This is a genomic window from Rhodanobacter soli (genome assembly GCF_040548735.1).
GTDB classification, from domain to species: Bacteria; Pseudomonadota; Gammaproteobacteria; order Xanthomonadales; family Rhodanobacteraceae; genus Rhodanobacter; species Rhodanobacter soli_A.
This window is the reverse complement of the sequence record NZ_JBEPSD010000001.1, coordinates 620,673-843,673: the sequence shown is the minus strand read 5'-3', so window position 1 is coordinate 843,673 and position 223,001 is coordinate 620,673. Positions and strand designations below refer to the sequence as shown.

The window sequence follows — 223,001 nt, the reverse complement described above, 5'->3', positions numbered from 1 at the left end:
CCTGGAAGTGCATCTGGGCTGGGCCGCCAAGGGCCTGGGCAAGAAGATCCAGAAGATGCTCGAGGCGCAGGAGAAGGTGGCCAAGATCCGCGAGTTCCTCGACCAGATCTACAACAACCACGTCGCCGGCGCGGTGCAGCACGTCGACCTGAAGTCGCTCACCGACAAGGAAATCTTCGCGCTCGCCACCAACCTGCAGGAAGGCGTGCCGATGGCGACGCCGGTGTTCGATGGTGCGGAAGAGACCGAGATCAAGGCGATGCTGAGGCTGGCGGATCTGCCCGAGTCGGGTCAGACCACGCTGTACGACGGCCGCACCGGCGAGGCATTCGATCGCCCGGTCACCGTCGGCTACATGCATTACCTGAAGCTCAACCACCTGGTCGACGACAAGATGCATGCGCGCTCCACCGGCCCGTACTCGCTGGTCACCCAGCAGCCGCTGGGCGGCAAGGCGCAGTTCGGCGGCCAGCGCTTCGGCGAGATGGAAGTTTGGGCGCTGGAAGCCTACGGCGCGGCCTACACCCTGCAGGAAATGCTGACGGTGAAGTCCGACGACGTACAGGGCCGCAACCAGATGTACAAGAACATTGTCGACGGCAACCACGAGATGTCCGCGGGCATGCCGGAGTCCTTCAACGTGCTGGTGAAGGAAATCCGCTCGCTCGCCATCGACATCGATCTGGAAGAGATCAAGTGATCCGCGCAGTCACCGGAGATTTCGAATGAAAGACCTGCTCAATCTGTTCAACCAGCAGCGCGCGACGCCGGATTTCGACGCGATCAAGATCGCGCTCGCGTCGCCGGAGCTGATCCGCTCGTGGTCGTACGGCGAAGTGAAGAAGCCGGAAACCATCAACTACCGTACCTTCAAGCCGGAGCGTGACGGCCTGTTCTGCGCCGCGATCTTCGGACCGGTGAAGGACTACGAGTGCCTGTGCGGCAAGTACAAGCGCATGAAGCATCGCGGCGTGGTCTGCGAGAAGTGCGGCACCGAGGTCACTCTGGCCAAGGTGCGTCGCGAGCGCATGGGCCACATCGAGCTGGCCAGCCCGACCGCGCACATCTGGTTCCTCAAGTCGCTGCCCTCGCGCATCGGCCTGATGCTGGACATGACGCTGCGCGACATCGAGCGCATCCTGTACTTCGAGGCCTTCGTGGTGATCGATCCGGGCATGACCGCGCTCGAGCGCGGCCAGCTGCTCAGCGAAGACCAGTACCTGGAAGCGACCGAAGAACACGGCGACGAGTTCGACGCGCGGATGGGCGCCGAGGCGGTGTTCCACCTGCTGAAGTCGCTCGACCTGCCGGGTGAAGTCATTCGCCTGAAGGAAGAGATCGCCTCCACCAATTCCGAGACCAAGCTGAAGCGGCTGACCAAGCGCGTGAAGCTGATCGAGGCGTTCCTGGAATCCGGCAACAAGCCGGAGTGGATGGTGCTGACCGTGCTGCCCGTGCTGCCGCCGGACCTGCGTCCGCTGGTGCCGCTGGACGGTGGCCGTTTCGCGACCTCCGATCTGAACGATCTGTACCGTCGCGTCATCAACCGCAACAACCGCCTGAAGCGTCTGCTCGAACTCAATGCGCCCGACATCATCGTGCGCAACGAGAAGCGCATGCTGCAGGAATCGGTCGATGCGCTGCTCGACAACGGCCGCCGCGGCCGTGCCATCACCGGCACCAACAAGCGTGCGCTGAAGTCGCTCGCCGACATGATCAAGGGCAAGCAGGGTCGCTTCCGCCAGAACCTGCTCGGCAAGCGGGTGGACTACTCCGGTCGCTCGGTGATCGTGGTCGGCCCGACCCTGCGCCTGCATCAGTGCGGCCTGCCGAAGAAGATGGCGCTGGAGCTGTTCAAGCCGTTCATCTTCGCCAAGCTGCAGGCGCGTGGCGAAGCCACCACCATCAAGGCGGCGAAGAAGCTGGTCGAACGCGAAGAAGCCCAGGTGTGGGACATCCTCGAAGAGGTGATCCGCGAACATCCGGTGCTGCTGAACCGTGCGCCGACCCTGCATCGCCTCGGTATCCAGGCGTTCGAGCCTAAGCTCATCGAAGGCAAGGCGATCCAGCTGCACCCGCTCGTCTGTACGGCCTTCAACGCCGACTTCGACGGCGACCAGATGGCTGTCCACGTGCCGCTGTCGATCGAGGCGCAGCTGGAAGCGCGCACGCTGATGATGTCGTCCAACAACATCCTCAGCCCCGCCAACGGCGAGCCGATCATCGTGCCGACCCAGGACGTGGTGCTGGGTCTGTACTACATGACCCGCGAGCTGATCAACGTCAAGGGCACCGGCATGGTGTTCTCCGGCATTGCCGAGGCACGCCGCGCCTATGACAACCGTGCAGTCGAACTGCACGCCAAGGTCAAGGTGCGCCTGAAGCTGGTGCACATCGCCGAAGACGGCACCCGGACCAACGAGACCAAGATCGTCGACACCACCGTCGGCCGGGCGCTGCTGGCGGAAATCCTGCCGGAAGGCCTGCCGTTCGAGCTGGCCAACACCGAGCTGACCAAGAAGAACATCTCGCGCCTGATCAACTCCAGCTACCGTCTGCTGGGCCTGAAAGAGACCGTGGTGTTCGCCGACAAGCTGATGTACACCGGCTATCGTTTCGCGACCCGCGCGGGCATCTCGATCGGCATCGACGACATGCTGATCCCGGCCGAGAAGAAGACCATTCTTGACGAAGCCGAGAAGGAAGTCGTCGAGATCCAGCAGCAGTACCAGTCGGGCCTGGTCACCGCCGGCGAGCGCTACAACAAGGTGGTCGACATCTGGTCGCGCACCAGCGAGCTGGTGGCCAAGGCGATGATCGACGGCATCGGCACCGAGAAGGTCGTCGACGCCGACGGCAAGACGGTCAACCAGAAGTCGATGAACTCGCTGTACATCATGGCCGACTCCGGCGCCCGCGGCTCGGTGGCGCAGATCCGTCAGCTGGCCGGCATGCGCGGCCTGATGGCGCGTCCGGACGGCTCGATCATCGAGACCCCGATCAAGGCCAACTTCCGCGAAGGCCTGAACGTGCTGCAGTACTTCAACTCGACCCACGGCGCCCGCAAGGGCCTGGCGGATACCGCGTTGAAGACCGCCAACTCCGGTTACCTGACCCGTCGCCTGGTCGACGTGGCGCAGGACGTGGTCATCACCATGGACGACTGCGGCACCGAGGACGGCATCATCATGCAGCCGATCGTCGAAGGCGGCGATGTGGTCGAGCCGTTGCGCGAGCGCGTGCTGGGCCGCGTGGTGGTCGAGGACGTCTACGCTCCCGGCGACGACGACCTGCCGATCGTCACCCGCGACACCTTGCTCAACGAAGCCCTGGTCGAGAAGCTCGACAAGGCCGGCGTGCAGATCATCAAGGTGCGTTCGCCCATCACCTGCGAAGCCGCGCATGGCGTGTGCAAGCTGTGCTACGGCCGCGATCTGGCCCGTGGCCATCTGGTCAACATGGGCGAAGCCGTGGGTGTGGTCGCCGCGCAGTCGATCGGCGAGCCGGGCACCCAGCTGACCATGCGTACGTTCCACATCGGTGGTGCGGCTTCGCGTGCGGCGGCGGTGGACAACGTGACGGTGAAGACCACCGGCTCGCTGAAGTACAACAACCTGAAGTCGGTGCAGCACAAGCAGGGGCATCTGGTCGCGGTGTCGCGCTCGGGCGAACTGAGCGTGATCGATTCCAGCGGCCGCGAGCGCGAGCGTTACAAGGTGCCGTACGGCGCCACCATCGCGGTCAAGGACGGTGCGCCGGTCAAGCCGGGCCAAACGGTTGCCAACTGGGATCCGCATACCCATCCGATTGTCACCGAGGTGGCCGGCGTGGTGCGCTTCATCGACTTCCTCGATGGCGTCACCGTGCAGAGCCAGACCGACGAGCTGACCGGCCTGGAATCGGCGGTGGTCACCGATCCGAAGCGTCGCGGTGCACAGGCGAAGGACCTGCGTCCGATCGTGCGCCTGGAAGACGCCAAGGGCCGCGAACTGAAGCTGCCGGGCACCGATATCGCCGCGCAGTACTTCCTGCCGGCCGGTGCGATCGTGTCGATCCAGAACGGTGCCGAAGTGGGCGTGGGCGACGTGGTTGCCCGTATCCCGCAGGAAAGCTCGAAAACCCGCGACATCACCGGTGGTCTGCCGCGCGTGGCCGACCTGTTCGAGGCGCGCAAGCCGAAGGAGCCGGCGATCCTCGCCGAGCGCTCCGGCATCATCAGCTTCGGCAAGGACACCAAGGGCAAGCAGCGCCTGGTCATCAAGGACGTCGACGGCAACGAGCACGAGGAGCTGATTCCGAAGTGGCGTCAGGTCATCGTGTTCGAAGGCGAGCATGTGGAGAAGGGCGAGACCGTCGTCGACGGCGAGCCGAGCCCGCATGACATCCTGCGCCTGCTGGGCGTGGAGCCGCTGGCTTCGTACCTGGTCAAGGAAATCCAGGACGTGTATCGCCTGCAGGGCGTGAAGATCAACGACAAGCACATCGAGGCGATCATTCGCCAGATGCTGCGCAAGGTCGAGATCGTCGAGCCGGGCGACAGCCATTACCTGCGTGGCGAGCAGATCGAGCGCGTGCGTATCAACGGCGAGAATGAGCGCGCGATCGCCAAGGGCGAGCGTCCGGCCGAATACCAGTCGATCCTGCTGGGCATCACCAAGGCGTCGCTGGCAACCGAGTCGTTCATCTCGGCCGCCTCGTTCCAGGAGACCACCCGCGTCCTCACCGAGGCGGCGGTTCGTGGCACGCGCGATACCTTGCGTGGCCTGAAGGAAAATGTTATCGTCGGCCGTCTTATTCCGGCAGGCACGGGCCTGGCGTACCACGCATCGCGTCGTCGCCAAGGCGGTTTGACCGCCACGGAACTGGAGACTCTTTCCAGTTCCGCGCCTGCAGCCTCGTTCGCCGAGGCTCCGGTCGGTAACGAAAACGGTGTCGAGTAAGCCCGTTCCGGGTTTTGCTCGCTGACATACGAAATGAGGTGCAGGGACGCACCTCGTGTTCGGGTCCAGGACGGCTGAGCACTGGCTTGCCTATGGCAGGCTGCTCATGTTAAATTCCCGCTTCTTGGCAGACCGAGCTTATTCGGGCTGCCTTTATGTTTTCAGGAACAGCTTCGCATGACGACAGTCAACCAATTGGTGCGCAAATCCCGCAGCCCCAAGACCTACAAGAGTGGGTCGCCGGCCCTGCAGAGCAGCCCGCAGCGTCGTGGTGTCTGCACGCGCGTTTACACGACCACCCCGAAAAAGCCGAACTCGGCCCTGCGCAAGGTTGCCAAGGTGCGCCTGACCAACGGCTTCGAGATCATCAGCTACATCGGTGGTGAAGGCCACAATCTGCAGGAGCACTCGGTGGTGCTGATCCGCGGCGGTCGCGTCAAGGATCTGCCCGGTGTGCGTTACCACACGGTACGCGGCAGCCTCGACTGCGCGGGTGTGACGAAGCGGCGTCAGTCGCGCTCGAAGTACGGCGCCAAGCGCCCGAAAAAATAATGTCGTGCGGCCCTCGCTGGCCGCTTTACAGGCGGGCAGGAATGTCCGCAAAAATAACGGACAACAAACATGTCGCGTAAAGGTTCACATCCCGCCCGTCTGGTCCTGCCAGATCCCAAGCACGGCAGTCAGCTGATCGCCCGCTTCATCAACATGGTGATGAAGAGCGGCAAGAAGTCGGTCGCTGAAAGCATCGTTTACGGTGCGCTGCAGCACATTGGTGAAAAGAATGCCGAGCCGGTGGCCCTGGTCGAGAAGGCGCTGAACAACATCGCTCCGGCGGTCGAGGTGAAGTCGCGTCGTGTCGGTGGCGCCACCTACCAGGTGCCGGTCGAAGTGCGTCCGGGTCGCCGCATGGCGCTGGCGATGCGCTGGGTCATCGACGCTGCCCGCAAGCGTGGCGAGACCTCGATGCCGCGCAAGCTGGCTGCCGAGCTGCTGGAAGCTTCGGAAAGCCGCGGTGGCGCTGCGAAGAAGCGCGAAGAGACGCATCGCATGGCGGAAGCCAACAAGGCCTTCTCGCACTATCGCTGGTAAGTGTTTTTTCCTGCGCCGTCATTACGTGACGGCGCAGAGCCAGTTCTGCCGTTCATGGCGGAGTCTTGGGATTCGGGCCGTCTTCTAAGGCGGCAAGAACAAATCGGCATTCATGCCGAATATTGATTCAAGCCGCCTTCCCCGGCGGCAAAGAACACACCGCCGTCCATGGCGGATTCTCAAATAAGGCGTGGCCCGGACGGCTGCATAGAATCGGGCAGGCAGCCCGGCACAGGTACATATCAATGGCACGCACCACTCCAATCGATCGCTACCGCAATTTCGGCATCATGGCCCACATCGATGCCGGCAAGACCACCACCACGGAGCGCATCCTGTTCTACACCGGCGTCAGTCACAAGATTGGCGAGGTGCACGACGGTGCGGCCACGATGGACTGGATGGAGCAGGAGCAGGAGCGCGGCATCACCATCACGTCGGCGGCGACGACGGCGTTCTGGAAAGGCATGGATCGTTCCATGCCCGAGCATCGATTCAACATCATCGACACCCCGGGACACGTGGACTTCACCATCGAAGTCGAGCGTTCGCTGCGCGTGCTTGACGGCGCGGTGTTCGTGCTGTGCGCGGTCGGCGGTGTGCAGCCGCAGTCCGAGACCGTATGGCGTCAGGCCAACAAGTACAAGGTGCCGCGCCTCGCCTTCGTCAACAAGATGGACCGCACCGGCGCCAACTTCGACAAGGTGGTTGAGCAGCTGAAGGCCCGTCTTGGCGCCCATCCGGTGCCGATGCAGGTGCCGATCGGTGCCGAGGACGGCTTCGAGGGCGTGGTCGACCTGCTCAAGATGAAGGCGATCATCTGGGACATGGAGTCCCAGGGCATGAAGTTCGAATACCAGGACATCCCTGCGAATCTGGCCGACAAGGCTGCAGAGGCGCACAGCTTCATGGTGGAGTCGGCTGCCGAAGCCACCGAAGAGCTGATGAACAAGTATCTCGAAGGCGGCGACCTCAGCGAAGCCGAGATCATCGCCGGTCTGCGCCAGCGCACGCTCGCGAACGAGATCATCCCGGTGTTCTGTGGTACCGCGTTCAAGAACAAGGGCGTCCAGGCGATGCTCGACGCGGTGGTGCAGTTGCTGCCGTCGCCTGCCGACCGCCCGCCGGTCGCTGGCATCGACGAGAACGATCAGGAAGCCACGCGCAAGGCGGATGACGCCGCGCCGTTCTCCGCGCTTGCGTTCAAGATCATGACCGACCCGTTCGTCGGTTCGCTGACGTTCTTCCGTGTCTACTCGGGCACGCTGAACTCCGGCGATGCCGTGTACAACCCGGTCAAGAGCAAGAAGGAGCGCATCGGCCGCATCCTGCAGATGCACGCGAACGAGCGTCAAGAACTGAAGGAAGTGCATGCAGGCGACATCGCCGCGGCAGTCGGCCTGAAGGACGTGACGACCGGGGACACGCTGTGCGCGCAGGACCACGTCATCACCCTGGAGCGCATGACGTTCCCGGAGCCGGTGATCTCGATGGCGGTCGAGCCGAAGACCAAGTCGGACCAGGAAAAGATGGGCATCGCCCTCGGTCGTCTGGCAGCGGAAGATCCGTCTTTCCGTGTGCGTACGGATGAAGAGTCGGGCCAGACGATCATCTCCGGCATGGGCGAGTTGCACCTGGACATCCTGGTCGACCGCATGCGCCGCGAGTTCAATGTCGAGGCCAACGTCGGCAAGCCGCAGGTGGCTTACCGCGAGACGATCCGTGCGTCGGACGTCAAGTCGGACTACAAGCACGCCAAGCAGTCGGGCGGCAAGGGCCAGTACGGTCACGTCGTGATCGAGCTGTCGCCGATGACCGAGGCCGATCGTGCCGATCCGAACGTGAAGGATGACTTCCTCTTCATCAACGACATCACCGGTGGCGTGATTCCGAAGGAGTTCATCCCGTCGGTCGAAAAGGGCCTGCGCGAGACCATTACCAGCGGTCCGCTGGCCGGCTTCCCGGTGGTCGGCGTCAAGGTGAAACTCGTGTTCGGCTCGTATCACGACGTCGACTCGTCCGAAATGGCGTTCAAGCTCGCCGCCTCCATGGCATTCAAGCAGGGCTTCAACAAGGCCAATCCGGTGTTGCTTGAGCCGATCATGAAGGTCGAAGTGGTGACGCCGGAAGAGTACGTCGGTGACGTCATGGGCGACATGAGCCGCCGTCGCGGCCTGCTCCAGGGCCAGGACGACACGCCGTCGGGCAAGACCATCGATGCGATGGTTCCGCTGGGCGAGATGTTCGGTTATGCGACGACGATCCGTTCGCTGACCCAGGGGCGCGCCACGTTCACGATGGAATTCGACCACTACGCCGAAGCGCCGAACAACATCGCCGAGCAGGTCATGAAGAAGGCCTGATAAGGCCGGCTTTCCAATACATACCGTTCTTTTATAGAGGTTCAGAGTCATGGCAAAGGGTAAATTCGAACGCACCAAGCCGCACGTCAACGTCGGCACGATTGGTCACGTGGATCACGGCAAGACGACGCTGACGGCGGCGCTGACGAAGGTCGGTGCGGAGCGTTTCGGTGGCGAGTTCAAGGATTACAGCGCGATCGACGCGGCGCCGGAAGAGAAGGCGCGCGGCATCACGATCTCGACGGCGCACGTGGAATACGAGTCGCCGAACCGCCACTACGCGCACGTGGACTGCCCGGGCCATGCGGACTACGTGAAGAACATGATCACGGGTGCGGCGCAGATGGACGGCGCGATCCTGGTGTGCTCGGCCGCGGACGGCCCGATGCCGCAGACGCGCGAGCACATCCTGCTGTCGCGCCAGGTGGGCGTGCCGTACATCGTGGTGTTCCTGAACAAGGCGGACATGGTCGACGACGCGGAGCTGCTCGAGCTGGTCGAGATGGAAGTGCGCGAGCTGCTCTCGAAGTACGACTTCCCGGGCGACGACACGCCGATCATCCACGGTTCGGCGCTGAAGGCGCTGGAAGGGGATCAGAGCGAAATCGGCGTGCCGGCGATCATCAAGCTGGTCGATGCGCTGGACAGCTACATCCCGGAGCCGGTGCGTGCGATCGACAAGCCGTTCCTGATGCCGGTGGAAGACGTGTTCTCGATCTCGGGCCGCGGCACGGTGGTGACCGGTCGTATCGAGCGCGGCATCATCAAGGTGGGCGACGAAATCGAAGTGGTCGGCATCCGCGACACGCAGAAGACCACGGTCACGGGCGTGGAGATGTTCCGCAAGCTGCTGGACCAGGGCCAGGCGGGCGACAACGCCGGTCTGCTGCTGCGCGGCCTGAAGCGTGACGACGTGGAGCGTGGCCAGGTGCTGGCCAAGCCGGGCACGATCACCCCGCATACGGACTTCGAGGCCGAGGTGTACGTGCTGTCGAAGGACGAGGGTGGCCGTCATACGCCGTTCTTCAAGGGCTACCGCCCGCAGTTCTACTTCCGCACGACGGACGTGACGGGCGCGGTGACTCTGCCGGAAGGCGTGGAGATGGTGATGCCGGGCGACAACGTGAAGATGGTGGTGAGCCTGATCCACCCGATCGCGATGGACGAAGGCCTGCGTTTCGCCATCCGCGAAGGCGGCCGTACCGTCGGCGCCGGCGTGGTGGCCAAGGTCATCAAGTAAGAGCGATTCGGCCGCACCAGGTCGCCATTCGCGACCTGGTGCGGCAAAGTTTCTGCCGATTGCGCCGGGTGAAGCGTTCCTTGTGAGGTTTGTCATCGGACCACTTCACTAAGCAAACATTTGCAGGTATACTTCGCAGCTCACTTGTCGGTCAGGGCTCGATCCTGATCGATCTACCGCGAAATGAGGCGCAGGACGTGCTTCGAGTTCGCTGGCCGAGGACCGGCCCTCGCAAGTCGACGTAATCGCAGGGCGCGCCCTGCTGAATACGTCTTTTTGCGCGAGATGCAAATTTGTCCAAGCGAGCCCATCGGTGCTCGCTTGGTCTTTTCGAATTGGGGCCGTGCGGAATTTCCAACGGTTGCCGATGTGGTGGCAAAGGGTAGTGCGGGGCGGTGAGAAGCCGCTTCGTTTCACATTACGTTCTTTCGACAACAGGACACGGTTATGGCGAACCAGAAGATTCGGATTCGGCTGAAGGCGTACGATCACCGGCTGATCGACCGCTCGGCCAGCGAGATCGTCGAGACGGCTAAGCGCACGGGTGCCACGGTACTCGGCCCGATTCCGCTTCCGACCAAGATCGAGCGTTACACCATTCTGACGTCGCCGCACGTCGACAAGGATGCACGCGACCAGTACGAGACCCGTACGCACAAGCGTGTGCTCGACATCGTCGACCCGAACGACAAAACCGTGGACGCGCTCATGAAGCTTGATCTCGCCGCTGGCGTCGATGTTCAGATCAAGCTCGGTTGAGCGACAGACAGGATACGAAGATGAGTATCGGATTGGTTGGCCGCAAATGCGGCATGAGCCGACTCTTCACTGAAGATGGCCGCTCGATTCCGGTGACGCTGATTGAAGCGACGCCGAACCGCGTGACCCAGTTGAAGACGGATGATAACGATGGCTACAGCGCCGTCCAGGTTTCCGCGGGCAGCAAGCGCGCGAACCTGCTGACGCAGCCGCTGAAGGGCCACTACGCGAAGGCCAAGGTTGAGCCGGGCCGTGGTTTGTGGGAGTTCCGCGTGTCTGCCGACGATCTCGGCAAGTACACCGTGGGCGCCGAGATCAAGGCGGACGACGTGTTCTCCGTCGGCCAGATCGTCGATGTCGCCGGCGTGTCGAAAGGCAAGGGCTTCCAGGGCACGATCAAGCGCTGGAACTTCAAGATGGGTGACGCCACCCACGGTAACTCGCTGTCGCATCGCGCGCCGGGCTCCATCGGTCAGCGCCAGACGCCGGGTCGCGTGTTTCCGGGCAAAAAGATGGCCGGTCACATGGGTGCCGTGCGCCGTTCGGCGCAGGGTCTGGAAGTGGTCAAGGTCGACGCCGAGCGTCACCTGATTGCGGTGAAGGGCGCGGTACCGGGTGCAACCGGTGGCGACGTCATCATCCGCCCGACGACCAAGGGTTGAGGAGAGTCGCCATGGAATTGAATGTCATTGGCGCCAAGCCGCTCAACGTGTCGGACGAAGTGTTCGGCGGTGAGTACAAGAAGGCCCTGGTCCATCAAGTTGTGGTTGCCTACCAGGCAGCCGGTCGTGCCGGCACCCAGTCGCAGCTGTCGCGCGGCGAGATGTCCGGTACCACCAAGAAATTCAAGAAGCAGAAAGGCGGCGGCGCCCGCCACGGTGATTACCGTGCACCGATCTTTGTCGGTGGCGGCCGCACCTTCGCGGCAAAGCCGCGCAGCTACGAGCAGAAGGTCAACCGCAAGGCCTACCGCGTCGCGATCCGCTCGATCTTCTCCGAGCTGGTCCGTCAGGGTCGCCTGAAGGTCGTCGAGAGCTTTGGCGTCGAAACGCCGAAGACCTCCGCGATGGTGGCCAAGCTGGCCGAGCTGGAAGTTTCCGGTCGCGTGCTGCTGGTGTCGGAAGACGCCTCGGAGGCGGTGTTCCTGGCCGCCCGCAACATCCCGTATATCCATGTGCTGGACGTGATGGCTCTGAACCCGGTCAGCCTGGTCGGTTCCGATCAGGTGGTGATGACGGTTGAGGCCGTGAAGAAGGTCGAGGAGTGGTTGGCATGAACAACGAACGCATTCTCGACACGCTGCGCGCGCCGCACATCTCCGAGAAATCGGCGCGCCTGGCCGAGCATAACCAGTACGTATTCGTGGTTGCCCCCGCGGCGACCAAGGCCGATGTCCGCGCTGCCGTGGAGAAGCTGTTCGACGTCAAGGTCGAGCAGGTGAACCTCGTCAACACCAAGGGCAAGGTCAAAGCCTTCCGTCAACGCGCTGGCAGCCGCCAGGGCAAGCGTAAGGCCTATGTGCGTCTTGCCGATGGCCAGACCATCGACGTTTCCGCCAAGGCCTGAGCCAGGAGTTCTGTGAGATGGCACTAATCAACCACAAGCCGACCTCGCCGGGTCGTCGTGACGCAGTCAGCGTCAAGACGGAAGGCCTGTACAAGGGCGCGCCGTACGCGGCGTTGACCGAGTCGCAGTCCCGCACCGGCGGCCGCAATCATCATGGTCGCATCACCGTGCGTCATCGCGGCGGCGGTCACAAGCAGCATTACCGCATCATCGACTTCAAGCGTGACAAGGAAGGCATCGCCGCCCGCGTCGAGCGCATCGAGTACGATCCGAATCGCACTGCGCATATCGCGCTGCTGTGCTATGCCGATGGCGAGCGTCGTTACATCATCGCGCCGAAGGGCGTGCAGGTGGACGACCGCCTGGTATCCGGTCGCGATGCCCCGATCAAGGCCGGCAACTGCCTGCAGCTGCGCAACATCCCGATGGGCAGCACGATCCATTGCATCGAGCTGCGTCCGGGCAAGGGTGCGCAGATCGCCCGCAGCGCCGGTGCTTCGGTGCAGTTGGTCGCCCGCGAGTCCGGTTACGCCACGCTGCGTCTGCGCTCCGGCGAGATGCGCCGCGTCTCGGTCGATTGCCGCGCCACCATCGGTGAAGTCGGCAACGGCGAGCACAGCCTGAAGAAGCTCGGCAAGGCCGGCGCCAAGCGCTGGCTGGGTATTCGCCCGACCGTTCGCGGCGTGGTGATGAACCCGGTCGACCATCCGCACGGTGGTGGTGAAGGCAAGACTTCTGGCGGTCGTCATCCGGTCAGCCCGTGGGGCACGCCGGCGAAGGGTTACAAGACCCGTAACAACAAGCGCACGCAGCAGTTCATCGTGCGTCGTCGTACCAAGTAACAGGAAGCCGACATGCCTCGCTCTTTGAAGAAAGGTCCGTTCGTTGACCTTCACCTCGTGAAGAAGGTGGAAGCTGCGGTTTCCGCCCACAACAAGCGCCCGATCAAGACCTGGTCGCGCCGCTCGATGATCCTGCCGGAAATGGTCGGCTTGACCATCGCCATCCACAACGGCCGTCAGCACGTGCCCGTCCTGATCAACGAGAACATGGTCGGGCACAAGCTCGGCGAGTTCGCGGTGACCCGTACGTTCAAAGGCCATGTCGGCGACAAGAAGGGCAAGTGATGAGCACTGAAGCCAAAGCGATCCTGCGCGGCGCCCGCATTTCGGCGCAAAAGGCACGCCTGGTGGCTGATCTGGTCCGCGGACTTCCCGTGGGCCGGGCCAGCGACGTGCTCACCTATACCAACAAGAAGGCTGCACTCCTTGTCCGCAAGGTGCTGCTGTCGGCCGTCGCCAACGCCGAGAACAATCTCGGCGCCGACGTCGACGAGCTGAAGGTGGCCAGCATCTTTGTCGATGAAGGTCCGGCGATGAAACGCATGTATGCCCGCGCCAAAGGCCGCGGTTCGCGCATTCTCAAGCGCACCAGCCACATCACTGTGGTTGTTGGTAACTGACCGGGGACATAGACGATGGGTCATAAAGTTCATCCCACCGGTATCCGCCTCGGCATTGCCAAGGACTGGAACTCGAAGTGGTACGCAAACAAGGCTGACTACGCCAAGTATCTCGTGGCCGACATCAAAGTCCGCGACATGCTGAAGAAGAAGCTGGCCGCTGCCGGCATCTCGAAGATCCAGATCGAGCGCCCGGCCAAGACTGCGCGCGTGACGATCCACACCGCCCGCCCGGGCGTGGTGATCGGCAAGAAGGGCGAGGATATCGAGAAGCTGCGCAAGGAAGTCAGCGACATGATGGGCGTCCCGACGCACATCAACGTCAGCGAAGTGCGCAAGCCCGAACTGGACGCGCAGCTGGTGGCCGAGTCGATCGCGCAGCAGCTGGAGCGTCGCATCATGTTCCGCCGCGCGATGAAGCGCTCGGTCGGCAACGCGATGCGCCTGGGCGCGCTGGGCATCAAGATCAACGTGTCCGGTCGTCTGAACGGTGCCGAGATCGCCCGTTCCGAGTGGAGCCGTGAAGGCCGCGTGCCGCTGCATACGCTGCGCGCGGACATCGACTACGGCTTCGCCGAAGCGAGCACGACCTACGGCATCATCGGCATCAAGGTGTGGGTCTACAAGGGCGAGATCTTCGACCTGACCCAGATCGGCCAGGAGTCGAAGGACGAGTCGTCCTCGCAGCCGCGCCGCGAAGGTGGCGAAGGTCGTCGTAATGATTCGCGTCGCGAGGCCGGTGACGGCCGCCGCGAGCGGTCTGCGAAGTAAGGAGAGTTGCCATGTTGCAACCCAAGCGAACCAAGTACCGCAAGCAGTTCAAGGGCCGTAACGACGGTCTGGCGCAGTGTTCCAATCTCGTCAGCTTTGGCGAGTACGGACTGAAGGCTACGACCCACGGCGCGCTCACCGCGCGCCAGATCGAAGCTGCCCGTCGTTGCATCACCCGCTTCGTCAAGCGTGGCGGCAAGTTGTGGATCCGCGTGTTCCCGGACAAGCCGATCACCAAGAAGCCGATCGAAGTCCGCATGGGCGCGGGCAAGGGCAGCGTCGAGTTCTGGGTCGCGCCGATCCAGCCTGGTCGCATGCTCTATGAAATCGAGGGTGTCGACGAGTTGACGGCTCGCGAGGCGTTCCGCCTGGCCGCCGCCAAGCTGTCGGTGCAGACCCAGTTTGTGACCCGGGCGGTGATGTGATGGCCAGCAAAGATATCAACAACCAGTCGGCCGAAGAGTTGCAGCAGCATCTGCTGGACCTGCGCAAGGAGCAGTTCAATCTGCGCATGCAGAAGGGTTCCGGCCAGCTCACTCAGCCGCACCAGCTCCGCCGCGTTCGGCGTGACATCGCCCGCACGAAGTTCGTGCTCGGCGGCAAGAAGTAAGGGACGGCCGACATGAGCGACAACAACAAGCAGACGCGCACCCTCGAGGGTCGCGTCACCAGCAACAAGATGGACAAGACGGTCACCGTCCTGGTCGAGCGCCAGGAGCAGCATTGGCTGCTCGGCAAGATCATCCGCCGGTCGACCAAGCTGCACGCGCAGGACGACCTGGGTGCGAACGAGGGCGACCTCGTGCGTATCGCGGAGTGCCGTCCGTTGTCCAAGACCAAACATCACCGCGTGGTTGAAATCATCACGCGCGCCAACGTCTAAGGGAGGGTGCAGACATGATCCAGATGCAAAGCACGCTTTCCGCAGCGGACAACAGCGGCGCGAAGGAACTGATGTGCATCAAGGTGCTCGGCGGCTCCAAGCGCCGTTACGCCGCGATCGGTGACGTGATCAAGGTCACCGTGAAGGATGCGATCCCCCGCGGCAAGGTCAAGAAGGGCGAGGTGTACAATGCCGTGGTGGTGCGTACCGCCAAGGGCGTGCGCCGTCCCGATGGTTCGCTGATCCGTTTCGACGGCAACGCAGCGGTCCTCCTCAACAACAAGCTCGAGCCGATCGGCACCCGTATTTTCGGGCCGGTTACCCGCGAGCTGCGCAGCGAGAAGTTCATGAAGATCGTCTCGCTTGCTCCCGAAGTGCTCTGAGCGGAGTCAAGAAATGAACCGTATCCGCAAGGGTGATCAGGTCCTCGTGATCACCGGCAAGAACAAGGGTCAGCGCGGCGATGTGCTGCGTGTTGCAGACGATCGCGTGTTCGTCTCCAACGTGAATCTGGTGAAGCGTCACACCAAGCCGAATCCCCAGGCCAACCAGGCTGGCGGCATCGTCGAGCGTGAAGCCTCGATCCATCTCTCCAATGTGCAGCTGTTCAACCCCGCCACGAACAAGGGTGAACGCGTCGGCACCAAAACGCTCGAAGATGGGCGCAAGGTCCGCGTGTTCCGTTCGACTGGCGAGGTCGTGGACGCGTAAGGAACACGATCATGACGCGCCTTGAAAATTTCTACAAAGAGCAGGTAGTCGCCAAGCTCACCGAGCAGTTCGGCTACCAGAACGTGATGCAGGTTCCCCGCATCACCAAGATCACGCTGAACATGGGCGTGGGCGAAGCCGCGGGCAACAAGAAAGTGCTCGAGAACGCCGTGGCCGACATGGCCAAGATCGCGGGCCAGAAGCCGATCACGACCAAGGCGCGTGTTTCCGTTGCCTCGTTCAAGATCCGCGACGGCTGGCCGATCGGCTGCAAGGTCACCCTGCGCCGCGCTCAGATGTTCGAGTTCCTCGATCGCCTGATCAACATCTCGCTGCCGCGCGTGCGCGACTTCCGCGGTGTCTCGGGCAAGGCCTTCGACGGCCGCGGCAACTACAACTTCGGTATCAAGGAACAGATCATCTTCCCTGAAATCGACTTCGACCAGGTCGATGCGCTGCGTGGCATGGATATCTCCATCACCACCACCGCCAAGACCGACGAAGAGGCGAAAGCCCTGCTGGCAGCGTTCAGCTTCCCGTTCCGCAACTGATAGGCGTAATCCATGGCCAAGACATCAATGGTGAACCGCGATATCAAGCGGACCAAACTCGTCCAGAAGTTCGCCGCCAAGCGCGCTGAACTGAAGGCGATCGTGCTGAGCCCCAGCGCCTCCTACGAGGAGAAGATGGAAGCTCAGTCGAAGCTGCAGAAACTGCCGCGCGACGCCAGCCCGGTGCGCCAGCGCACCCGTTGCGCGTTGACCGGTCGTCCGCGCGCGGTCTATGCCAAGTTCGGCCTGGGTCGCAACAAGCTGCGCGAAGCAACCATGCGCGGCGACGTGCCTGGCCTGCGCAAGGCCAGCTGGTAACAACCACTAGCAGGATCGGCTGACGGAGTGAAGCTCCGTGGCCGGTTCACCCGACTGCATCATCTGCAGTCGCTGGATGCGATTACCGCATCGTTATTCGCCAAAACCTGAAAATGCTGTTATAGTCGGCGGTCTGCGCAAAGCAGGCTGGCGTCCGTGCCGGCTCACAATCTGATTGATTTCCGGTTTTATCGGATATCGGTGCACTCTGAAGGATGTTTTCATGAGCATGACTGATCCCATCGCCGATCTGTTCACGCGCGTCCGCAATGCCCAGGCCATGGGCAAGCCGACCGTGCGTATGCCGTCGTCGAAACTGAAGGTGGCGATTGCCGACCTTCTCAAGAACGAGGGCTACATCCTCGACGCCAAGACTTCCGCCGAGGAAGGCAAGCCGGTGCTCGAGATCAAGCTCAAGTATTTCGAGGGCCAGCCGGCCATCGAGCGTATTTCCCGTGTCAGCCGTTCCGGCCTGCGTGTGTATCGCGGCAAGGACGAGCTGCCGAAGGTCCTTGGTGGCCTGGGTATCTCGATCATCTCGACTTCCGCTGGTCTGTTGACCGATGCGCAGGCCCGTGCCAAGGGTCTGGGCGGCGAAGTCATCGGCCAAGTGGCATAAGGAGTCTTTCGATGTCACGTGTTGCCAAACAACCAATTTCCCTGCCCAAGGGCGTCGAGATGACCGTCGGTAGCGACAGCATTTCGGTGAAGGGCCCGAAGGGCACGCTGTCCGTGCATCACCTGCCGGGCGTCAGCGTCGCCGTGGACAATGGCGTCGCGAACATCAGCCTCGTAGACGGCGCTGACGACAAGTTCGGCGGTACTGCGCGTGCGCTGCTGTCCAACATGGTCACCGGTGTCTCCACCGGCTACGAGCGCAAGCTCGAACTGGTCGGCGTCGGCTACCGTGTTTCCATGCAGGGCAAGTCGCTGAACCTGAGCCTGGGCTTTTCCCACCCGGTGGTGTTCGAGGCGCCGGAAGGCATCAGCATCGAAACCCCGACACAGACCGAAGTCCTGATCAAGGGCGCGGACAAGCAGGCGGTGGGTCAGGTGGCGGCCAAGATTCGCGGTTTCCGTCCGCCGGAACCCTACAAGGGCAAGGGCGTGCGTTATGCCGGCGAGAAGATCACCTTGAAGGAAGCCAAGAAGGCTTAATGCGGGTCCCTCCGCGAAGACCGGCCATCCATGGCCGGACTCTTCAAAAGAGCCGCTCATACAAGCCGATCCGCTTTCTGGAGATATGACGATGAACAAGAACGAAAACCGCCTGCGTCGTGCCAAGTCCACGCGTGCCCACATCCGCAAGCTGGCGGTGGCCCGCCTGTCGGTGCACCGCACCGGCCAGCACATCTATGCGCAGGTGTTCGACGCCTCCGGCAAGAATGTGGTGGCTGCCGCCTCCACCGTGCAGAAGGTGGTCGCCGAAGGACTCAAGGGCACCAAGAACCTGACTGCCGCAGCGGCGGTGGGCAAGGCTGTCGCCGAGCGCGCCATGGCCGCGGGCATCGAGTCGGTCGCGTTCGACCGCTCCGGTTTCCGCTACCACGGTCGCATCAAGGCGCTGGCCGATGCGGCACGCGAGGCCGGCCTGAAGTTCTAAGCAATACCCGGGTCAGGGCACGGCCCTGATTTCCACAGCGATACCTACAACTCCAAGCGGCTCAGCCGCAAGCAAAGTCCCGGTTCGCCGGGCACATGGAAAAGAACATGTCTTCTACCGATCGCGAAAATTCCGACGGCCTGCTGGAAAAGTTGATTGCCGTCAACCGTGTGGCCAAGACCGTCAAGGGTGGCCGCCAGATGAGCTTCACCGCACTGACCGTGGTCGGTGACGGCGAAGGCAAGGTCGGCTTCGGCTATGGCAAGGCGCGCGAAGTGCCGGTGGCCATCTCCAAGGCCATGGAGCGCGCCCGTCGCCAGATGGTGAACATCGAGCTGAACAACGGCACCTTGTGGTACGCCGTGAAGGCGAATCATGGTGCCGCCCGCGTCTACATGCAGCCCGCTTCGGAAGGTACCGGCGTGATCGCCGGTGGCGCCATGCGTGCCGTGCTGGAAGTGGTCGGCGTGAAGAACGTGCTGGCCAAAGCGGTCGGTTCGCGCAACCCGATCAACCTGGTGCGCGCCACCATCAAGGGCCTGCAGGCGGTTGCCTCGCCCAAGAAGATCGCCGCCAAGCGTGGCAAGACCCTGGAAGAGGTGCTGGGCAATGGCTAAGAAGAACGAAACCGCCGCCACCGTGCGCGTGCGCCTGGTCAAGGGCCTGCGCGGCGTGCAGGCACGCCACCGCCTTAGCGTCAAGGCGCTAGGTCTGGGCAAGATCGATGACGTCCGTGAGTTGAAGGACAGCCCGCAGGTCCGTGGCCTGATCAACACGGTCTACTACCTGGTTCGGGTCGAGGAGTAATCATCATGCGTCTCAATGACATCAAGCCGGCTGCCGGTTCCCACAAGACGCGCCTGCGCGTCGGTCGCGGCATCGGTTCGGGCATGGGCAAGACCGCCGGCCGCGGCCACAAGGGTCAGCATGCCCGTGCGGGCGGTACCCACAAGTACGGCTTCGAGGGCGGCCAGATGCCGCTGCAGCGCCGGTTGCCGAAGGTCGGCTTCCGTTCGAAGAAGCAGGCCGAGAGCCAGGAAGTGTTCCTGTATCAGCTGGCCAATCTCAAGGGTGACGTGATCGACGTCGTCGCGCTGCATCAGGCTGGCCTGATCAACAGCCGCGCGAAGAGGGTCAAGGTCGTCCTCAAGGGTGAAATCGGTCGCGCGGTGAAGTTGTCTGGTCTGCTGGCTACCGCCGGCGCCAAGGCAGCCATCGAGGCTGCCGGCGGCAGCGTGGAGTAATCAGGTGGCAGCAGCCCAGGGCAACGCACTCGGCAAGCTCGGCAAACTGACGGAGCTTCGTCAGCGCATTTTCTTCGTGATCGGTGCGCTGGTGGTGTTCCGGCTCGGTTCGTTCATTCCGGTTCCGGGCGTCAATCCGGAGGCGATGACCAACCTGGTCAACGGCAACGGTCTGATGGACATGTTCAACATGTTCTCGGGTGGTGCGCTGGAGCGCTTCTCGGTGTTCGCGCTCGGCGTGATCCCGTACATCTCGGCGTCGATCGTGTTCCAGATGATGGGCGCGGTAGTGCCGAGCCTGCAGAGCCTGCGCAAGGAAGGCGAGGCCGGCAAGCGCAAGATGACGATGTATACGCGCTATGCCACGGTGGCACTCGCGGCGTTCCAGTCGTTCGGTATCGCGGTGGCATTGCAGGGACAGGTCGCAGCAGGTGGCGCACCGGTGGTCTACACGCCGGGTTTCGGCTTCATCTTCTCGTCCGTGGTCGGGCTTACCGCCGGCACGATGTTCCTGATGTGGCTGGGCGAACAGATGACCGAGCGCGGTGTCGGCAACGGCATTTCGCTGCTGATCTTCGCCGGTATCGTCGCCGGCCTGCCGGGAGCGGTGGTGCACACCCTGGGTATGGCCAGCAACGGTGAATTGTCGCTGATCAAGTTGTTGATGGTGTTTGGTCTGGCGCTGGCGGTGACGGCGTTCGTGGTGTTCATGGAGCGCGCCCAGCGGCGCATCACGGTGAACTATGCGCGGCGTTCCGGTGGGCAGAAGGCCTACATGAACCAAAGCTCGAACCTGCCGTTGAAGATCAACATGTCGGGCGTGATTCCGCCGATCTTCGCCTCGAGTCTGCTGATGTTTCCGGCGACCGCGGTGAGTTGGTTCAGCACGGGCCAGCAGTCGCGCTGGCTGCAGGATCTGACCCAGGCGCTGAGCCCCGGCAACCCGTTGTACGAGACAGTGTTTTCGGTGTTGGTGATCGGTTTTGCTTTCTTCTACACGGCGATCGTGTTCAACGCCGATGAGACGGCCGACAACCTCAAGCGGTCGGGTGCGCTGATCCCTGGCATCCGTCCGGGCAAGGCCACGGCCAGTTACATCGATGCAGTGATGACCCGCCTGACCGGTGTCGGTGCGCTGTATCTGGTGATGGTGTGTCTGGTGCCGTCGTTCATGCAGAACGCCTGGCATGTGCCGTTTTACTTCGGTGGCACGTCGCTGCTGATCGTGGTGGTGGTGGTGATGGATTTCACGTCTCAGGTGCAGGCGCACCTGGTCAGTCACCAGTACGAAAGTCTGCTCAAGAAGGCCAATCTCCGCCGCAGCTGAGGCTGCGGACGGTTGGTCAAAGTCGGGGAGTGGCGGCACCGCGGTGTCGCAGGGCTTTCCAGTTAGGGTAATTCAGGTTAAAATTGCGCGTTTACCGCGCACGAAACGCATCGGAGAAGTACATCATGGCGCGCATCGCGGGTGTCAATTTGCCGGTCCAGAAGCATGTCTGGGTTGGTCTGCAGAGCATTTACGGTATCGGCCGCAGCCGGGCCAAGAAGGTCTGCGTGGATGCTGGCGTGGTTCCGACCACCCAGATCAAGTCCCTCAGTGAAGGCGAGGTGGAGAAGATCCGCCACGAGATCGCCAAGTACACCGTCGAAGGCGATCTGCGCCGTGAGGTGGGCATGGCCATCAAGCGTCTGATGGACCTGGGTTGCTACCGTGGCCTGCGCCACCGTCGCGGCCTGCCGGTGCGCGGTCAGCGCACACGTACCAACGCACGTACCCGCAAGGGCCCCCGTCGCGCGATCAAGAAGTGATTGCACCAGTGCGATCTTCCCTGATCGCGAAGATCAAAAAGCGGCCGTCCGTGGCCGCACTGATTAACAAAGAGCCTCTAAACCATGGCTAAGCCGGTCAAGACCAAGAAGAAGATCAAGCGCGTTGTCACGGATGCCGTGGCTCACGTGCAGGCCTCCTTCAACAACACCATCGTCACCATTACCGATCGTCAGGGCAATGCCTTGTCGTGGGCTACCGCCGGCGGCGCCGGTTTCCGTGGCTCGCGCAAGTCGACCCCGTTCGCCGCCCAGGTGGCCGCCGAAAAGGCTGGCCGTGCGGCAGGCGACTACGGCGTGAAGACGGTGGAAGTACGCATCAAGGGCCCCGGCCCGGGCCGCGAGTCGGCGGTGCGTTCGCTGAATGCGTTGGGCTACAAGGTGCTCAACATCATCGACGTCACGCCGATTCCGCACAACGGCTGCCGTCCCCCCAAGAAGCGTCGAGTCTAAGGAGCATACCCATGGCCCGTTATCGTGGAGCTACCTGCAAACTCGCCCGTCGTGAGGGTGCAGATCTCAGCCTGAAGAGCCCGGCGCGCGCGCTGGACTCCAAGTGCAAGCTGGAAAACAAGCCCGGCCAGCATGGTGCGAACAAGCGCATGCGCATGTCCGACTATGCCGTGCAGCTGCGTGAAAAGCAGAAGGTCAAGCGCATCTACGGCGTGCTCGAGCGCCAGTTCAGCAACTACTACACCAAGGCGTCGACCCTCAAGGGCAACACCGGTGAGAACCTGCTGCGCCTGCTCGAAAGCCGCCTGGACAATGTCGTCTATCGCATGGGCTTCGCGGTGACCCGCGCCCAGGCCCGCCAGCTGGTCGCCCACAAGGCGATCCTGGTGAACGGCAAGAAGGTGAACATTCCTTCCTACCAGGTCCGTCCGGGCGACGCGATCGCGCTGACCGAGCGTGCCCGCAGCCAGCTGCGCGTGCAGGAAGCGGCGACCGTGTTCGACACCATGGACCTGCGTCCGGTCTGGGTCGAGGTCGACGCCAAGAAATTTGAAGGTACGTTCAAGTCGGTGCCGGATCGCGGTGATCTGCCGTCCGACATCAATGAAGCATTGATCATCGAGCTTTACTCGAAGTAATTACCGGAGCTCTGCATGGCAGTTTCGTCAACTAGCGTGCTGCGGCCTCGTGGCCTCAGCGTCGAACAGCTCGGAGCCAACCGCGCCAAGGTGGTGGTCGAGCCGCTCGAGCGTGGCTTCGGCCACACCCTGGGCAACGCGCTGCGCCGCGTGCTGCTCTCCTCGATCCCTGGCAGTGCCATCGTCGAGGTCGAAATCGATGGCGTGCTGCACGAATACACCACCCTGGAAGGCCTGCAGGAGGACGTCATCGAAGTCCTGCTCAACCTCAAGGACGTGGCGATTCGTCAGCATACGGGTGATGAAGTCACCCTGACCCTGTCCAAGAAGGGCAAGGGCGTGGTCACGGCCGGTGACATCGTCGTCGACCACTCGGTGGAGATCATCAACCCCGAGCACGTGATCTGCCACCTGACCAAGGACATCGCACTCAACATGCGTTTGAAGGTGCGTCGCGGCGTCGGCTACCAGCCGGCCAGCACGCGCCAGCATCCGGATGACGAGGCACGTCCGATCGGCCGCCTGCAGCTGGACGCGTCGTTCGCGCCGGTGCTGCGTGTGGCCTACGAAGTGGACGCCGCTCGCGTCGAGCAGCGCACCAACCTCGACAAGCTGGTGCTGGACATCGAGACCAACGGCACGATCGGCGCTGAAGACGCGGTCCGCAAGGCCGCCGAGATCATCAACGACCAGCTGTCGGTGTTCGGCGACTTCTCGCGTCGCGAGAGCGCCACCGACAAGGCGGAGAAGAGCGGTTTCGATCCGTTGCTGCTGCGTCCGATCGACGATCTGGAGCTCACCGTGCGTTCGGCAAACTGCCTGAAGGCCGAGAGCATCTACTACATCGGCGACCTGGTGCAGAAGACCGAGGTCGAGCTGCTGAAGACCCCGAACCTGGGCAAGAAGTCGCTGACCGAAATCAAGGACGTGCTGGGCGGTCGTGGTCTCGCACTGGGCATGAAGCTCGAGAACTGGCCGCCGCCGGGCCTGTCCCACGGCATGCAGCTGGGTTGATGAGTCATTTTTGCGATCGTCCATGATCGCAGTGTTGCCGGCGAACTGGCGAGTTTGGGCTTAGCTCTCTCGCCAGGCGCCAGAAGCGGCCATCCATGGCCGCACTTCTCATAAGAGCCCGTTTTTAGAGGGCTCGTAATAGCGGGTAACCGCGGGAAGCCGGACCTGAGCGCCGGCTTTTCATAACAACAGATAGAGAACTAGCCATGCGCCACCAAAAATCCGGACGCAAACTCAACCGTACCAGTTCGCACCGCGAAGCCATGTTCAAGAACATGGCGTCTTCGCTGATCAAGCACGAGCTGATCCGCACCACCCTGCCCAAGGCGAAGGAACTTCGCCGCGTGGCCGAGCCGCTGATCACGCTGGCCAAGACCGACGGCGTGGCCAACCGCCGCCTCGCCTTCTCGCGCCTGCGCGACAAGGAAGCGGTCGGCAAGCTGTTCGTCGAGCTGGGCCCGCGCTACAAGGAGCGCCCCGGCGGCTACCTGCGCATCCTGAAGTGCGGCTTCCGCCCGGGCGACAATGCGCCGATGGCGTATGTCGAGCTGGTCGGTCGCCCGCAGGTCGAAGCTGTCGACGCCGAGTAAGCCGATCGGCGTGGCCGTTCAGGCCGGCGTTCAGACGTCCAAACACGAAACCCGGCCGGGCGACCTGCCGGGTTTCGTGCATGTGGGCCTCAAGGAGCCGGATATTTTCCCCGGGAGGCTGCAAGCCTGCTGACAGCGCCCCGGCGAACAGGTAAGGTCATTGTTCCGCAACGCAACAATCCGCCATGAATCCATTCCGCTGGTCGTACCGTGTCAGTTTTCTCGTCGGTTTCCTGATCTGCGCAGGCCTGCTCGGCTTTGCGCTGTATGCCGAATACGGGCTGGGCATGACGCCGTGCCCGCTGTGCGTCTTCCAGCGCATCGCGTTCCTGTTCATGGCGCTGTTCTTCCTGCTGGGCGGGCTGCATGCGCCGCGCGGCAACGGCCGCTGGGCCTACGCGGGGTTGGTGCTGGCGGGGGCCGTGGGCGGCATCGTCACCGCCGGCCGCCACCTGTGGCTGCAGAGCCTGCCGGCCGACCAGGTGCCTTCCTGTGGTCCCGGGCTGGGCTACATGCTGGATGCGTTTCCGCTGTCGAAGCTGCTGAAGCTGGTATTCACCGGCTCCGGCGAATGCGCCAAGGTCGAGCCGATCCTCGGCCTGCCGATGCCGGCCTGGAGCCTGCTGTGGTTCATCGCGCTGGGTGCGTTGGCGGTCTTGGCCGCGCGGCGCCGGGCTGCATCGAAGTGAGTATTGCCAAGGCTGTGCGATGAATCCTGCTGCGCCGAACGTGTTCACGCCCCGTGACTGGACCCCGGATTCCTGGCAGCAGCGCGTGGCGCTGCAGCAGCCGCATTACGACGATGCGGCCGAGCTGGCCCGGGCCGGCGTGCATCTTGCGCAGTTGCCGCCGCTGGTAACCTCGTGGGAGGTGCTGGCGTTGAAGCAGGCGTTGGCCGAGGCGCAGGAAGGCGGGCGTTTCCTGCTGCAAGGCGGCGACTGCGCGGAAAGCTTCGCCGACTGCACCAGCCCGGTGATCTCCAACCGGCTGAAGGTGCTGCTGCAGATGAGCCTGGTGCTGGTGCACGGGCTGAAGAAGCCGGTGCTGCGGGTGGGCCGTTTCGCCGGGCAGTATGCGAAACCGCGCTCGACCGACACCGAGACCCGCGATGGCGTGACCCTGCCGAGCTTTCGTGGCGACGTGGTCAACAGCCCGGCGTTCACCGCCGAGGCACGTCGTCCCGATCCGCAACGGCTGATCCAGGCGCATGCGCATTCCGCGCTGACGATGAACTTCGTGCGCGCGCTGATCGACGGCGGCTTCGCCGACCTGCATCACCCGGAATACTGGGACCTGGCCTGGGTCGAGCACTCGCCGCTGGCCGCCGAGTACCGCCAGATGGTCGCGGGCATCGGCGACTCGCTGCGCTTCATGGAAACACTGGCCGGCCCGATCGCCGGGTTCTCCAAGGTGGATTTCTTCACCTCGCACGAGGCGCTGCTGCTGCACTACGAGCAGGCGCTGACCCGCCAGGTGCCGCGCCATCCCGGCTGGTTCAACCTGTCCACCCACTTCCCGTGGATCGGCATGCGCACCGCGGCGCTGGACGGTGCCCACGTGGAGTATTTCCGCGGCATCCGCAATCCGGTCGCGGTGAAAGTGGGCCCCTCGGTGACACCCGCGCAACTCCTGCCGCTGATCGATGCGCTGAACCCGGATGACGAGCCGGGCCGGCTGACCCTGATCCACCGCATGGGCCATGCGAAGATCGCTGCCGCGTTGCCGCCGCTGCTGGAGGCGGTGAAGCGCGAGGGCCGGCGTGTGCTGTGGGTGGCCGATCCGATGCACGGCAACACCGAAAGCACCTCGAACGGCCACAAGACCCGTCGCTTCGACAACATCCGCGGCGAGCTGGAACAGGCGTTCGACATCCATGCGGCGGCGGGCACCCGGCTCGGCGGCGTGCACCTGGAACTCACCGGCGAGGATGTCACCGAATGCATGGGCGGCGCCCGCGACTTGTCCGAGAGCGACCTCGACCGCGCCTACAAGTCGATGGTCGATCCGCGCCTGAACTACGAACAGTCGCTGGAGCTGGCGATGCTGATCGTGCGCAAGTCGGCCAGCGGCCGGGTTTGATCACGCCGGATCCTGCGAACGCGCAATGAAAAGGCGGCCATTGGCCGCCTTTTTGCTGGAGCCTCAGCGAGTGGCTGCCACGGGCCTGCCGCCGACCGTGTCGAGAAACTGCGGCGGCTGCCATGCCTTCGCGTGTTGCTCGAAACCGTAGGCGATCGAGATCAGCGTCGGCTCGCTCCACTTCGCGCCGAACAGCACGATGCCGACCGGCAGGCCGTGGGCGAAACCGGCCGGCACGGTGATCGAGGGATAGCCGGCCACGGCCGCCGGCTGCGAGGCGCCGCCCACGGTAGGGTCGCCGCTGACGATGTGGTCGCCGAGCACCGGGTCGGTCATGAAGGCCGGCCCCCACGACGGCGCCAGCAAGGCGTCCAGGTGCTGTGCCTTCAACGCAGCATCGATGCCCTGCGGACCGGACAGCCGCTTCGCCTGCGCCAGCGCCTCCGTGTACGCCTTGTCGCTGAGCGGTCCCTTCTTTTCGGCCTGCTCGAACAGCTCCTGGCCGAACCAGGGCATCTCTTCGCCGGCATGCGCCTGGTTGAACGCGATCAGGTCGGCCAGCGTCTTCACCTTGAGGCCGCTGCGGCTGGCCAGGTAGGCGTTGATGTCGTGCTTGAAGTCGTACAGCAACACGGTGATCTCCGGCTTGCCGAGTTCGGCCAGGTGCGGCAGCACGACCGGATCGACGATGATCGCGCCTTGCGCCTTCATCAGCGCGATCGACTGCTCGAGCACGCGGTCGGCGTTCGGTTCGGCGCCGGCGAGCTGGCGTACCACGCCGATGCGTTTGCCCTTCAGTCCGTTGGGGTCGAGGAACTTCGTGTAGTCGGTGGCGTGCCTGTCCGCTTCGGCGGTGGCCGGGTCACGCGGGTCGCTGCCGGCGATCACGCTGAGCAGGGCGGCGGCATCGGCCACATTGCGCGCCATCGGGCCGGCGGTGTCCTGGCTGTGACTGATCGGCACGATGCCGCTGCGGCTGACCAGGCCCAGGGAGGGCTTGATGCCGACGATGCCGTTCATCGCGGCGGGGCAGATGATCGAACCGTCGGTCTCGCTGCCGATCGCCACCGTGGCCAGGCCTGCCGCTACCGCGGCGGCGGAGCCGGCGCTGGAGCCGCAGGGGTTGCGGTCGAGCACGTAGGGATTCTTCGTTTGCCCGCCGCGCCCGCTCCACCCGCTGCTGGCGTGGTTGGAGCGGAAGTTGGCCCATTCGCTGAGGTTGGTCTTGCCCAGAACCAGCGCACCGGCCTTGCGCAGCCGTTCGACCAGTCCCGCGTCGCGCGGCGCCGGCGCATCGGCCAGCGCCAGCGAACCGGCGGTGGTGAGCATGCGGTCGCCGGTGTCGATGTTGTCCTTAAGCAGCACCGGGATGCCGTACAGCGGGCCACGCGCCTTGGCGCTGCCGCGTGCGTCGTCGAGCGTGCCGGCCAGCTGCAGCGCGTCGGGATTCGTCTCGATCACCGCGCGCAGGGTCGGGCCGGAACGATCGATCCGCTGGATGCGTTCGAGCAACTCCTGCGTCAGCTGGCGGCTGTCCAGCGTGCCGGCGTCCATGCGCTGCTGCAGCTGGCCGATGGACGCGTAGGCGACACTTGGTGGCGTGGTCTCGGCGGCCAGCGCAGGACCGGCAAGCAAGGCAGTGACGAGTGCGGCGAGATGGACGGCTGAACGGTTCACGGTAACCCCCGGTTTCGGCGAATGCGGCATGTTGTCGCGTCGCGCCAGCTTAGCGCCGGTCCGGCATGGGTGCTGCGGTCGCGGGCGTACAATCGCCGGATGAATACGAACGCCAGCCTGCGTCATGCCAAGCCGTTCGGTGTCGCCTTCCTGTTCGCGGTCGCCCTGTTGTGCGGCACCGCCAGCCACGCTGCCGATACTCCGACGACCGCCCCCGCGATCCCCGACACCTTGCAGCAGCGCATCGCCGCCTGTACCGCCTGCCATGGCGTGCATGGCGAAGGCACGCCCGGCAGCGGTTATTTTCCGCGCCTCGCCGGCAAGCCGGCAGCCTATCTGGCGCGCCAGATGCAGGATTTCCAGAACGGCCTGCGCAAGTACGCGCCGATGGAATACACCGTGCGCCAGTTGCCGCCCGCGTACATGCGGGAGATCGCCGAATACTTCGCCGCGCAGCAGGTGCCGTACAGCCGTTCGCCGTTGCCGCCGGTGTCTGCAGCAGCGCTGCAACGTGGCGAGCAACTGGTCAGCAAGGGTGACCCGGTGCGCAAGATTCCGGCCTGCGCCAGCTGCCACGGCAGCCAGCTGACCGGGGTGCAGCCGTCCACGCCGGGCCTGGTCGGCCTGCCGTACGACTACATCAGCGCGCAATTGGGTTCCTGGCGTACGCATACCCGAGCCACGGTGGCGCCCGACTGCATGGCGACGGTGGCGAATCGGCTGAGTGAGTCGGACATCACCGCGGTGGCGGCGGCGCTGGCCAGCCGCGAGTTGCCGGCCGATACGCATGCGCAACCGGTGGGCTCGGTGACGCCGCCCATGCCGTGCGGCGTACTGGGCGCGACAGGAGACCCGTCATGAAATGGCTGCGTTGGCTGTTGCTGCTGATCGCGCTGCTGCTGGTGCTGGCGCTGGGTTGGGTGTTGTTCGGCGGCGGCAGCCGGCCGACGCCGCAGGCCGCGAGCAAGGTCGCGGCGACCGCCTTGCGCGATCCGGTGCTGATCGCGAAGGGCGAATACCTGGCCACCATCGGCGACTGCGCCGGCTGCCACACCGCGCAGGGCGGTGCACGCTACGCCGGCGGGCGTGCACTGCCCACGCCGTTCGGCGATATCCCGGTGCCCAACATCACGCCCGATCGCGAGACCGGCCTGGGCGACTGGAGCTTCGAGGACTTCTGGCAGGCGCTGCACAGCGGCAAGGGCCGTCATGGCGAATTGCTGTATCCGGCATTTTCCTACACCTCGTACACCAAGGTCAGTCACGACGATGCGCTGGCGATCTTCGCCTACTTGCAGTCGCTGGCGCCGGTGCACCAGCCGGCCGTCGCGCCGGCGCTGGCGTTCCCATACAGCGTGCGCAACAGCCTGAAGGCCTGGCGCACGCTGTACTTCCGCGAAGGCGAGTTCAAGCCTGATCCGGCGCAGTCGGCCGAGTGGAACCGCGGTGCCTACCTGGTGCAGGGCCTGGGCCACTGCAACGAATGCCATGCGGCGCGCGACTCGCTCGGCGGTACGCCGCAGGACGTGCACCTCACCGGCGGCCAGATCCCGATGCAGAACTGGTACGCGCCCGACCTGAGCACCCGGAAGAACGGTGGCCTGGAGGGCTGGAGCGCGCAGGACATCGTCGACCTGCTGAAGACCGGCCAGTCCGCCAGGGGCACGGCGTTCGGCCCGATGGCCACGGTGGTGTCGGACAGCACACAGCACATGAGCGACGCCGACCTGCGCGCGATCGCCACCTATCTGCAGTCGCTGCCGCCGAGGACTCCTCTGGCCGAGCCGAGTTCGCCGTTCGACACCAGGGCGCTGACCGAACAGGGCGGGAAGGTTTACGCGAAACACTGCGCCGAGTGCCATGGCAAGCGCGGCGAGGGCGTTGCGGGAGTCTATCCGCCGCTGGACGGCAATTCCTCGGTGACCGAACCGACCGGCATCAACGCGACCCGCATGGTCCTGCTCGGCGGCTTCGCGCCGGTCACCGCGGCGAACCAGCGACCGTACTCGATGCCGCCGTTCGCGCAGCAGCTGAGTGACGGCGAGGTCGCGGCGGTGGTCACCTACATCCGGCGCACGTGGTCGAACCAGGCCTCGATCGTGCGCGCCGAGGGTGTCAGCAAATACCGGCACACGCCGGTCGAGTGAAGCCGCTGGCCCTACCGGGCGGCGTGGATGGCGCGGTACAGCTCGCTCAATGCCAGCCACGGCGCCAGGTCCCAGTGGCCGCGCGCCTGGCCGGAGGGCGACGGCAGCACGAACAGCCGCGTGCCGCCGATGGTTTCGTCCAGCAGCCCGTAGCCGACCGCGTGACCGAGCGCGGCGCGAGCCGCGTTCTTGCTGGTGAAGGCGAGCAGGCGCGGGGCATGGCGCTCGATCTTGGCGATCAACGCGGGCGCGTCGAACGCGTCGCGCGGCAGCTCGTCGTCGTTGCCGGCGTGGCGCTTGGCCAGGTCGGTGAGGCCGATGCCGTAGCGGGGCAGTTGCGGGAATTCCGCCGGCATCAGCAGGCGCGGGGTCAGCCCGGCCTCGAACAGCGCGCGCCAGAACAGGTTGCCGGGATGGGCGTAGTAGGCGCGCTCGGCCGCCGAGCGCCTACCCGCGGCGGTGCCGCAGAACACCAGCGCCAGCCCGGGCTGCAGCAGGTCGGGCAGAATGTGGCGCTCAGTCCGCCGCGGCATGCGCGTCCAGCAGGAAATCGGTGAACTGGAAACGCCCGTCGCGCAGCACCGATTCGCCGCGGCGCAACTTGAGCGGCCGGCGGAACAGCGGCCCGGCGTAGCTCAGCGTGTGGAATTCGCCGCGCTCGCCGCAGGGGTCGACGCCGGCCGGCAGCGCGTCGAGCAGGGCGGCATCGTAGTCGCGGCCGCAAAACTCCGCGTCGAGCTGCTGGGTGTCCACACAGCACAGCACCGCGCGATGGCCTTCGCCGACGAAGCGGCGCGCCAGCGCGGCGGTGTCCTCGCCCCACAGCGGGAACACCGCGCGCCAGTTCTCGCGGCCGAGCTGGCGCACGCGGTAGTCGCGCACGTCCTCCAGGAACAGGTCGCCGAACGCGCAGTGGCGGATCCCCGGCCAGCGCATGCGCGCCTCGACCAGCGCCTGCGTATGGGCCGCCTCGTAGGCCTCGTTGCTGCCGGGCCAGTCCAGCATCACCTCCAGCAGCGGCAGGCCCAGCGCGGCGGCCTGTGCCTGCAGCACCTCGCGCGGCGTGCCGTGCATGGCCACGCGCTGGTAATTGCGGTTGACCGTGGTGAGCAGGCCGACCACCTGCCATAGCGGATCGGCCAGCAGCCGCTGCAAGGCCAACAGGCAGTCCTTGCCCCCGCTCCAGGCCAGCAGGGTCGGCGTCGTCGTGGGCGTCGTCATGCGTTCAGCTCCAGGGTGATTCGTCGGGCGGCGGCACGCCGCACGCCAGTGTCCATTTTGCGTTATCCGGCCCGGTAATGCGGATTCCATGCCGTGGTTCATCGACAGTCCGTGGCCGCACCGCTATAAAGATCATCTGTCCGGGGGAGTATGCGGTGAGCGAAGAAATCCTGATCAACGTGACCCCGCGCGAGACGCGGGTCGGGGTGGTCGAGAACGGCATGTTGCAGGAGGTGCACGTCGAGCGGGCATCCCGGCGCGGCTATGTCGGGAATATCTACAAGGGCCGCGTGCAGCGGGTGATGCCGGGCATGCAGGCGGTGTTCGTGGAGATCGGGCTGGAGCGCGCGGCGTTCCTGCACGCCTCGGACATCGTGCGCCCGCTGCCGCCCGAAGGCGCCGAATCGAACGGCAACGGCAATGGCCACGTGCCCTCGATCAGCGAACTGGTGCACGAAGGCCAGGAAATCGTGGTGCAGGTGGTGAAGGACCCGATCAGCACCAAGGGCGCGCGGCTGTCGGCGCACCTGTCGATTCCCTCGCGCTACCTGGTGCTGCTGCCGTATGCCCGGACCCTGGGCATTTCCGCGCGGATCGAGGACGAGACCGAACGCCAGCGGCTGCGCGACGTGCTGACTCCGCTGATCGGCGACACCCCGCTGGGCTACATCGTGCGCACCAATGCCGAGGGCCAGAGCGCCGAGTCGCTGGCGTTCGACGTGACTTATCTGAGCAAGGTGTGGCGGGTGGTGCAGGAGAACATCGCCAAGGCCAGGGTCGGCGAGCGCGTGTACGAGGAATTGTCGCTGCCGCTGCGCAGCCTGCGCGACATGCTCAACGAGGACATCGAGAAGGTGCGGGTGGATTCGCACGCCACGTTCGAGAAGGTGGTCAAGTTCGTGCACAAGTTCATGCCGAACCTGGACGACCGCATCGAGCACTACGACGGCGAGCGGCCGATCTTCGACCTGTACGGCGTCGAGGACGAGATGCAGCGCGCGCTGAAGAAGGAGGTGCCGCTGAAGTCCGGCGGCTACCTGATCGTCGATCAGACCGAGGCGATGACCACGATCGACGTCAATACCGGCGCCTACCTGGGCACGCGCAACCTGGAGGAAACCGTCTACCGCACCAACCTCGAGGCGGCGCAGGCGGCGGCGCGCCAGCTGCGCCTGCGCAATCTGGGTGGCATCATCATCATCGACTTCATCGACATGAGCGATGAGGAGCACAAGCGCCAGGTGTTGCGCATGCTCGGCAAGGGACTGGCACGCGACCACGCCAAGACCACGGTGTACCCGATGTCGGCGCTGGGCCTGGTCGAGATGACCCGCAAGCGCACCACCGAGAGCCTGGCCCGCCAGCTGTGCGAGCCGTGCCCCACCTGCAACGGCCGCGGCGTGCTGAAGACCGCCGAAACGGTGACCTACGAGATCTTCCGCGAGATCACCCGCGCGGTGCGCCAGTTCAACGCGCAGAAGCTGCTGGTGATGGCGAACCCCGCCGTGGTGAACCGGATCCTGGAAGAAGAATCCAGCGCGGTGGCCGAACTGGAAGAGTTCATCTCCAAGAGCATACGCTTCCAGGCCGAAGAGCATTATTCGCAGGAACAGTTTGATGTCGTCTTACTGTAAAACCGGCCGCTACAACTCCGCGTGGGATCGCCGCGCGTGAACGCGTTGTGGCAGCGACGGCTGCATCGTTGCGCCCGCGCGTCGGGCTGGACCGCCGGGGTCGCGCTGATCCTGCTTGCCGTCGTCGCGGCGCTGGCCCAGTTGCTGCTGCCGCTGCTGGCGCGGCACCCGGACTGGGTGGCCGCACAACTCAGTGCGCGGCTGCAGCGCCCGGTCAGCTTTGCCTCGATGGAGGGGCGCTGGACCGGCTCCGGCCCGGAGTTCGTGATGCACGGGGTGACCATCGGGGCGGCCGGCGAGAGCGGCGCCGTGCTGCAGCTGCCCGAATCGGAACTGAAGCTCGACTTCGGCGGCTGGCTGCTGCCGTCGCGGCACCTGCTCAACCTGCACGTGCGCAACCTGCAACTGGACCTGCTGCACGACGCCCACGGCTGGCACGTCAACGGCATCGGCGTGGCCGGCGGCAGCGGCCGGCAGCCGCTGTCGCTGGGCCGGTTGTCGGCGGACCTGTGGTTGGAGGACCTGCGCGTGGTGGTCACCGACGCCACCCTGGACAAGCACTACACGCTGCTCTCGAAACAGCTGCGGCTGAGCCACCAGGGCAACCATATCCGCTTCGGCGGCGTGCTGCGGCGCGACGGCGTGAGCGCGGCGGTGCGCACCGCCGGCCGCTTCCGCGACGACGGCAGCACGGGTCAGGTATGGGCCAGCGTCGATGGCACCGAACTGAAGCCGTTGCTGGACGGCATTGATATGGGCGGCTACACGGTCGACCACGGCCGCGGCCAGCTGAGCGCGTGGCTCGACTGGCGCAAGGGCCGGCTGAGCCGCAGCCTGATCCGTTTCGACCTGGATACGCTGGCGGTGATCGCGCCCGCCGGCGGCAGGGCCAGCGTGGCGTCGCTGCATGGGTTGGCCGGCGTGCGCCATGTCGGCGAGGGTGATGGCTACGACGTGCGCTGGGCCGGCGACGACGGTAGCGCGCTGGTGCTGGGCCTGCACCAGCCCGGCACCGACAATGCCAGCGTGGACGTCGCCGCGCGCAAGCTGCAGCTGGCGCCGCTGCTGCCGTGGCTCGCCCTGAAGCCGGCGCTGAAGCCGGCACTGGCTCAGTGGCTGGGCAGCGGCCATCCGCGCGGCGAACTGGACCGGCTCGCGTTGCACTGGAATCATGCCGAGGGACTGCATTCGGTCGACCTGGCGTTCAATGGCCTGGGCATCGACCCGGTGGGCAAGCTGCCGGGCGTGAGCAGCCTGCACGGCGAGTTGCGCGGCGATGCCGAGGCGCTGTCGCTGGAATTGCCGGCGCAGGCCACCACGCTGAGTTTTCCGCATGAGTTCCGCGAGCCGTTCGTGATGTCGACGCTGGCCGGCACGCTGGCGTTCTGGCCGCAGGACGGCGACTGGCACATCGGCGTCGACGCGCTGGATTTCGCCGGCGCCGGCTATGCCGGCCAGGCCCGCGGCGAGCTGGTCCTGCCGGCGCAGGGCGGCGCCCCGTTCATGGACATGTACGCGAAGCTGGATCATGCCGAGGTGGCTGCCGCCAAGCTGTTCTGGCCGCTGGGGTCGATGTCGCCCGGTACCATCGCCTGGCTCGATCGCGGCCTGCAGGCGGGCCGCCTCGACGAAGCGCAGGTGCTGGTGCGCGGCGACCTGCGCGACTGGCCGTTCCGGCACAACGAAGGGCGCTTCGAGGCGCGCGCGGTGATCAGCGACCTCACCCTCGACTACGGCAAGGGCTGGCCGCGCGCCGAAGGTGTCAGCGCGGTGGCCAACTTCATCAACAACGGCATGCTGGTCGAAGCCAGCGACGGGCACTCGCTCGGGGTGAAGGCGGAGCGGGCGGTCGCCGTGATCCCGGACTTCCACGACGCGCTGCTCGACCTCAACGTGCAGGGCAGCGGCAGCGGCGCCAGCCTGATGGAATTCGTGCGCAAGAGCCCGATCGGCAGCCGCGAGGCCGACACCCTGGCCAAGCTGAAGCTGGGCGGCAGCGGCACGTTCGACTTCCACCTGGCGCTGCCGCTGAAGGCGGGCGGGGAGCCACAGCTGGACGGCCAGGCCCAGCTGAAGGACGCCGACCTCAGCGCGCCGGAATGGAACCTCCAGCTGGACAAGCTCAACGGCCCGCTGAAATTCGATGCGCACGGCATGCAGGCCGGCCCGCTGGACGCCGGTTTCCGCGGCCAGCCGTCGACCCTGCAACTGGCGATCGCGGCGGCCAACCGCGACCCGGCCACCGTGCTGTCGGCGCAGCTGCGCGGCAACTACCGCATGGCCGAGCTGGTGCAGGACTATCCGTCGCTGGGATGGATCGGCCAACTGGCCGACGGACGCAGCGCGTTCGACATCGGCTTTGCCATCACGCATGTGCCGGGCAGCGATGCGCTGGCGCAGACCCTCAGCGTGGATTCGTCGCTGGACGGGATCGCGCTGGACCTGCCGGCGCCGCTGCACAAGCCGGCCAGCACCAGCCTGCCGCTGCACCTGACCATGAGCCTGCCGGTCAGCGGCAGCGCGCTGCGGATCAGCCTGGGCGATGCGATGCGCGGCTACCTGCGCCTGGCCGACGGTGGGCAGCGGCCGTTGGCGGGCACCCTGGCGTTCGGCGGCCAGATGCCCGAAACCTTGCCGGATCGCGACCTGCGCATCCGCGGCCACGCCAGCCGGCTCGACGTCACCGGCTGGGTACAGCGCGCGGTGGCCGGCAGCGGCAGCGGCGGGCCGGGGCTGGAGAGCCTCGACGTCAGCACCGACCAGGCCGAATGGTTCGGCCGCGAGCTGGGCGCGCTGAAGCTGCATGCCACGCTGCAGCCGGACGTGCTCAGCGTGGACGTGGATGGCCCGGCGATGCTCGGCAACTACAGCATGCCGACGAAGGAACTGGACAAGCGCGGCGTCACTGCGCGGCTGAAGCGGCTGTACTGGCCGAAGGATCCCACCGCCGAAGCCGCCAGCCACCCGGCGAAAGCCGCTGCCGGCGCCGCGGTGCCGGCAGCCGCGACACCGGCGGTGCCGGCGCGCGATCCGGCCAACACCGGGATCAACCCGGCGGCGCTGCCGCCGTTCCACGTGTGGGTGGGTGATCTGCGCATGGGCGACGCGAAGCTCGGCGAAGCGCGCCTGGAAACCTGGCCGACGGCGGACGGCCTGCACATCGAGCAACTGCGTGCGCTGTCCAGCCGCGTGCAGATCAACGCCAGCGGCGACTGGAACGGCAACGCCAGCAGCAGCCGTACCCACATGCGGATCAACTTCGCGGCCGAGGATCTCGGCGCGATGCTGGGCGCGCTCGGTTTCGACGGGCTGGTCAACGGCGGCAAGACGCGCGACCAGCTCGACGCCAGCTGGCCCGGTGCGCCCAGCGGACTGTCGCTGGCCACCATGGACGGCACGCTCAGCATCCAGGTCAACGACGGCCGCATTCCCGAGGCGGCGTCGCCCGGCGTGGGGCGGTTGCTCGGCCTGGTCTCGCTGACCGAACTGCCGCGCCGCCTCACCCTGGATTTCGGCGACGTGTTCGGCAAGGGGCTGGCGTTCGACTCGATCACCGGCGACTTCAAGCTGGCCAATGGCAACGCCACCACCGACAACCTGGTGATCGCCGGCTCGGCGGCAAACATCAGCGTCACCGGCCGCACCGGCCTGCGCGCGAAGGACTACGACCAGCAGATGCTGGTGGTGCCGCATGTCGGCAACAGCCTGCCGCTGGTCGGCGCGGTGGTCGGCGGCCCGATCGGCGCAGCGGCCGGCTTCGCCGTGCAGGGCCTGCTCGGCAAGGGCCTGAACCAGGCCGCCAGTGCCCGCTACCGGGTCACCGGCAGCTGGGACAACCCGGTGATGACCTTGGTGGAGAAGCGCGGCGCCACGCCGCCGAGTGCGCCGTTGCTCAATCCCGTCGGCAACGTCCCTGCCGCCGGCAGCGTGCCGCTGCAGGTGCCCGGTCTGCCGGCCGCCTCGGGCAGCGCCGCGTCGCCGGCCAGGGCCGGCTCGGTCCAGCGCTGACCGGCGCGGTCATTCCGGCGATTCGGCGGGTGCCTTGCTGCCGCGGAACGGAAACAGCTGCTGCCGGACGAAACCGACGGGCATGTAGTCGCCGACCACGCCGTAGCGCTCCGGAAATTTCTTCGTCGACTTCACCGCGGTGCCGAACAGGTAGTCGATGAACGCATAGTGCGCGGCGTAGTTGCGGTCGATCGCCTCGTCGTCGGAGGCGTGGTGCCAATGGTGGAAGTCCGGCGTCACGATCAGGTACTTCAGCGGTCCCCACGGCAGGTGCACGTTGGCGTGGTTGAACACTGCCTGGAAGCCCACGATCAGGATGTAGCCGTTCATCACCGCCTCGCTGAAACCGAGGATGTACAGCGGTGCCAGCACGCAGACACGGGTGGCGATCAGCTCCAGCATGTGCTGGCGCGAGCCGGCCAGCCAGTCCATCGTCTTCACGCTGTGGTGCACCGCATGGAAGCGCCACAGGAACGGCACCTCGTGATACGCGCGATGCGTCCAGTATTGCGCCAGGTCGGCCACCAGCACGCACAGCAGCAGCTGCGGCAGGAATGGAATGTCGCGTACGGTCTGCTGGAAGTTGCTGCTGACCAGCCAGCCGAACAGGTGGTGCAGCAGGAAGTTCACCGTGAGCAGCGCCAGCCCCACGATGAAATGGTTCACCGCGAAATGCTTCAGGTCGGTCTGCCATTCCTTGCGGAAGATCGCCTGGCCCCGGTACAACGGAAACAGCTTCTCGATCACCACGAAGATCAGCGTGGAACCGAGCAGGTCCAGGATGAACCAGTCCAGCCCGAGGTATGGCGTATGGTCGGGAAACTCGCCCACCGGCACGCGCGAGCCGCCCAGCGCGGTGGCCGCGATCACCAGCAAGAACGCCACGAGGTTGAGGTTGCGCTGGCGGTTCAGGATCAGGTTGCCCAGCGACATGCCACCCGCCACCAGCAGCGCGACCAGCAGCAGCTGGCGCAGCACGTCGACCGAATACTTGTGGCGCAGGTCCGGCGTGGTCAGGTATTGCGGGAAGTGGAACGCGAGCACCGCCAGCAGGCACAGGAAGCCCAGCGACAGCGCGATCACGCCGCTGATCCTGCCCAGGCCCGGCTTCAGCTCGCCGTCGCGATGCAGTAGCTCGCGGGTTTCCCGTACCGGTTGCACGGCCCGCTCGATGACGTCGCGAGCGGCTTCGCGCTTCGAATGTTCGCTCACAGGTGATCCTTCACGTTGGGCGCCGGCCGGCGCCTCCGGCATGGTAGCGGACCGGCGCGAAGGCTTTAAAGGCGCCGGCGCCAGCCCCATGTGGGATAGTTCCGCACCGACCGCCAACGAACCGACTCCATGGATTCACTGATCGCCCTCGCCGAAAGCAAGCTGTTGTCCCCCGGCGGCATCGCCACCGGCGACCTCGACCGTGTCTTCACCCAGCTGATGGGCCCGTCGATCGACGCTGCCGACCTGTACTTCCAGCATTCGCGCAGCGAGTCGTGGACGCTGGAGGAGGGCATCGTCAAGGACGGCAGCCACTCGATCGAGCAAGGCGTGGGTGTGCGCGCGATCAGCGGCGAGAAGACCGGCTTCGCCTATTCCGACGAGATCGTGCTACCGCAGCTGCTGGAAGCGTCGAAGGCGGCACGCGCGATCGCGCACGACGGGCGCGGCGCCGGCAAGCCGCTGGCGCTGAACGGTGCGCGCCAGCTGTACCCGGCGATCGACCCGGTCGAGAGCCTGCCGAACCCGGACAAGATCGCGCTGCTGCGCGAGGTCGACGCGTACGCGCGTGCGCGCGACCCGCGCATCAAGCAGGTCATCGTCAGCCTCGCCGCGACCATGGACACCATCCTGATCGCCGCCTCCGACGGCACCCTGGCCGCCGACGTGCGCCCGCTGGTGCGCATCAACATCCAGGTGATCGCCGAGCAGAACGGCCGGCGCGAACAGGGTTATTCCGGCGGCGGCGGCCGCTACGGCTACCGCGAACTGATCGAGAACGGCCGCGCGCTGGCGTTCGCCGACGAGGCGGTGCGCCAGGCGCTGGTGAACCTGGATTCGGTCGACGCGCCGGCCGGCCAGATGACCGTGGTGCTCGGCCCAGGCTGGCCCGGCGTGCTGCTGCACGAAGCGATCGGCCACGGCCTGGAAGGCGACTTCAACCGCAAGGGCAGTTCCGCATTCTCCGGCCGCATCGGCCAGCGCGTGGCGGCGAAGGGCGTCACCATCGTCGACGACGGCACCCTGGCCGGCCGCCGCGGCTCGCTCAGCATCGACGACGAAGGCACCCCGACCGAATGCACCACCCTGATCGAGGATGGCATTCTGAAAGGCTATATGCAGGACAAGCTCAACGCGCGCCTGATGGGCATGGCGCCCACCGGCAACGGCCGCCGCGAATCGTTCACTGCGCTGCCGATGCCGCGCATGACCAACACCTACATGCGGGCCGGTTCGCACGATCCGGCCGAGATCATCCGCTCGGTGAAGAAGGGCCTGTACGCGCCGAACTTCGGCGGCGGCCAGGTCGACATCACCAACGGCAAGTTCACCTTCTCCGCCTCCGAGGCCTACCTGATCGAGGACGGGAAAATCACCCGCCCGGTGAAGGGCGCCACGCTGATCGGCTCCGGCCCCGAGGTGCTCAACCGCGTCTCGATGATCGGCAACGACCTCGCGCTGGATGAAGGCGTGGGCGTCTGCGGCAAGGACGGGCAGAGCGTGCCCGTCGGCGTGGGCCAACCGACACTGAAGATCGACGCGATGACGGTGGGCGGCACCGCGTCCTGACGCTCGGCGTCGCGCCCGTTCGCCTGCCGCGCGCCGCCAACCCGCGGCCGCCAGGCAAATCATGTACACCCCCGGGTGAAATCGCAGGCACGTGCGGCGACACGGCGCGAGTGCGGCGGCCTTCGGCTGCATCCGGAACGAAGAACTTCGCTGCCCTTGAAGCTGCCAGCAGGAGCGCCGCGTGCGCGGCGGGCACACGTGCGAGGAGCCGCGCCGGCGCTTGCCGCGCGGGGTGCGCGACTTCCTGCGGTTTTCGTAATGTCTTACGAATCAATCACTTATTTTCATCCTGCTGCTTCATTTGGTGCCATGACATGTTAGCGTCAGGGGCTGGCGAGGCCGAGCATGTGTCCGGGGGGACCAAGGCCACGTCGTGCGATCCCGGTCCGTTGGTGGCCGGGATTTTTCTGTTTACATCATCAATTTCGGGGATGAACCATGCAGATGAAGAAGACTTCGCTGTGTCTGGCGATGGGGGCAATCTGGGCGCTGGCGTCCACGGTCGCATCGGCGGCCGGTGTCGACGCAACCTGGAAGACGACGGCCACGCACGCCCACGTGCCGGCCGCGTCGGTGAACATGAGTGACCTGGTGGCATTCGACATGCCGCTGCACGTGCAAGTGGCGTTGAAGATCCAGAACAAGGGCGCGCTCGACGACTTCATCGCCGCTGCGCACAACCCCGCCAGCCCGCTGTTCCGCGCCAAGCTGCAGGCGGGCGATGTGGCAAAGAATTTCCTGCCGAGCCAGGCGCAGGCGCAGGCCGTAGCCGATTACCTGAGCCGGGCCGGCTTCACCAACGTCAGCGTCTCCGCCAACCGCTTGCTGGTTTCCGCCGACGGTACCGCCGGCAACGCGCGGACCGCGTTCGGCACGCGCTTCGTCAAGGCCTCCGACGCCAGCGGCCACGCGGCATACGCCAACATCGACGACGCCAGGGTGCCGGCGGCGCTGGCCGATGCCGTGCTGTCGGTGAGCGGCCTGCAGACGGTGACGCATCCGCACACCATGATCGTCGCGGCCTCGACGCAGGGGCGCGTGGAGAAGGGCAAGCCGGGCGGCGGCGGTGGCGTTACCCTGGTCGGCCACAACCCGACCACGTTCCCGGCCATCTACAACGCGGGCAGCACCCCGGCCGCCTCCACCATCACCGTGGGCATCATCAGCGACGGCAACATGACCCAGCCGCTGAAGGATCTCAATCAGTTCACCAGCAGCAACGGCCTGCCGGCGGTGAACACGCAGGTGGTGACGGTGGGCACGCCGGGCACCGACACCAGCGGCACGCCCGAGTGGGATCTGGACAGCCAGGACATCGTCGGCATGTCCGGCGGCGTCGGCAAGCTGATCTTCTACGCGGCCAATTCGCTGACCAACAGCGCGCTCACCGCGGCGTTCAACCAGGTGGTCAGCGACAACCAGGCGCAAGTCATCAACGTGTCGCTCGGCGAATGCGAAACCAGCGCCTACCAGGACGGCTCGATGGCGGCCGACGACCAGATCTTCGCGCTGGGCGTGGCGCAGGGGCAGACGTTCTCCATCTCCACCGGCGATTCCGGTTCCAACGAATGCACCAAGGCGCCCGGCGGCACCACGCCGAGCTACCCGGCCAGCTCGCCCTACGTCATCGCCGTCAGCGGCACATCGCTGAGCACCGGCACATCCAACAGCTGGGTCAGCGAGACGCTGTGGAGCAAGGCCGGCGGCAGCCCGAGCACGGTGGAGCCCAAGCCGAGTTGGCAGACCCAGGGCGGCGGCACCACCCGCGACGTGGCCGACGTGGCCTTCGATGCCGACCCGAACTCGGGCGCCATCATCATCGTCAACGGCAGCAACGCGCAGTACGGCGGCACCAGCCTGGCGGCGCCGCTGTTCGCCGCCATCTGGGCCCGCATGCTCGCGGCGCACCCGACGCTGGGCTTCGCCGGGCCGCACCTGTACAGCGTGTCCACCGCCAGCTATCACGACATCACCTCCGGCAGCAATGGCGGCGAGACCGCGACGGTCGGCTGGGACTACGCCAGCGGATTCGGCAGCGGCATCGTGAGTGCGTTGAACGCGGGGCTGTAACTTCCGCGATGCGCCGCGTGGGCGTCCGCCGAGAGGTGGGCGCCCGCGTTGTATGTGGCTCATGTGCAATTGCTGCGCGTTCTGTCGACTTCGCCTTACCGTGGCACTGGCCCGCACCCGATGCGCGATGCTTTACATATCTACAGCGAAAAGCTTTCTCCGCCAGCCAGAGTCTGATTAGGCAGTGAAACGCGCCAGATATGTCACGGGATCGAGCGTGCAATGACCATCTATCGATCCTGGTAGCTGGAAGACCCTCGGCTTATCGCGAAAGTCGAAGATCCTGTACAGACGGTATTTGTCCGCGTCCGCGTTGGAGCGGGCGATCTCGTTGCGGCTGACATAAAACGGCGTCAGCTCACCGAACGCGGTCGTCTTGACCTCGATCAGGCGCTCGCGACCATTGCTTTCAAAAGACAGGATGTCGTAACCCAAACCGTCGCCTTGGCTTGCGGCAACATGCTCGACACGCTCGCTCAATGCCTTTTTGCCTTCGCCATGCAATCTGCGTGATTCCAGTTCGAGCACGAACAACTCGCCTGCGCGACCAAGCGAGCGGTTGCGAGCCTCACGGGCGAGATAGTCGCGCCGGACAGGCGAGAACCGAGGTGCGTATTCAGAAGCGGTTTCACGCACCTTCGCGGGCTTCGGTGCAGGTACCCAGACTGACATGGATTCGTTAACGGCGATCTCGATGGCCGGGCGCTCGACGGCAGCTTGGGCGGCCGTGTCGATGACGGTGTTCCCTTCCAACTGCGATTCCACCACGTCCAGCAGTTCGGACTGGTAATTGGAACGAGGCTTGTAGCCATTGATGCTCGGATACCCCAATGCGAGCAGGACGGCGCTGATGTTGCAGTGTTTGAACTCGACCGATCCCCGATTGCGGCCATCAAGCTTCCGCATCAGCGCTTCAGCGTGCTCGGTTTTGTTGTAGCGCTGACCGTTGAGTTCCAGCGCCAGCATCATGAGATATGAAGCAACGCAGGCCTCCACCTCCACCCGCGACCAGTCATCACCTCTAGCCATGTGATTTGCTTCCTCAACGGATGCTCAAGTATAGACAGACGGTCGGCACCCGAAGTCGAGGGAGGAAAGGTGTGGCGGAAAGGCGCCAGAAAACATTGCTGATGCGGCCGGTTGGATGATTCTCGGGCCGTTCAAACTGCTCCTCCGTCATTCCTCGCTCAGACTCAGGGCAACGCCGGATAGCGCTGCACCAGCGCATATACAATTCGGTTACGCAACGAATCGCTGAGTGGTGTATCGCTGCGCTTGCTGGTGAAAGTGCCGTGCATCTTCGGGTTGAGAACGATGACGTCGGACAGATGGGCGTTCCGGCCGGAATTGACATACCAGCCCGGCAATGCCACCACCGGTATGACGAGTACATTTTCGCCTGCTGCCCCGCGGAGGAACTCTGCCAGCCAGCGCGCTTCGTGGCGAGCCTGATCCACGGGCTTGCTGGTTACGTGATCGGGGAAGCGGAGCGCTTTGCCGTCGTACTCAACGTTTGCACTTTGTTTTCCCTTGCCGGGCTTTCTGCGTGACTTGGTTTCGACCATATAGACCGCGTGTGGGCCGATCACGACATGGTCGAGGTTGAAACCGTCGGCTGGGATGTCATGGAAGACTTGGCAGCCTTTGGAAGCAAGCGGTATCAGAAGCTGTGCGGTCATCAGTTCGGCATCCAGGCCCTCACGCAGTCTTGGCGTTTGGCGACCAATCGCGTGACCTTGCGGATTGCCCAGGCCAACATTCCCACGAAGAAGATGCTCAGTATCCATTCGCCGAGGCCAAATTTGATCTTCGACCAATCGAGTTGTGGCAACGCCCAGGCGCAGATGAGGAATGGCCCGATAAAAGATATGGTCATAAGCGCTTCATCGATGCCTTCGCTGGATTTCTCCAGTTCGCGACGCAGTTGCTCTCCCGGGCCATGATGCAATTTGTCGGTCAGCGGTGAGCGTCGGCCGTCGCGCATCTGCCAGAAGCGGATCAGAAACACTATCGCGATGGCAACGAGTATCGGAAGGATTATCGAAAGAAGCGGAATGAGCGTGTACATCATTTGGGCGTTCTCGCAGTGACGCAGCGTTGCGCGGCCTCTGACGTGGTGTTGCCGGGTGATACGTGTTTACGCTCGTGCGAAAAGCATGGCGATCGATCTCTGATCTTGTTCCAGTGAAGTTGCATGGTGGCCCCCTTTCATTCGGAAGAATACGCTACCTGCGCACGGGTGCAGCCGTGCGCAGCCGAAGAAACCTCGAATAACCCTCTTTTATTCGTCATTCCCGCGAAAGCGGGAATCCAAGTTGCTGTTCCGCAGGATCAAAATGGATTCCCGCTTTCGCGGGAATGACGGCTTCGGGGGTTATTCGAGGTTCCCCGAAGTGCCAGGGCGCAGAAGTGCAGAAGCGATTCCGGCCTTCGCCGGAATGACGATGGGGGCTGATGCAATCTTCGTTGGAATGACGATTCTGGAAGGGCTGCAGGCCTTCGCTCGTGCGAGCAAAGGCATCGCGCACAAGGTGCGCTCCTGCATGTGCGCGTCGCACTAGGTGCCGCGGATCGCTCAGTCCTCGGCCGAATCGCCCGTCTGCAGATCCTTCAACAACTGGAAGATCTCCCGATACGCTCGCGGCGGCTTGTTCGGCGTGTCCTTCTCGATGCGCGCCTGGCGCACCAGCGAACGCAGGTGCTGGCGGTCGACCTGCGGATGCTCGGCGATCAGCTCGGACAGGGCGGCTTCGTCCTCGGCGAGCAGGCGGTCGCGCATCGCTTCGAGGCGATGCATCGCCGCGGTTTCCTGGCGCTGCTTCTCGCGGTTCTCGCCGAGTTCGGCGCGCACGGCGGCGAAGTCTTCTTCGCCGTAGCGGCGCATCACCTTGGCGAGGAAGGCGAGCTGGCGTTTCTTCGCGCCGTGTGCGGTCATGCGGCGGGTGATGTCGATTTCGCGGCGCACGTCGTCCGGCAGCGCCAGCTTGGCCAGCCGGCTCGGCTGCAGCTCGGTCAGCTGGCCGGCCAGGGTCAGGATGGCCAGGGCTTCGCGACGCTGCTGGGTGCGGCTGGGACCGTAGTCTTCTTCGTCGAGTTCGGTCTGGTTGCGGCTGCGGCTCGGGCTCACGGGGTCATTCCAGAAGAAAAGCGGGTGGATCAGGCGTGCGGGTCGTTGCTGGCCAGCCCGGTCGGGCCTGGTTCGGCCGGATCCAGTTCGGCTTGTTCCAGCGCGAAGCGGGCGATCGGTTCGCCGTCCAGTTCGATGGTTTCGCTGAACATCGCGGCGGGGCGCACCCACAGGCCGTGATCGCCGTAGAGCGCCTGGTAGACCACCAGCGGTTCCATCGTTTCGCTGTGGTGTGCGGTGCCCAGCACGCGGTAGCGCTGACCCTTGTAGTGACGATAGATGCCGGCGGTGGGTTGCATGGGCGTTCTCCGCAGCTCTTTTCATTCCGCCGCCGCGCCCCCACGTTTTGGGGCCAGCGGTCGCGAACCGCTTATTCTACCCGCCTAATCTCCAGGAAAGCCCAAACGTGAGCGAAGTTGCCATCAGCCAGGACCGCAACCTGCCGGATCGTAGTGAGTCCGAACTCGACCGGCTGGCGGAGCTGGCCGAGGACGTGATCCGCCGCGCCCGCGCCGCCGGCGCCAGCCAGGCCGAGGTGGCCGCCAGTATCGACACCGGACTGAGCGTGAACGTGCGCCTGGGCGAGGTGGAGACGGTGGAGCACACCCGCGACCGCGGTTTCGGGCTCACCGTGTACTTCGGCCAGCGCAAGGGCTCGGCCAGCACGGCCGACCTCAACCCCGATTCGATCCAGGCCACGCTGGACCAGGCCTGCGCGATCGCGCGCTACACCGAAGCCGACCCGGCCGCAGGGCTGGCCGATGCGGCGCGCATGGCCACCTCGTTCCCTGACCTTGACCTGTGGCATCCGTGGGACATCGACACCGCGCGCGCGATCGAGCTGGGCATCGCCATCGAGACGGCTGGCCGCGCGCACGCCGGCATCAGCAATTCCGACGGCGCCAGCGTGCAGGCCGGGCAGGGGCTGTCGGTATACGCGAATTCGCACGGTTTCGTGGGGCGCGAGCGCGGCACCCGGCACTCGCTGTCGCTGGCGCTGATCGCCGGCGACGAGGACGGCATGCAGCGCGATTACTGGTACGACAGCGTGCGCGCCGCCGGCGATTTCATCAGCGCGCAGGCGCTCGGCGACAAGGCGGCCGAACGCACGCTGGCGCGGATGGGCGCGCGCAGCCTGTCGACGCGGCAGTGCCCGGTGCTGTTCGCGCCGGAACTGGCGCGCGGGCTGATCGGCCACCTGCTCGGTGCGGTCAGCGGCGGCGCGTTGTATCGCCAGGCCAGCTTCCTGCTCGACCATGTCGGCAAGCCGGTGATGCCGGCCTGGCTGAATATCGACGAGCGGCCGCACCTGCCGCGCGGCCAGGGCTCCGGCAATTTCGACGCCGAAGGCGTGGCGACCCGCGACAGCGCGCTGATCGAAGGCGGCGTGCTGGCGCGCTACGTGCTGGGCAGCTACTCGGCGCGCAAGCTCGGGCTGGAATCGACCGGCAATGCCGGCGGCATCCACAACCTGATCGTGGAGCCGGGCGCGGTCGACCGCGAGCACAGCGATTTCGACGGCATGCTGCAACGCCTGGGCACCGGCTTGCTGGTGACCGAGGTGATGGGGCAGGGCGTGTCCACCGTCACCGGCGACTATTCGCGCGGCGCGGCCGGCTTCTGGGTCGAGAACGGGCGGATTGCGTACCCGGTGGAAGGGATCACCATCGCGGCGAACCTGCGCGAGATGTTCGCCGGCGTCGTCGCGGTGGGCACGGATGTCGACCCGCGCTCGCACATCCTCACCGGTTCGATTCTGCTCGACCGGATGATGGTCGCTGGCGAGTAAGCATGACTCCCTCCTCTGCTTGCAGGGGAGGCGCAGGCATCTCCCGCCGACGATGCGGGTCAAACCGTCGCAAAGTGGCCGGTTCGCGCTGGCGGCCCGTGCCGCAGATTCCTGCGGCAAAGCGGCTCAAGCCTTGCTAGCATCGGCACAACCGGCCGGCGAGCCGTCGACGCAAGTTCTGACTACAAGGAGATGCGCATGAGCGTTCCACCCGAGTCCGTCATTCCGCCCCCGCCGAACGAGCCGCCCATGGCCGGGGCCCCTTCCGCCGAAGAGCGCCAGTGGGCGATGTTCGCGCACCTGTCCGCGCTGGTCGGCGTGATCATTCCGCTGGGCAGCATCATCGGGCCGCTGGTGATCTGGCTGATCAAGAAAGACACCATGCCGTTCGTCAACGACCAGGGCAAGGAAGCGCTGAACTTCAACATCACGGTGGGGATCGCCGCCATCGTGGGCTGGATCCTGTGCTTCATCCTGATCGGCTTCCTGCTGCTGGCGGTGTTGGCGATCGGCTGGCTGGTGTTCGTGATCATCGCCACGATCAAGGCGAACGAGGGCACCACCTACCGCTATCCGTTCACGCTGCGGCTGGTCAGCTGAAACAATGCTTCGCGTGATGCAACGAGGGGCGGCGCAAGCCGCCCTTTTCATTGCGCGGGGTTCGATCAATAGCGGCGGTGGGCGGCGTACAGCGCCAGCTCTTCCAGCAGGGTTGCGCGTGCGCCCAGTGGCGCTATCGCGGCCAGCGCGGTGTCGGTCAGTTCGGCCAGCCGGGCGCGCGAGGCATCGAGGCCGATGATCGAGGGAAAGGTGGGCTTGGCGGCGGCGGCGTCCTTGCCGGCGGTCTTGCCGATCACTGCCGATTCGCCTTCTACGTCGAGAACGTCGTCGCGCACCTGGAACGCCAGGCCGACCGCGTGGGCGTAGCGGTCCAGCGCCTGCAGGGTGTCGCCGTCGGCACCGGCGGCGAGTGCGCCCAACTGCACCGAGGCGCGGATCAGCGCGCCGGTCTTGCAGGCATGCATGTGTTCCAGTTCACCCAGCGTCAGCGGATGGCCGACGGCTGCGAGGTCCAGCGCCTGGCCGCCGGCCATGCCTTCGGCGCCGCAGGCGCGGCCCAGCGTGCGCAGCATCGCCATGCCGGTGGCGGTGTCGGTCTGGCGCGAGGTGTCGTCGGCGAGGATCTCGAACGCCAGCGCTTGCAGCGCGTCGCCGGCGAGGATCGCCATCGCCTCGCCGAACACGATGTGGCAGGTCGGGCGGCCGCGGCGCAGCGCGTCGTCGTCCATCGCGGGCAGGTCGTCGTGCACCAGCGAGTAGGCGTGGATCAGCTCCACCGCGCAGGCGGCGGCGTCCAGCTGCGGCCCGTCTTCGCCCAGCGCGTAGGCGGCGGCGTAGACCAGCAGCGGGCGCAGCCGCTTGCCGCCGCCCAGTACGGCGTAGCGCATCGCGCGGTGCAGGTCGGCGGGGGATTGTTCGGCGGGCGGCAGGGTGCGATCCAGCGCCTGTTCGGCGCGGAGGATCAACGCTTGCAGGGCGGGACCAAGTTCAGAGTTCGGGTTCAAACGGTTCGGCGCTGTCGGGGGCATCGGGATCGAGCAGCAGGCGCACACGCAGTTCGGCCTGCTCCAGCGACTGCTGGCAATGACGGAACAGGCCGATGCCGCGCTCGAACGAGGCCAGCGATTCGTCCAGGCTCATGTCGCCGCCTTCCATCTTTGCGACCAGTTGCTCCAGCTCGTCGAGGGAGTGTTCGAAGTCGGCGACGGGCGGGGTCTTGCCGGGTGCGGGAGCGGTCTTGGCCATGGCCCGCAACGCTAGCGCAGCGGGCGTCCGGAATCAATCTGCGCGGGCTGCGGAAAGCCCCAGGCGTGACCTGGATCAGCGCCCCGGACGCCAGCGCGGCAGGGCGCCGGCGCGGCGGAAAATCGCGATGCCGCGGGTGCTGATCCAGCGATCGGCCACCGCGACCAGTTCGTCGTCGGCATACAGCAGCGGGCAGGCGTTGCGCTGCCACGGCGGCAGGTGCGCCTGCTGGAACAGGTCGCGCAGTTCGCGCGTATGCGCGTCGCCATCGGGCTTGATGCGTTCGCCGCCGCGACGCAGGCGTACGTGCAGCGGCCCGGCGAGGCGGGTACCGGCGACGGTCAGTTGCAGTTCGCCGCCGTCGGGCAGCGCCAGCGGCTCGCCGTGCCAGGGCACCTGCCAGTCGGCGTCGACGATGCGCTCGGGTGGCAAGGCCCACAGCCGGCCTTTCCAGATGTGCAGTTCGGTGCCGGTCCAGCGGATGCACGGCAGCTGGCCCGCACGCGCACCGCACTGGCGTTCGATCTGCCGCCGCTGCGCGCTGGTGGGGGCGGACAGGCCGCGTGCGTGCAACCAGTGATCGAGCAACGGCTCGCGCAATGCCGGGGCCAGCGCCAGCCAACCATGGGCGTCCAGGCTGCCGCTGGCGGGATCGTGCAATGCATCGAATGCGGCCAGCCATTGCGTCTGCAGCGCATCCGCGGCGGCGCGGCACAGTGCGGCGCTGTGCAGGATCGAATCCACCGCCTGCGGCCAGTGCTGCGCCAGTCGCGGCAGGATCTCGTGGCGCAGCTGGTTGCGCGCCAGGCGGGTGTCGCGGTTGGACGGATCGTCGATGCAATCCAGCTGCCGTGCCTCGGCGTAATCGCGCAGTTGCTGCCGCGACAACTCCAGCAACGGCCGCCACAGCTGGCCACGGCCGAACGGGCGCAGCGCACGCATGCCACCCAGCCCTTCCGGCCCGGCACCGCGCAGCAGCTTCAACAGCACGGTTTCGGCCTGGTCGTCACGATGGTGGCCGAGCAGCAGGTATTCGCCGTCGCGCAGCTGCGTGGCCAGTGCGGCGTAGCGCGCATCGCGGGCGGCGGCTTCCAGGCCACTGCCGGTGTCGCCGTCGACCTGCACGCGCAACACCTCGCACGGCACGTCCAGTGTGGCGCAGAAGCGTTCGCAGTGCGCGGCCCAGGCCGCACTGTCCGGGTGCATGCCGTGATCGACATGCAGCGCGCGCAGCCCGCGCGCGCGCGCTTCGGGCAACTGCGCCAGCGCATGCAGCAGGGCGCTGGAATCCGGGCCGCCGCTGAAGGCCACGCAAAGTGCCGCCGGCGGCGCTGCCGCCAACGCGGCGTGCAGGTGCTGGTGCAGCGCGTCGCTCACTTCTTGCCGTCGCGGGGCCGCACGTAGATGTGTTTGCCGTTGCCGATCACGCGCTCCTCGGTGTCGAACAGGCCGATGCCCTTGATCAGGCCGCTGAGCTTGGCGTAGCCGTAGTTGCGCGAGTCGAAGTCGGGCGACTGCTTGTTGATGATGCTGCCGATCGCGCCCAGGCCGGCCCAGCCGGTTTCGTCGGAAGCGGCCTCGATCGCGTTGCGCAGCAGGTTCATCAGGTGCGAATCGCCGCGAAGTTCCTTCGCCGAGCGCTGTTTGGGCGCGGCTTCGGTTTCGGCGGTGCTGGCCGATGCGCCGGCCAGCACCTCGGTATAGATGAACTTGTCGCAGGCGGTACGGAACGGCTCCGGCGTCTTGCGTTCGCCGAAGCCGTAGACGGTCAGCCCGGATTCGCGGATGCGCGAGGCGAGCCGGGTGAAGTCGCTGTCGCTGGAAACGATGCAGAAGCCGTCGAAGCGTTCGGTGTAGAGCAGGTCCATCGCGTCGATGATCATCGCCGAATCGGTGGCGTTCTTGCCGACGGTGTAGCGGAACTGCTGGATCGGCTGGATCGAGAGGCGCAGCAGCACTTCCTTCCAGCCGTTGAGATCGGGCTTGGTCCAGTCGCCGTAGATGCGCTTGACGTGCGCGGTGCCGTACTTCGCGATCTCGGCGAGCAGGCCTTCGACGATTGCCGGACGGGCGTTGTCGGCGTCGATCAGTACCGCAAGTTTGTCGTGGGCCATGACGGATTCCGGCAGCATGGAGGTGATGCCGATGGTAGCGCCAAGCGGGTGACGGGGTGACGGGCGCGGCGGCGGCGCTTATTCCTGGTACGCGCCGTAGCTGCGCAGGCGCTTGTAGCGCTGTTCGAGGAGATCGGTGAGCGGCATCGCCTCGAGCTCGTCGAGCTGCTTCAGCAGCACCGCCTTCAGGCGGATCGCCATCGAGCGCGGGTTGCGGTGCGCGCCGCCCAGCGGTTCGCGCACGACCTTGTCGATCAGGCCGAGTTCGAGCAGGCGCGGCGCGGTCATGCCCAACGCCTCGGCGGCGTCCTTCACCTTGTCCGGACTCTTCCACAGGATCGAGGCGCAGCCTTCCGGCGAGATCACCGAATAGGTGGAGTACTGCAGCATCAGCGTGCGATCGCCCACGCCGATCGCCAGCGCGCCGCCGGAACCGCCTTCGCCGATCACGGTGCAGATGATCGGCACCTTCAGCTCGGCCATCTCCAGCAGGTTGCGCGCGATCGCCTCGCTCTGGCCGCGCTCCTCGGCGCCGACGCCGGGGTAAGCCCCGGGAGTGTCGATCAGGGTCAGCAGGGGCAGACCGAAACGCTCGGCCATCTTCATCAGGCGCAGCGCCTTGCGGTAGCCCTCGGGGCGGGGCATGCCGAAGTTGCGGCGCACCTTGGTCTTGGTGTCGCGGCCCTTCTGGTGGCCGATGATCACCACCGGCCGGCCGTTGATCCGGCCCAGGCCGCCGACGATGGCCGCGTCCTCGGCGTACATGCGGTCGCCGGCCAGCTCGTGGAATTCCTCGCAGATCACGCCGATGTAGTCGAGCGTGTACGGGCGCGCCGGGTGGCGCGACAACTGGGTGGTCTGCCACGAGTTGAGGTTGCGGAAGATTTCCGCGGTCTTGACCTTCAGCTTTTCGCGCAGGCGCCCGACTTCCTCATCGATATTGAACGCCTGCCCGTTGCTGGCATGGCGAAGCTCTTCGATCTTCGCGTCCAGTTCGGCAATGGGTTGTTCGAAATCGAGGAAGTTGGGGTTCATTCGCTGCAATTCATGGCACAGAAGCGGCTCAGTATACCGTCCCGCAGGAAAACGCGAGAACGCCGCCGTATGGCTGTGATGCGGTCGACACCTGCCTGCCGCAGGGCGGACGATTGCGCTATCGTCCGCCCCATCGAGCCCTTGGCTTTCGCCGGATCCGCGCCATGCCCAGCAAACCCGTCATTGACAACGCCAAGCTCGACCGCATCGTGGCCGAGGCCCGGCGCAACGCCGAGCAGCGCGAGCTGGGTTACCGCGAGCGCGCGCTGAAGATGTACCCGTGGGTGTGCGGCCGCTGCGCGCGCGAGTTCACCCGCGCGAACCTGCAGGAACTGACCGTGCACCACCGCAATCACGACCACGACGACAACCCGCCGGACGGCAGCAACTGGGAGCTGCTGTGCGTGTACTGCCACGACAACGAGCACTCGCGGCATATCGACCACGTGCGTGGCGGGGTGATGGCTGTCGAAGAGGCGCCACCGGCGACGGGCAATCCGTTCGCCGACCTGAAGGCGATGCTGGAGCGGGGCAGGAAGTGAGGCTTTTTGACTCCTCCCCCTGTTTGCAGGGGAGGTCGGGTGGGGGTAAAGCTTTTGACTTTCAGATCAAGAGCGAACCCCTCCCCAGCCCTCCCCTGCAAACAGGGGAGGGAGCACAGACGCTCAATCCTGCTGCTTGACGATGCGCAGGCGTGCGGCTTGCACGCCGGGCAGGGCGCGTACGGTGCGCAGCAGTTCGGGGATGGCTTCCACGCGCCAGGCTTCGCCGAGCTCGAGATCGGCCTGTGCGTGGCGGTTGCGATAACCGTGCAGCGTCACGCTGGTGCGACCGCCGCGGTAGCCGGCGAGTGCGTGCTGCAATTGTTCGACGAAACCCGGGCCGATGCCGTTCAACTTCAGCTGCAACAGGCGCGCATGCCGGCGGCAGGCGTCGGCCAGTGAGCAGGCGCTGCGCGCGCGCAACTGGAAGCCGCCGCCGGAGAATTCGTCGATGCGCAGGCCGCCATCGACGACCAGCATCTCGTCGCGGGTCAGCAGCGGCGCCATCTGCTGGTACAGCTCGCCGAAGAAGCTCACCTCGATGATGCCGCTGCCGTCCTCCAGACGCACGAACGCATCGCTGTCGCCGCGCTTGCGCACGGCGGTGACCATGCCGGCGACGGTCCACGGCGTGTCGGGACCGCGGCGGAAACGGTTGCCGTCGTCGTTGTCGTTCCGGCGCGGCTTCGGCGGCTGGTAGCGATCGACGATCTCGCCCAGGGGGCAGGTCGACAGCTGCGCCAGTTCGTCCTTCCACGGGTCGGTGGGATGGCCTGACAGGTAGTGGCCGAGCGTGTCGCGCTCGCCCTGCAGTTTCTGCTCCAGCGGCCATTCCGGCACGGTCGGCAGCTCGATCTCCAGCACCGGCGTGGCGCTGGCACTGCCCATGGCGGCGCCGAACATGTCGTTCTGGCCGGACTGCCGGTCGCGCAGGTGCTGCTCGGCGGCCTTGATCGCATCGGGCAGCTGCAGCATCAGGCTGGCGCGATTCGCCGCCAGTGCATCCAGCGCGCCGGACAGGATCAGCGCTTCGAGCACGCGGCGGTTGAGCCGGGTCGGATCGACGCGGCGGCAGAAATCGGCCAGGTCGGTGTACTTGCCGTTGGCGCGCTCGGCGACGATGGATTCGCAGGCGCCCTGGCCGACGCCCTTGATCGCGCCCAATCCGTATTGAATCGTTTTCGGTTCGATCGCGACGAACATGTATTCCGAGGCGTTGACGTCCGGCGGTTGCACGGTGATGCCGATCGCCTGCGACTCGTCGAGGAAGGTCACCACCTTGTCGGTGTTGTCCATGTCCGAGGAGATCGTGGCGGCCATGAACTCGGCCGGGTAGTGCGCCTTCAGCCAGGCGGTCTGGTAGGAGACCAGCGCGTAGGCGGCGGCGTGCGACTTGTTGAAGCCGTAGCCGGCGAATTTCTCCATCAGGTCGAAGATGGAATCGGCCTTCTCGCCGCTGAGCCCGTCCTTCGCCGCGCCCTCGCGGAACTTGGCGCGCTCCTTCGCCATTTCCTCGAGCTTCTTCTTGCCCATCGCGCGGCGCAGCAGGTCGGCGCCGCCGAGCGAGTAGCCGCCCACGATCTGCGCCATCTGCATCACCTGCTCCTGGTAGACCATGATGCCGTAGGTCTCTTTCAGGATCGGCTCGACGCGCGGATCGGGGTACTCCACTTCCTCGCGGCCATGCTTGCGCGCCACGAAGCTGGGGATCAGGTCCATCGGGCCGGGGCGGTACAGCGCCACCAGCGCGATGATGTCTTCGAAGCGGTCGGGTTTGGCGTCCTTCAGCATGCGCTGCATGCCAGAGGATTCGAGCTGGAACACGGCGACGGTCTGCGCCTTCTTCAGCAACTCGTACGGCGCCGGGTCGTCCAGCGGCAGCGCCGAGATGTCCAGCGGCGCTTCGCCGGTTTTCGCGCGGCGCGCGTTGATCGCCTTCACCGCCCAGTCGATGATGGTCAGCGTGCGCAGGCCGAGGAAGTCGAACTTGACCAGGCCGACCGCCTCGACGTCGTCCTTGTCGTACTGGGTCACCACGCCGCCGCCGCCGGCTTCGCAGTACAGCGGCGCGAAGTCGGTGAGCGGGGTCGGCGCGATCACCACGCCGCCGGCATGCTTGCCCGCGTTTCGGGTGAGGTTCTCGAGCTTGAGCGCCAGGTCGATCAGCGCGTGGGCGTCTTCATCCTGCTCGTAGGCTTCGCAGAATTCCCTGACGACGCGATCGGGTTCCTTCTTCGACTTCTCCGAGCGGCCCAGCGCATCGGACAAGGTGAGGTCGAGCGGGCGTGGCGGCACCATCTTCGCCAGCTTGTCGACCTGGCCGTAGCCCATGCTGAGCACGCGGCCGGAGTCGCGCAGCACCGCCTTGGCCGCCATCGAGCCGTAGGTGATGATCTGGCTGACGCGGTCACGGCCGTACTTGCGCGCGACGTAGTCGATCACCTCGTCGCGGCGGTCCATGCAGAAGTCGATGTCGAAGTCGGGCATCGACACGCGTTCGGGGTTGAGGAAGCGTTCGAACAGCAGGTTGAACTGCAGCGGGTCGAGGTCGGTGATCTTCAGCGCCCAGGCGACCAGCGAGCCGGCGCCGGAACCGCGGCCGGGGCCGACCGGAATGCCGTTCTGTTTGCCCCAGTTGATGAAGTCCGCCACGATCAGGAAGTAGCCGGGGAAGCCCATCTCGATGATGACGTCCAGCTCGCGTTCCAGCCGCGCCTCGTAGTCGGCGAGCGTGTGGTCGGCGGCCAGCGGCGCGCTGGCCAGGCGTTCCTTGAGGCCTTGCCGCGACAGCTCGCGGATGTGGCTGGCGAGGTCGTGGCCTTCGGGCACCGGGAAGTCGGGCAGGTAGTAGGTGCCGAACTTCAGTTCCAGGGTGCAGCGTTTCGCCAGTTCGACGGTGTTTTCCAGCGCCTCGGGCAGATCCGTGAACAGCGCGGCCATCTCCTCCGGCGTCTTCAGGTATTGCTGGTCGCTGTACTCGCGCGGGCGTTTCGGATCGGCCAGCACGCGGCCCTGGTTGATGCACACGCGCGCCTCGTGCGCGCCGAAGTCGTCCTGCTTGAGGAAGCGCACGTCGTTGCTGGCCACCACCGGCAGGCCGAGTTCGGCGGCCAGCGCCAGCGCGGCGGTATTCCAGTTTTCCTCGCCGTCGCGGCCGCAGCGGGTCAGCTCCAGGTACAGCCGGTCGGGGAACAGCCGCGCCAGTGGACGCAGTTTCGCCAGCGCGGCCGCGACTCCCTGGTTCAGCGCAATGCGGCCGATTTCGCTCTCACGGCCGAGCAGGGCGATCAGTCCGTTGCTGGCGTCGGCGCTCAGCCAGCCGGCCTCGACCAGCGCGCGGCCGCCGTGCTGGCCTTCCTGCCACGCGCGCGAGACCAGCCGCGACAGGTTGAGGTAGCCGTCGCGATCCTGGCACAGCAAGGTGAGCCGCCACGGGCGCGGGTCGTCCGGCGCGGAAATCCACAGGTCGCAGCCGCCGATCGGCTTGATGCCGGCCGCGCTGCAGGCCTTGTAGAACTTCACCAGCGCGAACATGTTGCTGTCGTCGGTCAGCGCCACCGCCGGGATGCCGTCGCGCACGCAGGCGGCGACCAGCGCCTTGATGCGGATGGTCGAATCGACCAGCGAATATTCGCTGTGCAGGTGCAGGTGGGTATAGCGGACGGTCATGCGTTCTTGCGCGGTGAGTCCCCGCAGGCTACCCGGCGCCTTGCCCAGCGGCAAGATTGACTTGTGCGCGGTTTGCGCGAAGCGCGGCGGTGCCTCGCCGGAAGCCCCGCTCAACCCGGCGCGGCGGCCACTGCCGGCGGTGCCGGTTCGGACAGAAGTGCGTTGATCTCGGCGACCAGGCTGTCCAGCATGTCTTCGCCATAGCCCACGTGCACATGGGCCACGGTGCCGTCGCGATGCAGCATCACCATGACCGGGATGCCCTTGTCGGTGCCATAGGGCTTGCCGAGGGCGCCGTCGCGGTCCCAGGTCATCAGCAGGCCGGGCAGGCGCGGGCGCAGGGCGCGAACGGTCCGCACGTAGGTCTGTCGATCTTCCTCGTGGTTGATGGTGACCACCTGCAGGGGCAGGCCGCGTTCGGTGGCCAGCGTCTGCAGGCCCGCCAGCACCGGCAGCTCCTTCATGCAGTAGCCGCACCAGGTGGCCCAGAAGCTGACCACCACGACCTTGCCGTGCAGGGACGAGACGGTCACCTCTTGCCCGCGCTGGGTCGTGCCCAAGGCATCCGGCGGCGCTTCGCCGGGTTTCACTTCGGCCCTGGCGGCGAAGCAGAGCATGAGGCCCAACAGTGCGACGCCGATCCTGCGCATGTCATCCATCCCCCGATTGATGGCGCCAGCGTAGCAACATGCCTGGAGCGGAGAAAGGGGCTGCGGTCAGTGCCTGCCGCGGGCCTGGCCGGTGCGGTCAGCGGATATAAAAGCGCTCCCCCTTGTCGTCGACGATCACGTAGTGATCGAGGCTGTGCACCAGCAGTGGATGCAGGTTGTAGTCGACATGCATGGGCAGGATCTCGTCGATGCTGGCCGGCGCGAAGATGACCGATTCCGGCATGGGCGGGATGGTCTGCATGGGTAGTACGGGCGGGCGGTTCTGTGGAGACATCATGGCACGACTCCTGCGGGCTTGAGTGCGCTTGTGACCGTGCCCGGCGAGTCTCGTCTGGACGACAGGCCGGTGTTGCTGGCGCGTCCCTGCTGATCGCGGTTCCTGTAGTGAATGATGCGCCCGCGCGAGGAAAAGTTGCATAGACGAATGGGCTATACGGAGCAATCTCAGCCGGCCCGCGACCAGGCCGTTCGAGCATGGGAACCCCCGCGCCGATGGGGTCAGAACAATCGCGCCTGGTCCAGCAGCAGGCGTACCGGCGCGAAGCTGCGGCGATGTTGCGCGCACGGCCCGAGCTGCTGCAGCGCAGCCAGGTGCGCCGGGGTCGCGTAGCCTTTGTGCGCGGCAAAGCCGTAGCCGGGATGCACGCCGTCCAGCGTGACCATCACGCGGTCGCGGCTGACCTTGGCCAGGATCGACGCGGCGCTGATCGCCGGTTCCAGTGCGTCGCCGCCGACGATCGCGCGACCCGGGCAGGGCAGGTCTTTCGGCAATTGGTTGCCGTCGATCAGGGCCTCGTGGGCGACCGGTACGAGGCCGGCTACGGCACGGCTCATGCCGGCCATGGTGGCCTGGAAGATATTCAGGCGGTCGATCTCGTCCCGCTCGATCAGCACGATGCAGTACGCCAGCGCCCGCTCGATGATCAGCGGATACAGCGCCTCGCGCTTCGCTTCGCTGAGCTGCTTGGAGTCGTTCAGCCCCACGATCGGGCGGGCCGGATCGAGGATCACCGCGGCCACCGCCAGCGGGCCGGCCAGCGGGCCACGGCCGGCCTCGTCGACGCCGGCAATGAAGATGCTCCTTGCGCTCGCCCGCTCCTCTTCCTGAAGGGAAGGTTCGGGGCAGCAGGTGTTTTCCAGGCGCTCATCCATCGGTGCGCCTCGCGTCGATCAGCTCGGCAATCGCCGCTGCCGCCCGATCCCCCGCATGGCCTTCCAGGCCGCCGCGCAGGACCTGGTGCAGTTGCTCGAACGCGGCGACGATCGCGCCGCGCCGCTCGCTGTCCTTGAACAGAGCGAGCGTGGCGGCGGCCAGGTTTTCGGCGGTGCAGTCGTCCTGCATCAGTTCGGGCACCAGCAGGCCGTCGCCGAGGCCGGCGGCACGCGCCAGGATGTTCGGCAGCGCGTAGACGTCGGTCTTCAGCATCTTCAGCGCGCGGGCGATGCGGTAGCTCAGCGGCGCGACGCGGTAGCCCACCACCATCGGCCGCTTGGCCAGCATCGCTTCCAGGGTGGCGGTGCCGGAGGCCAGCAGCACCACGTCGGCGGCCAGCATCGCCTCGTGCGCGTGGCCGTCCAGAAGCAGCGGCGCGGTTTCGTCCTGCGGTCCGCGGGCCAGCAGTTCCCCGAGCCGGGCATGCACCTGCGGGTTGGCGGCCGGAATCACCACGCGCAGTCCCGGCACGGCGGCGGCCACCCGGTTCGCCGCGTCGATGAAGGCTTGGCCCAGCCGGCCGACTTCGGACAGCCGGCTGCCGGGCAGCACGGCGAGCACCGGCGCCTGCTGCGGCAGCTGCAGGATTTCGCGCGCGCCGACGCGGTCGGACACCAGCGCGAAACGGTCGGCCAGCGGGTGGCCGACGAAACGCGCGTCGACGCCATGCTTGGCGTAGATCGCCGGTTCCATCGGGAACAGGCACAGCACGCGGCTGGCGCTGCGCCCGATCTTCTCCGCGCGCTTCTCGCGCCAGGCCCAGACCGACGGGCTGACGTAGTGCACGGTCAGCACGCCGGCCTGTTTCAGGCGCTGCTCCACGCCGAGGTTGAAGTCGGGCGCGTCGATGCCGACCACCACGGCCGGCCGCTCCCGCAGCAGGCGCGCGACCAGCGCCTTGCGCAGCCGCAGCAGGCGGGGCAGGTGGCGGATCACCTCGCTGAAGCCGAACAGCGACAGTTCGCGGATGTCGTACCAGGAGTCGAAGCCCTCGCGCTGCATGCGCGCGCCGCCGATGCCGACGAAACGCGCCTGCGGGTAGCGCTGGCGCAGCGCGACGATCAGGTCGGCGCCGAGCTGGTCGCCGGAGTCTTCGCCGGCGAGGATGGCGATCAGGGGAGCAGTCGTGGAGACGTCGATGTTTTGCATTTCGTCTCCTTCGTAAAGCGAAAGCCAGAGCGCGTGTTTGATTTCGCGATAAGCGCGATGCGCTTATCGCGCCAGCGCGCGCTCGCTGTGGTCGATGAATTCCAGCATGGCCCGCACGTCGTCGCTTTCGCGCGCCTGCTCGACCAGCTTTTCGCGCGCCTCGGGCAGCGGCAGGCCGGCCATGTACAGCGTACGGTAGGCGCGCTTGATCGCGGCGATGCGCGTGGCGTCGAAGCCGCGGCGCTTCAGGCCCTCGCTGTTGATGCCGCGCGGACGGCCCTGCTGCTCGTTCGCCATCATCACGAATGGCGGCACGTCGTGGCCGACCAGGCAACCCATGCCGATGAACGCGTGCGCGCCGACCTTGCAGAACTGGTGCACGCCCGAATAGCCGGACAGGATCGTCCAGTCGCCGATGGTGACGTGCCCGGCCAGCGCCGAGTAGTTGGAGAACACCACGTTGTTGCCGATCTGGCAGTCGTGCGCCACGTGCACGTAGGCAAGCACCCAGTTGTCGTCGCCGATGCGGGTGACGCCGCCGCCATGGCCGGTGCCGCGGTTGATGGTGGCGAATTCGCGGATCAGGTTGCGGTCGCCGATCACCAGTTCGGTGCGTTCGTCTTTCCACTTCTTGTCTTGCGGCGCGCCGCCCAGCGAGGCGAACTGGGTGATGCGGTTGTCGCGGCCGATCTTCGTGGGCCCTTCGATCACCACATGCGGACCGATCTGCGTGCCGTCGCCGATCTCGACCTCGGCGCCGATCACGCTGTACGCGCCGACGCTGACGTTGGCGCCGATGGTGGCGGAAGGGTCGATCAGCGCAGTGGGATGGATCATTTGTGGGCCCTCGCGGCGCACATCAGTTCACAACTGGCCACTTCCTTGCCGTCGACCAGGCTGCGTGCCACGAACAGGCCCATGCCGCGCACCAGGCGCTTCTGGCTGACTTCGAAGCGCAACTGGTCGCCGGGAACCACCGGTGCGCTGAAGCGCGCGTTGTCGACCTTGACCAGGTAGAACAGCGGGCTGCCCTTGTCACCCTTGAAGCGGCGGCTCAGCTGGGTCAGCAGGCCGGCGGCCTGCGCCATCGCCTCGATGATCAGCACGCCGGGCATCACCGGGTGGCCGGGGAAGTGGCCCTGAAAGAACGGCTCGTTGATGGTCACGTTCTTCAGCGCGACCACGCTGACGTCGGGCACGATCTCGACCACGCGGTCCACCAGCAGGAACGGGTAGCGGTGCGGCAGCAGTTCCTGGATCTGCTCCACGTTGATCGGCAGTGCCATGAAGTCGCTTTTCTCACTCATTGTTGCTGTCCTTCTCCAGCGCCGACAACCGGCGCGCGTACTCGTCCAGATGCTTGAAGCGTGCCGCGTTCTTCCGCCACTGGCGGTTGTCCTGCAGCGGCACGCCCGATGAATATTCGCCGGGCTCGCGGATCGAATGCGTGACCAGGCTCTTGGCGGTAATGGTAACCCGGTCGGCCAGCTCGAGATGACCGAGCACGCCGGCGTTGCCGCCGATCATGCAGTAGCGGCCGATTTTCGCGCTGCCGGCCACCGCAGCGCAGCCGGCCATCGCGGTGTGTGCGCCGACGTGCACGTTGTGGGCGATCTGGATCTGGTTGTCCAGCCGCACGTCTTCTTCCAGCACGGTGTCGTCCAGCGCGCCGCGGTCGATCGTGGTGTTCGCGCCGATCTCGCAGTCGTCGCCGATGCGCACGCCGCCGAGCTGCGGCAGCTTGACCCAATGATCCTTGTCGAAGGCAAGGCCGAAGCCGTCCGAGCCGATCACTGCGCCGGGATGCACCAGCACGCGCTGGCCGAGCGTGACCCGGGTGACCAGGGTGACACGCGCCACCAGCCGCGACTCGGCGCCGACCGTGCAGTCCTCGCCGATGATGCAGTGCGGGCCGAGCACGACGCCGTCGCCGATCACCGCGCCGTCCGCGATCACGCAGCCCGGACCGATGCTGGCGCTGGCGCTGACCCGCGCCCCGGTGGCGACCACGGCGCTGGGATGGATCCCCGCCGGTGCGGCGGGCATCCGTTCGAACAGTGCGGCGATGCGCGCATAGGCGACATACGGATCCCGCGCGACTAGCGCCGCCGTCGGGCAGTCGGCGAGGTTTTCCTCGCGCAGCACGATCACCCCGGCGCGAGCAGCGGCCAGCTGGGCGGTGTACTTGCTGTTGGAGAGGAAGCTCAGCTGGCTGGGGCCGGCGCCGGCGAGCGTGCCGACGCCGTCGATGACCCGCGCGCCATCGCCGCTGAAGCTGAGGCCGAACCGTTCGGCCAGCTCGGCCACCGTGTAGTTGATTGCGCTCATGCGTGCTCCGGAACCTGCCGGCCATTGTAGGGGGTGGCGCCGCGGCGTGCAGTGCGCCCAGCCGGCAGAAGCAGGCCGGCAAAAGAAAGCGCGGCCTGGCCGCGCTTTCTTCGGTCCCCCGATCTCCGGATCAGGTCAGAACTGGCTGCCGAAGGTGAACTGGATGCGCTCCTCGTAATGGCGGTCCGCGTCCTTCGAGCGGAACGGCACGGCGAGGCTGATGATCAGCGGGCCGATCGGCGCCTGCCACTGCAGCGAGATGCCCGTGGATGCACGCAGCTCGGAAGCATCGAAACTCTTGTAGTCCTTGTAGACGTTGCCGACGTCCATGAACCAGGACACGCGCGCGGTGTTGACGTCCTTCAGGAACGGCAGCGGCAGGAACACCTGCGCGGTGCCGAGCACCTTGAACGAGCCGCCGATGGGCTGCGCGTAATAGGCACCGTTGTTGCACATGCCGCCGGCGTTGGGAGCGCTGCCGTCGATGCAGACCCGCGGCCCCAGCGTGTTGTCCTGGAAGCCGCGCACGTCGCGCACGCCGCCGGCGTAGTAGTTCTGCCAGAACGGCAGGTCCTGACGCATGTCGGTGATGATGTGACTCTGGCTGGGGTTGTCGGCCTTGCTGGCCGCCGCCAGGGCATCGTAGGCATCGTCGCTGATGCCGTTCTTGCCGTAGGTCTTGCCGTAGCCGACCTGGCCATCCAGGTACAGCACGAAGCCCTTGCCGATCGGCCAGTAGTGGTTCGCCTCGGTGGTGAGCTTCCAGTACTGCACGGTCGAGCCGGGCAGGGCGACGTCGGTCGAGGCCGAGAGCAGGCCGCCGCGGGTCGGTGCCCAGTAGCCGTTGCGGGTGTCGTGGTTCCAGCCCAGCGTGCCGGTCCAGGTGTGGATGGTCTTGTTGCCGATCTCGTTCTGGTAGTCGATCAACACCAGCGGGCTGTAGCCCGGGAACAGGTTGACCTTGTTGCTGCTGATGCCCAGGCCCACGCGCAGGCCGTCCGTCTCGCTGATCGGGATGCCCAGGTAGGTGGAGAAACTCTTCGCGCTGGTGGCGTAGTTCGCGAAATCGGTGTTGCCGTAGTCGGTCTTCGAATACGAGGCGCTGTAGCCGATGCCGATGCCGCTGTCGGTCAGGTAGGGGTTGTAGTAGTTGAGGCCGAGGCGGGTGTAGTAGCTGCTGCGCTCACCGCTGATCGAGAAGCTGTCGCCGCTGCCGAACAGGTTGTTCTGCGACACCGAGGCATTCAGGATGATGCCGGAGTACTGCGAATAGCCGATACCGAATTGCATGCTGCCGGCGGACTGCTCTTCCACCTTGACCGTGACGTCGACCTTGTCCTGGGTGCCCGGCACCAGCTTCTTGTCGACGTCGACCGTCTTGAAATAGCCCAGCCGCTGCAGGCGGACCTTGGAGCGGTCGATCGCCGCCTGCGAGTACCAGGAACCCTCGAGCTGGCGCATCTCGCGGCGCAGCACGCCGTCTTCGGTACGCGTATTGCCCTGGAACACCACCCGCCGCACGTACACGCGCTGGCCGGGTTCGACGTACAGGGTCAGGTCGACCGTGCGCTTTTCCTTGTCCAGCTTCGGGATCGGGGTGACCTTGGCATAGGCGTAGCCGATATTGGCCAGCACCGCCTTGATCGCCTTGGTACTGGCTTCGACCGCGGCGCGGTTGAAGGTCTCGCCGGCCTTGACGAAGACCAGCTGGCGCATGGTTTTTTCCGGCAGGATCAGGTCGCCGAGCAGCTTGACGTCGGCGACCTTGTAGATCTCGCCTTCCTTGATGCTGGCGTCGATGTACATCGCGCGCTTGTCCGGCGCAATCGCCACCTGGGTGGAGTCGACGCCGAAATCGGCGTAACCGCGGTCCATGTAGTAGGACTGCAGCTTCTCCAGGTCGCCGGAGAGCTTCTCGCGTGAATACTGGTCGTCCTTCGAATACCACGACATCCAGTTGGTGGTGTCCGATTCGAAACCGTCGCGGATCTGCTTGTCGGTGAACGCGTGGTTGCCGAGGATGTTCAGTTCCTTGATCTTGGCCGCCTTGCCCTCGCGGATCTCGATCTCGACGGCGACGCGGTTGCGATCCAGCCGGGTCACGTGCGGGTCGACCGACACGTTGTACTTGCCGCGGTTGTAGTACTGCCGGATCAGTTCCTGCTGCACGTTGTCCAGCGCCAGGCGGTCGAAGGTCTCGCCTTCGGTGAGGCCGATTTCCTTCAGGCCCTTCTTCAGGTCGTCGGTCTTGATGTCCTTGTTGCCGCGCAGGGTCAGCTTGGCGATCGAAGGCCGTTCGACCACCTTGATCACCAGGATGCTGCCTTCGCGGTCGAACTCGACGTCGCTGAAGAACTTGGTCCGGTACAGCGCGCGGATGGCCCGCTGGGCCCCGTCGTTGGTCAACTGGTCGCCCTTGTTGATCGGCAGGTAGTTGTACACGGTACCGGCGGAAATCCGGCTGAGGCCGTCGATGCGGATGTCCGACACCACGAACGGGTCGAACGCGAACGCATTGGCGGAGAGGGAGGCAAGCAGGATCAGCGCGGCGATACGCTTCATCGTCGATTCCGTTGGGTTATTTCGATGAGGCGGCCAGCGCGGCCGCCCCGATCAACGCATGAGGCAGGGACAGGCCCTGCCTCGAAAGAGAGTGCGCATTCCGCGGGAGGAATGCATCGCTTGACACGCCGCCGCGCCATGCTGCGGCTGGCGCAGGCAGGCGTGTCGTCGGCATGCTGCAGTCGCCGGGCATCGGCATCACGACAGCAGCATGCGGTGGATATCGTTGTAGAACGCCAGCCCCATCAGGGTGAACAGCAACGCCAGGCCGATGTACTGGCCCACGACCATCGCCTGCTCGCTGACCGGGCTGCCCTTGATCAACTCCACAAGATAATACAGCAGGTGTCCGCCATCCAGGACCGGGATCGGCAGCAGGTTGAGGATCGCCAGGCTCAGCGACACCAGCGCCAGGAACTGCAGGAACCAGGGCAGGCCCATGCTGGCCGAGGCATTCGCCACTTCGGCGATGCCGATGACGCCGGAGAGGTTCCTGGTCGAGGCCTCGCCGGTCAGCATCTTGCCGAGCATGCTGAAGGTCTGCGTGGTGTTGCGCCAGGTGGTGTTGAACGAAGCGGCCAGCGCCTTGATCGGCCCATAGCTCACGGTGGCCGCTTCGGCCGCCGGGGCGCTGACGCCCATCACCCATTTCCGCGGCTGGCCTTCCAGCGATTCCCACTTGGCGGTGACGCCGAGTTGCTGCGGCCGGCCGGCGCGTTCGATGCCGATCGCCAGTTTGGGCGACTTGACGGCTTCGGCCTGCACCAGCTTGCCGAACGCGATGAAGTCGCTTACCGGCTGGCCGTTGACGCTGACGATGCGATCGCCGCCCTGCATGCCGGCCAGTGCGGCCGGCTGGCCGGGCATCACGGTGGCGGCAATCGCCGGTGGCGGCGCCAGCGTCAGGCCGAGCTTGCCCAGGTACTGGCCCACATCCTGGCCCGGCGGCAATTCGTCCAGCGGCAGCACCAGCTCGCGCGAGCGTCCATCCTGGCCGCGCACGGTGAGCGGCAGCGGCGCCCGCCCGAGCAGGGCGTTGGCCACCACGTCCATCGAATCGGTCCAGGTGGTGACGGCGCGGCCGTCGATGCTGAGGATGCGGTCGCCCGGCTGGATGCCGGCACTGGCGGCGAGGCTCTGCGGCGCCGCGGTCACCACCGGTGCCACGTCGGGGCGGCCCAGCATGAACATCAGCCAGAACGCCACGATGGTGAAGATCAGGTTGAACCCCGGTCCGGCGGCGACGATGGCGATGCGCTTCCACACCGATTTGCCGGTGAACTCCTGTTCGCGCAGGGCAGGATCGACCTCGCCCTCGCGCGCGTCCAGCATCTTGACGTAGCCGCCCAGCGGGATCGCGGCGATCTGGTACTCGGTGCCGTCGCGGCCGACGCGCTTCCAGATCGCGTTGCCGAAACCGACCGAGAAGCGCAGCACCTTGACCCCACAGCGGCGCGCGACCCAGTAGTGGCCGAATTCATGGAAGGTCACCAGCACGCCGAGCGTGACCAGCAACCAGAACACCGAGCCGAAGAAGGAAGTCATCAAGTACCGTGGCGAAAAGTCATCGAAGCAAGAATATCAGCAAGCATTGCGTAGAACGCGGCGAGCCGCCTCCCGGGCCGTGCGGTCGCGTTCACAAAGGGTTTCAACATCGACCACGGCTTGCGCCGGCAGTTCCGCAAGCACGGCCTCGACCACGTCGGCGATCGACAGGAACGGCAGCGCGCCGGCCAGAAAGGCTTCCACCGCCACTTCGTTGGCGGCGTTCAGCACGGCCGGGGCATCGCCGCCGGCGCGCAGCGCCTGGAACGCCAGCGCCAGGCAACGGAAGGTGACCAGGTCCGGCGGCTCGAACTGCAGCGGAGCGCAGGCGGACAGGTCCAGCGACGGTACGCCGGACTCGACCCGCTCCGGCCACGCCAGCGCGTGCGCGATCGCGGTGCGCATGTCCGGGTTGCCGAGCTGGGCCAGCACCGAGCCGTCGACGTATTCCACCATCGAATGCACCAGGCTCTGCGGGTGCACTACCACGTCGATCGCTTCGGCCGGCGCACCGAACAGGTGATGTGCCTCGATCACCTCCAGGCCCTTGTTCATCAGCGTGGCCGAATCGACCGAGATCTTGCGCCCCATCACCCAGTTCGGGTGCTTGCAGGCCTGGTCCGGCGTGATGTCGGCCAGCTCGGCGCGCGTGCGCCCGCGGAACGGGCCGCCGGAAGCGGTCAGGATCAACCGGCGCACGCCGCTGCGGTGCAGGTCGGGGCGTCCGCCCGGCAGGCACTGGAAGATCGCGTTGTGTTCGGAGTCGACCGGGATCAGCGCGCCGCCACCGGCAGCGACCGCTTCCAGCAGCAGCGGGCCGGCCATCACGATGGATTCCTTGTTCGCCAGCAGCAGGCGCTTGCCGGCGCGCGCGGCGGCCAGGGTGGATTCCAGCCCGGCGGCGCCGACGATGGCGGCGACCACGGTGTCGCACAGGTTGCCGGCGGCGGCTGCGGTCAGCGCGGCGTGGCCGCTGGCTACTTCGCAGCGCACGCCGGCGGCAGCCAGCCGGCGCGACAGGTCCGCTTCCAGCGCCGGGTCGGCGATCACCGCCAGGTCCGGCCGATGCTGCGCGCACAAGGCCACCAGCGCCTCGACCTGGCGATGCGCCGTCAGCACGCTGGCGCGAAAGCGCTCCGGGTGGCGCGCGATGACGTCAAGCGTATTGCCGCCGATCGAACCGGTGGCGCCGAGGACGGCGATGTTGCGCATCTTCAGATGTCCAGCAGGAGCAGGCCGGCGGCGAACACCGGCAGCGCGGCGAACACGCTGTCCAGCCGGTCCATCAGGCCGCCGTGGCCGGGAAAAATGGTGCCCGAATCCTTCACCTGGGCATGCCGCTTCATCAGGCTCTCGATCAGGTCGCCGACGATCGACACCGCCACCGTCACCGTGGCCAGCAACGCCAGCGCCAGCAGCGCGGCACCGCGCACGCCGAGCAGCCAGCCGCCGGCCTCGGCGACCAGCACACCGGCCACCATCGCGCCGTACGCGCCGGCCCAGGTCTTGCCGGGACTGATCTGCGGTGCCAGCTTGCGCTTGCCGAATGTACGCCCGCTGAAATACGCGCCGATATCGGACGCCCACACGATCACCAGCGCCAGCAGGGTCCACCAGTGACCGTGCGGCACGCGCGCGTGGATGCTGACCAGGGCGACCCAGGTCGGGAAGATCACGAACGCGCCGGCGAGCAACTTCAGTGCGAGGTTCTCGCGGGTTGGCGCCGCGGCGAACGCGAAGTGGCGCAGCCACAGGCAGGCCAGCAGCCACCAGGCTATGCCGGCCGCCAGCAGCAGCGGGGTCAGCACCGTGGCATGGGCGCGCCACAGCAAGACGAACACGGCCGCCGTCACGACGAGCAGGGCGATGCGCCATAGGCGGCTGCTCAGGCCGCTCAGCTCGGCCCATTCCCACCAGGCAGCCAGGAACGCCAGCGCCACGATGGTCGCGAAGATGCCGGTCGGCGGCAGCAGGATGATCAGGATCGCCAGCGGCGCGAGCACCAGGGCGGTGAGAATGCGCTGAAGCAGCATGGAAATCCTCAGGAGGTGGTGGCGACCTGCTCGCCGGTACGGCCGTAACGGCGCTCCCGGCGGGCATAGTCTTCGATGGCCCGACGCAGGCAGGCCTGGTCGAAATCGGGCCACAAGGTATCGGTAAAGTACAGTTCGGCGTATGCGGCCTGCCACAACAGGAAGTTGCTGATGCGGCACTCGCCGCCGGTGCGGATGAACAGGTCCAGCGGCGGCAGTTCGGCCAGGCTCATCCACTGGCCCAGCCGGGTCTCGTCGATCTCGTCCACGCGCAGCTCGCCGCGCGCCACCGCGGCGGCGGCCTGGCGGCTGGCCTGCACGATGTCCCAGCGGCCGCCGTAGCTCACCGCGATGTTCACCTGCAGCTTGTCGTTGCCCGCGGTGCGGACCATCGCGGCCTGCATGCGTTCGCGCAGCGCCTCGTCGAACGCGGCCAGATCGCCGATGAAGCGCAGGCGCACGCCATGGCCGTGCAGTTCGTCCACTTCCTTGTCCAGCGCGCGCACGAACAGGCCCATCAGCGCACCGACTTCTTCCTGCGGGCGTTGCCAGTTCTCGCTGGAGAAGGCGAACAAGGTCAGTGCCTGCACGCCCTCGCGCAGGCAGGCCTCGATCACTTCGCGCACGGCCTTGCGGCCGGCGTTGTGGCCGAAGCTGCGCGGACGGTGACGGGCCTTGGCCCAGCGGCCGTTGCCGTCCATCACGATGGCGACATGGCGCGGAACCTTGGCGGCCTCGGCGCCGGACATGATGGAAACGATGGCGCTTAGAGCGCCATCAGCTCCTCTTCCTTCGCCTTGACCACGGCGTCGACGTCCTTCACTGCGCGATCGGTGAGCTTCTGGATCTCGTCGTCGATGCGGCGATCGTCGTCTTCGGTAATGAGCTTTTCCTTGAGCAGATCCTTGACCTGCTGCAGGGCGTCGCGACGCACGTTGCGGATCGCGATCTTGGCGTTCTCACCCTCGTGGCCGACGTGCTTGGCCAGTTCCTTGCGGCGCTCCTCGGTGAGCGCGGGCATGTTCAGGCGGATCACGGTGCCGGCAGTGGTCGGCGTGATGCCCAGGTCGGAGGCCATCAGCGCCTTCTCGATCGGCGCCACCATGGTCTTTTCCCACGGTGTGATGATGATCGTGCGCGAGTCGGACAACGACACCGAGGCAACCTGGGTCAGCGGCATGTCCGAGCCGTAGTAGGCGACCTTGATGCCGTCCACCAGCGCCGTGCTGGCGCGGCCGGTACGGATGCGGGTGAGGTCGTGCTTGAGTGATTCGATGCTCTTGCCCATGCGGGTCTGGGCGTCGTTCTTGATGTCATTGAGCATGTGGCGCTTCCCGGTGAATCTGGCAACGTTCGATTATAGCAGTGGCAGGGAACGGGGCTTGCTGCGGCGCGGTCAGCCGCCGTCGACCAGGGTGCCGATCGACTCGCCGCGCATGATCCGCATCAGGTTCCCGGGCGCGGTCATGTCGTAGATGCGCAGCGGCATCTGCTGGTCGCGGCACAGCGCGATCGCGGCGGTGTCCATCACCTCCAGCTTGCGCTCGATCACGTCGTCGTAGCCGAGCCGGTCGTAGCGGGTGGCGTTGGCGTGCTTGGCCGGGTCGGCGGTGTACACGCCGTCGACCTTGGTCGCCTTCAGCAGCAGGTCGGCGCCGATCTCCACCGCGCGCAGCGCGGCGGCCGAATCGGTGGTGAAGAACGGGTTGCCGGTGCCGGCGGCGAACAGCACGATGCGGCCCTTCTCGATGTGGCGGATCGCGCGGCGACGGATGTAATCCTCGGCCACGTCATGGATCTGGATCGCGCTGGTCACGCGCGCAAAGCCGCCGCGTTTCTCGATCGCGTCCTGCATCGCCAGAGCGTTCATCACGGTGGCCAGCATGCCCATGTGATCGCCGGTGACCCGGTCCATGCCAGCGGCGGCGAGGCCGGCGCCGCGGAAGATGTTGCCGCCGCCGATCACGATGCCGATCTGCACGCCGGCCTTCTGCACCTCGATGATCTCGTCGGCGAGCCGGCCGATCACCTTCGGGTCGATGCCGTAATCCGCCTCGCCCATCAGGGCTTCACCGGAGAGCTTGAGCAGGATGCGGCGGTACTTGGGCTGGTCGCTCATGGATTCTCCGGATTGTGTGGGGCAAACCGGCGCATTGTAGCGGAGAGCGGGGGCCTGGGACGAGGAGTGAGTGGAAAGGAATGAGAAATGAGGACGGCTCGCCCCAGGGTTCCGGCAACTGAGGAAACAAAAAGGGCCGCGGTTTCCCGCGGCCCTTTGTTCGAAGCACGGCCCTTTCTGAACAGACCGGCCACGGATGGCCGGTCTGCCCGTTATTACCTCAGGCCGGCCTGCTTCATCACTTCGGCGGCGAAATCCTCTTCCACCTTTTCGATGCCTTCGCCGACGGCCAGACGAGCCACCGAGACGACGTCGGCGCCCTCCTTCTTCAGGGCCTCGGCCACCGTCACGTTGGTGTCCAGCACGTAGGGCTGGCCGAGCAGGGTGACCTCGGACACGATCTTGTGGATCTTGCCGGAGATGATCTTCTCGAGGATTTCGGCCGGCTTGGCCTTTTCCTTGTCGGACATCAGGCTCAGCGCGATTTCCTTTTCCTTGGCGATGAATTCGGCCGGAACGTCCTCAGGCTTGATGTGCGCCGGGTTCATGGCGGCCACATGCATCGCGATGCCCTTGGCCAGCTCCTCGGAGCCGCCCTTGAGCGCCACCAGCACGCCGATACGGCCGCCGTGGATGTAGCTGCCGATCACGCCGTCGCTCTCGACGCGGGCCATGCGGCGCACGTCGATCTTCTCGCCGATGGTGGCGATCAGCGCCTTGGCGGCTTCTTCCACGCTGGCGGCGCCCGGATAGGCGGCAGCCTTCAGCGCGTCGATGTCGGCAGCGCCGGAGTTCAGCGCGACGTCGGCGACGGTGTCGGTGAACTTCAGGAAGCTGGCGTCCTTGGCGACGAAGTCGGTCTCGCAGTTGATCTCGACCAGCACGGCCTTGCCGGCGCCCTGGGCGGCCACGATGCGGCCTTCGGCGGCGATGCGGCTGGCCTTCTTGTCAGCCTTGGCCAGGCCGGACTTGCGCAGCCATTCCATCGCGGCGTCGATGTCGCCGTTGTTCTCGACCAGCGCCTTCTTGCATTCCATCATGCCGGCGCCGGACCGCTCGCGCAGCTCCTTGACCAGTTGTGCGGAAATATTGCTCATCGGTAGTCCTCTAATGCTTGGATGCGCGGTGACGGCTGAGCGTCACCGCGCGGTTATCGCGTGCGGATGCGACGGCGGTGGTGAGCCGCCGTCGTCGCGCTTACTTGGCGGCAGGCGCGCCGTCGTTGCGCGGGCCGCGGCCGCCGTCACGGCCGCCGTCGCGGCGCGGGGCGCTCTTGCGCGGGGCAGCGTCGCGGCGCGGGGCCGGCTTGCGGTCGATCTTGGCGACCGGGTTGCCTTCCTCGTCCAGTTCGACGAAGTCGTTCGCGTCGCCCTGGGCGGCGGCCGGCGCGGCAGCCTTGCCTTCGAGGATCGAGTCGGCGGCGGCACGGGCGTACAGCTGGATCGCGCGGATCGCGTCATCGTTGCCCGGGATGGCGTAGTCGACCAGTTCCGGGTTGTAGTTGGTGTCGACCACGGCGATCACCGGAATGCCCAGCTTCTTGGCTTCCTGCACGGCAATGTCTTCGTGGCCGATGTCGATCACGAACAAGGCGTCGGGCAGGCGGTTCATGTCCTTGATGCCGCCCAGCGAGGCCTGCAGCTTGTCGCGCTCGCGACGACGGGCCAGCACTTCGTGCTTGACCAGCTTGTCGAAGCTGCCATCGGTCTCGGCCGCTTCCAGCTCCTTCAGGCGCGACACCGACTGCTTCACGGTGCGGAAGTTGGTCAGCATGCCGCCGAGCCAGCGCGAGGTGACGAACGGCATGCCGGCGCGTGCGGCCTCTTCGGCCAACGGCTCGCGGGCCGAACGCTTGGTGCCGACGAACAGGATGGTGCCGCGCTTCTGCGCCAGGCCCGACAGGAAATTCATCGCGTCGGTGAACAGCGGGAGAGTCTTTTCGAGGTTGATGATGTGGATCTTGCCGCGGGCGCCGAAGATGTACGGGGCCATCTTGGGGTTCCAGTAACGGGTCTGGTGACCGAAATGGACGCCCGCTTCGAGCATCTGGCGCATGGTGACTTGGGCCATGGGTGTAACTCCGAATTGTATGGGCTCGATGAGCCCGGGGGTTGGGACCTCCACGCATCCCCGGCTTCGACCGCGACTGGCCCGATTTCATTGGTGGGCTAGGCGCAGCACCCCGAAGGCGGTGCCGATGCGTGTGTGGCGTTGGCTTGGGTGTTGTACCGCTGAGGGTTACAATCCCGGTTCGCTTTGCGCTGGCCGGCTCCAGATATGGAGACGTCTGCCCTGCAAAACTCCAAAATTGTAGCCGGTACGCCGGCGATGCGGCAAGTTGCTGGATTTCAAGGGCTTCTGCCGCCATATGAAGTGGAATCCATGGCCATTACCCTGAAATCCCCCGAAGACCTCGAAGGCATGCGCGTCGCCGGCAAGCTGGCCGCCGAAGTGCTGGCGATGCTCAAGGAGTACGTCAAGCCCGGCGTCACTACCGAGGAGCTGGATCGGCGCGCCTACGAGCATATTGTCAACGTGCAGAAGGCGATCCCCGCCAACGTCGGCTACCACGGCTTCCCCAAGACCCTGTGCACCTCGGTCAACCAGGTGATCTGCCATGGCATACCGAACGAGGGCAAGGTGCTCAAGGACGGCGACATCGTCAACCTCGACGTCACCGTGATCAAGGACGGCTGGCACGGCGACACCAGCCGCATGTACATCGCCGGCACACCGTCGGTGCTGGCCAAGCGGCTGGTCGACACGGCTTTCGAGGCGATGATGCGCGGCATCCAGGCGGTGCGTCCGGGCGCCACCCTGGGCGACGTCGGCCATGCGATCCAGCAGCACGCCGAGGCGGCCGGCTTCTCGGTGGTGCGCGAATACTGCGGTCACGGCATCGGCAAGGTCTACCACGACGAACCACAGGTGCTGCACTACGGCAAGCCCGGCACCGGCATCGAGCTGAAGAAGGGCATGACCTTCACCGTCGAGCCGATGATCAACGCCGGCAAGCCGCAGACCCGCCAGCTGCCGGATGGCTGGACCGTGGTGACCAAGGACCACTCGCTGTCGGCGCAATGGGAGCACACGCTGGCAGTGACCGACGACGGTTTCGAGATCCTCACGCCCTGGCCTGACCTGCAGTAACGAAATAGAAAAGCAGGAGCAGGAGCGGGAAACGAGTGGCGGCACGATGTGCTTTACTCGTTTCCCGCTCCTGCTCTTTCTTGTTTCTCGAGCTCTGTCATGTCGTCAGTCACCGCGACCCCCATCTCCCTCCCGCCGCTGCCGCGCCTTCCCGTGGCGGTGCCGCGTTCCGGCGTTTCGAGCGAAGCGCGACGGGCCTTGCGGCAGTTGCTGGGCGACGTCGACCGGGCGCTGGCCACCGCGTTTCGCGATGGCGCCGACGCCAGCGCGCTGGCGCGGCGCCGGGGCGAGTCGGTGGCGCGCATCGTGGCGCACGTATGGATGGCCTGCCTCGGCGACGTGACCGGAGCGGCGCTGTTCGCGGTCGGCGGCTTCGGCCGTGGCCTGTTGTTCCCGTATTCGGACGTGGATCTGCTGGCCCTGGTGCAGGCACCGGAGCCGGCGCGCCTGCGCGCGCTGGAGCAGTTCTTCGCCACGTTGTGGGACGTCGGCCTGAAGGTCGGCCATGCGGTGCGCGATCCCGCGCAGTGCCGCGCGCTGGCCGCGCAGGACGCCAGCGTGTTCACCAGCCTGCTGGACGCGCACCGGCTGGCCGGTGATCCGGCGTTCGACGCGCGGCTGCGGGCCATCGTCGAGGACCCGGCGCTGTGGCCGCCGCAGGAATACCTGGCCGCCCGGTTGGCCGAGCGCAACGCGCGGCATGCCCGTTTCGACGACACCGCCTACAACCTCGAGCCGAACCTCAAGGACGGGCCTGGCGGCCTGCGCACGCTCGATTCGCTGCGCTGGATGGGGCGGCGGCTGGCGCATGCGAACGATCTGTCCGACATGGTGGTCGAGGGCTTGCTCGACCCCGCCGAGCAGGCCGCGCTGGAGCAGTCCGAAGCCGTCCTGCGCCGCTACCGCTACGCGTTGCACCTGGAGGCGGGCCGGGCCGAGGAACGGCTGCTGTTCGACTACCAGCGGGCGCTGGCCGCGCGGCTGGGTTTCGAGGACGAGCACGAGAAGAACCTCGGCGTCGAACAGTTCATGCAGGGCTATTACCGCGCCGCCAGCCAGGTCGAGCGGCTCGGCGTGCAGGTGGCCGAACGCTTCGAGGAGATGCTGGAGCTGCCGGACGAAGCGGTGCCCGTGGGTACCGACTTCATCCGCTACGGCAAGCGCCTGGCGGCGCGCGACCCGCAGCTGTTCATGCGCCGGCCGGCGGCATTGGTGGAGATCTTCATCGCCCGGATGGACCAGCCCGGTGTGGTCGGCTTCAGCGCCGACACCATGCGCCGCATCCACCAGGCCACTGCCGCGCATGGCGACGCGCTGGCCGACGACCGCGAGGTGCTGACCGTTTTCTTGCAACTGCTGCGTCGTGGCGCACCGGCAGTGGAGGCGCTGTGGCGGATGAACCGGCACGGCCTGCTGGCGGCGATCCTGCCTGCGTTCGGCAAGGTATTCGGGCGCATGCAGTACGACCTGTTCCATGTCTACACCGTCGATGAACATACCTTGCGCGTGCTGCGCAATCTGGCTCGCTTCGCCGACCCCGCGGCACAGCGCGAGTTTCCGCTGGGTTGTGAAATCTGGACCGGCCTGCCGGTACCCGAGGTACTGCTGCTGGCGGGGTTGTTCCACGACATCGCCAAGGGCCGCGGTGGCGACCACTCGGTGCTGGGCGAGCAGGACGCGCGCGCCTTCTGCACCCGGCTGGGCCTGCCGCCCGGCGACGTCGAGCGGGTGGCCTGGCTGGTGCGCTGGCACCTGCTGATGAGCACCACCGCGCAGCGCCAGGACATCACCGACCCCGACGTGGTGCACCGGTTTGCGGAAGTCGTGGGCAATCGCGAGCGGCTCGGCCAGCTGTACCTGCTGACCATCGCCGACATCATCGGCACCAGTCCGCGGTTGTGGAACGGCTGGAAGGATCGCTTGCTGGCCGACCTGTACACCAGTACCCGCTACGCACTGCGCAGCGACGTGGAGCTGCCGCGCGACATCGGCGTGCGCGTGCACGAGTGTTCCGAGTACGCGCTGGCGCTGCTGCTGAACGAGGGCCATGCCGAAGCCGACGTGATGCACGTGTGGGCCGACTTTCCCCAACTCAGTTTCCTGCGGCACCGGCCCGAACAGATCGCCTGGCAGACCACGGCGATCCTGCGTGCGCAGGGTGCGCTGCCGCTGGTGGCGGTGCATCCGCTGTCGGTGCGCGGCAGCACCGAGCTGTTCGTCTACACGCCCGACCGCGACGGCCTGTTCGCCACGGTGACCGCGGTATTGGACCGGCTGCGCTTCTCGGTGATGGAGTCGCGCATCCTCAGTTCGCCGACCGGGATGGCGCTGGACACCTTCCTGCTGCTCGACGCGGACAGCCAGCAGCCGGTCAGCGCGGCGCGCGCGGAGGAGCTGCAGCAGCGGTTGCAGCGTGCACTGGCGCAATCCGCCGGCGTGCAGCCGAGCAAGCGCGGCATGTCGCGCCACCAGAAACACTTCCAGATGACGCCGAAGATCAGCTTTCACGCCGCCGGCGACCGTACCCAGCTGGCCCTGATCGGCACCGACCGACCCGGCCTGCTGGCCGCGGTGGCCCAGGTGATGCTGGCCACCGGGGTGCGCGTGCACGACGCGCGCATCGCCACCTTCGGCGAGCGCGTGGAGGATTTCTTCCAACTGACCAATCGCCACGATGCGCCGCTCGATGCGGCCCAGCAGGATCGCCTGCTGCATGCGCTGCTGGAGCGCATCGGGCCGGCGCGGGATTGATTGGCGATCCCCGCGCTATCATCGCGGGCGCTGCGCGTCGCAGCGGCCACGTGTGTTCGCCATGACCTACCTGCTGATCAAGTCGCTGCACCTGCTGTTCGTCATCGCCTGGATGGCCACGGTGTTCTACCTGCCGCGGATCCTGGTGAACCTGGCCGAGGCGGCGAACGAGCCGGCGGTGCTGGCGCGGCTGCAGTTGATGGGGCGGCGGCTGTACAAGTTCGGCCACAACATGTTCGGCATCGCGTTCCTGTTCGGGCTGACCCTGTGGCAAGGCTGGCGGGTATTTCCGCAGGCGTTGCCGAACGTCACCGCCGGCACGCATTGGATCGACGCCAAGCTGACCCTGGTCGCCGTGCTGCTGGCCTACTTCATCTGGGCCGGGCGCATGCTCAAGCGCAGCGAGAAGGGTGGCGCGCTGCCGTCTTCGCGCATGCTGCGCTGGCTCAACGAGCTGCCGGTGCTGCTGTTGCTGGGCGTGATCTTCCTGGTGATTGCCAAGCCGTTCTAGGAGCAGGAGTGAGTGGAGAGAAGCGTGGAGTGAGAGCGGCTCCGAACCAGTTCTTCTCCCACTTCTCACTCCTCTTGACTCACTTCTCGAAGTACTCCCGGTACCACTCGACGAAGCGCGCCACGCCGTCCTCGATCGAGGTATTCGGCGCGTAGCCCACGTCGCGGCGCAGCGCTGACACGTCGGCCCAGGTATCGGGCACGTCGCCCGGCTGCATCGGCAGCAGGCGTTTCTCGACCGTGCGCCCGAGGTTCTGTTCCAGCAGTTCGATGAAGCGCAGCAGCTGCACCGGCTGGTCGTTGCCGAGGTTGTAGACACGGTATGGCGCGCTCGACGTGCCGGGATTCGGCAGTTCGGCGTCGTACGCCGGGTCGGATTCGGCGGGATGGTCGAGCGTGCGGATCACGCCTTCGACGATGTCGTCGATATAGGTGAAGTCGCGGCTGTGATGGCCGTGGTTGAACACGTCGATCGGCTCGCCGCGGCTGATCCGGTCGGCGAACAGGATCGGCGACATGTCCGGCCGGCCCCACGGACCGTACACGGTGAAGAAGCGCAGGCCGGTGGTGGGCAGGCCGTATAGGTGGCTGTAGGTGTGCGCCATCAGTTCGTTCGCCTTCTTGCTGGCGGCGTACAGGCTGACCGGGTGGTCGACCGCGTCCTCCACCGCGAACGGCAGCTTGCGGTTGGCGCCGTAGACCGAGCTGGAGGAGGCGTAGACCAGATGCTCCACGCCGCCGTGGCGGCAGGCCTCGAGGATGTTGACGAAGCCGACCAGGTTGCTCGCCACGTAAGCCTGCGGGTTCTGCAGCGAATAACGCACGCCGGCCTGCGCGGCGAGGTTCACCACACGCTGCGGCTTGAACGTGGCGAACGCGCGATTCACCGCGTCGGCGTCGGCCAGGTCGGCGCGCTGATGGGTGTAGTTCGGGTGGTCGATGAAGCGCGCCAGACGGGCTTCCTTCAATGCCGGATCGTAGTAGCTGTTGTGGTTGTCGTAGCCATGGACCACGTTGCCGCGCGCCAGCAGGCGCTGCGCCAGGGCGGCGCCGATGAAGCCGGCGGTGCCGGTAACCAGGATGCGCATGGAGTGTCCTCGGGAGATCGCGGGCATTCTACCGCCCGGGCACTGCCGGCAAGGCCGCGTCGGGCGAGGATTGACAGGCAATCTGGGCTAAACTAGCGTTTCGATATCGCCCAAGATCCGAGGTGGCCCGCGCTTGCGCCGGCCGAGTGTGCGACATGGCAACTACCCGCTTCCACGACTGACCGCCACCACGCCTTCGTTTACGAAAAAAGGGCGTCATGCCCTTTTTTGTTTTTCCAGAGAAGCTCCCATGATTGAAATCACGCTACCCGACGGCAGCAAGAAGCCGTTCGATCATCCCGTCACCGTGCAGGACGTGGCCGCCGCGATTGGCGCCGGCCTGGCCAAGGCGACGCTGGCCGGCAAGGTCGACGGCAAGCTGGTCGACGCCAGCTTCCCGATCGAGCACGACGCCAGCTTGCAGATCGTCACCGAGAAGAGCCCCGAGGCGCTGGAAATCCTGCGCCATTCCACCGCGCACCTGATGGGCCAGGCGGTGCAGCGGCTGTTCCCGGGCGCACAGGTCACGATCGGTCCGGTGATCGAGAACGGCTTCTACTACGACTTCGCCTACGAACGGCCGTTCACCCCGGACGACCTGCCGAAGATCGAGGCGGAGATGCACAAGATCGTCGACGAGCAACTGTCGGTGACGCGCAGCGTGAAGTCGCGCGATGAGGCGGTGGCGTTCTTCCGCGGCCTGGGCGAGAGCTACAAGGCCGAGATCATTGCGTCGATTCCGTCCGACGAGCCGCTGTCGCTGTATTCGCAGGGCGAGTTCACCGACCTGTGCCGCGGCCCGCACGTGCCGAACACCGGCAAGCTGCATTCCTTCAAGCTGATGAAGGTGGCCGGTGCGTATTGGCGCGGCGATTCCAACAACGCGATGCTCAGCCGCATCTACGGCACCGCCTGGCTCAACGACAAGGACCTGAAGGCCTACCTGTACCAGCTGGAGGAGGCCGAGAAGCGCGACCACCGCAAGATCGGCAAGCAGCTCGACCTGTTCCACCAGCAGGAGGAAAGCCCCGGCATGGTGTTCTGGCACCCGAACGGCTGGGCGATCTGGCAGCAGGTCGAGCAGTACATGCGCGGCGTGTACAAGAAGAGCGGCTACCAGGAAGTGCGCTGCCCGATGGTGCTGGACGTGTCGTTGTGGAAGAAGTCCGGGCACTGGGACAATTACAAGGAGAACATGTTCTTCACCGAGTCGGAGAAGCATACGTTCGCGCTGAAGCCGATGAACTGCCCGGGCCACGTGCAGGTGTTCAACACCGGCCTGCACAGCTACCGCGAGCTGCCGATCCGCTACGGCGAGTTCGGCGGCTGCCATCGCAACGAGCCGTCCGGCGCGCTGCACGGCATCATGCGCGTGCGCGCGTTCACCCAGGACGACGGCCACATCTTCTGCACGCCGGAGCAGGTCGAGGAGGAAGTCACCGCGTTCCACCTGCAGGCAATGAAGGTGTATGCCGACTTCGGTTTCACCGACCTGGCGATCAAGCTGGCGCTGCGGCCGGACAAGCGCATCGGTTCCGACGAGTTCTGGGACCGCACCGAGGAAATGCTGCGCCGTGCGCTGCGCGCCGCTGGCGTGGAATGGGAGGAATTGCCGGGCGAGGGCGCGTTCTACGCGCCCAAGATCGAGTACCACCTGAAGGACTCGATCGGCCGCGCCTGGCAGGTCGGCACCATGCAGGTCGACTTCATGATGCCCGAGCGCCTCGGCGCCGAATACGTGGACGAACACTCGCAGAAACGGCATCCGGTGATGCTGCACCGGGCCATCGTGGGTTCGATGGAGCGTTTCATCGGCATCCTGATCGAACACCACGCCGGCCTGCTGCCGGCCTGGCTGGCCCCAATGCAGGCGGTGGTGCTCAATATCACCGACGCGCAGGCCGATTACGTCCGTGAGGTGACGCAAGCCCTTGTCGACAAAGGTTTCCGGGTACAATCGGATTTGCGCAACGAGAAAGTCGGCTATAAAATCCGCGAACATACGATGCAGAAAGTGCCTTATCTTCTCGTGATCGGTGATCGCGAGAAGGAAACGGGTGCCGTTTCTGTACGTACCCGTTCCGGCGAGGACCTGGGCAGCATGCCGCTGGCTAGCTTCGCCGAACGACTGGAGACCGAAATCCGGCGCTGAGCGCCGGGCGGTCTGTTTCATTACTTCTTCTGGAGGATCGTGGTATCGCTACCACCGACAACAAGGGCAATCGTCGTAACCTGGAAATCCGCGTACCGCGCGTGCGCGTGATTGGCGCTGACTCGGAACAGCTGGGCATTCTCAGCCGTGACGAGGCGCTGAGCCTGGCGCAGGAAGCAGGCATGGATCTGGTCGAGATCCAGCCGAACGGCGACCCGCCGGTCTGCCGCATCATGGATTACGGCAAGTTCAAGTTCGAAGCCCAGAAGAAGGCGCAGGCCGCCAAGAAGAAGCAGAAGCAGGTCGAGATCAAGGAAGTGAAGTTCCGCCCGGTCACGGACGTGGGCGACTACCAGATCAAGCTGCGCAACATGCTTCGCTTCCTGGAAGAGGGCGACAAGGTCAAGGTCACCATCCGCTTCCGCGGCCGCGAGATGTCGCACCAGGACCTGGGCCAGAACCTGGCCAAGAAGATTCAGGAAGACGTCGGCGAGAACGGCCAGATCGAGTCGTTCCCGCGTCTGGAAGGGCGCCAGATGGTCATGATGATCGGACCCAAGAAGAAATAGGCGGCTGGCGACATTTGGGCTGTGCGGTAGGAGCCCGGCCTGCTCGCGGGCGATGATCTTTCGCGTCGCATCGTGTGAAAGCAGCTGTTTCATTGGGCTGCGCGACACGTCCCGCACCCTCACCTCAATCCTCTCCCGCAGGGAGAGGAGGCAATGGCCAGCACTTCGTGCTGGCGTTGAGCTTTATGAACCCGTATGATTACGGGTTCGACCCGCCTGGATGGGTCGTGCACCGATCGTGGCAGGACGGAAAGCGTGGCCCCAGGCCACCGCCAGATCAGTCAGAAACCGGGGCTGCCCGCGCAGGGCGAGCCCCCATACAAGGAGCATTACCATGCCCAAGATCAAGACCAACCGGGCGGCTGCGAAGCGTTTTCGCAAGACCGCGTCGGGCAAGATCAAGTGCGGCCACGCCTTCCGGTCACACATCCTGACCAAGAAATCGACCAAGCTGAAGCGCGGCTTGCGTTCCAAGAACCACCTCAAGGCGTGTGACGCCCCGGGTGTGGCCCGCATGCTGCCGTACTTGTAAGACGAGGAGATAAACCATGGCTCGTGTAAAGCGTGGCGTTACCGCCCGTCGTCGTCACAAGAAAATCATCGGCCGCGCCAAGGGTTACTACAACGCCCGCCGCAAGGTCTTCCGCGTTGCCAACCAGGCCGTCATCAAGGCCGGCCAGTACGCCTATATCGGCCGCAAGCAGCGCAAGCGCCAGTTCCGTGCGCTGTGGATCGTCCGCATCAACGCCGCCGCGCGCATGTTCGGGCTGTCCTACAGCCGCCTGATCAATGGCCTGAGCAAGGCCGGCATCACCGTCGACCGCAAGGTCCTCGCTGATATCGCCGTGCACGACATCAAGGCGTTTGAAGTGATCGCCGAGAAAGCGAAGGCCAGTCTGGCCGCTTGATCGTCGGACGCTCCTGCGTCAGCGCGATATGATGTAAAGCAAGCGGGGAGGAGGCCAACGCCTCCTCCCCGTTTTCGTTTCTGTGGGGTCCTCAAGTGGGAATCGTATCGATGGACGACCTGGACAGCCGCGCCGCGCAGGCGCTGGCCGATATCGACAAGGCCGACACGCTGGAGGCGCTCGATGCGCTGCGCGTTGGACTGCTGGGCAAGAATGGCATCGTCACCGCCGCGCTGAAGACGCTTGGCGCGCTGGCGCCGGATGAGCGCAAGGCGCGCGGCGCCGAAGTGAACCGCGTGAAGGATCGTCTCGTCGACGCGCTGGCCGCGCGCAAGCAGGTGCTGGAGCAGGCCGAGCTCGATCGCCGCCTCGCCTCCGAGAAGCTCGACATCAGCCTGCCAGGGCGCGATGGCGAGCGCGGCGGCATCCATCCGATCACCCGCGCGCTGGAGCGTATCGCGTCGATCTTCGCGCGGCTCGGCTACCAGCGTGCCGATGGCCCGGAGATCGAGGACGACTGGCACAACTTCGAGGCGCTGAACTTCCCGCCGCACCATCCGGCGCGCGCCATGCACGACACCTTCTACTTCGGCGATGGCCGCCTGCTGCGCACGCATACGTCGCCGGTGCAGATCCGCAGCATGGCCGGCCGCCAGCCGCCGATTCGCATCATCGCGCCGGGCAAGGTCTACCGCAGCGATTCGGACCAGACACATTCGCCGATGTTCCATCAGATCGAGGGCCTTCTGGTCGACGAGACCTCCAGTTTCGCCGACCTGAAGGGCACCCTGGCCGAGTTCATCCGCGCGTTCTTCGAGCGCGATTTCGAGATGCGCTTCCGCCCCAGCTACTTCCCGTTCACCGAACCTTCGGCCGAGGTGGACATCCGCTGGGACGCTGAAGACGGCTCCACCCGCTGGCTGGAAGTGCTCGGCTGCGGCATGGTCCATCCGAACGTGCTGAAGAACTGCGGCATCGACCCGGAGCGCTACACCGGCTTCGCCTTCGGCCTCGGCGTGGAACGCTTCGCGATGCTGCGCTACGGCGTTTCCGATTTGCGCGCGTTCTTCGAGAACGACCTGCGCTTCCTCAAGCAGTTCGCCTAACCGCGCCAGGGACACGACACATGAAATTTTCCGAGAACTGGCTGCGCGAGCTGGTCGAGATCAAGGCCGACCGCCCCGCACTGGCCCATGCGCTGACCATGGCCGGGCTGGAAGTGGAAGAACTCACGCCGCTGGGCGCCGACCTGGCCGGCGTGGTGGTGGCCGAGATCATCGCTGCCGAAAAGCACCCGGAAGCGGACCGGCTGCAGGTATGCAAGGTGAACGCGGGGCAGGGCGAGCCGCTGCAGATCGTCTGCGGCGCACCGAACGCGCGCGTCGGCATCAAGGTGCCGCTGGCGATGATCGGTGCCACGCTGCCCGGCGGTATCGCGATCAAGGCGGCAAAGCTGCGCGGGGTCGAGTCGTCCGGCATGTTGTGCTCGGCGAAGGAACTGGGTATCGACGCCGACGCCTCCGGTTTGCTGGAACTGCCGCTCGACGCACCAGTCGGTCAGTCGCTGGCCGATTATCTCGGCCTGCCCGACGCCAGCTTCGAGCTGAAGCTCACCCCGAACCGGCCCGACTGCCTCGGCCTGGTCGGCCTGGCGCACGACGTGGCCGCGTTGTTCGGCAGCACGGTGAAGGTGCCGGTACAGGCGACAGCGCCGGTCACCGGCGCCGCACGTCGCGGCATCCGGCTGGAAGCCGGCAAGGACGCACCGCGCTATCTCGGCCGTATCGTCGAGGGCATCGATCCGGCCGCGCGCACGCCGCTGTGGCTGGCCGAACGCCTGCGCCGTGCCGGCTTGCGCCCGATCAGCGCGGTCGTCGACGTCACCAACTACGTGATGCTCGAACTGGGCCAGCCGCTGCATGCGTTCGACAACGACACGCTCGAAGGCGACATCGTGGTGCGCCATGCGCGCGCCGGCGAGACGCTGAAGCTGCTCGACGGCAACGAGGCGAAACTGGATGCAGGCTTCGTGCTGATCGCCGATGAGAAGAAACCGCTCGCGGTTGCCGGCGTGATGGGCGGCTTCGACTCGCGCGTCACCGATGCCACGCACAACATCTTCCTGGAATCTGCGCACTTCGCGCCGGCCGCTATCATGGGCCGCGCGCGCAAGCTCGGCCTGCACACCGATGCCTCGCACCGCTTCGAACGAGGCGTCGATCCGGAACTGCCGCGGCGCGCGCTGGAGCGTGCCACCGAACTGCTGCTGGCGATCGCCGGCGGCACGGCCGGGCCGGTGCTGGTGGCGGAGAACCTGGCCGACCTGCCGGTGCCGGCGGCGGTGACCTTGCGCCGCGCGCGCCTGAAGCGCGTGCTCGGCGTGGACGTGGCGGATGCCGAAGTGGCGCGCATCTTCACCGCGCTGGGCATGCAGGTGGCAACGACCGCAGATGGCTGGCAGGTCACCGCACCGAGCAGCCGTTTCGACATCGAGCGCGAGGAGGATCTGATCGAGGAAGTCGCGCGTATCTTCGGCTACGACAACATCCCCACCGCGACGCCGGCCGGCGCGCTGACCCTGGCGATCGAGCCGGAGGCACGCATCGGCGAGCTGGCGCTGCGCGAGCAGCTGGCCGCGCGCGGCTACTACGAGGCGGTGAATCTGTCCTTCGTCGCGGCCGACCTGCTGGCGGACTGGGGTTTCACCGAGCGCCTGGTACCGCTGGCCAATCCGCTGTCGGCCGATCTGGCGGTGATGCGGCCATCGCTGCTGCCGGGGCTGGTCGAGGCGCTGCGCCACAACCGCGCGCGCCAGCAGGAGCGGGTGCGCCTGTTCGAGCTCGCGCGGGTATTTGGTGAAGGCGATCCCCCGGTGGAAACGCCGAGCCTGGCCATCGTCGCCTGCGGCCATGCCCGTGCCGAGCAGTGGGGCGAGCCGGCGCGGACGCTGGATTTCCATGACCTCAAGGGTGACCTGGATGCCTTGATCGCCTGGGGTGGCGAGCCGCAGCGCTGGTCGGTGCATGCCGATGGCCTGCCGGGCTGGCTGCACCCGGGGCGCGGCGCGCGGGTGGTGCGCGATGGCGCGACCGTGGGCTATCTCGGTGCGCTGCATCCGCAGCTGGCCAAGGCGCTGGACCTGGGCGCCGACGTGCACGTGCTGGAGCTGGCCCTGGAACCGCTGCTGGCGCGCCGCCTGCCGCAGGCACGGGCGGTGCCAAGGTTCCCCGCGGTACGCCGCGACATCGCGGTGGACCTGCCGGAAACGGTCAGCTGGTCACAGATCGAGCAAACGGTTCGCCACACGCTGGGCGAACGGCTGAAGGAATTGCGCCTGTTCGACCGTTACAGCGGCAAAGGAGTCGAAGCGGGCCGAAAAAGTCTCGCTATGGGCTTGATTTTACAGGACGCTTCACGCACGCTTACCGACGATGACGCGGACCGTTGCGTACGTGAAGCGATAGCTGCGTTGGAGCAATCATGCAAGGCAAAGCTGCGAGGGTGAAATGGCGCTGACCAAGGCAGAAATGGCCGAGCGGCTTTTCCTCGACGTGGGCCTCAACAAGCGTGAGGCGAAGGAGTTCGTGGACGCCTATTTCGAGGTGGTCCGCGGGGCGCTGGAAAGCGGCGAACAGGTGAAGTTGTCCGGTTTCGGGAATTTCGATTTGCGGTTGAAGAACCAGCGGCCAGGACGCAACCCGAAAACCGGCGAGGAGATTCCGATCTCCGCCCGGCGCGTGGTGACGTTCCGACCGGGACAAAAACTCAAGGTAAGAGTCGAGGGCTATGCTGGATCAAGGGAATAACACCGAGCTGCCTGCCATCCCGGCCAAGCGCTACTTCACCATCGGTGAGGTCGGCGAGTTGTGCGGTGTGAAGCCCCACGTGCTGCGCTACTGGGAGCAGGAGTTTCCTGCGCTCAATCCGGTCAAGCGCCGCGGCAACCGCCGTTACTACCAGCGCCACGACGTGCTGATGATCCGCCAGATCCGTTCGCTGCTGTACGACGAAGGCTTCACCATCACCGGCGCGCGCGCGCGGCTGGAAGGCCCGCAGGCGCGGATGGAGGCGAGCATCTCGCACCAGATCGTGCGCCAGGTGCGGATGGAGCTGGAAGAAGTGCTGACCCTGCTGCGCCGCTGAAGTCTTCCGGACGCGCCGTACAAGCTGCTAGACTTGCCAGCTTGCCGTATGTCGGGGCGTAGCGCAGCCTGGTAGCGCATCTGCCTGGGGGGCAGAGGGTCGTCGGTTCGAATCCGGCCGCCCCGACCAATTCGGTGAAGCATCGTGACGGCGCCCTTGGGCGCCGTTGTCGTTTCCGCGTCGGGTGCGCGCCCTCAGTACAGCACGCGGCTGCGCAGCGTCCCGGGAATCGCCGCCAGTTTCGTCTTCAGTTCGCTGGCCTGGGCCTCGTCGGCGCTGACGTCGATCACCACGTAGCCCACTTCGCCGTCGGTCTGCAGGAACTGCGCGTCGATGTTGATGTTGCCGGCCGAGAACAGTTCGTTGATGCGCGAGAGCGTACCCGGCACGTTGCGGTGGATGTGCAGCAGGCGGCGGCTGTGCGGGTGTTCGGGCAGGGCGACTTCGGGGAAATTCACCGCCGACAGGGTAGAGCCGTTGTCGCTGTAGCGGACCAGCTTGCTGGCGACCTCGATGCCGATGTTGTCCTGCGCCTCCAGCGTGCTGCCGCCGATGTGCGGGGTCAGGATCACGTTGTCCAGGCCGATCAGCGGCGAGACGAAGGGATCGTCGTTGCCTTTCGGTTCGAGCGGGAACACGTCGACCGCGGCGCCGGCCAGGTGGCCAGCGCGCAGCACCGCGGCCAGCGCGTCGATATCCACCACGCTGCCGCGCGAGGCGTTGATCAGCATCGCGCCGGCGCGCATCTTCGCCAGTTGCTCGCGGCGGATCATCAGCTGCGTGGCGGGAGTTTCCGGCACGTGCAGGGTAACCACGTCGGCGCGTTCCAGCAGTTCGTCCAGGCTGGACACGGCGCGTGCATTGCCCAGCGCCAGCTTGGTCTCGATGTCGTGGAAGATCACCCGCATGCCCAGGCTCTCGGCCAGCACGCCGACCTGGGTGCCGATATGGCCATAGCCGACGATGCCGAGCACCTTGTCGCGCGTCTCGTAGCTGCCGCTGGCCGACTTGGCCCAGCCGCCGCGGTGGCACTGCGCGTTCTTCTGCGGGATGCCGCGCAGCAGCATGATCGCCTCGGCGATCACCAGCTCGGCCACGCTGCGGGTGTTGGAATAAGGCGCGTTGAACACCGGCACGCCGAGCTTGCGCGCGGCGCCCAGGTCCACCTGGTTGGTGCCGATGCAGAAGCAGCCCACCGCGATCAGCCGCTTGGCCTGTGCCAGCACCTCGGCGGTGAGCTGGGTGCGCGAGCGGATGCCGACGATGTGCGCGTCGCCGATGCGCCGCTTGAGCTCATCTTCCGGCAACGATTTCGCGTGCAGCTCGACCTGGCTGTAGCCGGCGCGGCGGAAGTTCTCGACCGCACTCGCACTGACGCCCTCCAGCAGCAATACCTTGATGTCCTGGCGGGGGTAGGAGGTCTGCATGCGTCGGTCCTGGCTAAGGAATGGAGCGCTTACTATGCCAGAGCCGGCGACAAATTGCGGCACTGCAACACTGGACGCGGCACGATGCGGCTGGCAGGCTGTGGGGATGATCCCGGAGCCCAGCATGTCCGACCCCCGTCTTGCCGATTTGTCCCGCCGGTTGCCCGAGCTGCGCCTGCTCACCGCACCTGCCGACCTGGAACATTACGGCCGCGACTGGACCCGCCGCTGGGACCCGGCGCCGCTGGCGATCGCGCTGCCGGCCAGCACGGAAGAGGTGCAGGCCATCGTGCGCTGGGCGAACGAACAGCGCGTGGCAATCGTGCCCTCCGGCGGCCGCACCGGCCTGTCCGGTGGTGCCGTGGCGGCCAACGGCGAGCTGGTGCTGAGCCTGGAGCGGATGAACCGGGTGCTGGATTTCAACGCGGTCGACCGCACGCTCACCGTGCAACCCGGGATGATCCTGCAGCACGTGCAGGAAGCTGCCCGCCAGCATGGCCTGGTCTATCCGGTCGATTTCGCCGCGCGCGGCTCCTGCTCGATCAGCGGCAACATCGCCACCAATGCCGGCGGCATCCGGGTGATCCGCTACGGCAACACGCGCGAGTGGATCGCCGGGCTGAAGGTGGTCACCGGCAACGGTGAGTTGCTCGAACTCAACCGTGGCCTGATCAAGAACTCCAGCGGCTATGACTTCCGCCAGTTGCTGATCGGTTCGGAGGGAACCCTGGGCATCGTGGTCGAAGCCACGCTCAAGCTGACCGATCCGCCACCGCCGTCGCAGGTGATGCTGCTGGCGCTGCCGGACATGGATGCGCTGATGCAGGTGTTCGCGCTGTTCCGTGCGCGGCTGGCCTTGCAGGCGTTCGAGTTCTTCACCGACCACGCGTTGCGGCACGTGCTGGCGCACGGCGCGCAGCGCGCCATCGACGGCGACTACCCGTACTACGTGGTGACCGAGTTCGATGCGGCCGACGAGCGGCAGCAGGAGGCTGCGCTGGCCGCGTTCGAGCAGGGCATGACGGAAGGCTGGATCGGCGACGGCGTGATCGCGCAGAGCGAGGCCCAGGCCGCCGCCTTGTGGCGGCTGCGCGAAGGCATCACCGAGAGCCTGGCGCCGCGGCGGCCGTACAAGAACGACGTGTCGGTGCGGGTCAGTGCGGTGCCGGCGTTCCTGCACGAGATGCAGGCGTTGCTGGCGCACGAGTATCCGCAGGCCGACGTGGTCTGGTTCGGGCATATCGGTGACGGCAACCTGCACATCAACGTGCTGCGCCCGGATGGTCTGGCCGAGGACGCGTTCATCGCCCAGTGCGAACACGTCACCAAGCTGTTGGCCGCGACGCTGCAGCGCCATGGCGGCAGCATTTCGGCCGAGCACGGCATCGGCCTGGTCAAGCGGGCATACCTGGAAAGCACCCGCAGCGCGGCGGAAATCGCCCTGATGCGCGGAGTGCGCAAGGTGTTCGACCCCAACGGCGTCCTCAATCCCGGCAAGCTGTTCGTGACGGATTGAGAGCCCGGAAGCCGCGCCCGTGCTAGGCTTGGCGGCTTGTCTGTTGGTTCGAAGGAGCCGTCATGCCGTCGTCGCCGCTGCGTTCGTTGTACCCCGAAATCGAACCGTTCGACAGCGGGTTCCTGTCGGTGTCTCCGCTGCATACGCTGTACTACGAGCAGTGCGGCAACCCGAACGGCAAGCCGGTGGTGTTCCTGCATGGCGGTCCGGGCGGCGGCACCAATGCGAAGTGCCGGCGCTTCTTCGATCCGGCGGTCTACCGCATCGTGCTGTTCGACCAGCGCGGCTGCGGCAAGTCCAAGCCGCATGCGGAATTGACCGACAACACCACCTGGGATCTGGTCGCCGACATCGAGCGCGTGCGCGAGCGTCTGGGCGTCGAGCGCTGGCAGGTGTTCGGCGGTTCGTGGGGTTCCACGCTGGCGCTGGCGTATGCGCAGACGCACCCTGACAAGGTCAGCGAACTGGTGTTGCGCGGCATCTTCATGCTGCGCCGCTGGGAACTGGAATGGTTCTACCAGAAGGGCTGCGACGCGCTGTATCCGGATGCCTGGGAGACCTATCTCAACGCGATCCCCGAGGTCGAACGCGGCGACCTGATGAGTGCCTATCACCGCCGCCTGACCAGCCCCGATGCGAAGACGCGTACCGACGCGGCGCGTGCCTGGTCGGTGTGGGAGGGCGCCACCAGCTTCCTGTGGCAGGACAAGTCGCACATCGAATCCAGCGCCGAGGACGAGTTCGCGCTGGCGTTCGCGCGCATCGAGTGCCACTACTTCGTCAACGGCGGCTTCTTCGAACACGACGACCAGCTGCTGCGCAACATCGAGCGCATCCGCAACATCCCGGCAGTGATCGTGCAGGGCCGCTACGACGTGGTTTGTCCGCTGCGCAGCGCGTGGGACCTGCATCGCGCCTGGCCCGAGGCCGACCTGCACATCGTGCAGGACGCCGGCCATTCCGCGTTCGAACCGGGCATCGTGCACGAACTGGTGGAGGCGACCGACCGCTTCGGCCGCTGAACCTCCGGCCGCCGCCGGAGCCGCTTCAGTCGTTCGCCGGCAGCTGTTTGGTGCCGAAGATCTTGTCCCCGGCGTCGCCGAGGCCGGGCAGGATGTAGCCGCGTTCGTTCAGGCGTTCATCGATCGCGGCGGTATAGATCTCGATGTCCGGGTGCGCTGCCTCGACGCGCTCGAGGCCTTCCGGTGCGGCAACCAGAAACAGTCCCTTGATGCGCTTGCAGCCGGCCGCCTTGAGCATGTCGACGGTGGCGATCAGGGTGCCGGCAGTGGCCAGCATCGGGTCGACGATCAGCGCGGTGCGTTCATCCATGCGGCCGCTGAGCTTCTCGTAGTAGGTCGTCGGCTTCAGCGTCTGCTCGTCGCGCTGCAGGCCGACCACGCTGACCTTGGCGGCGGGAATCAGGTCGAGCACGCCGGGCAGCATGCCCAGGCCGGCGCGCAGGATCGGCACGATGGTGATCTTCTTGCCCTTGATCCGGTGCACCTGCAGCGGCCCGGCCCAGCCTTCGATCTGCTCCTCGATGGTTTCCAGGTCCTTGGTGGCCTCGTAGGTGAGCAGGGCGGCGACCTCGGAGGCCAGCTCGCGGAACTCCTTGGTGCTGATGCCGGCGCGGCGCATCAGGCCGAGCTTGTGCTGGATCAGCGGGTGGCGCACTTCGACGATCTTCATGGTGACTGTCTTCAGGGGCGGCGCAAGGTGCGCGACAGTCGGGGAGCTTAGCGAAGCGGCTTCACCCGCGCACGCACAGGCGTGCGCGGGCTGGCTGGTGGATTACGCTGCGGCGTGGCCCTTCAGGCATTCGCTCATGAAGGCCTTGCGCTCGGCCCCCTTGAGCGCCTTGGTCTTGGCGTCGGCATTGCAGGTCGCCATCTTCCCCTGCTGGGTCTGCTTGGCCGCTGGCGCGGCCGCGGTGCTTTCACCCTTCAGGCAGGAGCTCATGAAGGTCTTGCGTTCGGCGCCTTTCTTGCCGGTCGCCTGCTTGTTGCAGTCGATCATGCGCTGCTGCTGGGCAGTATGCGGCTTGGCAGCCGGTGCGGTGGCGGGGGTGGCGGCCGGGCTGGCCGCGAAGGCGGCGCCGGCAAAGGCGAAGGCAGCGCTGACGGCGAGCAGACGTAGTGACAGTGACATGGTGAGTCCTCCCTGGGTGACCGGCAGCTGCCGGCCGGGTCAGTCTATGCAGGGGGCCACTCTCACGGGAGTCGGCAAGATCTTACGTGCATGAAGTATTCAGCTGCGGCGACGTGTCGTGCGTCGCCGCCACTGGTGTGGGCCAGGAGCGCGAGCGGTAGGGGCCCGAACGGCTTCCGCCGCCCACGCTCCTGCCGGTCAGGCCGCTTCGGCCTTGGCCTTGCGCGGGCCTTCGAGCAGCGCCTTGCGCACGTGGGCGATGATCAGGTCGACCTCGGCGCTGGTGACCTTGAAGTGCGGGGTGAAGCGCAGCGAATTGGTGCCGCCATGGATCACGCCGACGCCGTGCTCGCGCATGTATTCCTCGGTGGAGTCGGCGCCGTAGCACTTGTACTCGGGTGCCAGCTCACAGGAGAACAGCAGGCCGGTGCCCTGCACCTTGGTGATCAGGCCGCCCAGCTCGTTCTTCAGCGCGTTGAGCTTGTCGACGAATTCCTTGCCGCGCTCGCGGATGTTGCTGCGCACCTCGTCGCTGAGCTCGCCCAGCGTGGCCAGGGCCACGTCCAGCGCGCGCGGATTGGCGGTCATGGTGTTGCCGTAGATGCCCTTGCGGTACAGCCCGGCGGCGCGTTCGCTGACGGCCAGCACCGACAGCGGATACTGGCCGGCGTTGAGCGCCTTGGAGAAGGTTTCCATGTCCGGCGGCGGCAAGCCTTCGAAACCGGGGTAGTCGACAAACGACAGCACGCCGTGCGCGCGCAGGCCGGCCTGGATCGAGTCGACCAGCAGCAGAGTGCCGTGCGATTCGGTCAGTGCGCGTGCGGCCTTGTAGAACTCCGGCGTCACCGCGCGACCCGGGTCGCCTTCGCCCATCACCGGCTCCAGGAACATCGCCTCGATGAACCAGCCGTGCTTGTCGGCGTCGGCGAACGCCGCTTCCAGCTGCGTCACGTCGTAAGGCGCCACGGTGATCAGGGTGTTCTCGTGGCGGTAGCTGGCAAGGTTCTGCTGATAGGTCTTGCGGCTGGAATCGGAGTACAGCGCCGGCGCCTCGGTGCGACCGTGGAACGCGCCCTTCACCGCCAGGCGCTTGATCGTGCGGCCGGCGTAGCGGGCGCCGGCGTCGGTCATCGCCTTGGCGTTGACGTCGGCGATGCGGCAGGCCAGCGAGACCGATTCGGAACCGGAGTTGAGGCACAGATAGCGTGCATACGGGCTGCCGCCGCGGTTGCGGCCGAGTTCCTTGTCCAGCGCCGCGGTGAAACGCAGCTGCGACACGCTGGGTGACATCACGTTCGCCATCACCTGCGGGCGGGCCAGCGCGGCCAGGATCGCCGGGTCGTTGTGGCCGAAGCCGAGCATGCCGTAGCCGCCGTTGTCGTGCACCACGGCACCCTTCAGGGTGACGATCCACGGGCCGCGTGCGGTGGCGGGCAGGTACGGGTTGATCGCGTCGTCGGGATAGAAGTTGACGAAGCCGGCCTGCACCCGGGCGAGCTGTTCGGCTTCGTCCAGTTTCAGGAAGTCACCCAATTCGGCGCGCAATTCATGGTGACGTGCCACCGCCTCGGCAATGGCCTGAACCAGCAATGGGTCGTTCGCCGCCATGCGCTCGATGCTGGCGTCGTCCAGGCCGGTGGTCCGCGGCTTGCCGCCGAATTCGCGCAGTTCGCGCAGCTGGTTGATCACACCCATGATGAATCCTCCGTAGCTCCGCCGCGGCGGCATGCCGTGCCGGGTGGCGGGATTGGTGAATGCGTGGCGGGAAGCGCGAAAGCAGGCGCTTCCTCAATGTTTTCAGGCGTTTCACGCCGCTGGACGGGCGCTTCCGGTGCGCCTTTATCCCTCACAGGATACCTTGCGGCGGCGATGGCCGTAACCCCGTGCCAGGGCCGTGGGTGACGGCTGTCATTCCGGATGGCTGACGCCGGCGACTGCCGGCCGTGGCTGCCCGCGCGCAGGATGCACGGCACCGGAGGATTTCCATGCCACAGTCCCACGACCCCATTGCCCGTCTCGATGGCGCCATCAAGCGCTGCGGTCGGCTCACCGCGTTGGATGGCGCCGACCTGCAACTGCACCGCGGCGAACTGCTGGCGTTGCTCGGCCCGAATGGCGCCGGCAAGACCACCGCGATCGGCCTGCTGCTGGGGCTGATCCGGGCCGACGCCGGCACCGTCGAGCTGTTCGGCCGGGATCCGCAGCGGATCGAGGCGCGCCGCCGCATCGGCGTGATGCTGCAGAACGCCGAGCTGCCGCCCACGCTGCGCGTGGGCGAGTTGCTGCGGCTGACCGCCAGTTATTACCCGGCACCGCGAGCCATGGCCGAAAGCGCGGAGCTGGCTGGCGTTACCGACCTGCTCGGCCGGCCCTACGCGAAACTCTCCGGCGGCCAGCAGCGGCGCGTGCAGTTCGCGCTGGCGCTGTGCGGCCGGCCCGAACTGCTGTTCCTGGACGAACCCACCGTGGGCATGGACATCGAGGCGCGGCAGAAGCTGTGGGCGGCGATCCGCCAGCTGGTTGCCGAGGGCTGCTCGGTGCTGCTGACCACGCATTACCTGGAAGAGGCCGAGGCGCTGGCCGATCGCGTCTGCGTGATGTCGCGCGGGCGGATGATCCACGAAGGCACCGTCGAGGCATTGCGGGCACGGGTGGCGCTGAAGCGCGTCCGCTGCCTCAGCACGCTGCCGGCCGATACGGTGCGCGGCTGGCCCGAGGTCAGCGAAGTACGTCGGGAAAACGAGCGTCTGCACATCGGCACCGCCGAGGCCGAAGCCGTGGTGCGCCGCCTGCTCGATGCCGACCCGCAACTGGGCGAACTGGAAGTGCAGCGCGCCGGCTTGGCCGAGGCCTTCACCGAACTCACCCGCGATGCCGACGAGCCCGCGGACACCGACCAGCGCGAGGCCGCCTGACATGCAAACCGCCATTTCCGTCACGGCATCGGCACCTGTCATCGGCATGCCGCGCCGCCGGGTGATCGGCGCCTATCTCGAAGAGGCGCGCAGCGAATGCCTGCGCTACATGCGCGCGCCCGGCTTCATGCTGCCGATCATGCTGTTCCCGGCCATGTTCTACTTGCTGTTCGGCGTGCTGATGGCGAAGTCCAACGGCGCCGAGGCGGCACGCTACCTGCTGGCCAGCTACGGCGTGTTCGGCGTGATGAGTCCGGGCCTGTTCGGCTTCGGCGTGTCGCTGGCGCTGGAGCGCGACGGCGGATTGCTGACGTTCAAGCGCGCCTTGCCGATGCCACCGGGCGCCTACCTGCTGGGCAAGATGCTGATGGCGATGGCGGCGGCCGGCGTGGTGATCCTGCTGCTGATGGCGATGGCATTGCTGCTGGGACATGTGACGCTGAACCCGCTCCAGGCCATCGCCTTGCTGCTCGCAGGCACGCTCGGCGTGCTGCCGTTCTGCGCGCTGGGCATGTTCGTCGGCACCCTGATCAAGGGGCAGGGTGCGCCCGGCATGCTGCAGTTGATCTACCTGCCGATGTCGTTCCTGTCCGGCCTGTGGATGCCGCTGCCGATGCTGCCGAAGTTCCTGCAGCAGATCGCGCCGGTGTGGCCGAGCTACCACCTGAACATGCTGGCGCTGGCGGCGGTGGGCATGAGCAAGGGCTCGCTGCTGGGCCATGCGCTGGTGCTCGTCGGTTTTGCCGCGGCGTTCCTGCTGATGGCGGCGCGGCGCCTGCGCCGGCACGGTTGAAGTAGCATGCCATGCAGACCCGATCCCCAGTGGTGAACCACGCCATGATCCCCGCTTTCATCGCCCGATGGTTCGTGCCGGCCCCCGATTCCGCGGTGGCTGACAACCTGCGCCGAGGCAAGTCGCCATGGTCGGACGGCGTGCACTTGCTGTGGTCGATGTGGATCTTCATCACGCCGCTGTTCGACCATGGCGTGCGTGGCTACACGCTGACGTGGCTGCTGTTCACGCTAGGCTCGTATCCGGTGTTCCTGCTGCTGTTTGCCAAGCTGCTGCTGGCTCCTCGGCGAGTTGCGTATCTCTACGCATGGGGCATGGCGGCACTGTGTTTCTGCCTGCTGCGCTGGTACCCCAGCGGCCTCAGCTACTTCGTGTACGCCTGCGTGATGCTGCGCCATTGCGAGACGCGGCGCATTCGCAGCTACGTGATCCAGGTATTGCTGATCAATGTCATCTATGTGGCGCTGGCCTGGTGGATCGGCTATCCGACGTCGCTGCTGGTGATCATGCCTGCCACGGTGTTCATCGTCTGCACCATCGTCACGGTCGAGCAGATCCACAAGGAAAAGGATGTCGCCCTCAGCCTTTCCCACGACGAAGTGCGTCGGCTTGCCGCCACCGCGGAGCGTGAGCGGATCGGGCGCGATCTGCACGATTTGCTCGGCCATACGTTGTCGCTGATCACGCTGAAGCTGGAACTGTCGCGCAAGCTGTTTGACCGCGACGTCGACGCGGCCAAACGCGAGGTGGAGGAGGCTGAGAAAGTTGCCCGCCACGCGCTGGCCGAGGTGCGTAGCGCGGTCACCGGTATCCGTGCCACCGATCTGGCGGCCGAGCTGGCGGCGGCGCGCCTGCTGCTGGAGTCCTCGCGCGTGCACCTGGAGTACGGCTCGCCGCCGCTCGATATGCCCGGCGAGATCGAGCGCGGCCTGTCGCTGGTGCTGCGCGAGGCGGTTACCAATATTGCCCGTCACGCCGATGCCAGCCGCGTGCAGATCGAACTGGTGCGCGAGCACGCCACCGTCTGCATGCAGATCAACGACAACGGTCGCGGCGGCATCACCGGCGACGGCAATGGCATGAGCGGGATGCGCGAGCGCGTGCGTGCCATGGGCGGCAGCCTGAGCGTCGAGTCACCGCGCGGAAACGGCACGCGTCTGCGGGTGGTCGTGCCGGTGCCGGTGTTGCGCCTGGTGGAGACTTCGCGGCATCCGCCGTCAGCCGCGTCGTCGGCACAGGCCACGCCCGGCTATCCTGCGGCTTGATCGGCGCGGTGCTGTCCTGCGCCAGCCTTCCTTTTTCGACGAGCAGGTGATGGCATGATTCGCGTATTGCTGGCCGAAGACCAGGCGATGGTGCGGGGGGCGCTCTCGGCCCTGCTCAAGCTTGAATTCGACATCGAGGTGCTCGGTTCGTCCGCGGACGGCGAAGCGGCGTGGCGGGACCTTCAAAGGCTCAAGCCCGATGTGTTGGTCACCGACATCGAGATGCCCGGCCTGACCGGGCTGGAGCTGGCGCAGCGCATCCAGCGCCAGGAACTGCCGATCAAGGTGGTCATCGTCACCACCTTCGCGCGTCCCGGTTTCCTGCGCCGCGCGCTGGATGCCGGTGTGTCCGGCTACCTGCTGAAGGATGCGCCCGCCGAGAACCTCGCCGAGGCCTTGCGCACGGTGCACCGCGGCGGCCGCGCGATCGATCCGCAGCTGGCGCTGGAGGCCTGGTCCGAAGCAGATCCGCTCAACGACCGCGAGCGCCAGGTGCTGCGCCTGGCCGGCGAAGGACAGTCGGCAGGTGATATTGCCGCGCAGTTGAATCTCTCGCACGGCACCGTGCGCAACTACCTGTCCGAGGCGATCGGCAAACTCGGCGTCGCCAATCGCATCGAGGCTTATCGACTGGCACGGCAGAAGGGCTGGCTGTAGGCCGCCGCGCAAGAACCGGCGCGCTGCGGGATAATGTCTCGTTTACTGGCGCCGGCCGAATACCACCTTGAAGAAATCCGATTTCGATTTTGACCTGCCGCCCGAGCTGATCGCGCAGGCCCCGCTGCCCGAGCGTTCGGCCAGCCGCATGCTGTTGCTCGACGTGGCGGCGCAGTCGCGCCAGGACCGCATGTTCCGCGAGCTGCCCGACTTCCTGCGCCCCGGCGACCTGCTGGTGTTCAACGACACCCGCGTGCTGCCGGCGCGGCTGTATGGGCGCAAGGATACCGGCGGCGCGGTGGAGATCCTGATCGAGCGGGTCACCGGCGCGCACGAGGCCACCGTGCAGCTGGGGGTCAGCAAGAAACCGAAGGAGGGCGGCCGGATCGAGCTGGCCGACGGCAGCCATGCGGTGGTGCTGGGCCGCGACGAAGGCTTCTTCCGGCTGCATTTCGAGGCGCCGGAGCCGCTGGAAAAATTGCTGCTGAAGCTGGGCGAGATGCCGTTGCCGCCGTACATCGAGCGGCACGCCGACGCCAGCGACATGGAGCGCTACCAGACGGTGTTCGCGCGCGAGTCCGGCGCGGTGGCGGCGCCCACCGCCGGGCTGCATTTTGACGAGGCGATCCTGGCCAAGCTGCGCGAGCGCGGCGTCGAGTTCGGCTACGTCACCCTGCATGTCGGCGCCGGCACGTTCCAGCCGGTGCGCGTGGACGACCTGAAGGATCACCACATGCACCGCGAATGGCTCAACGTCGGGGCGCACCTGATCGGGCAGATCCGCCGCACCCGTGCGAATGGCGGGCGCGTGATCGCGGTCGGTACCACCGTGGTGCGCGCGCTGGAAAGCGCCAGCAAGGACGGCGAGCTGCATCCGTTCGCCGGCGAGACGCAGATCTTCATCTTCCCCGGCTACCGCTTCAGCAGCATCGACGGCCTGCTCACCAACTTCCACCTGCCGCAGTCGACCCTGCTGATGCTGGTGTCCGCGCTGGCCGGGCGCGAGTTCGTCCTCGATACCTACCGCCACGCGGTCGAGCAGCGCTACCGCTTCTTCTCCTACGGGGACGCGATGCTGATCCTGCCGCGGGGCGTATGAGCGGCACACCGTCTGTGTAGGAGCCCACAGTGCGGGGCCTGGCCAAACCCGCGATAATGGCCGGATGACTTCCCTCCGATTCGACCTCCACGCCATCGATGGCGCCGCCCGCCGCGGCCGCCTCACCTTTGCCCGCGGCACGGTGGAGACGCCGGCGTTCATGCCGGTGGGCACCTACGGTTCGGTCAAGGCGATGACCCCGCGCGACGTCACCGACATCGGTGCCGAGATCATCCTGGGCAACACGTTCCACCTGTTCCTGCGGCCGGGGCTGGAGATCGTCGAGCAGTTCGGCGGGCTGCATCGGTTCATCGGCTGGGACAAGCCGATCCTCACCGATTCGGGCGGCTTCCAGGTGTTCTCGCTGGCGCACAAGCGCAAGATCACCGAGGAGGGCGTCACGTTTGCCTCGCCGGTGGACGGCTCGAAGGTGTTCCTGTCGCCGGAAGTGTCGATGCGGATCCAGAAGACGCTGGATTCGGACATCGCGATGATCTTCGACGAGTGCACGCCGTATCCGGCCACCGAGAAGGTGGCGTCGGATTCGATGGAACTGTCGCTGCGCTGGGCCGGACGCTCGCGCCAGGCCTTTGACGACCTGAAGAACCCGAACGCGCTGTTCGGCATCGTGCAGGGCAGCGTGTACGAGAACCTGCGCCGGCGTTCCGCGGCGGGCCTGGTGGACATCGGTTTCGACGGCTATGCGGTGGGCGGCCTTGCCGTGGGCGAGCCGGAGGCCGAGCGCAACCAAACGCTGGACTTCACCGTGTCGCTGCTGCCGGCCGACAAGCCGCGCTACCTGATGGGCGTGGGGCGGCCGGAAGATATCGTGGAAGCGGTGTGCCGCGGCATCGACATGTTCGACTGCGTGATGCCTACGCGCAACGCGCGCAACGGTTTCCTGTTCACCGCCGCGGGCACACTGCGCATCCGCAACGCGAAGTACGCCGCCGATACCGGGGTGATCGAGGAAGGTTGCGACTGCTATGCCTGCAGCCACGGGTTCAGCCGGGCCTACTTGCGCCACCTCGACCGCTGCAACGAGATCCTCGGCAGCCAGCTCGCCACCATGCACAACCTGCGCTACTACCAGCGGCTGATGGCCGGTCTGCGCCAGGCGATCGCCGGTGGCACGCTGGAGGCGTTCGTAGCGGAGTTCTACGCCCGCCGCCAGGGCGCCGTGATTTCGTAGGGGCACGAGCCCGCCGGGGTGGCCTTGCAACGGGCGTTGACCGCCCTCAGTAGTGGTCAGCCGGCTGGCTGCGGCGGTGCCAAGGGCACCGTGCACGGCCCGGGGGTGCATGGCATAATCGAGAATCTTTTATCAGGCGTTCAGCTGAAATCCCCGGCGGCGCCATAACTTGCGAGACAAACCATGAGTTTTCCGATCTCTCCCGTGATCGCCCAGGCCGCTGCTCCGCAGCCCGCCGGTGGCGGCATGTCCATGATCATCATGATGGTGGTGCTGTTCGGCCTGATGTATTTCATGATGATCCGCCCGCAGATGAAGCGGCAGAAGGAGCATCGCGCGCTGATCGCCGGCCTGGCCAAGGGCGACGAGGTGGTCACCAACGGCGGCATCGCCGGGCGTGTGGAAGAGGTGGGCGAGACGTTCATCACGGTCGAGATCGCGGCCAACGTGAAGGTCAAGGTGCAGAAGGGTGCGGTCCAGCAGGTATTGCCCAAGGGCTCGCTGAAGTCCGTCTGAGGACGGATCCGGGGCGCCGCACGGCAGCTTGCGGCGGTGCCCTCCCACGCGGCTATTTCCCGATTGTTGCTACCGCCGCGGCCTGCTGCCGCGGCTTTGATGGATGCAAGGCATGAGTGATTTTCCTCGCTGGAAGTACGCGCTGGTCGCGCTGGTGATGCTGTTCGGCATCATCTACGCGTTGCCGAATGCATTCCCGCCGGTGCCGGCTGTGCAGGTCACGGCCAACCGCGACGCGCCGCCGATCAACCAGGCGGTGCAGCAGAAGGTGGAGGCGGCGCTGACGGCGAAGAAGATCGCGGTCACCGACGTGTTCGTGGAAGGCGACCACCTGCTGGCGACGTTCGCCAACTCCGACGTGCAGAAGAGCGGCGCCGACGAGATCAAGGCGGCGCTGGGCGACGGCTACACCGTGGCGTTCAAACTGCAGTCCAACGTGCCGGGCTGGCTGGGTGCGATCGGCGCCCGCTCGATGCCGCTGGGCCTGGACCTGCAGGGCGGCGTGCACTTCCTGATGCAGGTCGACCAGAAAGATGCGATCGAGAAGCAGGAAAACAGCTACGCGGACGATATCCGTTCCCTGCTGCGGGACAAGAACATCCGCTATGAGTCGGTCACCCGCAGCGCGGCAAGCGGCCAGGGCATCGCGGTGATCCTGCGTTCGGACGCCGACCGCAAGACCGCGTCCGACGCGATCGCCAACGAGTACACCGACCTCAACGTGGCCGATGGCGCCAGCACCGGCGACCGGTTCGTGCTGAACGTGGTGATCAAGCCGGAGAAGCTGCGCGAGCTGTCGCGCAGCGCGATCACGCAGAACCTGGGCACGCTGCGCAATCGCATCAATGCGCTGGGCGTGTCCGAGCCGCTGATCCAGCAGCAGGGCGACAGCCGCATCGTGGTCGAACTGGCCGGCGTGCAGGACCCGACCGAGGCGAAGAAGCTGATCGGCGCGGTCGCCACCCTGCAGTACCGCCCCGGCATCGGCCAGCCCGGTGATGCGCGCGCGGTGGAAGCGGCGCGCACCGGCAACATCCCGCCGGACGCGAACCTGTACTACATGCGCGGCGACAACCGGCCCGTGCTGGTGAGCAAGCAGATCATCGTGACCGGCAACCAGCTGGTGGACGCCTCGTCGGGCATCGACCAGCAGAGCGGCACGCCGAAGGTCGACGTCACCTTGAATGCCGCCGGCGCCAAGAAGATGGGCGACTTCACCAACGCCAACGTCGGCAAGCCGATGGCGGTGCTGTACGTGGAGCAGGTCTACGAGACCAAGGTGATCGACGGCAAGGAAGTGCGCGTGCCCAAGGTCACCGAGACGGTGATCAACGACGCCACCATCCAGAGCCCCTTCAGCAAGCAGTTCCAGACCACCGGCCTGGGCAGCGCGAAGGAAGCCTCCGACCTGGCCCTGCTGCTCAAGGGTGGTGCGCTGGCCGCGCCGATGGATATCGTCGAGGAAGGCGTGATCGGCGCCAGCCTCGGCCAGGACAACATCGACAAGGGCTTCAAGGCGGTGCTGCTCGGCCTGACGCTGGTGCTGCTGGCGGCGGCGATCTACTACAAGCTGTTCGGCCTGGTCGCGGACATCGCGCTGTTCTTCAACCTGGTGATCCTGGTGGCGGTGATGTCGCTGATCGGCGTCACCCTGACCATGCCGGGCGTGGCCGGTATCGTGCTGACCCTGGGCATGGCGATCGACGCGAACGTGCTGATCTGCGAACGCGTGCGCGAGGAACTGCGCAACGGTTCGAGCCCGCATGCCTCGATCCGCGCCGGTTACGAGAAGGCCTGGTCGACCATTCTGGACGCCAACGTCACCCACCTGATCGCCGCCCTGGCGCTGACCACGATGGGTACCGGCGCGATCAAGGGCTTCGGCGTGACGCTGATGATCGGCATCCTGACCTCGCTGTTCACCTCGGTGACGCTGACCCATGCGTTCACCGCGGCGATCCACGGCCACCGCAAGCTCAAGACGCTGTCGGTCTAAGGAACCCCCATGGAAATTTTCAATCACGACAGCAACATCCACTTCCTGGGGATGCGCAAGTACAGCATTGCCATCGCCATCTTCCTGATGGTTGCTTCGATCGCGCTGATTGCGGTCAAGGGACTCAACTACGGGATGCAGTTCAACGGCGGTGTCTCGATGGTGGTCGACTACCAGCAGTCGGTGGACATCGCCGACGTGCGTGCTGCGTTGGACAAGGGCGGTCTCGACCATGCCATGGTGCAGAGCCTCGGCGGTACCCGTGAGGTGTCGATCCGCCTGCAGCCGAAGGACGACCCGGCGGCCACGGACGCCAGCGGCAAGTTCAATCTCGACCGCATTTCCGCCGACGTGATCAAGGTGCTGCAGGCGGCCCGCCCGGACGCCAAGTTGAAGAGCCGCGACTTTGTCACCGCGGAAGTGGGTGCGGAATTGCGCAGCGACGGCACCGTGGCCGCGGTCTTCGTGATCCTCGGCATCATGGCCTACCTGTGGATCCGCTTCGAGCGCCGCTTCGCGATCGCCGCGGTTTTCACCGAGGTGCATGACACGCTGGTGACGCTGGGCGTGCTGGCGCTGGTGCAGCGCGAGTTCGACATGACCGTGCTGGCTTCGGTGCTGGCGGTGATCGGCTACTCGATCAACGACAAGGTGGTGGTGTTCGACCGCATCCGCGAGCTGTTCCGGCTGGCGCGCAAGGCCGAGCCGGAGGAGATCCTCAACCGCTCGATCAACAACACCTTGTCGCGAACCATCATCACCTCGCTGTTCACCGGCATCACCATGGGCGCGCTGTACTTCTTCGGCGGTACCGCGGTGCACGGCTTCGCCATCACCATGCTGATCGGCATCGTGGTCGGTACGCTGTCCTCGATCTTCGTGGCCAGCCCGATCCTGCTGTGGCTGGGCGTGTCGAAGAAGGACCTGATGCCGGTCACCAAGGAAAACCCGGAACTGGCGCGGCGTCCGTAAGCGCACAGACTCTATCGAAACGTAGCGGCCCGGTTTGTACCGGGCCGTTTTTTATTCAGGCGATCCGCGCGCGCTATTCGCGCAGTTCCGCTTCCAGCTGTGCCAGCCGTTGCGGCGTACCCACGTCGGTCCAGGCACCGCGGTAGTGGCTGCCGCTGATCGCGTCATTCGCCATCGCCGCGCGCAACAGCGGCACGAGCCGGAAGCGGGGTGGCTGCATGTCCGTGCCGGCGACGTTGCCGATCACCTCGCGCCAACCCTGCAGCAACTCCTGCCGATACACGCCGATTCCGCTGAAGGTCAGCCGCGCATCGCCATCGTCGTGCACGGTGTCGTGCGTATCCAGCGCAAAATCGCCATGCGGGTGCTGCGGCGGATTGTCCACCAGCAGCAGGTGGGCAAGACCGGCGGGTTCGCTGTGTAAGGCGGCAAAATCGACGTCGCACCAGATGTCGCCGTTGACCGCGATGAACGGCGCGCTGCCCAGCAGCGGCAGCGCGTTCAGCATGCCGCCGCCGGTTTCCAGCGGCGTCGGGCCTTCGTAGGCATAGCGGATGCGCAGGCCCCAGCGTGAGCCGTCGCCGAGCGTGTCGGGAAACTGTTCCGCCAGGTGCGAGGTGTTGATCACCACGTAATGGACGCCGGCCGCGGCGAGTTTTTCCAGGTGCCACACGATCAGCGGCTTGCCGCCTACCGGCAGCAGCGGCTTGGGCGTGCGGTCGGTCAGCGGGCGCATGCGCTCGCCGAGGCCGGCGGCGAAGATCAGCGCGTGCCTCATGCGGCCACCTGCGTGAGGTCGCGGTCGGCCGCATGCCGTTCCAGCAACGCGGCGAAGTCGGCCAGTTCGGGGTAGCTGGCCGCCACCTCGATCACATAGCGATACACCTGCGGCACGTCCTTGAGGTAGCCCGGCTTGCCGTCGCGGTACCACAGCCGGTAGAACTGGCCGAGCACGCGCACGTGGCGGTGCAGGCCGGTGAGGTCGAACCAGCGCAGGAATCGCGGTGCGTCGACCTCGTCGCCGATCACGCCGGCTCGCCGCAGGCGCAGCCGGTAGGACTCCACCCAGCCTTCGACGCGCTCGCGCGGCCACGCGATGTAGGCGTCGCGCAGCAGCGAGGCGAGGTCGTAGGTGACCGGGCCGTGCAGCGCGCCCTGGAAATCCAGAATTCCCGGACTCGAGAGTCCGGGAGCGATCACCCCGGGATTGCGCGCATCCGTCACCAGCAGGTTGCGACTGTGGAAATCGCGGTGCACGAAGCGGCGTGGTTGCGCCAGCGCGTTGCGCACGATCACGTCGAAGGCGGCTTCCAGCACGTCCCATTCCCCACAACCCGGCGTGTGGCCGAGATGGCGCTCGAGGAACCATTCGGGCATCACTTCCAGTCCGCTCACCAGCATGGCGTGGTCGAACGGCGGCAGGTCGTCGCTGGCCACGCGCACCTGCATCGCGAGCAGCGCGTCCATCGCGTCGCCGTAGAGTTTGTCCGCGTTCGCATCGTTCAACTCGGCGAGATACAGCCGCGAACCGAGATCCTCGATCAGCAGGAAGCCCTGCTGCAGATCCTGCGCCTGCACGGCCGGCACGTGCAGTCCGGCGGCGGCCAGGCGTGCGCCGATCGCCAGCCACGGCCGCGGGTCTTCGCGCTCCGGCGGCGAATCCATCACGATCCAGCTTTGTCCGCCGTGCGTGGTGCGCCAGTAGCTGCGGAAGCTGGCGTCGGACGAGGCGGGTTCCAGGGTCAGGCCGGCGTCGTCCAGCACGTGGCGGGTCCAGGCGAGGCGGGCGGCGGCGCGGTCGGGAATCGGGGTCATGGCAACCATGGGCAGCGGGATGGCGCCAGCTTAGCGATCCGCCGGCGTCGTGACGAGGCGGTGGACACCACGGCATTGACCGCGCGGCGTCGAATCAGTACCATTTTAGTCCCGATTCAAGTGCCCAGCCCGAGCGCCCCATGCTCCGCGTCAGCCGACTGACCGATTACGCCACCGTGGTGATGACCTGCATCGCCGCGCACCCGACCGAGGTGCTCAGCACGGTGCAGATCGCCGACGAGGCGCGGCTGGAACTGCCCACGGTGAGCAAGCTGCTGAAAGCGCTCAGCCATGCCGCGCTGGTCGAGTCGTTCCGCGGCGTCAACGGCGGCTACCGGCTGGCCCGGCCGGCCAGCGAGATCTCGCTGGCCGAGATCGTCGAGGCGCTGGAAGGCCCGATCGGCATGACCGAGTGCAGCGTGGCCGAAGGCCAGTGCGATCGCGAGTCGCAGTGCGGCGTGCGCGGCAGCTGGCAACGGGTCAACAACGTGCTGGACAACGCACTGCGCGCGGTCAGCCTGGCCGACATGCTCAAGCCGCAGCCGCCGCGACCGTCGCGCAGGATCGCCGCGGTGGCCGTGAGCGACATCGCGATGCCGGCGAAAGCCCGCCGGGTGACTACCGAATGAACGAGATCATGAACAACGAAAGCAGCACCGCCGCCACGCTTCGTGACAACGCCGGCGTGGCCGAGGTTCTTGGCCGCAGCTACGCCGCCGGCTTCATCACCGAGATCGAGATGACCGGCCTGCCGCCGGGTCTGGACGAGGGCACCGTCCGCGCGATTTCGGCGATCAAGCACGAACCGGAGTGGATGACGGAATGGCGGCTGGAGGCATTTCGCCACTGGCTGACGATGCCGAAGCCGGATTGGGCCAAGCTCAACATCGACCCGATCGACTACCAGGCGATCAGCTACTACGCCGCGCCCAAGGTCGCGCCGAAGTCGCTGGACGAGGTGGATCCGGTACTGCTGGAAACCTACGAAAAACTGGGCATTCCGCTGCACGAGCGCGCCGCGCTGGCCGGCGTGGCGGTGGATGCGGTGTTCGACTCGGTTTCGGTCGGCACCACGTTCCGCAAGCAGCTGGCCGAGGCCGGCGTGCTGTTCTGCTCGATGAGCGAGGCGATCCGCGAATACCCGGACATCGTGCGCAAATACCTGGGCAGTGTGGTGCCGACCGGCGACAACTTCTTTGCTGCGTTGAACTCGGCGGTGTTCTCCGATGGCAGCTTCGTGTTCATTCCCAAGGGCGTGCGCTGCCCGATGGAGCTGAGCACCTATTTCCGCATCAACGCGCAGAACACCGGCCAGTTCGAGCGCACCCTGATCGTGGCCGAGGAAGGCGCGCACGTCTCCTACCTCGAAGGTTGCACCGCACCGAAGCGCGACGAGAACCAGCTGCACGCGGCGGTGGTCGAGCTGGTCGCGCTGGAGAAGGCGCAGATCAAGTATTCCACGGTGCAGAACTGGTACCCCGGCGACGAGAACGGCGTCGGCGGCATCTACAACTTCGTCACCAAGCGCGGCGATTGCCGCGGCGATGATTCCAAGATCAGCTGGACCCAAGTGGAAACCGGCTCGGCGATCACCTGGAAATACCCTAGCGTGGTGCTGCGCGGCGACCGCTCGGTGGGCGAGTTCTACTCGGTGGCGCTGACCCATCATTACCAGCAGGCTGATACCGGCACCAAGATGATCCACCTCGGCAAGTACACCAAGTCGAAGATCGTCTCCAAGGGCATCAGCGCCGGGCGCAGTTCCAACAGCTACCGCGGCCTGGTGAAGATGGAGAAGGGCGCCGAGGGCGCGCGCAACTACACCCAGTGCGACAGCCTGCTGATCGGCAAGAAGTGCGGCGCACACACCTTCCCGTACATGGAAGTGAAGAACCCCACCGCGATCGTCGAGCACGAGGCCACCACCTCGAAGATCTCCGACGACCAGATGTTCTACTGCCGCGCGCGCGGCATCCCGGAAGAGGACGCGGTGTCGATGATCGTCGACGGCTTCTGCAAGCAGGTCTTCCGCGAACTGCCGATGGAGTTCGCGGTGGAAGCGAAGAAGCTGCTTGAGGTATCGCTGGAAGGCGCCGTCGGCTGATGCTTTCCCTTCTCCCTCTGGGAGACAAATCGGCAGGATTGCCGATTTGCACGGCGCGAGCCGCCGAAGGTGAGGCACATGGATGTGCCGAATGAAGGTGCCCGAAGGGCGGATGAGGGTGCGGGCGGAGCGTGATATCGCGGCCTGACCCGAACCCTCACCCCAATCCCTCCCCCAACGGGAGAGGGGCTAAAAATCAGGAACAGAAATGCTGAAAATCGAAAACCTGCACGCCCGCGTCGAGGGCAAGGAAATCCTCAAGGGGCTCAGCCTCGAGGTGAACGCGGGCGAAGTGCACGCGATCATGGGGCCGAATGGCGCCGGCAAGTCGACGCTGGGCAACGTGCTCTCCGGTCGCGACGGTTACGAGGTAACCGCCGGCAGCGTGACCTACAACGGCATCGACCTGCTCGCGCTGGCGCCGGAGGAACGTGCCGCGGCCGGCGTGTTCCTGGCGTTCCAGTATCCGGTGGAGATTCCCGGCGTCAACAATACCTATTTCCTGCGTGCGGCCTTGAACGCGCAGCGCAAGGTTCGCGGCGAGAAAGAGCTGGACTCCATGCAGTTCCTCAAGCTGGTGCGCGAGAAACTGAAGGTGATGCAGATCTCCGACGAGCTGCTGCATCGTGCCGTCAACGAGGGTTTTTCCGGCGGCGAGAAGAAGCGCAACGAGATCTTCCAGATGGCCGTGTTGGAACCGCAGCTGGCGATCCTCGACGAGACCGATTCGGGTCTGGACATCGATGCGCTGAAGCAGGTGGCGCAGGGCGTCAACACGCTGCGCTCACCGCAGCGCGCGTTCCTGATGATCACCCACTACCAGCGCCTGCTCGATTACGTGGTGCCGGATTTCGTGCACGTGCTGGCCGATGGCCGCATCGTCGAGAGCGGCGACAAGTCGCTGGCGCTGAAGCTGGAAGAACACGGTTATGCCGGTATCGGCATGAGCCATCCGGCGGATCCGCGGCGGCCAGGAGCGGTGGCATGAGCCAGCCGGCATCCCTGCCGTTGGTTGCGTCGCTGCTCGACGCGCCGCTGCCGGCCAGCGGCGTCGCCTGGCTGGACGCGGCGCGGCGCGAGAATCGCGCGGCGTTCGCCGCCGGCGGCCTGCCCGATACGCGGGTCGAGGCGTGGAAGTACACCGCGTTGCGTGGACTCGGCCAGCGCAGCTTCGCCGGTGGCGATGCCGCCGCCGCAACGCGTGTCGTCGATGCGGCGACGTTCGCGTTGCCCGGCGTCGACGGGCCGCGGCTGGTCTTCGTCAACGGCGTGTTCCGCGCCGACCTGTCGGCGCCCGATGCGCTGCCCGACGGGCTTTTGCTGCAGCCGCTGTCGCAGGCGCTGCGCGGCGATGCGGAGCCGCTGCGTTTTGCGCTGTCGCGGCCGGCTCTGGTCGGACCTATCCGCGAGGCCGCCGATGCGTTCGTGCGGATCAACGCCGCCAGCGCCGGTGATGGCGTGGTGCTGCGGGTCGCTGCCCACGCGAAGATCAATGCACCGGTGCACCTCGTCTTCATCGGTGCTGCAGCCGAAACCGAACTGGCCTGGCATGCACGCAACCTGATCGAACTGGGCGAGGGTGCCTCGCTGAGCCTGGTCGAGCACTACGTGAGCAGCGGCGAGCAGGCCCAACTGGCCACCCTGGTCAGCGATATCGTGCTGCGCGATGGCGCGCAGCTTCATCTTGCCGTGCTGCAGAACGCCGCGCTCGGTGCGAACCTGATCCGCCGCAGCAGCCTGCGCCTGCACGCACGCGCACAGGCGCTGCTGCACGTGCTGGAACTGGGCGGCGCGCTGGTGCGGCATGACCTGCAGGCCGAGCTGGTCGGCGACGAGGCGCAGCTGCATACCCGTGGCGCGTTCATGCCGCACGGCCGCCAGCATGTCGATACCCAGCTGGCGATCCGCCACCAGGCGCTGAACACCACCTCCACGTCCAACTGGCGCGGCGTCGCCAACGACCGCGCGCGCGGGGTATTCCGCGGGGCGATCGTGGTGGCCCCCGGCGCCGACGGCAGCGACGCCAGCCTCAACAACAAGAACCTGCTGCTGTCGCCGACCGCCGAGATCGACACCAAGCCGGAACTCGAGATCTACGCCGACGAGGTGAAGGCCGCGCACGGTGCCACCGTGGGCCAGCTCGACGAACGCGCGCTGTTCTACCTGCGTTCGCGCGGCATCCCGTTGGCCGAGGCCCGCGCGCTGCTGACCGCCGCGTTTTGCCGCGCCGTGCTGGATGATCTGCCGAACAAGGAGCTGCGTGAGCATCTGTCGGCGTTGCTGATCGCGCAATTGCCCGCCTGATGCTTTTATCTCCTCCCCCTGCCTGCAGGGGGAGGTCGGGAGGGGGTAAGGCTTTTGACTTTCAAATCAAGAGCGAACCCCAACCCTCCCCTGCGAAGCAGGGGAGGGAGCCAAAACCGGAAAACGTCGAAGATGACTTCACTACAAGCCAGCACGCCCACCGTCTTCGACGTCCAGCGCATCCGCGCGGATTTTCCGCTGCTGGCGCGCAGCGTTCACGACAAGCCGCTGGTCTATCTCGACAACGCCAATACCAGCCAGAAGCCGCTGTCGGTGATCGGGGCGGTGGACGCGCATTACCGGGAGCACAACGCGAACGTGGCGCGCGCGGTGCACCAGCTCGGTGAAGAGGCCACCGCCGCCTACGAAGGCGCGCGCGACAAGCTGGCGGGGTTCATCAATGCGCCGTCGCGCAACGAGGTGATCCTCACTTCCGGCACCACCCAGTCGATCAACCTGGTCGCCTACAGCTATGCGCTGCCGCGACTGAAAGCCGGCGATGCGATCCTCACCACGGTGATGGAACACCACGCCAACATCGTGCCGTGGCAGCTGGTGGCCGCACGCAGCGGCGCCACGGTCAAGGCCGCGCCGATCGACGAGCGCGGTGAGCTGATCGTCGAGAAGTACATCGAGATGCTGACGCCGGAGGTGAAACTGGCCTGCGTCACCCACGTCTCCAACGTGCTGGGCACGGTCAATCCGGTGCGCGAGATCGCGCGCGAGTGCAGGAAACGCGGCATCCCGCTGCTGGTCGACGGCTCGCAGGCGGTGCCGCACCGGCCGGTCGACGTGCAGGCGCTGGGCTGCGATTTCTACGCGCTCACCGGGCACAAGATGCTCGGCCCCACCGGCACCGGTGTGCTGTGGGCGAAGCGCGAACACCTGGAGGCGATGCCGCCGTTCTTCGGCGGCGGCGAGATGATCCGCGAGGTGCGTTTCAGCGGCACCACGTTCGCCGCGCCGCCGCACAAGTTCGAGGCCGGCACGCCGAACATCGCCGGTTTCGTCGGGCTATCGGCGGCGATCGACTACTACGCATCGGTGGGCTTCGCCGCGATCCATGCGTGGGAGCAGCAACTGCTGCACTACGCCACCGAACGCCTGCGCGAGATTCCCGGCCTGCGCATCTTCGGCGAGGCAGCGGAGAAGGAGCCTGTGATCTCCTTCCTGCTGGAAGGCGCGCAGGCCACCGACATGGCCACCCTGCTCGACCTGCAGGGCGTCGCGGTGCGCTCAGGCCATCACTGCGCGCATCCGCTGATGCAGTTCTATGGCGTGCCCGCCACGCTGCGCGCCTCGCTGGCGTTCTACAACACGCGCGAGGAGATCGACGCGTTCATCGTGGCCCTGCTCAAGGTGCGCAAGCTGCTGATGTGAGGCATGCCAGCCAGTCCGTCGACTCGCAAATAGAGGCAGCGTGATCAAAAGGTCAGCGTCACCGTGATGGCGTCACTGTAGGAACCGACGTACGGGTTTTGACCCGCCGGCACGCTTCCGTAGACGGTGTGATCCACGTCCGTTCCCGTTCCGTCGACGACAGCGGTGCCGCTGCTGCCATCGCCCCAGACCATGGTTTGCGTAGCGTCCGTGTAGAGGTTGTATGCAAGCTGGTGCGGGCCATTGGTCATCAGTCGCGCCATGTAGGATCCGCTGCCCGGGCTCAGCCCGATGGTGTAGCTGGTGCTTGTGTCACAGCTCACGACGACGTGGCCGACACCGTCAAGGTTCTGGCTGCTCAGAAAATCATAGCTGCCGAAGTTCACGCCCTGCGTGCTGAGCGTGCACGTTGCGGCATTCGATGAGGTGGCGACCAGCGCCGCCGCCATCGCCATCAGCCATGAAAGCGCCTGCAGTCGCGCGCTGGATACCGCCGAGGAGGCATTTGCGCGATCACTGCCTCGTTTCTTCTCATGCATCATCTGCATCATCATGGTCGTATCCCGGGACAGGCGAGTGGCCCCAGGTGGGGCAATGGATCGTGCGTGTCGGGAAAGTCGATCGTCAGATCGCAGCCCTGCCCCTGCCACGTCACATGCAATGCGTTCGTTTTCGCCAGGCCAGTGAGGTAAACCTCGCCGCGCATGCCGACTGGGAAGGTGCTCTCGTTGCCTGCCATGGCCACCTCCGCGCCGGCCGGCAGAAAGGCACCGTTTTGGATCGTGATGCTGAGCACCGCTCCGCGCGAGTGCTTCACCGGGAATTTGAGCGAAAGCGCACCATGCCGGTAGGGTACGGCGTCGAGCCGCAGGCTGGCGATCTCGGCGTCCAGCGGCAGGTCGGCCTGTTCAATGCGGATCGGATTTTTTTGGTACGGGCGCAGTTGCGGGACCAGTGCGTAGCCGTTGTCATCCGTGCGGGCCACCTGCTGATTGTCGGCATATACCCGTACATCCGCGTAGCCGGGTACCTGCACCACGGCAAAGCTGTCGTTGATCCGCCGGGTGAGGAAGACCTGGCCGTCCAGCAGGGCGATGCCGCCGCGCATGGAACCCCGATACCCGCTTTGGTCCCGGCTTTGCGCCACGTCGAGGGAGTAGGTGCCCACGTCATTCTGCAGGCTGATGCCCGCCTGGCGCGGATCGGTGGCTGCCAGCCCGGCCTGCAGCCGATAGCCCACCCCGGTGCCCGCAGGAAGGCTTTGCTGCAGCTCGATCGTTCCCCGGCTCGATCCGGCATGGGCTTGCCCGTTGAAACTTGCACTGCTGCGTTCGCCCAGGGGCATGGTGACAGTCAGGCCAAACAAGGTGCCGGCGTCTTCGCCCATGATGCGCAGCGCGGACAACGTCAGGTAACCCAGCCTGCCCACCGAACGGCTGTAGTTCACGCCCACCAGCTTCAAGTCCGCGGCGTCGCGGAAATCCTGATGGGTGTAGCTCAGCGCCATCGAGCCATGGTTGTAGGTGCCCAGGCTCATGAACGCGGTTGTGGTTTGCCGGGGTGGCAGGGCCTGTGGCTCATAGCCCAGCTGCACGAAGCCGGGGCTGGTGAATTGCGTGCGTGCGCCGTAGCTGAAATAGCCGGACTGATGCTGGAACCCCAGCGACGCCAGTCCGCCGGACCCTGCGGCATCATGGCTGGCGGCCACCGCTGCAGTCATCACGCCGACGGTCGACCACAGGTACGTGCCGCCTGCGCCGATCGTCTGCTGCTCGCGCAGCAGTTCCGCATGCAGCTCGCCGGTGAACGTGTCCGAAAAACCAAGGCGCTCGGTGCCCGCCGCGATGAAACGGCCGTAATCATTGCTGTGCAGAGCGTAGTTTTTCCGCTCGAAACCTGCTTCGTAGGAGTAGTCCCGCAAACCTTCGGCAAGCAGGCCGCCGCTGGCGTAGAAGGGTTGCGACACGGTCTGTTCGCGACCGAGCAGGTCGCGCACCACCAGACGGATCTCGCCTTGTCCGGTGACCACCGGCAGATCCTGGATGGTGAATGGTCCGCTGGGTACGTCGCGCCTGAGCCGCAGGACGTTGTTGACGTAAAAATCGACCGTCGACGGCGTTGCTGCCGTACCGCCGAGGGTCGGCATGGGAAAGGTGATGAAGCTCGGCTGGGTCGCGAAATTGGTCGCCAACTGCACGCCGCCGAAGCGCACCGGACGCCCCCAGCTGCTCGTCCCGCTGATGTCGTCGCCGAAGCGCAAGCTCTGCATTTTCCCCGGCCGGTCGTAGCTCCAGGTGGTATCCAGGCGGGTGATCCGGTTGCGGCCGTCGAGGCGGCGGGCAAGCACGGTGCCGATGCCGTTGCCCCATCGGCCAAAGATGCCCGATTCCACGAAGGCGCCACCGGACATGTCGCCCCGCTGCGAGCGATTGGCGGAAATGTCGTAGTTGAGATAGGCCCCCGGCGGTGACGGAGTGGGTTCGAGCAGGTTGCGGGGAAGTCCGCTGAGCTGTGTCGCATCGAACAGCCCGGCGGGTACATTCAGCATGAGCGACTGGCGCGATTCATCGATGCGATAGGTCAATCCCTTGATGGCGTCGAGCGGGTAGTACGAATCCGCCCCGTGATGGGTGACTGCCGCTCCGGTGACGTGGATTCGCCATTGTTGCAGGTCCTCGTTCCGCGCCAGCAGGCGATGCGCCGCATCGCGCAGTACCAGCGCCGTTCCTGCGAGTTCATCGTTGATATGAACCTCGAGCCACATTTCCTCGGGCATGCCGATGGGAGCTTTGGGCACCGGCGCCGATGGCGCCGCGGTGGCGCTGGCTGTGCCGCTTTCCCCGGGCGTGACGACCGCCGGCACGGCTGTTTCGGCACGCGCCCGCGACGGTGGCGGCGTGAACTGGTCGGGATAGATGTCCACCACCATGCGATTGCCGTGGCCGCCGCCCGGCCTGAGGTTGAATATATGGGGCGTGACGGGAACCAGCGGGATCAACTCCATCCGCGTACTGCCCGTATTGTCGTGGCTGATCGTGACGGATTTGAGGTACGGGTTGTGGCTGCCTATCTTTTGCGCGAGCGTTGCCATGACGGCGTCCAGAGCGACATCGTCCAGGTCGATGATCAAGGCTCCGGGTCGCAGCGATTGCACGACATGGGCCTGGATCGGTTCGCTCGACTCGAGCACGAGTCGTACGTGATCCGGTGCCAGGCCGACGCGCACGGCATGGACACGGGTGGTCGCGGGCGCTTCGCCCGGCAGCATGGCCAGCAGAGCGGCACAAGCCATGGCCGTCCCGCTTCGAAACGGCGTCGGGTCTACCGGCAAACGGCGCAGCATGGATTGCGGCAACCGGCGAACCGATGTCGATGCAACGGCCGCTGCAGTGAGCCGGGCAACATGCACGTATCGTTCCTGCTCTTCGTGAAGGAAACCGTATGTATCGCAGGCCTGTCGTCGGGTTGAGTGGTGCGACTCAGCGATCCGACACGAGCACGTCGGCTTGTACGGCGCCGGTGTCCGTGTCGGCCTGGGCAGAGACGTGCAATGTGCTGCCAGCCGCTACGGCGCCTCGGACATCGACCAGCCAGTCATGTGTTGCGCCGGGAAGCACGTAAACCGGTTGGGTCAACACAGGCAGCTTTCGTAAGCTGCCGGTCGGCGACAGCGTGAAGCCGGCCAACCGCACGTGGGCCGTGCCACGGTTGGTCACGCCGATCCTTATCTGTCCGTTCGTTGCTGAAACGGCTTGCCAATGCAGGTCGGGAGCGATCTTCGTGGCGGGTACCACAAACACCGGCAGGCTTATTTGCAATGCCATCTGCAGGCCCTTGAAGCCGGGCTTGGGTGGCGGTGGCACCTCACGCAGGAACAGACGGTAGGCGCGCTCACTGCTGGCGTCGGCTGGTCGGCGCGAGCCCACCCGGATCACCTGGGAGCCACCTGCCGGTATGGTGAATATGGGTGGCGTAGCCAGGATGTCGGGGGCCGGCACGTACTTGTCTTCGCCCGCCGGTTGCGACCACGCCATCGCCTCCAGCTGGATGACGGCGGGTTGCGTACCGGCATTGCGAACGGTAAGCGCGCTCACCGGCTGACTGCCGGAGAGCGTCGCTCGCAGGGGGCTGACCTGGAACGACCCGGCCCATGCCGAGCCTGCCACGGTCAGGGAAAGGGCCAAGCCGCAAGCGGCCTGGTGCAGGGAGAACTTCATCATCAGAAGGTGACGGTGGCGACCACGGTATCCGTATAGCTGCCTGTCGGGACGGTGCTCTGGCCTTGGGCCACCCGGCCATAGACGGTAATCGGTTCCGCCGCACCCGTGCCAGTCGGGGCCGATACTCCGGTAACGTCATCCCATACCGTGCTGTGGCCGGCATCGCTGTACAGCTGATAGGAAAGGATGTCCGTGCCGCTCTTCATCTGGCGAACAGGTGCAGCAGCCGTCGAACCGCCTGCGGGGGCGATGCCCTGTCCCAATGTGATGGTGGCGGCGGAGCCATTGGTGCAGGTCGTATCGATGGTTCCGGAGACATCGAGGTCGAGCGTCTTGTTGATGACGATAGGGTCGTAGGCACCAAACGCAATGCCCGAAGATGCATCAATGACGCAACTGGCGGAAACCGTGGCCGAGATCGGCAGGTTGCTGGTCGCCGTGCCCGCATGGGCCGTACCGGCGAAAGTGGAGATTGCCAAGACCGTTGCGGTCGCCAGGGCGGATTTCATGATTCTGTTGTGCATGATTTGGAATCCCTTGGTTTGTAGTGATGAAGTGACGGCCTTGTTGGTGCTGCAAGAAGTGGGCTAAAACGCGAGTTTTGGATGCAGGAAGATTTCGAATCAAAGAAAATGTGATGTGCATCGCATTTTCTTCCGGTGCGCGGGAGACCAGCTTGTCGTTCGGGTCTGAACGGCATCCCCGTGTCAATTTATCGGCGCCGAAGAAAAATTCTTGAGGCTACTTTTGTCGCAACCGGCGATTGCACGGGCGCCTGTTCAGAAGATTTCGACTACTGGAAAATGTGCGGCTGAAATCGTCGAGTCAGTGTCCACTGCGGCGCGGATGGCCGAGCGGTTATTCTTGGGACTTCCCCACTGTTCTGGTTTTCGATGATTGCCTCACTTCCCGGCTTTATCCGTTTGCCGTTGGCGATGTTGCTGCTTGCGCTCAATACCGTTTTGCATGTGCTGGCGCTGTTTTCATTGACTTTTTTGAAGTTGCTGTCGCCGATGCGCACAATCCGGCTTGCGTGTTCGCGCGCGCTGGTTGCCGTCGCGGAGAGCTGGATCGGGGTCAACAACATCCTGTTCGGCGTGTTCACCCGCATCCGCTGGCAGGTCGAGGGGCTGGACGGCCTGCGCCGCAACGGCAATTACCTGGTGCTGTGCAACCACCAGAGCTGGGTGGACATCCCGGTGCTGCAGAAGGTGTTCAACCGGCGCATCCCGTTCCTGCGTTTCTTCCTCAAGAGCCAGCTGATCTGGGTGCCGTTGCTGGGACCGGCGTGGTGGGCGCTGGATTTTCCCTTCATGAAACGCTACTCGAAGGAAACCCTGCTCCGGCATCCCGAGCTGCAGGGCAAGGACCGGGAGGCCACCCGCCGCGCCTGCGAAAAATTCCGCCACATGCCGGTCTCGGTGATGAACTTTGTCGAAGGCACCCGCTTCACGCCGGCCAAGCACGATGCGCAGTCTTCGCCCTACCGCCATCTGCTGCGGCCGAAGGCCGGCGGCCTGGCGTTCGTGCTCGACGCGATGGGCGACGCGCTGCACGCGATCCTCGACGTCACCGTCGTCTACCCGCAGGGTCGCCCCACGATGATGGACCTCATCGCCGGCCGCGTGCGCGATATCCGCGTGCACGTGCGCGAGCTTCCGATCGACGCTGCACTCATGGGCAGTTACGACGAGGACACGGCGTTTCGCGGGCGCGTCAAGCTGTGGGTGAATACGCTGTGGAGCGAGAAGGATGCCCGGGCCGGACGCATGCTGATGGCGGCAGATGCCGCACCGACAGGAGATTGATATGCGCATTCTGATCGTTGGCGCTGGCGCCACCGGTGGTTACTTCGGCGGTCGCCTGCTGCAGCACGGGCGCGACGTGACGTTCCTGGTGCGCGAAAAGCGTGCGGCGCAGCTGGCGCAACATGGCCTGCTGATCCGCAGCGCCACCGGCGACGCCGACCTGCCGTCGCCGCCCACCGTGCTGGCGAGCGGGCTGCGTTCCCCCTACGACCTGATCCTGCTGAGCTGCAAGGCGTATGGCCTGGAGCAGGCGATGGCCGACATCGCGCCGGCAGTGGGGCCGCAGACCGCGATCCTGCCGCTGCTGAACGGCATGCGGCAACTCGACCTGCTGGACGCGCGCTTCGGTGCGCGGCACGTGCTGGGCGGGCAGTGCGTGATCGCCGCCACGCTGGATGCGCAGGGCGCCGTGCGGCATCTGAACACATCGCACAGCCTCACCTTCGGCGAGCGCGACGGCAGCGCGTCCGGACGCATGCAGCAGATCACGCAGGCCCTTTCCGATGCGGGCTTCGACGCGCGTCCCAGCAACACGGTGCTGCAGGACATGTGGGACAAGTGGATCTTCCTGGCCACGCTGGCCGGGATCACCTGCCTGATGCGCGGCTCGGTCGGCGATATCGTGGCCGCGCCCGGCGGCACTGCCGCGGCGCTGGACCTGCTGGAGGACTGCCGTGCCGTGGCGGAGCGATCCGGCCACGCACCCGACGAGAAGACCCTGCAACGCGCCCGCAGCGTGCTCACCGAGGCCGGTTCCACGCTGACCGCCTCGATGCTGCGCGACCTGCAGCACGGGTATCCGATCGAGGCTGACCATGTGCTTGGCGACATGCTGGCGCGCGCCGACCGGTCGCGCGACGAGCGCTCGCTGCTGGCTGTGGCCTACACCCATCTGAAGGTCTACGAGGCAAGCCGGGCGTCCCCGTCGGCGTGATGCTGCATGCATGAAAAAAGCCGCGGCCCCGCTGGTGCCGAACGCGGTGCTCAGGGCGAGACTGGACCAGTCGCGCCACTTACCGGATGGCCGATCCTCGGCACGAAGGCGGCCCACTTCTGCTGCCCAGTGTCGAAGGTCACGCGCGGCGTGCCTGTTCTAGGTCATGGTGGGCGAAACGGGCGAGGCCTTATCATCCGCGCATGACCACACAACCTTCCCCCATCTTCCGCGCGGCGACCCTCGCCGACGTCGATGCCATCGTGGCCCTGGTCGAGTCGGCTTATCGCGGCGAATCCGGCCTGCGCGGCTGGACCACCGAGTCGCACCTGCTCGACGGCCAACGCACCGACGCGGCCGACGTGCGCGCGCTGATCGAACGGCCCGGCAGCCGCGTGCTGCTGGCCGAGTCCGCAGGTCGGCTCAAGGCCAGCTGCCATGTCGAGCGCCAGGGCGACGCCGGCTACTTCGGCATGTTCGCGGTCGATCCGGCCGAGCAGGGCAGCGGCCTCGGTAAACAGGTGTTGGCCGAGGCGGAACGGATCGCGCGCGAGGAATGGCATTGCCGCGGCATGCGCATGACGGTGATCGTGCAGCGCGAGGAACTGATCGCCTGGTACGGTCGCCGCGGCTACCGGCGCACCGGCGAGTACCAGCCGTTCCCGTACGGCGACGAGCGCTTCGGCATTCCCCGCCGCGACGACCTGCGCTTCGAGGTGCTGCTGAAGGACTTCGACGAGGTCGCGGCATGAATGGTTGGGTCAGGGTCGGCACCCGCAGCGATTTCCTTCCGGGCGAGTACAAGGTGGTGTGGGACGGCGACACGCCGATCGCCGTGTACAACATCGACGGCGCGCTGTATGCGGTCGAGGACACCTGCACCCACGACGGCGGCGACCTGGCCGGCGGCGAGGTGTTCGGCTTCGAGGTGGAATGCCCGCGCCATGGCGCGCGCTTCGACCTGCGCACCGGCGCGGTGACGAAACCGCCGGCGTACGAGCCGATCGCCAGCTTCCCGGTGCACGAGGAAGATGGCGCGATCTGGACCCGCGACGATCGCTGAGATCCGCCGGGCTTCGCCGTAACGCCGATACACGGCAGAAGGCCTTGCCGACATCGCGCGCGGCCTCACAGGTGGTACATGAACGCCAGTGATTCGGACAGCTGCGTGCGCGAGCCGTAACGGGTGACCAGCGGACTGTCCGCGGCACCGCCGAGCAGGCGTCCGTAGACCAGCACCAGCGCCACGCCGGTGTGCTTGCTGGTGGGCATGAACAGGTCGTACTCCAGCGAGGCCAGCTGGCTGCCGGCGCCGGGTTGCCACGCCGGCACCGACAGCGCGCGTGCCGCTTGCGGGCTGATACCGAAGAAGCGGTGCATCGCCGGCGCGTTCATCGCCTGCCAGTGCAGCGCGACGGCATGTTCGAGCAGGCCGGCCGGCGGCAGGTCCCATTCGGCATACAGCTCGAGGTAGGCGCCGGCGCCGTTGATGTCGTGGCCGAGGTTGCCGCCCACGTCGAACTGCCGGGTGAGCTGCCATTCCAGGTAACCGCCCAGGTTGATCCGCGGCGGCAGCGACGCGATCTTTCCGCGCAGGCTGCCGAGGTCGTCGCGCGAACGCCCCCACTGGTAATCGCCATGGATACCGCCATGCCATGCATCGCCGCGGATCAGGTCGATCTGCAGTCCGTCCAGCGTGGAGAAACTGCCGCGACCGGGCAGTTCGATGTCGATGTACGGCACCGGCTCGCTGTGCTGGTTCTTTGCGCCAGGCCAGCTGGGCATGCGCTGCATGCCGGCACCGACGGCGAACACGGCCGGGTCGGTCGCCGCGATGCAGCTCAGCGGCCACAGCAGGCACGCTGCCAACAGCAGGCGAGGTTGCAGCAGGATAGAGCGGCGGTTCGGCATGGGACGGCAGCATAGGGGCTGCCGGCGCGCTTCGGCAGACGCCACGGCGCATGTGCTCAGCATCCGTTCGGAAAGGGGAAAGGGCGCCGAAAGACAGCTTTCCTACGCTGCGCCCTATCGTCATTGCGAGCGTGCCATCGATGCCCGTTTCCGGCTGGACCATCCTGTGCGATTTCGACGGCACCATTTCCGTCGAGGACGTGATCGACGCGCTGCTCGACCGTTTCGGTCGCCCCGGCTGGGAAGTGCTGGAGCAGGACTGGCGCGCCGGCCGGATCGGTTCGCGCGAATGCATGGCCGGGCAGGTCGAGCTGTTGCAGATGAGCCGCGCCGAACTCGACGCTCACCTGGCCGAGATGTGGATCGACCACGCGTTTCCGGGTTTCGTGGCGAAGGCGCGCGAGTTGGACGTGCCGATCCGTGTGGTCAGCGACGGTCTCGACTACGCGATCCACCGGATTCTCACCCGCTATGGTCTGGATGACCTGCCGCTGTCGGCGAACCACCTGGCACCCGCCACGCCGCCGAAACAGTGGCAGTTGACTTCGCCGTTCCAGGTCGACGGTTGCCGCAGCGGTACCTGCAAGTGCGCCTGCGTGGCCCAGGCCCGCGCGGGCGGCGCGAAGACTCTGCTGATCGGCGATGGCGCGTCGGACTTCTGCGCCGCCGACCGCGTCGACTTCGTGTTCGCCAAGCATCGCCTGATCGAGCATTGCCGCGCCGCCGGCATTCCCTACGTGCCGATCACCGGCTTCGAGGATGCGCTCGAGTTCCTGCCGCAGCTGCTCGACGGCAGCCTGTTCGACCATCCTCTCGTGCCTGCGCTGAAGACGTCGGCCTGACCGGCGCCGTCCCGCGCGATCCCTACTTCCCCGACTCCGGACTTCCGATGAATGTTTTCGACAAGAACGCTTCCGTCGTGATCGACGACGCCCAACTGCTCGCCGACGAGGCGAAGTACAGCTCGTTCGGCGACACCGTGCACTATGTGGACCCGCCGAAGATCTTCCGCACCTGCGAAGGCAGCTACATGTACGACACGGCCGGCGTGCCGTTCCTCGACTTGCAGATGTGGTACTCCGCGGTGAATTTCGGTTACCGCAACCCGCGTCTGGACAACGTGCTGAAGCGGCAGATCGACATCCTGCCGCAGGTGGCCAGCCAGTACCTGCACCAGACCCGCATCGAGCTGGCCAAGACGGTGGCGCTGGATGCGAAGAAGAAGTTCGGCCTGGACGGCCGCGTGCATTTCAACGTGGGCGGCGCGCAGGCGATCGAGGATTCGCTGAAGATCGTGCGCAACGCCCGCAACGGCAAGAGCCTGATGTTCGCGTTCGAAGGCGGCTACCACGGCCGCACGCTGGGTGCCTCGTCGATCACCTCCAGCTACCGCTATCGCCGCCGCTTCGGCCACTTCGGCGAGCGCGCGATGTTCCTGCCGTTCCCGTACCCGTTCCGCCGTCCGAAGGGCATGACGGCCGAGGAGTATTCGGAGAACTGCGTGAACCAGTTCGCCCGCCTGTTCGAGACCGAATACAACGGCGTGTGGGACCCGAAGACCAACCAGTGCGAATATGCCGCGTTCTACGTCGAGCCGATCCAGGGCACCGGCGGCTACGTCGTGCCGCCGATGGGTTTCTTCAAGGGCCTGAAGAAGGTGCTCGACCAGTACGGCATCCTGCTGGTCTCCGACGAAATCCAGATGGGCTTCTGGCGCACCGGCAAGCTGTGGTCGATCGAACATTTCGGTGTGACGCCGGACATCGTGGTGTTCGGCAAGGCGCTGACCAATGGCCTCAATCCGCTGTCCGGCCTGTGGGCGCGCGAAGAGCTGATCAATCCGACCGTCTTTCCGCCGGGCTCGACCCACAGCACGTTCAATTCCAATCCGCTCGGCACCGCGCTGGGCCTGGAAGTGATCAGAATGGGCTACGAGCTGGACTATGAGACCAGCGTGCCGAGGAAGGGCGCGCACTTCCTCGAAGGCCTGCGCGATCTGCAGAAGCGCCACAAGGAAATCGGCGACGTCGACGGCCTCGGCCTGGCGCTACGTGCCGAGATCTGCACGGACGATGGCTTCACGCCGAACAAGGCGCTGCTGGACAAGATGGTCGACATCGGCCTGGCCGGCGACCTCGAACACAACGGCAGGAAGATCGGCCTCGTGCTGGACGTGGGCGGCTGGTACAAGAACGTGATCACGTTCGCGCCGTCATTGGAGATCACCCATGAGGAGATCGATCTGGCGATCGCGTTGCTGGACCAGCTGCTGACGAAAGCCAAGAAGGCGTGATGCGGGTTGCCGGTGTGCCACGTACGACCGGAACCCGGTGGATCGCCACCGGGTTCTTCCGTTTCGGACCCATGGCGGCTTCAGGAAGCGCGCTTGAGCGCCAGCACCGCGTTGAGTCCACCGAACGCGAACGAGTTGGAAAGTGCGGCACGCACCGGCATCGGTCGGCCGACGTTCGGCACGTAGTCGAGGTCGCAGGCCGGGTCGACCTGGTCGAGATTGGCGGTGGGCGGCACCACGCTGTCGCGCAGCGCACCGATCACCGCCACCAGCTCCAGTGCGCCGGAAGCGCCCAGCGCGTGGCCGTGCATCGACTTGGTCGAGGACACCGCGAGGCGTTCGGCGTGCGCGCCGAAGGCGAGCCGGATCGCGCGGCTCTCGGTGACGTCGTTGGCCTGGGTGCCGGTACCGTGGGCGTTGACGTAGTCGACGTCCTGCGGCGCGAGGCCGGCATCGTCCAGCGCCTGGCGCATCGCGGCGGCGGCGCCGTCGGCGCTGGGCATCACGATGTCGGTGGCGTCGGCGGTCATGCCGCTGCCGGCCAGTTCGGCGAGGATGGTGGCGCCCCGCGCTTGCGCGTGTTCCATGGATTCCAGCACGAAGATGCCGGCGCCCTCGCCAAGCACCAGGCCGCGGCGGTTGATGCTGAACGGGCGGCAGGTGTCGTCGGCCAGCACGCGCATGGCCTCCCATGCCTTCAGTGCGCCGTAGGTGAGGCAGGCCTCGGTGCCGCCGGTGATGGCGACGTCGGCGAGGCCCCAGCGGATCATCTGCGCCGCCTGGATGATCGCGTGGTTGGCCGAGGCGCAGGCGCTGGCCACCGCGAAGGTGGGGCCGTGCAGGCCCCAGGCGATGCTGATGTGGCTGGCCGAGGCGTTCGTCATCAGCCGCACGATGGTCAGCGGGTGTGCGCGGGCGGCATTTTCCCCGTACAGGCGCCGGCTCTGTTCGTCCTGGGTGGTTTCGCCGCCCACACCGGTGCCGACGATCACCGCGGTGCGCAGGCCGAGCTGGCCCTGGCGGAAGTCCAGTCCGGATTGCGCGACCGCCTCGCGTGCTGCGTGCAGCGCGAATTCCGAGGTGCGGTCGAGCATCGGCAGGGTACGTTCGTCGATGTTCGCCGCCGGGTCGAAGCTGTCGGGCACCTGCGCGGCGACTTTCACGCGCAACCGTTCGGCATCGGGGTGATGCAGCGGGCCGATCGCGCTGCGGCCTTCGCGCAGGCCCTGCCACAGCGTCTCGGCACCGACGCCGAGCGGGCTGATCGCGCCCATGCCGGTGATCGCCACGCGGCGCGAGGCGGGGCCTTGCATCACTTCGATCCCTCGTCGGCGGCGGCCTTGTCGGCCAGCGCCTTTTGCACCGCATCGACGAGGTTCTGCGCGGAGTCGCTGTCGAAGTTGGCGCCTTGCTGGTCGGGGAAATTGATGTTGAAGTGTTCCTCGATGTCGAAGATCAACTCGATCGCCTCCAGCGAGGCGACGCCCAGATCCTTCAGGGTGGACTCGGGCTTCACGTTGGCCACCTCGGTCTTGGCCTGCTTGGCGATGATCTCGAACACTTGCTGCTGGATGGTGTCGTTCATGGCGGAGAGATCCCTGGCGGCTGGAGACAATGTCATGTCCCAAGCAGTCTAGACGGGCTGGCTTACGCATGCCTTTCATCGCACAACTCGAACCCGATGCCCTGCTCGGCGCCTTCATGGCGCACCCGCCGGTCGGTTTTGCAGCCGGCCATTCGGCGCAGGGCATGCCGGTGTTCGTGGCGCCGTTCGACGTGTTGACCACGGCCGACGACGCGTTGCGCCGGCGCATGGCCGGCCTGCCGGGCTACCGCCGCTGGGGCCGCCTGCTGCGCTGGCGCACGCGCTTCGCCGGCACCACCGTGTCCGAATACGCGCCTTTGCCGTCGACGGTGGCACCCTCTGCTTTGGCGCAGGGATTGAAAGCGGCGTATGGGCGCGAATGCCGGCTGCTGATCGTGAAGGACATCGCGCAGGATTCGCCGCTGCTCGGCGCGGGCGACAACGCGTATGCGCGCGCCTTCGCCAGCGCCTGCGCGGCGGCCGGCTTCGTGCTGCTGGAGGGCCAGGCGCTGGCGTGGGTGCCGATCGACTTCGGCTCGAACGACGAGTATCTCGCGCGGCTGTCGTCCGGCCGCCGGAAGAACATCCGGCGCAAGCTGCGCTCGCTGGCCGAACTGGAGATCGAAGCGGTGCCGACCGGCGACGCGCGCTTCCACGACGAGGCGACGCTGGCCGCGTTCCATGCGCTGTTCGACAACGTGTACGCGCAAAGCGAAATCCATTTCGACCGGCCGGCCGCGGCGTTCTTCCGCGCCGTACTGCAGGATGGCGGGAGCGGCGGCGTGGTGTTCGTCTATCGCCATGCCGGGGAGATGATCGGCTGGAATCTCTGCTACGAGTACGGCGGCCGGCTGATCGACAAGTACGTCGGCTTCGCCTATCCGCAGGCGCGCGAGCACAACCTGTACTTCGTCAGCTGGATGCACAATCTCGACTATGCGCGGCAGCGCGGGCTCAGCCATTACGTGGCCGGCTGGACCGATCCGGAAGTGAAGGCCTTCCTCGGCGCCCGCATGACCTTCACCCGCCACGCGGTGTATGCGCGCAACCCCTTGCTGCGGGCGTTGCTGCGCCGCCTGGGCGGCCATTTCGAAAGCGATCGCAGCTGGCAGGCGGCCACGGGGGCCAACGATGAGTAATCTGGCCAATCGCCCGGTCGTACTCGACATCGACCACTCGGTCGGGCCGCTGCCGGATCGCCTGGTGCTGCCGCTGGAACACTGGCAGGAATCGATCCGCTTCGGCTGCTCGCTGGCGGCCATCCGGCGTTTCGGTGCCATGCTCGACGAATTGCTGCCTGCCGACTACGGCACCGTCTTCACCGGCAGCGGCGACTTCCATCACCTCAGCTGGCCGCTGATAGCGCGCCTGCAGCCGCAGGCGCCGTTCCAGGTCGTGGTGCTGGACAACCACCCGGACAACATGCGCTTTCCGTTCGGCGTGCATTGCGGCTCATGGGTGCGCCGGGTGGCGATGCTGCCGCAGGTCAGCCATGTGCACGTGCTCGGCATCACTTCGTCCGACATCGGCGCGGGCCACGCGTGGGAGAACTACCTGGCGCCGCTGCGCCGCGGCAAGCTGAGCTACTGGAGCATGGGCGTGGACACCGGCTGGTCGCGCCGGCTCGGTCTGGCGCGCGCTTTCCGCAGCTTCGACACGCCGGCGGCGATGGTCGATGCCTTCGCGGACTCGCAGCGCACGCAGGCCACGCCAAGCTACCTGTCGATCGACAAGGACGTGTTCGCCCCGGTCGTGGCGCATACCAACTGGGATCAGGGACGGCTGCTGACCGACCATGCCCTGGAACTGATCGGCAGCCTGCGCCGGGGGTTGGTCGGCAGCGACATCAACGGCGAGGTGTCGCATTACCGCTACCGCACCTGGTGGAAACGCCGGCTGTCCGCGCTGGATGCGCAACCGGACATCGATCCGGCACGACTGAGCGACTGGCAGGCGCAGCAGCATGCGCTGAACCTGCAGCTTCTGGCCGCCATCGCGCGGCGCTCCGGTTGAGCTCAGCGCAGTACCGCTTCCAGCGCAGCGCAAACTGCCTCGAAATCCGCTTCGGTCATCCACGGGCTGTTGCCGAGGGTGAGGCTGCGTGCGGCGAAATCACGGGCGTGCGGCACATCCTGTGCGGGCACGATGCCGGCGAGATAGGCGTAGTCGGGCAGGGCGTGGATGAACAGGCGGCTGACGCCGTAGCCGGACGGCCACAGCTGTGCCAGCGCGGCGTCGCGGCGTTGCCGGTCAGGCAGCAGCAGCAACAGGAACGGCCAGGTGCCGCGGGCGCCGTCGTCGTCGTCGAACACTTCGACGCCGCCGATCTGGCGCAGTCGCGACAGGCGCCGTTGCGCCTGCGCCGACAGCCGGTCGAGAAACGCCGGCAGGCGGACGGCGGCGTGTGCGCCGACGGCCTGGCGCCAGCGGCCGACGCGGTGCAGCGGAATCGTCAGCGGGAAGTCGTCGCCCACGGCGGCCACCGGATCGCCACGACGCAGGGCGCGACGAAGGGGGTTGCCATACGCCAGTCGCAAGCCCCACGGCCGGTACAGCGCGGCGTAGCCGAGCAGCTCGATGTGGCGCTTCCATTCCCAGCCGGGGCGGCGCGGCACGAGGCGTGCGGCGGTGTGCGCCAACCGTTCGCGCAGCGACGGGTCGCGCGCCAGCAGCAGTCCGCCTTCGTAGATCGACAGGCCTTTGCCGGCGGCCAGGCTGAAGAATCCCACGTCGCCGGCCAGCCCCACGCTGACGCCGTCGCGGCGTGCGCCCAGCGCCTGGGCGGCGTCCTCGATCACGTAGGCGCCGACCTGGCGCGCGACGGCAAGCGCATCGTCGACGTCGGCGACGCGGCCGGCCAGATGGGTGGGCATGATCGCCAGCGTGCGTTCGTCGCAGGCGGCGCGCAGCGCGGCGGGATCCATGTCGTAATGGCCGTGGCGCAGGTCGCACAGCTGCAGCTCCAATCCGGCCTGCTGCACGGCGATCGCCACCAGCGGACAGGTGAACGCCGACACCACCACGCGACCGCGCTGCGGCTGCATCTCGCGCAGCGTGGTCAAGGCGATCAGCAGCGCAGCGGTGCCGGAGCACTCCAGCTGCAGCGGCGGCGTGTCCAGCAGCGCGGCGATGTCGGCGGCCAGGGTCGGCGCGCCCGGGAGCAGGTCGCTCGGCCGCAGCGGCAGGCCGGCAGTGGGCGGCAGTTCGTGGTGGCGGCGGGGCAGCATGGGCGCAGCTTAGCCGGTGCTCAGGCTACGGCAGGTTCCGGCGCGTGTTCGCGGCCTTCGGCGATACCCAGGCAGACGATGCCGGCGATGATCGCGATGGCACCCAGGACGCGGGCGAGATCGAGATGCTCGTCGAACAGCCAGATCGACAGCAGCATCACCGACACCACTTCCAGGTGCGAGGCGGCGAAGGCGGGGCCGATTGGCGCGTGTTTCAGCAAGGCCATCCAGGTGAAGAACGCGCCGACGTAGCCGATTACCGCGCCGTAGACCCACGGCTGGCCGAACACGCGCAACAGCCATGCCAGGCTGGCTTCCACCGGCAGCGCCTGGGTGCCAGCGTACTTGAAGCTGACCTGCGCGAGGGTGTCGAAGCCCATCAGCAGCAGGAAGCCGAACAGGTAGAAGCGCTTCATCCGCTGACTCCCACGATCGCCACGCCGAGCGTGACCAGCAGGATGCCGGCGACCCGCAGCCGGGTCAGCTTCTCGCCGAACAGGAAACGCCCGGCGAGCATGATCGCCACGATGTTGATCGAACCCAGCAACACGCCTTCGGACAGCGGGACCAGCGACAGGAAGGCGATCCACACCAGGAATTCGACCACGTAGCTGCCGATGCCGAGCCACAACCATGGCCTGGATGCCATGTGTTTCCAGCGCGCCAGGCCATCGCCGGCCGCCTCATCGCCCGCGGCCGCCTTGAACGCCAGCTGGCCGCCGGTATCGAGCACGATGTTGAGCAGCCACAGGCCCGCCACGAGGGTGGAGATGGAGCCCTCCGCCGGCATCATCAGGCCGCGGCACGCTGCGTGCCGTTCGACGCGGCGATGCCGTCGAAGAACGCGGCCGAGCGATCGATCAGGGTGCGCCGTTCCTTGTCGATGGTGATCATGTGGTAGCTGTCGTCGAGCAGCAGCAGTTCGGCCGGCGCATTGACTTCGCGCATCACCAGCTCGGCGTTCTTCAGGCTGGCGACGTCGTCGTCGCTGGCGTGTGCGACCAGGCAGGGCGCGGTGACCTGGCGCAGCTGGCGGCGCACGCTGGCGGCCAGGCCGTACATCTCGGCCAGCGAGTACCACGGGTTGCCGGGCAGGCCGGCGGCGGCGCTGTCGCCGCTGAGCATCGCCGTGCTGACCTGCGCGCGCAGGCGTTCGTCGCGGATGCCGTAGGGCGGCTGCTCCATGAAGCTGCGGCCGCGGCCGATGCCGAGTTTCTTCAGCAGCGGCAGCAGGAACGACAGCCGCGCCAGCGGCGGAATGCTCCAGCCGTCGTAGCGGAAAGTGGCGCCGTACACGCCCACGCCGGCGATCCGACCGGGCCGGTCCGCGGCCAGTTTCAGCGCCAGGAGGGCGCCCATCGACAGGCCGCCGACGAACAGGTGGTCGACCTTGCCGAGCATCGCGTCGGCGGCCTGCTCGACGCTGGCGTACCAGTCGCGCCAGCCGGTGGCGAGCAGGTCGTCGACGTCGCCGCAATGGCCGGCCAGCTGCATGCCGTGCACGGTGAAGCCGGCGCGGTGCAGGCCCTTGCCGAGCAGCTTCATTTCCATCGGCGTGCCGGTGAGGCCGTGGATCAGCAGCACGCCGCTGCGTCCGCCCTCGAAGAAGAAGTCAGTCTGCTGGATCACGCGCTTGCCCTGTGGGATGGATCGCGGCGGTTTTCATGCGAACGATGTTCGCAGCCGGCGGTTTCCTCAGTCTTTCGACGCGGCGGCGGCCGGCGCCGTGGCGTGACCGAAACGTACCATCACGCGCTGACCGATGCGCAGGTCGCGGATTCGGGCGGAGTCGGGCTGGTCGAACGCCAGCACGCATTCCACTGTGCGCGCATTGGCGCGTACTTGCGGGTCGTTCTCCAGCGTGGCCGGCCCGTAGACCTGGCCGACGCGCAGCACGTGCGCGTTCCAGCGGGCATGGCCGCCATCGCTGTCGGCGACCACCTCGGCTGGCATGCCCGGCTGGATCACGCCGACGAAGCTGTCGTTGAGCTCGGCACGGACGATCCGCGGTTTCCGCGGCAGCAGGACGAACAACGGCCCGGATGCGGGCGATACGCCGGCGCCGGGCTGGGCCGACACGCGCACCACGTCGGCGTCGAACGGGGCGAACAGGCTGCGCTGCTTCAGCTCGTAGCGGGCCTCGTCCAGCTTCTGGCTGGCCATGCTCAGTGTCGCGCGGGCGGACTGCTGGTCGGCATCGATCTGCGCCGCCGCCTCGTGCGCATCGTCGGCGCTCTGGCCGTCGCCGGCACCGGCGGCGGCCGCGGCGGCCAGTCGCTGGGCGCGCTGCTTCGCCGCGGCCTGTTTGACCCCGAGCAGCTTCAGCTGCGCCTGCGCCTGCTCGAGTTGCGCCTGCGCCGCTTCGACGGCGAGCCTGGCCGGTTCGGTGTCCAGCGCCGCCAGCAACTGGCCCTGCCTGACGTGGTCGCCTTCGTGCACGGCGACCGTGGCGAGCGTGCCCTCGCGCGGCATCGCCAGGTTGAGCAGGCCGCCTTCGATGTCGATCCGCCCGCGCGCGACGGCCGCGTAGGCTGCTGCCATCCCGGCACGGCTGTCGGCCGGCGCCTGACCGGATGGCGAGCAGGCCGGCAGCAGCGACGCCACGGCCAGCGCGAGGCCGCCACGGCGGAGCAGGCGCGTGGTGCGCGCGCGCCATGACGGGGGGAAGGCTGGCGGCTTCATGCGGGGTTTTCCTTAGCTGTCGGTGACCACGGCGTGGTTGCGCCGGTCGCTGAGTATGCGGCCATCCTCCATCGCCAGCACGCGGTCGGCGTGGACGACCAGGCGCGGGTCGTGGCTGACGCACAGCACGGTGGTGCCGTGGGCGTGGGCGATCCGGTGCAGGATGTCGATGATGATCTGGCCGTTGGCGGCGTCCAGTGCGCTGGTCGGCTCGTCGGCGAACAGCAGCTCGGGCTGCTTGGCCAGCGCGCGGGCGATCGCCACGCGCTGCTTCTCGCCGCCGGACAGCTCGGAAGGGCGCAGCCGCATGCGGTGCGCCAGGCCGACCTCTTCCAGCGATTGCTGCGCGCGCCGGCGTGCCTCGTCGCGCGACAGGCCCATGTGGTTGAGCGGCAGCTCGACCTGCTCGAACGCGGAGAGCGCGGGGAACAGGTTGAAGCCCTGGAACACGAAGCCGGTGTGCTGCAGGCGGAAGCGTTCCAGCGCGCGCAGGTCGAGCTGGCCCAGCTCGCTGCCGAGCGCCCGCACGCGGCCGCTGTCGACCTTCTGCAGGCCGCTGAGGATCGCCAGCAGGGTGCTCTTGCCGCAGCCGGACGGGCCGGAGATCAGGGTCAGTTCGCCAGCGTCGATACTCAGCGAGAAGCCGTCCAGCACCTGCGTGCGCTGGTGGCCGGAGACGAACGCCTTGCTGACGTTGTCGGCCTGCAGGGCAGGTGCGTGCACCGGTTCGGCGGCGGGGACGGGGTGCATCGCGGCTATCTCAGCAAGGTGGCGGGGTCGGCGCGGCGCAGGCTGCGCATCGCGGCCAAGCCGGAGACGGCAGCGAGGCCGAGCACCAGGAGGATGCAGGCCAGCGCCGCCGGAACATTCAGAACCACCGGCACATCCTGGCTGCGTGCCAGCAGCATCAGCACGATACCGAGCACGCTGGCGCCGAGCAGGCCCAGCGCGCCGACCCAGAACGCCTGCTCCAGCACCACCTTGCGCAGCGCGCCCACGCCCACGCCGAGCGCATTGAGGGTGGCGTATTCGCGCACCGAGCCGTTGACCGCGGCGATCAGGGTCTGGCTGGTGATCACCGCGCCGACCAGGAACACGATGCCGGCCAGGAACAGCACGCCGGCGCCGGCGCCAGTATCGAACAGCCAGTAACGCACCGAGAGGTTGGCGAAGTCGCCGGCGCTCCATGCCGTGTACGGGCCGAAGGCGGTGTCGCCGCGCAGGCGCATGGCCACCGCTTCGGCCTGGGCCGGGTCGCGCAGTTTCGCCACCAGGTAGGTCGGGCCGGTGTCGGTCGGGTCGCTGTCCAGCCGGCGCGCGGTGTCCAGCGAGCACAGCACGTTGACCCCGCCGAGCGCGCGCAGCCCGCTGCTGATGCCCACCACGCGCACCTGCTGGCCGTTGATGGTGGCGGTCTGGCCGATGTCGACGCCGAGCTGGTCTTGCGCGGAGCGGTCGATCACGATCGCGTCCGGTTCGGCCAGCCGCGCGCGCAGCGCCGGCGAAAGTGCCTTGGAGAACATCAGCCCATCGGCGGCCGGGTCGATGCCGGAGACAAACACCGAGACGCCGCCGGTCTCGCGCGGCCCGCGCCAGTCGCCGTCGACCCACAGGTACGGCTCGACCCGCTGCACCGCCGGGTCCATCAGCAGGCGCGACTCCACGTCGGCGTCGATCGTGCGGCCCAGGCTCACGCTCTGCGTGCCCGGGTAACCCACCCACACGTCGGCCGACGAGCCGGTGATGTACAAACTGGTGCTGCCGAAGATGCCCAGCACCAGCGCGATCTGCAGCAACTGCAACAGGCCGGCGAAGCCGACCGCCAGCATCGCCGGCAGGAAGCGCCGCCATTCGTAGACCAGGGTCTTGCGCGCGAGGGCGACCATCAGCGCGGCATTCCATGCGTGTCGGCGGACGCCTGCGGCGTGGCCGGTTCCGTTTCCGGCATGGGCAGCGGTGCGCCCCCCAGCGCCTTGAACAGCGTCACGTAAGCGAGGCTGCGCGCGGCGCGGGCATCGGCCAGTTCGAGCGCGGCCTGGTCGGCGGCGACCTGGCTTTCGACGCGATCGAGCGGGCTGCCCAGCTGCAGCCCGGCCCGCACCTGCATCGCCTGGTCGGCGCGCTGCAACGCCTGCCACGCCAGGGTGTCCTGCTGTTCGCGCTGGCGTTGCTGCTGCAGGCTGCCCAGCGCGGTTTCCACCTCGGCCACGCCTTGCAGCACGGCCTGCCGGTAAGCCAGCACGCTGGCCTTCAGCTCGTGGGCCTTGGCGTGCATGGCGGCCAGCCGCATGCCCCAATCGAACAGCGGGATGTCGATCACCGGACCCACCGACGCGATGCCGTTCGGGGTGGTGGAAAAGCGATGGTTGTTGTTGATGTCGGTGGCCCAGACCATCGAGGCGCCGAGGCCGATGCTGGGGAACAGGTCGGCGTGGGTCAGCGCCAGTTCGCCGGCGGTGCGCAGCACGTCCGCCTCGGCGCGGGCGATCTCGGGCCGCGTGCGCAGCAGCTCGGCCGGGGTGCCGTCGAGCCGCCAGGCGCCCAGTTCGGGCGGCGTGCCCGCCTGCAGCCACGCCGGGTCGGGATGGTTCTGTCCGAGCAGCACGGCCAGGTGCTGCGTGCTGGCGTCGATCGCCTGGCGTGGCGCAGCCAGGGCGGCTTCGGCCTGCGCCCAGGCGGCTTGCGCCTGATCCACCGCGCCGGGTGCCGCCAACTGCAGGCGTTGTCGGGTGCGCTGCAGTTCCAACGCGTGCCGGCGCTGCCGGCTGATCCGCTGCAGCAACTGTTCCTGCTGCTGCGCGGTGCGCAGGTCGATCCACTCGCGCACCACTTCGGCGACCAGGGTGACCCGGGCGGCGTGCAGATCGGCCACGCCGGCGTCCAGTGCGCCCTGCGATTCGCGCCGGGTGCCTTCGGCACGGCCGAACAGGCCCAGTTCCCAGCTGGCGTCGAAACCGGCCACGAAGAACGAGGCGCTGGCGTCCGGGTCGATCACGTCGTCGGTGCGCGCGTTCAGTGCTGGCAGATAGCGGGCATGGGCACGCTCGTGCAGGGTGCGCACGGCGCGCAGCCGTTCGACCGCCTGCGCCACGTCGAGGTTGTTGGCCAGCGCACGATCGACCAGCGCGTCGAGGTCGGGGTCGGCGAACGCGTGCCACCAGCCGTGCAGGTCGGTCGGCTGGGCCGGGTCTGCGGCGACCGCGTGCTGCCATTGCGCTGGCACCGGCGGCAGCAGCCTGGGCAGCGGCGCGGCACAGCCGGCCAGGCCGGACAGGACGACACCAAACACGCACATGCGCAGCCAGCTGTCGTCGGTCGTCTTGCTCAGTCGAAGGGGCACGGTGCGCGGTTTTCCATGGCGACGGTCGCGAGGCAATGGCGTGGTCGGCATTGGGTGATGGTCATCGCGCGTCATTGTCGTGGTGGAATCTTTCTTTACCCTGAGACGGGAAGTGGTCGGCCGGTCGAGGAAGGCGCGGGAAAGCGCACTTCCACACACAGGCCGCGCGCCTCGCCGGGGCGGTAGATCACGTTGGCGTGATGCCGTTCGGCGATGCGCTGGACGATCGCCAGCCCCAGCCCGCTGCCTTCCTCGTTGTGGTTGGCGGCCCGGAAGAAGCGCTCGCTCAACCGCGGCAGCAACTCGGGCGGCACGCCGGGACCATTGTCCTCGACGCTGAGGCTGGCGCCGCCATCGGCACGTGCCGCCAGCCTGACGGTGACGGTACTGCCGCGGCCGGCGTAACGCACGGCGTTGTCGATCAGGTTGTCCAGAAGATCCTGCAGGCTGGCGGCGTCGCCGAGTACGGACAGTGCCTGCGCGGTGCCGTCGTAGCCCAGGTCCACGCCGGCGCGGATCGCCTCGTGGACGCGTTCCGATACCGCTTCGGGGATGAAGCGGCTCAGGTCGAGCAGCGTACGCTCCCCGGTCTCCAGCGACGGCGCCTGCGCGCGCGTCAGCGCCAGCAACTGCGCGGAAGTACGCGCGGCGCGCTGCACCAGCCGCCGGATGTGGACGAGGGCATCGGCCACCGTCTCCGGCTGCGGGTTGGCCATGGCGTGCTCGACGTGCAGGCTCAGCCCGGTGAGCGGCGTGCGCAGCTGGTGCGCGGCGTCGGCGATGAAGCGGTCGTGCAGGGCCAGCATGCCGCGCAAGCGGCCGAACAGTGCGTCGATGGTCTGCGTCAGCGGCCGGATCTCCAGCGGTACATCGGGGCCATCGATGGGGGTCAGTTCATCGGTACGTGCGGCCAGCCGCGCGGTCAGCGGGTCGAGCACGCGCAGGCCGCGGCCGACGCCGAACCAGACCAGCGAAAGCACGCCGACGATCAGCAATGCCTGCATCACGATCGCCAGCAGCAGAATTTCCCGCGCCTGCTGGTGCCGGTCGCGCAGGGTTTCGGCGACGGTGACGACCAGGCTGTCGCCGGGGTCGCTGCGCAAGGCGATATGCACCGTGGCGGCGCGCAGGGCGTGCTTCGCCAGTTGCGCGTCGTACAGCGCCGGGCGCGCGCCGATCGCCGGCACCCGCGCCGGCTGCGGCAGTTGCCCGTTGCTGGCCAGCAGGCCGTGCCTGGCGCTGCTCACGGCGAAGTAGCTGTGGCCGTCCGGGTCGTACTCGAGCAGGAAGCGCGCCTGCGGGGTCAGCTCGCCGTCGAGCTGGTCGTTGCCGAGCATCGTCGCCAGGGTCAGGGCATCGTCGCTGAGGTCGCGGTCGTGCACCCGGTTGGCATAGGTCAGCGCCACGCCATAGGTCAGCATCGCGTCCAGCAGCAGCAGCACGCCCACCGGGACCAGCAGGACCAGCAGCAGGCGCCGGCGCAGGCTGGGGCGCAGCGAATGCGCGCGCGGCGGGTTCATGCGTGGCCGTTCCCGGTTTCGTCCGTTTCTTCCAGCAGGTAGCCCAGCCCGCGGATCGTGCGCACGCCGGTGCCGCTGCCGTGCAGCTTGCGGCGCAGGCGATGGATCGCGATGTCCAGCCCGTTGTCGGTCAGCTCCTGGTCCCAGTCACACAATGCCGCGATCAGCTGGGCGCGGCTGGTGACGCGGTCCACGCGCAGGGCCAGCGCTTCCAGCAATCCGAACTCGCGTGCGGTCAATTCCAGCGGTGCCTGGTCGATCCATGCGCGATGCCCGGGCAGATCCAGCCGCAACCGGCCCAATTGCAACTCCGGCCGGCCCTGGCTGCTGGCCCGACGCAGCAGTGCCCGCACGCGCGCCTCGAATTCGGCCAGCGCGAAGGGTTTCACCAGGTAATCGTCGGCGCCCAGGTCGAGCAGGCGGATGCGCTCGGCCAGGCCGTCACGCGCCGTCACCACCAGCACCGGCATGCCCGTGCCGCGGCGGCGCAGGCGGCGCAACACTTCGCTGCCATCGAGCGAGGGCAGGCCCAGGTCCAGCACCAGCAGGTCGTAGTCGTGATCGCGCAGCGCCGTGTCGGCCAGGTTGCCCCTGGCGGCATGGTCCACCGCGTGACCACCGTGTCGCAGTGACGCGCAGATACCCTCGGCGATGGAGGCATCGTCCTCGGCCAGCAGAATACGCATCGTGTACTCCCAGGGCGCACATGAGTGTGGTCGGTCGCCAGACCTGGCGATGACAGTTACTGAGATTGATTCTTGTCTGCGATCTGGCGGAGGCAATGGCGCAGTCGGAATCTTCGGATGCTGCGCTCATCCAGACCATTCACGCCAGCCGCAGTTCCCGTGCTGCGGTGCATGCGGGCGGGTCACGGACCGCGATGGGCCCGCTGCCACAACCTGCGGAACCGCTCCGCCAGCAACGCCACGCGTTCTGGATGAGGCAGTTGCACCGGTGGTACTGGATCAGTTTGGCGTTGTGCTGATGGGTTTGCTGCTGTTCGCGCTGAGCGGGATCACCCTCAACCACGCGCGGCCGGCCGTACGGCCGAGTGGTCCGCGAACGAGATTTGTCTGTCGATGCCGCAGCCTCGGGATGCTGGTGGGCATGACCTCTGGCCTATGTCGTCGTGACCGGTTGGGTGCACTCTGCGGGGATTGCTCAGGGGAGTGGCAAGATGCGGCGAATCGTACGCAAGTGGGGATGTCTGTGCGCCATGGCCGCGTTCTGGCCCTGGCTGGCGATGGCGCAGCAGGCCGCTCCGGCGGCGGCAGCCTCGGTGCCGGCCAGCGCTGCCAGCGTGGCGCTCCCCGACATTCCCTTCGCGGCCGCCGATGCCGCCGCGGTCGCCGTGCCCAGCGCCGCGAATGCATGGGGCGGCGAGCGCAGCGGCAACGAGCCGACCCTGTCCGATCGCGTGGTGAGCTATCGCATCGACGCCGAACTGGACGTGGCGAAACACACGGTAAGCGGCAAGCAGCACATGACCTGGCGCAACCGCAGCGATCGCCCGGTAAGCAAGGTCTACTTCCATCTGTACCTCAACGCGTTCCAGAACGAGGGCAGCACCTGGTTCACCGAGCGCAAGGTGCTGACCGCGCACGGTCGGTCGCGCGGCGCGGCGGCCTTGAAGAAAGGCGAGTGGGGCTGGATCGAGCTGAAGCAGGTGAAGCAGGGCGACGCCGCGTTGAAGTGGCAGTTCGTGCAGCCCGACGGCGGCCCGGCCACCGACCAGACCGTGGTGCGCATCGACTTGGCCGAACCGGTGCCGGCCGGCGGCACGCTGGCGCTGGATATCGACTTCCTCAGTCAGCTGCCACGGGTGGTCGAACGCACCGGCTGGTTCGGCGACTTCAACCTGGTGGCGCAGTGGTTCCCCAAGATCGGCGTGCTGGAACTGCCCGGCGAGCGCGGTGCCACCACGCCGCGCTGGAACGTGCACGAGTTCCATTTCAACAGCGAGTTCTACGCCGACTTCGGCCTGTACGACGTGCGCCTCACCGTGCCCGCCGACTACACCGTGGGCGCCGTCGGCAAGCTGCAAGGCCCGCCCGAGACGGCGAACGGCAAGAGCACGTACCACTTCGTGCAGGGCGACGTGCACGATTTCGCCTGGGTCGCGGCCAAGGGCTACAAGACGCTGGACGGCAGCTGGCAGGGGCCGGGCAGCCCGAAGGTCGACGTGCGGGTGATCTATCCCGACGAATACGTGGCCAGCGCCGCGCCGGTGCTCAAGGCCACCACCGACTCGCTGACCTACTTCTCGAATTCGCTGGGCGCCTACCCGTACGAGACGGTGACGGCGGTGGTGCCGCCGTACAACGCGTCGGAGGCGGGCGGCATGGAGTACCCGACGTTCTTCACCGCCGAGGGTTATGCCAAGGTCGAGCCGGGCACGCTCACGCAGTACGCGATCGATTTCGTCACCATCCACGAATTCGGCCACGGCTATTTCTACGGCCTGCTCGCCTCGAACGAGTTCGAGGAGCCGATGCTCGACGAGGGCATGAACGAGTATTGGGACGGCCGCATGACGCGCGACAGCGGCGAGAAGATCGTGCTGGCGTCGGGCTGGATGAAGCGCCTCGGCATCACGCCGGCGATGACCGGTTTCGAAGCGGAGCGGCTCGGCGCCGGCCTGCATCAGCCGCCCGACCCGCTGGGCGCGAATGCGTGGGACCGCCTGTCCAGCAGCAGCTATGGCACCGTGTATTCGCGCACCGCCACCGCCATGCACGACCTGGAGGAGCGTTTGGGCAAGCCGGTGCTGGAACGTGCAATGCACGAGTACTACCGGCGCTGGCGTTTCCGTCATCCGTCGTCGGCCGACCTGCGCGCCACCCTGGCCGAGGTCTCCGGCAACCCGAAGGCGGTCAACGAGATCTTCGACCAGTACGTCTACGGCACCGCGCAGATCGACGACCGGGTTGCCAGCATCGACACCGCCGAAGTGCTGCCGCTGGCCGGCAGTACGCTGAAGGACGGCAGGCGCAGCGAGCTCGACAGCGACGCTCTCGACAAGCGGGTCGACAAACAGCGCGAGGACTGGGACAAGGCCCATCCGAAGGCGAAGCCGGGCAGCGGGCCGTTCCCGTGGCACAGCACGGTCACCGTGCGCCGCGATGGTGTGCCGGTACCGCAGCTGCTGCGGGTGAAGTTCGCCGACGGCAGCAGCGAGGACGTGCACTGGAACGATGACCGCCGCTGGGCCCGCTTCGATTTCACCAAGCCGTCCAAGGTGGTCTCGGCCACGCTCGATCCCGAGCAGAAGATCTACCTGGATGCGAACAAGCTCAACGACAGCCGGACGACCAAGGCCGACGGCAGCGCCTCGCGCCGCTGGAGCGCGGATGCCGCGTCCTTGTTGCAGGTCTTCTATGCCTTGGTGGGGTCGCTGTGATGATGAACAAACGTGCTTCGCGTCGGGTGGACTTTGGCGCCGCCATGCGTGCCCCGCTGGCTGCCATGCAATGGCGCCTGCTGTTGCTGTGGACCCTGTTGCTGCTGCTGCCGACCGCGGTGGTCAGCCTGCCGTTGTGGCGCAGCCTGAGCGGGCTGCTCGATCATTCGGTGCACGCGCAGGCATGGGCCGCGCAGTTCAGCCCGCTGATGTTCGGCGACACCATGTCGGCACTCGGCGACGATACCGGCTGGATCAGCGGCGTGGCGATCCTCGGCCTGCTGCTGACCCTGCTGCTGTCGCCGTTCCTCAACGGCATGCTGGTCGGCAGCGGGCGCGCCAGCCGCGTGCTGGGCTTCGGCCACCTGCTTCAGTGCGGCATTGTCGAGTACGACCGCATGTTCCGCCTGATGCTGTGGTCGATCGTGCCTTACGCGGCAATGGCGGCGTTGATCGGCGTGGCCTTCGATGCGGTGGACCGGGTCGACGCCAGGGCCGTGCTGGAATCGCAGGCGGACCGCACGTCGCACCTGGCGATCGGGCTGGCCGTGCTGCTGTTCGTGCTGGCGCAGGCCATTGTGGAGTCGGGGCGTGCCGCGTTCATCGCCGACGGCAACCTGCGTTCGTCCACCCGCGCATTCGGTCGCGGCTTCATGCAGTTGCTGCGGCGGCCGTTCAGTACGCTGCTGTGCTACTTGCTGATCAGCGCGATCGGTTACGCGGTGGCGCTGGCGCTCGGCGTGGGCCGCGTGCATACCCCGGCGCTCGGCGTGACCGGCCTGGTGCTGGCGATACTGCTGGCGCAGCTGGTAGTGCTGGTGCTGGGCTGGGTGCGCGTGGCCCGCGTATTCGCACTGGCCGAAGTGGCGCGTTCGCTGTCGTCGTCGCGGCGCGGCAGCGGTTTGCCCCAGGCGTTGTAGGCCGTTCTTCACCGCCTTGCCGGCACCTGCCGGCGGGACGATGAATCAGCCGTAGGCGCGGCGGTGTTCGCGGTGCGGCGGGTAGTAGGCGAACACGTGGCTGTGGCTGCCGTAGAAATCCATGTCCTCGATGTGTTCGCCGCCGAGTCGCTCGGCGACCCGGTCGGAGGCCTCGTTGCCGATCCGCACCAGGCTGATCACGCGCTGGACGCGCAGCTGGTTCCAGGCGAAGCCGAGCACGGCATTGCCCGCCTCGGTGGCATAGCCGTGGTGGCGATGCTCGGGCTTCAGCATCCAGCCCATTTCCAGGTCCGGCCAGCCGTCGGGGTACATCAGGCCGGCGCGGCCGATGAACTCGCCGCTGCCTTTCAGCTCGAGCGCCCACATGCCGAAGCCGCGCAGCTGCCAATGGCCCAGCAGCATCGCCAGCGAACGCCAGGCATTGGTTCGGTCCAGCGGTTCGCCGTCGCCGATCCAGCGCGTGCTGTCCGGGTCGGCCAGCATGGCGGCGTAGTCGTCGAAATGCCGCTCGGTGAGTGCGGTGAGGCGCAGACGCGCCGTTTCAATGGTTGGAATATCGAACATCACGGTCAACGGTGGGCGGCAACCAGCAGTTCAGCCAGTGCATGGGTACTGCTGGCAAGACTCTCTTGCCAGGACAATCCGGTGATTGTCTCACCTGTGACCGAATCGACAAAATCCTCGGCCTGGCCGGGCGGCAGCAGATGCCGGTAGTCCACGGTGATCTCGCTTCCGGCGGGCAGTTCGGCCAGGGCAAACACGAAACCCAGGTGCCACAGCCCGTTCGGCGTGAAACTGTGGTTGATGTAGCACTCGTCCGGCCAGTCCGGCGACAGCGTGTAGCGGTCCTCGAACCAGCGCGCGCTGGCATGGAACTGCGCGCGGAGTTCCGGCGAAGCCATGATGTCGGCGTAACGGAACGTCTGTTCGATGCCATCCGGCGCGGTGATGATGCGCCCCGCTGCCACGGTTTCGTCGAGGAACAGGCCGTTGCCGGCGCCACGAATGGCGGAGGCGGCGATGTGGTAACGCGGCAGGATCATGGCGGCACGGCGGGCGGGATGGGCGCGCGAGTGTAACGCAAGCGGCACGGCCCGCCGGGCCGCGCCGCCTGGCTTCCGCTCGCGGGGGGCGGGGGGCTACTCCCCGGTCGGCGTCTTCTTGCTGTGCATGGCCTTGGCCGGCGCGTCCGCCTTGGCGACGGCATCGTCGGCGGCGTCGCCGAGCAGGATCGCGCTGCGGTTGCGCTCGATCGTGGCCTTGCCGATGCCCTTGACGTGGTTGAGGTCGTCGGCCTTCTTGAACGGGCCGTTGGCTTCGCGCCAGGCCACGATGGCCTCGGCCTTGGACTGGCCGACGCCGTCCAGCGACTTGGCGATGGTGGCGGCGTCGGCGTGGTTGATATTGACCGGCGTGGCGGCGAGCAGCAGGCCCGGTACGGCGAGGGCGAGGGTGAGGGCGACAGCGACGAGTTTGTTGAACATGGCCTTTCTCCTTGGGCGGTGGTGACGGCATCCCGGTGCCGCCAGCGCACTATGGCGCCGTGGCGCAGGAGCGCACAGTGGGAGGCAGCGCAAGGTCGGCGTGCGCGGTGGTCGCTTTCGTCTGTGGGCGGCTTCCGATCGCGTGTCGGTGTGGCCGAAGGACGGCTGTTACAATGCCGGTCTTGTCCGTCTGATGGAGCTTGACCATGGATACTGCCCGCCTTTCGCGCTTTGTCAGCGGCTTGTGGGACGACGAGATCGTGCCGCAGCTGGTTGAATACATCCGTATTCCCAACAAGTCGCCGATGTTCGACAAGGATTGGGTGGCGCACGGCTACATGGACGCCGCGGTGAAGCTGATGGAAACCTGGGCGCGCTCCAAGCTGAGCCAGCTGCCGGGTGCCACGCTGGAAGTGGTGCGGCTGGAGGGGCGCACGCCACTCATCTACATCGAGGTGCCGGGCCAGGGCGACGACACCGTCATGCTGTACGGCCACCTGGACAAGCAGCCGGAGATGACCGGCTGGGCCGACGGCCTGGGTCCGTGGACGCCGGTGCTCAAGGGCGACAAGCTGTACGGTCGCGGCGGCGCCGACGACGGTTATGCGATTTTCGGCTCGCTGGCGGCATTGCTGGCGTTGCACGAGCAGGGCATTCCGCACGCACGCTGCGTGGTGATGATCGAGGCCTGCGAGGAATCGGGCAGCTACGATCTGCCGTTCTATGTCGACCACCTGGCCGCGCGCATTGGCAGCCCGTCGCTGGTGGTGTGTCTGGATTCGGGCTGCGGCAACTACGACCAGCTGTGGCTGACCACGTCCTTGCGTGGCATGACCGGCGGCAACCTCAGCGTGCAGGTGCTGGAAGAGGGCGTGCACTCGGGCGATGCCTCCGGTGTGGTGCCGTCGAGTTTCCGCATCCTGCGCGAGTTGTTGTCGCGGCTGGAGGATCCGGCCACCGGCCAGATCAAGCCGAAGGAGCTGTACGTCGAGATCCCGGCGCAGCGGGTCGAGCAGGCAAAACTGTCGGCCGAGGTGCTGGGCGCGGACATCTACGACAAGTTCCCGTGGGTGGAAGGCATGCAGCCGGTCACCCACGACCTGGCCGAGCTGGTGCTCAACCGCACCTGGCGTCCGCAGCTGGCGGTGACCGGCATCGGCGGCATCCCGCCGCTGGAAAGCGCCGGCAACGTGCTGCGTCCGCAGACGTCGGTGAAGCTGAGCCTGCGCGTGCCGCCCACCTTGAACGGCGCCAAGGCCGGCGAGTTCGTCAAGCAGCTGCTGGAAAAGGATCCGCCGTACGGCGCCAAGGTCAGCTTCACCCTGGAGAAGGACGGCTCGGGCTGGAACGCGCCCGCACTGTCGCCGTGGCTGGAGCAGGCGGTCAGCGATGCTTCGCAGAACTACTTCGGTGCCCCCGCCACCTACATGGGCGAGGGCGGCAGCATTCCGTTCATGGGCATGCTGGGCGAGAAATTTCCGAAGGCGCAGTTCCTGATCACCGGCGTGCTCGGTCCGCATTCCAACGCGCACGGCCCGAACGAGTTCCTGCACATCCCCACCGGCAAGAAGGTCAGCATGGTGGTGGCCGAGGTGGTGGCGCGCCACCACCAGCAGGGCAGCAAGGCCTGAGCGCGATCGTCGGACCATGAGCATGGACACCGGCTGGCTGGCCGACAACTGGGCGCAGGTCCGCCTGCGCGTCGACGCGGCGTGCCGCGAGGCAGACCGCGACCCGGCCGAGGTGGGCATCCTGCCGGTCAGCAAGACGTTCGGTCCGGACCTGATCCGGGCTGGCGTGGCACTGGGCATGCGCCGCTTCGGCGAGAACAAGGTGCAGGAGATCCGCGACAAATCCGCACCGTTGGCGGACTGCGGCATCGACTGGGTGATGATCGGCCACCTGCAGACCAACAAGGCCAGGGACGTGGCGCGGCTGGCCAGCGAGGTGCAGTCGCTGGACCGGCTGGAGCTGGCCGAGGCGCTGGATCGCCGGCTGCAGCACGAGGGCCGCGCGATCGACGTGCTGGTGCAGGTGAAGACCTCGTCCGAACCCAGCAAATACGGTCTCCCGCCTGAACAGCTGCCGGGTTTCCTGAACGTCCTGCGCGGTTACGACACCTTGCGCGTACGTGGCCTGATGACCCTGGCGATCCACTCCAGCGAGCCGGCCGAAGTGCGTGCCTGCTTTCGCCTGCTGCGTGAGCTGCGTGATCGGGCGGTGGCACAAGGTCATGATCTGACAGAACTTTCCATGGGCATGAGCGGAGATTTCCCGCTCGCCATTGCCGAGGGAGCGACCGAGGTACGGATCGGTACGGCGATCTTCGGCAGTCGGCCCTATCCGGACTCGCATTACTGGCCGGAGCCGCCGCTCAAGGCATAAATTTTAAAAATCAATGAGTTGGGTGAAATGTGCGCGGCGTCGCCATTTTTTGAAACGCCAGAGTTCAGTTAACCCCAATCCAACATCCAGGTGGCCCCTTCTTGTTAACTTCACCGAGTCGTCACGTCATTGGCTTCTGCTGGGCGGTCGATCCTGTGAACAACAAGGGGTTTTTCCCAGCATGCCCATCAAGCAACTGACCGCCGCCGTCGCATTCGTTTCCGTGCTGCTGGTGTCCGGCCCACTCCAAGCCACGAACAACCCCGCCGTCATCGACAGCACGGTTGTCGCCCGCCTCGGGTCGCCCTTGCTGAGTCAGCTGCCGGCATTCAACCCGGCGCCGTCGCTGGCGCAGTCCGTGGTCCCCGATGCTGCCTCGGTGCTCGCCGGCAAGAGTGCCGCGACGGAACAGGCTGCCGCTGCCGACGTCGCCGCGACGGACGAGCAGGACGCGGCAGCGGCAGCCGCCAGCGCGGACATCACCGACCTGCGCAAGTCGCTGATCGCGATGGCGATGAAATTGCGCGATACCCGCTACGTGCGTGGCGGGCGCGATCCCTCCACCGGTTTCGATTGCAGCGGTTTCGTCCGTTACGTATTCGCCCATGCGGTCGGCATGCAGCTGCCGCGCAACTCCGCATCGCAGTTCCTGGCCGGCCTCAAGGTCAAGCGGGCCGACATGCAGCCGGGCGACCTGGTGTTCTTCCGCACTCATGGCAAGCGGCGCATCTCGCACGTGGGCATCTATATCTCGAACGGCCGCTTCATCCACTCGCCGGCCAGCGGCAAGTCGGTGGAGATCTCCAGCCTGCACGAGAGCTACTGGGCCAAGCGCTTCGCCGGCGCCAAGCGCCCGGAAGCGATGGCGCAGGTGGCCAGCAAGGGCTGAGCTGCCGTCGCCAGCTTCTTCGCGAAGCCGCCGTGAGGCGGCTTTTTGCTGCCGCGGCGGGTGAACGATTGCCGCCGGGTACGGTCAGCTGCGGGATGCCGCCGCTATGCTGTCCCTGACTTCATGGAAACCGCCTGATGCCTTTCGACTTGCCGCCCGTCACGCGCAACCTGCTGATTGCCAACGTGGCGGTATTCCTGCTGCAACAGGTGATGGGCCAGCTTCTGATGGTGTATTTCGCGCTGTGGCCGCTCGGCTCCGGCCTGTTCGGGGTGTGGCAGATCGTCACCAGCGCGTTCATGCATGGCAGCATCACCCACATCCTGTTCAACATGCTCGCGCTGTACATGTTCGGTGGTGCGATCGAGCGCACCTTCGGCGCGCGCGAGTTCACCGTCTACTACTTCGTCTGCGCGATCGTCGCCTCGCTGCTGCAACTGGCGGTGCTGTGGTTCTTCCCGCCGTCCCAATACGGCCCCACGCTGGGCGCCTCCGGCGCGATCTTCGGCCTGCTGCTGGCGTTCGGCATGCTGTATCCACACGAGAAGGTGATGCTGATCTTCCTGCCGATCCCGATGCCGGCGTGGCTGTTCGTGATTCTCTATGCCGCTGCCGAACTGACCATGGGCGTGACCGGGATCGAGCCGGGCGTCGCCCATTTCGCCCACCTCGGCGGCATGCTGGGCGGCCTCGTACTGATCCAGTACTGGCGCGGGCGGCTGCCGTGGAAACCGAAGCGCCGCCTGTTACGCTGAGCGCTTTCACGCCGCGAACGCCCCCCATGACCCAGACCCTCCAGCGCCAGCTCACCCCGCGCCACATCACCTTCATGGCACTGGGCATGTGCATCGGCGCCGGCCTGTTCCTCGGCTCGGCCAGCACGATCCAGCTGGCTGGGCCGTCGCTGCTGTTCGCCTACCTGTTCGGCGGCGCGATGATCTTCATCATCATGCGCGCGCTGGGCGAGATGGCCGCGCACGAGCCGATCGCCGGCTCGTTCAGCACTTACGCGCACAAGTACCTCGGCCCGTTTGCCGGCTACCTCACCGGCTGGAACTACTGGATCCTGATGATGGGCGTGGGCATCGCCGAGAGCACGGCGGTCGGCATCTACATGAAGGCGTGGTTTCCCGAGTTGCCGCAGTGGATCTGGGCGTTCGGCAGCGTGGCGATGATCGGCGGGCTGAACCTGATGGCGGTGAAGGTCTACGGCGAGCTGGAGTTCTGGTTCGCGCTGATCAAGGTGCTGACGGTGGTGCTAATGATCCTCGGCGGCGCCGCGATCATCGGGCTGGGCTGGGGCAACGGCGGGCATCCGATGGGGTTGTCGAACCTGTGGTCGCACGGCGGCTGGTTCCCCAACGGCCTCACCGGCATGGTGCTGGCGCTGCCGGTGCTGGTGTTCTCCTTCGGCGGGATCGAGACGATCGGCATGGCGGCGGCCGAGGCCGCGCATCCCGAGCGCACCATCCCGCGCGCGGTGAATTCGGTGATCTGGCGCATCCTCATCTTCTACGTCGGCGCGCTGCTCGTGATCATGGCGATCTACCCGTGGAACGAACTGGGCACGCAGGGCAGCCCGTTCGTCACCACGTTCGCCAAGCTGGGCATTCCGCAGGCGGCGGGCCTGATCAATTTCGTGGTGATCACCGCGGCGCTGTCCAGCTTCAACTCCACCATGTTCAGCGGCAGCCGCATGCTGCACAGCCTGGCGACGAAGGGGCAGGCGCCGATGGCGATGGGTCGGCTGAGCGCGCAAGGCGTGCCGGTGAGCGGGGTGCTGGTGACGCTGGTGTTCCTGCTGTTCGGCGTGCTGATGAACTACCTGGTGCCCGGGCGCATCTTCGGCATGATGATGTCGATCCTCGCGTTCAATACGGTGTGGACCTGGGGCATGGTGCTGGTGGCGCACTGGCGCTTCCGCCGGCAGCAGCCCGTGCCGCTGGCCTTCCGGTTGCGCTGGTTCCCGCTGAGCAGCGTGATCTGCCTGGCATTTCTCGCGTTCGTGCTGGTGATGCTCGGCTACAGCGCGGACACCCGCGTGGCGCTGTACGTGGGCGTGGTCTGGCTGGCGCTGCTGACCGTGGGTTACCGCGTGGGCGGCATCGGGCAGCGCATGCGCGTGGCGTCGGCGTCGGTCTGAGGGCGGTTCCGCCGCGGACTCTTCCCGCACGCGGGGAGGGTAGGCCTCAGCGCAGCGCGAGGAAGTCCGCGCTGACCACGAAGCGCACCGCATCCAGCCGCAGGCGCGATTGCGGCAGAGCGGCCAGCAACTCGGAGCGTTCGGCGACGATGGCCGCGATTTCCGCCTCGCTGACCGACGGGTTCACCGCGTGCAGCGCCCGCAGGCGCGACAGTTCCGCATCCAGTGTCTCCGTGGCCAGGTTCACGGCCTCGTCGATGCGCGCCTGCCCGCGTGTGCCGGCCAGTGCCTCGGCGCGCTCCAGCATCGGCGGCACCAGCTTGCCGAGGAATTTGCGGTAGCGCGCCACTTCGATGTTGCGGTCGCTGGCCTTGCGCAACGCGATCTCGCTGGGTGCGAAATCGGCACGTTCGGCGAGCCGGGTGTCGACGGTGACCACGATCGGCAGGATCGGCAGGAAGCGCTCGGCGTCGAGCCGGCGGTCGGCCACGCATTCCAGCACGAACACCGCCTGCAGCAGCGCAGTACGCGGCGACAGCACATCGTCGACCATGAAGGCGGCGTTGCCCTGCTCGCCGGATAGCGCCAAGTCCATGGCGCCGGCGACCAGCGGGTGGTCGAGCCGCAGCAGCGGCAGTTCCTCGCGCGACAGCGCCACCTCGCGCGCGAACGTCACCGACTGCGGACCGTCGGCGAAGCCGGGCAGAGCGTCGGTGGACAGGTATTGCGGGTCGAGCAGCAGCACCTGGCCGCCGAGTTCCTCGGCGTGGATGCCGAAGGCCTCCAGCAAGCGTTGCACGAAGGCGTCGCGGCCGGGATCGTGGTCTTCGCGGGCAAAGGCCTGCTGCAGCTCGTCGGCGTGCAGGTCGCGGCTGGCAGCCAGCTCCAGCAGATGATCGCGGCCGCGGCGGATCAGCTGGGCCATCTGCTCGTGGCTGGCGCGGGTCTCGGCCAGCAGCGCGTCCAGTTCCTGGTCGCGGTTGTCGTCGCCGCGCGCATGCTCGTCGGCCAGCCGGGTCAGCGCCTCGCCATAGCGGCGCAGCAGTTCGCGACCGTCGGCCGGGCTCATGCGGAAGGCATCGACGCCCTCGTCGTACCAGCGCGCCAGCACGTGCTGGGCACTGTCGGCCACGGCGAGGATATGGATGTCGATGTCATGCTTCTGGCCGATCCGGTCGAGCCGGCCGATGCGCTGTTCGAGCAGGTCCGGATCCAGCGGCAGGTCCCACAGCACCAGCCGGTGCGCGAACTGGAAGTTGCGGCCTTCCGAGCCGATCTCCGAACACAGCAGCAGGCGCGCGCCGTCGGGTTGGGCGAAGTACGCGGCGTTGCGGTCGCGCTGCACGATGCTGAGGCCTTCGTGGAAACGCGCCACGCCGACGCCGCTCTTCGTGCGCAGCGCTTCCTCCAGCGCCAGCACCTTGGCCTGGCTGCGGCAGATCAGCAGGAACTTGTCCTGCGGGTGCCGATCGAGCAGGGCGATCAGGGTGTCGATGCGCGGGTCGGCGGCGTAGTCGACCTCGATCAGCGGCGACGGCTGCTGGATGTCGGCGTGGAATTCGGCCAGGAGCGCCTGGCGCGTGCTTTCGTCGAGCCGGTCGGCGTCCAGCAGATGCCACTCGGGCAGGCGTTTCGGAAAGCCGCCCACACCGGCGCGGTTGTTGCGGAACATCGCGCGGCCGGTGCCGTGGCGGTCGATCAGTGCAGCCAGCAGTTCGCGCGCGTTCTCCGCCTTGGTCGGGTCGGCCAGCCGCGCGCTGAGCACGGCGTCGCCGTGGAACGCCTCGGCCAGGGCGGCGCGCTGGGCGTCGTCGAGCGGCTTGCCGTCGAGCAGGCGGTCGGCGATCTTCGACAGCGCCAGGTAGGTGTCCGCTTCGGCCAGATAGCCGTCCAGATCGTGGTAGCGCTGCGGATCGAGCAGGCGCAGGCGGGCGAAGTGGCCGCTGCGGCCAAGCTGCTCCGGGGTGGCGGTGAGCAGGATCACGCCGGGGATCGCCGCAGCCAGCTTCTCCACCATCGTGTAGCGCGGACTGGCTGTCTCCGGCGACCACGCCAGGTGATGCGCCTCGTCCACCACCAGCAGGTCCCACGGCGCTTCCAGCAACTGCTGGGCGTGCTTCGGCGAGTTCTCCAGGAAGCCGAAGTCGGCGATCACCAACTGCTCGTCCTCGAACGGATTGCCGGCGTCGCCGGATTGCTCCAGCGCTTCGCAGCGCTCCTCGTCGTAGATCGCGAAGCTGAGGTTGAAGCGGCGCAGCATTTCCACGAACCACTGGTACACCAGGGTGTCGGGCAACAGCAGCAGCACGCGCGAAGCGCGTCCGGTGGCGAGCTGGCGCGCGATGACCATGCCCGCTTCGATGGTCTTGCCCAGGCCTACCTCGTCGGCCAGCAGCACTCGCGGCGGCCGCCGCGCGGAGGCGATGCCAGCCACGCGCAGCTGGTGCGGCACCAGTCCGATGCGTGCCGCACCGAGGCCCCACATCGGCGAACGGCGTGCCTCGGCACGCCGCTTGAGGCCTTCCAGGCGCAGCTCGAACTGCGCCACAGCATCGGTGCGGCCGCCGACCAGGCGGTCATCGGCCTGGCTCACGCTCTGCTCGTCGTCGAGCTGTCCTTCGTGCAACTCGCGGCCCTCGCCACGATAGATCAGCAGCTCGTCCTTGATCTCGACGCGCTCGACCAGGAACGCGATGCCCTTGCCGGCGACGCGCTGGCCGGCGCGGAACTCGGCGCGGATCAGCGGCGCCGAGTCGATCGCGTACGGGCGCAGCACGCCGGCCTTGGCGAACAGCACCTGTACCCCGCGCCCTTCGACGCGCAGGACGGTGCCGAGGCCAAGCTCGGGTTCGGCGGAGGAGATCCAGCGTTGACCAGGAACGAACATTTTTCAGCCGGGTTGCTTCAGGGGGCCGACGATTATCCGCCCCGCGGCGCGCGCTGGGAACCATGGCGGGCTGCGACGGCCATTCGGCGGCCGCGTCGTGCGCTCAGGTTTCGGCCCACTGGCGCAGCAAGTTGTGGTAGACGCCGCTCAGCTGCAGCAGCGAGGCGGCATCGGCGCCGCCCTGGGTCAGGCGCTGGATCGAGGCGTCCAGCTCGAACAGCAGGCGCCGCCGGCTGTCGTCGCGAATCAGGCTTTGCACCCAGAAGAACGCGGCCACGCGCGCACCGCGGGTCACTGGCGTGACGCGGTGCAGGCTGCTCGACGGATAGACGATCAGGTCGCCGGCCGGCAGTTTCACTTCGTGTTCGCCGTAGGTGTCGTTGACGATCAGCTCGCCGCCGTCGTATTCGTCCGGCTCGCTGAGGAACAGCGTGCAGGAAACGTCGCTGCGCAACTGCGCATCGCTCGACAGCGCCATCACGGCGCCGTCGACGTGGAAACCGTACTGGCCTCCGCCCTGATAGCGGTTGAAACGCGGCGACAGGGTGCGCAGCGGCAACGCTGCCGCATGGTAGAGCGGGTTCCTTGCCAGCGCGGCCAGCACGAGCTGGCCCAGTTGCTGGCGCAGCGGCGAGGCATCCGGCAACTGCTGGTTGCGTTTCACCTGCGCGCCTTGCGCGCCGACCGTCTCGCGGCCGTCGGTCCAGTCGGCCGCGTCGAGCATGGCGCGCATCTGCATGACCTGTTCGCGGCTGAGGACGTCGGGTATGTGCAGCAGCATGGCGGGTTCCTGAGGGGGCCCTGCGCCGAAAGAGGAGCAGGGCGGTGCAGTCTCTCGGATCAGAAGCGCAGGTTGGCGGTGAGCATGGCCGCGTGCGGCGTGCCGGGGGTGTAACGGTAGCCGCTCTTGTTGATCGCCGCGACGTAGTCCTTGTCGAACAGGTTGTACAGGTTCAACTGCAGGTCGACGTGCTTGTTGACCGGGTAGCTGGCCATGGCGTCGAACACCCAGTACGCCTCGGTGTAGGCCGGCGTGCCGACCGCCCCGTCGGTACCGCGCTTCATCTCGCCGGCGTAGCGGGCGCCACCGCCGATGGTGAGGTTGAACGGCAGGTGATAGGTGGTCCACGCGGTGAACGCGCTCTTCGGCGTGTAGGCCAGGTCACTGGAGCCATCGTTGGCCACGGCTTTGCCGGTGAGCACCTTGGCGTCCATGATGGTGTAGCCGGCGCTGGCCGCCCAGTTGTCGCTGAGCTTGCCGACCGCGCTCAGTTCGATGCCCTGCACGCGCTTCCTGCCGATCTGGTAGTACTGCAGGTCGACCGGGTCCTGCACGAGGTCGTTGCTGACGGTGGTGCGGTACAGCGCGCCGGTCAGCAGCAACTTCTCGCCGAGCAGGTCCCACTTCGTGCCCAGCTCGATCGTGCGCGCCTTCTGCGGGTCGAGGTTCGGGTTGTCGGCGCTGTTGGCGGCGCTGCTGAGAGTGAGCGTGTTGCCGCCCGGAGGTTCCTGCGACACGGCGAAGTTCGCGTAGACGCTGCCGTTGGCGACAGGCTTGTACAGCACGCCGAGTTTGTAGTTGGGCAGGTTGCCGGATTTGCTGCTGTCCACGCCGGGCAGCACGCTGCCGGCCGGCAGGACGCCACAGGCCGGGCCGTTGCGGGCGCCGCAGACCACCATGCTGCTGAAGTCGGTGGTGTAGTGGTCCAGCCGCATGCCGGCGTTGACCTGCCATTGCTCGTTGAACTTCAGCGTATCGAACAGGTAGGCGGCCTCGGTATCGGTCTGGCCCTCGCTATGCGCCCCGGTGCGGCCGTAGACCAGGCCGCTGACGTCGGCGTTCGGGTGGTACAGGTTCGCCGCCGGCCACGCGCTGCCGTTGAGCGCGGCCAAGCCGACCGTGCCGGACTTTTCCCGGGTCAGCTCGATGCCGGCGCTGAGGTTGTGCGTGATGCCGCCGGTGTCGAAATTCGCGGTGACGTTGGTCTGGTTGGTGAGGATGCGATTGGTCTGGTCCTTGAAGGTCGGCAGGCTGCGCGCGATGGTCCAGGTCGAAGGATCGGCGGCGTCCGGGGTGAGCAGGTTGGCGGTATCGCCACGGAACGAGGTCAGCAGGTAGTCCTGGTGCGTGCGGCCCCAGCGCGTGGTGTTGTGCAGGACCACGTCGGGCGAGACGTCGTGTTCGACGATGGCGGTGAACATGTCCGCCTCCACGTCGTCGTGGTCGGCCCTGGTGCCGTAGAAATTCTGCGGGTCGACCATGGCGGCGTCGGTGAGGAACGGACGCGCCGGATCGGGGCTGGTGTAGCCGGGCAGGCCGATGGTGGGCACGCCGCCGTCGGGCAGGTTGTTCTGCCGCACATGCAGGAAGTCGAGATAGACGCGGGTCGGCGTCTTCAGGCCGAACGCCAGCGAGGGGGCGATACCCCAGCGGTCGTTCTCGACCTTGTCGCGTCCCGGCACGCCGCTGTCCTGGCCCATCACGTTGAGGCGGAAGGCGGCGTGCTCGCCCAGCGTCCGGTTCCAGTCGGCAGTGGCGCGCCGGTGCTGGCCGCTGCCGTAACCGATCGAACCGGAGATGCCGTTGCCCAGCTGCGGCTGCTTGCTGACTAGGTTCACCGAGCCGGTGGGCGCGGTGCGGCCGTAGTCGGTGCCGGCCGGACCCTTGGCCACTTCCACCTGCTCCACGTTGAACACGTCGCGCGAGATCGAGCCGAGGTCGCGCACGCCGTCGACGAAGATGCTGCCGGACGTGTCGAAACCGCGCATGTAGATGCTGTCGCCGGTGTTGGTGCTGCCGTTCTCGCCAACATAGAAGGTGCCCACGCCCGGGCTGTTGCGCAGCGCCTCGGTCAGCGTGGTGGCGCCCTGCTGCTGGATCAGCTCCTTGGTGATCACGCTGATGGTCTGCGTGGTGTCCAGCAGCGGCTGGGTGTATTTCGGCGAGGACAGCTTGTCGACGCGGTAGTCGTTGCCGGTGACGGCTTCCACCTTCACGCCCGGCAGGTTCTTGGCGGTGGCGATCTGGGCGTCGGGAGAGGGTGATACGTCGGCGGCTATCGCGGGGTGGACCAGTGCCAGGCCGGTGACCAGCGTCGCGGCTGTCAGCATGCCCGCCGTCGATGGTTGCCTGCGGGAGCCGACGGCGTGTTTGCGCGATTTGATGGATGACATGGGGATTCCGTTGATGGATGTTGCGTGCGTGTCGACAGGGCCTGGCGGGTCTGGCGAATGCAGGTGTTTCGCAATGGCTGGAGGCAGGTTTCGGATGGACCGGGGACGCGGCTGGCTGGCTGCGTGCGTCGCGCGGACCGGCGTGCCCCCGAAGCCCGGCCGATGCGTGGTTACGAAGCGCACCACCGGCCGGCGCAGTTGCATACGATATTTTTAATGAGAATGATTTGCAATACATGAATACAGATTCGCGCTTCCGTGGCGGCGAAACATCGAAGGCCGTTCCACGAAAAAGGCCCCGCATTCGCATGCGGGGCCTTGAGTTCACGCCGCGATGAACTGCGGCGTCGGGTGGTGCCGACTTACCAGATCTTCACCTGCTTGTCGTCCGCACGCACCATCGCGTCGCCCGGCTTGCACTGGAACGCGCTGGCGAAGGCCGGCATGTTCGACGGGGCGCCGATCGCGCGCAGCGAAGCCGGGGCGTGCGGGTCGGTGTTGAGTTGCAGCACGGCCTGCTTCTCGCGGATGGAACCACGCCACACGCGGGCCCAGTTCAGGAAGAAGCGCTGGTCCTGGGTGTAGCCATCGATCTGCTTGCCGGCTTCCTCGGGATTCTTCTTCAGCGCGACCTGCAGTGCGTCGTAGGCCGCGTTCAGGCCACCCAGGTCGCCGATGTTCTCGCCCAGGGTCAGCTTGCCGTTGACGTGCGCATCCGGCTTGTCCTTGATCGGCGTGTAGGCGTCGAACTGGGCGACCAGCTTGTCGGTGCGCGCGTCGAACTTCTCGCGGTCGGCCTTGCTCCACCAGTTGACGTTGTTGCCGGCGCCGTCGAACTGGCTGCCTTCGTCGTCGAAACCGTGGCTGGCCTCGTGGCCGATCACCGCGCCGATGCCGCCGTAGTTGATCCCGTCGTCGGCCTTGGCATCGAAGAACGGCGGCTGCAGGATCGCGGCCGGGAAGTTGATCGTGTTGTCGGTCGGGTTGTAGTACGCATTGACCGTCTGCGGGGTCATGCCCCATTCCTTGCGGTCGGTCGGCTTGCCGATCTTGGCGATGTCGTAGTCGTAGTTGAACTTCGCCGCGGCCATCACGTTGCCGTAGTAGTTGTCACCGGTGACGTTCAGGCCCGACCAGTCGCGCCACTTGTCCGGATAGCCGATCTTCGGCAGGAACGTATCCCATTTGGCGATCGCCTTGGTCTTCGTCTCGTCGCTCATCCAGTCGAGGTTCTGGATGCGCGCCTTCAGTGCGTTGCGCACGTTGTCGACCAGTTCCTGCGCGCGCGCCTTCGCTTCGGGCTTGAACATCTCGGCCACGTACAGCTGGCCCAGCGCCTCGCCCATCGAGCCGTTGACGGCACCCAGCACGCGCTTCCAGCGGGCCTTCTGTTCCGGCTGGCCGGACAGGGTCTTGCCGTAGAACGCGAACTTGTTGTCCTGGAAGTTCTTGCCCAGGTAGTTGGAGGCGTCGTCGATGGTGTGGAAGCGCAGGTACGCCTGCCACTGGGCGATCGGTGCCTTGGCGAGCAGCTTGTCGAACTCGGCGAAGAACTTCGGTTGCGACAGCGAGAAGCCCTTGTCCACGGTCACGCCCTGGGCGACGAAGAATTTCTCCCAGCTGAAGTGCGGGGTGGCCCGATCGGCGTCCTTGACGCTGACGAAGTGGTACTGGTTCTTCGGGTCGCGTTCGTCGACGCGGCTCAGCGACGCGGCGGCCAGCTGGGTTTCGAAGGCCAGCACGTCGGCAGCCTGCTTCTTGGCGTCGGCCTCGGCCACGCCGGTCAGCTCAAGCGCCTTGGCGATGTAGTCGACGTAGGCGTCGCGGATGTCCTTGTACTTGGCGTCGCTGTAGTAATCCTTGGTCGGCAAGCCCAGGCCGGCTTCGTTGGCGTACGCGATCTGCATGTCGGCGTGCTGGAAGTCGGCGCCGGAGCCGAACGCGAACACCTGGCCGTCGCCGCCGACGTAGCTCTTGGTGATGTAGTCGGCCACGTCGCCGCCGTTCTTCAGGCCGGCGATGGCGTCGAGCTTCGGCTTGATCGGATCGAATCCGGCCTTCTCGATCGCCGCTTCGTCCATGCCGGACTGGAACAGCAAGCCGATCTTCTGCTCGATCGAACCGGCCTTGGCCGTGGCGGCGCCCTTGGCGGCCTTGTCGACGATGTCGTGCTGGGTGTTCAGGCTGGCCTCGGCCAGCTGGTCGAACGCGCCCCAGCGGGTGCGATCGGCCGGGATCGGGTTGGCGGCCACCCACTTGGCGTTGACGAAGCCGTTGAAGTCCTGGCAGGCCAGCGCGCTGTCACCGAGTTCGCTGACGTCGAAAATGCTCTTGCCCAGATCGGCGGCAGCGGTGGTGCTGCTGGCGGCCGGGGCGGTGCTGGCGGTGCCGGCCGGCGCGTTGGCGGCCGGTTCCTGCTTGCCGCAGGCGCCCAGCGTCAGGGCGGCGCTTACGGCCAGTGCCAGCGCCAGGGGCTTCAGATACTGCTTGGTCATGGATTTCCCTCTGTGGATGATGGGTGGTGTCGTCTGGCCGCGCCGTCGGGTCCCCCCCCGGAACGCGGGCATGGCCGTTCACGCTAGGTCAAACGTCATGGGTGGCACAGTGTCAAAGGTCAGGGGTGCCGTGGCCGCCGGTGGACTGGACAGGCGCCGACACATGCTGCAGCTGTGCGGCGTCCAGGCGCAGCACGGGGTAGGCGCCGACGTGCTGGGCGGCGTACCAGGGCGAGCGTTCGAAGAAGAACATCAGCCGGGCGCGGGAGTCGGCGGCGAACGCGGGATCGTCATGCAGCTTCTGCGCGAACGCGGCCTTCAGCGCCGGGTCCTTGGCCAGCATCTCGCGCGCCAGCCGTTCCACCACGCGCGGTTCGCCGTATTCCTTGGCCTCGAACACCGCATCGAGGTAGCCCCAGCGCAGCAGCGAGTCCGGCGCCTGCGGTTCGAGCAGCTCGATCGCCACGTTGGCGGCGCGCTGGTCCAGCGGCACGATCGCCGAGCCGGCTGGCAGGGTCACCTCGCGCGGCACGGCGTGCAGGGTGAAGTCGCGCAGCATCAGGTGGCCTTCGAACGGCCGGCTGGCCCAGGCCGGGTCGTCGAGCTGGTAGCCCTCGGCACGGAGCGTCTGCGCTCGTTCGGTGCGCCGGTAGCGGATACCGTGGGCGTCGAGCCTGTCGATGATCGCGGTCCATGGCGCCGGCACCACGTACGCGGCCGGTGGGGCGATCGACAGGTCCGGCAGCAGGCCGTTCCAGTTGTCGATCGTGTAGTTCTTCGGCTGGCCGGGGTCGTAGCGGATCCACTCGCTGTTGGAAATGTCGCTGTGGCTCAGCGTGAACGCGTAGCCCTTGAGTTCGAAGATCGTCGGTTGCGGATCGGGCTTGAAGGTCAGCGCCACGCGCGCGTTCGCATCACGGGCGCGGGCAACGGTGTCGGCATCCGCCTTCGCGGTGGCGGCGAGCAGGGCGGCCGGGTGCGCACCGATCTGTTCCAGCATCAGCTCGACCAAGTCGTAGACGGCCCGCACGCGGTTCGCGTACGGCTTCAGCATGTGCGTCTCGATCAGCAGCGCGGGTCGGTTCTGCAGCGCGGCGTAGCCGGTGGAGAAGCGCGGGCCGGAGCCGAAGTTCACTAGCCCCAAGCGCGGGTCGCGGCCGTCCTTGAACTCCAGGTAGATCGAGGCGAGGTGTCCGCGCTTTTCATATGCGGGTATGGCGTGGTTGACGATCGCGTCGTGCTGCCATGCGCTCACCGCGGGATCGAGCTTGTGCGGGTCTTCGGTGTACCAGGTGAGGTCGTACTGGTAGTCGGCGCCGTCGGTGGTGTGTACGTCGATCAGGAAGTCCGGCAGCCAGCGCTGCCACAGCTTCAGCCATGCGCGCATTTCCGGCGCATCGGCTTTCACATAGTCGCGGTTGAGGTTGAGGTATTGCGACTGGCCGCGGAAGCCCATGCTGTCCGGGCCGTTCTGGTTGATGCGGTGGTACGGCGAAGCATTCTCGTGGCCGTCCACGCTGAACACCGGGATGTAGACCAGCACCGCATGGTCGAGCAGGTGCGGGTACTTGCCGGTGACCGCGATATCGCGCAGCAACATCAACCCGGCGTCCTTGCCCTCGATCTCGCCGGGGTGGATGCCGGCCTGCAGCAGCACGACGGGTTTGTGCGCGGCGCGCGCGGCGGCCGGATCGAACGTGCCGTCGCCACTGGCGATCACCACCGTCATCGGCCGGCCTTCGGGTGTGCTGCCGAAAGTTTCCAGATGGATTACGCCCGGCGCGGCCCGCTGCAGCCGCCGCAGATAACCGAGCGTGTCGGCGTAGCTGGGCGTGGTGCGGAACTGGGCGGCTTCGGCCGGGGTGGTCCAGTCGGTCGCATCTGGGCCAGCCGCATGTGCGGACGTGGCGGCAATACCAAACAGGAGGGACAGCAGCACGCGGCGCAGGCTCATGCAGGGTTCCCGGTTTCGTCGCGGCGCGGCAGCGCAGGCGAGGCGGGCAGCGTATCGGGCGCCACCGCGCCGCCGGAAATGATGAAGGCCATGGCCTGGTCCATCGTCCAGTCGGTCGGCGTGAGTTCGTCCAGCGGCACCACTTCCAGATAACCGCCGGTGGGATTCGGCGTGGTCGGTATGTACACCGCCGCCATCTCGCGACCGCTGCCTTCCTCGATCATCACCCGCGTGACGAAGCCCACCACCTTCATGCCGCGGCGCGGGAAATCCACCAGTACCACGCGCTGCACCCCGGACGGCTTGTTCTGCAGCACCGCCATCAGCTTCTTGGTGCCGCCGTAGATCGTCTGCACCAGAGGAATGCGCGCGAGCAAGCCGTCGAACGCATTGATGAAACGCTGGCCGATCACCCGGTTCGCCACGAAGCCGAGCAGGTAAAGCGCGCCCAGCGTGATCACCAGCGCGACGATGAAGACCAGCCACTCCATCTTGAGCGACTCGGCCGTATGCGGCGCCACCAGCGCCAGGCCGTTCAGCAGTGCGGCGACCAGCGGCGCGCCGATGCCGGCCAGCATGCCCAGCACGAACTTGAACACCAGCCAGGTCACCCACAACGGAATGAAGGTGAGCAGGCCGGTGAGGAGGTAGCGTTTGACGCGCAGGCGGGGCATGAAGTGGTCCGGAATATGGAGGGCCTTCGCATTGTAGGCGACGGTGGTGCTCATCCGGCACGTGCGCTACAGCCCATTTGTCCCGGCTCTGTCTGGGGAGATTTGGCAATGGATGACTCGTTTCACCCTTGGTGATTCGCCCATCGACTACCATTCCGCCATCTTGGAGGTTTCACCATGACCATTTGCACCATCGGATACGAGGGGCTCGATATCCAGGCCTTTTTGTCGCTGCTCATCAAGTATGGCGTTCGTACCGTCGTCGACATACGCGAGCTGCCACTGTCCCGCAAGCCGGGTTTTTCCAAGCGAGGGTTGTCGGACATCCTCGCTGATTCTGGACTCGACTATGTCCACATGGTCCAGCTTGGTTGCCCGAAAGAAGTGAGAGATCGCTACAAGAAAGACGGAAGCTGGAAGCAGTACACCAAAGGCTTTCTCCAGTACCTGGATGGGCAAGGCGACGCGCTTGAAGAACTTGCGGCGGCAGCCGCGGAGTCGCGATGCGCACTTTTGTGCTTTGAGGCCGATTACACCCGCTGCCATCGATCGTTCGTGGCGGACGCACTGCATGAACGGTTCGACATCGACGTACAGCACATCGATGTGGCCGAGGCTAAAAAAGGGAAGCCTGGCCGCCCGCTTGCGGCGGCAGCTTAGGTGGATAGATGAGGCTGACGATGAGCCATTGATGTTGAAAGCGGTGCTGGTTGCCCATCAGAAACATCAGGTCTTTTCCAATCAGGTCGTGCTCCAGCTTTGCGCGGAAAGGCTGCTCCCAGTTATCGCCATGGCTCTGGCGGCACCTCCAGAAGAGGGCGCCTGCTTCCCAGTCGATGATCTTTTGACTGTATTCGCGTTCACCGTCGGGCGTGCTGTAGATGCACCGGTAGTAGAAGTCGAAAGGAACCTTGCGCAACTGGCGCATTTCTCGTTGAACTTCCGCTTCTGAAAACAGATCGCCCTGCATAAGTTCGCGTGTCAGCTTTTCCCTTTCTTCACGGGTCCAGTCCGTGTGACGCGCGGAGATGATGTCCAGCCCAAGAACCTGGCGAGGCCGTAGCAGCGCAAGGGATATACCTTCACTGAGGCGTGCCGCGTCCATCGCTTCGGGGTTGTCGAAAGTCGGTATTTTTTCCAGCCACGGCCGTCTCTCCGCCCAACCGCGCCTGGTGTCGATCTGCTCGCCGCAAACGATGTCGTCGACGTAGACCTTGTGACTTTCTGGGCGGTGATCCCTGATCGCCTTTTCGACACGCAGCTCGACCCATTGCCATTTTTTGAATTTCTGGCTTTCTTCGATGAGCCGGAACGGCACCGGATAGAGCCTGCGCATGCACCCGTGCTCGGATATCCCTGCCACACAGGACGTCTCAACGTACTGGACGCTCGGAGACGGATAGGTCTTTGCCAAGATCAAGATGCGTTCAATCCTTGTAAGCGCCATCGCAGTTCCCCCTTGGGTTGATTCCGTCATTCAGTCCAAACGTTTCTTGTTCACCTGGTCTTCTGCTGATCGTGTTCCGGGATGTCGCTACTTTACGCGGGGCTTGCCGGCTTATTGCCCACAGCGGTCTCGTTAATATTCACACATACCGCAACCGCTCCACCGCAAACGCGCCATCGGTGTCGAGCCTTTCGCCCAGCTTGCGCAGGTGGTTGACACTCTGCAACTGGTAGCCAGCGAAGTGTGGATGGCCGACCTGGCGTACTACCAGAGCGTGCGCGAGGCGGCCCACCACGGCCGTGACGGCGCGCAGGACGTGTACGACGACCTGCGCCAGCGCTTCCCCGGCCCCCGCGGCAGCCGCGTGGTGCCGGAGCCGGCTGCGGCCTGAGTCGCGACCCTCGGCGGGGCGGTGGTCAACCGCCCCGTCGAGGTTCGCCACGTCCCGGTCGAGGTTCGCTACCTCCCTGACGACCTGCGGAACCGACCGCTGCCGTGCCGCATGTTCTGTGATTTTTTTCCGTACCCTGCGAATCATGGGGTGAACCGCGGGGAAGCAGGCGTCCATGACCGGCAGACAACATCAGCAACGTTTCGAGTCATTGCTGCACGAGCATCGCCGGATCGTGTTCAAGGTGGCTGGCCTGTACAGCCGCGGCGCGGCCGATCGCGACGACCTGGTGCAGGAGATCAGCGCGCAGCTGTGGCGTTCGTTCGGCGGCTACGACCCGGCGCGGGCGAAGTTTTCCACCTGGATGTATCGCATCGCGCTGAACGTGGCGATCTCGCAGGCGCGGCGCTGGCCCGATGCCGACCGTTTCGAGCCGTTGGACACGCATCACCTGGAAACCGTCGGCGGTGGCGAACCGATCGCGGAACAGGACGAGCGGCTGACTGCGCTGTACGCCGTCATCGGCCAGCTCGATCCGCTGAACCGCGCGCTGATCCTGCTGTACCTGGAAGACCGCAGCTACACCGAGATCGCCGACGTGCTCGGCATCAGCGAAACCAACGTGGCGACCAAGCTCGGTCGCATCAAGCAAAAACTGCGCGGCCGGATGACCGGCGCGGTAACCACCGTGAGGGCATGACGATGGAACTGGATGACTTCAAGCAGGCTTGGCAGGGGCTCGACCGTCGGCTGGAACGGCAGGAGGCGCTGCAGCTGAGCATGTTCCGCGATGGCAAGCTGGACAAGGTCCGTCGGGGTCTGCGTCCGCTGGCCTGGGGTCAGGCGATCCAGTTGGCTCTTGGTGTGATCTTTGCTGCGTGGGGAGGGGCGTTCTTGGCGGATCATCGGCAGGCTCCGCACCTGCTGATCTGCGGTTTGCTAGTGAATGCCTGCGGCTTGCTTTTCATCGTTTCCGCCGCACGCAACCTGTATCTGATCCAGCGCATCGACTATGCGGCGCCCGTGGTCGAGATCCAACATCGGCTCGCCGATCTGCATGCCTGGCGTCTGTGCGTCGAGGCGCCGGCAAACGCGGTGGTCGCCTGCTTCATCTGGATTCCCGTACTGTGGATGAGCTTGGCTGAGCACGGCTTCGATCTGTGGACATACGACAAGGCCGCCTTCCTGCTTTGGTCGCTATCGAGCAGCGTGATTGGGCTGGTGATGGTCGTGCTGGCGGTCCGGCTCATGCGCCGCCTGGGGCATGCCCGCGCGCTGGAGGACAGCGCGGTCGGTCGCAGCGTGCGAAACGCCGAAGCCGTACTCAGGGAGATCGCCCGTTTCGAACGGGACTAGGTCGACAGCGGTGAGGTTACGCGCGCTTTCGGCTTCAGCCGCACGTAGATCTGCTTGCGCACGATCGCGATGACTTCGCCGGAGGCGGTCTTCACTTCGGTCTCGAACCAGCGCAGCACTTTTTCGCCGCCGGCAGCCGCCGCGCGCAGTTCGTCGACCACGGCCGGCTCCAGCCTGAAATGCGCGTAGACATCCTCGCGGCCGGGTGCCACGAAGTCGATCGTGCCGGCCTTGTCCCATACGTAGTAGTCGTTGCCGAGCTGGTGCATCGCCAGCAGCATCCAGAACGGGTCGACCATCGCGAACAGGTTGCCGCCGAACTGGCTACGCACGTAGTTGCGGTTCCACGGGCGCAGCCGCAGCACCACCTTCGCCTCGCTGTAGTCGTCGCTGAGCGACTGCACGCGGATCGCGTTGATCAGGAACGGCGGCCACAAGTTGAGCAGCCGGCGGAAGGTGGAGGCGCGCATGCGGACTCGTCAGGCAGGAGATGGAGAAATCTTACCCGAACGTACGCGAAGGTATGGATTCAGCCTTCCGTAGGGCGGACACCGTCCGCCGCTTTTCGTATCGCCGCAGAGCGAAAGCCGGCGGGCAGTGCCCGCCCTACGCTCCCGCGCGTCAAGGGGCCAGATCAGAACAGCAACGAAGCCATCCGCCGCCGGTAGCGGCCCACCAGCTCGGCATCGTCGAGCGTGGCGAAGGCGGCGAGCAGACGCTTCTTCGCCTGGCCGTCGTTCCAGTCTCGGGCTTTCTGCAGGATCACCAGGAATTGCTCGAGGCCGGCGTCGGCGTCGCCTTCCAGCAGCAGGCGCACGCCGAGCTGGTCGCGCGCGGCCCAGTCGCTGTCGTCGGCCTGCACGCGCTGCTGCAGCTCGGCGAGGGCGGGCGCGTCTTTCAGTGCGTGGGCCAGATCCAGTTCGCTGCGCAGGCGCACGGCGCGGGCGTCGGTGGCCAGGTTCGCCGGCAGGGCGGCGAGTTCCGCCTCGGCGGCGGCGATCTGGCCGGCATGCATCAGCGCCAGCGCCAGGTCGAGTTTGAGTCCGGGTTGGTCCGGCCCGGTGGCGATCGCCTGCTGCAGCCGGTTGATCGCCTGCTCCGGGGTTTCCTGCACGGCTTCCTCTTCGGCGGGTTCGGCGGGCGCCTCCAGCGGCTGCACGTGACGCGACAGGAACTCGCGCAACTGGCTTTCCGGCAGCACGCCGGCGAAGCCGTCGAGCACCTGGCCGTCCTTCACCAGCACCACGGTGGGAATGCTGCGGATGCCGAACATGCCGGCCAGTTCCTGCTGGGTGTCCACGTCGACCTTGCCCAGCCGGAACGCGCCGTTGTATTCGGCGGCGAGTTTCTCCAGCATCGGGCCGAGCGTCTTGCACGGCTCGCACCAGGTGGCCCAGAAGTCCACCAGCACCGGCGTGGTCAGCGAAGCTTGCAGGACGTCGGCTTCGAAGCTCTGCTGGTCCACGTCGAAGACATGGGAAACGGTGGCGGCATCGGTCACGGGAAACTCCAGCTCGGCAGGTGCCGGTTCAGATCGGGGCGTCGCCCAGCATATCAAGCGGCGCGTTCACGATAGACTTGCGAGAATCCACGGAACGTCACGCCGAAGCAAGGCACCGGCTGCATGGGCATGAGCTCACCTGAAGCGCTGTTGATCTGCGAGCACTGCGACACGGTCTACCGCCGGCGCACGCTGACGCGCGGCGACGTGGCGCGCTGCGCACGCTGCGAGGCGGAGCTGGAGCGTCACCACGCGCTGAGCGTGAACGCGATGCTGGCGCTGATCCTGACCGCGATGATCGTGTTCGTGCAGGCGAACATGTGGCCGATCGTGACACTGGGCCTGAGCGGCCAGCAGAGCAGCACCACGCTGTGGGGCATGATCCTCGCGATGTGGCGCGAGCAGGCCCAGGTCGTCTCGGTGCTGGTCGCCGCCACGCTGTTCTTCTTCCCGCTGCTGAAGATGCTGCTGCTGGGCTGGCTGCTGTGGTTCGCCCGGGCCGGGCGGCGCGCGCCGGGCTTCGTGCGGCTGATGGTGATCCTGCATTACCTCGGGCCGTGGACGATGAGCGAGGTGTTCGTGCTGGGCGCGCTGGTGGCGATCGTCAAGGCGCACACCTATTTCGACGTGACGCCGGACCCAGGCATCTACGCGTACGCGGCGCTGACCCTGCTGATCACCATCTTCGCCGGCGTGGACCTGCGCCGGCTGTGGGACGATGTGCCGGAGGGCGCTGCGTGAGCGCGCTGCCGCGCGCCAGCGAACTCGGCCTGATCGCCTGCACGGTATGCGGGCTGGTGTGCCGCAACGTGCCCGGCGACGCGCGACTGGATGGCGACGGCGTGGGTGACGACATGGCGTGCCCGCGCTGCGGCACCACCCTGCATCGGCGCAAGCCGAACAGCTATGTACGAACCTGGGCGCTGCTGATCGCCGCGTTCATCCTGTACATCCCGGCCAATGTGCTGCCGATCATGCGCACCGCCAGCCTCAACGACGTGGACGACAACACCATCATCAGCGGCGTGGTCGAATTGTGGCGCGCCGGTTCTCCGAACCTGGCGGTCATCGTGTTCACTGCCAGCATCGTGGTGCCGGTGCTGAAGTTCCTCGCGCTGGGCACCTTGCTGGTGAGCAGCCAGCAAGGCAGCGGCTGGGCGCGGGTGCAACGTGCAAAACTCTATCGGCTGGTCGAGCTGATCGGCTACTGGTCGATGCTGGACGTGTTCGTGGTGGCGTTGCTGACGGCGCTGGTGCGCTTCAGCGTGTTGAGCCTGGTGGAACCGTTGCCCGGCGTGATCTTCTTCGGCCTGACCGTGGTGTTGACCATGCTGGCCTCGATGAGTTTTGACCCCCGCTTGATCTGGGATGGCAAGGATACCGATGACTGACGACAGCCACATCGAACAAGGTCCGCCGGGTAACGGCGAGCTGCCGCGGCCGGTGGTGAAACGGCGCCGCTTCAATGCCTCGCTGATCTGGCTGATCCCGGCGCTGGCGGCGCTGGTCGGCCTGTCGCTGGTGATCAACAACTGGCTGCAGGCCGGGCCGCAGATCACCATCAGCTTCCAGAGCGCCGAGGGGCTGGATGCCGGCAAGACCCCGGTGAAGTACAAGAACGTGGTGATCGGCCGGGTCAACAAGATCCATCTCAGCGGCGACCGCAGCCACGTGCTGGTCAACGTGGCGCTGGAGAAGAGCGCCGAGAGCTTCGCCAGCAAGGACACGCGCTTCTGGGTGGTGCGTCCGCGGATCGGGCTGGGCGGGGTGTCCGGCATCGACACCCTGCTGTCGGGTGCGTTCATCGGCGCCGACGTGGGCAACTCGAACGAGTACGAGGACGAGTTCCAGGGGCTGGAGGCGCCGCCGTCGGTGAACCACGGTGCGCCCGGTCGCAGCTTCACCTTGCACAGCGACGACCTCGGTTCGCTCGATATCGGTTCGCCGGTGTACTACCGGCGCATCCAGGTCGGCCGGGTGGCGTCCTACCAGCTGGACAAGGACGGCAAGGGCGTCTCGCTGCAGATCTTCGTCGACGGCCCCAACGACAAGTTCGTCACCCGCTCCTCGCGCTTCTGGAACGCCAGCGGCGTGGACGTGTCGATCGGTGCGAACGGGCTGAAGCTCAACACGCAATCGCTGGCCACCGTGCTGGCCGGCGGCGTGGCGTTCCAGGATCCGCCCGGGCCGCACGACAGCACGCCGGCGCCGGAGGACAACGAGTACAAGTTGTTCGACGACCAGGTCACGGCGATGGCGCCACCGGACGGCACCCCGCACTACATCCGCATGCGCTTCGAGCAGTCGGTGCGCGGGCTGGCGGTGGATGCGCCGGTGGAGTTCCTCGGCATCAACATCGGCAAGGTGGTGTCGGTGCGGCTCGACTACGACGAGCAGAAGCAGCGCTTCCCGGTGCTGGTCGGCGCGGTGATATACCCGCAGCGTCTGGGCGCCGCCTACGACAAGCTGGAGGCGCTGGCCAAGGCGCACGGGGAGAACCCCGACCTGTCGCAGATGATCGGCCGCCTGGTCGATCACGGCCTGCGTGCGCAGGCGCGCACCGGCAACCTGCTCACCGGCCAGCTGTACGTGGCGCTGGATTTCATACCGAAGACGCCGAAGGTGGCGTTCGACCCGAACGCGAAACCGCTGACCATACCCACCGTGCCGGGCAGCTTCGACAAGCTGCAGGAGCAGATGGCCGGGATCGTCGACAAGCTCGACAAAGTCCCGTTCGACAGCATCGGGCGCAACCTGGACCAGACCCTGGCCGGACTCAATCGCACGCTGAAGCAGGTCAATGGCGAAACCTTGCCGGCGGTCAGGGACACCCTGCACGGCGTGCAGCAGACCATGGGCACGGCGAACGAGGCGCTGGCCGGCGACTCGCCGCTGCAGCAGAACCTGGGCGCCACGCTGGAGCAGGTGCAGCGCATGGCGCGTTCGCTGCGCGTGCTGACCGATTACCTGGGCGGTCATCCGGAGTCGCTGATCCGCGGCCGTCGCGCGGACGCGAAGCCGGCCGGCGTGGAACCCGTCAACGTCACGCCAGCGGCGGTCCAGCCGACGCAAGGGAGCAAGCCATGATTCGTACCGGAAGGCATCTGTGGATCGCGGCGGCCGGCCTGCTGCTGGCGGCGTGCGCCTCGGCGCCGCTGCACTACTACACCTTGGTTGCGCCGGCGGACGAGTCGGCCGAGACGGCGACTCCGCCATCGCCGTCGTTCGAGCTGCTGCCGGTGGGCGTGCCGGCACAGGTCGACCAGCCGCAGCTGGTGGTGCGCGAGGGCGGGCAGGGCGTGGCCCTGCTCGGCAGCGAGCGCTGGATCGCCCCGCTCGGCGACGAGGTGCGCAGCGCGCTGTCGGCCGACCTGGCGCGCGAGCTGCACAGCGCGGACGTCAGCGGCCTGCCCGGCAACGGCAAGCCGCTGCTGCGGATCAAGCTGGACGTGCGCCGGTTCGACTCCGCGCCCGGCAGCTATGCCTCGATCGAGTCCGCCTGGAGCGTGCGCCTGCTGCACGGCACCCAGCCCGCCGCGCTGGCCTGCAGTAGCCGGATCAGCGAGGCGGTGGGGCCGGGCTATCCCGCCCTGGTGCAGGGCCATCAGCGCGCGATCGCCCGGCTGGCGGCGCAGATCGCCACCGCGGCGCGGGCGCTCGGCGGTGGCCAGTCGCCTGCCTGCCCGCCCGGCTGAGAGGCTGTGAGTAAACAGCCTCTCAGCCCGGCCAGGGCGAGGGCAAGGACGCCCGAGTTGAGGCAACGCAGGAGCAGTTGCCCGATGGCCGGAACGCGAAGCAGGCACGCAAGTGCCTGTTTCGCGGGAGCGAGTACGGACATGTGCCGGACTCGCGACTGAATAAATCCACAGGAGGTGGATTTATTCACAAGCTCTGAGGGCCACAAGCTTGGCGCCCGGCCTGCGCTGGGCTAGTCTGACCAGTTCACTCAGCCGGCTTGGGCCGGCTCGCACCAACCGCACAACGGCACCGGAATCATGCAGGACATTCAAGCCCCGACCTCTCCCGAACAGGATGAAGCTGCCTATCGCCCCCAGGCGGTGGAAGCCGCCGCGCAGCGGTACTGGAATGCGCAGCGCGCCTATGAAGTGAAAGAGGATGCCTCGCGGCCGAAGTTCTACTGCCTCTCGATGCTGCCGTATCCGTCCGGCGCGCTGCACATGGGCCACGTGCGCAACTACACCATCGGCGACGTGATCAGCCGCTACCAGCGCATGCAGGGCAAGAACGTGCTGCAGCCGATGGGCTGGGACGCGTTCGGCCTGCCGGCGGAAAACGCCGCGATCAAGAACCACACCGCGCCGGCGAAGTGGACCTACGCGAACATCGACCACATGCGCAGCCAGCTGAAGTCGCTCGGCTACGCAATCGACTGGAGCCGCGAGTTCGCCACCTGCCGCCCGGACTATTACCGCTGGGAACAGCTGATGTTCACTCGCCTGCTGAAGAAGGGCATGGCGTACCGCAAGAACGCGGTGGTGAACTGGGACCCGGTCGACCACACCGTGCTGGCCAACGAGCAGGTCGTCGACGGCCGCGGCTGGCGCTCCGGCGCCGTCGTCGAGAAGCGCGAGATCCCGCAGTGGTTCCTCAAGATCACCGGCCACGCGCAGGAGTTGCTGGACGGCCTGGACACCCTGCCGGGCTGGCCCGACGCGGTGAAGACCATGCAGCGCAACTGGCTGGGCCGCAGCGAGGGCCTGGAAATCCACTTCGCCGTCGAAGGCGAAAGCACGCCGTTGACCGTGTTCACCACGCGCCCCGATACGCTGATGGGCGTCACCTTCGTCTCCATCGCCGGCGAGCATCCGCTGGCACTGAAGGCGGCGCAGGGCAACCCGAAGCTGGCTGCCTTCCTGGACGAGTTGAAGCACGGCGGCGTGTCCGAGGCGGAACTGGAAACCCAGGACAAGCGCGGCATGGCCACCGGCCTGCATGCGATCCATCCGATCACCGGCGAGCGCGTGCCGGTATGGGTCGCCAACTTCGTGCTGATGGGCTACGGCACCGGCGCGGTGATGGCGGTGCCCGGCCATGACCAGCGCGACTTCGAGTTCGCGCACAAGTACGGCCTGCCGATCAAGCAGGTGATTGCCGCCGGCGACGAGAGCTACGACGCGTCGACGTGGCAGGACTGGTATTCGGACAAGACCCGCGCCGACATGCGTGTGGTGAACTCCGGCGCGATGGACGGCAAGGACTACCGTGCCGCGTTCGACTACATCGCCGGCGTGCTCGAGGCAGCCGGCAACGGCCAGCGCCGGGTCAACTGGCGCCTGCGCGACTGGGGCGTCAGCCGCCAGCGCTACTGGGGTTGTCCGATCCCGGTGATCTACTGCTCCGCCTGCGGCGCGGTGCCGGTGCCGGAAGACCAGCTGCCGGTGGTGCTGCCCGAAGACGTGGCGTTCAGCGGCGTGCAGTCGCCGATCAAGGCCAACCCGGAGTGGCGCAAGACCACCTGCCCGCAGTGCGGCGGCCCGGCCGAGCGCGAGACCGACACGTTCGACACCTTCATGGAGTCCAGTTGGTATTACGCGCGCTACACCAGCCCCGGGGCGGAGGCGCAGATCGACGAACGCGCGAACTACTGGCTGCCGGTCGACCAGTACATCGGCGGCATCGAGCACGCGATCATGCACCTGCTGTATTTCCGCTTCTATCACAAGCTGCTGCGCGACGCGGGCATGGTGCATTCGGACGAGCCGGCGCGGAACCTCTTGTGCCAGGGCATGGTGATCGCCGAGACGTTCTACCGCGACAACGCCGACGGTTCGAAGGACTGGATCAACCCGGCCGCGGTCGAAGTGCAGCGCGACGAGCGCGGCCGCGTCGCCGGCGCGCTGCTCAAGGCGGATGGCCAGAGCGTGCACATCGGCGGCACCGAGAAGATGTCGAAGTCGAAGAACAACGGCATCGACCCGCAGACCATGGTGGACAAGTACGGCGCCGACACCGTGCGCCTGTTCTCGATGTTCGCCGCGCCGCCGGAGCAGTCGCTGGAGTGGAGCGAGGCCGGCGTCGAAGGCATGGCGCGCTTCCTCAAGCGGCTGTGGCGCGAAGTGACCACGCACGCGGCGGGTCCGGATCATGCACGTATCGGTGGCGTGGCCGCAGGCCACTCCACTTCGTCCCTTCCCCTGCAAGCAGGGGAAGGTGCCGAAGGCGGAAGGGGTGACGCCGCAGGCGTCGTCGATCCCTCCGCGCTGGACGCGGGCCAGAGGGCCCTGCGCCGCCAGCTGCACGAGACGATCCAGAAGGTCAGCGACGATTTCGGCCGGCGCCACGCCTTCAACACCGCGATCGCCGCGCTGATGGAACTGCTGAACGCGCTGGGCAAGTTCAACGACCAGAGCGAGCAGGGCCGCGCGGTGCGCCACGAGGCGCTGGAGGCGATGGTGCTGCTGCTCAATCCGGTGGTGCCGCACGTCAGTCATGCCTTGTGGCAGGTGCTCGGCCATGCCGAGAGCGTGCTGGAGGACCAGCCGTGGCCGCAGGTGGATCAGGCCGCGCTGGTACGCGACACGGTCACCCTGGCGGTGCAGATCAACGGCAAGTTGCGCGCTACCATCGAGCTGGCCGCACAGGCTTCGAAGGAAGAAGCCGAGGCGCTGGCGCTTGCCCAGCCGCAGGTGGCGCACTTCCTGGAAGGCATGACGGTGCGCAAGGTCATCGTGGTACCCGGCAAGATCGTCAACATCGTCGCAGGATGAAATCCATGAGCTCCATGAAAGCGCGCCGTCCGTTCCAAGCCTCGCTGCTGCTGGTCACGGCGCTCGCGCTGGGCGCCTGCGGTTTCCACCTGCGCGAGAACGCGACCCTGCCGCCCGAGATGCAGCGGGTGCACCTCACCGTCAACGGCAGCAGCGAGTTCGAACGCCACCTGGCCCGTGCGCTGCAGACGTCCGGTGTCACCGTCGAGGACGACAGCGGCCCGGGCATCGCCGAGCTGCGCGTGCCGGTGGCGGCCTTCAGCACCGAGACGCTGAGCGCCGGCGGTTACGTGCGCATCACCGAATACGCGGTGCGCTACCAGGTGCAGTTCGACGTCGTCGATCCCGCCGGGCAGGTGCTGGTACCGCACCAGCGCATCGACATGTCGCGCGAGTACAGCTACGACGCCAGCAACACCGTCGGCAACGCGTCGCAGGTGGAGGAGATCCAGCGCAGCCTCAACGACGACATGGTGCAGGCGATCCTGTTCCGCCTGCAGGCCGCCGGAAAACATGAGCTGGCCGCACCGGCAAGCGCCGCCAGCACGCACTGATGCCACTCAGTCCCGGCCAATGGCAGAAGGCGCTGGCGGCAGGCAGCCTGCAGCCGGTGTACCTGCTGGCCGGCGAGCAACTGCTGGTGCTGGAAGCCGCCGATGCGTTGCGCGCCCAGGCGCGCAAGCTGGGTTACAGCGAGCGCGAAGTGCTCGAGGTCGGCCAGCATTTCGACTGGAACGACCTGGCCCGCGCGGCGGCCGGCATGTCGCTGTTCGCCACCCGTCGGCTGATCGACCTGCGCCTGCCCACCGGGCGCCCCGGCATCGACGGCGCCAAGGCGATCGGCGCGTTCTGCGCCGATCCGCCGCCCGACGTCACCCTGCTGGTCACCGCGATGGAGTGGAGCAACAAGCACGATGGCGCCTGGAGCAAGAAGCTCGATGCCAGCGGCACCATGGTGGTGTTCAACTCGCCGCGGCCGGACCAGTGGGGTGCATGGATCAGCGCGCGGCTCGCTTCGCGCGGCCTGTCCGCCACGCCCGATGCGGTGGCGCTGCTGGCCGAGCGCGTCGAAGGCAACCTGCTTGCCGCGGCGCAGGAAGTCGACAAGCTCGCCGTGCTGCACGGGCAGGGCCGCGTCGACGCGGCGGAGATGGAAAACCTGGTCGCCGACAGCGCCCGCTACGACGTGTTCAAGCTCACCGACGCCGCCTTCGTCGGCGACGGCGCGCGTGCGCTGCGCATCCTCGCCGGGCTGCGCTCCGAAGGCGACGAACTGCTGGCGCTGATGGGCTGGCTGGTGAACCAGCTGCAGCTGGCGTTGCGCCTGGCGAATGCGCCGGACCTCGCCGCGCAGATCCGCGCCGAACACCTGTGGCAGGCGCGCGAAACCCTGTTCCGCCAGGCCCTGCGCCGCGCGCCGCGCGAGCACTGGCTGCAATGCCTGGCCCGCGCCTCGCGCATCGACCGCATGGTCAAGGGCCGCGAGCAGGGCAACCCGTGGCAGGAAGCCGAACGGCTGATTGCCGCCATCGCCGAACCGCGCGCCGCCCGGGCGCTCGCATGACCGCTCCCTCCCCTGCGTGCAGGGGAGGGTTGGGGAGGGGTAAAGCTCTTGCCACAAACCACCAGCAAACCATTGGCACTCTTCGGCGGCACCTTCGACCCGGTACACCTGGGCCACCTCAGCGTGGCGTGGGAAGCGGCCGAACTGCTCGACGCCGAGGTGCGCCTGCTGCCGGCCAGCGTGCCGCCGCACCGCGTGCCGCCGCTCGCTTCGGCGGCACAGCGCGTCGCGATCCTGCGCGCCGCGCTGCACGGCCAGTCGCGGCTCACGCTTGATACCCGCGAACTGGATCGTGACGGCCCGTCGTTCACCATCGACACCTTGCACGAACTGCGTGCAGAGCAGGGCGAACGCCCGCTGGTGCTGCTGCTCGGTGCCGATGCGTTTGCCGGCCTCGCCAGCTGGCATCGCTGGCGCGAATTGTTCGAGGCGGCGCATGTCGGCGTGCTGAGCCGGCCGGGGGTTTCCGCCGATCTGCCGGATGCACTGGAACGCGAGGTGGCCGGACGGCGCATCGCCGATACAGCGAGCCTGCGCGCGCTGCCCGCGGGCAAGGTCATCGAACTGGCGGTGACTCCGCTGGAAATCTCCGCCACGCGCATCCGCGAACTGCTCGCCGCCGGGCGCGATCCGCGCTACCTGCTGCCGGCGGGATTGTTCGATGATCCCGCACTGCTGGTGCCTTACCGGCGCTGATCCGCCCACACGCTGTTCGCTCCGCCGGTGCGGCCGCGACGAGCCGTCGCGCGCGCCAGCGCAGCGAAACCGATGGCCAATGCCAGTGCGCCGATGTCGACGGCGAACAGCGCACCGTGCCCGGCCGCGGCGCTGCGCCAGAACCACCAGCCGGTGGCGAGGCCATGCGCCAGTGGAATGAGCGCGGTGACGAGGGCAGCCAGCCACAGCAGTTCCTGTGCCGCGCGCGACGGCGTGCGCCACGACGCCCATATCGCGCACAGCGCCCAACTGCCGAAGCAGGCCCAGCGCTCGCCCGCGCCGACGTTCCAGCCCAGCCAGGGCAGCAGTTGCGCAGCGACGAAGGCGGCGGAAACCGCCACGCAGACGCCGATGCAGATGCCCACGGTGGCCCGCGCCATGATGATCGACGAGCGGCCTTGTTCCGCCTGGCGACGCTTGCGCCGCGATTCGATCCACAGCAGGTTGCCCGAGTAGAACAGGAACGCGCCACCCAGCCCGAGCAGGAAGTACAGCCACTGCACCGCGACGTTGCCGTAGTCGCCGAAATGCAGCGCATACACCGCCGCCAGGGTGGCGTGGTTGGCATCGCGCGCGCCGGGCAACTGGGTGGCGATCACGGCGCCGCTGGTCGCGTCGAGCGCCACCGCGCCGCCGCCCAGCCCGCGTGGCGCGGTGCCGGTGATCTCGACCACCGCGTGCGCATCGCCGGCATGCGCCAGCTTGAGGTAGCCCGGCACGAAGTCGGCGATGCCCTGGTCGCGCGCCACCTCGATCGAACGCGCATGCCAGCTTGCCAGCGGCGACAGCGGCCTGGCGACGCCGGCCTTCTGCACGATCGGCGCGGTGTCCATCGCCGCCGCCGAGGCGGCCATCAGCTTGCCGTCGTAGATCAGCGGGTTCAGCGCCAGCATCAGCACGAACATCAGGCACAGCAGCGCGCCGGTGACCGCGAACACGATGTGGAACGGCAGGCTCAGCAAGCCGATCACGTTGTGCGCGTCCTGCCAGAAGCGCTTGAGGTTGCGCCCGGGGCGCAACGCGAACAGGTCCTTGACCAGCCGCGGCAGATGGATCACGAAGCCGGATACCAGCGCGATGCCGTACAGCAGGCTGACGACGCCCATCAGCCAGGTGCCGGCGACGGGAATGCCCAGCATGTAATGCAGCTGGTTGATCAGTTCGGGCAGGCTGGCGCCGGGTGGGGTCGGGTTGCCGGCCAGATGGTCCGGGGTGGCAAACAGCCAGGTGCCGTGGCGGTCCTGCCAGTACGCGGTGGGCTGCGCCAGTTCGTAGCCGGGGAACGTCATGCCCACGTGCTCGCGCGCTTCCGGATGCCGTGCCAGCACATCGTCGAGCAGACGTTGTGCGTCGTCGAGCGAGCCGATGGCGGCGGTGCGCGGTGTCGCCCATTGCTGCAGCGGCTGATGGAACACCGTGATCGCGCCGGCGTAGAACGCCACGAACAACGCGAAGCCGGCGACCAGCCCCATCCACGAATGCAGCGTGGTGAAGGTGCGCAGGGTGGCCGGCTTCAATTTCATGTGGGCAGTTTCATGCGGACGATCTCAACGGACCCAGCCGGACGTCTGCAGCAGCCACAGCAAGCCCAGCGCGAGCAGCGCCAAACCGCCCAGCCATAGCCACGCGCGTCTGCCGCTGGAGAACCGGAACGCCGCGCAGATCACCCCGATCCACAACGGGAAGAACGCGGTCAGCCCGGCCACCATGGTCGATTCCCACGGTCCGGGAAGCAGCCAGCCGAGCAGGCCGATCAGGGCGGCGGCAAGGAAGAAACCCGGCAGCACGCCGGCGCCGGCACGGGCCCACATCAGTCCTTCTCCACCACGGTGACGTCCGCGTCCGGCGTGCCGATGAACCATGCCAGGTAGGGTTGCACCGCCAGCGCCAGCATCCAGCTGGCCAGCATCGCGCACAGTCCGGCGGCGCCGCCAAGCACGTCGATCCAGCTCACCAGCGACAGCAGCGCCAGCACGCTGCCGGCGACGCGCGCCGCACGCGGGTGGCCGCGCAGCGCGGGCCACAGGCAATGCGGCGAGGCGGCGTACCACGCGATGGCGGAGCACGCCGCGAACACGAAGGCCAGCAGGCTGATCATGCCGGTGCCTTACCAGCGGTAACGCGCGCTGGCGGTGACCGTGCGCGCGTAGCCGTAGTAGCACCAGACGGCGCTGTTGCAGGCCGAAACGTACTCCTTGTCGAACAGGTTGCTGGCGTTCAACTGCAGCCGCCAGCCGCCCACGTCGTAGTGCACGGCGGCGTCGAACAGGGTGTATGCCGGCGTCTTCCAGTCGTTGTAGATGTCGCCGTAGTGGTCGCCGACGTAGCGCACGCCACCGCCGAAGCCGAGCCCGGCCAATGTTCCGCCGACGATGGTGTAGTCGGCGCCCAGCGAGGCCTGTTGCTTCGGCAGCAGGGCGATCTGCTTGCCCAGCGAGGGCAGGTCGTTGGTGCGGGTGACTTTCGAATCGCTGTACGTGTAGTCGCCGTACACGCTGAGGTTGGTGCCGATGTTCCAGCGCCCTTCCAGTTCGAGGCCGCGCAGGCGGGTCTCGCCCTGCTGCACCTGGTACAGCGTGTGATTGGGGTCGATCGTCAGCGAGTTCTGCTGGGTGATCTGGTAGACCGACGCGGTGAGCAGGCCGTTGCCGCTGGCCGGCTGGAACTTCAGGCCGGCTTCGTACTGGTCGCCGGTGGTGGGCTCGAAGGCCTTGCCGGCGAAGTCGGTGCCCACGGTGGGCTGGAACGAATGCGACCACGATACGTACGGCGCCAACCCATTGTCGAACAGGTAATTGACGCCGACACGGCCGGAGAACGCGTCGTCGGTCTGCTGTGCGGTGCTGCCGCCGAGCAGGTTGTCGGTGTCGGTCTTCACGTGATCCTGGCGGCCGCCGAGGGTGATGCCCCAACGGCCCAGCTTGATCTGATCCTGCAGGTACACGCCCAGCTGCGACTGCGTCTGCACGGTGTGGCTGGTGTAGGCCGGAACGGTCACCGGGCTGCCGTAGACCGGATCGAACACGTCCAGCCCGGCGACGTTGAAGTCGAATGCGGAGGCGTAGTCGTCGTTCGCGCGGCGGTAGTCCACGCCGGCCAGCACGATGTGCTGCACGCTGCCGCTGTCGAAGGTGTATTGCAGGTTGTTGTCGACGCCGAAGGTCTTGGTGTGGTTCTCGTTCGGGAACAGGTAACGCAGCAGGGTGCGGCCGTCGCCGAGCAGGCCGAACGCGCCCACGTTGCCGCCGTTGTTGTCGACGTCGGCCTTGCCGTAGCGCAGGTTCTGGTTGAACGCCAGGCCGCTGGCGAAGTCGTGGTGGAACTCGTAGCCGATCGAGGCGATGGTCTTGTCGTAGTCGTTCTGGCCCGGCTCGCCGGTGAAGCGGTCGCGCGGGATCTTGCCGTTGGGGTTCGGCAGCAAGGTGCCCGAGGCCGGCAGGAAACCGCCACCGGAGGCGGTGTTGGCTTTCTGGAAGTGCGACAGCACGGTCAACGAGGTGCTGTTGCTGGGCTTCCAGGTCAGCGCCGGGGCGAGGTAATAGCGGTCGTCCTTGATGTGGTCGACCATGGTGTCGCTGTTGCGCGCCAGGCCGGTGAGCCGGTACAGCAGGGTGCCCGAATCGGTCAGCGGGCCGCCGAAATCGAACGTGCCCTGGCGCAGGTCGAAACTGCCGACCTCGACGCCCACCTCATGCAGCGGTTGCTCCGTGGGACGCTTGCTGACCATGTTGACCATGCCGCCCGGCGGCATCGCGCCGTAGACCACCGAGGACGGCCCCTTCAGCACTTCCAGCCGCTCCAGTCCGTACGGCTCGATACGGGTGATGCCGGTGCCCGAACCGTCGGCCAGCGCCAGGCCGTCCATGTAGCGCGCGGGGGTGAAGCCGCGCACCAGCAGCCAGTCGCTGCGCGAGTCGGGGCCGTAGCCGCCACCCTGCGCACCAGCGGTGTACCACACCGCTTCCTCGATGCCCTGGATCCCGCGCAGGCTCATCTGCTCGTCGGTGATCACCGAGACCGACTGCGGGATCTCGATGATCGGCGTATCGGTCTTGGTCACCGAGTCGCTGTCCTTGGCGATCGGTGCGGTGACCTGTACCCCTTCGAGCGTTTTCGCGGTTTTCTGCTGCGTGTCGGTCGTGGTGTCGGCGGCGTGCGCGGGCAGCGCCAGTGCCGCCATCAAGGGCAAGCCGAACAGGGCCGTGCGGATCGCGCGCGGCAGTGCGGAAGGGTGGCGCGTGGCGGCGGCGCTCGAAACGGGCAGAACGGGAAGCGGTGACATCGGGAACCTTGTGGACAGGCTTGCGTGGATCGGGCTGGCTGCTCGCGTCGGTGCGGGTCACGGTCGAGATCGACCAGGCCACCACCGCGCGATGGCTGTCTTTCTGCACGAGCTGGCGCAGCTCGTGGGCACGAGGCGGCATCAAGTGAGAATGATTCTTATTGTAGAGAGGGCCGCGCCGTTCAGCAATCACGGTTGTGGGCATGCTCCGTGGCGGAGTGTCGCGGGAAGCCGGCTCAGGCGCCGGCCAGCTGTGCCGTCACGTCGTTGATCGAGGCGCGGATGCGGGCGCTGAACACCGAGTCTTCGTGATGGATCAGCAGCAGCCGTTCGGTGGCGCGGGTCATCGCGACGTAGAGCAGGCGGGCCTCGTGCGCCTCGTCTTCGCCAGGCTTCGGCATCATGCCCAGGTGGGGAATGATCACCAGCGGAAATTCCAGGCCCTTGCTGGAATGCATGCTGACCAGCTTGATGCAGTCCCTGACCACGAACAGCGCGCCCTTGCCGCCCTTGTCGTCGGCCAGCCGGCAGGCGAGGCCGGCCTGTTCCAGCGCGGTGCGCAGCTTGTCGCCCTGCCAGTTGAAGCGGTAGATCACCGCGATGTCGTCGAGCGGGCGGCCATGCGCCAGTTCGTCGCGAATCTGGCCGACCAATACCGTCAGCTCGGCACCGGCGCTATCGACACGGATCAGCTCCGGCACCGCGCCGCGGCGGCCGGCGCTTTCCGGCGCGATCAGCGGCACGCCGTCGTCCTCGCCTGCATCCGCGTGCAGCAGTTCGTTGGCGAAGCTGCGCGCGACGGAAAGGATTTCCAGCGTGTTGCGGTAGTTGAGCTTGAGGATGGTGGTGCGGCCCTGCGCCTGCACGCCGAGACTTTTCCAGGTGAACTTGCGCCGGCTGGCGCTGCCGTTGATGTTCTGCGCGTCGTCGTACAGCACCAGCAGCGAGTTGGTGTTCGGGTCGATCATCTGCACGATCAGCTTGTACCAGTCCGGCTCGAAGTCGTGGCCTTCGTCGACCAGCACCGCGCCGTACTGGAAGCGCGGGATCTGGCCGCGTTCGACGCCGTCGATCACCCGCTGCACCATCTGTTCGAAAAAGTCCGCGCTGCCCTGCGCGGGCAGGTCCACGTGGTAGGCGGTGAGCATCTTGCGGCACCACTTGTGGAAGTTGTAGACCTGCACCTTCTCGCTGAGGCCGCGCTCGCCGAGCAGCTGGTCGAGGCGCGCCGCCAGCGTCTTGTTGTAGCAGAGCACCAGGATCGGCTTGGACAGCTCGCGCGCCAGCTGCATCGCGCGGAAGCCGAGGATCATGGTTTTTCCGGAACCGGCGACGCCGTGGATGATCCGGTGCTCGTCGCCGAGCGAACGGGCGAGCTGCTCCTGCTGCGCGTCCATCACCTTGACCAGGTCGGGGATCTGCAGCGGCCGCGCGGCGGCATCGGCCGGCTGGTCGAACAAACCGAACTGGCCTTCGCCCGGCGCCACCCGGATCTCCGGGAACAGGTGCCAGCGCACGCGGTCGATCTGCGGCAGGGTCAGCGCCACCGGAAACACCTGCGGGAACATCGCCCACAGCCGTTCCTGGAAGGCCTCCGCTTCGACCGTGTCGTAGATCTCGTCGCGGCAGATGGCCAGGTGTTCCGGGATCACCGCATCGAGCGCACCGTCGACGAACTGCTTGCGGCTGATGTTGGCCAGCACCACGCCGTACGCCCACGGCATCAGCAGCTTGCCGGCATGGCGGCTGGAAGGCGGATGGCGCAGCGCGGGGTCGCGCTCCAGCACCACGCCGATCTCCAGCGCGTACGCGCGTGCCTGCAGCAGGGGGTTGTTCTCCTTGACCAGGCCGCGCTCGGTGACCAAAGTGAACTGGGTGCTGTCGGCGTGGCGGATGGTGTCCGGCTTCCAGTCCTTCACCTCCAGCACCAGCATGCCGCGGCGCGGGTGGAACACCACGAAATCCGGGCGTCGCTGCTTCAGTCCGACCGGCACGTCGTACCACAGCAGGTAGTCGTCCTCGAGCTTCTGTTCCAGTCGTTCGGAGAAGCGCTTTTCGCCGCCGGTCATCCGCGGCAGGCAGCCATTGCGAGTCGGAATGAGGGTTGCCACGGGAGTCCCTGACTGACGTTAGCAGTCGACGTTAGCCGATAGGGTGACGCTGTCAATGCCGATGGACGGCGCGGAGCTACGCCCAGCGCTGCAATTGCTCCGACGGCATGTCCACGCGCCGACAGGCGCGGCTGGCGATGCCGTCCTTCAGCGCCGCGCGAAATACCGGCGCGATCGACCACAACGCGTGCGCCGCCAGCCGCGCCTGGCGCTGCTGGCGCGATGTGTGGCCCAGCATCCGGACCGCCCAGTCCGGCAGCAGGGCGTGGCCGGCGAGCAGAAACAGGTCGCGCGAGAGGCTGGCCGCCGGCACCGGCAGGCGCACCTGTCCCAGCAGCCCGAGCACGACGCGCGAGCGTTCGGTGAAAGCCAGCTCGGGCTGGATGCGCCGGAAGTATTCGGTCACCTCGCGTTCGGACGCGGGCACATCGCGCGCGCCGAGCGTCTCGGCGATCCGCCGCACCTCGTCGTAATAGCGGTCGGCCGCGCCGGCCGGCATCGCGATGTGGCTGTAGCGGCGGTAGCCTTGCAGGAAGCAGCAGGCCTCGCTGACGTGGACCCAGGTGAGCAGGTCGGGATCGTCCGCCGAGTACGGACGGCCATCTTCCCCATGGCCGGTGATGTGCGCGTGGATCTGCCGCACGTGTTCGATCAGCGCCTCGGCCTGTGCGCGCGGCGCGTAGGTGGTGCCGCTCACGAAGGCGGTGGTGCGGCGCAGCCGGCCGAGCAGGTCGCCGCGGAAGTTGGAGTGGTCCCACACCCCGGCCAGCGCCAGCGGGTGCAGCGTCTGCAGGGTCAGCGCGGCGAGGCCGCCGGCCAGCATGCCGGGGAAGTCCGAGTGCACGCGCCAGGTCGCGCTGTGCGGTCCGAACAGGCCGGGATCGCCGTGCGGATGGTCGTAGTCGACGCTGCCGGTATCGGCGCGCGGAAAGGCCTTGAGGACCCAGCGGCGGATCGGTTCGCGGGCGGGACGGGTCAGCAGGTCGAGGGGCGAAGGCATGCCGCCAGTCTAGCCTCCCGACGGCCGGGAGTTTGATTTGGACGTCCATTGTGTTATCTATGTCGCCATGCATTCCGCCACCGCCCGCCTGTATTTCTGGTTTTACGGCTATCCGAAGCCAACGGCGGCGGCGCGGGCGCGATCGTTTTGAACTGATCGACACAACCACACCGAACCGCCACCACAGGGCGGTTTTTTTATGGCCGCCGCCTGAAAATCCTCCAGGAGAGCCGCCATGCACACCACCGACGACCTGCGCATCCGCGCCATCACCCGCCTCAGCACACCGGCCGAGGTGATGCGCGACTGCGCCGTCACCGACGCGGCAATGGCCACCGTTGATGCCTCGCGACAGGCGCTGCACGGCATTCTCGCCGGCAGCGACGACCGTCTCGCGGTGGTGATCGGTCCGTGCTCGATCCACGACACCCGCGCCGCGCTGGAGTACGCCGGCCGGCTGGCGCCGCTGCGCCGCGAGCTCGGCGATGCGCTGGAGATCGTGATGCGGGTGTACTTCGAGAAGCCGCGCACCACGGTCGGCTGGAAGGGGCTGATCAACGACCCCGACCTCGACGGCAGCTTCCAGATCGACAAGGGATTGCGCATCGCCCGCAGCCTGCTGCGCGACATCAACGCGCTGGGCGTGCCGGCCGGTTGCGAGTTCCTCGACATGATCACGCCGCAATACATCGCCGACCTGGTGGCGTGGGGCGCGATCGGCGCGCGCACCACCGAAAGCCAGGTGCATCGCGAGCTGGCCTCGGGGCTGTCCTGCCCGGTCGGTTTCAAGAACGGCACCGACGGCAACGTGAAGATCGCGGTGGATGCGGTGCACGCCGCGTCGCAGCCGCATCATTTCATGGCGGTGACCAAGGACGGCCAGGCCGCCGTCGCCACCACCAGCGGCAATGGCGACTGCCATGTGATCCTGCGCGGCGGCAAGGTGCCGAACTACGACGCGGCCAGCGTCGGCGCCGCGTGTGCGGCGATCGACAAGGCCGGCCTGGCCGGGCGGGTGATGATCGACGTCAGCCATGCCAACAGCGGCAAGAAGCCGGAGAACCAGCCACTGGTGGCCGAGGACATCGCCGCGCGGATCGCCGCCGGCGAGCGGCGCATCCTCGGCGTAATGGTGGAAAGCCACCTGCTCGGCGGCCGCCAGGAACTGCAACCCGGCCAGCCGCTGCGTTACGGCCAGAGCATCACCGACGGCTGCATCGACTGGGACAGTTCCGTGCAAGTGCTGCAGCGGCTGGCGCAGGCGGTGCGCCAGCGCCGGCGGGTCGAAGCCGGCGCGGTCCTGCCTTCCGCGGCGGAGATCGCCGCCTGAGCCGAAGACAGTCAGCCTTCCAGCCGGGCGTCCAGCGTGATCTCGGCCTTCAGCACCTTGGACACCGGGCAGGCCAGTTTGGTCGCCTGCGCGATGCTGTCGAAGGTGGCCGCGTCGATGCCCGGTACCTTGGCGCGGCAACTGAGATCCACCGTGGTGATGGTGAAGCCGTCGCCGTCCTTGGCCAGGGTCACCGCCGCCTTGGTGTCGATGCTGTCGGCGGTGAAGCCGGCATTGCCCAGTCCCAGCGAAAGCGCCATCGAGTAGCAGCCGGCATGCGCCGCCGCGATGAGTTCCTCCGGGTTGGTGCCGGGGCCGTCCTCGAAGCGCGACTTGAAACCGTAGGTGGCTTCGCTCAGCACGCCCGTTTCGGTCGTGATCGTGCCCTGGCCGTCCTTGATGCCGCCGGACCAGTGTGCGGATGCGGATCGTTTCATGGGGTTCTCCTGTGGGGTGATGCGGACAAGGACCCACCGTGCCCGACAGCGCATGCAGCCGGCGCGAACGAACCGGCATCCCGACTTCACGCCCGGTTGCCCCGTGCACGTCGTATGCTTGTCGATCGTCTTCCGATCGGGAGTTTGCATGCCGCTCGCCATCCAGCACGACCGCGTCGCCCGTCGCTTCGAAACCCGCGTGGAAGACATGCCGTGCCTGCTCGACTACACCCTGGCCGCCGGCGTGATGACGATCACCCACACCGAAGTGCCGGCCGCGGTCGGTGGGCGCGGCATCGCTGCCGCCCTGATGCAGGAGGCGATGATCACGGCGCGTGCCGAAGGCTGGAAGGTGGTGCCGGCCTGCTCGTATGCTGCCGCGTGGATGCAGCGGCATCCGGAATACCACGACCTGCTCGGCTGAAACACCGACACGGAGGCATGCATGGACGAACCATCGGACCAGGCGGGTGAACGCGCATCGCGGCGGCGCGGCTGGCGGCCATGGCGTTTCGTGAAGGGTCGCCGGTGGACGGTCTTGTCGCTGCTCATCTTCCTCGTGACCATGGCGGTGCTGCTGCATGCAGGACTGCGCCCGGCCAGTGCGGTACTGCTGGGTTTCGATCTGGCGGCGCTGGTGTTCCTGGGCATCTTCGCGCACCTGTTCAACCGGGCTTCGCCGAGCCACATGCGCAGCCAGGCGCGGGCGCTGGATACCGGACGCTGGGGCGTGCTGTGGGGCGGGGTGTTGCTGTCGGCGGTGGTACTGGCGGCATTGGGCAACGAACTGCATGCGGCCAGGGGTGGCGGCTTGCTGGAACTTGCGCTCGGCGTGCTCAGTGTGGTGCTGAGCTGGCTGTTCCTCAACGTGATGTTCGCGGTCCACTACGCCCACGGCTACTACGGCGATTTCGGCAAGAAGCACGCCGGCCTGGAATTTCCCGACACGCCCGAGCCGGACTACTGGGATTTCGCCTATTTCTCGATCGTGGTCGGCATGACCTTCCAGGTCTCGGACGTGCAGATCACCAGCAAGTACCTACGCCGCGTGGTGCTGCTGCACAGCGTGATCGCGTTCTTCTTCAACGTGTTCATCATCGCGATCACGGTGAACATCGTGGCCGGGCAGGGCGGCTAGCGCCGTCGCCTCGGCCCGGGTTGCCGCCGATGTAACTCCCGGCCGGCGTGCGGCGAATGAAGGGGTGGAGACGGCATGACCGTCTCCACCCCTTTTCTTGCCAGGACTTCCCATGAACGCTCGCTTTGCCACACTTCTCGCCGCCGCCCTGACCTGCGGTCTTGCCGCCTCCGCCTCGTTCGCGCAGGACGCGATGGCCGCCAGCTCCAGCTCCGCGATGTCGCGCGACGCGATGCAGAAAGACTCCATGAAGCACGATTCGATGAAGGCCGGCTCCATGAAGCACGGTTCGATGAAGCACGATTCCATGAAAAAGGATGCGATGAAGCACGATGCCATGAAAGCCGATTCGATGAAGAAAGCCGATGCGATGGACGCCGGCCACTAAGTCCGGTCCCGGAGCGGGAGAGCTGCATGGCTCTCCCGCTCGCACAGACTTTCGGAGTCAGGAGAAGACCATGCGCATATCGACTCGCGCGCCGTTCTGGTCCGATTGGGCACCGCTGCCGCTGCGGCTGGTGATCGGATTCGGTTTCATGGCCCATGGCTGGGCAAAGTTCAGCCGTGGTCCGGACAAGTTCGCCGACCTGTTGCACTGGATCGGAGTGCCGTTGCCGCATGTCATGGCCTGGGTGGTCACGCTGCTGGAGCTTTCAACCGGGCTGGCCATGTTCGTGGGCGCCTTCGTCATGCTCGTCAGCATTCCGATGGCCGCCATCCTGCTGGTGGCGACGCTCACGGTGCACCTGCCGTACGGCTTCAGTTCGGTCAACACGATCGGTCTGACCGCCAGCGGACCGCAATTCGGCCCGCCCGGGTTCGAGGTCAACCTGCTCTATCTCGGTGGATTGCTGATGCTGGCGATGGGTACGGGCGCCGGCGCACTGTCGGTGGACCGCCTGCGCAAGCGCGGGCACGGTGCCGCCGGTTGAGCGTCATCGGCACTCGGCGGCCACCGCAACGGCATGCTGCCAGTGTCGTGCGGTGGCACAGGTTTATCTCCGGTCCGTCCGCCGCGCATACTTGATCGCCCATTCATCGATCAGGTACTGCGCATGACCTCGCCCTTCGCCGATCGGCTCGGCATCGAGCATCCGCTGATCCAGGCGCCGATGGCCGGCTCGACGCCGCCGGAACTGGTCGCGGCGGTATCCGGTGCCGGCGGGTTGGGCTCGCTCGGCGCCGGTTATCTGGAGCCGCAAACCATCCTCGCGCAAGCCACGCGGATCCGCGCACTCGGCGACTGGCCTTATGCGATCGGGCTGTTCGTGTTGCCGGACGAATTCGAGGTCGACATGGCGGCGGTGACGAAGGCGCGCGAGCAGCTCGATGCGCTGATGGCGCGCGAGGGCCTCGACGTGCGCACCAGCTTGCCGGCGCGCTGGGCGCCACGCTTCTCCGATCAGTTCGCCGCGCTGTGCGAGGCGCGCCCGGCGGCGGCGATTTTCGCGTTCGGCCTGATCGGCCAGGCGCAACTGCACGAGCTGCACCGGCGCGACATCTACGTGATCGGCACGGCCACCACGGTGGCCGAGGCGCGTGCCTGGGCCGACGCCGGTGCCGACGCGGTGTCCATGCAGGGTGCCGAGGCCGGCGGCCATCGCGGCGGTTTCCTGCACGAGGCCGAGGACGCGATGATCGGCCTGTTCGCGCTGCTGCCGCTCGCCGTGCGCGCGATGACGGCACTTGTCCGGGATGTTCCGGTGATCGCTGCCGGCGGCATCATGGACGGCCGCGGCATGCTGGCGGCGGAAGTGCTCGGTGCGGCGGCCAGCCAGCTCGGCACTGCCTTCCTCACCTGCCCGGAGTGCTCGGCCGCGGAGGCGTGGAAGCGGGACCTGCCGCAGGTCGAGGAACACCGGGTGACCACCATCCGCGGCTTCTCCGGGCGCGCCGCCCGCGGCTTGCGCAACCGCTTCGTCGAGGCGATGCCGCAGGCGGCCCAGGGCCTGCCGTATCCGGTGCTGAACGCGCTCACCGCGCCATTGCGCCGCGCCGCTGCCGAAGCCGGGCGCGGCGACCTGCTGTCCGAGTGGTGCGGCCAGGCCGCCGGCCTGGTGCGCCCGCAACCCGCCGCCGAACTGGTGGCGCGGCTGATGCACGAGTACCGGCTGGCCCGGCGCTCGCTGGCTCATTGAATGCCCGCGCCTCGGCCGGCCGACGCCTTGACGTGCCGTTGCGGCAGGGCGGTTATACTGCGCCCGCGCCATTTTGCGCTGCGATCCCGCATCGAGGCCCATCCTCTTGAGCACAGCCCGTACCAACAAGGCCGTCACCACGGCCACCCTGCGCAAGTCGGTCATCGACGCGCTCGAAGAACTGAAGGCCAAGGACGTGCGCGAGATCGACGTCCGCGGCAAGACCTCCATCGCCGACCTGCTGGTGATTGCCTCGGGCACCTCGGCACGCCATGTCAAATCCATCGCAGACGAAGTGGGCAAGTTCGCCAAGAAGGCGGGCGTGATGCCGCTGGGCGTGGAAGGCGAACAGGAAGGCGAATGGGTGCTGGTCGACCTGGGCGACGTGATCGTTCATGTGATGCTGCCGCGCATCCGCGAGTTCTATGGCCTGGAGCGGCTGTGGACGGTGGGTGACCACGGGCACGAAATCGACGCCGCGCAAGCCAGCTGAGTCGAACCCACGGCATGCGCGCGCGCCTGATCGCGGTCGGTGAACGCATGCCCGGCTGGGTGGCGGAAGGCTTTGCCGAATACCGCAAGCGGCTGTCGCACGAACTGCCGCTGGAGCTGATCGAGCTGAAGCCCGGCAACCGCGGCAAGGGCCGCGACGATGCGCGGGCGATCCAGGACGAGGGCGCCGCGATCCTCGCGGCGTTGCCGCACGACATCCATGTGATCGCACTCGATGGCCGCGGCAGGAACTGGTCCAGCGAGGAACTGGCCGAACAGCTGGTGAAGTGGCGCATGGCCGGGCGCGACCTGGCGTTCCTGATCGGCGGCCCGGACGGCCACGCGCCCGAGGTGCTGGCGCGCGCCGACCAGTGCTGGTCGCTGGGCCCGCTGACCCTGCCGCACATGCTGGTGCGGCTGGTACTGGCCGAACAGCTGTATCGCGCCACCACGATCGTGGCCGGCCACCCTTACCATCGCGCCTGACACCCAACGGAGTCTCCTCCATGTCCTTGCAGATCCGCCAAGCCACGATCCTCGACCTCGACACGCTGGCGCCGCTGTTCGACAGCTACCGCCAGTTCTACGGCCAGCCGGCAGACCTGGCGCGGGCACGGCATTTCCTGGCGGAGCGTTTCCACCACCAAGAGTCGCTGATCCTGCTGGCGCTGGACGAACACCGCGCCGGGCTCGGTTTCACCCAGCTGTATCCGCTGTTCTCCTCGGTACGTACCGTGCGTACCTGGTTGCTCAACGACCTGTTCGTGGCCGCACACGCGCGGCGCCAGGGCGTGGCCGCGGGCCTGCTCGGCGCGGCGGTGGAGCATGCGCGCGCGCTGGGAGCAGCCAGCCTGTCGCTGTCCACGGCGCTGGACAATGCGCCGGCGCAGGCGCTGTACGAGTCGCTCGGTTGGCAGCGCGACCACCAGTTCTGCGAATACAGCCTGACGCTGTGACGCCGGTGCTCTATCTTGCCTCGCAGTCGCCGCGCCGGCGCCAGCTGCTGGAACAGTTCGGCGCGGACTTCGCCGTGCTCGACGTCGACGTGCCCGAGCAGCGCGCGCAGGGCGAATCGCCGCGGGACTATGTGAGCCGGGTGGCGCGCGACAAGGCGAGAGCCGGCCTGGCCGCGCTGGCGCACGCAAGCGATGCGCTGGTACTCGGCGCGGACACCGAGGTGGTGCTGGACGACGAGGTATTCGGCAAGCCGCAGGATGCCGCCGCTGCGGCCGCGATGCTGCGCCGGTTGTCGGGGCGGACGCACGCGGTGATCTCGGCGGTATGGCTGGTCGGCGCGACCGGCGAGCAGTGCGAGGTCTGCGTGTCGCAGGTGCGTTTTGCCATGCTGGACGAGCCGACCATCGCCACCTATGTCGCCACCGGCGAGCCGTTCGGCAAGGCCGGCGCGTACGCGATCCAAGGCCGCGGCGCGACCCTGGTCGAGCACCTCGACGGCAGTTATTCCGGGGTCATGGGCTTGCCGCTGTTCGAGACCGCGCGACTGCTGCGTCGCGGCGGAATCAGCCCGGCGGATTGATCGCCACGAACCAGGCGGCGACGGCGAGCAGGTTGTTGGCGCCGTGCGCCAGCACCGCCGGCCAGATCGAGCCCGAACGCAGCCGCAGCGCGGCCAGCAACAGCGCCAGCAGGATCAGGTTCGGCAGTGCGTACCACTGGTATTCCAGTCCCGGCAGGTGGACCAGCGCAAACAGCAGCGAGCTGCCGGTCACTGCCCAGCCGACATGCAGGCGCTTCATCAAGGCCGACAGCAGCACGCCGCGGAACAGCAGCTCTTCCACCAGCGGCCCCACGCACACCACCACCAGCACCAGCGGAATGCGCAGCCCCAACGGGGTGTTGCTGCCGATCTGCTGGATGTCCTGGGTCACCGTATGGCCTTGGGCCAGCCACTGGGTCAGCAGCGAGCCCAGGATGGGCGCCGCCAGTCCGGCCACGACCGCCAGCGCGAAGAACAGCAGCTGGCGCGGCGGCGTGAAACCGAAACCCGGCGGCTGCGCCAGCGACCACAACTGCGGCCATGTACGACGTGCCAGCCAGAGGGTCGGCGGCGCGGCCACGCCAAGCGAGAGGATCGCCACCAACGCCTGCATGGCGGGTTGCCCCAGAGTCGTGCGGATCGCGGCGTCGATGCCTGGACCGGTGGGACTGAAGGCTGCCATCACACCGATCGCCAGCGCGAACGCGATGCCGACCGCGAGCTGCAGCACGAAGTAGGTGGCGATGATGCCCGCGGTGGCCCGCAGGCCAGGCGCGGGTCGGCTGGCCTCGGGCAGAAGGAGCTCCGGCGGCAGGGGCGAAACCTCGGTGCAGCTGATTTCCATGCGGTCATCGTGCCTGTGGCGGCGAATGGCGAAAGCGGACGCCGCGTGCGGCACTCGCGCCCCCAAGCTAGTGCCTTGCGGGCCGCTTGCGCAATCCTGCCGACCGGCATGGCGGCTGGCATTCGCTTGCAGCGCAAGACCATCGCAGTACCATCGGCCTGCAGACGAGCACAGGGGAGTGTCGATGACTACCGATTTCGGCAGGACTGCCAGCGATTACGCGCGCCATCGAGCGGGGTTTCCGGACGCCTTCTTCGAACGTCTGTTCGCCGACGGCAGCGTGCGCAAGGGTGACGTCGTTCTCGACCTGGGCACCGGCACCGGCACGGTCGCTCGTGGCCTGGCCGTGCGCGGCTGCGAGGTGACCGGGCTGGATCATTCCGCGCCGCTGCTGGCGCAGGCCGCGGAGATGGACCGGGCCGCCGGCGTGCAGGTGAAGCAGGTGCGTGCGCGGGTCGAGAACGCCGAGTTCGCCGCCGCCTCGTTCGACGCGATCACCGCCGGCCAGTGCTGGCACTGGTTCGACCGGCCGCGCACGGCGGCCCTGGTGCGCAAGTGGTTGCGGCCGGGCGGGCGGCTGCTGATCGCGCATTTCGACTGGGTGCCGCTGGCCGGCAACATGGTGCAGGACACCGAGCGGCTGATCCTGGCCTACAACCCGGCCTGGACGCTGCACAGCGGCAGCGGCCTGTATCCGGCGTGGCTGAAGGACGTGGCGGAAGCCGGCTTCGGCGACCTGCGCACGTACTCGTTCGACCTGGACGTGCCGTACAGCCACGTGGACTGGCGCGGCCGCATCCGTGCCAGCGCAGGCGTTGGAGCCACGCTGGACGAGGCGAAGGTGGTGCGCTTCGATGCCGAACTGGCCGACATGCTGGCCGCCCACCATGCAGCCGAGCCGATGGCGGTGCCGCATCGCGTGTGGGTATTGAGCGCGATCGCTCCCGGTCCGCTGGTCTGAGCGCTCAACCGATCAGCATGGCCCGGCCGACGCCGATGCAGGCCATCACCAGCAGCGCGGCCCAGCCGAGCATGCCGACCATATAGCCGGGGCCACGTTTGGCGGGATCCTGCAGGTAGGCCAGCGCGTACCACACGCGGCCGACGATCCAGACCAGCCCCGCCACGCCGGCCCAGCCGCTGAAGCCGTAGTTCGCCGCCAGCCACAGCGTGGGAAGGAACATCACCGTGCTTTCCAGGGTGTTCACCTGCACCCGGTAGGCGCGCTCGAACGCCGGGTCGCCGCTGGTGGCCGGTGCCTTGATGCCGTACTTGCCGCGGGCATGACCGACCGCCCACATGGTGCCGAACTGCAGCAGCACGGCGAGCAGGGTGACCAGGGCGGGCAGGTGGGTCATGCTGAAATCCTCACAAAAGGTCGCCTACTTTAGCGGCAGCGCGCGCCGTGGCGTGATCCCGGTCGACGCGCTATCGTCGCCACGCGGCACGGGGTGCGTGCATCGGTCAACAAGGGATTCCTATGGATTGGCGAAAAGGCGGCAGCAGCAGCAACGTCGAGGTCGACAGCGGTGGCGGTGGCGGTCCGCGTTTCGGTGGTGGTGGCCGCATGGGCCTGGGCGGCCTGGTCGTGCTGGCGCTGCTGGGCTGGATCTTCTTCAAGAACCCACTGGCGCTGCTGGACCAGAGCGGCACCCTGCCGGGCGCCCCGACGCACACCGGGCAGCCGGCCCAGGTCGATCCCGAGCAGCAGGCCTTCGTCAGCGCGATCCTGCACTCGACCGAGCAGAGCTGGGGCGCGATCTTCCAGGCGCATGGCTCGACCTATGTCGAGCCCAAGCTGCACCTGTTCAGCGGCGGCGTGAACACGGCCTGCGGCGGCGCCACCACGGCAGTGGGCCCGTTCTATTGCCCCGGCGACCAGAAGGTGTACCTGGACCTGGCGTTCTTCCAGCAACTGCAGGACGAACTGCATTCCTCCGGCGATTTCGCCCGCGCCTACGTGATCGCGCACGAGGTCGGCCATCACGTGCAGAAGCTGACCGGTGTATTCGACAAGGTCGACGAGGCGCGTCGCCGCGGTGCGCCGATGGACGGCGCCGACGGCCTGTCGGTGCGGCAGGAACTGCAGGCGGATTGCTACGCGGGCGTGTGGGCGAACCACAGCCAGCAGAGCCTGCAATGGCTGCAGCCGGGCGACATCGAGGAAGCCCTGAACGCAGCCAGCCACATCGGCGACGACGCCCTGCAACAGCAGGCGCAAGGCCGCGTGCGGCCGGACACGTTCACCCATGGCACCTCAGCGCAGCGGGTGAAGTGGTTCAAGGCCGGCTTCAGCAGCGGCGACGTTGCCCAGTGCAACACCTTCGCCGGCGAACCATGAGGACTCAAGCGGGCGGGACCGCCCGCTTTCAAAGCCTCCTCCCCTGCGGCGCAGGGGAGGGCAGGGAGGGGTAGCTCTCCGCCGCCGCTGCGCAGCGGACGCCCGCTGCTCTAGAATTCGCCTCCTGCGCGCCTCGGGGCGCCGCCGGTCGCTTCGATGGAACATCCCTGTTTGCGTTGCGGTGCCTGCTGCGCGTTCTTTCGCGTGGCGTTTCATTGGTCGGAGGCGGAAGCCTTCCTCGGCGGCAAGGTGCCGCCGGAGCTGACCGAAAAGCTCGACCCGCACCGCCTGGCGATGCGCGGCACCAACGCCGCGCAGCCGCGCTGCGTGGCCTTGCAAGGCGTGGTGGGCGAGGCGGCACATTGCGGCATCTACCCGCAGCGGCCGTCGGTATGCCGCGAGGTGCAGCCGTCGTGGGAGTTCGGCGCGATCAGCCCGCAGTGCGACAAGGCGCGCCTCGCGCACGGTATGCCGCTGCTGACGCCGGAGGACTGGCTCGACCCGTTCGACGCCGGCGAACCGCCGCTGCCGCAGAGCGCCTGATCGCCTCGTCCGAGAAAACAGCAAGAGAGATGCCCGCCACCGCCATGCGTGACGGGCATCCTGGATACCTGGGAGCCTTATTGGCAGCCAGGGAACTTGAACGACGCAATGCGCGTGTTCCAGTTGAACGAGCCGGTGTTTTTCAGGTACTCGGTGGTGTACCAGAAGGTGCAGTCATCGACTGGGTCGACGGTCATGGCGCTGTAGTCGCCCCAGCGCGCGAGGTTGTTGCCGCTCTGCGAGCCGGTGCCTTCGATGATGCTGTTCTCGGCCTCCAGCGTGTTCAGCGGGTCGCTGGCCAGACGGCCGGTGTAGCGGATCGCCGGGTGGATGGAGCTGTCCGAGACGCTGTAGCCGAGCGCCAGGTTGCCTTGCTTGTCCATCGCCACCGAGCCCATCCAGCGGTAACTGGTGTCCGGCGAGAAGGTGGACTGCTGGTACACCACCGGCGAGCCGGCAGGATTGCGGATCTCGTACCAGCGCACGCCGGTGTAGGGGTTGTTGTGCTTGGCGCCGACCTGCACCGAATGGTTGACCACCAGTGACTCGTGGTCGCCGAAGTTGCGGTAGGCCAGGCGGAACATCAGGCGATCGCCCAGCGAGTCCAGCTTTTGCCGCGTACCGTACTGCGGGATGCAGCTGCCGCCCCGGCAGGCGGTGGCGAAGGCGGCCACCGGAATGTTGATCGGGCCGCTCAGCGTGGTGTTGGCGCTGTTCGCCCAGTCCACATGGAACTTCCACAGGTTCAGCGAATTGCTGGTGAAGTTCAGCATGTAGTTCGGCGAGCCGGCCGGCGGCGCGGTGGCGCCGTCGAGATCCGCCGGCAGCACGCCGCCGTAGCTGGTGGACAACTGGAAGCACTGCTGGGTCGCCGCCTGGCCGCTCAACATCGCATTGCGGTCATAGGCGCACAGTTTGGCGCCCTGGAAGGTATTGGTGAACATGTTGAAGGTTTCGTAATAGGCATCCGGCCAGACGCCCATCTTCGGGTAATCGGGAAAGACGCTGCCGTAGGAGAAGGCATAGCGGTAGTACGCGCCGGTGGCGTCGCTGGTGGCCGACACGGCCACGCACTGGTAATACGGCGTGGCGCTGACGGCGAACTGCGAGACGACCCAGCGGTTGGCAGCCTTGTCATAGACCACCACGGCATCGCCATCGTTGTCGTTCTCGCAGGGGCCGCCGAAGCCGGACCACAGGGTGTTGCTCGGCACCGGACCGTAGATCACCGCCTTGCTGGCCTTGTCGAACACGGCGAAGCCGGTGTTGACGATCTGCAGGTACTGGGTCGCGCCTACCGCGCCGTTGGTGTCTGGCGGGGCACTGTTGACGTTGAACGTGCCCTGCGGGCCGCTGAAGCCCTGGCCGACGCCGTCGAAGCCGGCGCCCAGTGCGGGCGCGAACGCGCCGGTGACGGCGTGTTGCACGGCACCGTCAGCTTGGTTGCCCGGAGCTAGCGGCGGCAGCGGGTGCAGCGGATGGATGCGGGGGCTCCGGGAGAAATCTTCCGGGCGCGGCATCGTGCCGCGCAGGGAACGCAAGGTGTCGTGTTTCACGGCAGGTGTCACTTCCACGGCGGTGGCCGCGTTTTCAGCGAAGGCCTGGTTGCTTGCCGCCAGACCGAAAACGGCGCCCAGCGCGATGCTCAAGCCGGTCAAGTTTCGTGATGACATGGGTTCCCCTCCACGAGGTAATGGCATTGGAAAGGGTCGACGCGTGCGACTGGCGTTGCACAGCTTGGCGGCCAGGCACGACGGGGATCCGATAGCCGTTCCACCATCACGCGACGTCAGCATCGCGAGCCCCCCAGACTCCCAGGCGGAACGGCGGAGTCATAGCGCTTTGCCGGGAATTTTTCGTGAAGAGGCCGTCCGGCGCCTGACGGCGGGCAGCCGCTTATCCCGCGAACCGATAGATATCCATGGCCAGGAAGCCCATGTCGATGCCGGCGTCGATCCGCTGCGCATGGATGTCTGCGCCCGCCGCGCCGAGCGCCACGAACAGCGGCAGCAGGTGCTCGTCGGTGGGGTGTGCGCGTTCGGCGAACGGTGCCTGGCGGCGAGCCTGTGCTCGATCCATTCGATGAACGGCTTCACGTACGGTGCCTGCGCCGAACGACCGGCGTCGGCTTCTACCGGCCGGACATCGGCAGGCCGAGGCCCAGACGCAGCGGATCGAGCAGGGCGCCGTAGCGATCGGCACGCGCGGTGTTGTGTTGTAGCGGCTGGCGCACCTGGGTGGCGCTGGCGGTGCGCACGCTGCGTTTCGCATGGTGGTAGTCGAGGCAGGCGGGATCGAACGAGAGGTCGCAGAACGTCAGCAAGTTGCGGATCTCGCGTTCCGGCTCGACCAGCAGCGCTTCGTAGCGCTGGATGCGGATGCGCTGCGGGGCGGCTGCCTGCCACGCGCCCATGATCCGCTCGTAGTCGCGGATGTAGGCGGCGATGTCGGTGAGCGTGCAGGCGAAATGCGGCAACCGGTAGAACTGCTGCTTGTAGCAGGACCAGCCCGCTTCCAGTGCGTCGCGCCGGGCGTCGACGATGCGCGCGCCGGGCAGCATCGCGCCGAGCACGCCGCCGAGCAGCCAGTTCGACGGCAGCTTGTCGGTATGCCGCGGCTTGTGCCGGCGCCAGCGCGCGGTGAGTTCCAGGTAACGGCGCCCGAGCCGCTGCCAGTCGTCGGCCGTTGCCGCGGCGATCCACTGCAGCAGCGGCTGGCGACGGCGGGTGGATTCGTCGCCGAGCACCCGTTCCAGATCCGGCAATTCGCTGGCGCCTTCGACGTCGGGATGAGCGGCGAGGATCTGTTCGAACAGGGTGGAGCCGGAGCGCGGCAGGCCGACGATGAAGATCACTTCACGGCCCAGGGTCGGGTCCGCCGCTGCCGGCAGCCGGGCCGAAGCGGCGAACAGGGCATCGGCATGCGCATGGAACGCGTCGGCGTTCCATGGATGGAGCTGGCGCAGTTCGGCGTTGGCCTGGTTCAGTGCGGCGAAGGCCTGCTCGTAATGGCCCTGGTCTTCGCACACCTTGCCCAGCGCGAAACCCATCGCGATGCGGTCGGCGGCGCCGAATCCAGGCTGGCGCAAGGCTGTCGCCAGTTGCTCGCGGTCGTGCCCGGACAGCGGCCGCGTCTTCATGTTCGCCAGTCCGCGCCAGGCGTCGCCGCAGGCCGGATGCAGCGCCAGCGCGGCGCGGTAGTGCGCATCCGCTTCGTCGAAACGGCCGGCATGCACCAGTGCATCGCCGAGCAGGAGCAAGGCGGGCAAGAAGTCCGGCGCCAGCGCGTGCGCGTGCTGCAGGGCCTCGATCGCCGCTGCGGTATCGCCATGCAACTGCAGGTTGCGGCCGAGGTTGAACCACGGCATCGGCGCCTGCGGCGCCAGTGCGCAGGCCTGCCGCCAGCTGGCGAAGGCTGCGTCCAGTTCGCCGGCGGCCTGCTGCACGTTGCCCAGGTCGGAATGGGCAAGTACGTAGTCGGGCCATTGCGCGATGGCGTGTTGCAGTACCGCCTTCGCTTCGGCATGGCGGTGCGCGCGGGCGTGCAGGATGGCGTAGAGACGTAGCGCCTCGGGATGCCCCGGCGTCATCGCGAGGACGCCATCCAGCGCCTGCATGGCGACAGCCTCGGCACCGTCACGGATCGCATGTGCCGCCGCCTGCATTTGCCGCATGGCGGCTGGCGCGAGCCCGTCGAGCCGCGGCTCGGCGCCGCTGGGCGGACGGTGTTCGGCAGTGGGGCTGGGCATGCGGCGGGTTCGCGGCGGCGACGATCCCGCCGATGTTACGTCGTCGCGCCGTCGCTTATCGAGCGGCGCGACGCAGGGCGCTTACTTGCGCCGCGGCGGCTTGGCGCCGCCGGGCCGTGGCTTGAAGCTGCCGGGCTTCTTGAAACCGCCCGGCTTGTGCGCCGGCGGTGCGCTGGTGCCGGTGTCGCTGCCGTCCCACTCGTGGATGCGCAACTGCTGCTGCACCACCCACACCTTCTTCAGGTGCTCGAACACTTCCTTCGGCATGCCGTCGGGCAGGTCGATCAGACTGTAATGGTCGCGGATGCTGAGGCGGCCGATGAATTGGCTGTCCAGGCCGGCCTCGTTCGCGATCGCGCCGATGATGTTGCCCGGCTTGACGCCGTGCTCGTGACCGACCTCGACGCGATAGGTGCGCTTGCCTTCCTCGGTGGCGTGCGCGCGCACCGGGCGGTGGCCGAACTCGCGCGGCGGCGCGCTCTCGTGCGCGTGCGTCTTGTGTTCGCGCGGGGCACGGGCAGGCGTGCCTTCGCGCTCGCGCGGTTTGTGTTCGCGCGCGGCCGGCTCGTACTTCTCGCGCTTCGGCGGTGGCGCCAGCAGCAGCGGTTGGTCGCCCTGGGCGATGCGCGCCAGCGCGGCGGCGATCTCGACCGCCGGCACGTTGTGTTCCTGCTCGTACTGTTCGATCAACTGCTGGAACTGACCGAGGTCGCCCTGCGCCAGCATGTCGCTGATGCGCTGCTTGAACTTGCCGATGCGCACGTCGTTGACCACCTCGACCGACGGCAGCTGCATCTGCTCGATCGGTTGCTTGGTGGCGCGCTCGATCGCGTTGAGCATGCCGCGCTCGCGCGGGCTGACGAACAGGATCGCCTCGCCGCTGCGGCCGGCGCGACCGGTGCGGCCGATACGGTGCACGTAGCTTTCGGTGTCGTACGGAATGTCGTAGTTCAGCACGTGGCTGATCCGGTCCACGTCGAGGCCGCGCGCGGCCACGTCGGTAGCCACGAGAATGTCGAGCTTGCCGTCCTTCAGTTGCTGGATCACCCGCTCGCGCTGCGGCTGGGCGATGTCGCCGTTGATCGCGGCAGCGGCCAGGCCGCGCGCCTGCAGCTTGCCGGCCAGTTCGTCGGTGGCTTGCTTGGTGCGCGCGAAGATGATCATCGCGTCGAACGGTTCGGCTTCCAGGATGCGTGTCATCGCATCGAGCTTGTGCATGCCGCTGACGAACCAGTAGCGCTGGTGGATGTTCGGCGTGGTGGCGGCGGAGGACTTGATGATGACCTCGACCGGATCCTTCAGGTGCCGCTGCGCGATCTTGCGGATCACCGTGGGCATGGTCGCCGAGAACAGCGCGACCTGGCGCTGCGGCGGAGTCGCCTGCAGCACCTTCTCGACGTCGTCGATGAAGCCCATGCGAAGCATCTCGTCGGCCTCGTCCAACACCAGGTACTTCAGTTCGGACAGATCCAGCGTGCCCTTGTCCAGGTGATCGATCACGCGGCCGGGCGTGCCGACCACGACGTGCACGCCGCGCTTCAGCGAGTGCAGCTGCGGGCCGTAGCTCTGGCCGCCGTAGATCGGCAGCACCTGGAAGCCGGGGATGTGCGCGGCGTAGCGCTGGAACGCCTCGGCCACCTGGATCGCCAGTTCGCGCGTGGGCGCCAGCACCAGCGCCTGCGGCTTGCCGGCGCGCGGGCTGATCCGCGACAGGATCGGCAGTGCGAACGCGGCGGTCTTGCCGGTGCCGGTCTGTGCCTGGCCCAGCACGTCGCGGCCCTCCAGCAGCGGCGGGATGGTGGCGGCCTGGATCGGCGAGGGCGATTCGTAGCCGACATCGGCCAGTACGCGCAGAACGTCGGGATGCAGCGCGAGTGCGCCAAAACCGGACGGAACCGGGGCGTGGTCGGAGACGGGGGATGACATGGGAACCTCGGAACAGAAGGCAGCGCCGGGAATGCGACGCGCAGATCGTGCATTCTACCAGTCTCCACGCTTGCGCGTGGCAGTTCTTGCTGAACGCGAAAGTGCTGGCCGTGCGGTTATCCTTCGCGCTGCCTTGCCAAAGGGCCGAGGACCACGATGGGCATGCTCGAAACGATCTCCGAACAGCGCCTGCACGGCGGCGTCCAGGGCGTCTACCGCCACCACTCGGAGGCCTGCGCCGGCCCCATGCGCTTTGCCGTCTACCAGCCGCCGCAGGCCACCCGGCAGCTGTGCCCGGTGCTGTATTTCCTGGCCGGGCTGACCTGTACCGAGGAAACCGCCACGATCAAGGCGGGCGCGCAGCGGCTGGCAGCCGAGCTGGGCCTGGTGCTGGTGATGCCCGACACCAGCCCGCGCGGCACCGGCATCGACGGCGCCACCGGCGACTGGGAGTTCGGCGAAGGCGCGGGCTTCTACGTCGACGCCACGGCGGCGCCGTGGTCGACGCATTTCCGCATGCAGCGCTATGTGGCGGACGAATTGCCCGCGCTGATCGCCGCGCAGTTTCCGGTGGACACGGCACTCAGCGGCCTCTGCGGCCACTCGATGGGCGGCCATGGCGCGTTGACCCTCGCCCTGAAATACCCGCAACGCTACCGCTCGGTGTCGGCGTTCGCGCCGATCGTGGCGCCCAGCCAGGTGCCGTGGGGCAGGAAGGCGCTGCCGCGTTATCTCGGCGACGACCCAGCGGCCTGGGCCGACTACGATGCCTGCGAACTGGTGCGGCGGCAGACCTTCGGCGGCACGATCCTGATCGACCAGGGCGAGGCCGACCCGTTCCTCGAAGCCCAGTTGAAACCCGAATTGTTCGACCAGGCCTGCGCCGAGGCGGGGCAGCCGCTGCTGCTGCGCCGGCATGCCGGCTACGACCACAGCTACTGGTTCATCACCAGCTTCATCGACGATCACCTGCGCCATCACGCGGCGGCATTGGGGCTGTCATGAGCGTGTCGGCAGTGCTGCAGACTGCGCGTACCCGCATCCGTTTGCCCGAACCTTCCGATGCGCCGAAATTGCTGCGCTTCCGCGTGGACAATCGCGCTCATCTGGCGCCGTGGGAACCCTTGCGCGAGGACAGTTACTACACGCTGGAACATTGCGCGCAGGCGATTGCGGATGGACAGGCGGCTGCGCGTCTCGATCGTGGCTATCCGCTCATCGTGTTCAGCCCGGACGGTGAGGATGTCCTCGCCAGCTTCACCCTGTCCAACGTAGTGCGCGGACCGTTCCAGGCATGCCTGCTCGGCTACAGCGTCAGCGCTGGCCTGCAGGGGCTGGGACTGATGCACGAAGCACTGGAAGCCGGGCTGGCATGGGCGTTCGGTGAGCTGGGCCTGCATCGCGTGATGGCGAATTACCTGCCGCGCAACGAGCGCAGCGCGCGGTTGCTGGAGCGGCTTGGCTTCGAGCGTGAAGGTTATGCGCGGGAGTATTTGCGAATTGCGGGACGCTGGGAGGACCACGTACTCACGGCGAAAATCCGCACCGGCGATTGAGCGATCCGTGGCCTTTCAAAACGAACGTGGCGGCCATCAGGCCGCCACGTTCAGTGTCACTCAAGCTTGTCTTGCTCAGGCCTTGGCGGCCGGACGATGGTTCGAACGGCGGCGCTGGTTGCCGGCGGCATGATCGCTGCGGCCCTGCGGCGCATAACCGTTCGGCCGTGCCGCGCCGGCGGTCTTGCCCTGTCGCGGCGCACGCGGCTGGCGCTGACCGCCGCCGCCTTGCTTCGGACGCGGTGCACCGGCATCCACGCGCAGCGGGGCGGATGGCTCGTAACCGGTGATCGGCGTGATTGCGATGTCCTGCTTCAGCAGCTTGCGGATGTCGAACAGCAGGCCGGACTCGTCGTGGCTGACCAGCGAGACGGCGAGACCTTCCATGCCGGCGCGACCGGTGCGGCCGATGCGGTGCACGTAGTCTTCGGCTACCGATGGCAGGTCGAAGTTGATCACGATCGGCAGCTGTTCGATGTCGATGCCGCGCGCGGCGATGTCGGTGGCCACCAGCACGGTGACGCGGCCGCTCTTGAAATCGCTGAGGGCGCGGGTACGCGCGTTCTGGCTCTTGTTGCCGTGGATCGCGGCGCTGCGCAGGCCCGACGCGTTGAGGTAGGTGACCAGTTTGTCGGCACCGTGCTTGGTGCGGCTGAACACCAGCGACTGCCGGCGGCTGTCGGCCGACAGCAGGTGCAGCAGCAGGTCGCGCTTGCGCGAAGCGTCGACCGGATGCACCTGGTGGCTGACCAGGGTCGTCACGGTGTTCGGCGCGGAGACCGAGATCTCGCGAGGGTTGTGCATGAAGTCCATCGCCAGCGCCTTGATCGCCGGCGCGAAGGTGGCCGAGAACAGCAGGGTCTGGCGCTTCTTCGGCAGCGCGACGAGGATGCGCTTCAGTGCCGGTAGGAAGCCCATGTCGAGCATGCGGTCGGCTTCGTCCAGCACCAGCGTTTCCACCGCGGATAGGTCCAGCGTGCGCTGCTGCATGTGGTCCATCAACCGGCCGGGGGTGGCGATGACGACGTCCACGCCGCGGCGCAGCGCGTTGATCTGCGGGCCCATGCTGACGCCGCCGAAGATGGTGGTGGCGCTGACATTGACGTGCTTGCCGTAGTCGCGCAGGTTTTCATGCACCTGGGCAGCCAGCTCGCGGGTCGGGGTCAGCACCAGTGCGCGCGGGCGGCGGGTCATGGTCTGCCCGCTGGTCGACAGCTTCTGCAGCAACGGCAGCGCGAACGCGGCGGTCTTGCCGGTGCCGGTCTGGGCGGCGGCGAGCAGGTCGTGACCTTCCAGTGCGGGCGGAATGGCGGCGGACTGGATCGGGGTGGGCTGCGTGTAGCCGTAATCGGCAAGCGCGCGCAGCAACGCGGGCGCAAGGCCCAGCGAATCAAAAGACATGTAACACTCCTGAGCAACCCGGAGTGTTCATACCGTGTTGCAGACTAAGGGGAAGGGGCGACGGTGTGTCGCAGCACTCGTGGGGACGAATGTGTGGCGGAGTATAGCCGATCCGTCATCGCCGCGCGCGTCTGCGTGGGATCAAGCTGAACGGCGTGCCGCGATCGTCTCAGCGATGCGGCCGCGCCACGATCAGGTAACTGTTGAACGGCGTGCGTCCGCGCAGCGGTTCGATGTGCACGCGGAGCCCGGCATCCTGCAGCGGCGCGCGCAATTCGCCGGCGCTCGGATAGTGTTGCGCGCCGCCGGGAATCCAGCCGGAGGTGCGCAGGAAAAACTCCTCGACGCGCGTGGCGTGGAAGCGCCAGTTCGGCTCGCGCAGCACGTTGCGGATGATCAGGCAGCCATCGGGAGCCAGGTGCCGGGCAGCTTCCTGCAGCAGGGTGGGCTGGCGTTCGGCGGGCAGGTAGTGCAGTACGTCGAGCAGCGCGACATGGCCATGCGTCGGTGGCAGTTCGGCCACGTCGGCATGCCGCAGGCTCATCAGCGCACCGAGTCCGGCGCGCTGCACGGCCTGTTGCCCGGCGGCGATCTTGCGCGCGTCGTGATCCACGCCGAGGTAGGGCCGGGCATGGCCCAGCGCGTGCAGGTACAGCCCGAGCAGGCCGATGCCGCAGCCGATGTCGAGCAGGGGCAGCGCCGTGCCGGCGACCAGCGTGGCAGTGGCCGCATAGACCGGGTCGCCGGCCAGCTTGCCCCGGACGTAGCCGCGTTGCAGGTGGTTGTCGTACAGGTGGGCGATGCGCTGGCGGCTGCGGCGGTCCATCCGGATCCCGGTTTTCGTCGATGGCGGCAGCCTAGGCCATTGGGTGCACGAGTACCATCGTCGCCGGCGCGCCGTGTGCGTGAAGTTCCGTTCGAGGAGAGACCAATGTCGCTGCTTGCACCCTTGCGTGAACTCGATACTGTCCAGCGGCACACGGTGCTGGCCAGTTTCCTGGGCTGGACACTGGATGCGTTCGACTATTTCCTGCTGACCTTCGTCATCGTCACGGTGGCGAAGGAGTTCGACGTGGGTACGGCGCAGATCACCTACGCGCTGTTCCTGACCCTGGCGGCGCGGCCCTTGGGTGCGCTGCTGTTCGGGCGGCTGGCCGATCGCTTCGGGCGGCGGCCGATCCTGATGCTCGACGTGATCCTGTTCTCGTTGTTCGAATGCGCCACGGCATTTGCCTCGTCGCTGACCGCATTGCTGGTGCTGCGTTTTTTGTTCGGCGTCGCGATGGGCGGCGAATGGGGTATCGGCGCGTCGCTGGCGATGGAGTCGATACCGGCGAAAGCCCGCGGCGCGGTGTCGGGCTTGCTGCAAAGCGGCTACCCGTGCGGCTTCTTCCTCGCCGCGCTGGCGAATTGGCTGCTGGTCGACCACATCGGCTGGCGTGGCCTGTTCGTGGTCGGCGCGATCCCGGCCTTGCTGGTGCTGTACATCCGCCGCAAGGTGCCGGAGTCGGCGGTCTGGAAGGAAGGCGCGCAGGCGGCGAAGCGGCCCGGTCTGTTCGAGGCCATGCGCGGGCACTGGAAGCTGGCGATCTACCTGATGCTGCTGATGATGGCGTTCAACATGTTCAGCCACGGCTCGCAGGACATGTACCACACCTTCGAGGAGGTGAACCTGCACTTGCCCACCGGCTCTGCCGTGGCCTTCGTGCTGGTGGCATTGCTGAATCTCGGTGCGCTGGTGGGCGGCCTGTACTTCGGTGCCTTGTCCGAGCGCATCGGCCGGCGCAAGGCGATGATGATCGCCGCGCTGCTGGCGATACCGGTGATTCCGCTGTGGATGTACGGCGGCTCGCTGATCCTGCTGGGGTTGGGCGCGTTCCTGATCCAGGTGATGGTGCAGGGCGCCTGGGGCGTGGTGCCGACGCATCTGAACGAGTTGTCGCCGGCCGCGGTGCGCGGCACCTTGCCGGGGTTTGCCTACCAGATGGGCAACCTGCTGGCGGCGGTCACCGCCACCGCGCAAACCTGGCTGGCGCAGCGGCACGGCGGCGATTTCGCGTTCGCGATGGCGCTGTGGATGGTGCTGGTGGCGCTGCTGCTGGCGTTGCTGCTGTGGCTGGGGCCGGAGGCGCGTGGCGTGGGCTTCGGCCATCGCGAGTCCTAGCCTGTCGGGCTACTGCTAGAATCCGCCGTTTGATCCCACCGACGAGACAGGCAATGAAGGCTGGCAAGGACAAGGTCATCGCAATCCACTACACGCTGACGGTGGATGGCGAAAAGGTTGAGAGCTCGCACGATCGCGACGAGCAGCTGTGGATCCTGCTTGGCCACGGCCAGCTGATCCCGGGCCTGGAAGCGGCGCTGGAAGGCCACGAGGCCGGCGAGACGCTGAGCGTGGACGTGGCGCCGGCCGATGGCTACGGCGAGCGCGAGGAAGGCCAGATCCAGCGCATGTCGAAGAAGTATTTCCCGCAGGCGAACCGGCTCAAGCCCGGCATGACCACCGTGCTGCAGCTGAAGCAGGGCGGCCAGCGCGCGGTGACCGTGCACAAGGTCGGCATGAGCGCGATCGACGTGGACCTGAACCACCCGATGGCCGGCAAGACCCTGCACTTCGACGTGGCCCTCGGCGAAGTGCGCGACGCCACCGAGGAAGAGATCGCCCACGGCCACGCCCACGCGCCAGGCAGTGCAGAGCACTGACTGGCAAGTCGAAAGTCAGAGCAAAACGGCGCCCTCGGGCGCCGTTTTTCGTTTGCCCTCTCCCCCGTGGGGGAGAGTTGGAGAGGGGAGCTCCGGCTTACCGCAAGCCCAGCTTTTCATCCAGCCCGGATGATCAATCCAGCACCCGCCTCCCATAGGCAAAATGATCTCCCCAATACGGCCCGTCGATATCGTCCAGCCGCACCGTGCCGCCGCTGTTCGGCGCGTGCACGAAACGCCCCTTGCCGACGTACACGCCGACGTGGCTGATCGCGCCGCCGATGTCGAAGAACACCAGGTCACCACTGGCCAGCTGGGTCATCTTGCGCACCTTGCGGGCGTCCATCGCGGCCATGTCGTGCGAGGTGCGCGGCAGCCTGATGCCGGCGGCGGTGCGATAGATGTAGTCGATCAGGCCGCTGCAGTCGAAGCCGCCGGCGGGGGTATTGCCGCCCCAGCGGTATGGCGTGCCGACCAGTCCGATCGCGCGGAACAGGATGTCGTTCGCCTCCCCGGCACTGGCGGCCGAAGGTGCGCGCGGCGGCAGGTCGGCCAGCGCCGAGTGCGAGGTCTTGTAAGTGGGCTGGCGCCGTTGCGGACTGCTGGCGCACGCGGCCAGCAAGGCGATCGCAGAGAAAAGCAGCGCCCCGCGCGCGACCCGCGGTAACGATAACGACAGGGTGCATTGGGCGACGGGCTGCGGACTCACGAGACAACCTCGGCTGGGGCGTACCGAGGTTATCAATTCAATAATTCATATGCAAATCAATGCATTTTTTTGCATTTTCAATTCAGTTTCTCAACTTGATCGCTGCTGGCCCCATGCGGAAGCGGCGTCAGGTCGAATTTGACCGGCACGCGCGCGTAGCCGTCGATCGGCTTCCCGCCCTTCATCTGCGGATTGAAGTGCCATCGCCTTGCCGCATCACTGGCGGCGGCGATCAGGTCGGCAGACGTGTAGTGCTGTGCTTCGGATAAGCGGCTTTGTATCGACCCGCGAGGAGCCAGACGTCGTGCCCGTGGCGCCGATCCGCATGTAAGCGTGCTTGCCGGGGCCTGGGTTAGTGCACCGCGATGATCTTTTGGGACAAAGTTTTGCCGCGGATGTCCCAGGCGCGCAGGCGATAGCGTCCGGGGCGAAGATAGAGCCTGCTTGCGGCGTCGCCCTGCATGAACGCGTAACGGTCGGCAGCGATGGCTTCGTCGGGCTCGTTGACGTAATGCGCGTCGACGACGCAAGGGAAGCGTGTCTTGCACAGTGTTGTCCTGATCGCGTACGGGATGCGCTCGTTGCGCAGAGTCAACCAGTCGGGGCGCTGCTTGTTGAGGCGATTCGCCAGCATGAGATGGTCGCGGTCGGTGTCGCGCACGGTCGTCAAGGGCTGGATGTAGCCACTCTCGACGCCGCCTGTGTCGGCGGGGGGCAGCAATACGTTGAGGTCATACCGGTCGGGATGGGCGCTCCACGGCCTGCCTGTGCTGCGGTTGACCAGTACGGTGGGGCCGTTCGGCGGGAAATCCTTGATCAGTTGCTGATAGGCATCCGGCTTGCCGGGAAGCTGCTCGCGGAACTGGGTCTGGTCGATCGACAGCGGCTCGATATCGGTCAGCTGCTGCAGGTGCATGGCCATTGGCGCCGTATTGCCCAGGCGCCCCTTTGCCTTGTCGATATGCGCGTAACCGGCATGCACGAAGAGCCGGGCGTGGGGATCCCTTGCGAATACCTTCCGGTACAGGTTGTTCGCTTGTCCGGCTTCGCGATCCGTGCCCGTGTCCGCGTCGTAGGGCACCAGGGTGAATCCCAACTTGATCGCCGTCCGCACGATGTCGCCGTAGGTGGGTTCGTGCAGGTACTCGGTGCCGCTGTCCCTGACCGGATAACCGCGCTGCATCAGCTGGTCATCTTTGTCCGATAGCGCTTCCACGGCGAAGTAGTCGAATCCGAGTGCACGCAGCCGGGGCAGCAGGGTTAGCGTCAGCAGCCGGGTGTGGGCATCGTGATGCGCCTCGTTGATCAACACGATGCGGCGGTCGGCGGCGAGTTGCGTGATGACCTCGGCGGCATCGGCGGGCTTCCACTCGGCCGGCGTCGGCAAGGTGGCGTCCACCGCGATATAGCTCTTCAGCGGGAAGTCGTGGACAGCCTCGTTGTAAAGCCCCAGTTCGTTCTCGACCGAAGCGAACATCTGCATCGCCAGCTGCTGGTCGGAAACAGGAAGCCTCGGTATCTCCCTGATCAGGTATGCGTAGCGAGCCAGGTCGTTGGGCTGTTGCTTCAGCTCGTGGAACATGCTGACCGCGTCCGGGCTGTAATCCTGCGCGGATAGGGGCGCAGTCAGCGGCATGGCAAGGCCGATCGCGATGAAAGCCACTCGGGGAGCCCAGTTCGGCATGGTCGAGTCTCGGGATGGGTTATGGCCAGCGTGCCCCTGAACCTGCCACCAGGCAAGTATCAATCGAACCTGCCCGCCGCAACGGCCCGATGAAGGCTTCGCGCAGCGATGTGTTGGCGGGAGTTTCCGGAACACACACAAAACCGGTGCGCACGGACCGGCGGAAGGATCGACCCGAACCGGCTTCATATATGCCGGTGCCCTGGGATCAGCGCTCCCTGATCGTGATGACCTGCTGAGACAAGGTCCTGCCGCGGATGTCCCAGGCGCGCAGCCGGTAGCGACCGGGTCGGAGATACAGCTTGCTCACGGTGTCGCCCTGCATGAAGGCATAACGGTCGGCGGCGATGGCGTCCTCGTCTTCGTCGACGTAGTGCGCATCGACGACGCAGGGCGTGGTGACCCGGCACAGCGTCGTGCTGATCGTGTACGGGAAGCGTTCGTCATTCAGCGTCAGCCATTCCGGGCGCTGCGTGTTGACGAAATGCGCCAACATGGACTGTTTCCTGACCATATCGTGCACGATCGTCGATGGCTGGGTATAGCCGCTTTCGACGGCTCCTTGGCCTGCGGCGGGTGGCAGTAGCACGTTGACGTCGTATCGATCCGGATGCGCACTCCACGGTTTGCCGGTGCTGCGATCGACCAGGACGAAGGGGCCTTCGGAAGGAAAATTCTTGACCAGTTCCGAGTATGCGTCCGATTCGCTCGGGACCTGCTCGCGGAACTGGGTCTGGTCGATCGACAGCGGCGCGATGCCGGTCAGTTGCTGCAGCTGCATGGCCATCGGCACGGTGTTGCCCAAGCGCCCCTTCGCCTTGTCGATATGCGCATAGCCGGCGTGGACGAACAGCCGGGCGTCAGGGTCCTTGGCGAACACCTTCCGGTACAGGTTTCTGGCCTGCCCGGTTTCACGTTCCTGCGTGGTGCCGCTGTCCACGTCATAGGACACGACCTTGAAGCCCAGCTTGATCGCTGTGCGCACGATTTCGCCATACGAGGGTTCGTGGAGGTATTCGCTGCCGCTGGTCCCGATCGGGTAGCCGCGGTTCATCAACCTGGCGTCCTTGTTGAGCAGCGCCTCCGCCGCGAAATAGTCGAATCCGAGCGCGCGCAGGCGTGGCAGCAGGGCAAGAGTGAGTTGCCGGGTGTGGGCGTCGTGGTGCGCCTCGTTGATCAGCACGATGCGGCGGTCGGCTGCCTGCTGCATGATGACGTCGGTGGCGTCGGCGGCTTTCCATTGCGCCGCCGTGGGAATGGCGGTATCCGCCGCAACGTGGCTCTTGAGCGGGAAGTCGCGAAGCGCCTCGTTGTAAAGGCCCAGTTCGTTCTCGACCGAAGCGAACATCTGCATGGCGAGCGGCCGGTCGGCGACGGGAAGTGCCTGCACCGTCTTGACCAGGTAGACGTAGCGGGCCAGGTCGTTGGGCTGCTGCCTCAGCCCATGGAACATCTCGATGGCGGCAGGGCTGAAATCCTGAGCCAGCGCCGAGGGGAGAAGTGATGCGGCCATGCAAAGCGCAATGGAAACCATTCGAAACGGCACGCTGCCCAGCATGTTCAACCCCCGTGGATGACCCATGGCTAGCGTGCCTCTGTATGCTCCGGCAGGCAAGCCTCCGTCCGGCCCCGGCGGAAACGGGACTGTGGTGGCGGACTGGGTAGAATGCGTCGATGACCACATTCACCTTGCAGCGCGGCCGCGTGCCGCTGTTGATCAGCCTGCCGCACGACGGCAGCTTCATTCCCGACGATATCGCCGCACGGATGCGTCCGGCGGCGCGCCGTGCGCCGGATACCGACTGGCATGTCGGCCGGTTGTACGAGCCGCTGGCCCAGGCGTTGGGGGCCAGCGTGCTGAAGCCGATGGCCTCGCGCTACGTGATCGACCTGAACCGCCCCGTCGATGGTCATGCGCTGTATCCGGGGCAGCGCGAGACCGGCCTGGTGCCGGCGATCGGCTTCGATGGGGAGCCGCTGTACCGGGATGGCAGCGAGCCGGATGACGCTGAAATTCAACGGCGCATAAACGATTACTGGCGGCCTTACCATCAGGCCATCGCGCAGGAACTTGCACGGCTGTGTGCGGAGCACGGTCGGGCGGTGCTGTGGGAAGGGCATTCGATCCGCAGCCGGGTCCCCATGCTGTTCGAGGGGCGGCTGCCGGATTTCAATCTCGGCACGGCGGCCGGCACGAGTAGCAGCCCGGAGTTGCAGGCGCGCTTGCAGGCTTGCCTGGAGTCGCAGGAGCGCTTCAGCTTCGCCATCAACGGCCGCTTCAAGGGTGGTTACATCACGCGTCATTACGGCACGCCCGCGACTGGCGTGCAGGCCGTGCAGCTGGAGCTGGCACAGCTCAACTACATGGACGAGGAGAGCTTCGCGTACGACGAGGCGAAGGCGCCGGCGGTGCAGGATTTGATCGGCCGGATGCTGCAGGCCTGCCTGGTCTGAGCGTAAATAATTACGGGCGTAATCGGATACGGGGAAAGTCAAGATCCTGTGTGCATATTGCGCACGAAACCGCGTGTTGCATTCAGCCTTCGTATCCCATCGGCGTCGCATCGTCAGTCCGTCGCGCCACCCGAGTCGCCGGGTTCCGGCCGGGTTCGCGATACCTTAATCGTCCGAGGCTCGACATCATGATGCGTAAACTTCTGATCGCTTCCCTGCTTGTGGCTGGCGTTGCGCTTTCCGGTTCCGTGCTGGCCCAGGCCGCTGCCCCGCAGGCGGCTGCTCCGGCGACGCAGGAAACTCCTGCGGCGGCTCCCGCTGCCGCGGCTGACGCGGCGCCGAAGACCGCCATGCACCACAAGTCGCACCACCACAAGTCCCATCACAAGAGCCACAAGGCCGCGGCTCCTGCCGCCAACCCGGCTCCGGCGACAACGTCGGCGGGTTGATCGTGTTGTCGTGAATCGAAAACCCCGCCGGTGCAGACCGGCGGGGTTTTTCATGTGCGCGACTTGCCCGCGCGCCGGTCGAGGGAAATCAGCGCGGCTGCGCCGGCAGGGCGGCGATGCACTTCAGTTCGATCGCGATCGGCGTCGGCAGCGCGTCGATGCCCACGGTGGTGCGGCAGGCGTCGATGCCGGCGAAATGTTCCGCATATAGCCGGTTGTAGGTGGCGAAATCGCGCTGCATGTCGGTGAGGAACACGGTGACGTCGACCAGGTCGGCCCATGCGGCCCCACTGGCTTCGAGCACGGCGCGCACGTTGGCGAACACCTGCCGGCACTGCGCCTCGATGTCGTAGCCGACCAGCCGGCCGTCCGCGTCGTGGACGTTGCCGGGGATCGCGTTGCTGCCGGGTTGGCGCGGGCCCACGCCGGACAGGAACAGCAGGTTGCCGACGCGCCGAGCATGCGGGTAGGCGCCGACCGGCGCGGGGGCGGCGTCGGTGCGGATCGCCTCGCTCATCCGCGCGGCTCCGGCGTGCGCATCAGCTGCTGCATCGCATGGTGGTACGCCGGCAGCAGCGATTCGCGCGAGTGGACGTGCATGTCCAGGTCGTTCACGTGGCCGTTGTCCAGGCTGTAGCACCACGCGTGCACCGACAGCGGCTGGCCGCGCTCCCACGCGTCCATCACCATCGTGGTGTGGCAGATGTTCGAGACCTGCTCGATCGCGTTGAGCTCGCACAGGCGGTTGTTGCGCAGTTGCATCAGGTCCAGCGCGGCAAGCATCGCGGAATGCTTTTCGGCCACCTCGCCCACGTGTCGCAGCCAGTTGTCGACCAGGCCGAGCCGGCGCTCGTCCAGCACCGCCTGGACGCCGCCGCAGCCGTAGTGCCCGACGATGATGATGTGCTCCACCTTGAGGATGTCTACCGCGAACTGCACCGTGCTGAGGCAGTTGAGGTCGGTGTGCGACACCACGTTGGCGACGTTGCGCTGCACGAAGATCTCGCCCGGCGGCAGGTCGACGATCTGGGTCGCCGGTACGCGCGAATCGGAGCAGCCGATCCACAGGTATTTCGGCGCCTGCTGTTTGGCCAGGCGCTCGAAGAAATGCGGGTCCTCCGCGCACACGGCGGCCGACCAGCGGCGGTTGCTGTCGATCAATTCCTGTAGTGGGTTGTTCAATATCCTGGTTCCCGTCAGTAGCGAATGCAGATGTTTTTCGGCTCGGTGAAGAAATGCAGCGCCTCGTTGCCGCCCTCGCGGCCGAGCCCGGATTGCTTGGCGCCGCCGAACGGCGTGCGCAGGTCGCGCAGCAGCCAGCAGTTGATCCACACGATGCCGAATTCGAGCTGGCCGGCGAGCCGGTGCGCGCGGGACAGGTCCTGTGTCCACAGCGAAGCGGCCAGACCGTAGCGGCTGTCATTGGCGATCGCCAGCGCTTCGTTCTCGTCCGCGAAGGGAATCAGGCTGACCACCGGGCCGAAGATTTCCTGCTGGTTGGTCTGCGCCGCGGACGGCAGGCCCTCGATCACGGTCGGCGCGATGAACCAGCCGCCGGCGCAGCGGCCGGGCAAGGTGATGGCCTCGCCGCCGCACGACACGCGGCCGCCTTCGGCGCGGGCCTGTTCGATGCAGCCGAGCACCTTGTCGTAGTGCGCCTGCGAGACCATCGCACCGAGGTCGCTGTCCGCGTCGCCCGGGTCGCCCACGCGCAGCGCCTGAACGCGCGCCAGGTAGCGCTCGCGGAAGGCTTCGAGGACCGAGCGCTGCACCAGCAGGCGCGAGCCGCACAGGCAGATCTCGCCCTGGTTGGCGAAGCCCGAGCGCACGATGGTGTCCAGGTTCGCGTCGGAAAGATCGGCGTCGGCGAACACGATCGCCGGATTCTTGCCGCCCATTTCCAGCGACACCTTCTTGAACTGCGCGGCCGCCGCGCTGGCGATGCGCGCGCCGGTGGCGGTGCTGCCGGTGAAGGAGATCGCCTTCACCGCCGGATGTTCCACGATCGCCTGGCCCACGCTGGGGCCGCGGCCTTGCACGATGTTCAGCACGCCGGGCGGAAAGCCGGCCTCGATGCTCAGCTCGCCGAGCAGGGCGGCCGTGCACGGCGTCACTTCCGACGGCTTGGCCACCACCGTGTTGCCGGCGGCCAGCGCCGGCGCGATCTTCCAGGTGAACAGGTACAGCGGCAGGTTCCACGGGCTGATGCAGCCGACCACGCCGAGCGGCTCGCGCAAGGTGTAGTTGATCGCGCCGGTGCCCATGACGCCGGCTTCCATCGCATGCGATTCGCTGCCCCAGCCGGTGATCGCGGCGGCGAAGTAACGCAGGTTGCTGACCGCGCGCGGGATGTCGAGCCGGCGCGCGAGGCTCAGCGGCTTGCCGCTGTCGCGCGATTCCAGCGCAGCGAACTCCTCCAGCCGCGCCTCGACCAGGTCGGCCAGCCGCTGCAGCAGGTGTGCACGCTGTTCGATCGGCGTGCCGGCCCAGCCGGGTGCGGCACGACTGGCGGCGGCGACCGCGGCGGCAACGTCCACCGCACTGGAATCGGGGCAATGAGCGAACACCGCACCGGTGGCCGGCTCGTGCACTTCCAGCCATGCATCGTGGTGGGGCGCCTGCAGGCGACCATCGATCAGATTGGCTAGGCGCGGGATAGGCATCGGGACAAGCTTAAAACCAGCGTGCCGCAATTGCACCGGACGCCGGCGTATGCGTGGGGCGGAAACTGGGAGGGTGACGCGAGTCGAAGGGCAGGTCCGGGCTCAACTCAACGCACGCGTGCGGCCGCCATCCACCGCGATGCTGACGCCGTTGACGTAGGCAGCGGCGGGGGTGCACAGGAACGCGATCACGGCGGCCACTTCGCTGGCTTCGCCGAAGCGGCGGGCGGGTACCGTTGTCAGCATGGCCTGGGCGATCACGTCTTCGTCGCGGCCGCTGGCGGCCGCTTGCGCGGCGAGCAGGCTGTCGAGGCGGCTGGTGCGGGTGTAGCCGGGCAGCACGTTGTTGACCGTGATGCCGTCGGCGGCGAGTTCAGTGGATAAGGTCTTGGCCCAGCCGGCGACGGCGGCGCGCACGGTATTGGACACGCCCAGCCCGGCGATCGGTTCCTTCACCGAGGTGGAGATCACGTTGACGATGCGGCCGTAGCCACTGGCGCGCATGCCGGGCAGCAGCGCCTGCAGCAGGATCTGGCCGGCCAGCAGGTGCTGGCGGAATGCCGTCTCGAAGGCCTCGGGTTCCGCGCTGTGCGCCGGACCGCCGGGCGGTCCGCCGGTGTTGTTGATCAGGATATGCACCGCGGCGCCGGCGGCGATTTCGGTAGCCGTCGCCCGCAGGCTGGCGGTATCCAGCATGTCCACGCTGCGCCAGTCATGCCGTTGCCCGGCATGCGTCCGCGGCAGGCTTTCGGCGACCAGCTTGAGCTTGTCGGCCGAGCGCGCCAGCAGGGTGACGCTGGCACCGAGTTCGGCCAGTTCGATCGCACTGGCCTGGCCGATGCCTTGCGAGGCGCCGCAGACCAGCGCATGACGTCCACCCAGATCCAGTTGCATGCTTGTTCCCTCAGTGCAGCCACAGCCGCATCGCCAGCGCGGCGAGCCAGCATAACCAGCCCAGCCACTGGCTGTAACGCCAGACCAGACGCCAGCGGTCGATCGCCGCATCGCCCAGCGCGGGCAGGGCCGGGGAGCGCAGCACCTGCTGCATGCTGGCCCAGATGCGGAAGCCGGAAAGCCTGCCTTGCGCGGCGGTGGCGATGACCTGCCAGTGCTGCGGATAACGCCTGCGCAATAGTGCGGCAACCCGGAACGGCGCCACGTACGACAGCACGAACAGGCCGACACCGCTCGCCAGCAGCGCGAGATAGAGGACGATCATGGCGGGCTGTGGCCGGTCTTGCTGTCGTTGCTCCAGGGCAACGGCAACGCGGTGCGCAAGGTGTTGAGCACGCCGTCGCCCTTCGTCGCCTTCTTGCAGATCGCGTTGGCCAGGGCCTTCTCGTAGGTCTTGTTCATCATGCCGACCCACAGCGCGCCATCCGGGCCGTGCGGGATGCTGAAGCTGCCAGCGGAGTTCATCTGCAGCGACGCGGCGGTGGAACTGGAGAACGAGGCCGGCGACTGTTCCCAGTAGGTCTTGCCCGACTGCTGTTCGGCCGAGCTGTAGACCAGCAGGTAGCGCGCCTGCTTGCTGTCGACTTCCAGGCTGCCGAAGGCGCCGCTCGTTTCGTCACTCCAGCCCATGTGCTCGCACAGCCCGATGTCCTCGGAGCGGATCGGCTGGAAACCCTCGTCCAGCAGCACCACGGTGGGCGCGAACAGATAGCTGGCGTGCAGCCAGCGACCGTTCAATTCCGACTTCAGGGCGACCTTGTACGGCAGTTTCACGTCGACCGGCAAGCGGAAGGCGAGGAAGTAACTCTGTGTGCCGTTGAGGTTGGCGACCATGCTGCCGCTGCCCAGCACGAACTTCTGCGGCTGCCACGGCAGCATGCTGCGATAGGAGAAGTCGGCGAAGCTGCTGCAGCACGGTGTGGCCTGCATCAGTTGCAACTGGGCCAGCTTCAGCGCGTCGCCGGTATTCTCCGACGGCGGGCGCAGGTTCGGCGGCAGCAAGGCCTTGGCGTTATGGCAGCCGCCCAGCAGGGCGGCGAAGGCCAGTACGGCGGCGATGGCAGGGAGTCGAAGCGACATGGCGGTTGGGTTGCTCAGAATTCGGCCGTTCCGGCGGCACGGGGATAGGGGATGGCGTCGCGGATGTTGGACAGGCCGCAGATATAGACCAGCAGGCGCTCGAAGCCGAGCCCGAAGCCGGCATGCGGTACCGTGCCATAACGGCGCAGGTCGCGATACCAGCCATAAGCAGCGGGGTCGAGGCCGAACTGGACCATGCGGCGATCGAGGTAGTCCAGCCGCTCCTCGCGCTGGCTGCCACCGATGATCTCGCCGATGCCCGGCGCCAGCACGTCCATCGCCGCGACCGTCTTCTCGTCATCGTTCAGACGCATGTAGAACGCCTTGATTGCCTCGGGGTAGTTCATGACGACCACGGGACGGCCAATATGTTTCTCGGCCAGGTAACGTTCGTGCTCGGTCTGCAGGTCGATGCCCCAGGCCACGGGATACTCGAACTTCTGCCCGGACTTCTTCAGGATCTCGATCGCGTCGGTGTAGTCGATGCGCTCGAACGGCTTGGCGATGAACGCCTCCATCCGGGTGATCGCGTCGCTCTGCACGCGCTCGGCGAAGAAGGCCATGTCGTCCGGGCGCTCGTCCAGCACGGCCTTGAAGATCGCTTTCAGGAACGCCTCGGCGCAGTCCGCGTCGGCAGCCAGGTCGGCGAACGCGATCTCCGGCTCGACCATCCAGAACTCGGCCAGATGGCGCGGCGTATTGGAGTTCTCGGCACGGAAGGTGGGACCGAAGGTGTAGACCTTGCTCATCGCCAGCGCGTACGCCTCGACGTTGAGCTGGCCGGACACGGTGAGGAACGCCTCGCGGCCGAAGAAATCCTTGCGGAAGTCGATCTTGCCCTTGTCGTCGCGCGGCAGGTTGGCCAGGTCCAGCGTGGACAGCCGGAACATGTCGCCGGCGCCCTCGGCATCCGAGGTGGTGATGATCGGCGTGTTGATCCAGAAGAAGCCCTGTTCGGTGAGGTGGCGGTGGATCGCCGTCATCATGGTGTGGCGCACCCGGGTCACCGCGCCGAACAGGTTGGTGCGCGGGCGCAGGTGGGCGACCTCGCGCAGAAATTCCATGGTGTGCTGCTTGGGCTGGATCGGGTAGGTCTCCGGATCCTCGACGAAGCCGGTGACGATGACCTTGTCCGCCTGCAGTTCGAAGGCCTGGCCCTTGCCCTGCGACGCCACCAGGGTGCCGCTGACGATCACGCCGGCGCCGGCGGTGAGGTGTTTCACCTCGCTGTCGTAGTTGGCCAGGGTGGCCGGCACCACAGCCTGGATCGGGTCGAAGCAGGAGCCATCGGTGACGTTGACGAAGGACAGGCCGGCCTTGGAGTCGCGGCGGGTGCGTACCCAGCCGCGCACGGTCACCGCGCTGCCGGCGTCGAGCTTGCCGGAAAGAGCCTGCTTCACGCTGCATAGCGTCGGACTGACCACGGCCATCGGTTGAAACTCCTGCAGAAGCGCCGCATGTCGGCGCGTGAATAGATGAACGGCGCATGCGTGGCGGCACGCAAGGCCAAACCGGCATGATAATGTAGCTGTTGCCTGCGCCGCGACTTTCCGGGCCACTTGATCGAGGTCGATCCACCGTCATGAGCATCACCATCACTCCCGCTGCCAACGAACGCATGCGCCACTTCCTGGCCGGCACGCCGACGGCGGCCGGCGTGCGCTTCGGGGTCAAGCGCACCGGTTGCTCCGGCTTCGCCTACGTGGTGGACCTGGCCGAGGTGGTCGGCAAAGACGACCAGTTGGTCGAGGTGGACGGGCTGCCGCTGATCGTCGACGGCAAGAGCCTGGCCATGGTCGAGGGCACCGTGATCGACTTCCAGCGGCAGGGGCTAAACGCCAGCTTCGTGTTCCACAACCCGAACGCCACCGGCGAATGCGGCTGCGGCGAGAGCTTCACGGTCAGTTGAGCCGGAAGGTGCGGGGCGGGCAGCGGGTGCCGGTTTCCAGCCCGGCATGGCTGCGCGTATCGGTTTTGACGCCTTCGCTACCCACCTCCCGCCCCTTTATCCTTCAATGACTTGCGCGTGGCCACCTGGCCCGCTTACAATCCCGCTCCTGTCCGCATCGAAAAGGTGCCGGCAGGACACTTGCCTCACCGCACCAACGGGAGGCTGCGAGGCCGCAAGGCCGCATCCACAAGGAGTCAACCCACAATGACCCTGCGTCATTACGAAGTTGTGTTCATGGTCCACCCTGACCAGAGCGAGCAGGTTCCGGCGATGCTCGAGCGCTACAAGGCGCTGATCGAGACCGACGGCGGCAAGATCCACCGCCTGGAAGACTGGGGCCGCCGCCAGCTGGCGTACCCGATCGTGAACCTGGCCAAGGCGCATTACGTTCTGCTCAACATCGAAGTGAGCCAGAACGCGCTGAACGAGCTGGAGTCGGGCTTCCGCTTCAACGACGCCGTGCTTCGCCATCTCGTGATCCGTCGCGACGAGGCCGATACCGAGCCGTCCTTCATCCTGAAGTCGAAGGAAAAGGATGACGCCAAGTCCACCCGTCGCCGCGACGACGAGGGTGACGGCGAAGGCCGCGGCCGTGACCGCGACGACCGCGACAACCATCGCGACAGCGACGACTGATCAGGAGCACAGACATGTCCAAGTTTTTCCGCCGCCGCAAGTTCTGCCGCTTCACTGCCGAAGACGTGAAGGAGATCGACTACAAGGATCTCAACACCCTGCGCCAGTACGTCACCGAGAACGGCAAGATCGTGCCGAGCCGCATCACCGGCACCAAGGCCCGCTACCAGCGTCAGCTGGCGACCGCGATCAAGCGCGCGCGCTTCCTCTCGCTGCTGCCGTACACCGACAACCACGACGTCTGATTTGGAGCCGGGAATCGGGATACGGAAATCGGCAATCGCAAAAGGCACTTGCCCCTGCGATTCCCGTTTCCGGTTCCGGACCCCCGACTCTCTGTCCTTCGGACAACCGCCTCTGGCTGCACCGGACCCACCGGTGCTAACGAACAGGAAAGCATCATGGAACTCATTCTTCTGCAGAAAGTCCGCAACCTCGGCACGCTCGGCGACAAGGTCACCGTGAAGCCCGGTTACGGCCGCAACTACCTGCTGCCGCAGGGCAAGGCCGTGCGCGTCAACGCTGCCAACCTGGCCGCGTTCGAACAGCGTCGTGCCGAGTACGAGGCCAAGGCCAACACGGCACTGGCCGACGCCGAAGCACGCAAGGCCAAGCTGGCCGACGTTTCGGTGACCATCTCCGCGCACGCCAGTGCGGAAGGCAAGCTGTTCGGTTCGGTCGGCCCGCGCGATATCGCCGAGGCGCTGGCTGCGATCGGTCATGCCGTGCACAAGGGTGAGGTGATCCTGGGCGAAGGCCCGCTTCGCAACACCGGCGAGTACGACGTGGTGGTGAGCCTGCACGCCGACGTGCAGACCACGGTCAAGGTGATCGTGGTCGGCGACAAGTAAGCTCGATCCACTGCTGCAGATTGCAGGACGACGGGCGCCCCAGGGCGCCCGTCGTCTTTCTGGGCGGGGATCGGGGTGGTCGACGGCGGAAGCCCGGAGCCAGCCCGTCCGAACGATTCGCGATGCGTTCGCCGTGTCGGTTTATCCCCAGCAACGCACAGCTTATCCACAGAGTTATGGTCTCGACGGGTGAGACGTCGCCGCGCATGATGGTGTCGGTATGACTACCCGCGGGATGTCGGCGCGCCGCGCGCCGGTCGTGGGGCAATTCTCCTGAGGTAAGTTGATGTCCTTCGTGCCCGAGCGCAAACCTTCCTCTCCTGCCATCGAGGCGTTGCGCGTACCGCCGCATTCGATCGATGCCGAACAGGCGGTGCTGGGCGGCCTGATGCTGGCGCCGGATGCGCTGGACAAGGTCGCCGACCGGCTCGCCGAGGACGACTTCTACCGCAAGGACCACCGGCTGATCTGGCGCGCGATCAACGAGCTGGCGAACAAGGGCATGCCGTGCGACGCAGTGACCCTGGGCGACTGGTTTGAGAGCAATGGCCTGGCCGAGATGGTCGGCGGCGCCGGTTACCTGATCGAGCTGGCCAACAGCACGCCCAGCGCGGCGAACATCGCCGCGTACGCCGAGATCGTGCGCGAGAAGTCGGTGCTGCGCCAGCTGATCGACGCCGGTACCTCGATCACCGAGGACGGCTACCGGCCCGAGGGCAAGAGCGTGCACGAGGTGCTGGAAAGCGCCGAGCAGCGCGTGTTCCACATCGCCGAATCCGGCGCGCGCGGCAAGAAGGACTCCGTCTCGATGCGCGAGGCGGTGAAGGACGCGTTCCGCCTGCTCACCGAGCGCTACGAAAACCGCGGTCAGCTCACCGGCGTCAGCACCGGCTTCACCGACCTGGATGCGCTCACCTCCGGCCTGCAACCGTCGGACCTGATCATCGTGGCGGCGCGCCCGTCGATGGGCAAGACCGCGTTTGCGCTGAACATCGCCGAAGCCGCCGCGCTGGGCGGCAAGAAGGCGGTGGTGGTGTTCTCGATGGAAATGTCCTCATCGCAGCTGGCGTTCCGCCTGATCTCCTCGGTCGGCCGCATCCATCAGCAGCACCTGCGCAACGGCACCCTCGAAGAAGAGGACTGGCCGCGCGTCTCCAACGCCATCGCGCTGCTCTCCGACGCCAGGATCTTCATCGACGACACGCCCAGCCTGTCGCCGGTGGAGCTGCGTTCGCGCGCGAGGCGGCTGCACCGCGAGCACGGCGGGCTGGGCCTGATCGTGATCGACTACCTGCAGCTGATGCAGGTGCCCGGCAACAAGGAGAATCGCGCCACCGAGATCTCGGAGATCTCGCGTTCGCTGAAGGGACTGGCCAAGGAACTGAACGTGCCGGTGATCGCCCTGTCGCAGTTGAACCGCTCGCTGGAGCAACGCGCCGACAAGCGCCCCATGATGTCCGACCTGCGCGAGTCGGGCGCGATCGAGCAGGACGCCGACGTGATCATGTTCATCTACCGCGACGAGTACTACAACAAGGAATCGCCCGACAAGGGCGTCGCCGAGATCATCATCGGCAAGCAGCGCAACGGTCCCACCGACACCTGCAAGCTGACCTTCCTCGGCCACTACACCCAGTTCGTGAACTACGCGTCGGATTCGTTCGTGGGGTCGTTCGACTGAGCCCGGAGGATCGGGAGTGGGCAGTCGTTCCCGAAGGTCATGCGGCGGCGAAAGCTGACAGCTTCCTGCGCCGATGCGTCTCGCCGTTTGCGATGACCGCGGGCTAAGCTCGCATCTTCCACGTATCCAGCCGGACAACCCCGCATGGCCAAAGCCAAGACCGCCTATGTCTGCACCGATTGCGGTGCCGAACATCCGAAGTGGCAGGGCTCGTGCGTCGAGTGCGGAGCATGGAACACGCTCAGCGAGATCGTGCTGGCGCCGGCCTCGGCGGCGAAGTCGTCGGTGGGCGCACAGCGTTCCAGCTACGCCGGTGGGGCCGCCGGCGCACCGCGCGTCACGCCGCTGACCGCGGTGGCGCTGACCAGCGAGGCGCGCACGCTCACCGGCATCGGCGAGCTGGACCGGGTGCTCGGCGGCGGCCTGGTGCAGGGTTCGGTGGTGCTGATCGGCGGCGACCCGGGCATCGGCAAATCGACCCTGCTGCTGCAGATGCTGGGCACGCTGGGCGCACACCTGCCCAGCGTGTATGTCACCGGCGAGGAGTCGCTGTCGCAGGTGGCCTCGCGGGCGCAGCGCCTCAGTCTGCCGCTGGAGCCGCTGCAGGCACTGGCTGAGACCTGCATCGAGCGGATCCTCGAACAGGCGATGGCGACGCGCCCGCGGGTGCTGGTGATCGACTCGATCCAGACCATCTGGACCGAACTGCTCACCGCCGCGCCCGGTTCGGTGTCGCAGGTGCGCGAGTCGGCGGCCAAGCTCACCCGTTTCGCCAAGGAGACCGGCACCTCGGTATTCCTGGTCGGCCATGTCACCAAGGAAGGCGGTATCGCCGGTCCGCGCGTGCTGGAGCACATGGTCGACGCGGTGCTGTATTTCGAGGGCGAATCCGGTTCGCGCTTCCGCGTGCTGCGCGCGTTCAAGAACCGCTTCGGCGCGGTCAATGAACTGGGCGTGTTCGCGATGTCGGACAAGGGCCTGCGCGAGGTGCCGAACCCGTCGGCGATCTTCCTGTCCTCGCACGCCGGGCCAACCTCGGGCAGCGCCGTGATGGTGACCCGCGAGGGCACCCGGCCGTTGCTGGTCGAGGTGCAGGCACTGGTGGACCAGTCCTCGCTGGGCAATCCGCGCCGGGTCACCCTGGGGTTGGAACAGAATCGCCTCGCGATGCTGCTGGCCGTGCTGCACCGGCACGGCGGCGTGGCGGCCTACGACCAGGACGTGTTCGTCAACGTGGTCGGCGGCATCCGCGTGCAGGAAACCGCGGCGGACCTGCCGGTGCTGCTGGCGGTGCTGTCGTCCCTGCGCGACCGGCCTTTGCCCGAGCACATGGTCACCTTCGGCGAGGTGGGCCTGTCCGGCGAGATCCGTCCGGTGCCGAATGGCGAGGAGCGCCTGAAGGAAGCCGCTCACCACGGTTTCCGCCGCGCGATCGTGCCGAAGGCGAACGCGCCGAAGAAGGGCAGGGTCGGCGACATGGAGGTGGTCGGGGTGGAGCGCTTGAGCGAGGCGATCGACGCCTGCCGCTGAGCGTGCGGTTACATGCCGCGGTGCAGGACCAGTTCCAGAACCGCCTTGCTGCCGAAGAACGCCAGCACCAGCGCGGCCATCCCGATCAGGGTCAGGTTGACCGCGCGCGCGCCGCGCCAGCCGTGCCGCCAGCGTCCGTACAGCAGCACGCCGAACATCAGCCAGGCCACGATCGACAGCACGGTCTTGTGTGCCAGGTGCTGGCCGAACAGGTTGTCGACGAACAGCACGCCGGTGAGCAGGGTCAGCGTGAGCAGCACGAAGCCGGCGCTGATCAGGCGGAACAGCAAGGTCTCGGTCAGCGTCAGCGGCGGCAGCGCACGCAGCCAGCGGCCGAACTGTCGATGGCGCAACGCACGCTCCTGGATCGCCAGCAGGATCGCCAGCGCGGCGGCGATCGACAGCACGCCGAATGCAATCAGGGCGACGGTGACGTGCAGCTTGATCTGCCAACCCATCGGTTGCGGCAGGGTCGCCGGCGCCAGGAAGCTGTCCACCGCGATGAGCGCGGCGGTCAGCGGAAACACGATCACGCCGAGTGCGGCGACCGGGCGCGAGGCGTTCACCAGCAGGGTCAGCGCCGAGACGACGAACGCGACCAGCGACAGCGCCGCGAAGAAGTGCAGGTCCAGCGCGCCGCGGTGCATGCCCAGCAGGATGCCGGCATGGACCAGCACGGCAGCGCCAGCCAGCCCCAGCGCCAGCCGGTTCAGCGGTTGACCTCCGCTCAGCAAGGGCCGCGCCAGGCCGGCGGCGGCGGCAAGGTAGAGCACGATGGCGATCAGGGCCAGAACGTGGATGGTCATAGCCGCGCAGTGTCGCACAGGGCCATGCCGGCTTGCATGCGAAGCGGGGCGATCCGTCCGCTATAATCATGCACTTTCCTGTTTGCCGGTTCCGTCATGTTCGAGTCGCTCAGTCAACGTCTTTCCACCACGGTCAATCGCCTGCGCGGTCGTGGCCGGCTGACCGAGGAAAACATCCGCGAGGCCTTGCGCGAGGTGCGCATCGCGCTGCTGGAGGCGGACGTGGCGCTGCCGGTGGTGCAGGCGCTGATCCAGCGGATCAAGGTGCGCGCGGTCGGCCAGGACGTGGTCAAGAGCCTGTCGCCGGGCCAGGCGCTGGTGAAGGTGGTCAGCGACGAGCTGACCGTGGTGATGGGCACCGCCAACACCGAACTGAACCTGGCCCAGCAGCCGCCGGCCGTGGTGCTGATGGCAGGCCTGCAGGGTGCCGGCAAGACCACCACGGTGGCCAAGCTGGCGCGCCTGCTGACCGAGCGCAAGAAGAAAAAGGTGATGGTGGTCAGCTGCGACGTCTACCGTCCGGCCGCGATCGAGCAGTTGCGCACGCTGGCCGAACAGGTCGGTGTGAAGTTCTTCCCGTCCGAGGCGGGCCAGGACCCGGTCGCCATCGCCAGGGCTGCCGTCGCGGCAGCCCGTCGCGAAGTGGTCGACGTGCTGATCGTCGATACCGCCGGCCGCCTGCACGTCGACGAGGCGATGATGGCCGAGATCAAGGCGCTGCACGCCGCGATCATGCCGATCGAAACCCTGTTCGTGGTCGACTCGATGACCGGCCAGGACGCCGCCAACACGGCCAAGGCGTTCAACGAGGCGCTGCCGCTGACCGGCGTGATCCTGACCAAGACCGACGGCGACGCCCGCGGCGGCGCGGCGCTGTCGGTGCGTTACGTCACCGGCAAGCCGATCAAGTTCCTCGGCGCCGGCGAAAAGAGCGATGCGCTGGAACCGTTCCACCCGGATCGTCTGGCCCAGCGCATCCTCGGCATGGGCGACGTGCTGTCGCTGGTCGAGGAGGTCGAGCGCAAGGTCGACCAGGACAAGGCGCAGAAGCTGGCCCAGAAGGTGATGAAGGGCAAGCGTTTCGACATGAACGACATGAAGGACCAGCTGGAGCAGATGGGCAACATGGGCGGCCTGGCCGGGCTGATGGACAAGCTGCCTGGCATGTCCGGTTTGCCGGACAGCGTCAAGTCCAAGGTCAACGACGGCGAGATGAACAAGATGATCGCGATCATCAACTCGATGACCAAGAAGGAGCGTCGTCATCCCGATTTGCTGAACGGCTCGCGCCGCGCCCGCGTGGCGCGCGGTTCGGGCACCCAGCCGGCCGACGTCAACCGCCTGCTCAAGCAGTACATGCAGATGGAAAAGATGATGTCCAAGCTGTCCAAGGGCGGCACGAAGGGCCTGATGCGGCAGATGCGCGGCGCCATGAAGGGCATGGGCGGCATGGGCGGGCTGCCGCCGATGCGTTGACGCGGGGCGCGGGCAGGCATGGCGACGCCCCGATGTTCGCGCGCAAAGTCTTCCCTTTTCCCGAAAAACCGCTAAAATGCCCCGTTTACCGCGCACGTCTCCCGTGTGCCTGCCGCTCATTCGGCAATTCTGGAGTTTTACCATGGTCAAGATTCGTCTTTCGCGCGGTGGCGCCAAGGGCCGTCCGTTCTACCACGTCGTCGTGACCGATCAGCGCAGCAAGCGCGACGGCCGCAACATCGAGAACATCGGTTATTACAACCCGGTCGCGTCGGGCAAGGACAAGCGCCTTGAGCTGAACGTCGAGCGCGTCAAGGAATGGGTGGGCAAGGGTGCGCAGCTGACCGACAAGGTCGCCGCCCTGGTCAAGGAAGCCGGCAAGCAGCAGGCTGCCTGAATCATGGCTGCAGCCGGTCGGCGCGTCCTGATCGGACGCATCGTCGGGCTGTACGGCGTGCAGGGCTGGCTCAAGATCGAATCCTGGGCCGAGCCGCGCATGCGGATCTTCGACTACCAGCCGTGGCTGCTCGGTGCAGCGCCGGGTGTGGAGACGCAGGTCACCGGAGTGAAGGGTCGTACGCAGGGCAAGGGCATGGTGGCCCAGCTGCCCGGGGTGGACGACCGGGAACAGGCCGCGGCGTTGATCGGGACCGACATCTACGTCGCCCGTGAGCAGCTGCCGCCTCCGGCGGAAGGTGAGTATTACTGGGTCGATCTCGAAGGACTCGAGGTCGTCACCACGGAAGACGTGAAGCTGGGGCGGGTCAGTCACCTGTTCGCCACCGGTGCCAACGATGTCGTGGTGGTGAGGGATGGCGAGCGCGAGCGGCTGATTCCTTTCGTCCAGGGTTCGTATGTGCGTTCGGTGGACTTGTCCGCAGGGCGCATGGTGGTGGACTGGGATCCTGAATTCTGACGTCGCCGGGTCGTGGGCAGAGGGTCGAGGATCATGCGCATCGATGTCGTCAGCCTGTTTCCCGACTTCGTGCGCCAGTGCGCCGCCGTCGGTGTGGTGGGACGCGCGCAGCAACGCGAGCTGCTGCAGGTGGAAGCCTGGAACCCGCGCGACTACGCCATCGACAAACACCGCAGCGTGGACAGCAGCTCGTATGGCGGCGGTCCCGGCATGGTGATGATGATCGAACCGTTGCGCACGACCCTGGCGGCCATGCGCGCGGCGGCACCGGAACCGGTGCATCTGGTTTATCTCAGTCCGCAGGGAGCGCGGCTGACGCAGGGCAGGGTGGAAGCGCTGGCGAGGCTGCCGCGCATCGCGCTGCTCTGCGGGCGTTACGAAGGTGTGGACGAGCGTCTGCTGGCGCACGAGGTCGACGAGGAGCTCTCCATCGGCGATTATGTGCTGTCCGGCGGCGAGCTCGCCGCCGCGGTGATCATCGACGCGGTGGGGCGCTTGCAGGACGGCGCGTTGAACGACGCGCAGTCGGCCGAGCAGGATTCATTCTCGGATGGCCTGCTGGATTGTCCGCACTATGCAAAACCGGTGCACGACGCACTGGGTGATGTACCGGAGGTGTTGCTGTCCGGTGACCACGCGGCGATCGCCCGCTGGCGCCTCAAGCAATCGCTGGGACGAACCTGGTTGCGCCGACCCGACTTGTTGTCACAGCGTGGGCTGGATGCTGCATCCCGTGCGCTGCTGGACGAATTCCGCCGCGAACATGCCTCACAAGGGCGAGCGCGGCAAGACGATGCGGCCAAGTGACGGCCGCAGCCCTTGATACCGATTTACGTGAACCGACAGGTGCGCCATGAACAAGATCATTGAACAGTTCGAATCCGAGCAGATCACCCGCCAGCTGCCGGAATTCAGCCCCGGCGACACCGTGGTGGTCAACGTCAAGGTGAAGGAAGGCAACCGCGAGCGCGTGCAGGCGTTCGAGGGCATCGTCATCGCCAAGCGCAGCCGCGGCCTGCATTCGGCCTTCACCGTGCGCAAGATCTCGCACGGCACCGGCGTGGAGCGCGTGTTCCAGGCGCACAGCCCGGCCATCGACTCGGTGACCGTGAAGCGCAAGGGCAAGGTGCGCGGCGCCAAGCTGTATTACCTGCGTGGCCTGGAAGGCAAGGCCGCCCGCATCAAGGAAGACATCGCCGCCGCTGCCGCCGCCAAGGCGAACGCGAAGGCCGCCGCTGCCGCTGCCGAGTAATCCGCTCCGCAGTTGCTGCCGCATGAAAAAACCCGCGGAGCGATCCGCGGGTTTTTTGTGGCCGGAACAAAAAATCCGGGCGCGATGTGGCGGAACGATTTACTCCAGCCGCTGCGGCTGCTGCAGGAAGTTGCCCTGCACGAAATCCACGCCGCAGGCGAACAGCAGCGAGGTGCTGGTGGCGTCCTCGACCCACTCGGCAATGGTCTGGCGTTTCAGTTCGCGTGCCTGCTGGCAGATCTCGGTCACCTTCTTCTGGCTCTCCGGGTGCTGCGGCAGGTCGGCCATGTAGCTGCGGTCGATCTTCAGGTAGTCCGCGTCGATGTGATTGAGCAACTGGAACGAGTTCAGGCCCGAGCCGAACTGCTCCAGCGCGAAGCGGCCGCCGAGTTTCTTCCAGCCGTTGACGAACTCCTGCGCCGGACGCAACAGGGTCATCACCTTGCTCTCGGTCATCTCCAGCACCAGCTGGCCGCGCTTCAGCGCCGCCTGCTTGAGCCGGGTGCCCAGCCACGACAGCAGGGTGTCGTCTTCCAGCGAGGCGGCGGTGAGCTTGACGAAGAACGTGGTCGCCTGGCCCTGGCTCTCGCGCTCCTGCAGCGCCTTGATGGTCTGGTCGAGCACCCAGCGGTCGATCGCGCCGGTGAGGTTGTGCTTCTCGGCGATCGGCATGAAGAAGCCGGGCAGCACCTCGCCCTGCGGGCCGTTCATGCGCAGCAGGATTTCCGAATAGTCGCCTTCGGCATCCTGCAGGCTGATGGTCTGCTGGTGGTAGAGCACCAGGCCCTCGCCGGTCAGCGCCTTGCGCAGCAGCTCCAGCCAGTAGCGCTCGCGTTCCTCGTCGGCCTTCTCGCGCGCGGCCGGGTCGTGCAGCTCCACCTGGCTGCCGCCGAGGCTCTGTGCGGTGCGCAAGGCCTGGCTGGCTTGGTTGAGCAACAGTTCGGTGTTTGCGTTCTTCTCCCCCAGCAGGCTGCCGCCGACGCTGGCGGTGACCGTGATCGAACGCGAACCGGCATCGAAGATTTCGTTGCTGACGCTGTGCTGCAACTTGGCGATCCACTCCTTGATCGCCTCGTCCGGGCGCGAATCGAGCACCACGCCCAAGGTGTGCTCGGCGAGCATGCCGGCGACATCGTCGGCGCCGAGCAGCATACGGATGCGGTCGGCGAAGCCGGAGAGCAGTTCGTCGGCCTTGCCCAGGCCGATGCCGCCCACCAGCGATGCCCAATTGTCGGGCTCGATCAGCAGCAGCGACTGCCCCTTCTTGCCCTTCGCCGCCGCGGTGACGGCGTCGTCGATGGCTTCCAGCATGCGGGCGCGGTTGAACAGGCCGGTGACCGGGTCGCGCTGCAGCTGTTCCAACACGGCCTGGTCGACCAGTTGCCGGCGGAACACGATCTGCAGGCAGGGTTCGCCCTCGAACGTGGCCGGCGCGAATTCCACCGTGGCGTCGAACTGGCTGCCGTCGGCGCGGCGCGCATGCAGGGTGAGCTGGGACGGCGTCTTCTCCTGCCGCGCGTGGCCTCTGAGTAGCGACTTGAATTCGTCGGCGTTGGCCGAGTCGATCATGTCCAGCACCGGCAGCCCGAGCAGGTCGTCGAAGCTCTCGTAGCCGAACGTTTCCAGGTAGGCGTGGTTGGCCCGCACGTGCATGCCCTCGTGCACGTACGCGATCGCATCGGTGGAGGAGTCGAGCAGCGCGTCGCAACGGCGCTCCGATTCGCGCAGGGCGGTCTCCAGGCGGCGCACCTGGCGACGCGTCTGCAGCGAGTCGAACTCGCGCTGCAGTACCGCGATCAGCTGCTTCGGCTGGCTGCGCGAGGCGACGCCCCGGGCGCCGTGCACGAACAGGTCCGCCACGATCTGGTTGTCGATCGAGTTGACCAGGCCCAGCAGCGAGTAGTCGCGGCCGTACGCATCGAGCACCTTGACGGCGTCCTCCAGGCTGATGCTGGTGATCGCCGGGTCGAACATCACCACGTCCGGTTCCAGCTCGTTCACCGCAGCCTGCATCTGCTCCACGTTGGTGGCACGGGCCGGCCGCACGGCAATGCCGGTATTGCGCAGCAGGCTGATGATCTGCTCGGCCTCTTCCAGCGAACTTTCGATGAAGAGGATCTTGATGACGTAATCTTTTTTCATGGGGCGTGACGCTGTCCGTTGATCATCGCTGGCGGTACGGAGGAGAGGTATGCGATCAGCCGCGATCAGTGTTTGTAACGGATTCCGCCAGCAGCCGCCAGCGGAAAAACCATGGAACAGTGACCGCGGCCCGGTTCACAGCGGCCGCTTGGAGGCGTCGCCGCCCACCTCACGCACCAGCCGAGGCACCAGATAGCCCGGCAGGCGGGCGCGCAGTGCCTCCATCAACGCTAGGGCACGCTTGTCGTCGACCTCGAAATGCGCGGCACCCTGCACGCGGTCGAGCTGGTGCAGGTAGTACGGCAGCACGCCGGCGGCGAACAGCCGTTCGGACAGCTCGGCCAAGGTGTCGGCGTCGTCATTGATCCCGCGCAGCAGCACCGACTGGTTGAGCACGGTGGCGCCGGCCGCGCGCAGGCGAGCGCAGGCAGCGTCGACGCTGGCGTCCAGTTCGTTGGCATGGTTCGCATGCAGCACGACCACCTTCTGCAGCGGCACGGCGGTCAGCCAGCCGATGAAGGCGTCGTCGACGCGCTCCGGCAGCACCACCGGCAGGCGGCTGTGGATGCGCAGGCGGATGATGTGCGGCAGGTCGGTCAGGCCGCGGGTCAGTTCCTCCAGCTTGTGTGTGGCCAGTGCCAGCGGGTCCCCGCCGGACAGGATCAGTTCGCGGATCGACGGATCCGCCTTCACGTGGGCCAGTGCCTCGTGCCACTGCGATGCGGCGGCGATTTCCTCGCCGTAGGGGAAGTGCCGACGGAAGCAGTAGCGGCAGTTGATCGCGCAGCTGCCGCTGGCAATCAGCAGGGCACGGCCGTCGTACTTGTGCAGGACGCCATGCCCGGCCTTCGAGGCCATGTCGCCGACCGCGTCGAGCGTGAAGCCCTCGGCCTGGTCGTGCTCGGCCAGCTGCGGGAGCACCTGCAGCAACAACGGGTCGAACGGGTCGTTGCGGCGCATGCGCGCCACGAATCCGCGGGGAACGCGCAGGGCGAAGCCGGCGTCGTCCGGCGGCAGCAGGTCGGCACGACCGCCCAGGCCCACGGCCTGCAGCAGTTCCACGGGATCGGTGATGGCGTCCCGCCACAATTCGCGCCAGCCGGGTGTGGGCGACGATAGGCGGGCATGGGGGCTTGCGGTTATCATGGCGGGCCTTGGAGCGGGCGGCAAAGCCCGTGACAGACACCCATTTTAGCCGCCCATTGGGCGAAATTGACTCCGGAGCACTAACGCATGGCGACCCTTGGCCTCAATGACGTCAAAACGGGCAAGAAGATCCTTCATAACGGTGACCCCTGGGTCATCACCGAAGCGGACTTCGTCAAGCCGGGCAAGGGCCAGGCGTTCACCCGCATTCGCATTCGCAACCTGAAGGACGGCCGCACCACCGAGCAGACGCTCAAGTCCAGCGATTCCTTCGAAGAAGCGGATGTCACCGATACCGACATGCAACTTTCCTTCATCGATGGCCTCGGCAAGGATCGGTTGTGGCACTTCATGAACATGGAAACCTTCGAGATGGTGCCGGCGACGCTGGCCGCGATGGGTGACGCATGGAAGTGGCTCAAGGGCGAGGAAGAGTGCGTGGTCACGCTGTTCAACGGCAGCATCGTTGCCGTGCAGCCGCCGAAGTTCGTCGAGCTGAAGATCGCCGAGACCGATCCGGGCGTGCGCGGCGACACCTCGGGTGGTGGCGGCAAGCCGGCCACGCTGGAGACCGGTGCCGTGGTGCGCGTGCCGCTGTTCGTCAATCAGGACGAAGTCATCAAGGTCGACACCCGCACTGGCGAGTACGACAGCCGCGTGAAGTGACGTGCCGGCGCGTGAGCGAACCTCACGTCCTTGCCGGCGTGCCGTCCCTGCTGAAGCAGGGATGACGAACATGGGGCGGGCGCCGCAAGGTGTGCCGCCCCAT

The 223,001-nt window shown here is 66.7% G+C and carries 224 protein-coding genes, 1 tRNA gene and 1 pseudogene (1 of these 226 only partly in view); 130 read left to right on the top strand and 96 right to left on the bottom strand.

From position 1 onward, the window contains the following. The 35 genes from rpoB to ABIE04_RS03835 form a co-directional block, all read left to right on the top strand. Positions 1-700: the 3' portion of a DNA-directed RNA polymerase subunit beta gene (rpoB, locus tag ABIE04_RS04005; protein WP_436410371.1), read on the top strand. 3,464 nt of this gene lie to the left of the window's left edge; the window shows 700 of its 4,164 coding nt (coding positions 3,465-4,164); the start codon falls outside the window, past its left edge; the stop codon is at positions 698-700. 25 nt (positions 701-725) lie between these two features. Beyond that, the gene (gene rpoC / locus ABIE04_RS04000; RefSeq protein WP_354547271.1) at positions 726-4,940 is read left to right on the top strand and encodes a DNA-directed RNA polymerase subunit beta'; all 4,215 of its coding nucleotides are present in this window, start codon (positions 726-728) and stop codon (positions 4,938-4,940) included. A 177-nt stretch (positions 4,941-5,117) separates the two neighbouring features. Beyond that, a complete protein-coding gene (gene rpsL, locus ABIE04_RS03995) occupies positions 5,118-5,492 on the top strand; it encodes a 30S ribosomal protein S12 (RefSeq protein WP_056386848.1) in 375 nt (124 codons plus the stop codon). 69 nt (positions 5,493-5,561) lie between these two features. Then, positions 5,562-6,029 (top strand): 30S ribosomal protein S7, encoded by a 468-nt coding sequence (gene rpsG / locus ABIE04_RS03990; protein ID WP_007514548.1) that lies wholly within the window; start codon positions 5,562-5,564, stop codon positions 6,027-6,029. A 245-nt stretch (positions 6,030-6,274) separates the two neighbouring features. Continuing rightward, a complete protein-coding gene (gene fusA / locus ABIE04_RS03985; protein ID WP_354547270.1) occupies positions 6,275-8,392 on the top strand; it encodes an elongation factor G in 2,118 nt (705 codons plus the stop codon). A gap of 49 nt (positions 8,393-8,441) precedes the next feature. Beyond that, complete coding sequence (gene tuf, locus ABIE04_RS03980) at positions 8,442-9,632, top strand: elongation factor Tu (RefSeq protein ID WP_354547269.1); 1,191 nt, start codon at positions 8,442-8,444, stop codon at positions 9,630-9,632. Positions 9,633-10,079: 447 nt separating this feature from the next. Then, the gene (rpsJ, locus tag ABIE04_RS03975) at positions 10,080-10,391 is read left to right on the top strand and encodes a 30S ribosomal protein S10 (RefSeq protein ID WP_007082173.1); all 312 of its coding nucleotides are present in this window, start codon (positions 10,080-10,082) and stop codon (positions 10,389-10,391) included. Between the two features lie 20 nt (positions 10,392-10,411). After that, positions 10,412-11,053 carry a 50S ribosomal protein L3 gene (rplC, locus tag ABIE04_RS03970; RefSeq protein ID WP_056386844.1) on the top strand — a complete coding sequence of 214 codons (642 nt, stop codon included), beginning with the start codon at positions 10,412-10,414 and terminating at the stop codon, positions 11,051-11,053. 11 nt (positions 11,054-11,064) lie between these two features. Next, positions 11,065-11,667 (top strand): 50S ribosomal protein L4, encoded by a 603-nt coding sequence (rplD, locus tag ABIE04_RS03965; protein WP_354547268.1) that lies wholly within the window; start codon positions 11,065-11,067, stop codon positions 11,665-11,667. Then, on the top strand, positions 11,664-11,957 hold the full coding sequence (gene rplW / locus ABIE04_RS03960; protein WP_056386840.1) for a 50S ribosomal protein L23: 294 nt from the start codon (positions 11,664-11,666) through the stop codon (positions 11,955-11,957). Before rplD ends, rplW begins: the two co-directional genes overlap by 4 nt. A gap of 17 nt (positions 11,958-11,974) precedes the next feature. After that, the gene (gene rplB / locus ABIE04_RS03955) at positions 11,975-12,799 is read left to right on the top strand and encodes a 50S ribosomal protein L2 (RefSeq protein ID WP_007808200.1); all 825 of its coding nucleotides are present in this window, start codon (positions 11,975-11,977) and stop codon (positions 12,797-12,799) included. 12 nt (positions 12,800-12,811) lie between these two features. After that, the gene (gene rpsS / locus ABIE04_RS03950) at positions 12,812-13,084 is read left to right on the top strand and encodes a 30S ribosomal protein S19 (RefSeq protein ID WP_056386835.1); all 273 of its coding nucleotides are present in this window, start codon (positions 12,812-12,814) and stop codon (positions 13,082-13,084) included. Further along, complete coding sequence (gene rplV, locus ABIE04_RS03945; RefSeq protein WP_056386833.1) at positions 13,084-13,419, top strand: 50S ribosomal protein L22; 336 nt, start codon at positions 13,084-13,086, stop codon at positions 13,417-13,419. The genes rpsS and rplV overlap by 1 nt, the downstream gene beginning before the upstream one ends. A gap of 15 nt (positions 13,420-13,434) precedes the next feature. Next, complete coding sequence (gene rpsC, locus ABIE04_RS03940) at positions 13,435-14,190, top strand: 30S ribosomal protein S3 (RefSeq protein ID WP_056386831.1); 756 nt, start codon at positions 13,435-13,437, stop codon at positions 14,188-14,190. Between the two features lie 11 nt (positions 14,191-14,201). Next, a complete protein-coding gene (rplP, locus tag ABIE04_RS03935) occupies positions 14,202-14,615 on the top strand; it encodes a 50S ribosomal protein L16 (RefSeq protein ID WP_056386829.1) in 414 nt (137 codons plus the stop codon). After that, on the top strand, positions 14,615-14,800 hold the full coding sequence (rpmC, locus tag ABIE04_RS03930) for a 50S ribosomal protein L29 (protein WP_007513354.1): 186 nt from the start codon (positions 14,615-14,617) through the stop codon (positions 14,798-14,800). Before rplP ends, rpmC begins: the two co-directional genes overlap by 1 nt. A 12-nt stretch (positions 14,801-14,812) precedes the next feature. Further along, the gene (gene rpsQ, locus ABIE04_RS03925; RefSeq protein WP_027485136.1) at positions 14,813-15,073 is read left to right on the top strand and encodes a 30S ribosomal protein S17; all 261 of its coding nucleotides are present in this window, start codon (positions 14,813-14,815) and stop codon (positions 15,071-15,073) included. Positions 15,074-15,087: 14 nt separating this feature from the next. Beyond that, entirely contained in the window at positions 15,088-15,456 is a 369-nt protein-coding gene (rplN, locus tag ABIE04_RS03920) for a 50S ribosomal protein L14 (protein ID WP_007513359.1), read from the top strand. Positions 15,457-15,469: 13 nt separating this feature from the next. Further along, the gene (rplX, locus tag ABIE04_RS03915) at positions 15,470-15,784 is read left to right on the top strand and encodes a 50S ribosomal protein L24 (RefSeq protein WP_056386827.1); all 315 of its coding nucleotides are present in this window, start codon (positions 15,470-15,472) and stop codon (positions 15,782-15,784) included. Between the two features lie 8 nt (positions 15,785-15,792). Continuing rightward, positions 15,793-16,335, top strand: coding sequence for a 50S ribosomal protein L5 (gene rplE, locus ABIE04_RS03910; protein ID WP_354549768.1), 543 nt, complete (start codon positions 15,793-15,795; stop codon positions 16,333-16,335). Between the two features lie 12 nt (positions 16,336-16,347). Continuing rightward, entirely contained in the window at positions 16,348-16,653 is a 306-nt protein-coding gene (gene rpsN, locus ABIE04_RS03905; RefSeq protein WP_354547267.1) for a 30S ribosomal protein S14, read from the top strand. A 223-nt stretch (positions 16,654-16,876) separates the two neighbouring features. Then, a complete protein-coding gene (gene rpsH, locus ABIE04_RS03900; RefSeq protein ID WP_007808190.1) occupies positions 16,877-17,272 on the top strand; it encodes a 30S ribosomal protein S8 in 396 nt (131 codons plus the stop codon). Positions 17,273-17,283: 11 nt separating this feature from the next. Further along, positions 17,284-17,811 (top strand): 50S ribosomal protein L6, encoded by a 528-nt coding sequence (gene rplF / locus ABIE04_RS03895; protein ID WP_343850187.1) that lies wholly within the window; start codon positions 17,284-17,286, stop codon positions 17,809-17,811. Positions 17,812-17,896: 85 nt separating this feature from the next. Then, positions 17,897-18,256, top strand: a complete 360-nt coding sequence (gene rplR, locus ABIE04_RS03890; RefSeq protein WP_354547265.1) for a 50S ribosomal protein L18 — start codon at positions 17,897-17,899, stop codon at positions 18,254-18,256. Positions 18,257-18,363: 107 nt separating this feature from the next. Further along, entirely contained in the window at positions 18,364-18,873 is a 510-nt protein-coding gene (gene rpsE, locus ABIE04_RS03885; RefSeq protein WP_056387080.1) for a 30S ribosomal protein S5, read from the top strand. Continuing rightward, the gene (gene rpmD, locus ABIE04_RS03880; RefSeq protein WP_007513375.1) at positions 18,866-19,063 is read left to right on the top strand and encodes a 50S ribosomal protein L30; all 198 of its coding nucleotides are present in this window, start codon (positions 18,866-18,868) and stop codon (positions 19,061-19,063) included. Before rpsE ends, rpmD begins: the two co-directional genes overlap by 8 nt. Then, positions 19,063-19,500: a 50S ribosomal protein L15 gene (gene rplO, locus ABIE04_RS03875; RefSeq protein ID WP_436410370.1), complete on the top strand. Its 438-nt coding sequence runs from the start codon at positions 19,063-19,065 to the stop codon at positions 19,498-19,500. The genes rpmD and rplO overlap by 1 nt, the downstream gene beginning before the upstream one ends. A gap of 4 nt (positions 19,501-19,504) precedes the next feature. After that, positions 19,505-20,827 carry a preprotein translocase subunit SecY gene (gene secY, locus ABIE04_RS03870; RefSeq protein ID WP_354547262.1) on the top strand — a complete coding sequence of 441 codons (1,323 nt, stop codon included), beginning with the start codon at positions 19,505-19,507 and terminating at the stop codon, positions 20,825-20,827. 125 nt (positions 20,828-20,952) lie between these two features. Beyond that, on the top strand, positions 20,953-21,309 hold the full coding sequence (gene rpsM / locus ABIE04_RS03865; protein WP_056386816.1) for a 30S ribosomal protein S13: 357 nt from the start codon (positions 20,953-20,955) through the stop codon (positions 21,307-21,309). 84 nt (positions 21,310-21,393) lie between these two features. Then, positions 21,394-21,780, top strand: coding sequence for a 30S ribosomal protein S11 (gene rpsK / locus ABIE04_RS03860; protein ID WP_007513384.1), 387 nt, complete (start codon positions 21,394-21,396; stop codon positions 21,778-21,780). An 11-nt stretch (positions 21,781-21,791) separates the two neighbouring features. Further along, positions 21,792-22,418 carry a 30S ribosomal protein S4 gene (rpsD, locus tag ABIE04_RS03855; RefSeq protein WP_214556644.1) on the top strand — a complete coding sequence of 209 codons (627 nt, stop codon included), beginning with the start codon at positions 21,792-21,794 and terminating at the stop codon, positions 22,416-22,418. A 15-nt stretch (positions 22,419-22,433) separates the two neighbouring features. Further along, complete coding sequence (locus ABIE04_RS03850) at positions 22,434-23,432, top strand: DNA-directed RNA polymerase subunit alpha (RefSeq protein ID WP_056714883.1); 999 nt, start codon at positions 22,434-22,436, stop codon at positions 23,430-23,432. Between the two features lie 206 nt (positions 23,433-23,638). Then, positions 23,639-24,022 (top strand): 50S ribosomal protein L17, encoded by a 384-nt coding sequence (rplQ, locus tag ABIE04_RS03845; protein WP_354547260.1) that lies wholly within the window; start codon positions 23,639-23,641, stop codon positions 24,020-24,022. Between the two features lie 185 nt (positions 24,023-24,207). After that, positions 24,208-24,711 (top strand): disulfide bond formation protein B, encoded by a 504-nt coding sequence (locus ABIE04_RS03840; RefSeq protein ID WP_354547259.1) that lies wholly within the window; start codon positions 24,208-24,210, stop codon positions 24,709-24,711. Positions 24,712-24,730: 19 nt separating this feature from the next. Then, the gene (locus ABIE04_RS03835; RefSeq protein ID WP_354547258.1) at positions 24,731-26,101 is read left to right on the top strand and encodes a class II 3-deoxy-7-phosphoheptulonate synthase; all 1,371 of its coding nucleotides are present in this window, start codon (positions 24,731-24,733) and stop codon (positions 26,099-26,101) included. 63 nt (positions 26,102-26,164) lie between these two features. Here the strand turns inward: ABIE04_RS03835 and ABIE04_RS03830 are convergent, their stop codons facing one another. Beyond that, complete coding sequence (locus ABIE04_RS03830) at positions 26,165-27,778, bottom strand: amidase (protein WP_354547257.1); 1,614 nt, start codon at positions 27,776-27,778, stop codon at positions 26,165-26,167. A gap of 99 nt (positions 27,779-27,877) precedes the next feature. On the opposite strand from ABIE04_RS03830, the gene ABIE04_RS03825 reads away from it, so the two are divergent. Together ABIE04_RS03825 and ABIE04_RS03820 are read left to right on the top strand one after the other, a co-directional pair. Continuing rightward, entirely contained in the window at positions 27,878-28,639 is a 762-nt protein-coding gene (locus ABIE04_RS03825) for a c-type cytochrome (protein ID WP_354547256.1), read from the top strand. Then, positions 28,636-29,925 (top strand): cytochrome c, encoded by a 1,290-nt coding sequence (locus ABIE04_RS03820; RefSeq protein WP_354547255.1) that lies wholly within the window; start codon positions 28,636-28,638, stop codon positions 29,923-29,925. Before ABIE04_RS03825 ends, ABIE04_RS03820 begins: the two co-directional genes overlap by 4 nt. Before the next feature lie 11 nt (positions 29,926-29,936). On the opposite strand, the gene ABIE04_RS03815 is transcribed toward ABIE04_RS03820, so the two are convergent. Both ABIE04_RS03815 and ABIE04_RS03810 read right to left on the bottom strand, forming a co-directional pair. Beyond that, a complete protein-coding gene (locus ABIE04_RS03815; RefSeq protein WP_354547254.1) occupies positions 29,937-30,458 on the bottom strand; it encodes a mismatch-specific DNA-glycosylase in 522 nt (173 codons plus the stop codon). Next, positions 30,442-31,146 carry an ATP-binding protein gene (locus ABIE04_RS03810; protein ID WP_354547253.1) on the bottom strand — a complete coding sequence of 235 codons (705 nt, stop codon included), beginning with the start codon at positions 31,144-31,146 and terminating at the stop codon, positions 30,442-30,444. Before ABIE04_RS03810 ends, ABIE04_RS03815 begins: the two co-directional genes overlap by 17 nt. A 155-nt stretch (positions 31,147-31,301) precedes the next feature. On the opposite strand from ABIE04_RS03810, the gene rng reads away from it, so the two are divergent. Both rng and ABIE04_RS03800 read left to right on the top strand, forming a co-directional pair. Further along, positions 31,302-32,780 carry a ribonuclease G gene (rng, locus tag ABIE04_RS03805; RefSeq protein WP_354547252.1) on the top strand — a complete coding sequence of 493 codons (1,479 nt, stop codon included), beginning with the start codon at positions 31,302-31,304 and terminating at the stop codon, positions 32,778-32,780. Positions 32,781-32,816: 36 nt separating this feature from the next. Next, complete coding sequence (locus ABIE04_RS03800; protein WP_354547251.1) at positions 32,817-36,788, top strand: YhdP family protein; 3,972 nt, start codon at positions 32,817-32,819, stop codon at positions 36,786-36,788. 9 nt (positions 36,789-36,797) lie between these two features. Here the strand turns inward: ABIE04_RS03800 and ABIE04_RS03795 are convergent, their stop codons facing one another. Further along, positions 36,798-38,000 (bottom strand): sterol desaturase family protein, encoded by a 1,203-nt coding sequence (locus ABIE04_RS03795; protein ID WP_354547250.1) that lies wholly within the window; start codon positions 37,998-38,000, stop codon positions 36,798-36,800. A 129-nt stretch (positions 38,001-38,129) separates the two neighbouring features. On the opposite strand from ABIE04_RS03795, the gene tldD reads away from it, so the two are divergent. Both tldD and ABIE04_RS03785 read left to right on the top strand, forming a co-directional pair. Continuing rightward, on the top strand, positions 38,130-39,569 hold the full coding sequence (tldD, locus tag ABIE04_RS03790) for a metalloprotease TldD (protein WP_354547249.1): 1,440 nt from the start codon (positions 38,130-38,132) through the stop codon (positions 39,567-39,569). A 438-nt stretch (positions 39,570-40,007) separates the two neighbouring features. Beyond that, the gene (locus ABIE04_RS03785) at positions 40,008-41,639 is read left to right on the top strand and encodes a S53 family peptidase (protein WP_354547248.1); all 1,632 of its coding nucleotides are present in this window, start codon (positions 40,008-40,010) and stop codon (positions 41,637-41,639) included. Positions 41,640-41,816: 177 nt separating this feature from the next. Here the strand turns inward: ABIE04_RS03785 and ABIE04_RS03780 are convergent, their stop codons facing one another. The 5 genes from ABIE04_RS03780 to ABIE04_RS03760 all read right to left on the bottom strand — a co-directional run bounded on the left by ABIE04_RS03780 (position 41,817) and on the right by ABIE04_RS03760 (position 45,065). Beyond that, entirely contained in the window at positions 41,817-42,668 is an 852-nt protein-coding gene (locus tag ABIE04_RS03780; RefSeq protein ID WP_354547247.1) for a DUF3883 domain-containing protein, read from the bottom strand. A 164-nt stretch (positions 42,669-42,832) separates the two neighbouring features. Beyond that, the gene (locus ABIE04_RS03775; RefSeq protein ID WP_354547246.1) at positions 42,833-43,318 is read right to left on the bottom strand and encodes a nuclease-related domain-containing protein; all 486 of its coding nucleotides are present in this window, start codon (positions 43,316-43,318) and stop codon (positions 42,833-42,835) included. Continuing rightward, positions 43,318-43,710, bottom strand: coding sequence for a hypothetical protein (locus tag ABIE04_RS03770; protein ID WP_354547245.1), 393 nt, complete (start codon positions 43,708-43,710; stop codon positions 43,318-43,320). Before ABIE04_RS03770 ends, ABIE04_RS03775 begins: the two co-directional genes overlap by 1 nt. A gap of 504 nt (positions 43,711-44,214) precedes the next feature. Then, the gene (gene yjgA, locus ABIE04_RS03765; RefSeq protein ID WP_354547244.1) at positions 44,215-44,766 is read right to left on the bottom strand and encodes a ribosome biogenesis factor YjgA; all 552 of its coding nucleotides are present in this window, start codon (positions 44,764-44,766) and stop codon (positions 44,215-44,217) included. A gap of 29 nt (positions 44,767-44,795) precedes the next feature. After that, positions 44,796-45,065 (bottom strand): DUF1653 domain-containing protein, encoded by a 270-nt coding sequence (locus tag ABIE04_RS03760; protein WP_354547242.1) that lies wholly within the window; start codon positions 45,063-45,065, stop codon positions 44,796-44,798. Positions 45,066-45,172: 107 nt separating this feature from the next. Here ABIE04_RS03760 and pmbA point away from each other — a divergent pair, with 107 nt between their 5' ends. Further along, positions 45,173-46,555, top strand: a complete 1,383-nt coding sequence (gene pmbA, locus ABIE04_RS03755; protein ID WP_354547241.1) for a metalloprotease PmbA — start codon at positions 45,173-45,175, stop codon at positions 46,553-46,555. Positions 46,556-46,753: 198 nt separating this feature from the next. Continuing rightward, positions 46,754-47,155 carry a DUF4870 domain-containing protein gene (locus ABIE04_RS03750; RefSeq protein WP_082547506.1) on the top strand — a complete coding sequence of 134 codons (402 nt, stop codon included), beginning with the start codon at positions 46,754-46,756 and terminating at the stop codon, positions 47,153-47,155. A gap of 65 nt (positions 47,156-47,220) precedes the next feature. Here the strand turns inward: ABIE04_RS03750 and ABIE04_RS03745 are convergent, their stop codons facing one another. From ABIE04_RS03745 to ABIE04_RS03725, 5 genes are all read right to left on the bottom strand, one after another. Next, positions 47,221-48,120, bottom strand: coding sequence for a polyprenyl synthetase family protein (locus ABIE04_RS03745; RefSeq protein WP_354547240.1), 900 nt, complete (start codon positions 48,118-48,120; stop codon positions 47,221-47,223). Further along, positions 48,104-48,361: an exodeoxyribonuclease VII small subunit gene (locus tag ABIE04_RS03740; protein WP_354547239.1), complete on the bottom strand. Its 258-nt coding sequence runs from the start codon at positions 48,359-48,361 to the stop codon at positions 48,104-48,106. Before ABIE04_RS03740 ends, ABIE04_RS03745 begins: the two co-directional genes overlap by 17 nt. Positions 48,362-48,436: 75 nt before the next feature. Next, entirely contained in the window at positions 48,437-49,738 is a 1,302-nt protein-coding gene (tilS, locus tag ABIE04_RS03735; protein WP_354547238.1) for a tRNA lysidine(34) synthetase TilS, read from the bottom strand. After that, positions 49,735-50,475 (bottom strand): NYN domain-containing protein, encoded by a 741-nt coding sequence (locus tag ABIE04_RS03730; protein WP_354547237.1) that lies wholly within the window; start codon positions 50,473-50,475, stop codon positions 49,735-49,737. Before ABIE04_RS03730 ends, tilS begins: the two co-directional genes overlap by 4 nt. 78 nt (positions 50,476-50,553) lie before the next feature. Next, positions 50,554-51,510 (bottom strand): acetyl-CoA carboxylase carboxyltransferase subunit alpha, encoded by a 957-nt coding sequence (locus ABIE04_RS03725; protein ID WP_354547236.1) that lies wholly within the window; start codon positions 51,508-51,510, stop codon positions 50,554-50,556. 164 nt (positions 51,511-51,674) lie between these two features. Here ABIE04_RS03725 and ABIE04_RS03720 point away from each other — a divergent pair, with 164 nt between their 5' ends. After that, complete coding sequence (locus ABIE04_RS03720; RefSeq protein ID WP_354547235.1) at positions 51,675-52,052, top strand: YajD family HNH nuclease; 378 nt, start codon at positions 51,675-51,677, stop codon at positions 52,050-52,052. Positions 52,053-52,175: 123 nt separating this feature from the next. On the opposite strand, the gene dnaE is transcribed toward ABIE04_RS03720, so the two are convergent. The 17 genes from dnaE to rpsB form a co-directional block, all read right to left on the bottom strand. Continuing rightward, complete coding sequence (gene dnaE / locus ABIE04_RS03715; protein WP_354547234.1) at positions 52,176-55,721, bottom strand: DNA polymerase III subunit alpha; 3,546 nt, start codon at positions 55,719-55,721, stop codon at positions 52,176-52,178. A 110-nt stretch (positions 55,722-55,831) separates the two neighbouring features. Next, positions 55,832-56,371, bottom strand: coding sequence for a TlpA family protein disulfide reductase (locus ABIE04_RS03710; protein ID WP_354547233.1), 540 nt, complete (start codon positions 56,369-56,371; stop codon positions 55,832-55,834). A 97-nt stretch (positions 56,372-56,468) separates the two neighbouring features. Next, a complete protein-coding gene (locus tag ABIE04_RS03705; RefSeq protein ID WP_354547232.1) occupies positions 56,469-56,669 on the bottom strand; it encodes a hypothetical protein in 201 nt (66 codons plus the stop codon). 221 nt (positions 56,670-56,890) lie between these two features. Beyond that, entirely contained in the window at positions 56,891-57,544 is a 654-nt protein-coding gene (rnhB, locus tag ABIE04_RS03700) for a ribonuclease HII (protein ID WP_354547231.1), read from the bottom strand. Next, positions 57,537-58,754: a lipid-A-disaccharide synthase gene (gene lpxB / locus ABIE04_RS03695; RefSeq protein ID WP_354547230.1), complete on the bottom strand. Its 1,218-nt coding sequence runs from the start codon at positions 58,752-58,754 to the stop codon at positions 57,537-57,539. The genes rnhB and lpxB overlap by 8 nt, the downstream gene beginning before the upstream one ends. Before the next feature lie 63 nt (positions 58,755-58,817). Then, positions 58,818-59,591 (bottom strand): acyl-ACP--UDP-N-acetylglucosamine O-acyltransferase, encoded by a 774-nt coding sequence (gene lpxA / locus ABIE04_RS03690; RefSeq protein ID WP_354547229.1) that lies wholly within the window; start codon positions 59,589-59,591, stop codon positions 58,818-58,820. Then, positions 59,588-60,061 (bottom strand): 3-hydroxyacyl-ACP dehydratase FabZ, encoded by a 474-nt coding sequence (gene fabZ / locus ABIE04_RS03685; protein ID WP_354547228.1) that lies wholly within the window; start codon positions 60,059-60,061, stop codon positions 59,588-59,590. The genes lpxA and fabZ overlap by 4 nt, the downstream gene beginning before the upstream one ends. Continuing rightward, positions 60,054-61,082: a UDP-3-O-(3-hydroxymyristoyl)glucosamine N-acyltransferase gene (gene lpxD, locus ABIE04_RS03680; protein ID WP_354547227.1), complete on the bottom strand. Its 1,029-nt coding sequence runs from the start codon at positions 61,080-61,082 to the stop codon at positions 60,054-60,056. The genes fabZ and lpxD overlap by 8 nt, the downstream gene beginning before the upstream one ends. A 135-nt stretch (positions 61,083-61,217) precedes the next feature. Further along, entirely contained in the window at positions 61,218-63,644 is a 2,427-nt protein-coding gene (gene bamA, locus ABIE04_RS03675; RefSeq protein WP_354547226.1) for an outer membrane protein assembly factor BamA, read from the bottom strand. Between the two features lie 198 nt (positions 63,645-63,842). After that, positions 63,843-65,189, bottom strand: coding sequence for an RIP metalloprotease RseP (gene rseP / locus ABIE04_RS03670; RefSeq protein ID WP_354547225.1), 1,347 nt, complete (start codon positions 65,187-65,189; stop codon positions 63,843-63,845). 36 nt (positions 65,190-65,225) lie between these two features. After that, positions 65,226-66,401, bottom strand: coding sequence for a 1-deoxy-D-xylulose-5-phosphate reductoisomerase (locus ABIE04_RS03665; protein ID WP_354547224.1), 1,176 nt, complete (start codon positions 66,399-66,401; stop codon positions 65,226-65,228). Positions 66,402-66,403: 2 nt separating this feature from the next. Beyond that, positions 66,404-67,222, bottom strand: coding sequence for a phosphatidate cytidylyltransferase (locus ABIE04_RS03660; protein ID WP_354547222.1), 819 nt, complete (start codon positions 67,220-67,222; stop codon positions 66,404-66,406). Between the two features lie 8 nt (positions 67,223-67,230). Continuing rightward, on the bottom strand, positions 67,231-67,971 hold the full coding sequence (gene uppS / locus ABIE04_RS03655; RefSeq protein ID WP_354547221.1) for a polyprenyl diphosphate synthase: 741 nt from the start codon (positions 67,969-67,971) through the stop codon (positions 67,231-67,233). 17 nt (positions 67,972-67,988) lie between these two features. Then, positions 67,989-68,546, bottom strand: coding sequence for a ribosome recycling factor (gene frr, locus ABIE04_RS03650; protein ID WP_354547220.1), 558 nt, complete (start codon positions 68,544-68,546; stop codon positions 67,989-67,991). A gap of 72 nt (positions 68,547-68,618) precedes the next feature. Beyond that, complete coding sequence (gene pyrH, locus ABIE04_RS03645) at positions 68,619-69,341, bottom strand: UMP kinase (RefSeq protein WP_354547219.1); 723 nt, start codon at positions 69,339-69,341, stop codon at positions 68,619-68,621. A gap of 215 nt (positions 69,342-69,556) precedes the next feature. Then, positions 69,557-70,438, bottom strand: coding sequence for a translation elongation factor Ts (gene tsf / locus ABIE04_RS03640; RefSeq protein ID WP_354547218.1), 882 nt, complete (start codon positions 70,436-70,438; stop codon positions 69,557-69,559). Positions 70,439-70,538: 100 nt separating this feature from the next. Further along, positions 70,539-71,411 (bottom strand): 30S ribosomal protein S2, encoded by an 873-nt coding sequence (rpsB, locus tag ABIE04_RS03635; RefSeq protein WP_354547217.1) that lies wholly within the window; start codon positions 71,409-71,411, stop codon positions 70,539-70,541. A gap of 312 nt (positions 71,412-71,723) precedes the next feature. Here rpsB and map point away from each other — a divergent pair, with 312 nt between their 5' ends. From map to ABIE04_RS03620, 3 genes are all read left to right on the top strand, one after another. Further along, entirely contained in the window at positions 71,724-72,491 is a 768-nt protein-coding gene (gene map, locus ABIE04_RS03630) for a type I methionyl aminopeptidase (protein WP_354547215.1), read from the top strand. 99 nt (positions 72,492-72,590) lie between these two features. Then, complete coding sequence (gene glnD / locus ABIE04_RS03625) at positions 72,591-75,242, top strand: [protein-PII] uridylyltransferase (RefSeq protein WP_354547214.1); 2,652 nt, start codon at positions 72,591-72,593, stop codon at positions 75,240-75,242. A 61-nt stretch (positions 75,243-75,303) separates the two neighbouring features. Then, entirely contained in the window at positions 75,304-75,753 is a 450-nt protein-coding gene (locus ABIE04_RS03620; protein ID WP_354547213.1) for a CopD family protein, read from the top strand. Between the two features lie 79 nt (positions 75,754-75,832). Here the strand turns inward: ABIE04_RS03620 and ABIE04_RS03615 are convergent, their stop codons facing one another. Further along, positions 75,833-76,840, bottom strand: a complete 1,008-nt coding sequence (locus tag ABIE04_RS03615) for an NAD-dependent epimerase (RefSeq protein ID WP_354547212.1) — start codon at positions 76,838-76,840, stop codon at positions 75,833-75,835. 250 nt (positions 76,841-77,090) lie between these two features. On the opposite strand from ABIE04_RS03615, the gene thrS reads away from it, so the two are divergent. The 9 genes from thrS to ABIE04_RS03570 all read left to right on the top strand — a co-directional run bounded on the left by thrS (position 77,091) and on the right by ABIE04_RS03570 (position 84,741). After that, positions 77,091-78,992, top strand: coding sequence for a threonine--tRNA ligase (gene thrS / locus ABIE04_RS03610; protein WP_354547211.1), 1,902 nt, complete (start codon positions 77,091-77,093; stop codon positions 78,990-78,992). 44 nt (positions 78,993-79,036) lie between these two features. Next, positions 79,037-79,561: a translation initiation factor IF-3 gene (infC, locus tag ABIE04_RS03605; protein ID WP_327213305.1), complete on the top strand. Its 525-nt coding sequence runs from the start codon at positions 79,037-79,039 to the stop codon at positions 79,559-79,561. A gap of 334 nt (positions 79,562-79,895) precedes the next feature. Then, entirely contained in the window at positions 79,896-80,093 is a 198-nt protein-coding gene (gene rpmI, locus ABIE04_RS03600) for a 50S ribosomal protein L35 (RefSeq protein WP_056386713.1), read from the top strand. 16 nt (positions 80,094-80,109) lie between these two features. Then, on the top strand, positions 80,110-80,469 hold the full coding sequence (gene rplT, locus ABIE04_RS03595; RefSeq protein ID WP_056386711.1) for a 50S ribosomal protein L20: 360 nt from the start codon (positions 80,110-80,112) through the stop codon (positions 80,467-80,469). A gap of 110 nt (positions 80,470-80,579) precedes the next feature. Next, positions 80,580-81,575 (top strand): phenylalanine--tRNA ligase subunit alpha, encoded by a 996-nt coding sequence (gene pheS / locus ABIE04_RS03590; RefSeq protein WP_354547210.1) that lies wholly within the window; start codon positions 80,580-80,582, stop codon positions 81,573-81,575. Between the two features lie 20 nt (positions 81,576-81,595). Continuing rightward, positions 81,596-83,974 (top strand): phenylalanine--tRNA ligase subunit beta, encoded by a 2,379-nt coding sequence (gene pheT / locus ABIE04_RS03585; RefSeq protein ID WP_354547209.1) that lies wholly within the window; start codon positions 81,596-81,598, stop codon positions 83,972-83,974. Position 83,975: 1 nt separating this feature from the next. Then, positions 83,976-84,275 carry an integration host factor subunit alpha gene (ihfA, locus tag ABIE04_RS03580; protein ID WP_149364272.1) on the top strand — a complete coding sequence of 100 codons (300 nt, stop codon included), beginning with the start codon at positions 83,976-83,978 and terminating at the stop codon, positions 84,273-84,275. After that, positions 84,256-84,612, top strand: coding sequence for a MerR family transcriptional regulator (locus tag ABIE04_RS03575; protein WP_056386704.1), 357 nt, complete (start codon positions 84,256-84,258; stop codon positions 84,610-84,612). Before ihfA ends, ABIE04_RS03575 begins: the two co-directional genes overlap by 20 nt. Before the next feature lie 52 nt (positions 84,613-84,664). After that, positions 84,665-84,741, top strand: a tRNA-Pro gene (locus tag ABIE04_RS03570). A gap of 65 nt (positions 84,742-84,806) precedes the next feature. Here the strand turns inward: ABIE04_RS03570 and serA are convergent. Continuing rightward, the gene (gene serA, locus ABIE04_RS03565; RefSeq protein ID WP_354547208.1) at positions 84,807-86,039 is read right to left on the bottom strand and encodes a phosphoglycerate dehydrogenase; all 1,233 of its coding nucleotides are present in this window, start codon (positions 86,037-86,039) and stop codon (positions 84,807-84,809) included. 124 nt (positions 86,040-86,163) lie between these two features. On the opposite strand from serA, the gene ABIE04_RS03560 reads away from it, so the two are divergent. Continuing rightward, entirely contained in the window at positions 86,164-87,555 is a 1,392-nt protein-coding gene (locus ABIE04_RS03560; RefSeq protein ID WP_354547206.1) for an FAD-binding oxidoreductase, read from the top strand. 62 nt (positions 87,556-87,617) lie between these two features. Then, positions 87,618-88,577 (top strand): prolyl aminopeptidase, encoded by a 960-nt coding sequence (pip, locus tag ABIE04_RS03555; RefSeq protein ID WP_354547205.1) that lies wholly within the window; start codon positions 87,618-87,620, stop codon positions 88,575-88,577. Positions 88,578-88,602: 25 nt separating this feature from the next. Here pip and upp read toward each other — a convergent pair whose 3' ends face one another. The 3 genes from upp to ABIE04_RS03540 form a co-directional block, all read right to left on the bottom strand. Continuing rightward, the gene (gene upp, locus ABIE04_RS03550; RefSeq protein ID WP_354547204.1) at positions 88,603-89,247 is read right to left on the bottom strand and encodes a uracil phosphoribosyltransferase; all 645 of its coding nucleotides are present in this window, start codon (positions 89,245-89,247) and stop codon (positions 88,603-88,605) included. A 102-nt stretch (positions 89,248-89,349) separates the two neighbouring features. Beyond that, on the bottom strand, positions 89,350-89,706 hold the full coding sequence (locus ABIE04_RS03545) for a PsiF family protein (protein ID WP_354547203.1): 357 nt from the start codon (positions 89,704-89,706) through the stop codon (positions 89,350-89,352). 198 nt (positions 89,707-89,904) lie between these two features. After that, positions 89,905-91,401, bottom strand: coding sequence for an aminotransferase class III-fold pyridoxal phosphate-dependent enzyme (locus ABIE04_RS03540; protein ID WP_354547202.1), 1,497 nt, complete (start codon positions 91,399-91,401; stop codon positions 89,905-89,907). Positions 91,402-91,691: 290 nt separating this feature from the next. Between ABIE04_RS03540 and ABIE04_RS03535 the strand changes: the two genes are divergently transcribed. The 9 genes from ABIE04_RS03535 to secF all read left to right on the top strand — a co-directional run bounded on the left by ABIE04_RS03535 (position 91,692) and on the right by secF (position 101,111). After that, positions 91,692-92,621: an ABC transporter ATP-binding protein gene (locus ABIE04_RS03535; protein WP_354547200.1), complete on the top strand. Its 930-nt coding sequence runs from the start codon at positions 91,692-91,694 to the stop codon at positions 92,619-92,621. A gap of 1 nt (position 92,622) precedes the next feature. Next, positions 92,623-93,414: an ABC transporter permease gene (locus ABIE04_RS03530; protein WP_354547198.1), complete on the top strand. Its 792-nt coding sequence runs from the start codon at positions 92,623-92,625 to the stop codon at positions 93,412-93,414. A 44-nt stretch (positions 93,415-93,458) separates the two neighbouring features. Continuing rightward, positions 93,459-94,679 (top strand): sensor histidine kinase, encoded by a 1,221-nt coding sequence (locus ABIE04_RS03525; RefSeq protein WP_354547197.1) that lies wholly within the window; start codon positions 93,459-93,461, stop codon positions 94,677-94,679. A gap of 54 nt (positions 94,680-94,733) precedes the next feature. Continuing rightward, positions 94,734-95,336, top strand: coding sequence for a response regulator transcription factor (locus ABIE04_RS03520; protein WP_354547196.1), 603 nt, complete (start codon positions 94,734-94,736; stop codon positions 95,334-95,336). Between the two features lie 67 nt (positions 95,337-95,403). Further along, the gene (queA, locus tag ABIE04_RS03515; protein ID WP_354547195.1) at positions 95,404-96,435 is read left to right on the top strand and encodes a tRNA preQ1(34) S-adenosylmethionine ribosyltransferase-isomerase QueA; all 1,032 of its coding nucleotides are present in this window, start codon (positions 95,404-95,406) and stop codon (positions 96,433-96,435) included. A 64-nt stretch (positions 96,436-96,499) separates the two neighbouring features. Further along, positions 96,500-97,627, top strand: coding sequence for a tRNA guanosine(34) transglycosylase Tgt (gene tgt / locus ABIE04_RS03510; protein WP_354547194.1), 1,128 nt, complete (start codon positions 96,500-96,502; stop codon positions 97,625-97,627). 183 nt (positions 97,628-97,810) lie between these two features. After that, the gene (gene yajC, locus ABIE04_RS03505) at positions 97,811-98,143 is read left to right on the top strand and encodes a preprotein translocase subunit YajC (RefSeq protein ID WP_214555384.1); all 333 of its coding nucleotides are present in this window, start codon (positions 97,811-97,813) and stop codon (positions 98,141-98,143) included. A gap of 112 nt (positions 98,144-98,255) precedes the next feature. After that, positions 98,256-100,139 carry a protein translocase subunit SecD gene (gene secD / locus ABIE04_RS03500; RefSeq protein ID WP_354547192.1) on the top strand — a complete coding sequence of 628 codons (1,884 nt, stop codon included), beginning with the start codon at positions 98,256-98,258 and terminating at the stop codon, positions 100,137-100,139. Between the two features lie 9 nt (positions 100,140-100,148). Then, positions 100,149-101,111: a protein translocase subunit SecF gene (gene secF / locus ABIE04_RS03495; RefSeq protein WP_354547191.1), complete on the top strand. Its 963-nt coding sequence runs from the start codon at positions 100,149-100,151 to the stop codon at positions 101,109-101,111. Positions 101,112-101,184: 73 nt separating this feature from the next. Here secF and murU read toward each other — a convergent pair whose 3' ends face one another. Beyond that, entirely contained in the window at positions 101,185-101,889 is a 705-nt protein-coding gene (murU, locus tag ABIE04_RS03490) for an N-acetylmuramate alpha-1-phosphate uridylyltransferase MurU (protein WP_354547190.1), read from the bottom strand. Beyond that, entirely contained in the window at positions 101,886-102,926 is a 1,041-nt protein-coding gene (locus tag ABIE04_RS03485) for an aminoglycoside phosphotransferase family protein (RefSeq protein WP_354547189.1), read from the bottom strand. Before ABIE04_RS03485 ends, murU begins: the two co-directional genes overlap by 4 nt. Before the next feature lie 140 nt (positions 102,927-103,066). On the opposite strand from ABIE04_RS03485, the gene ABIE04_RS03480 reads away from it, so the two are divergent. The 5 genes from ABIE04_RS03480 (at position 103,067) to ABIE04_RS03460 (ending at position 108,714) form a co-directional block, all read left to right on the top strand. Further along, on the top strand, positions 103,067-103,555 hold the full coding sequence (locus ABIE04_RS03480) for an SUF system Fe-S cluster assembly regulator (RefSeq protein ID WP_354547188.1): 489 nt from the start codon (positions 103,067-103,069) through the stop codon (positions 103,553-103,555). Between the two features lie 8 nt (positions 103,556-103,563). After that, positions 103,564-105,030 carry a Fe-S cluster assembly protein SufB gene (sufB, locus tag ABIE04_RS03475; RefSeq protein ID WP_354547186.1) on the top strand — a complete coding sequence of 489 codons (1,467 nt, stop codon included), beginning with the start codon at positions 103,564-103,566 and terminating at the stop codon, positions 105,028-105,030. Between the two features lie 208 nt (positions 105,031-105,238). After that, entirely contained in the window at positions 105,239-106,018 is a 780-nt protein-coding gene (gene sufC / locus ABIE04_RS03470) for a Fe-S cluster assembly ATPase SufC (RefSeq protein WP_354547185.1), read from the top strand. Continuing rightward, positions 106,015-107,334, top strand: a complete 1,320-nt coding sequence (gene sufD / locus ABIE04_RS03465) for a Fe-S cluster assembly protein SufD (protein WP_354547183.1) — start codon at positions 106,015-106,017, stop codon at positions 107,332-107,334. Before sufC ends, sufD begins: the two co-directional genes overlap by 4 nt. A 132-nt stretch (positions 107,335-107,466) precedes the next feature. Then, the gene (locus ABIE04_RS03460) at positions 107,467-108,714 is read left to right on the top strand and encodes a cysteine desulfurase (RefSeq protein WP_354547182.1); all 1,248 of its coding nucleotides are present in this window, start codon (positions 107,467-107,469) and stop codon (positions 108,712-108,714) included. Between the two features lie 44 nt (positions 108,715-108,758). On the opposite strand, the gene ABIE04_RS03455 is transcribed toward ABIE04_RS03460, so the two are convergent. The 4 genes from ABIE04_RS03455 to ABIE04_RS03440 form a co-directional block, all read right to left on the bottom strand. After that, the gene (locus ABIE04_RS03455) at positions 108,759-109,268 is read right to left on the bottom strand and encodes a Csu type fimbrial protein (RefSeq protein ID WP_354547181.1); all 510 of its coding nucleotides are present in this window, start codon (positions 109,266-109,268) and stop codon (positions 108,759-108,761) included. Next, a complete protein-coding gene (locus ABIE04_RS03450; protein WP_354547179.1) occupies positions 109,265-112,057 on the bottom strand; it encodes a fimbria/pilus outer membrane usher protein in 2,793 nt (930 codons plus the stop codon). Before ABIE04_RS03450 ends, ABIE04_RS03455 begins: the two co-directional genes overlap by 4 nt. Positions 112,058-112,193: 136 nt before the next feature. Further along, positions 112,194-112,934: a fimbrial biogenesis chaperone gene (locus ABIE04_RS03445; protein WP_354547178.1), complete on the bottom strand. Its 741-nt coding sequence runs from the start codon at positions 112,932-112,934 to the stop codon at positions 112,194-112,196. Continuing rightward, positions 112,934-113,458, bottom strand: coding sequence for a Csu type fimbrial protein (locus ABIE04_RS03440; RefSeq protein WP_354547176.1), 525 nt, complete (start codon positions 113,456-113,458; stop codon positions 112,934-112,936). Before ABIE04_RS03440 ends, ABIE04_RS03445 begins: the two co-directional genes overlap by 1 nt. A 369-nt stretch (positions 113,459-113,827) precedes the next feature. On the opposite strand from ABIE04_RS03440, the gene ABIE04_RS03435 reads away from it, so the two are divergent. The 4 genes from ABIE04_RS03435 to ABIE04_RS03420 all read left to right on the top strand — a co-directional run bounded on the left by ABIE04_RS03435 (position 113,828) and on the right by ABIE04_RS03420 (position 116,739). Next, positions 113,828-114,742, top strand: coding sequence for an acyltransferase (locus ABIE04_RS03435; protein ID WP_354547175.1), 915 nt, complete (start codon positions 113,828-113,830; stop codon positions 114,740-114,742). Position 114,743: 1 nt separating this feature from the next. Next, entirely contained in the window at positions 114,744-115,676 is a 933-nt protein-coding gene (gene panE / locus ABIE04_RS03430; protein WP_354547173.1) for a 2-dehydropantoate 2-reductase, read from the top strand. A gap of 203 nt (positions 115,677-115,879) precedes the next feature. After that, positions 115,880-116,428: a GNAT family N-acetyltransferase gene (locus tag ABIE04_RS03425; RefSeq protein WP_354547172.1), complete on the top strand. Its 549-nt coding sequence runs from the start codon at positions 115,880-115,882 to the stop codon at positions 116,426-116,428. Next, complete coding sequence (locus ABIE04_RS03420; protein ID WP_354547171.1) at positions 116,425-116,739, top strand: non-heme iron oxygenase ferredoxin subunit; 315 nt, start codon at positions 116,425-116,427, stop codon at positions 116,737-116,739. The genes ABIE04_RS03425 and ABIE04_RS03420 overlap by 4 nt, the downstream gene beginning before the upstream one ends. 65 nt (positions 116,740-116,804) lie before the next feature. Here ABIE04_RS03420 and ABIE04_RS03415 read toward each other — a convergent pair whose 3' ends face one another. Continuing rightward, positions 116,805-117,587, bottom strand: coding sequence for a MipA/OmpV family protein (locus ABIE04_RS03415; RefSeq protein ID WP_354547170.1), 783 nt, complete (start codon positions 117,585-117,587; stop codon positions 116,805-116,807). Positions 117,588-117,727: 140 nt separating this feature from the next. Here ABIE04_RS03415 and ABIE04_RS03410 point away from each other — a divergent pair, with 140 nt between their 5' ends. After that, a complete protein-coding gene (locus ABIE04_RS03410) occupies positions 117,728-118,429 on the top strand; it encodes an MtnX-like HAD-IB family phosphatase (protein WP_354547169.1) in 702 nt (233 codons plus the stop codon). 47 nt (positions 118,430-118,476) lie between these two features. Continuing rightward, on the top strand, positions 118,477-119,880 hold the full coding sequence (locus ABIE04_RS03405; RefSeq protein ID WP_354547168.1) for an aspartate aminotransferase family protein: 1,404 nt from the start codon (positions 118,477-118,479) through the stop codon (positions 119,878-119,880). 80 nt (positions 119,881-119,960) lie between these two features. On the opposite strand, the gene ABIE04_RS03400 is transcribed toward ABIE04_RS03405, so the two are convergent. Together ABIE04_RS03400 and ABIE04_RS03395 are read right to left on the bottom strand one after the other, a co-directional pair. After that, entirely contained in the window at positions 119,961-121,193 is a 1,233-nt protein-coding gene (locus ABIE04_RS03400; RefSeq protein ID WP_354547167.1) for a beta-ketoacyl-[acyl-carrier-protein] synthase family protein, read from the bottom strand. Next, a complete protein-coding gene (locus ABIE04_RS03395; protein ID WP_354547166.1) occupies positions 121,193-121,465 on the bottom strand; it encodes an acyl carrier protein in 273 nt (90 codons plus the stop codon). Before ABIE04_RS03395 ends, ABIE04_RS03400 begins: the two co-directional genes overlap by 1 nt. A gap of 68 nt (positions 121,466-121,533) precedes the next feature. Here ABIE04_RS03395 and ABIE04_RS03390 point away from each other — a divergent pair, with 68 nt between their 5' ends. Together ABIE04_RS03390 and ABIE04_RS03385 are read left to right on the top strand one after the other, a co-directional pair. Then, a complete protein-coding gene (locus ABIE04_RS03390) occupies positions 121,534-122,604 on the top strand; it encodes a GNAT family N-acetyltransferase (protein WP_354547165.1) in 1,071 nt (356 codons plus the stop codon). Next, positions 122,597-123,478: a hypothetical protein gene (locus tag ABIE04_RS03385; RefSeq protein WP_354547164.1), complete on the top strand. Its 882-nt coding sequence runs from the start codon at positions 122,597-122,599 to the stop codon at positions 123,476-123,478. The genes ABIE04_RS03390 and ABIE04_RS03385 overlap by 8 nt, the downstream gene beginning before the upstream one ends. A gap of 2 nt (positions 123,479-123,480) precedes the next feature. On the opposite strand, the gene ABIE04_RS03380 is transcribed toward ABIE04_RS03385, so the two are convergent. The 10 genes from ABIE04_RS03380 to ABIE04_RS03335 form a co-directional block, all read right to left on the bottom strand. Beyond that, complete coding sequence (locus tag ABIE04_RS03380) at positions 123,481-124,692, bottom strand: DegT/DnrJ/EryC1/StrS family aminotransferase (protein WP_354547163.1); 1,212 nt, start codon at positions 124,690-124,692, stop codon at positions 123,481-123,483. 20 nt (positions 124,693-124,712) lie between these two features. Further along, positions 124,713-125,108, bottom strand: a complete 396-nt coding sequence (locus ABIE04_RS03375; RefSeq protein ID WP_354547162.1) for a DMT family transporter — start codon at positions 125,106-125,108, stop codon at positions 124,713-124,715. Further along, positions 125,105-125,485 carry an EamA family transporter gene (locus ABIE04_RS03370; protein ID WP_354547161.1) on the bottom strand — a complete coding sequence of 127 codons (381 nt, stop codon included), beginning with the start codon at positions 125,483-125,485 and terminating at the stop codon, positions 125,105-125,107. Before ABIE04_RS03370 ends, ABIE04_RS03375 begins: the two co-directional genes overlap by 4 nt. Continuing rightward, entirely contained in the window at positions 125,485-126,321 is an 837-nt protein-coding gene (locus tag ABIE04_RS03365) for an alpha/beta hydrolase (RefSeq protein WP_354547160.1), read from the bottom strand. The genes ABIE04_RS03370 and ABIE04_RS03365 overlap by 1 nt, the downstream gene beginning before the upstream one ends. Before the next feature lie 66 nt (positions 126,322-126,387). Continuing rightward, on the bottom strand, positions 126,388-127,374 hold the full coding sequence (locus ABIE04_RS03360; RefSeq protein ID WP_354547159.1) for an efflux RND transporter periplasmic adaptor subunit: 987 nt from the start codon (positions 127,372-127,374) through the stop codon (positions 126,388-126,390). A gap of 12 nt (positions 127,375-127,386) precedes the next feature. Beyond that, complete coding sequence (locus ABIE04_RS03355; RefSeq protein WP_354547158.1) at positions 127,387-128,124, bottom strand: ABC transporter ATP-binding protein; 738 nt, start codon at positions 128,122-128,124, stop codon at positions 127,387-127,389. A gap of 5 nt (positions 128,125-128,129) precedes the next feature. Beyond that, a complete protein-coding gene (locus ABIE04_RS03350; RefSeq protein WP_354547157.1) occupies positions 128,130-129,260 on the bottom strand; it encodes an ABC transporter permease in 1,131 nt (376 codons plus the stop codon). After that, positions 129,260-130,714 carry an efflux transporter outer membrane subunit gene (locus tag ABIE04_RS03345; protein WP_354547156.1) on the bottom strand — a complete coding sequence of 485 codons (1,455 nt, stop codon included), beginning with the start codon at positions 130,712-130,714 and terminating at the stop codon, positions 129,260-129,262. Before ABIE04_RS03345 ends, ABIE04_RS03350 begins: the two co-directional genes overlap by 1 nt. 95 nt (positions 130,715-130,809) lie before the next feature. Next, entirely contained in the window at positions 130,810-132,234 is a 1,425-nt protein-coding gene (locus ABIE04_RS03340; protein WP_354547155.1) for a sensor histidine kinase, read from the bottom strand. Further along, a complete protein-coding gene (locus tag ABIE04_RS03335; protein ID WP_354547154.1) occupies positions 132,231-132,920 on the bottom strand; it encodes a response regulator in 690 nt (229 codons plus the stop codon). Before ABIE04_RS03335 ends, ABIE04_RS03340 begins: the two co-directional genes overlap by 4 nt. 491 nt (positions 132,921-133,411) lie before the next feature. Between ABIE04_RS03335 and ABIE04_RS03325 the strand changes: the two genes are divergently transcribed. Both ABIE04_RS03325 and ABIE04_RS03320 read left to right on the top strand, forming a co-directional pair. Beyond that, positions 133,412-135,634, top strand: coding sequence for a M1 family metallopeptidase (locus tag ABIE04_RS03325; protein ID WP_354547153.1), 2,223 nt, complete (start codon positions 133,412-133,414; stop codon positions 135,632-135,634). Between the two features lie 44 nt (positions 135,635-135,678). Beyond that, positions 135,679-136,554 carry a hypothetical protein gene (locus tag ABIE04_RS03320; RefSeq protein WP_436410349.1) on the top strand — a complete coding sequence of 292 codons (876 nt, stop codon included), beginning with the start codon at positions 135,679-135,681 and terminating at the stop codon, positions 136,552-136,554. Positions 136,555-136,599: 45 nt separating this feature from the next. On the opposite strand, the gene ABIE04_RS03315 is transcribed toward ABIE04_RS03320, so the two are convergent. The 3 genes from ABIE04_RS03315 to ABIE04_RS03305 form a co-directional block, all read right to left on the bottom strand. Further along, the gene (locus ABIE04_RS03315; protein WP_354547151.1) at positions 136,600-137,139 is read right to left on the bottom strand and encodes a GNAT family N-acetyltransferase; all 540 of its coding nucleotides are present in this window, start codon (positions 137,137-137,139) and stop codon (positions 136,600-136,602) included. Between the two features lie 5 nt (positions 137,140-137,144). Continuing rightward, positions 137,145-137,618 carry an SET domain-containing protein gene (locus ABIE04_RS03310; protein WP_354547150.1) on the bottom strand — a complete coding sequence of 158 codons (474 nt, stop codon included), beginning with the start codon at positions 137,616-137,618 and terminating at the stop codon, positions 137,145-137,147. A 96-nt stretch (positions 137,619-137,714) separates the two neighbouring features. After that, the gene (locus ABIE04_RS03305; RefSeq protein WP_354547149.1) at positions 137,715-138,059 is read right to left on the bottom strand and encodes a ComEA family DNA-binding protein; all 345 of its coding nucleotides are present in this window, start codon (positions 138,057-138,059) and stop codon (positions 137,715-137,717) included. A gap of 206 nt (positions 138,060-138,265) precedes the next feature. Between ABIE04_RS03305 and ABIE04_RS03300 the strand changes: the two genes are divergently transcribed. The 5 genes from ABIE04_RS03300 (at position 138,266) to ABIE04_RS03280 (ending at position 143,476) form a co-directional block, all read left to right on the top strand. Continuing rightward, the gene (locus tag ABIE04_RS03300) at positions 138,266-139,690 is read left to right on the top strand and encodes a M20 family metallopeptidase (RefSeq protein ID WP_354547148.1); all 1,425 of its coding nucleotides are present in this window, start codon (positions 138,266-138,268) and stop codon (positions 139,688-139,690) included. Between the two features lie 22 nt (positions 139,691-139,712). Next, positions 139,713-140,444 (top strand): YggS family pyridoxal phosphate-dependent enzyme, encoded by a 732-nt coding sequence (locus ABIE04_RS03295; protein WP_354549765.1) that lies wholly within the window; start codon positions 139,713-139,715, stop codon positions 140,442-140,444. A gap of 181 nt (positions 140,445-140,625) precedes the next feature. Continuing rightward, positions 140,626-141,333: a C40 family peptidase gene (locus tag ABIE04_RS03290; protein ID WP_354547147.1), complete on the top strand. Its 708-nt coding sequence runs from the start codon at positions 140,626-140,628 to the stop codon at positions 141,331-141,333. 137 nt (positions 141,334-141,470) lie between these two features. Beyond that, positions 141,471-142,088 carry a rhomboid family intramembrane serine protease gene (locus tag ABIE04_RS03285; protein WP_354547146.1) on the top strand — a complete coding sequence of 206 codons (618 nt, stop codon included), beginning with the start codon at positions 141,471-141,473 and terminating at the stop codon, positions 142,086-142,088. A 26-nt stretch (positions 142,089-142,114) separates the two neighbouring features. Next, on the top strand, positions 142,115-143,476 hold the full coding sequence (locus ABIE04_RS03280; protein WP_354547145.1) for an amino acid permease: 1,362 nt from the start codon (positions 142,115-142,117) through the stop codon (positions 143,474-143,476). A gap of 46 nt (positions 143,477-143,522) precedes the next feature. Here ABIE04_RS03280 and rapA read toward each other — a convergent pair whose 3' ends face one another. The 6 genes from rapA to ABIE04_RS03250 all read right to left on the bottom strand — a co-directional run bounded on the left by rapA (position 143,523) and on the right by ABIE04_RS03250 (position 154,660). After that, the gene (gene rapA / locus ABIE04_RS03275) at positions 143,523-146,363 is read right to left on the bottom strand and encodes an RNA polymerase-associated protein RapA (RefSeq protein ID WP_354547144.1); all 2,841 of its coding nucleotides are present in this window, start codon (positions 146,361-146,363) and stop codon (positions 143,523-143,525) included. Between the two features lie 103 nt (positions 146,364-146,466). Further along, complete coding sequence (locus tag ABIE04_RS03270) at positions 146,467-147,144, bottom strand: Fe2+-dependent dioxygenase (RefSeq protein WP_354547143.1); 678 nt, start codon at positions 147,142-147,144, stop codon at positions 146,467-146,469. Between the two features lie 59 nt (positions 147,145-147,203). Further along, positions 147,204-149,537, bottom strand: a complete 2,334-nt coding sequence (locus ABIE04_RS03265) for a catecholate siderophore receptor Fiu (RefSeq protein ID WP_354547142.1) — start codon at positions 149,535-149,537, stop codon at positions 147,204-147,206. A gap of 362 nt (positions 149,538-149,899) precedes the next feature. Then, complete coding sequence (locus ABIE04_RS03260; RefSeq protein ID WP_354547141.1) at positions 149,900-152,032, bottom strand: M13 family metallopeptidase; 2,133 nt, start codon at positions 152,030-152,032, stop codon at positions 149,900-149,902. Between the two features lie 112 nt (positions 152,033-152,144). Beyond that, on the bottom strand, positions 152,145-153,986 hold the full coding sequence (locus ABIE04_RS03255) for a M14 family metallopeptidase (protein ID WP_354547140.1): 1,842 nt from the start codon (positions 153,984-153,986) through the stop codon (positions 152,145-152,147). Continuing rightward, positions 153,983-154,660 (bottom strand): DUF502 domain-containing protein, encoded by a 678-nt coding sequence (locus ABIE04_RS03250; protein WP_354547139.1) that lies wholly within the window; start codon positions 154,658-154,660, stop codon positions 153,983-153,985. Before ABIE04_RS03250 ends, ABIE04_RS03255 begins: the two co-directional genes overlap by 4 nt. A gap of 177 nt (positions 154,661-154,837) precedes the next feature. Here ABIE04_RS03250 and ABIE04_RS03245 point away from each other — a divergent pair, with 177 nt between their 5' ends. Beyond that, the gene (locus ABIE04_RS03245; RefSeq protein ID WP_354547138.1) at positions 154,838-155,320 is read left to right on the top strand and encodes a DUF488 domain-containing protein; all 483 of its coding nucleotides are present in this window, start codon (positions 154,838-154,840) and stop codon (positions 155,318-155,320) included. Here the strand turns inward: ABIE04_RS03245 and ABIE04_RS03240 are convergent. Continuing rightward, positions 155,277-155,996: a hypothetical protein gene (locus ABIE04_RS03240; protein ID WP_354547137.1), complete on the bottom strand. Its 720-nt coding sequence runs from the start codon at positions 155,994-155,996 to the stop codon at positions 155,277-155,279. The two genes, ABIE04_RS03245 and ABIE04_RS03240, sit on opposite strands and share 44 nt — an antisense overlap. A 319-nt stretch (positions 155,997-156,315) precedes the next feature. On the opposite strand from ABIE04_RS03240, the gene ABIE04_RS03235 reads away from it, so the two are divergent. The 3 genes from ABIE04_RS03235 (at position 156,316) to ABIE04_RS03225 (ending at position 157,854) form a co-directional block, all read left to right on the top strand. Further along, positions 156,316-156,498 (top strand): hypothetical protein, encoded by a 183-nt coding sequence (locus tag ABIE04_RS03235; protein ID WP_354547136.1) that lies wholly within the window; start codon positions 156,316-156,318, stop codon positions 156,496-156,498. 175 nt (positions 156,499-156,673) lie between these two features. Beyond that, positions 156,674-157,198 carry an RNA polymerase sigma factor gene (locus ABIE04_RS03230; RefSeq protein WP_354547135.1) on the top strand — a complete coding sequence of 175 codons (525 nt, stop codon included), beginning with the start codon at positions 156,674-156,676 and terminating at the stop codon, positions 157,196-157,198. Further along, positions 157,195-157,854: a hypothetical protein gene (locus ABIE04_RS03225; RefSeq protein ID WP_354547134.1), complete on the top strand. Its 660-nt coding sequence runs from the start codon at positions 157,195-157,197 to the stop codon at positions 157,852-157,854. The genes ABIE04_RS03230 and ABIE04_RS03225 overlap by 4 nt, the downstream gene beginning before the upstream one ends. Here the strand turns inward: ABIE04_RS03225 and ABIE04_RS03220 are convergent. After that, positions 157,851-158,324: a DUF4442 domain-containing protein gene (locus ABIE04_RS03220; protein ID WP_354547133.1), complete on the bottom strand. Its 474-nt coding sequence runs from the start codon at positions 158,322-158,324 to the stop codon at positions 157,851-157,853. The two genes, ABIE04_RS03225 and ABIE04_RS03220, sit on opposite strands and share 4 nt — an antisense overlap. A 164-nt stretch (positions 158,325-158,488) precedes the next feature. Next, entirely contained in the window at positions 158,489-159,355 is an 867-nt protein-coding gene (trxA, locus tag ABIE04_RS03215) for a thioredoxin (RefSeq protein WP_354547132.1), read from the bottom strand. A 123-nt stretch (positions 159,356-159,478) separates the two neighbouring features. Between trxA and ABIE04_RS03210 the strand changes: the two genes are divergently transcribed. The 8 genes from ABIE04_RS03210 (at position 159,479) to nadD (ending at position 168,343) form a co-directional block, all read left to right on the top strand. Continuing rightward, a complete protein-coding gene (locus ABIE04_RS03210) occupies positions 159,479-160,096 on the top strand; it encodes a paraquat-inducible protein A (protein ID WP_354547131.1) in 618 nt (205 codons plus the stop codon). Further along, positions 160,093-160,746, top strand: a complete 654-nt coding sequence (locus ABIE04_RS03205) for a paraquat-inducible protein A (protein ID WP_354547130.1) — start codon at positions 160,093-160,095, stop codon at positions 160,744-160,746. Before ABIE04_RS03210 ends, ABIE04_RS03205 begins: the two co-directional genes overlap by 4 nt. Further along, positions 160,739-162,442: an intermembrane transport protein PqiB gene (locus ABIE04_RS03200; RefSeq protein ID WP_354547129.1), complete on the top strand. Its 1,704-nt coding sequence runs from the start codon at positions 160,739-160,741 to the stop codon at positions 162,440-162,442. Before ABIE04_RS03205 ends, ABIE04_RS03200 begins: the two co-directional genes overlap by 8 nt. Then, positions 162,439-163,050, top strand: a complete 612-nt coding sequence (locus tag ABIE04_RS03195; protein ID WP_354547128.1) for a PqiC family protein — start codon at positions 162,439-162,441, stop codon at positions 163,048-163,050. The genes ABIE04_RS03200 and ABIE04_RS03195 overlap by 4 nt, the downstream gene beginning before the upstream one ends. A gap of 300 nt (positions 163,051-163,350) precedes the next feature. Beyond that, the gene (gene leuS / locus ABIE04_RS03190) at positions 163,351-166,083 is read left to right on the top strand and encodes a leucine--tRNA ligase (RefSeq protein ID WP_354547127.1); all 2,733 of its coding nucleotides are present in this window, start codon (positions 163,351-163,353) and stop codon (positions 166,081-166,083) included. Positions 166,084-166,088: 5 nt separating this feature from the next. Then, a complete protein-coding gene (lptE, locus tag ABIE04_RS03185) occupies positions 166,089-166,637 on the top strand; it encodes an LPS assembly lipoprotein LptE (protein ID WP_354547126.1) in 549 nt (182 codons plus the stop codon). Next, positions 166,637-167,647: a DNA polymerase III subunit delta gene (holA, locus tag ABIE04_RS03180; RefSeq protein WP_354547125.1), complete on the top strand. Its 1,011-nt coding sequence runs from the start codon at positions 166,637-166,639 to the stop codon at positions 167,645-167,647. The genes lptE and holA overlap by 1 nt, the downstream gene beginning before the upstream one ends. 48 nt (positions 167,648-167,695) lie before the next feature. Then, positions 167,696-168,343 (top strand): nicotinate-nucleotide adenylyltransferase, encoded by a 648-nt coding sequence (gene nadD / locus ABIE04_RS03175; RefSeq protein ID WP_354547124.1) that lies wholly within the window; start codon positions 167,696-167,698, stop codon positions 168,341-168,343. Here nadD and ABIE04_RS03170 read toward each other — a convergent pair. The 6 genes from ABIE04_RS03170 to ABIE04_RS03145 form a co-directional block, all read right to left on the bottom strand. Next, a complete protein-coding gene (locus ABIE04_RS03170; protein WP_354547123.1) occupies positions 168,331-169,887 on the bottom strand; it encodes a PepSY-associated TM helix domain-containing protein in 1,557 nt (518 codons plus the stop codon). The two genes, nadD and ABIE04_RS03170, sit on opposite strands and share 13 nt — an antisense overlap. 24 nt (positions 169,888-169,911) lie before the next feature. Next, a complete protein-coding gene (locus ABIE04_RS03165) occupies positions 169,912-170,175 on the bottom strand; it encodes a hypothetical protein (protein ID WP_354547122.1) in 264 nt (87 codons plus the stop codon). Continuing rightward, positions 170,175-170,462 carry a hypothetical protein gene (locus ABIE04_RS03160; RefSeq protein WP_354547121.1) on the bottom strand — a complete coding sequence of 96 codons (288 nt, stop codon included), beginning with the start codon at positions 170,460-170,462 and terminating at the stop codon, positions 170,175-170,177. Before ABIE04_RS03160 ends, ABIE04_RS03165 begins: the two co-directional genes overlap by 1 nt. Before the next feature lie 9 nt (positions 170,463-170,471). Next, positions 170,472-172,646 (bottom strand): TonB-dependent siderophore receptor, encoded by a 2,175-nt coding sequence (locus ABIE04_RS03155; protein WP_354547120.1) that lies wholly within the window; start codon positions 172,644-172,646, stop codon positions 170,472-170,474. Positions 172,647-172,882: 236 nt separating this feature from the next. Beyond that, positions 172,883-174,757 carry a 3'-5' exonuclease gene (locus tag ABIE04_RS03150; protein ID WP_354547119.1) on the bottom strand — a complete coding sequence of 625 codons (1,875 nt, stop codon included), beginning with the start codon at positions 174,755-174,757 and terminating at the stop codon, positions 172,883-172,885. A 76-nt stretch (positions 174,758-174,833) separates the two neighbouring features. Further along, the gene (locus ABIE04_RS03145; protein WP_354547118.1) at positions 174,834-175,757 is read right to left on the bottom strand and encodes an oxygenase MpaB family protein; all 924 of its coding nucleotides are present in this window, start codon (positions 175,755-175,757) and stop codon (positions 174,834-174,836) included. Between the two features lie 235 nt (positions 175,758-175,992). On the opposite strand from ABIE04_RS03145, the gene ABIE04_RS03140 reads away from it, so the two are divergent. Then, entirely contained in the window at positions 175,993-177,087 is a 1,095-nt protein-coding gene (locus ABIE04_RS03140; protein ID WP_354547117.1) for a 3-deoxy-7-phosphoheptulonate synthase, read from the top strand. Positions 177,088-177,098: 11 nt separating this feature from the next. On the opposite strand, the gene ABIE04_RS03135 is transcribed toward ABIE04_RS03140, so the two are convergent. Then, positions 177,099-177,524 carry an OsmC family protein gene (locus ABIE04_RS03135; protein ID WP_354547116.1) on the bottom strand — a complete coding sequence of 142 codons (426 nt, stop codon included), beginning with the start codon at positions 177,522-177,524 and terminating at the stop codon, positions 177,099-177,101. A gap of 148 nt (positions 177,525-177,672) precedes the next feature. On the opposite strand from ABIE04_RS03135, the gene ABIE04_RS03130 reads away from it, so the two are divergent. The 9 genes from ABIE04_RS03130 (at position 177,673) to ABIE04_RS03090 (ending at position 182,829) form a co-directional block, all read left to right on the top strand. Further along, positions 177,673-177,948 carry a GNAT family N-acetyltransferase gene (locus ABIE04_RS03130; protein ID WP_354547115.1) on the top strand — a complete coding sequence of 92 codons (276 nt, stop codon included), beginning with the start codon at positions 177,673-177,675 and terminating at the stop codon, positions 177,946-177,948. Between the two features lie 21 nt (positions 177,949-177,969). Beyond that, on the top strand, positions 177,970-178,662 hold the full coding sequence (locus ABIE04_RS03125) for a DUF1345 domain-containing protein (protein WP_354547114.1): 693 nt from the start codon (positions 177,970-177,972) through the stop codon (positions 178,660-178,662). Positions 178,663-178,774: 112 nt separating this feature from the next. After that, positions 178,775-179,050, top strand: coding sequence for a pentapeptide MXKDX repeat protein (locus ABIE04_RS03120; RefSeq protein WP_354547113.1), 276 nt, complete (start codon positions 178,775-178,777; stop codon positions 179,048-179,050). Between the two features lie 70 nt (positions 179,051-179,120). Next, positions 179,121-179,594: a DoxX family protein gene (locus tag ABIE04_RS03115; protein ID WP_354547112.1), complete on the top strand. Its 474-nt coding sequence runs from the start codon at positions 179,121-179,123 to the stop codon at positions 179,592-179,594. Positions 179,595-179,717: 123 nt separating this feature from the next. Next, a complete protein-coding gene (locus ABIE04_RS03110) occupies positions 179,718-180,800 on the top strand; it encodes an NAD(P)H-dependent flavin oxidoreductase (RefSeq protein ID WP_354547111.1) in 1,083 nt (360 codons plus the stop codon). A gap of 106 nt (positions 180,801-180,906) precedes the next feature. After that, positions 180,907-181,293 (top strand): ribosome silencing factor, encoded by a 387-nt coding sequence (gene rsfS / locus ABIE04_RS03105; RefSeq protein ID WP_082547502.1) that lies wholly within the window; start codon positions 180,907-180,909, stop codon positions 181,291-181,293. Positions 181,294-181,307: 14 nt separating this feature from the next. Further along, on the top strand, positions 181,308-181,778 hold the full coding sequence (rlmH, locus tag ABIE04_RS03100; protein WP_354547110.1) for a 23S rRNA (pseudouridine(1915)-N(3))-methyltransferase RlmH: 471 nt from the start codon (positions 181,308-181,310) through the stop codon (positions 181,776-181,778). A gap of 20 nt (positions 181,779-181,798) precedes the next feature. After that, entirely contained in the window at positions 181,799-182,248 is a 450-nt protein-coding gene (locus ABIE04_RS03095; protein WP_354547109.1) for a GNAT family N-acetyltransferase, read from the top strand. Positions 182,249-182,253: 5 nt separating this feature from the next. Continuing rightward, positions 182,254-182,829 carry a Maf family protein gene (locus ABIE04_RS03090; protein WP_354547108.1) on the top strand — a complete coding sequence of 192 codons (576 nt, stop codon included), beginning with the start codon at positions 182,254-182,256 and terminating at the stop codon, positions 182,827-182,829. On the opposite strand, the gene ABIE04_RS03085 is transcribed toward ABIE04_RS03090, so the two are convergent. Then, the gene (locus tag ABIE04_RS03085) at positions 182,813-183,634 is read right to left on the bottom strand and encodes a CPBP family intramembrane glutamic endopeptidase (RefSeq protein ID WP_354547107.1); all 822 of its coding nucleotides are present in this window, start codon (positions 183,632-183,634) and stop codon (positions 182,813-182,815) included. The two genes, ABIE04_RS03090 and ABIE04_RS03085, sit on opposite strands and share 17 nt — an antisense overlap. Positions 183,635-183,818: 184 nt before the next feature. Between ABIE04_RS03085 and ABIE04_RS03080 the strand changes: the two genes are divergently transcribed. Beyond that, positions 183,819-184,595, top strand: coding sequence for a class I SAM-dependent methyltransferase (locus ABIE04_RS03080; protein WP_354547106.1), 777 nt, complete (start codon positions 183,819-183,821; stop codon positions 184,593-184,595). A 4-nt stretch (positions 184,596-184,599) separates the two neighbouring features. Here ABIE04_RS03080 and ABIE04_RS03075 read toward each other — a convergent pair whose 3' ends face one another. Continuing rightward, positions 184,600-184,992 (bottom strand): MAPEG family protein, encoded by a 393-nt coding sequence (locus ABIE04_RS03075; RefSeq protein WP_354547105.1) that lies wholly within the window; start codon positions 184,990-184,992, stop codon positions 184,600-184,602. Positions 184,993-185,114: 122 nt separating this feature from the next. Here ABIE04_RS03075 and ypfJ point away from each other — a divergent pair, with 122 nt between their 5' ends. Then, positions 185,115-185,975 carry a KPN_02809 family neutral zinc metallopeptidase gene (gene ypfJ, locus ABIE04_RS03070; protein ID WP_354547104.1) on the top strand — a complete coding sequence of 287 codons (861 nt, stop codon included), beginning with the start codon at positions 185,115-185,117 and terminating at the stop codon, positions 185,973-185,975. 156 nt (positions 185,976-186,131) lie between these two features. After that, a complete protein-coding gene (locus tag ABIE04_RS03065; RefSeq protein WP_354547103.1) occupies positions 186,132-186,518 on the top strand; it encodes a YkgJ family cysteine cluster protein in 387 nt (128 codons plus the stop codon). A 77-nt stretch (positions 186,519-186,595) separates the two neighbouring features. Here ABIE04_RS03065 and ABIE04_RS03060 read toward each other — a convergent pair whose 3' ends face one another. From ABIE04_RS03060 to ABIE04_RS03045, 4 genes and pseudogenes are all read right to left on the bottom strand, one after another. Next, a complete protein-coding gene (locus tag ABIE04_RS03060; protein WP_354547102.1) occupies positions 186,596-188,191 on the bottom strand; it encodes a hypothetical protein in 1,596 nt (531 codons plus the stop codon). 223 nt (positions 188,192-188,414) lie between these two features. Next, positions 188,415-188,626, bottom strand: a pseudogene (locus tag ABIE04_RS03055) (dioxygenase); the annotation flags it as partial. Between the two features lie 23 nt (positions 188,627-188,649). After that, positions 188,650-190,266 (bottom strand): sulfotransferase, encoded by a 1,617-nt coding sequence (locus ABIE04_RS03050; RefSeq protein WP_354547101.1) that lies wholly within the window; start codon positions 190,264-190,266, stop codon positions 188,650-188,652. 81 nt (positions 190,267-190,347) lie between these two features. Next, complete coding sequence (locus tag ABIE04_RS03045; RefSeq protein ID WP_354547100.1) at positions 190,348-192,192, bottom strand: DEAD/DEAH box helicase; 1,845 nt, start codon at positions 192,190-192,192, stop codon at positions 190,348-190,350. A gap of 156 nt (positions 192,193-192,348) precedes the next feature. Between ABIE04_RS03045 and fghA the strand changes: the two genes are divergently transcribed. Next, positions 192,349-193,197, top strand: a complete 849-nt coding sequence (gene fghA, locus ABIE04_RS03040; protein WP_354547099.1) for an S-formylglutathione hydrolase — start codon at positions 192,349-192,351, stop codon at positions 193,195-193,197. Then, a complete protein-coding gene (locus tag ABIE04_RS03035) occupies positions 193,194-193,748 on the top strand; it encodes a GNAT family N-acetyltransferase (protein WP_354547098.1) in 555 nt (184 codons plus the stop codon). Before fghA ends, ABIE04_RS03035 begins: the two co-directional genes overlap by 4 nt. Positions 193,749-193,823: 75 nt before the next feature. Here ABIE04_RS03035 and ABIE04_RS03030 read toward each other — a convergent pair whose 3' ends face one another. Continuing rightward, entirely contained in the window at positions 193,824-195,149 is a 1,326-nt protein-coding gene (locus ABIE04_RS03030; protein WP_354547097.1) for a DEAD/DEAH box helicase, read from the bottom strand. A gap of 169 nt (positions 195,150-195,318) precedes the next feature. Then, entirely contained in the window at positions 195,319-195,975 is a 657-nt protein-coding gene (locus ABIE04_RS03025) for a class I SAM-dependent methyltransferase (protein WP_354547096.1), read from the bottom strand. Positions 195,976-196,080: 105 nt separating this feature from the next. On the opposite strand from ABIE04_RS03025, the gene ABIE04_RS03020 reads away from it, so the two are divergent. After that, positions 196,081-197,313: an MFS transporter gene (locus ABIE04_RS03020; protein ID WP_354547095.1), complete on the top strand. Its 1,233-nt coding sequence runs from the start codon at positions 196,081-196,083 to the stop codon at positions 197,311-197,313. A gap of 53 nt (positions 197,314-197,366) precedes the next feature. Beyond that, positions 197,367-197,852 (top strand): FKBP-type peptidyl-prolyl cis-trans isomerase, encoded by a 486-nt coding sequence (locus tag ABIE04_RS03015; RefSeq protein ID WP_354547094.1) that lies wholly within the window; start codon positions 197,367-197,369, stop codon positions 197,850-197,852. A gap of 133 nt (positions 197,853-197,985) precedes the next feature. Here ABIE04_RS03015 and ABIE04_RS03010 read toward each other — a convergent pair whose 3' ends face one another. From ABIE04_RS03010 to ABIE04_RS02995, 4 genes are all read right to left on the bottom strand, one after another. Continuing rightward, positions 197,986-198,561 (bottom strand): C40 family peptidase, encoded by a 576-nt coding sequence (locus ABIE04_RS03010; protein ID WP_436410348.1) that lies wholly within the window; start codon positions 198,559-198,561, stop codon positions 197,986-197,988. Positions 198,562-198,638: 77 nt separating this feature from the next. Then, positions 198,639-198,794, bottom strand: coding sequence for an energy transducer TonB (locus ABIE04_RS03005; RefSeq protein ID WP_354549761.1), 156 nt, complete (start codon positions 198,792-198,794; stop codon positions 198,639-198,641). 119 nt (positions 198,795-198,913) lie between these two features. After that, on the bottom strand, positions 198,914-200,245 hold the full coding sequence (locus tag ABIE04_RS03000) for a hypothetical protein (RefSeq protein ID WP_354547093.1): 1,332 nt from the start codon (positions 200,243-200,245) through the stop codon (positions 198,914-198,916). Between the two features lie 208 nt (positions 200,246-200,453). Next, positions 200,454-201,803, bottom strand: a complete 1,350-nt coding sequence (locus ABIE04_RS02995) for a hypothetical protein (RefSeq protein ID WP_354547092.1) — start codon at positions 201,801-201,803, stop codon at positions 200,454-200,456. A 116-nt stretch (positions 201,804-201,919) separates the two neighbouring features. Here ABIE04_RS02995 and hutG point away from each other — a divergent pair, with 116 nt between their 5' ends. Further along, positions 201,920-202,699 carry an N-formylglutamate deformylase gene (gene hutG / locus ABIE04_RS02990; RefSeq protein WP_354547091.1) on the top strand — a complete coding sequence of 260 codons (780 nt, stop codon included), beginning with the start codon at positions 201,920-201,922 and terminating at the stop codon, positions 202,697-202,699. Between the two features lie 188 nt (positions 202,700-202,887). Beyond that, positions 202,888-203,148, top strand: coding sequence for a hypothetical protein (locus tag ABIE04_RS02985; protein ID WP_354547090.1), 261 nt, complete (start codon positions 202,888-202,890; stop codon positions 203,146-203,148). Positions 203,149-203,236: 88 nt separating this feature from the next. Here ABIE04_RS02985 and ABIE04_RS02980 read toward each other — a convergent pair whose 3' ends face one another. The 7 genes from ABIE04_RS02980 to asnS all read right to left on the bottom strand — a co-directional run bounded on the left by ABIE04_RS02980 (position 203,237) and on the right by asnS (position 209,275). Further along, positions 203,237-203,665: a RidA family protein gene (locus ABIE04_RS02980; protein WP_354547089.1), complete on the bottom strand. Its 429-nt coding sequence runs from the start codon at positions 203,663-203,665 to the stop codon at positions 203,237-203,239. Continuing rightward, on the bottom strand, positions 203,662-204,330 hold the full coding sequence (can, locus tag ABIE04_RS02975; protein ID WP_354547088.1) for a carbonate dehydratase: 669 nt from the start codon (positions 204,328-204,330) through the stop codon (positions 203,662-203,664). The genes ABIE04_RS02980 and can overlap by 4 nt, the downstream gene beginning before the upstream one ends. A 14-nt stretch (positions 204,331-204,344) precedes the next feature. After that, on the bottom strand, positions 204,345-205,811 hold the full coding sequence (locus ABIE04_RS02970) for an aldehyde dehydrogenase (RefSeq protein WP_354547087.1): 1,467 nt from the start codon (positions 205,809-205,811) through the stop codon (positions 204,345-204,347). Positions 205,812-205,913: 102 nt separating this feature from the next. Then, positions 205,914-206,705, bottom strand: a complete 792-nt coding sequence (locus tag ABIE04_RS02965) for an SDR family oxidoreductase (protein WP_354547086.1) — start codon at positions 206,703-206,705, stop codon at positions 205,914-205,916. A 10-nt stretch (positions 206,706-206,715) separates the two neighbouring features. Continuing rightward, entirely contained in the window at positions 206,716-207,030 is a 315-nt protein-coding gene (locus tag ABIE04_RS02960) for a hypothetical protein (RefSeq protein ID WP_354547085.1), read from the bottom strand. Further along, the gene (locus tag ABIE04_RS02955) at positions 207,027-207,845 is read right to left on the bottom strand and encodes a MalM family protein (protein ID WP_354547084.1); all 819 of its coding nucleotides are present in this window, start codon (positions 207,843-207,845) and stop codon (positions 207,027-207,029) included. Before ABIE04_RS02955 ends, ABIE04_RS02960 begins: the two co-directional genes overlap by 4 nt. Positions 207,846-207,859: 14 nt before the next feature. Next, on the bottom strand, positions 207,860-209,275 hold the full coding sequence (gene asnS / locus ABIE04_RS02950; protein WP_354547083.1) for an asparagine--tRNA ligase: 1,416 nt from the start codon (positions 209,273-209,275) through the stop codon (positions 207,860-207,862). A 152-nt stretch (positions 209,276-209,427) separates the two neighbouring features. Here asnS and ABIE04_RS02945 point away from each other — a divergent pair, with 152 nt between their 5' ends. The 6 genes from ABIE04_RS02945 (at position 209,428) to radA (ending at position 214,494) form a co-directional block, all read left to right on the top strand. Then, positions 209,428-209,754: a HesB/IscA family protein gene (locus tag ABIE04_RS02945; protein WP_056386495.1), complete on the top strand. Its 327-nt coding sequence runs from the start codon at positions 209,428-209,430 to the stop codon at positions 209,752-209,754. Between the two features lie 246 nt (positions 209,755-210,000). Beyond that, entirely contained in the window at positions 210,001-210,432 is a 432-nt protein-coding gene (rpsF, locus tag ABIE04_RS02940; protein ID WP_056386493.1) for a 30S ribosomal protein S6, read from the top strand. Positions 210,433-210,446: 14 nt separating this feature from the next. Next, positions 210,447-210,677, top strand: a complete 231-nt coding sequence (rpsR, locus tag ABIE04_RS02935) for a 30S ribosomal protein S18 (protein WP_007081973.1) — start codon at positions 210,447-210,449, stop codon at positions 210,675-210,677. A 156-nt stretch (positions 210,678-210,833) separates the two neighbouring features. Next, positions 210,834-211,283 carry a 50S ribosomal protein L9 gene (rplI, locus tag ABIE04_RS02930; protein WP_354547082.1) on the top strand — a complete coding sequence of 150 codons (450 nt, stop codon included), beginning with the start codon at positions 210,834-210,836 and terminating at the stop codon, positions 211,281-211,283. Between the two features lie 286 nt (positions 211,284-211,569). After that, positions 211,570-212,964, top strand: coding sequence for a replicative DNA helicase (locus ABIE04_RS02925; protein ID WP_354547081.1), 1,395 nt, complete (start codon positions 211,570-211,572; stop codon positions 212,962-212,964). Between the two features lie 144 nt (positions 212,965-213,108). After that, positions 213,109-214,494, top strand: coding sequence for a DNA repair protein RadA (gene radA / locus ABIE04_RS02920; protein WP_354547080.1), 1,386 nt, complete (start codon positions 213,109-213,111; stop codon positions 214,492-214,494). Between the two features lie 8 nt (positions 214,495-214,502). Here radA and ABIE04_RS02915 read toward each other — a convergent pair whose 3' ends face one another. Beyond that, positions 214,503-215,300: a cytochrome C assembly family protein gene (locus ABIE04_RS02915; protein ID WP_354547079.1), complete on the bottom strand. Its 798-nt coding sequence runs from the start codon at positions 215,298-215,300 to the stop codon at positions 214,503-214,505. A 96-nt stretch (positions 215,301-215,396) separates the two neighbouring features. Here ABIE04_RS02915 and ffh point away from each other — a divergent pair, with 96 nt between their 5' ends. From ffh to rplS, 5 genes are all read left to right on the top strand, one after another. Further along, the gene (ffh, locus tag ABIE04_RS02910; protein ID WP_354547078.1) at positions 215,397-216,776 is read left to right on the top strand and encodes a signal recognition particle protein; all 1,380 of its coding nucleotides are present in this window, start codon (positions 215,397-215,399) and stop codon (positions 216,774-216,776) included. A 142-nt stretch (positions 216,777-216,918) separates the two neighbouring features. Then, on the top strand, positions 216,919-217,173 hold the full coding sequence (gene rpsP / locus ABIE04_RS02905) for a 30S ribosomal protein S16 (protein WP_056386481.1): 255 nt from the start codon (positions 216,919-216,921) through the stop codon (positions 217,171-217,173). A gap of 3 nt (positions 217,174-217,176) precedes the next feature. Beyond that, positions 217,177-217,692 (top strand): ribosome maturation factor RimM, encoded by a 516-nt coding sequence (gene rimM / locus ABIE04_RS02900; RefSeq protein WP_354547077.1) that lies wholly within the window; start codon positions 217,177-217,179, stop codon positions 217,690-217,692. A 33-nt stretch (positions 217,693-217,725) separates the two neighbouring features. Further along, positions 217,726-218,499, top strand: a complete 774-nt coding sequence (trmD, locus tag ABIE04_RS02895) for a tRNA (guanosine(37)-N1)-methyltransferase TrmD (protein ID WP_354547076.1) — start codon at positions 217,726-217,728, stop codon at positions 218,497-218,499. Between the two features lie 46 nt (positions 218,500-218,545). Next, positions 218,546-218,944, top strand: coding sequence for a 50S ribosomal protein L19 (gene rplS, locus ABIE04_RS02890; protein WP_354547075.1), 399 nt, complete (start codon positions 218,546-218,548; stop codon positions 218,942-218,944). A gap of 99 nt (positions 218,945-219,043) precedes the next feature. On the opposite strand, the gene ABIE04_RS02885 is transcribed toward rplS, so the two are convergent. Both ABIE04_RS02885 and epmB read right to left on the bottom strand, forming a co-directional pair. Next, on the bottom strand, positions 219,044-221,086 hold the full coding sequence (locus ABIE04_RS02885) for an EAL domain-containing response regulator (RefSeq protein ID WP_354547074.1): 2,043 nt from the start codon (positions 221,084-221,086) through the stop codon (positions 219,044-219,046). Positions 221,087-221,221: 135 nt separating this feature from the next. Beyond that, positions 221,222-222,232: an EF-P beta-lysylation protein EpmB gene (epmB, locus tag ABIE04_RS02880; RefSeq protein WP_354547073.1), complete on the bottom strand. Its 1,011-nt coding sequence runs from the start codon at positions 222,230-222,232 to the stop codon at positions 221,222-221,224. 87 nt (positions 222,233-222,319) lie between these two features. Here epmB and efp point away from each other — a divergent pair, with 87 nt between their 5' ends. Continuing rightward, positions 222,320-222,898, top strand: a complete 579-nt coding sequence (gene efp, locus ABIE04_RS02875; protein WP_354547072.1) for an elongation factor P — start codon at positions 222,320-222,322, stop codon at positions 222,896-222,898. Positions 222,899-223,001 lie beyond the last annotated feature (103 nt).

Coding starts and splice junctions, on each gene's coding strand:
- murU (WP_354547190.1), bottom strand. CDS start 101,889: ATGAGGCACGCGCTGATCTTCGCCGCCGGCCTCGGCGAGCGCATGCGC.
- ABIE04_RS03775 (WP_354547246.1), bottom strand. CDS start 43,318: ATGACCGCACAGCTTCTGATACCGCTTGCTTCCAAAGGCTGCCAAGTC.
- rpsG (WP_007514548.1), top strand. CDS start 5,562: ATGTCGCGTAAAGGTTCACATCCCGCCCGTCTGGTCCTGCCAGATCCC.
- rpsK (WP_007513384.1), top strand. CDS start 21,394: ATGGCTAAGCCGGTCAAGACCAAGAAGAAGATCAAGCGCGTTGTCACG.
- ABIE04_RS03245 (WP_354547138.1), top strand. CDS start 154,838: ATGACCATTTGCACCATCGGATACGAGGGGCTCGATATCCAGGCCTTT.
- ABIE04_RS03225 (WP_354547134.1), top strand. CDS start 157,195: ATGACGATGGAACTGGATGACTTCAAGCAGGCTTGGCAGGGGCTCGAC.
- rplI (WP_354547082.1), top strand. CDS start 210,834: ATGGAACTCATTCTTCTGCAGAAAGTCCGCAACCTCGGCACGCTCGGC.
- ABIE04_RS03035 (WP_354547098.1), top strand. CDS start 193,194: ATGAGCGTGTCGGCAGTGCTGCAGACTGCGCGTACCCGCATCCGTTTG.
- ABIE04_RS03065 (WP_354547103.1), top strand. CDS start 186,132: ATGGAACATCCCTGTTTGCGTTGCGGTGCCTGCTGCGCGTTCTTTCGC.
- fusA (WP_354547270.1), top strand. CDS start 6,275: ATGGCACGCACCACTCCAATCGATCGCTACCGCAATTTCGGCATCATG.
- ABIE04_RS03375 (WP_354547162.1), bottom strand. CDS start 125,108: ATGAAGCGCTTCTACCTGTTCGGCTTCCTGCTGCTGATGGGCTTCGAC.
- ABIE04_RS03220 (WP_354547133.1), bottom strand. CDS start 158,324: ATGCGCGCCTCCACCTTCCGCCGGCTGCTCAACTTGTGGCCGCCGTTC.
- ABIE04_RS03350 (WP_354547157.1), bottom strand. CDS start 129,260: ATGGTCGCCCTCGCGCGCAAGACCCTGGTCTACGAATGGCGGCGCTTC.
- ABIE04_RS03200 (WP_354547129.1), top strand. CDS start 160,739: ATGACTGACGACAGCCACATCGAACAAGGTCCGCCGGGTAACGGCGAG.
- ABIE04_RS03270 (WP_354547143.1), bottom strand. CDS start 147,144: ATGCTGCTGCACATACCCGACGTCCTCAGCCGCGAACAGGTCATGCAG.
- rpmD (WP_007513375.1), top strand. CDS start 18,866: ATGGCTAAGAAGAACGAAACCGCCGCCACCGTGCGCGTGCGCCTGGTC.
- holA (WP_354547125.1), top strand. CDS start 166,637: ATGCCACTCAGTCCCGGCCAATGGCAGAAGGCGCTGGCGGCAGGCAGC.
- ABIE04_RS03255 (WP_354547140.1), bottom strand. CDS start 153,986: ATGAGCCTGCGCCGCGTGCTGCTGTCCCTCCTGTTTGGTATTGCCGCC.
- ABIE04_RS03300 (WP_354547148.1), top strand. CDS start 138,266: ATGGATACTGCCCGCCTTTCGCGCTTTGTCAGCGGCTTGTGGGACGAC.
- ABIE04_RS03230 (WP_354547135.1), top strand. CDS start 156,674: ATGACCGGCAGACAACATCAGCAACGTTTCGAGTCATTGCTGCACGAG.
- ABIE04_RS03620 (WP_354547213.1), top strand. CDS start 75,304: ATGACCTACCTGCTGATCAAGTCGCTGCACCTGCTGTTCGTCATCGCC.
- ABIE04_RS03045 (WP_354547100.1), bottom strand. CDS start 192,192: ATGTCATCCCCCGTCTCCGACCACGCCCCGGTTCCGTCCGGTTTTGGC.
- ABIE04_RS03030 (WP_354547097.1), bottom strand. CDS start 195,149: ATGTCTTTTGATTCGCTGGGCCTTGCGCCCGCGTTGCTGCGCGCGCTT.
- ABIE04_RS03540 (WP_354547202.1), bottom strand. CDS start 91,401: ATGGGTGTGATCAACCAGCTGCGCGAACTGCGCGAATTCGGCGGCAAG.
- rpmI (WP_056386713.1), top strand. CDS start 79,896: ATGCCCAAGATCAAGACCAACCGGGCGGCTGCGAAGCGTTTTCGCAAG.
- ABIE04_RS03485 (WP_354547189.1), bottom strand. CDS start 102,926: ATGACCCCGATTCCCGACCGCGCCGCCGCCCGCCTCGCCTGGACCCGC.
- rplT (WP_056386711.1), top strand. CDS start 80,110: ATGGCTCGTGTAAAGCGTGGCGTTACCGCCCGTCGTCGTCACAAGAAA.
- ABIE04_RS03425 (WP_354547172.1), top strand. CDS start 115,880: ATGACCACACAACCTTCCCCCATCTTCCGCGCGGCGACCCTCGCCGAC.
- pheS (WP_354547210.1), top strand. CDS start 80,580: ATGGACGACCTGGACAGCCGCGCCGCGCAGGCGCTGGCCGATATCGAC.
- ABIE04_RS03115 (WP_354547112.1), top strand. CDS start 179,121: ATGCGCATATCGACTCGCGCGCCGTTCTGGTCCGATTGGGCACCGCTG.
- rpsE (WP_056387080.1), top strand. CDS start 18,364: ATGTCTTCTACCGATCGCGAAAATTCCGACGGCCTGCTGGAAAAGTTG.
- ABIE04_RS03525 (WP_354547197.1), top strand. CDS start 93,459: ATGATCCCCGCTTTCATCGCCCGATGGTTCGTGCCGGCCCCCGATTCC.
- lpxA (WP_354547229.1), bottom strand. CDS start 59,591: ATGATCCATCCCACTGCGCTGATCGACCCTTCCGCCACCATCGGCGCC.
- ABIE04_RS03125 (WP_354547114.1), top strand. CDS start 177,970: ATGGACGAACCATCGGACCAGGCGGGTGAACGCGCATCGCGGCGGCGC.
- ABIE04_RS03440 (WP_354547176.1), bottom strand. CDS start 113,458: ATGCACAACAGAATCATGAAATCCGCCCTGGCGACCGCAACGGTCTTG.
- ABIE04_RS03165 (WP_354547122.1), bottom strand. CDS start 170,175: ATGTGGGCCCGTGCCGGCGCCGGCGTGCTGCCGGGTTTCTTCCTTGCC.
- ABIE04_RS03720 (WP_354547235.1), top strand. CDS start 51,675: ATGCCCAGCAAACCCGTCATTGACAACGCCAAGCTCGACCGCATCGTG.
- ABIE04_RS03660 (WP_354547222.1), bottom strand. CDS start 67,222: ATGCTGCTTCAGCGCATTCTCACCGCCCTGGTGCTCGCGCCGCTGGCG.
- tgt (WP_354547194.1), top strand. CDS start 96,500: ATGACTTCCCTCCGATTCGACCTCCACGCCATCGATGGCGCCGCCCGC.
- ihfA (WP_149364272.1), top strand. CDS start 83,976: ATGGCGCTGACCAAGGCAGAAATGGCCGAGCGGCTTTTCCTCGACGTG.
- ABIE04_RS03560 (WP_354547206.1), top strand. CDS start 86,164: ATGTCCGACCCCCGTCTTGCCGATTTGTCCCGCCGGTTGCCCGAGCTG.
- ABIE04_RS03740 (WP_354547239.1), bottom strand. CDS start 48,361: ATGGCCAAGACCGCTCCCGCACCCGGCAAGACCCCGCCCGTCGCCGAC.
- ABIE04_RS03260 (WP_354547141.1), bottom strand. CDS start 152,032: ATGACCAAGCAGTATCTGAAGCCCCTGGCGCTGGCACTGGCCGTAAGC.
- pyrH (WP_354547219.1), bottom strand. CDS start 69,341: ATGAGCGACCAGCCCAAGTACCGCCGCATCCTGCTCAAGCTCTCCGGT.
- ABIE04_RS03850 (WP_056714883.1), top strand. CDS start 22,434: ATGGCAGTTTCGTCAACTAGCGTGCTGCGGCCTCGTGGCCTCAGCGTC.
- ABIE04_RS03665 (WP_354547224.1), bottom strand. CDS start 66,401: ATGCGCAACATCGCCGTCCTCGGCGCCACCGGTTCGATCGGCGGCAAT.
- ABIE04_RS02995 (WP_354547092.1), bottom strand. CDS start 201,803: ATGCTGGGCAGCGTGCCGTTTCGAATGGTTTCCATTGCGCTTTGCATG.
- tldD (WP_354547249.1), top strand. CDS start 38,130: ATGGATTCACTGATCGCCCTCGCCGAAAGCAAGCTGTTGTCCCCCGGC.
- ffh (WP_354547078.1), top strand. CDS start 215,397: ATGTTCGAGTCGCTCAGTCAACGTCTTTCCACCACGGTCAATCGCCTG.
- ABIE04_RS03410 (WP_354547169.1), top strand. CDS start 117,728: ATGCCCGTTTCCGGCTGGACCATCCTGTGCGATTTCGACGGCACCATT.
- sufD (WP_354547183.1), top strand. CDS start 106,015: ATGAGCCAGCCGGCATCCCTGCCGTTGGTTGCGTCGCTGCTCGACGCG.
- ABIE04_RS03325 (WP_354547153.1), top strand. CDS start 133,412: ATGCGGCGAATCGTACGCAAGTGGGGATGTCTGTGCGCCATGGCCGCG.
- rplW (WP_056386840.1), top strand. CDS start 11,664: ATGAACAACGAACGCATTCTCGACACGCTGCGCGCGCCGCACATCTCC.
- ABIE04_RS02885 (WP_354547074.1), bottom strand. CDS start 221,086: ATGAAAAAAGATTACGTCATCAAGATCCTCTTCATCGAAAGTTCGCTG.
- rnhB (WP_354547231.1), bottom strand. CDS start 57,544: ATGGATGAGCGCCTGGAAAACACCTGCTGCCCCGAACCTTCCCTTCAG.
- ABIE04_RS03395 (WP_354547166.1), bottom strand. CDS start 121,465: ATGAACGACACCATCCAGCAGCAAGTGTTCGAGATCATCGCCAAGCAG.
- hutG (WP_354547091.1), top strand. CDS start 201,920: ATGACCACATTCACCTTGCAGCGCGGCCGCGTGCCGCTGTTGATCAGC.
- rplS (WP_354547075.1), top strand. CDS start 218,546: ATGAACAAGATCATTGAACAGTTCGAATCCGAGCAGATCACCCGCCAG.
- ABIE04_RS03110 (WP_354547111.1), top strand. CDS start 179,718: ATGACCTCGCCCTTCGCCGATCGGCTCGGCATCGAGCATCCGCTGATC.
- map (WP_354547215.1), top strand. CDS start 71,724: ATGGCCATTACCCTGAAATCCCCCGAAGACCTCGAAGGCATGCGCGTC.
- ABIE04_RS03575 (WP_056386704.1), top strand. CDS start 84,256: ATGCTGGATCAAGGGAATAACACCGAGCTGCCTGCCATCCCGGCCAAG.
- rpsL (WP_056386848.1), top strand. CDS start 5,118: ATGACGACAGTCAACCAATTGGTGCGCAAATCCCGCAGCCCCAAGACC.
- ABIE04_RS03415 (WP_354547170.1), bottom strand. CDS start 117,587: ATGCCGAACCGCCGCTCTATCCTGCTGCAACCTCGCCTGCTGTTGGCA.
- ABIE04_RS03355 (WP_354547158.1), bottom strand. CDS start 128,124: ATGCACCCCGTCCCCGCCGCCGAACCGGTGCACGCACCTGCCCTGCAG.
- lptE (WP_354547126.1), top strand. CDS start 166,089: ATGAGCTCCATGAAAGCGCGCCGTCCGTTCCAAGCCTCGCTGCTGCTG.
- lpxB (WP_354547230.1), bottom strand. CDS start 58,754: ATGCAAAACATCGACGTCTCCACGACTGCTCCCCTGATCGCCATCCTC.
- rpsJ (WP_007082173.1), top strand. CDS start 10,080: ATGGCGAACCAGAAGATTCGGATTCGGCTGAAGGCGTACGATCACCGG.
- ABIE04_RS03335 (WP_354547154.1), bottom strand. CDS start 132,920: ATGCGTATTCTGCTGGCCGAGGACGATGCCTCCATCGCCGAGGGTATC.
- ABIE04_RS02960 (WP_354547085.1), bottom strand. CDS start 207,030: ATGATCGTCCTCTATCTCGCGCTGCTGGCGAGCGGTGTCGGCCTGTTC.
- rplF (WP_343850187.1), top strand. CDS start 17,284: ATGTCACGTGTTGCCAAACAACCAATTTCCCTGCCCAAGGGCGTCGAG.
- asnS (WP_354547083.1), bottom strand. CDS start 209,275: ATGGCCGTGGTCAGTCCGACGCTATGCAGCGTGAAGCAGGCTCTTTCC.
- pheT (WP_354547209.1), top strand. CDS start 81,596: ATGAAATTTTCCGAGAACTGGCTGCGCGAGCTGGTCGAGATCAAGGCC.
- ABIE04_RS03195 (WP_354547128.1), top strand. CDS start 162,439: ATGATTCGTACCGGAAGGCATCTGTGGATCGCGGCGGCCGGCCTGCTG.
- ABIE04_RS03170 (WP_354547123.1), bottom strand. CDS start 169,887: ATGAAATTGAAGCCGGCCACCCTGCGCACCTTCACCACGCTGCATTCG.
- ABIE04_RS03785 (WP_354547248.1), top strand. CDS start 40,008: ATGCAGATGAAGAAGACTTCGCTGTGTCTGGCGATGGGGGCAATCTGG.
- rpsM (WP_056386816.1), top strand. CDS start 20,953: ATGGCGCGCATCGCGGGTGTCAATTTGCCGGTCCAGAAGCATGTCTGG.
- rpsP (WP_056386481.1), top strand. CDS start 216,919: ATGGTCAAGATTCGTCTTTCGCGCGGTGGCGCCAAGGGCCGTCCGTTC.
- yajC (WP_214555384.1), top strand. CDS start 97,811: ATGAGTTTTCCGATCTCTCCCGTGATCGCCCAGGCCGCTGCTCCGCAG.
- ABIE04_RS02965 (WP_354547086.1), bottom strand. CDS start 206,705: ATGCAACTGGATCTGGGTGGACGTCATGCGCTGGTCTGCGGCGCCTCG.
- rplV (WP_056386833.1), top strand. CDS start 13,084: ATGAGCACTGAAGCCAAAGCGATCCTGCGCGGCGCCCGCATTTCGGCG.
- ABIE04_RS03390 (WP_354547165.1), top strand. CDS start 121,534: ATGCCTTTCATCGCACAACTCGAACCCGATGCCCTGCTCGGCGCCTTC.
- rpmC (WP_007513354.1), top strand. CDS start 14,615: ATGGCCAGCAAAGATATCAACAACCAGTCGGCCGAAGAGTTGCAGCAG.
- ABIE04_RS03385 (WP_354547164.1), top strand. CDS start 122,597: ATGAGTAATCTGGCCAATCGCCCGGTCGTACTCGACATCGACCACTCG.
- rplP (WP_056386829.1), top strand. CDS start 14,202: ATGTTGCAACCCAAGCGAACCAAGTACCGCAAGCAGTTCAAGGGCCGT.
- fghA (WP_354547099.1), top strand. CDS start 192,349: ATGGGCATGCTCGAAACGATCTCCGAACAGCGCCTGCACGGCGGCGTC.
- ABIE04_RS03015 (WP_354547094.1), top strand. CDS start 197,367: ATGAAGGCTGGCAAGGACAAGGTCATCGCAATCCACTACACGCTGACG.
- ABIE04_RS03460 (WP_354547182.1), top strand. CDS start 107,467: ATGACTTCACTACAAGCCAGCACGCCCACCGTCTTCGACGTCCAGCGC.
- ABIE04_RS03725 (WP_354547236.1), bottom strand. CDS start 51,510: ATGAACCCCAACTTCCTCGATTTCGAACAACCCATTGCCGAACTGGAC.
- ABIE04_RS02915 (WP_354547079.1), bottom strand. CDS start 215,300: ATGACCATCCACGTTCTGGCCCTGATCGCCATCGTGCTCTACCTTGCC.
- ABIE04_RS03240 (WP_354547137.1), bottom strand. CDS start 155,996: ATGCGCAGGCTCTATCCGGTGCCGTTCCGGCTCATCGAAGAAAGCCAG.
- thrS (WP_354547211.1), top strand. CDS start 77,091: ATGATTGAAATCACGCTACCCGACGGCAGCAAGAAGCCGTTCGATCAT.
- rapA (WP_354547144.1), bottom strand. CDS start 146,363: ATGTTCGTTCCTGGTCAACGCTGGATCTCCTCCGCCGAACCCGAGCTT.
- rpsH (WP_007808190.1), top strand. CDS start 16,877: ATGAGCATGACTGATCCCATCGCCGATCTGTTCACGCGCGTCCGCAAT.
- uppS (WP_354547221.1), bottom strand. CDS start 67,971: ATGTCCGGCGCCGAGGCCGCCAAGGTTCCGCGCCATGTCGCCATCGTG.
- ABIE04_RS02955 (WP_354547084.1), bottom strand. CDS start 207,845: ATGTCGCTTCGACTCCCTGCCATCGCCGCCGTACTGGCCTTCGCCGCC.
- ABIE04_RS03535 (WP_354547200.1), top strand. CDS start 91,692: ATGCCACAGTCCCACGACCCCATTGCCCGTCTCGATGGCGCCATCAAG.
- ABIE04_RS03815 (WP_354547254.1), bottom strand. CDS start 30,458: ATGCCGCGGCGGACTGAGCGCCACATTCTGCCCGACCTGCTGCAGCCC.
- ABIE04_RS03750 (WP_082547506.1), top strand. CDS start 46,754: ATGAGCGTTCCACCCGAGTCCGTCATTCCGCCCCCGCCGAACGAGCCG.
- ABIE04_RS03840 (WP_354547259.1), top strand. CDS start 24,208: ATGAATCCATTCCGCTGGTCGTACCGTGTCAGTTTTCTCGTCGGTTTC.
- ABIE04_RS03780 (WP_354547247.1), bottom strand. CDS start 42,668: ATGGCTAGAGGTGATGACTGGTCGCGGGTGGAGGTGGAGGCCTGCGTT.
- ABIE04_RS03305 (WP_354547149.1), bottom strand. CDS start 138,059: ATGTTCAACAAACTCGTCGCTGTCGCCCTCACCCTCGCCCTCGCCGTA.
- ABIE04_RS03295 (WP_354549765.1), top strand. CDS start 139,713: ATGGACACCGGCTGGCTGGCCGACAACTGGGCGCAGGTCCGCCTGCGC.
- ABIE04_RS03810 (WP_354547253.1), bottom strand. CDS start 31,146: ATGACGACGCCCACGACGACGCCGACCCTGCTGGCCTGGAGCGGGGGC.
- ABIE04_RS03520 (WP_354547196.1), top strand. CDS start 94,734: ATGATTCGCGTATTGCTGGCCGAAGACCAGGCGATGGTGCGGGGGGCG.
- ABIE04_RS03265 (WP_354547142.1), bottom strand. CDS start 149,537: ATGTCATCCATCAAATCGCGCAAACACGCCGTCGGCTCCCGCAGGCAA.
- serA (WP_354547208.1), bottom strand. CDS start 86,039: ATGCAGACCTCCTACCCCCGCCAGGACATCAAGGTATTGCTGCTGGAG.
- sufC (WP_354547185.1), top strand. CDS start 105,239: ATGCTGAAAATCGAAAACCTGCACGCCCGCGTCGAGGGCAAGGAAATC.
- rplQ (WP_354547260.1), top strand. CDS start 23,639: ATGCGCCACCAAAAATCCGGACGCAAACTCAACCGTACCAGTTCGCAC.
- ABIE04_RS03545 (WP_354547203.1), bottom strand. CDS start 89,706: ATGTCACTGTCACTACGTCTGCTCGCCGTCAGCGCTGCCTTCGCCTTT.
- rplB (WP_007808200.1), top strand. CDS start 11,975: ATGGCACTAATCAACCACAAGCCGACCTCGCCGGGTCGTCGTGACGCA.
- rseP (WP_354547225.1), bottom strand. CDS start 65,189: ATGACTTCCTTCTTCGGCTCGGTGTTCTGGTTGCTGGTCACGCTCGGC.
- ABIE04_RS03280 (WP_354547145.1), top strand. CDS start 142,115: ATGACCCAGACCCTCCAGCGCCAGCTCACCCCGCGCCACATCACCTTC.
- ABIE04_RS03060 (WP_354547102.1), bottom strand. CDS start 188,191: ATGTCATCACGAAACTTGACCGGCTTGAGCATCGCGCTGGGCGCCGTT.
- pip (WP_354547205.1), top strand. CDS start 87,618: ATGCCGTCGTCGCCGCTGCGTTCGTTGTACCCCGAAATCGAACCGTTC.
- ABIE04_RS03370 (WP_354547161.1), bottom strand. CDS start 125,485: ATGATGCCGGCGGAGGGCTCCATCTCCACCCTCGTGGCGGGCCTGTGG.
- ABIE04_RS03615 (WP_354547212.1), bottom strand. CDS start 76,840: ATGCGCATCCTGGTTACCGGCACCGCCGGCTTCATCGGCGCCGCCCTG.
- lpxD (WP_354547227.1), bottom strand. CDS start 61,082: ATGAGCGCAATCAACTACACGGTGGCCGAGCTGGCCGAACGGTTCGGC.
- rpsD (WP_214556644.1), top strand. CDS start 21,792: ATGGCCCGTTATCGTGGAGCTACCTGCAAACTCGCCCGTCGTGAGGGT.
- rplD (WP_354547268.1), top strand. CDS start 11,065: ATGGAATTGAATGTCATTGGCGCCAAGCCGCTCAACGTGTCGGACGAA.
- ypfJ (WP_354547104.1), top strand. CDS start 185,115: ATGGATTGGCGAAAAGGCGGCAGCAGCAGCAACGTCGAGGTCGACAGC.
- ABIE04_RS03445 (WP_354547178.1), bottom strand. CDS start 112,934: ATGATGAAGTTCTCCCTGCACCAGGCCGCTTGCGGCTTGGCCCTTTCC.
- tuf (WP_354547269.1), top strand. CDS start 8,442: ATGGCAAAGGGTAAATTCGAACGCACCAAGCCGCACGTCAACGTCGGC.
- tsf (WP_354547218.1), bottom strand. CDS start 70,438: ATGAGCAATATTTCCGCACAACTGGTCAAGGAGCTGCGCGAGCGGTCC.
- ABIE04_RS03770 (WP_354547245.1), bottom strand. CDS start 43,710: ATGATGTACACGCTCATTCCGCTTCTTTCGATAATCCTTCCGATACTC.
- efp (WP_354547072.1), top strand. CDS start 222,320: ATGGCGACCCTTGGCCTCAATGACGTCAAAACGGGCAAGAAGATCCTT.
- rplC (WP_056386844.1), top strand. CDS start 10,412: ATGAGTATCGGATTGGTTGGCCGCAAATGCGGCATGAGCCGACTCTTC.
- rpsR (WP_007081973.1), top strand. CDS start 210,447: ATGTCCAAGTTTTTCCGCCGCCGCAAGTTCTGCCGCTTCACTGCCGAA.
- ABIE04_RS03340 (WP_354547155.1), bottom strand. CDS start 132,234: ATGAACCCGCCGCGCGCGCATTCGCTGCGCCCCAGCCTGCGCCGGCGC.
- ABIE04_RS02945 (WP_056386495.1), top strand. CDS start 209,428: ATGAGCATCACCATCACTCCCGCTGCCAACGAACGCATGCGCCACTTC.
- ABIE04_RS03020 (WP_354547095.1), top strand. CDS start 196,081: ATGTCGCTGCTTGCACCCTTGCGTGAACTCGATACTGTCCAGCGGCAC.
- sufB (WP_354547186.1), top strand. CDS start 103,564: ATGAACAACGAAAGCAGCACCGCCGCCACGCTTCGTGACAACGCCGGC.
- ABIE04_RS03435 (WP_354547175.1), top strand. CDS start 113,828: ATGATTGCCTCACTTCCCGGCTTTATCCGTTTGCCGTTGGCGATGTTG.
- rpsN (WP_354547267.1), top strand. CDS start 16,348: ATGGCCAAGACATCAATGGTGAACCGCGATATCAAGCGGACCAAACTC.
- ABIE04_RS03320 (WP_436410349.1), top strand. CDS start 135,679: ATGCGTGCCCCGCTGGCTGCCATGCAATGGCGCCTGCTGTTGCTGTGG.
- ABIE04_RS03730 (WP_354547237.1), bottom strand. CDS start 50,475: ATGGCCCACGACAAACTTGCGGTACTGATCGACGCCGACAACGCCCGT.
- ABIE04_RS02985 (WP_354547090.1), top strand. CDS start 202,888: ATGATGCGTAAACTTCTGATCGCTTCCCTGCTTGTGGCTGGCGTTGCG.
- ABIE04_RS03095 (WP_354547109.1), top strand. CDS start 181,799: ATGTCCTTGCAGATCCGCCAAGCCACGATCCTCGACCTCGACACGCTG.
- ABIE04_RS03285 (WP_354547146.1), top strand. CDS start 141,471: ATGCCTTTCGACTTGCCGCCCGTCACGCGCAACCTGCTGATTGCCAAC.
- ABIE04_RS03360 (WP_354547159.1), bottom strand. CDS start 127,374: ATGAAGCCGCCAGCCTTCCCCCCGTCATGGCGCGCGCGCACCACGCGC.
- ABIE04_RS03420 (WP_354547171.1), top strand. CDS start 116,425: ATGAATGGTTGGGTCAGGGTCGGCACCCGCAGCGATTTCCTTCCGGGC.
- ABIE04_RS03705 (WP_354547232.1), bottom strand. CDS start 56,669: ATGATGTCTCCACAGAACCGCCCGCCCGTACTACCCATGCAGACCATC.
- ABIE04_RS03530 (WP_354547198.1), top strand. CDS start 92,623: ATGCAAACCGCCATTTCCGTCACGGCATCGGCACCTGTCATCGGCATG.
- ABIE04_RS02925 (WP_354547081.1), top strand. CDS start 211,570: ATGTCCTTCGTGCCCGAGCGCAAACCTTCCTCTCCTGCCATCGAGGCG.
- ABIE04_RS03380 (WP_354547163.1), bottom strand. CDS start 124,692: ATGCTGCCCCGCCGCCACCACGAACTGCCGCCCACTGCCGGCCTGCCG.
- ABIE04_RS03025 (WP_354547096.1), bottom strand. CDS start 195,975: ATGGACCGCCGCAGCCGCCAGCGCATCGCCCACCTGTACGACAACCAC.
- ABIE04_RS03400 (WP_354547167.1), bottom strand. CDS start 121,193: ATGCAAGGCCCCGCCTCGCGCCGCGTGGCGATCACCGGCATGGGCGCG.
- secD (WP_354547192.1), top strand. CDS start 98,256: ATGAGTGATTTTCCTCGCTGGAAGTACGCGCTGGTCGCGCTGGTGATG.
- fabZ (WP_354547228.1), bottom strand. CDS start 60,061: ATGAGTGAGAAAAGCGACTTCATGGCACTGCCGATCAACGTGGAGCAG.
- ABIE04_RS03085 (WP_354547107.1), bottom strand. CDS start 183,634: ATGGAAATCAGCTGCACCGAGGTTTCGCCCCTGCCGCCGGAGCTCCTT.
- rplR (WP_354547265.1), top strand. CDS start 17,897: ATGACGATGAACAAGAACGAAAACCGCCTGCGTCGTGCCAAGTCCACG.
- ABIE04_RS03455 (WP_354547181.1), bottom strand. CDS start 109,268: ATGATGATGCAGATGATGCATGAGAAGAAACGAGGCAGTGATCGCGCA.
- radA (WP_354547080.1), top strand. CDS start 213,109: ATGGCCAAAGCCAAGACCGCCTATGTCTGCACCGATTGCGGTGCCGAA.
- frr (WP_354547220.1), bottom strand. CDS start 68,546: ATGCTCAATGACATCAAGAACGACGCCCAGACCCGCATGGGCAAGAGC.
- ABIE04_RS03145 (WP_354547118.1), bottom strand. CDS start 175,757: ATGCCTTCGCCCCTCGACCTGCTGACCCGTCCCGCCCGCGAACCGATC.
- ABIE04_RS03405 (WP_354547168.1), top strand. CDS start 118,477: ATGAATGTTTTCGACAAGAACGCTTCCGTCGTGATCGACGACGCCCAA.
- ABIE04_RS03130 (WP_354547115.1), top strand. CDS start 177,673: ATGCCGCTCGCCATCCAGCACGACCGCGTCGCCCGTCGCTTCGAAACC.
- ABIE04_RS03135 (WP_354547116.1), bottom strand. CDS start 177,524: ATGAAACGATCCGCATCCGCACACTGGTCCGGCGGCATCAAGGACGGC.
- ABIE04_RS03760 (WP_354547242.1), bottom strand. CDS start 45,065: ATGCAACCCACCGCCGGCATCTATCGTCACTACAAGGGTCAGCGCTAC.
- ABIE04_RS03480 (WP_354547188.1), top strand. CDS start 103,067: ATGCTCCGCGTCAGCCGACTGACCGATTACGCCACCGTGGTGATGACC.
- secF (WP_354547191.1), top strand. CDS start 100,149: ATGGAAATTTTCAATCACGACAGCAACATCCACTTCCTGGGGATGCGC.
- glnD (WP_354547214.1), top strand. CDS start 72,591: ATGTCGTCAGTCACCGCGACCCCCATCTCCCTCCCGCCGCTGCCGCGC.
- ABIE04_RS03000 (WP_354547093.1), bottom strand. CDS start 200,245: ATGCCGAACTGGGCTCCCCGAGTGGCTTTCATCGCGATCGGCCTTGCC.
- ABIE04_RS03825 (WP_354547256.1), top strand. CDS start 27,878: ATGAATACGAACGCCAGCCTGCGTCATGCCAAGCCGTTCGGTGTCGCC.
- ABIE04_RS03050 (WP_354547101.1), bottom strand. CDS start 190,266: ATGCCCAGCCCCACTGCCGAACACCGTCCGCCCAGCGGCGCCGAGCCG.
- rpsB (WP_354547217.1), bottom strand. CDS start 71,411: ATGGCCCAAGTCACCATGCGCCAGATGCTCGAAGCGGGCGTCCATTTC.
- ABIE04_RS03155 (WP_354547120.1), bottom strand. CDS start 172,646: ATGTCACCGCTTCCCGTTCTGCCCGTTTCGAGCGCCGCCGCCACGCGC.
- upp (WP_354547204.1), bottom strand. CDS start 89,247: ATGAAGATCGTCGAAGTGCGCCACCCGCTGATCCAGCACAAGCTCGGC.
- ABIE04_RS03120 (WP_354547113.1), top strand. CDS start 178,775: ATGAACGCTCGCTTTGCCACACTTCTCGCCGCCGCCCTGACCTGCGGT.
- ABIE04_RS03250 (WP_354547139.1), bottom strand. CDS start 154,660: ATGCCCCGCCTGCGCGTCAAACGCTACCTCCTCACCGGCCTGCTCACC.
- ABIE04_RS03315 (WP_354547151.1), bottom strand. CDS start 137,139: ATGTTCGATATTCCAACCATTGAAACGGCGCGTCTGCGCCTCACCGCA.
- rpsF (WP_056386493.1), top strand. CDS start 210,001: ATGACCCTGCGTCATTACGAAGTTGTGTTCATGGTCCACCCTGACCAG.
- rlmH (WP_354547110.1), top strand. CDS start 181,308: ATGCGCGCGCGCCTGATCGCGGTCGGTGAACGCATGCCCGGCTGGGTG.
- rpsQ (WP_027485136.1), top strand. CDS start 14,813: ATGAGCGACAACAACAAGCAGACGCGCACCCTCGAGGGTCGCGTCACC.
- rplX (WP_056386827.1), top strand. CDS start 15,470: ATGAACCGTATCCGCAAGGGTGATCAGGTCCTCGTGATCACCGGCAAG.
- ABIE04_RS03310 (WP_354547150.1), bottom strand. CDS start 137,618: ATGATCCTGCCGCGTTACCACATCGCCGCCTCCGCCATTCGTGGCGCC.
- leuS (WP_354547127.1), top strand. CDS start 163,351: ATGCAGGACATTCAAGCCCCGACCTCTCCCGAACAGGATGAAGCTGCC.
- ABIE04_RS03160 (WP_354547121.1), bottom strand. CDS start 170,462: ATGATCAGCCTGCTGGCCTTCGTGTTCGCGGCGTGCTCCGCCATCGCG.
- bamA (WP_354547226.1), bottom strand. CDS start 63,644: ATGAAGCGTATCGCCGCGCTGATCCTGCTTGCCTCCCTCTCCGCCAAT.
- ABIE04_RS03835 (WP_354547258.1), top strand. CDS start 24,731: ATGAATCCTGCTGCGCCGAACGTGTTCACGCCCCGTGACTGGACCCCG.
- trmD (WP_354547076.1), top strand. CDS start 217,726: ATGCGCATCGATGTCGTCAGCCTGTTTCCCGACTTCGTGCGCCAGTGC.
- ABIE04_RS03820 (WP_354547255.1), top strand. CDS start 28,636: ATGAAATGGCTGCGTTGGCTGTTGCTGCTGATCGCGCTGCTGCTGGTG.
- ABIE04_RS03290 (WP_354547147.1), top strand. CDS start 140,626: ATGCCCATCAAGCAACTGACCGCCGCCGTCGCATTCGTTTCCGTGCTG.
- rpoC (WP_354547271.1), top strand. CDS start 726: ATGAAAGACCTGCTCAATCTGTTCAACCAGCAGCGCGCGACGCCGGAT.
- ABIE04_RS03140 (WP_354547117.1), top strand. CDS start 175,993: ATGCACACCACCGACGACCTGCGCATCCGCGCCATCACCCGCCTCAGC.
- rplN (WP_007513359.1), top strand. CDS start 15,088: ATGATCCAGATGCAAAGCACGCTTTCCGCAGCGGACAACAGCGGCGCG.
- rpsS (WP_056386835.1), top strand. CDS start 12,812: ATGCCTCGCTCTTTGAAGAAAGGTCCGTTCGTTGACCTTCACCTCGTG.
- epmB (WP_354547073.1), bottom strand. CDS start 222,232: ATGATAACCGCAAGCCCCCATGCCCGCCTATCGTCGCCCACACCCGGC.
- ABIE04_RS03075 (WP_354547105.1), bottom strand. CDS start 184,992: ATGACCCACCTGCCCGCCCTGGTCACCCTGCTCGCCGTGCTGCTGCAG.
- ABIE04_RS03710 (WP_354547233.1), bottom strand. CDS start 56,371: ATGCGCAGGATCGGCGTCGCACTGTTGGGCCTCATGCTCTGCTTCGCC.
- ABIE04_RS03450 (WP_354547179.1), bottom strand. CDS start 112,057: ATGCTGCGCCGTTTGCCGGTAGACCCGACGCCGTTTCGAAGCGGGACG.
- rimM (WP_354547077.1), top strand. CDS start 217,177: ATGGCTGCAGCCGGTCGGCGCGTCCTGATCGGACGCATCGTCGGGCTG.
- ABIE04_RS02980 (WP_354547089.1), bottom strand. CDS start 203,665: ATGAGCGAGGCGATCCGCACCGACGCCGCCCCCGCGCCGGTCGGCGCC.
- dnaE (WP_354547234.1), bottom strand. CDS start 55,721: ATGACCGTCCGCTATACCCACCTGCACCTGCACAGCGAATATTCGCTG.
- ABIE04_RS03080 (WP_354547106.1), top strand. CDS start 183,819: ATGACTACCGATTTCGGCAGGACTGCCAGCGATTACGCGCGCCATCGA.
- panE (WP_354547173.1), top strand. CDS start 114,744: ATGCGCATTCTGATCGTTGGCGCTGGCGCCACCGGTGGTTACTTCGGC.
- ABIE04_RS02970 (WP_354547087.1), bottom strand. CDS start 205,811: ATGCCTATCCCGCGCCTAGCCAATCTGATCGATGGTCGCCTGCAGGCG.
- ABIE04_RS03210 (WP_354547131.1), top strand. CDS start 159,479: ATGGGCATGAGCTCACCTGAAGCGCTGTTGATCTGCGAGCACTGCGAC.
- rpsC (WP_056386831.1), top strand. CDS start 13,435: ATGGGTCATAAAGTTCATCCCACCGGTATCCGCCTCGGCATTGCCAAG.